Raw genomic sequence first — 221688 nt, 5'->3', positions numbered from 1 at the left:
AGGACCGTCTTCTCCTCGGCCGCCGGCACCAGGGCGTCGCGGCCCTCGGCGTATCGGTTGAGGCCGGCCATGATCTCGATCTGGGTCGGGCGGTTGCGGCGGTCCGGGGAAAGCGCGGCGGCGAGCAGCGGCTTCAGCCGCGGGTCGAGGCCCTCCAGGTCGGCCTGGCCGCTGTGGACGCGGCTCAGCACGACCTCGAACGGGCCCTTGCCGAACGGGCGCCGCCCGGTCGCGGCGTACGCCGCGGTGGCCGCCCAGCCCCACCAGTCGGCCGACTCGGACACCATCTCGCCCTCGATCAGCTCCGGCGCCAGGTAGCCCGGCGTACCGATGACGAGCCCGGTCTGGGTCAGCCGCAGGTCGTCGGCGGCCTGGGCGATCCCGAAGTCGATCATCACCGGCTTGCCGTTGAACATCATCACGTTGCCCGGCTTGAGATCCCGGTGGATCACCCCGGCCGCGTGGATCGCCTGCAACGACTCAGCCAGACAGCCGGCCAGCGGCAACCACCGCTGCGGCGTCAGCGGACCCCTGTCGTCCACCTGCTCGTCCAGCGGGCGCCCCGGGATGAAACGCGTCACCAGGTACGGCCGGTCGCCCTGCAGGTCGTAGTCGAGCACGCCGGCGACCCCCGGGTGGTCGATCCGCCGCAGCGTCGTCGCCTCCCGCTCCAGCCGCGCCCGCGCGGTCGGGTCGTGCGCCACGTGCGAGCGCAGCACCTTGAGCGCAACCTCACGCTTCTGCGGCCCCTCGGCCAGGTAGACCACACCCATGCCGCCCTGCCCGAGCCGGCGGATCAGCCGATACGGCCCGATCCGCTCCTCCACCTCCAGCGGCGCTGAAGGCTGTCCCCCTGTACCCGACATGCCATCTACCGTACGTCGCCAGAAGCGCAACCACCCCGGCCAGCCGGTAGCCAACCAGCAACCCCAGCCCCACGCAACCACCACAAGCAAGACGCGGCCGGTGCCTCGGGGCGGTGGGCGCCGGCCGCGTCCTGGATCAGGTGACGGGCAGCTTGAAGGCGAGCAAACCAGCGCCCGTCGCGTTGGTGATCCACGGGCCGGCGCCAAGATGACCCTGGTACGTGAGACCCGTGACACCGGTCGCCGGCCCCGAGAGCGTCAACACGAGCCTGCCGCCGGCCTGGTAGGCAACGGACGAGACGGTGACAGCTCCACCTTCCAGCACGAAGTCAGACGCAACTCCGGCCGCCACCGTGAGCGGGTCGGACGACCGAAGCTGTACAACGAGCTGCGAGCCGCTAGCAGTCACAGCTGACGGGTTCGGCGGCGCAACACCGGCCGACGGGCCGCCGTACAGGTCCCTGCCGAGTACCGCGAACGTGTGGTCGCCCATCTCCCGGTAGCCGCCCAGGTACGCGTAGTGGCAGCCGTCGTGGCCCGACAGCCCGTTGGTGGACAGCAGCGTCACTCCGGCGGTATCGCCGAGCTGTCGCTGGGCCTCGCGGACGTTCATGTTCGTCGTCGTGCCGCAGGGCGACGTCCGCACCTGGTACACGTAGTACTTCGCGGCACCGAAGTCGCTGCGCCAGTCCTGCAGCAGCGTGTTGAAGCCACCCACATGCACTGCGGCGTTGTCGTTGTCGGACTCGCCCTGGTACCAGAGCACGCCCTTGACGCTGCCCAGCACACCAGCGGCCTGCAGTCGTTGCCGCAGCCGCCCGTAGTTGGTGCCGAGGTCGCCCGGGTTGCTGTCGTTGCGCTGGAAGAAGCTGATCGGCTGGCCGCCGTGCGCTCCGTTGAACAGAGCCACCGGGACCTTGTAGGTGTCCACGATCTTCCGGCCCATCCGGATCGCCCACTGGCCGACCGAGCCGGACTGGTTGGTCACGTCACCGGTCGCGTAGTGCCAGACCCGGTCGGCGCCCGAGATGGTGCCGTCGGAGGTCGGCGTACCGAAGCTGCGCAGGTACGGCGACTCCTCCGCGTTGGCAGCACCGTTGTACTTGGCCGCCTCCGCGTTTGACTGCCCCTGCACCACCAGTACGTCGCCGGAGACCACGCCGTCGCGCCGGGCGACCACGCGGTCCAGCCCGGGACCAGTGGCCCGCAGCTCGAAGCTGTACTCGTGCAGCCCGGCTGTGATCCGCGGAGTGAAGCGGAACGACTTGGAAGACGAGGTGAAGGTCTCGGTCCGACCAGCGCCGGTCACGCGCAGCTGCACCCGCCGTACGCCGGGGTTGGTCACAGTGCCGGCCACAGGTACGACGGCGCCGTTGCGGGCGTCTCGCGGAACCAGCTGCCGGTCCTGCGGCGACTCCGTCACGCTCACCACCGAGCTGCGCACGTACGCCGTCAGCCGCCGCTGCGAGTACCGCGTGGCGTTGTTGGCGAACGTCCAGTCCGGCTGGCCGCTCAGGTTGGTGCCGATGCCCAGCGACAGCACGCCGTTGGCCGACTCGGTGAACGTGTTGATCGCGAACACCTGCTTGGCCGCGAAGCTCGACGGCCGGTCGGCGCCGATCTGTCCGACTTGGAAAGAGCCGTAGCCGAGCGGGGAGGTCGGGTTGTCGTCCACGTCGAAGGTGATCGGCGAGGCGTTGGCGACCTGCGTGCTGGCGCTCTCCTGGTACTGGTTCGGCCACATCTCCAGGTAGCCGGTCTGGCCGCTGCCGTTGGTCACGCCCGGCACGTTCGACCGGACCTCCAGGTCGCCGACCCGCTGCCGCACCAACTCACCAGGACGCGTCGGCAGGCCGATACGGGCAGCGGTTGAGCTGAACGGCTCCATGGCGGTCCACACCCACTGCGGCCCGTCCGGACCGTTCAGCTCGACGCAGTACCCGACGCGGTCGAAGTTGGAGCCGACCTCGCTGGTCCGGTCCAGGCTGTACGGCGGGGTCTGGTTCAGGTAGCTGCCGCGCTCGGGCAGGTCGAGCTGGAGCACCGGGGTGAAACCTGCTGCAGCGCTGTCGCAGGCGGTGGCGGCAGCCGACGTGTCAGGGACGGCTGAGGCCGGAGAGACCAGTGCGTTGAGCGAGACACCGCCGGCCAGCACAGTGGTGGCGACAGCGATGAGCGAACCGGCATGGGAGCGACGTACCAGGGCGCGGGCGGGCGCAGAACGAGGCATGGACGGACCTCCGGTGGCGGGATGTCTCCACCATGGGTAGCGGTCCGCTCACTGTTCGTGCGAGCACCTTGCGCCCAGCGGTCCGATCCCTGCGCCCAGCGGTCTGGCCAGATCTTCCCGAAGACCGGCCGCCGGACGGCTGGTCGCGGCCGGCCGCAGCCGGTGGGATGGAGGCATGCGGATCGAGATGGTGGTGTTCGACGGCGTGGACGAGATGGACGTGATGGGCCCGTTCGAGGTGTGGAGCCACGCAGCGGCGCGCACTGGTGAGCTGGAGCTCGCACTGGTCGGGTTGGACGGCCCGGTGGAGGTCACCGGCATGCACGGCCTGCAGTTCCGCGCACCGGAAGGTCTCGGTACTCCGGACGCGCTGTTCGTGCCCGGAGGCGGCTGGCTCAACCGGGCCGAGCGCGGCTCGTGGGCGGAAGCACAGCGCGGCGTACTACCCGCCCGCCTCGCCGACCTGGCGCCGCAGCTCGACTGGATCGCCTCGGTCTGCACCGGCTCGATGCTGCTCGCCGCCGCAGGCCTGGTGAAGGGCCGCCCGGCCACCACCAACCGAAACGCCTGGGAGGAGTTCACGGCGTACGGCCCGGTCCTGAAGAAGAACCGCGTCGTCGACGACGGCACCCTGATCACCGCCGGCGGCATCACCGCAGGCATCGACCTGGCCCTCCACATCGTCGAACGCGACCTGGCCCCCGACCTGGCCGACCGCATCGCCGCGTCGATGGAGTACACCCGCGACCGAGACCTCTACGTCAGCAACTGAGTCATCGCCGCCGCAGCAGTACGCCGCGGCTGCCGCGTTTGCGGAGGTAGGCGCGGCCGCCGACCACTGGCTCGAAGCGGGGTGCGACCAGCTCGACCTGTTGTTCGATGCTCCAACCAGTGGGCCAGGAGCGGGCTGCTAGCTCCATCGGCTCCATCGCCACGAACAGGTGGTCGGTGGGGAAGCGGTCCAACAGCGCGAGGTCCTGCTCGTAGTAGAGCATCTCGATCAGCAGGTACGCCGAGCCGGTGAGGCGCCGGGTCGTCGTCAGGTCCTCGTAGCTGTGCGGGTGGACCCGCACGTCGCCGCGCACCTCGCGGAGCCGCTCGTAGAAAGCCTGGTTGGGCTCGGTCGCGTCGACCGAGTAGCCCTCGGCGACTAGCCGGCTGGTGAGGGCACCTTCGCAGGCGCCGACCTCGATCACCCGGCCGGCCGCTGGGTCCAGCCGTGATCGCACCCAGGCCACCGTCGCGTCCAGCCGTTCCAGCTCGTACGGCGATGTCGCGAACTCCCACGGGTCGGTGACCAGCGCGGCGTTCTCGCCCATGCTCCCCATCAGCGCGAACAGCCGGGCGCGCTCGTCCGGTGTCGAGCCGAAGAACCGCTCGACCGAGTGCACCTTGCCGGTGAGCAGCGCGTTCTCGTCCTCCTCGTCCAGCCCGAGCAACTCCCCGCCGTGCGTGTTGACGAAGTCCAGCTTCGCGTCGATCAGCGCCGGGCTGAGCCGCTCGTCGGTGTCGGTCACCCACTGGAACCACTGCGCGTCGCCGACCGCGTGCAGCACCGGCGCCCGGCGTACGAGGTCTGCGAGCTCGAGGCCCCAGCGGCCGCGGCGCTCGCGGCTGTCGGCCGGGTTGTGGGTCCAGACGGTCGCCTCGACGTCACCGGTCTCCAGCGCGATCGCGTCGGCGGCGGCGCCGGGCGAGAACGGCTTGGCGCCGTCGGCGGAGGTGGCGAGCAGTTCGGCGAGCGGCGCCAGGCGGCCGGCCAGTGGGACCCCCACCGGCAGCTTCAGGTAGGTGCCGCGGTCGGCGACGAGCAGGTGGACCTCACGGCCGCGGGCGGGGTCGAGGACGGACAGGAAATCGACGACTACATCTTCCGGACGGAGCACAGCGACGACATCGATCACTCCCCGATTTTACGCAAGCTCCCTGCGAAATGCCGGTCGAAGCGTGTCGACTCAGTCCCGCAGCAGCGCGGCGACCGCCTCGGTGACGATCTTGCGCCGGTCCGCCGACGAGGTCTGCTCGACGAGCGCGGAGTACTCCGGGGTCATGTTCGCCCAGAGCGTGGCCTGGTGGATGACCAGGCTGAGCAGCACGATCGGGCTGTACCGCGTGGTCAGCAGGCCGTCGCGCTGGGCCTTCGCGATCGCCTCGGTCTTGTGCCGGTTGCTCTCGATGATCGCGTCCAGCGGGTCGTTCGTGCCGGCCCGCTCCAGCCGGTACCAGGTCGCCAGCCGCTGGATCTCCGGGTGCTGCTCGTAGCCGTCGAACAGGCGGCCGGCGTACTCCGCGAGGTCGGTCGGGTCGATCGGCGTCGCGCTGACGGTGTGCTCGACGATCTCGTTGAAGACCGCGTCGAACAGGCCGTCCTTGCTGCCGAAGTAGTGGTAGATCTGCGCCTTGTTCGAGCCGGACTCGGCGGCGATCCGGTCGACCCGCGCACCGGCGATGCCGTACGCGCCGAACTCCTTGCGGGCTGCCTGCAGCAGTCGCTTCCTGGTCGCCTCAGCGTCTCCGGCCATGCGCCCATGATACCTCACTAACTAGATAGTTGACTCGCGTCGACGCGCGTGCTTCACTTCAACTAACCAGTCAGTCAGGAGTCAAGGGAGCATCATGAAGGTCTTTCTCGTCACCGGCAGCTCACGCGGTCTCGGTCGCGCGATCGCCACGGCCGCGCTGGCCGCCGGGCACCAGGTGGTCGCCACCGCGCGCCGGCCAGAGCAGCTCGCCGACCTCGTCAGCCAGTACGGCGACCAGGTACGCGCCGTCGCGCTCGACGTCACCGACCTGGCCGCGGCGCAGGCGGCGGTCCAGGCCGCGGTCGACGCGTTCGGCCGGCTGGACGTGGTCGTGAACAACGCGGGCTACGCGAACTTCGTCGCCTTCGAGGACATCCCGATGGACGACTTCCGCGCGCAGGTCGAGACCAACCTGTTCGGCGTCGTCAACGTGACCCGGGCCGCGCTGCCGGTCTTCCGGGCGCAGGGCTCGGGGTACTTCGTCCAGGTGTCGTCGTCCGGCGGCCGGTCGATCGCGCCCGGGCTGTCGGCGTACCAGGCGTCGAAGTGGGCCGTCGGCGGGTTCTCCGGCGTGCTCGCGCGGGAGGTGAACCCGCTCGGGATCAAGGTCACCGTGCTGGAGCCGGGTGGCATGGCCACCGACTGGGCCGGGCCCTCGATGAAGGTCTACCCGGTGAGTGAGGCGTACGAGCCGTCCATCGGCCGGCTCCGCGACTACCTGTCGAGTGGGATGTCCGGGAGCGACCCGGCCAAGGTCGCGCAGGTCGTGCTGCAGCTGGTGGACAGCGACGAGGTGCCGGAGCGGCTGCTGCTCGGAAGCGACTCGCTGATGGCTGTCGCGGACTACGAGGACAAACGGGCGGCCGAGGCGGCGCAGTGGATCGAGACCAGCCGCTCGACGGACCCGGACGGTGCCACGCAGGAGAGCATGAACCCGGTGGCGCACCTGTAGGTCAGGGGCCGGTGGTGACCAGGTCACCACCGGCCGGGCTGGCTCAGCCGAGCAGCTGCGGGTACACGTCCTCGATCGCCGAGCCCGGAGCGCCCTTGGCCAAGCGCGCGGTGTCGTCGGCGAGCACCTCGTGAGCGCCGGCCTCCACGCCGTCCAGCGCGGCCCTGGCGATGTCGGCCGGGTCCTCCTTCGGGGCGGTGATCGTCGCGGCCATGTCGGTGTCCAGGTAGCCCATGTGCAGCGACGTCACGCCGATGCCGCGGCCGAGCAGCTCCACCCGCAGGCTGTTGGACTGCGCCCAGAACGCCGACTTGGTGGCGGCGTACACGCCGTGCCATGCGACCCAGGACAGCGCCGACTGCATGTTCAGGATCTGGCCGCCGCCGTTGCGCTCGATCACCGGCACGAAGGCGCGGGTGACGTTCAGCGGGCCGAAGAAGTTCACGTCCATCAGGTGCCGCAGGTCCTCGATCGGGGTGCCGAGGTAGGTGTTGCCCGGGTAGTCCATGCCGGCGTTGTTGACCAGCAGGGTGACGTCCGGGGCCGCCTCGGCGAGCGCGTCGATCGCGGCCTGGTCGGTGACCTCGAGCGGGAGCGTGACGACCCGCGGGTCGGTGCTCGGCTCGGGCTTGCGGGCGGTCGCGTAGACCTTGGCCGCGCCGCGGGCCAGCAGTTCGTCGACGACGGCCTTGCCGAGGCCGCGGTTGCCGCCGGTGACGAGGGCGACGACGCCGTGCAGTGAAGTCATGGTGAGCTCCGGGGTTCTGGGAGAAGAAACCGATCCGTTTCCACAGAACATACACCGATCGGTTTATTCGATCAAAACGGAGCGGTACGCTCGACGTATGAAGAGCCAGGCGACATCCCGCGAGCGGCTGCTGGAGGCCGCGAGCGAACTGTTCTACCGCGACGGCGTGAGCATCGGCGTGGACGCACTCTGCAAGGCCGCCGGGGTGTCGAAGAAGTCGATGTACCAGCTGTTCCGGTCCAAGGACGAGGTGATCGCGGAGAGCCTGGCCGCCCGTGGGCCGTTCTACAACGCGCTGCTGCTGCCGAGCCCGGACGACGAGCGCTCGCCGCGGGCCCGGATCCTGTCGGTCTTCGAGCGCGAGGACGAGCGCGCGGCCGACGACGACTTCTTCGGCTGCCCGTTCGTCTCGACCGCGACCGAGCTGAAGAACCCGGAGCACCCGGGCAGCGTCGTCGCGCGGCACTTCAAGCAGGCGCTGACCGACTTCTTCCGCGCCGAGCTCGTGCGTGCGGGTGCCGAGGACCCGGACACGCTGGCTGTTCAGCTGACGATGATCTTCGACGGCGCCTCGGCCCGCGCGGTCGTTCGCGCCCAGCCGCTGCGCGGCGTCGGCGTCCAGCTGGCCGCGACGGTGCTGGAAGCAGCCGGCGTACGCGACGAAGAGTTCGCCGCGCACGCCAACTGACAACTAGCTGGTCAGCGTCGCGAGTTCTGCACCGGCCAGCAGGAACGCACCGACCCCGAAGTCGGCGGTCGACTGGTAGTTGACCGGCTGGCTCGACTCCGGCCGGTCGCCGACCTTCTGGACGTAACCGAGGAAGCCGTCGGGGTGGACAGCGGTGGCGACCATCCCGTTCCACGCCTTCGCGGCCACCGGCCGGAAGGTTGCCGACGGCACCAATCCGGCCTTCACGGCGTACGCCGTCGCGTAGCAGAAGAACGCCGTCCCGCTCGTCTCCGGCCCCGGCAGGTGATCGGGATCGCCCAGGTTGACGTTCCAGAAGCCGTCGCCGCGCTGGATCGGCCGTAACGCACCGACCAGTTGGGTCAAGGTCGATCTGTACTCCGCGACGTTCGCCTGTCCAGCAGGCAACGCCTTCAGCGTCTTCACGTGTCCCGCCGCGACCCACCCGTTGCCGCGCGACCACAGCACCGGCTTGCCGTTCGGCGACACGATCTTGCCCGGCAGGAACCGGTCGTCGCGGTACCACAGCCCGCTCGACGGCACCCACAACCCGCGGCGCCGCTTGGTGTCGTTGTACAGCTGGTACAGCTTCGACCAGTACGCCGGATCGTTGCGCAGCCGCCCGATCCGGGCGAACGGCGGCATCGCCATGTGCAGCGCGTCGTCCCACCACCAGTCGTCGATCTTGCTGCCGGCAACCATCCGGCGCAGCGTCTCGGTCGCGGCGGTCAGCTTGTCGGGCGACGGCTCCACGTCGTACAGGTCGAGGTAGGCCTGGATCGCGTTGTGGTTGTCGGCGTGCCGGGTCTGGACGCCCTCGCGGATCCCGTACCGGTGCTTCTCGGCCCAGCTGCGGGTGTAGTCGAGGTAGCGCTTCTCGCCGGTCAGCCGGTACGCCGCCATCAGGCCGCTGAAGAAGGTCGTGCGGGCCCAGCCGTTGTCACCGGAGTCGGCGTGGGTGGCGATCCACTGGTCGGCGACGCGGCGGACCAGGGCGGTGATCTGGGCCCGCGACGGGACCACGTCGGAGGGCGGTGCGGCGTACGCGGTGGTGGTTACGGAGGGTAGTGCCGGGGCGGCCATGGCGACGGTTCCGAGGGTCAGGAACTGGCGTCTTTTCATGGGACAAGACCTCACTTCGTTCCAGAGGAGTGGGACAAATCAGCATTTTGTTCCACAGTGAAGTTTCTTCGTCTTTGGATATTGACGTGTTCACCCTGTGTCGTCAAACTTCCGAAAAGACCCTGCGGTAATGGGGGAATCGCAGTGTCCTCCCGCCCCCGGAGAACAGGACATCCGCCCATGCGAACCAAACCGATCCTGCTGGCCGCGGCCTGTGCCGCGCTCGTCGCCGGCACGCTCAGCAGCCCAGCCGTCGCGGCCACGAAGGCCGAACCGGTCGCCGCGAACCAGCCGTCCGCCGTCCTGGCGCCCGGCGCGTTCACCCACCCCGGTGTCGGGGTGAGCAGGCAACAACTCGACTTCGTTCGCGGCAAGGTGCAGGCCGGGGCGCAGCCCTGGACGAACGCCTACAACCAGGCGAAGAACAGCGCGTACGGCTCACTCAGCCGGACGCCGAAACCGCGCGCGGTGGTCGAGTGCGGCTCGTACTCGAACCCGAACTACGGCTGCACCGACGAGCGTGAGGACGCGATCGCGGCGTACACGACCGCGCTGGTCTGGTACATCACCCGCGACGACCGGTACGCGCAGAAGTCGATCCAGCTGATGGACGCGTGGTCCGCGACGATCCGCGACCACACCAACTCGAACGCGCCGCTGCAGACCGCGTGGTCGGCGTCGTCGTGGCCGAAGGCGGCCGAGATCATCAAGCACGTCTACGGCAACTGGCCGAACGCCGGGCGCTTCGGGACGATGCTGCGCAACGTGTACCTGCCCGAGATCATCAACGGCTCGAACTCCAACGGCAACTGGGAGTTGAGCATGACCGAGGCGATCCAGGGCATCGGGGTGTTCCTGGACGACAAGGCCGTGTACGACAAGGCGATCTCGCTGTTCCGGGTCCGGACGCCCGCGTTCGTGTACCTGGAGTCCGACGGGGCGCTGCCGAAGACGAAGCCGTCGCAGAACCTCAACACCCGCGACAAGATCGTCGCCTACTGGCAGGGCCAGGGCACCTTCGTCACCGGCCTCACCCAGGAGACCTGCCGCGACTTCGTCCACACCGGCTACGGCATCTCCGCGATCTCGCACGTGATGGAGACGTCGTACATCCAGGGCGAGAACCTGTACCCCGAGTTCGGTGAGCGGCTGCGCCAGGCGCTCGGCTTCCAGTCCAAGTGGGAGCGCAACCTCGAGCCGGTCCCGTCCTGGCTCTGCAAGGGCACCCTGAAGCGCGGCCTCGGCCCGGTCACCGAGGTCGGCTACAACGGCCTGCACACCCGCCTCGGCATCGCGATGGCCAACACCCAGGCCCTCACCGAGTCCCGCCGCCCGTCCGGCTCCAACAACCTCTTCGTCGCCTGGGAGACCCTCACCCACGCAGAGAACCCGAGCTGACCCAGCGGCAACACGACAGCGCCCCCGCGAGATCCGCGGGGGCGCTGTGCTGTTCAGATCTGGGCTTCGCCGCGTTTCCAGTAGCCCTGGAAGGAGATGCTCGCCTTCGGGAGGCCGACGGTGTTGACCAGGTGGCGGCGGACGGTCTTGATCATGCTGGACTCGCCGGCGACCCAGGCGAAGTCGACGTCCGGCGCGAGCGCGGCGGATTTGAGGGCTTCGGGCAACGAGTTGCCGGTGATCCAGGTGACGTCGGCGGTGCCGGGGGTCGGGAGCGGGCGGATGTCGCGGGTGTCGGGGACCTGGACGAAGACCGTGGCGTGGACGTCGGCCGGGAGTTGCTCGAGGATCGTGGCGACCGCGGGGAGGGCGGTCTCGTCGGCGACCAGGAGGCGGTGCCGGCTGGTTGCCGGGGGCACGTAGTCGACGCCGGACTGGAGCAGGCCGCGGGTACTGGTGGTGTCAACCGCGAAGGGGACGATCAGGCCGACCTCGTCGCCGACCGTCGCCGTACTGACCCAGGCCGAGGCCGGCCCGTTCACGCCGTGGAGGACGAACTCGATGTCGAGCTCGGCGACCGCGGGCCGCAGCGCGCGGATCGTGTACGTGCGCATCACGAACCGCTCGTCGGCCGGCATCGCGCACCACTGCGCGAACCACTCCGGTCCCACCGGCAGCCGCAGCTCGCCGCCGTTCGGCGGGGTCAGCAGCACCTTGATCCGCTGGTCCGGCCCGGCCGGTACGACGTCCGCGAGCCGCGGCGCGACGAACGTCACCCGGCGCAGGTGCGGGCTGAGGTCCTCGATCGCCGCCACGGTCACGAGAACGGAGTCGAACGTGATGGGACGCTCGAGCACTGTGGTCATCGCAGGGTCTCCACGCGAAAGTAGTGACAAAGCAGGGGGCCTCGGATGCGTCCCGGTGGCGAGCGGGCTATTCTGAGGCGTCTAGAGGTAAGCCTTACCTAAGAGGATCCCAAAAGTCCAATGACCTCGCCGCCTGCCGCCGCAACCAGGCCGGCCACCCCCAGCCAGGACGGCACGAACCGCCGTCCTCCCGTCCGCCGGACCACCCTGGTCGCCGGGCTGCTGGTGGCGGTCGCGCTGCTGCTCGTGGTCTGCCTGCTCAGCATCGCCGTCGGGTCCAAGCAGATCCCGTTCGGCACCGTGATGGACGCGCTGCGCCACTACGACGACACGAACACCGACCACGTGATCGTGCACTCGCTGCGGATCCCGCGGACACTGATCGGTCTCCTGGTCGGTGCCGCGCTCGGCCTGTCCGGCGCGCTCATGCAGGGCGTCACCCGCAACCCGCTCGCCGACCCCGGCATCCTCGGCGTGAACGGCGGTGCCGCCCTGTTCGTTGTCGGCGGCATCTACTGGTTCGGCCTGACCAGCCTGACGGCGTACGTCTGGCTGGCCTTCGCGGGCGCGGCGGCGGCATCGGTCGCGGTCTACGCGCTCGGCTCGCTCGGCCGTGAGGGCGCGACCCCGGTCAAGCTCGCGCTGGCCGGCGCGGCCCTGACCGCGATGCTCGGCTCGCTGACCACCGCGCTGCTGATCGGCGACGTGGACACCTTCGACCAGTTCCGGTTCTGGTCGGTCGGTTCGCTGGCCGGCCGCGACGCGAACATCGCGGCGCAGGTCGCGCCGTTCATCCTGGTCGGCATCGTGCTCGCGCTGGTCTCCGGCCGGCTGCTGAACGCGCTGTCCCTCGGCGACGACGTCGCCCGCTCGCTCGGCCAGCGCGTCGGCCTGGCCCGCGTGTTCACCGCGGTCACCGTCGTCCTGCTCTGCGGCGCGGCGACCGCAGCCGCGGGACCGATCGGTTTCATCGGCCTGACGATCCCGCACGTGGCCCGCCTGATCACCGGCCCGGACTACCGATGGATCCTGCCGTACTCGATGATCCTGGCCCCGATCCTGCTGCTCGGTTCCGACGTGCTCGGCCGGGTCGTCGCCCAGCCGGGCGAGCTCCAGGTCGGCATCGTCACCGCGGTGATCGGCGCGCCGTTCTTCATCGCGCTCGTCCGCCGCCGGAAGCTGGCCGACCTCTGATGACCCAACTCACCGAGACCCCGGCGCAGGTCATCACCCGCGCCCGCACCGTCCGCCAGGCCCGCACGCTGGTCGTCACGGTCGTCGTCGCCGTCCTGGTCTTCGCCGCGTTCTGCGTCTCGCTGTCGCTCGGCGACTTCAAGATCCCCGTGATCGACGTCGTGAAGACCCTGTTCGGCCAGGGCGACAAGGCGACCGAGTTCATCGTCAACCGGCTCCGGCTGCCGCGCGCGCTGACCGCGCTGCTGGTCGGTGCCGCGCTCGGCATGTCCGGCGCGATCTTCCAGAGCATCGCCCGCAACCCGCTGGCCAGCCCCGACATCATCGGCGTCACGTACGGCGCCAGCGCGTTCGCCGTGTTCGCGATCGTCACCCTGGGCCTGACCGGCCCGGCGGTGGCCGGGATGGCGATCCTCGGCGCGCTGCTGACCGCGTTCACGATGTACGTGCTGGCCTGGCGGCGCGGCGTGTCGAGCTACCGGCTGATCCTGGTCGGGATCGGCATCGGCGCGATCGCGACCAGCGTCACGTCGTACCTGCTGACCAAGGCCCGGGTCGAGATCGCGCAGCAGGCGCTGATCTGGCTGACCGGCAGCCTCAACGGGCGGGACTGGTCGCACGTCCGGACGATGGCGATCACGCTGGTGGTGCTGGCGCCGTTCGTGGTGGTGCTGGTGCACCGGCTGCGAATCCTGCAGCTCGGAGACGAAACGGCGTACGGGCTGGGGCTGCGGGTCGAGGGCTCCCGGCTCGGGCTGATCGTGATCGCGGTGCTGATGGCGGCGGTCGCGACGGCCGCGGCCGGGCCGATCGGGTTCGTCGCCTTCGTGGCGCCGCCGATCGCCCGCCGGCTGACCCGCTCGCCCGGCCCGGCGATGATCACCTCCGCGCTGATCGGCGCGCTGGTGGTCGCCCTGTCCGACCTGATCGCGCAGCACGCGTTCGGAGACACCCAGCTGCCCGTCGGTGTGGTCACCGGTGTGGTCGGCGCGCCGTACCTGATGTTCCTGCTGGCCCGGTCCAACCGGGTGGGGAGTGGTGGCTGAGAGATGGAGAACTCTGTGGAGCACTCGCTGTCCGCCGACGGCCTGGCCGTCGGGTACGACCAGCGCGAGATCATCCACGACCTGTCGGTGCGGATCCCGACCGGCAAGATCACGGTGATCGTCGGGGCGAACGCGTGCGGCAAGTCGACGCTGCTGAAGACGCTGGCCCGGCTGCTGAAGCCGTCCCGGGGCGCGGTGATGCTGGACGGCAAGAGCATCCAGCAGGTACCGACCCGCGAGGTCGCGACCAAGCTCGGGCTGCTGCCGCAGTCGCCGACCGCGCCGGAGGGGATCACGGTCGCCGACCTGGTCGGCCGCGGCCGGTACCCGCACCAGGGCTGGATCCGGCAGTGGACCAAGGCCGACGACGAGGCGGTCGCGGCCGCGATGGTGTCGACCGACGTACTGGAGATCGCCGACCGGCCGATCGACGAGCTGTCCGGCGGTCAGCGGCAGCGGGTCTGGATCGCGATGGCGCTGGCCCAGGAGACCGGCATCCTGCTGCTCGACGAGCCGACCACGTTCCTCGACCTGACCCACCAGTTCGAGGTGCTCGACCTGCTGGTCGACCTGAACAAGCGCGACGAGCGGACCATCGTGCTCGTGCTGCACGACCTGAACCAGGCCTGCCGTTTCGGCGACCACCTGATCGCGATGAAGGACGGCGCGATCGTCTGCGAGGGCGACCCGCGCGAGGTGATCACCGAGCAGACCGTCGAGGACGTGTTCGGGCTGGCGGTGAAGATCATCCCCGACCCGGTCGCCGGTACGCCGATGGTGGTGCCGGTCGGCCGGCACACCGCGCCGGCCGCCGTACAGGACACGAATCCGGCGGCCCGGGCGCTGGCCGCCAGCGCGCTGGCGAACGGAATCTGCCGGCCGACGGACAAGTAGTCAGCTCTTGCGGACCTGGAAAACGATCAGTCCGGCCAGCAGAGCGCCCAAAGTCCCGAGCGTCATGTCGCCGAGCGTGTCCGTGTACGCCGTCTGCAGCTCGGTCGAGTGCCGGATGAAGGCGTAGTACTCGCCGACCTCCCACACCACCGCGGCCGTCGCGCCGAAGCCGAGCGCGACGAACGCGGTCAGCCCGCGTGACAGCGGGCGCGGCGCGAACGCGAGCAGCACGCCGGCGGTGAGGAAACCCCAGAGCACGAAGTGCATCGCGTCGTCCCACCAGGTGATGGTGTCGAACAGGTTCAGCCGGTTGCCGATCAGGTCGATCAGCCAGGGCAGCGTCATCAGCAGGTCGGCGGTCCACGGGAAGCTCTTGTGCAGCTTCGACCGGGTCCGCCCGTACGCCCACCACCACAGCGGCAGCACCATCGCGCCGACCGGGTAGACGATCAGGCGGGCGGTCGACGCCTTGCCCTTGATCCCGCTCAGGTCCGGCCAGATCAGGGCCGTCAGCAACAGCAGGAACAGGACCGCCTTGGCGGCCAGGGCGGCGTACCGGACCCAGCCGGCGGTCCGCGCGGTGGCCTGGACTGCGGGAGCAACCATCGTCGTCATACCTCCCAGTCGAGCAGGTCCGGGCGGTACGGCGGATGAGTGGAACTACGCGAAAGCCCCCGGATGCGTCGATTGTGACGCACCCGGGGGCTGAACTGCGGTAGGTCAGCTGACGCTGATCAGGTCCACCACGAAGATCAGGGTCTCGCCGGGCTTGATCGCGTTGCCCGCGCCACGGTCGCCGTAGCCCAGGTGCGGCGGGATGACCAGTTTGCGGCGGCCGCCCACCTTCATCCCCTGGACGCCGGTGTCCCAGCCCTGGATGACCTGGCCGACGCCGAGCTGGAAGGCCAGCGGCGCGCCCCGGTTGTACGACGCGTCGAACTCCTCGCCGGTGGAGTGGGCCACGCCCACGTAGTGCACGTTGACGCGGGAACCGGCCTTGGCCTCGTCGCCGTCGCCCTCGGTGATGTCGGTGATCTCCAGATCCGCCGGCGGCGGGCCGTCCGGAAAGTCGATCTCAGGCTTGTCAGTCATGCCACCAGCTAAGCAGATCGGCGGACGTGCACCACTCACCAACCCCGGATCGGCCGCTTTCCGGAGCCGTCGCCACGCCTGGCCGGGCGTGGCGGCGGAGGGTTGGTGGGTGGTGGGCGTCCGCGTCAGGCGTCCAAGGTCTCGCGGAGCTTCGCGGCGAATGCCTCGGGCTGCCCGGCCATTCCGCCGCCGTACTCGTCGCCGAGGAACCCGCCGTGGTTGCTCGGGAACACCACCGGCGTCAGCCCGAGCCGCGCGGCGATCGCCTCGCCGCCGCGGCGGGCCAGCTGCGTGCCGGACTCCTCACCGACCGCGACAACCAACCGGTCGGTTGCTTGCGCCAGCGCGCCCTCGTCCGGCCGGTACGACGTACACCCGCGCAGGTTCTGCTGGAGCAGCGCGTCGTCGCGGTTGCCGTCGTCCTCGCTCGGCAGCCCGAACATCGCCGGGTCCGGCGCCGGCTGCTTGACGTACTCGGCGGTGAACTCGCCCTCGTGGCTGGTGATCGCGATGAACTTGGCCATCGCCTTGCCCATGCCGTCGCGGTGGTAGGTCTCGTAGATGTCCTCGGTCGCGGCCAGCGCGTACTCGGAGTCGGAGATCAGCCCGGCCAGCGGGGGCTCGTGCGCGACCAGGCGGTTGACCAGGTCGGGTCGGCGGGCAAGGAGCGCGAGCGCGTTGACCGCGCCGCCGCTGCTCGCGAACAGGTCGACCGGGCCCGCGTCGAGCTTCTCGATCACCGCGACGAGGTCGCCCGCGTGGTCCTCCGGCGACAGCTCCCCGCTCCCGTCGGTGCGCTGACTGCGCTCGACGCCGCGCGGGTCGTAGGTGACCACGGTCCGGTCCGCGAAGTGCGACGCCAGCGTCGGGAACCCGCTCGCGCCCATCGGCGACCCGATCAGCAGCAGCACCGGCCGCGCACGGTCGGCGAGGTCGCCGCGGACGTCGTACGTCAGGACGGCCCCGGGCACGTCGAGGGTGTGGCTGACAGCTTCCGGCATCTCAGCTCCTTGGGATCGGACTTTTCTGGACCCTAATCCCGGGCGGGGTTCGTGAACAGGATTACTGTCGGTGTCCATGCGGAAGATGCTCGCGGTGCTGCTCGTGCTCGTCCTCGCTGCCGGGGCTCAGCCCGCGCAGGCGGCCGCCGCCGAGAACTACGGTCAGTACTCACTCATGTTCGAACGCTCCGCGGGCCAGTACTGGGCCGGCGGTACGGCGGCCGGCCAGTGGGCGTGGACGCCGCTGTCGGCCAACGCCGCCGACATCTCCTGGGGCGACCCGAAGGCCTGGCCGCCGAAGTCCGCCGAGCACTTCGTCCGCGAGGGCGACTGGGTGCTGCTCGAGGGCTACAACGACGGCGCCGGGCGGCCGTTGACCCAGATCCAGCGGGTCACGTCCGAAACGCTCGGCGACGCCACCTGCTCGGCCATGAAGCCGCTGCCCTCGGCCGGCGGGCGCCAGCACTACGTGCGGTGGACGATCCCCGCGGTCGGCTACTGCCTCGACGCCAAGGGAACGATCAAGCCGCCGAACGGTTCGACCACCGTCAACTTCCGCCACCTGCAGAAGTGGCTGCCGCCGCACCCGTGCTCGAACCCGTCGTTCACCGGTCAGACCTGCATCACCCAGGTCGAGCAGTGGTGGGACGACAACAACCACCCGTACTCGCTGCAGCTGTCCCGAACGCTGGAGCTCGCCCGCGGCCTCGGCATGGCGTTCACCAACCGCACCACCGTCCCCGTCACCTGGAACGCCGACGCTCGGTACTACTGGCACTACTGAGTCAGACTGGGACCGTGAGCGAGCAGGGGGAGGCGCCCGACCTCGACCGGCTGCGGTCGATCGCGGGCAAGCCCGCGCGGCGGCTGATCCAGCGGCTCTCGGCGCTGCAGGCTGCGGCCGAGGAGCTGGTCGAGAGGCCTGCAGTACTGCGGGCGCAGGCGCGAGACCAGCTGCGGTCGCTGACCCGGCGGCAGGTGCAGAGCGAGCTGGACGGGCTCGCGGTGTCGTCGCTGCAGGAGGTGGTGGGGGCGCGGTTCGTCGGCGTACTGGAGGAGGCTCGGTACGCGACGGTCGGGCGGCTGGTCGGAGTTTCGGACGAGGAGCTCGTCGCGCTGCCGGGGATCGGGGCGAAGACCGCGTCGAAGATCAGCGACGCGGTGCGGACGGTTGTCGACGGTGTGGCGCGGTCCGCGCGGTTCCGTTTCGACCCGGACCGGCCGACCGAGCAGCAGCGGGAGCTGTTGGCGACGTTGGCCGCCGTACGGCGCGCTGATGCTGCCGCGGCGGAGCTGATCGGGCCGGCGCGGGAGATGGCCGACACGGCGCGGACGCTGCTGGAGGCCGCGGCGCCTGCGCGGGGGCGGGTGCGGTTGTGGTTCGCCGGGCGGGAGCGGCGGCGGGCTGCGCTGGTGGCGCTGGGGCAGCTGGAGGTGATCGACGGGCATCCGCGGACCGCTTGGCTGGAAGGGGAGTTGGCCCGGCACACGGATGTTGCTGAGGACAACGATCTGTGGGGCGAGTACGCCGCCGACGCGGCGTCGTACAACGCGATCCTGTCGACGGTCGGCGAGGTCGCGGTCGAGGGCGAGGCCGCGCAGGGCTTCATCCCGGAGGAGCTGCGGCAGCGGATCACCGCCGTACCGCTGGACACGTCGCTGGTGCGGTCGACGCTGCGCGGGTACCAGGTGTTTGGCGCGCAGTACCTGATCCACCAGGAGCGGTCGATCCTCGGCGACGAGATGGGGCTCGGGAAGACCATCCAGGCGCTCGCCGCGGCGGCGCACCTGGCGGCGCGGGGGCAGCAGCGGTTCCTGGTGGTGTGCCCGGCGAGCGTGCAGATCAACTGGCTGAACGAGATCGAGAAGCACACCCGCCTGCAGGCGCACAGCCTGCACGGAGCGCATCGCGACGGCGCCGCCCGGCGGTGGTTACGCGACGGCGGCGTCGCGGTGACGACGTTCGGGACGCTCGGCAGCCTGTCCCTGCTCGACGAGCACGAGACCGCGCTGCTGATCGTCGACGAGGCGCACTACGTGAAGAACCCGTCGACCGCCCGCTCCCGCGAGGTCGCCGAGGCTTCAGCGCTGGCCCAGCGCGTCGTCTTCCTGACCGGTACGCCGATGGAGAACCGCGTCGAGGAGTTCCGCACCCTGGTCGGCTACCTCCAGCCCGCCACGGCAAAGGGGCTCAAGGCAACGGATGCCGTCGCCGGCGCCCAACGCTTCCGCCGTGCCGTCGCACCGGTCTACCTGCGCCGCAACCAGGAAGACGTCCTCACCGAGCTGCCCGAGAAGATCGAGATCGACGACTGGGTCCTCCTCGAGGACCAGCGCCCGTACGTCGACGCCGTCCGCTCCGGCAACCTGATGAAGATGCGCCAGGCAACCTTCCCCGCCAAGACCGACCGCATCGCCGAAATCATCGAGGAAGCCCGCGAAGACGGCCACAAGGTCATCATCTTCTCCTTCTTCCTCAACGTTCTGGCCGACCTCGAACGATCCTGCTCTCCGGTGGGCATCATCCAGGGCTCCCTCCCACCCACCCAGCGCCAGCACCTCATCGACACCTTCACCGCCACCCTCGGCCACGCCGTCCTGCTCAGCCAGATCGACGCCGGCGGCGTCGGCCTCAACGTCCAAGCCGCCTCGGTCGTCGTCATCACCGAACCCCAGTGGAAACCCAGCACCGAGGACCAAGCCATCGCCCGAGCCCACCGCATGGGCCAGATCCGCACCGTCCAGGTCCACCGCCTGCTGGCCAAGGACACCGTCGACGAACGCATCCGCGACCTCCAAACCCACAAACGCGACCTCTTCGACGAGTACGCCCGCCAGTCCGAAGCCAAATCCCTCGACCCCCGAGCCACCGACACCACCCACCACAACGCCCTCCAGGACCAGATCGTCCAGGCCGAACAGGACCGCCTGGGGATCACCCCGGAGGTCGCCTCGCAGCAGCAGGTGGACACACCTCGCGTCACGCGCCCGCAAGACTGAGACCACGGAGGGTGGTCGCCTTCTGGGATACTGCGACGAGAGCCGGACGACCTGGGGGACTGCGATGGCCAACGAACGTCTCCGAGGCGCCCTTGCCGCGGCCGGTCTCGGACCCGATGACCTGGCACGGCAGATCGAGGTCGACCCGAAGACTGTCGAGCGCTGGATCACCAGCGGACGGGTACCGCACCGCCGCCACCGGTGGGCGACAGCTCAGCTGCTCGTCCGGGACGAGACCTACTTGTGGCCCTCGGCCGACACTTCGCGCCAGGAACGATCCGCGCCCGCCGTCGAGCTCGTCGACCTGTATCCGCACCGCGGCGCGGTCCCGCAGCAACTCTGGGCTTCGTTGACCGCCGGTGCTCAGGACCGGATCGACATCCTGGTCTTCGCGGGCCTGTTCCTCTTCGACTCCAACCCGGATTTCGTCAGTACGATGACCCGCAGCGCCGAGGGCGGTCTGCGCTGCCGATTGCTGTTCGGCGACCCGACCTCGGACGTGGTCCAAACCCGAGGAGACGAAGAAGGAATCGGCGACGGGCTCGCCGCGCGGGTCCGGACGAGTCTTCGCTACCTGGGCACCGCTTCGGGCACGGACGGGATCGACGTCCGACTGCACCGGACGATCCTGTACAACTCGCTGTACCGGTTCGACGACGACCTTCTGGTGAACATGCACGTCCACGGCGCGCCGGCGGGCCACAACCCGGTGCTGCACCTGCGCCGCGTGCCCGGAGGCCGGATGTTCGACCACTACCTCGCGAGTTTCGAGCGCATCTGGAACATCGCGGCGCCGCACGCCGGTCCGGCCGTGGGATCCTGATTCCATGGCGCGCATCGACTACCTGGACGACCCGGATGCTCCCGCACCCAACAGTCTGGTCCCGTCAGCGAACGTGGTGGTCGAGGACGGCGACGGACGGATCCTGCTCATTCGGCGGACCGACAACGGAAACTGGGCGCTTCCAGGTGGAGCGATGGATCTCGGCGAGACGATCGTCCAGGCCGGCGAGCGGGAGGTCGTGGAGGAGACCGGAATCCGCTGTCAGGTGACCGGCCTGGTCGGGATCTACACCAACCCGCACCACGTCCTGGAGTACACCAGCGACGGCGAGGTCCGGCAGGAGTTCTCGATCGTCTTCGTCGCTCGGCGGATCGACGGCGTCCCGACCCCGAGCTCGGAGTCCTCGCAGGTCGAGTGGGTCAGTCCGGACAAGCTCGACGACCATCCGATGCACCCCTCGATGAGGCAGCGCGTCGAGCACTTCCTGGCCCGAACCGATCAGCCGTTCCTCGGTTGAGCCACGGCAAGGAAGCGCTCGGCCCGAGTCGCGGCCGCGAGGAGTTCCGGCTCGGCCCGGGCAATCGACCGGGTGACCAGGTGTTCGGGACCGTATCGGGAGAAGATCTCTGCGATCCGCTCCGGGACGGTCAGGCGCTGGCCCGCGGGACCGGTCGTCAGGTCGCAGAGCCACAGGAGGTCGGCCGTCGGCGAGACCTCGCGCTCGAACTCCGCAGTCAGGACACCTGACAGGCCGCGCTCCTCGGCCTCCACGAGGGCGCAGGTGTGGTGGGCGACCAGGCAGGTCACGCGCTCGTCGACCCCGGTACGGCGCAGGAAGCGAGCACCGTCGAGAGGGTGGAACCCAGTGTCGACGAGGCTTGGCGCGTAGCCGATGTCGTGCAGCCAGGCGGCCGCTACGAGGACGCCTCCGCCCTCGCCCAGCGCGGCGCCGATCGCCTCGGCTCGGACACCGACTCCCTGGACGTGCTGCCAGCGGGTCGGCAGGTCAGCGGCGAGATGGGATTCCGCGAGCTGGGCGGCTGTCGTCTGCACGGACACCTGACCAGGCTACGAGCCCGAGAGCACGACCAGCCGGTACGACTGCAGGACGTCCGGACTCAGCCAGGACGTCCTGAAACGTCCTCGCAGGCGGTGACGCCGTCCGGACGGCTCGCGGTGGACTACCGCCATGTCGGACATCCAGCGGCTCAAAGAACAGCTCTACCAGCTCACGAACGAGGCTCAGCAGGCAGCGGGTGGCCTGGGCGGCTTCCAGCAGAAGTTCACTCAGCACGCGGCGCAGGTCCAGGCGCTGATCGCGGGGTCGGCGACGGGTACGGATCGGGACATCGCCCAGCTTCTCGATGCCGCTGGACGGTCCTTGGGGCAAGCGATCGAGTCGTTGCAGATCGCGGCGCACGGATGTCGCGCTTACAGCGACCAGATCTAGGTCCACCCCGTGCCGTCGGAGCTCGAACGGGTGGCTCGTGGCCTGGTCGAGTGCCTTGACCAGTTGCCTCAGGTCGCGGTGGCGCTTCGGCGCTACGCCCAGCAATGCCGTGCCAGTGCCGCGGTTGTCGGCCAGTCGTCGGCCAACCCCGCGGCCCGTCAAGCAGCGGTCCAGCTGGATGAGGCCGCCCGGCGCTGCGAGGAGGCCGCGCACCACGCCGAAGGTGCGGTGCTCAAGGCGCGTGCCTGGGCCGACCGCTTGGTCACGCGCGGCGTGCCGGGTTCTGGCGGATCCCGGACGCCTGGGGGCGGAGGTGTTCCTCGTGCGGACCCGGCGGCTCAGGAAGTCATCCGCAGCAAACTGCCGGCGCGAGACAATCCGTATGCCAAGACCCGAGGGATCTGGTTCGACGGCGACGGGGGTCGCAACGACCTGCTCAGCGGGCACGACGAGTATCGCGAAGCCGCCGAGGACCTCCGGGTCAGCCGGAAGTTCGCACCCACGACGGTCACCGCACATGTCGAGATCAAGTTCGCGATGATGATGCGGGAGCGTGGTCTGGCCGATGAGACGATCTACATCAACAACAAGCCCTGCGAAGGGCCGGAGAGTTGCCGGCGGTACCTGCCCGAGTTCTTGCCGCCCGGTGGGCGGCTGACCGTCCACTGGCCCGATGCGGCGCCGATCACCTTTGTAGGAAAGGCATGAGATGAGCTACACGGCGAAGGCCTACTTCAGGCACGGGCACGGCGACGAGCCGGCGCTGATCGAGGTGGCCGACGACCTGGAGGCCCTGATCGGGGCGCTGGCCGCCGACCCGTACAACTCGGTCGCCGTGGTCTACGTCGACCAGCGAACGCTGACTGCGCAGGGATTTCCCGACCACTCGCTGCGGATCGCGGTGTACGGCGAGGGAAAGGTCGGCGGACTGCGGTACTCCGACGTGTCGAGCTCCTGGTACGCGGTCGGCGACGAGAGCCGACGTGACGAAGGGCCGCTCTACAACCACATGGGGAACCTCGAAGGGTTCCCGACGGACTCCGAGCTCGAGCTGGATGTCCTGATCGCCGCAGCGAAGGACTTTCTGCTGAAGGGCGGCGAGCGGCCCGAAGGAGTCGAGTGGGTGGCGTGGCCGGCCGACCAGGTGTGAAAGGGCCCCGGAGACCCGAAGGTCTCCGGGGCCACTGTCACGCGATTACTTCTTGACCGTCTTGTTGTACTGGTCGATCTGGGGCTTGATGCTGTCGGCGGCGGCCTTCATCGCCTGGGTCGGGTCGGTGCCGAGGACTGCCTTCTCCAGGCCGTCCTCGGAGGCCTTGCGGGCCTGGGGCATGACGCCGAGGATGCAGCCCGACGACGGGTTGCTCGGCTTGGTGTTGTGGAGCTGGGTGATGGCGGTGGTGAACTGCGGGTACTGGGCGACCCACGCCTTGTCCTCGGGGAGGTCGAGGGCCTTGGAGTTGATCGGGAAGTAGCCGGTGCCGGTGTGCCAGGCGGCCTGCTGCTCGGGGGTGGAGGCGAACTTCACGAACTCCCAGGAGGCGCGCTTCTCGGCGTCGGAGTGGCCGGGGCCGTCGACCCACAGGGAGGCGCCGCCGATGATCGGGCCGCCGGTGCTGTCGGCGGACAGCTTCGGGAACGGTGCGGTCATCACGGTGAACTTGCCCTTGGCGGCGTCCAGGTAGCCGCGCAGCGAGCCGGTGGACTCCAGGTGCATCGCCGACGTGCCGGACTTGAAGACGGCCTGGGCGTCGTCGGTCTTCTTGCCGGTGTTCGGCATCAGGCCCTGCTTGACCATCTGCTGGTACCAGGTGGCGATCTTCACGCCCTCGGCGTCGGCGAAGTTGACCTGCGTCGCGAGGTCCTTGCGGCCGTTCTCGTTGTCGCAGTACGTCGTACCGGACTGTGCGATCAGCTGCTCCAGGAACCAGCCGTAGATCGCGGCGTTGAAGCCGTACTGGACCGTCTTGCCGCCCTGCTTGACGGTCAGCTTCTTCGCGGCCTCCATGATCTCGTCGAGGTTGGCCGGCGGCTTGGCCGGGTCCAGGCCGGCCTTCACGAAGGCTTCCTTGTTGATGTACAGCAGCGGCATCGACGTGTTGAACGGCATCGAGTTCAGCTTGCCGTCGATCGAGTAGTAGTTCGCGATGTTCGGCTCGATCGAGTCCAGCGTGTACCCGTCCTTGTCGGCGAACGACTGGATCGGCACGGTCTGCTTGGAGTCGATCATGAACCGCGAGCCGATGTCGTAGATCTGGACGACCGACGGCGTGTTGCCCTGCTGGACCGACGTCTTGTACTTCGTGATCGTCTCGTCGTAGTCGCCCTGGTAGACGGCCTGGACCTCGATCTTGCCGGTGTTCTCGGCGTTGAACGCCTTCACCAGCTTGTCGACGGCCTCACCGTTGGCGCCCTTCATGCCGTGCCAGAACGTCACCTTGGTGACGCCGCTCGCGTTCTCCAGCGCGCTCGCGTCGGGGGCGTCCTGCCCGCCGCTGGAGTCGCCGTCGCCGGAGTCGCTGCTCCCGCATCCGGCCGCCACCAGGGCGAGCACCGCCAGCAGCGACACCGCGGTCGCCGTACGCCGTGGAAGGACTGATCGCATGCTCGTACCTCTCTTCGTACTACCGGATGGCGCCCGCGGTCAGCCCGCGGACGATGAAGCGCTGGCCGAAGATCACGATGGCCAGGGTGGGCAGGATGGACAGGGTGACGCCGGCCAGGATCAGCCCGGGATCGGCGGCCTCGGCGTCGTTGAGCTGGCTGATGCCGATCTGCAGCGTGCGGCGGTCGGCCGAGTCGCCGATCAGCAGCGGCCAGAAGAACTGGTTCCACGCTGCCAGGAACACGTACAGCCCCACCGCCGTCAGCGCCGGCTTGTTCAGCGGCACCAGGATCCGGGTCAGGAAGCGCCAGTGCCCGGCGCCGTCGATGGTCGCCGCGTCCCGCAGCTCCAGCGGGAACTGCAGGAACGACTGCCGGAGCAGGAACACCCCGAACGCGTTGGCCAGGAACGGCAGCACCAGCGCCACCATCGTGCCGGCGTACGACGCGGTGAGGCGTTCGCCGCCGACCGACCAGCTGGTGATGGTCAGGTAGTTCGGCAGCACGATCGACTCCCACGGCACCATCAGCGTGGCCAGGAAGAGCCCGAACAGCACGGTCCGGCCCCACATCCTCATGAAGACGAACGCGTACGCCGCCAGCACGCTGGTGATCAGCTGGGACAGCGTGATGATCGAGGTCTGCAGGATCGAGTTCAGGTACTGCCGGCCGATCGGCGTCCCGGACGACGAGGCGCCCTCGTAGTTGCCGGTGAAGATCCCGTGCGGGAACAGGTCCGGCGGGTACGACGAGATCTGGCCCGGCGACATGATCGAGCCCGCGATCACGTAGTACACGGGGAAGATCACCGCCAGCGCGGCGAGAATCAGTACGGCGTACGTGACGAGCCGTCCAACGCTCGAACGAGTCACTTGTAGTGCACCCGCCTCTCCAGTACGCCGAACTGAATCGCCGTACACGCCAGCAGGATCACGAACAGCACGATCGCCTGCGCCGACGCGGCGCCGAAGTCGCTCGCGTTGTTCGCGAACGCGGTGTGGTAGATCGAGTACACGAGCGTCTTGGTCGACTGCTCGGGCCCGCCCTCGGGGGTGAGGATCTTGATCTGGCCGAAGCCCTGCAGCGACTGGATCGTCGAGATCACCACCAGGAAGAACAGCTGCGGGCCGAGCAGCGGCACGGTGATGAACCGCGACGCCCGCCAGCCGCCGGCGCCGTCGAGCGTGGCCGCCTCGTTGATCTCCTGCGGGATCGCGCCGATCCCGGCCGACAGCACCAGCACGTTGTAGCCGATGCTCATCCAGACCGTGGTGATCGCGACGCTGATCAGCGCCCAGGACGGGTCGGTCAGCCAGCCGATCCGGTCGACGCCGAACCGGCCGAGGACACCGTTGGCCAGGCCGATCGCCGGGTTGTAGATGGTGGCGAAGATGACCGACGCGCTGGCGACGGAGAACGCGAACGGCAGCGCGAAGGCGGTCCGGAAGATCCGGATCCCCTTGATGTGCTGCTCGAGCAGCAGCACGATCGCCAGGCCGCCGAGCACACCGGGGATCACGGTCAGCAGCACGAACGCGAAGGTCACCCAGAGGATGTGCCGGAACTCGGCCGAGCCGAGCATGTCGCGGTAGTGCTGCAGGCCGACGAAGGCGTCCGGGCGGCCGAACAGGTCGCTGCCGTGCAGCGACAGCGAGATCGACTTGCCGAGCGGCCAGACGATGAACAGCGCGAAGATCACGATGCAGGGGGCCAGCATCAGCCAGGACAGCAGGGACGCGGGGGTGGGCCGGCGACGCAGCGGCGCCGGCGCGGAGCTTGTAGTCAATCGAGTACCTCCAGTAACGCGCAGTCTTACACCGCCCAGGGGCGACCGTCCCGGTACCCGCACAAGTGCACTAGGCTCAGGGCCCGTGAAGGTATTGGTCATCGGCTCTGGCGGCCGTGAGCACGCACTGGTCTGGGCGCTGAGTCAGGATCCCGACGTCACCCAGGTGGTGGCGGCCCCGGGCAACCCTGGCATCGCCGTGTTGCAACCGGCGTACGAAGGGCAAACGATCGTTTGCCGCCCGGTGGACATCTCCGACCACGACGCGGTCGTCGCGCTGGCGCAGGAGTCCGGGACCGATCTGGCCGTGGTCGGGCCCGAGGCGCCGCTGGTGGCCGGCCTCGCCGACCCGCTGCGCGAGGCCGGGATCGCGGTCTTCGGGCCGTCGAAGGAGGCCGCGCAACTGGAGGGCTCGAAGGCGTTCGCCAAGGACGTGATGGCGGCGGCCAGCGTGCCGACCGGCCGGGCCTACGTCTGCCGTACGCCGGAGCAGGCCGCGGAGGCGATCGACGCGTTCGGTCCGCCGTACGTGGTGAAGGACGATGCGCTTGCCGCGGGCAAGGGTGTGGTGGTGACCTCGGACCGCGAGGCGGCGCTCGCGCACGCGGCCGAGTGCGGGCAGGTGCTGATCGAGGAGTACCTGGACGGCCCGGAGGTGTCGCTGTTCGCGATCACCGACGGGACGACGGTGCTGCCGATGCAGCCGGCCCAGGACTTCAAGCGGCTCGGCGACAACGACGAGGGCCCGAACACCGGCGGCATGGGCGCCTACACACCGTTGCCGTGGGCCCCTGAAAACCTGGTCGAGGAGATCACCGAGAAGGTGCTCCAGCCGACCGTCGACGAGATGCGCCGCCGCGGTACGCCGTTCAGCGGTCTCCTGTACGCCGGGCTGGCGCTGACCAGCCGCGGCGTCCGCGTGATCGAGTTCAACTGCCGCTTCGGTGACCCCGAGACGCAGGCGCTGCTGCCGCTGCTGAAGACGCCGCTCGGTGGGGTCCTGTCCGCCGCCGCGACCGGCAAGCTCGCCGACGCCGAGCCGCTGGCCTGGAAGAACGGCTCCGCGGTCGCGGTGGTCGTCGCGGCGAAGAAGTACCCGGAGAAGCCGCGCAGCGGCGACGCGATCGCCGGCATCGAGCAGGCCGAGGCCGGCAACGTCCGCGTCTTCCACGCCGGAACGAGCCAGGACGGCGAGGAGCTGGTCACCTCCGGCGGGCGTGTGCTCGCGGTCAGCGCGACCGGCAAGGACCTCGACGAGGCGCGGCAGCGCGCGTACGCCGGGGTCGGGCAGATCCGGATCAAGGGCTCGCAGCACCGCACCGACATCGCCCTGAAGGCGGCCCGGGGCGAGATCACCGTCTGACGATTGCGCAACATCGTCAATTGACCGTACGGGTGACGCGTGGGCTGCTCGACTGGGCCCATGCGTACTCCGACAACGTCCGCGGCCGTCGCCGCGCAGCTCGTCCGTGCCGACCGGCAGCGGTTGCTCGATCTCGTCGACGGGCTGCCCTCCGACAGGCTCACTGAACGATTTCGCGTGACCGACGGTCCGCTCGGGCACTTCTGCGACTCCCTGCACGACCTGGTCGCGCACGTACTGATGTGGGACGAGATCACCCTCGCGCTGCTGCGGGAGGCGGCGGTCGGGCGGTCGCACTGGAGCCTCGATCCGCGGTGGGAGACGGCGGAGATCGGGAGCGCGCTCAACGTCGGCGGGGTCGAGGCCGGGCGGCAGCTGCCGTCGGGGCTGCTGATCGAGCGGTTCGGGGGTGTTGTGGACGCGCTGGTCGCCGAGATCTTGTCGTACGACGAGGTCGCGTGGCGGGATCCGGCGACGGGCGGGCCGTTCGGTGGGAGCGTCGGCGCGCTGGCGGAGTACGCGGCGACGCCGCCGGACGGGACGCCGCCGTACGCGCATGTGGGCAAGCACCTGGGCTTTGCGGAGGCCGTCGCGTGAACGTCTCATGGGAACTCGCCGGCCTGAAGGTCGTGGAGGATGTGCGGTTCAGGTCGGAGACCGACCGGCTGCTGGCGCGCTTTGCTGCGGAGCCATCCGAGGAATCAGATCCGTACGAGGCGTTGCTACGGGATCGCATGGAGTTGCCCGACCCGGAGCTCGCGGACGTCGTCCATCCGGCGGCGCGGGTGAGCGATCTCGAACTGGAGCTGCCCGGGCGGACGCTGCAGGCTCGCCTCTACCGGCCGCCAACCGACGAGCCGAGGCCGGTGCTGCTGTGGTTGCACGGCGGAGGGTTCATCGGCGGCGACCTGCGGGACATCGAGTACGCCGCCTCCGGGATCGCGGTCCACGGCGACGTCGGGGTGGTGTCGCTCAACTACCGGCTGGCGCCGGAGGACCCTTATCCGGCGGCGCTGAACGATGTGGTCGACGCTCTCGAATGGCTGCGGGAGCACGGACACACCCGGATCCTCGTCGGCGGGCAGAGCGCGGGCGCCGCGCTGGCTGCCGGGGCCTGTCAGGTCGCGAAGGAACGTGGGCTGGCGCAGCCTGAGCGGCAGATCCTGTGCTACCCGAGTCTGGATTTCGACCAGCACACCGAGTCCGCGAAGTTGTTCGACGGAGTGTTCCTCACCACCAGACCGGGCTGGGCGGACGAGGTGTACTTCCCGGCCGGTGAGCTTCCGGCCACCGCCGTACCGATCCGCGCCGAGGACCTGAGCGGTCTCCCCCCGGCGCTGATCCTCGCCGCCGGGCGCGATCCACTCCGCGACGACGCCCGCGGCTACGCGGCCCGGCTCACCGCGGCCGGCGTACCGACCAGGCTCGTCGAGTACGCCGACACGATGCACGCGTTCCTCAACTTCCCCGGCGTACTGTCGGCCGGCCGGCACGCCGTCGAGCTGATCGGTGCCGAGCTGCGCTGAGACCCCGTACGGCGGACTTCGCCCGACCAGGGAGAATGGAGCCGTGCCGAACTCCAGCAAGCCCCGGATCCCGAACGTTCTCGCCGCGCGCTACGCCAGCCTGTCGATGGCCGAGCTGTGGTCGCCGGAGCACAAGATCGTGCTCGAGCGGCAGCTGTGGCTGGCGGTGCTGAGCGCGCAGAAGGAGTACGGCGTCGACGTGCCGGACGGGGTCCTGGAGGATTACCGCCGGGTGCTGGACCAGGTCGACCTGGAGTCGATCGCCGAGCGTGAGCGGGTCACCCGGCACGACGTGAAGGCCCGGATCGAGGAGTTCAACGCGCTCGCCGGCCACGAGCACATCCACAAGGGCATGACGTCGCGCGACCTGACCGAGAACGTCGAGCAGCTGCAGATCCGCGCCGGACTGGAGCTGGTCCGGGACCGCGCGGTCGCGACGGCGGTCCAGCTCGGGCAGAAGGCGGCCGAGCACGCGGCACTGGTGATGACCGGCCGGTCGCACAACGTGGCGGCCCAGGCGACGACGCTCGGGAAGCGGTTCGCCTCGGCGGCCGACGAGCTGCTGGTCGCGATCGCCCGGCTCGAGGAGCTGATCGACCGGTACCCGCTGCGCGGGATCAAGGGCCCGGTCGGGACGTCGCAGGACATGCTCGACCTGTTCAGCGGCCAGGACAAGCTGCTCGCCGGGCTGGAGTCGGAGGTCGCCCAGCACCTCGGCTTCCGCCGTACGCTGACCAGCGTCGGCCAGGTCTACCCGCGCTCGCTGGACTACGAGGTGGTCTCCGCGCTGGTCCAGCTGGCGGCCGGGCCGTCCAGCCTGGCGACGACGATCCGGCTGATGGCCGGGCACGAGCTGGTCACCGAGGGCTTCAAGGAGGGCCAGGTCGGCTCGTCGGCGATGCCGCACAAGATGAACACCCGGTCCTGCGAGCGGGTGAACGGCCTCGCGGTGATCCTGCGCGGCTACGCGTCGATGGCCGGCGAGCTGGCCGGCAACCAGTGGAACGAGGGGGACGTCTTCTGCTCCGTCGTACGCCGGGTGGCGCTGCCGGACGCGTTCTTCGCGCTCGACGGGCTGTTCGAGACGTTCCTGACCGTGCTCGCCGAGTTCGGCGTCTACCCGGCGGTCGTGGACCGGGAGCTGGAGCGGTACCTGCCGTTCCTGACCTCGACGAAGATCCTGATGGCCGCGGTGAAGAACGGCGTCGGCCGGGAGACCGCGCACGAGGTGATCAAGGAGCACGCCGTCGCCACCGCGCTCGACCTGCGCAAGGGCCTGGCCGCCAACGACCTGTTCCACCGCCTCGGCACCGACGGCCGGCTCGGCCTGACCGAGGAGCAGATCGTCGGCATCGTCGGCGAGCCGCTGACCTTCACCGGCGCGGCCGTCGCCCAGGTGGACGCGGTCGTCGCCAAGATCGACCAGCTCGCCAAGCGCTACCCCGAAGCGGCGTCGTACGCACCGGGTGACATCCTCTAGTCCGTGTACGAACCGCTCACCTGGGTCCTGGTCGGACTGTCCCTCGCCGCGATGGTCTACGCGATCGTGCTGGCCGCGCTCGATCGCCGGATCAACTGGACGCTGCTCGCGGTGCTCGGCGTGGTCGAGGTCGCGCTGGTCGCGCAGCTGGTGGTCGGGATCGTGCAGTTCGCCGGGACCGACCGGGACGTGTCCGGAGGGTTCTTCTTCGGGTACCTGGTCGGCTCGCTGATCATCCTGCCGATCGGCGCGCTGTGGGCGCTGGCGGAGAGCAGCCGCTGGGGAGCCGGCGCGCTGGCGGTCGCGTGCTTCGTGATCCCGGTGCTGGAGCTGCGCATGCACGAGATCTGGACGGCCTGAGATGGGCGACGCCGAGCAGGCCGCGGACCCGGCGGCAACCCGGCACGGCCCGGGCCGGATCCTCATCCTCGTGTACGGCGTGTTCGCGCTGTCCGCGACCGGCCGCGCGGTCTTCCAGATCATCAACCAGTTCGACCGCGCCCCGATCGCCTACGTGCTGTCGGCCGTTGCCGCGATCATCTACTGCCTGGCGACCTTCGCACTGGCCAAGGCAACGAACTTCTCCCGCCGGATCGCGACCATCGCGATCGTCATCGAGCTGATCGGCGTCGTCGGCATCGGCGCCTTCAGCTACGCCGTCCCCGACGACTTCCCCGACGCGACCGTCTGGTCCCACTTCGGCCAGGGGTACGGCTTCGTCCCGCTCGTCCTCCCGATCCTCGGCCTGCTCTGGCTCCGCCGTACGGCGTAGCAACTCCCAGGAAGTTCCCAGCCGCGGCCAGGGACCGGCACAGGTTGGCCGGACAGCCTGGGAGGCATGCAGAACCAAGGTCATCCGCGGGTCGAGATCGTCGTCCCCGTGCGCAACGAGGAGTACGACCTCGCCCCGAACGTCCGGCGGCTCCGGGACTTCCTGGACGCCGCCTTTCCGTTTCCGGCCGAGGTCTGCATCGCCGACAACGGCAGCACCGACGCCACCTTCGAGATCGGCACCCTGCTCGCCACCGAGCTGCCCGGGGTCCGGATCGTCCGGATCGAGCAGCCCGGTCGCGGCCGGGCGCTGAAGCAGGTCTGGTCCGGCAGCGACGCCGACGTCCTGGCGTACCTGGACGTCGATCTGTCCACCAACCTGAACGCCCTGCTCCCCTTGGTCGCACCGCTGCTGGCCGGCCACAGCGACGTGGCGATCGGGACCCGGCTGGCCCGCGGTTCCCGGGTGGTCCGGCGACCGAAGCGCGAGCTGATCTCGCGCGGCTACAACCTGTTGCTCAAGGCAACACTGGGGACGCGCTTCTCCGACGCGCAGTGCGGTTTCAAGGCGATCCGCCGCGACGTCGCCGAGGCGCTGCTGCCGATGGTCGAGGACACCGGCTGGTTCTTCGACACCGAGCTGCTGGTGCTGGCCGAGCGGGCCGGGCTGCGGATCCACGAGGTCCCGGTCGACTGGGTCGACGACCTCGACTCCCGGGTCGCGATCGCGCAGACGGTGGCGGACGATCTGCGGGGGATCGCCCGGCTGCACCGCACCGCCGATCGGCTCCCGCTGGAGCCCGTACGCCGTACGTACGGCCGCCCCGCGGTCGCTGACCCCCGGACGGCGCTCGCCGCCCGGGTCCTCCGGTTCGCGGCCGTCGGCGTCCTGAGCACGATCGCGTACGCCGTGCTCTACCTGCTGCTGCGGCACACGATGCCCGCCCAGGCCGCGAACCTGCTCGCGCTGCTGATCACCGCCGTCGGCAACACCGCGCTCAACCGCCGCGTCACCTTCGGCGTCCGCGGGCTCGATCGCCGCGGCCGGCACCAGTTGCGCGGCCTCGTCACCTTCTTCATCGGCTGGAGCCTGACCGCGTCGTCGCTGTGGCTGCTGCACACGGCGGTCGCCGTACCGGCGACAGCGATCGAGGTGACCGTGCTGACGATCGCCAACCTCGCGGCCACGATCGTCCGCTTCAGCCTCTTCCAGAACTGGGTCTTCGACGACGAGGCACCCGTTCTGCCCACCCTGGAAATCCTCGACAACGCCCGGAGCCACTGATGAGCACCCTGACCGAACCGAGACGGGTGACGCTGGCGGCGTCGTACCCGATCAGCCGTGAGAAGACCCTGTACGGCGGCCTGCTGGTCCTGACCGCGATCGCCTACCTGTGGGGCCTGTCGAAGAACGGCTACGCCAACGAGTACTACGCGGCCGCGGTGCAGGCCGGGTCGACGAGCTGGAAGGCCTGGTTCTTCGGGTCGTTCGACTCCGCGAGCTTCATCACCGTGGACAAGACGCCCGCGTCGCTGTGGGTGATGGGGCTGTCGGGCCGGATCTTCGGCTTCGGGGTCTGGAGCATGCTGATCCCACAGGCGCTGATGGGCGTCGCGAGCGTCGGGCTGGTCTACGCGGCGGTGCGCCGCTGGTTCTCGCCGTACGCCGCGCTGCTGGCGGGCGCGATCCTCGCGCTGACGCCGGTCGCGGTGCTGATGTTCCGGTTCAACAACCCGGATGCGTTGCTGGTGCTGTTGCTCGTCGCGGGGGCATGGGCGGTGACTCGGGCGATCGACTCCGTCCGGTACGCCGGGCGGTGGATGGCGCTGGCCGGATTGCTGGTCGGGTTCGGGTTCCTGACGAAGATGCTGCAGGCCTTTCTGGTGCTGCCCGCGTTCGGGCTGGCGTACCTGGTCGCCGGGCGGCCCGCGCTGGGGAAGCGGATCGCCCACAGCTTCGTTGCCCTCGGCACGATGATCGCCGGGGCCGGCTGGTGGATCGCGATCGTCGAGCTGCTGCCCGCATCCGCCCGCCCGTACGTCGGTGGGTCGCAGACGAACAGCATTCTCGAACTGACGCTGGGCTACAACGGGCTCGGCCGGCTGACCGGCGACGAGGCCGGATCGGTCGGCGGCGGGATCGGGAACCCCGGCTGGGGTGGGGCGACGGGCCTGCAGCGGTTGTTCGGTGGCGAGTTCGCCGGGCAGATCGCGTGGTTGTTGCCTGCGGCACTGATTGCGACGGTGGTGCTGGTGGTCGCGGCCGGGCGCTCGGCGCGGACCGACCGGACGCGGGCGTTCGCGATCCTGTGGGGCGGCTGGCTGGTGGTGACCGGGCTGGTGTTCAGCTACATGCAGGGGATCATCCACAGCTACTACATGGTCGCGCTCGCGCCGGCGATCGCGGCGCTGGTCGGGGCGGCGGCGATGGTGCTGTGGCGGCGACGGTCGGCGTGGCTGCCGCGGGCGGTGCTCGCTGGTGGGGTGTTGCTGACGGCGGGGTGGAGCTACTCGTTGCTGTCGGCGTCTTCGGACTACCTGCCGTGGTTGCGGTGGCTGGTGCTGCTTGGTGGGGTGGCGGCGGCGGGCGCCGTACTGGTGCTGCCGGAGCTGAGGGTGCAGCGGAGCGGGGCCGTCGCGGGGGTGTTGCTGGTTCTGACGGCGTTGGCCGGGCCGACGGCGTACTCGGTGACGACGATCAGTGAGGCGCACGCGGGGGCCCTGCCTTCGGCGGGGCCGGCTAGCACTGCAGGCTTCGGTGGCCGAATGGGAGGACCGCCTGGTGGAGGGATGGGCGGTCCGCGTGGCGGGGGAATGGGCGGGCAGCCCGGTGCAGCAACCGGCGGGCAGCCCGGAGCACCCTCCGCCGGGCAGCCTGGAGGAGCGACCGGCGGGCCGGGCGGTGGAACGGCCCGAGGCGGGGGCGGCGCGGGTGGCTTCCTCGGAGGCGGTGGCACCAGCGGAGTCTCCAGCGAGCTGATCACCTTCCTGCAGCAGGGCGCCGAGGGCTACACCTGGGCCGCGGCCGCTGTCACCGCGAACGGTGCCGCGCCGGTTCAGATCGCCGCGGAGGTCCCGGTGATGGCGATCGGCGGCTTCAACGGGACCGACCCGGCGCCGTCGCTCGCCGAGTTCCAGGAATTGGTTGCCCAGGGCAAGGTCCACTACTTCGTCGGAAGCGGTGGCGGAGGCTTCGGCGGCCGCGGTGGGACCTCCAGCGAGATCTCCACCTGGGTCGAGCAGAACTTCGAGGCCCAGACCATCGGCAGCACCACCGTGTACGACTTGACCAGCAACGGAGCCTGAATGCGAATCCCGACACGCCTGGTGTTCCGTACGGCGTCAGGTGGGGTAAGGATCGATTCGTGGAATGGTCGAACGTCACCTGGTTCCTGACCGGTCTGGGCGCTGTCGTCGTACTGCTGACGCGGATCCGGCTCGGTGGTGAGAGCGCGGGCGAGCAGAACCGCTCCAGCGGCGTCGCGGGCTACTCGGCGGCGCTGCTGCGGCTGCACACGGTCGTCGGCGTGCTCACCCTGATCGCCTGGGTCGTTGCCCTGGTCACCACGCGTCGCGTGATCGCCCTCGGCGCGCTGGCCGGCTGGTGGTTGCTGGCACTGATCGGGTTGTTGCTGCTGGCCCGCTGGCTGCCCAGCGGCGGACGACACTCCGAGGACAAGGCCGCCGACGCGTGGGGATCCGGCGCCGGCCTGTCCTTGCTCGGCCATCTCGGCGTGGTGATAGGCAGCGCCTATTTCACGTTCGTCGTCCTCACCGATCGGTTGTAGCCAGCGGCCGCGGGATCGCGCCGCGCCCGGACCAGCGTCTTCGGCTGACACCGGGACCCCCACAGGCGGAAAGTGGTGGTGACTCCCAGGTCAGAGACGAAGTGTTGGCTTCGCAGACCTGCGCATGTCGTCCGTCAGTCCGTGCTGAAGCCGGCGAGCAGGGCGGCGACCGCACGGCGTACAGAGAGCTCCCAGGCGTCGTCCGCGAGGGTCCGACCGGCGCCTGCGACGCGGTCCCAGAGCAGGCCGTCGAGCATCGCCGCGCACGGCCAGGCCGCCTGCTCGGGCTCGCGGATGCCGAGCCCGCCGAGGATGCCCGCGAGGTGCTCGCGCAGGACGCGGCCGCCCTGGGTGATCGCGTCGAGGAGCTCCGGCCGCCGGCTGGCTTCGAGGGAGAGCTCGTAGCGCGCGAGCTGGTCCTCGGAGCGATCTCGGACCAGGCCCAGCATCATCTGGGTCAGCAGCCCCGCGACCTGCTCGCCGGCCGGGCCGGCGGAGCTGGCCGGTGCCGCGCCCGCCTGGCCGGCCGGCGGTTGAGCGGCGAGGTCGCGTTCGAGCATCCGGCTCACGCATGCGGTGAGCAGCGCGTCCCGGGTGCGCAGGTAGTACGACGTCGACCCGGGTGGCAAGCCCGCCTCGGTGTCGACCGCCCGGTGGGTGAGTCCGCGCAGGCCTCGGGTGGCGACCAAGTGGATGGCGGCGTCGGCGATGGCGGCCCGGCGGTCGTCGCCGCGGGGTGGGGTGGAGGGCACGCGCACACTCTATCCAAACAAACTCTACAGATGTAGAGTCCGAAACATGAGGACAGCGATTGTGGTGGGGGCGGGGATCGGCGGGGTGGCGGCCGCGCTCGGGCTGGAGCGGGCGGGTCTGCGGGTGACGGTGCTGGAGCGGGCGGCGGAGCTGGGCGAGGTGGGAGCCGGGATCTCGGTGTGGCCGTCGGCGGTGAAGGCGCTGGAGGAGCTCGGGGTCGAGGGGGTCGAGAAGGCGGCGGTGGAGTCGGCGCCGGCGGGGATGCGGCGGCCGGACGGGCGGTGGGTGCTGCGGGCCGAGGCGCTCGGGGTGGAGGTGCCGGTGATGATCCACCGGGCGCGGCTGCACGAGTTGATCACCGGCAAGTTCGGCGACGGGGTGAGTGTGCGGACGGGCGTGACGGTCGATGGGGTCGTCGACGGGGCTGTGCGGGCGGGGGATGAGGAGTTCCGGGCCGATCTGATCGTGGCGGCCGATGGGCTGAGGAGCGTCGTGCGAAGTGCGCTGTATCCGTCGTACGGCGGTCCGCGGTACTCGGGCTACGCGGCGTACCGGGGGATCGCCGACGTCGAGGTCGACGACGGCGGTGGGGAGACCTGGGGGCGGGGCCGGCGGTTCGGGTTCGCGCGGCTGATCGACGGGCGGTACTACTGGTACGCGACGGAGAATCGTCCGGCAGGCGTGGTGGGGGCGGATGTCTGGGCGGGCTTCGGGAGTTGGCACGACCCGATTCCTAAGTTGCTAGAGGCAACAAATGAGGTGTTGCAGAACGACATCTACGACCTGCGGTTGCCGCTCGTTCCGTTCGTACGAGGCAATGTCGTGCTGCTCGGGGATGCCGCACATGCGATGACACCGAACCTCGGCCGAGGAGCCTGTACGGCGATCGAAGATGTCGCCGCTCTCCCCAAACACTTGAAGAATTTTGCGGCCTACGACGCCGAGCGGCGCCCCGCCGCGACCAAGCTCGTGCGCGTCTCCCGCGCGATCGGCCGGGTGGGCCAGCTCGACAGCGGCCTGCTCTGCGGGATCCGCGACGGCGCGATCACCCTGGGCGGCAAACTGGCCGGGGTGCGGGCCCGGAAGCGGGCAGTGGGAGAATCCTCGATGTGACCACACTTCCGCAGGCTGTTGAGATCCCCGGCGCCAAGCACCTGCACTCGGGCAAGGTGCGTGACCTGTACGAGCTCGAGTCCGGCCACCTGCTGATGGTCGCGAGCGACCGGATGAGCGCGTTCGACTGGATCCTGGAGACGCCGATCCCGGACAAGGGCAAGGTGCTCACCGCGATGAGCCTGTGGTGGTTCGAGCAGCTCGGGGTGCCGAATCACATCGTCTCGACCGACGTACCGGCCGAGGTCGCGGGGCGTGCGGTGGTCTGCGAGAAGCTCGACATGTTCCCGGTCGAGTGCGTCGCCCGCGGGTACCTGAGCGGCTCCGGGCTGCTCGACTACAACGCCACCGGCGAGGTCTGCGGCATCCCGCTGAGCGCGGGCCTGGTCGAGGGCTCCCGCCTGGAGGAGCCGATCTTCACCCCGGCCACCAAGGCCGAGCTCGGTGAGCACGACGAGAACGTCTCGTACGACGCGGTGGTGGCGACGGTCGGCGCCGACATCGCCGGCCGGCTGCGCGACCTGACGCTGGAGATCTACGGCCAGGCGCACGCGATGGCCGAGCGCCAGGGCATCATCCTGGCCGACACCAAGTTCGAGTTCGGTGCCCGCGCGGACGGCACGATCGTGCTCGCCGACGAGGTCCTGACGCCGGACTCGAGCCGGTTCTGGCCGGCCGACCAGTGGGCGCCGGGTCAGCAGCAGCCGTCGTACGACAAGCAGATCGTGCGGGACTGGCTGCAGTTCGAGTCCGGCTGGGACCGGCACTCGGGCGAGGCGCCGCCGCCGCTGTCGGACGAGGTCATCGAGCGCACGCGTTCGGCGTACGTCGACGCCTACGAGCGCCTGACCGGCCGCAAGTTCTAGATCAGTTCGTACCGCAGGACGGAGAGGAAGCGCAGCTTCTCCTCGCTCTCGCTGCCGGGCTCGGTGGTGTAGACGATCAGGTGCTGGGTGCGGTCCGGGCTGTGCAGCGTCTCGCGGTAGAGGTGGACGTCGCCCACCTCCGCGTGCCGGACCAGCAGCGGCTCCGGGTCGTTCTCGGTCACCGGGTGCTCGTGCCAGAGCTCGGTGAACTCGGCGCTGGTGTGCAGCAACGATCCGATCAGCGCGGCCAGGCGCGGCTCGGACCTGTTCTGCGTGTGCGCCAGCAGCAGGTGCGCCACGATCGTGCGCGAGTGCCGCGCGTGGTCCTCGGCCGGGAACGGTGCCCGCTCGGCACAAGGGTCGGTGAACCAGCGGTACGCCATCGCCCGCCGCAACCCGGCGTACCGGGTCTGGTCGCCGAACAGGATGCTCGACAGCCGGTTCTGCACGATCTTCTCGGTCAGGTGGTTGACCACCTCGGCCGGTGAGCTGTCGAGCTGCTCGAACACCCGCCGTACGCCGGGCGACAGTCGGCCGTGATCCGCGACCTCCAGCGGCGCCGCGTAGCCCGCGATCCGGTAGAGGTGGTCACGCTCGGGCTGGGTCAGTCGCAGCCCGGTCGCGATCGCCGCGAGCAGCTGCTCCGACGGGTGCGGCCCGCGCTGCTGCTCGATCCGGCTGTAGTAGTCGGTCGACATCCCGGCCAGCGCGGCGACCTCCTCGCGGCGCAGCCCGGTCGCGCGCCGCCGGCGGTGGGCCCGCGGCAGCCCGACGTCCTCCGGCTGCAGCGCCTCGCGACGGCTGCGCAGGAAGTCGGCGAGCACGGACCGGTCCACGAGGATCAGAGTAACCGGTTCAACAGGTGACGTCGAGTCGGTGGGTGTGGCCTGGATCACGGGACAACTCGTCCCTGTTTCCCCACCCGCGGCCTTGTTTCGATCGGGGCCATGAGACGACTAGTGATGATTCTGGCGGCGGGGGTGGTGCCGGTGTCGGTGCTGGTGCCGGCCAGTTCAGCGGCCCCGGCCGCACCCGCAGCAACCACCTGTACGCCGGTCGCGGTGCAGCCGCCGGCCGGCGCCCGGGTGGAGTCGGTGGTGGCCGTGGCCAAGCCCGGCGGCACGGTGACGTTCCCGTCGAACCCGCCGTTCCCGCCGACGCCGCCGGTGGACGGCGTACCGGCGTACTGCGAGGTCACGGTGACGCTGACGCACGGCAGCGACCACGTGAAGGTGACGACGCTGCTGCCCGAGCAGGGGTGGAATCAGCGCTTCCAGGCGCTCGGCGGCAGCGCGTACGCCGCCGGTGACGTGATCGGTGACGCCTCGGTGAAGGCGGTCAAGGCCGGGTACGCCGCCGCGACCACGGACGCCGGTGTCGGCCCGTCGCCGATCGACCCGGCCTGGGCGCTGACCGCGCAGGGCAAGGTCGACCAGACGCTGCTGAAGAACTTCGCGTACCGCTCGCCGCACGAGCTCGCCGTCGTCGGCAAGGCCGTCACCAAGGCGTACTACGGCCGCGCGGCCAACTATGCGTACTGGAACGGCTGCTCGACCGGCGGCCGCCAGGGCTACTCGGAGGCGCAGCGCTACCCCGGCGACTTCGACGGCATCCTCGCTGCCTCGGCCGCGATCAACTGGGGCCGCTGGGCGCCCTCGGCGGTCTGGCCTGCGGTTGTCGTCAACCAGGAGAAGCACGCGCCGACCAGCTGCGAGCTGGAGGCGTTCAACGCCGCCGCGATCAAGGCCTGCGACACCAAGGACGGCGTTCGTGACGGCGTCATCGCCGAGCCGTCCAAGTGCACGTGGGGGCCGGAAAGCCTGATCGGCCAGAAGGTGGAGTGCTACGGCGAGCAGGTGACGATCACCGCCGCCGACGCCCGGATCGTGCGCCGGATCTGGGAGGGCCCGAAGGGTCTCTGGTACGGCCTGACCCGCGGTACGACGTTCGCCGGGCTGCTGCCGACCCCGCCCGACCAGCCGGCCGCGCCGCTCGGTGCGCCGTTCGTCGTCGGCGACGCCTGGGTCAAGTACTTCCTGAAGCAGAACCCGGGCTTCGACACCAAGACCGTGCGGTACGCCGACTTCGTCAAGCTGTTCCTGCAGTCGGAGCTGCGCTACAACGCCGTGATCGGGACCGACGACCCGGATCTGTCGGCGTACAAGAAGTCGGGCGGCAAGCTGCTCGCCTGGCACGGGCTCGACGACCAGCTGATCACAGCGCAGGGCTCGGTCGACTACCGCAAGCGCGTCGAGCGGACGGTCGGCGGCAACGTCGACAGCTTCTACCGGCTCTTCCTCGCGCCGGGCGCCGTCCACTGCGGCCCGGGTGCCGGACCGGCGCCGACCGACCCGCTCGCCTCGCTGGTCCAGTGGGTCGAGCACGGCAAGGCCCCGACCACGTTGCCCGCGGCAACGGCTGACGGCAGCACCGGGCGCGACCTCTGCGCCTACCCGAAGCTGCCCCGGTACGCCGGGCACGGCGACCCGAAGGTTGCCGCGAGCTACCGCTGCGCCTGATCCACCGCCGGGCTCTCGGCGTCAGAACAAGCCGACGCCGAGAGCCAGCAGCACGAACCGCGCCGCCCGCCCGGTCAGGACCGACAGCGCGAACGTGACCACGCCCATCCGGCTCGCGCCCGCGATCAGCGCGACGCCGTACAGCGGAGGGACGCCGACCGATGCGCTGAGCAACGTCACCGGGACGCCCCACCTGCGGTCGCTCAGCGCGTCCAGCAGCCGCTTGCTGAGATCGCGGTTCCACTGCACGAACCGCCCCCAGCGGGTGTCCAGGTCGACGGCCTTGGGCTCCTTCGACTTCTTCCGCCCGGTGTAGCCCGGCCGGTGCCGGACGGCCAGGAACATCGCGACCTTGCCGATCGTCTGCCCGATCGAGACGCCGACCGCCGCGACGACAGGGTTCAGCGCGCCGGACACCCCGACGCCCAGCACGTACGCCTCGGCGTTCAGCACCGGGACGACGGCGGACCCGATCCCGAAGCCGATCGCCAGCACCAGTTGCCACACCCACATGACTCCGAGGCTATGCGCACTCAGCAGGGCCGTCACGGGACCCAGCTCCACACCGGGGACGAACCAGGGACCCACCCCACCGGGGTCCCAGGGTGCTTGACAGTGGTCATCGCACCGCCGGTACGGCGTCGCGCCGGCCGCGCAGGATCCCGACCAGCCGGGTGAGCGAGGCGATCTTGACCGCGGCGGCCGCGGCCGCGACGCAGTACGGCAGCCAGGGCACGTGCAGCAGGTGGTCGATCACCAGCGAGACCACGACCGCGCCGGTGTTCACCGCCTTGGCCGGTTTCGACCAGTTCCAGACGTAGATCGGCTGGTCGACCTTGTAGAAGTAGTTCGGGCTCAGCGTCTCCTTCCAGAGCAGGAAGGACAGCGACAGCATCGTGTCCAGCACACCGAACTGGACCAGGTAGATGGCCAGCGGCCCGACCGTGTCGGGGTAGGTCGTCATGAACGCCGCGGCCAGCAGGAACGAGCTGGCCCGGTCGCAGACGATGTCGAAGACCGCACCGACGACCGTCTCCTGCTTCAGGTACCGCGCGACACCGCCGTCGAGCGAGTCACCCAGCCAGTAGGTCAGGTAGCCGGCCACCAGCCAGCCGAAGTCGCCGGTGACGAAGGCGATCGTCGCCACCGTCATCGCGACCAGGGTGCGGACCAGCGTGATCTGGTTCGGCAGACCGAGCAGGAGCTCGACCGAGGCCGGCCGGGGGATCTGGGTGGTGCTCATCAAGCGGCCCTCAGATTCTCGGGATCGAGTGCGTCCCGTAGCTGGTTGCGCAGCAGGAAACCGGCGAGCGCGGCACCGGCCGTGGCGACTGCCCAGCCGGCGACGAGCAACGCCAGTACGACGAACAGTCTGGAGCTGACCGGACCGCTGTCGTCGTTCGGGTTACCGATCAGCTGGGCCAGGCCGATCAGGCCACCCGCAGCCAGCCCCGCGCACAGCGTCGGTCCGGCCGTCGTCACCAGCTCGCGGTGGATGACCCGGCGCAGCAGTCGGTTGTCGACACCGAGGGCGGTCAGCGAGGCGAGCTGGCGGCGCTGGCTGACCAGCTGGTCCGCCATCCCGACGGTGAAGGCCGCCAGGGCGATGACCGCGATCAGCAGCACGCCGAGCATGCTCAGGCCGAACCCGGTGATGTAGAACTGCTGGTCGTACCACTCCGGCCGGTCGTACATCACCGCGCGCAGCGAGTTCGCCAGCGCCCCGAGCAGAAAGCCGCAGCAGAACAGCAGCGTGGCCATCCGGGCAGCGGGCCGGGCGTCCGCGACCAGGCGAGCGCCGGTGAGCAGCCTGACCGGGTCGCCCGACCGCATCAGGCGGCGGCCGACGGCCCGGCTGACGGCGGCAGCGCCGGCCCACCAGAGGATTCCCAGCCCGACGATCGTGATCGCCGCGCCGAAGTAGCCGATCATCTCGCTGAGACCGCCTCCTGCGCCCAGGAGCGCCAGGCCGATCACCAGCCAGCCCCGTGCGGACCGCGGCGCTGCCGACGAGGGCCGGCTCCGGTGCAGGACGAAGCCGATCAGTACGCCGCCCAGCGTGAGCAGCCCGACGATGAAGAGCCAGGCCAGGAAGTCCCACGCGCCGACGCCCGGAAAGAGCCTGGCCATCCGGGGCAGCTGGCTGAAGACGCCGGTGAGCAGCACGTACAGCGGCCCGGCCAGCAGGCCGGCGGCCAGGCCGACCAGACCGGCGTCGGCCATCGACAGGCGGCGTACCTGGGACCTGGAGGCGCCGGCGAGCTGTAGCGCGCTCATCCGCTGCTCCCGCGCGGCGGTGCCGATCCGGAGCGCCTGGGTGGCCAGGCCGCCGGACAGGACGGCGAGCACGATCAGGATGGCGCCGAGCCCGGAGCGGAGGCCGACCTCGGCGATGTAGTTGCTGTAGACGCCGCTGTCGAGGTCGCCGGGGCCCATCCCCATCACGTGGATCGCGTTGAGGACCAGGGCGCCGCTGAACGCCAGGGCCACGGTGGCCAGCCGGACGCGGCTGCGGTCGGCCGGCGTACGGGTCCTGGCCAGGTGGAGGGTGGTGCTCAGCGGGAGGCTCATCGCAGGGTCACCTCGTGCTGGATCTTGCCGTCGCGGAGCCGGATCTCCCGGTCGGCGGAGGCGGCCAGCAGGTTGTCGTGGGTGACCATCACCAGCGCGGCGCCGCGATCCCGGGTGGACTGCAGCAGCACCTTGAGCAGGTCCTGACCGGCCTGGCTGTCCACACTGCCCGTCGGCTCGTCCGCCAGTACGACGGAGGGGTCGGTGATCAGCGCCCGGGCGATCGCTGCCCGCTGGGTCTGCCCGCCGGACAGCTGAGCCGGTACGGCGTCCGCCTCGTCGGCGATCCCCACCCGGCCGAGCCACTCGACCGCGGCGGCCCGGGCAGTCTCCCGCCGGGCTCCGCCGAGCAGCAGCGGCAGCGCCACGTTGTCGGCCAGCGACAGGTCAGGCACGAGCTGGCCGAACTGCAGCACGATGCCGATGCTCGTACGGCGCAGTGCGGACCGGTCCTGCTCGGCCAGCATGGACAGGTCCTGGCCGGCGACCTGGACGGACCCGGAGTCCGGCCGGAGGATGCCGGCCGCGCAGTGCAGCAGCGTGGACTTCCCGCAGCCGCTGGCGCCGGTCACGGCGACCACCTCGCCGGGGCCGACGGTGACACTCACTCCGCGCAGCGCCACGTTCCGGCGGTACGCGTACTCGAGGTCGGTGAGCTGAAGGGCCGGTGGGGGCGTCATCGGCTGGCCTCCTTGTCGTCGGTGAGTCGCTCCAGCGCCTGGTCGAGCCAGCGCAGGTCGGCGTCGAGATGTGTGACGAGGTAGGAACGCACCAGGTTGGTCGTCGGGTCGTCCTGGGCCGGTGTCAGTTCCTGCAACTCGCGGATCCGGCGCAGGTGACCGGCCCGCTGCCGGGCCAGGAACGTGGTCGCGTCGCCGCCGGTGCGCAGCGCGGTGACCAGCTTGCGGATCATCTCGTCGGCCGTGCCCCAGGCGGGCGGGACCGGGTCGGCGAGCCAGTCGTCGAGGTGCTTGCGGCCCTTCTCGGTGATCGCGTAGACGGTCCGGTCCGGGCCGCCGCCGGAGGTCTTCTCGACCATCTCGACCAGACCGTCGCGCTCCAGCCGGGCCAGCGTCGTGTAGACCTGCCCGAAGGCCAGCGGCCGGCCGTCGGGGAACCACGCGTCGTGGCCGCGCTTGACGTCGTACCCGTGCGCCGGGGCGTGGGACAGCAGTCCCAGAACCAGCTCCGCGGTCGCCATGCGCTCGACTATACACTCCGTGTATGTACTGAGTGAATAGTCCGCCGTACGCCTGCCGGATGCTGGGTTCTGGGCTCCGGTCGGTAGGATTCGGGCGTCACCCCGGATCGAAACCAGGAGTAGTCAGTGGCTCGCGTTGTCGTCGACGTCATGCTCAAGCCCGAGATCCTCGACCCGCAGGGCAAGGCGGTGCACGGCGCGTTCGGCCGGCTCGGCTTCGACGGCGTGGCCGACGTGCGTCAGGGCAAGCGCTTCGAGATCACCCTCGAGGGCGAGGCGACCGAGGAGCGGGTCGCGGAGATCCGGAAGGCCGCGGACACCCTGCTGGCCAACCCGGTGATCGAGGACTACACGCTGCACGTCGAGGGCGACCGATGAAGATCGGGGTCGTCACCTTCCCCGGCTCGCTGGACGACGTGGACGCGCGCCGCGCGGCCGCGGTCGCCGGGGCCGAGGCGGTCGCGCTGTGGCACGGCGACGCCGACCTGCACGGGGTCGACGCGGTGGTCCTGCCCGGCGGCTTCTCGTACGGCGACTACCTGCGCGCCGGTGCCATCTCCCGGTTCGCGCCGGTGATGGACACGATCATCGAGAAGGCCGGCCAGGGGATGCCGGTGCTCGGCATCTGCAACGGCTTCCAGGTGCTCTGCGAGTCGCACCTGCTGCCCGGCGCGCTGATCAAGAACCACCACCGCAAGTTCATCTGCAAGGACCAGGGCCTGCGGATCGAGAACAACCGGACCGCGTGGACCAGCGACTACGACGCGAACCACGAGATCACCATCGTGCTGAAGAACCAGGACGGCTCCTTCGTCGCCGACGAGGCCACCCTGGACCGGCTCGAGGGCGAGGGCCGGGTGGTCGCCCGCTACCTGGGCAACCCGAACGGCTCGTACCGCGACATCGCCGGCATCACCAACGAGCGCGGCAACGTGGTCGGCCTGATGCCGCACCCCGAGCACTGCGTCGAGACCCTGACCGGCCCGAGCACCGACGGCCTCGGCTTCTTCACCTCGGTCCTGAAAGCCGTCGTCGCCTCCTGATGAAGCTCTCCCGGGTGCGGCGCACTTCTGCCCGCACCCTGTTCCTGGCCGCGGCGGTCGCAACCCTCGCCACCGTCCCGGCAGCGGCGCAGCCGCTTGCCGTCGGGGCGACCGGGCCCTCCCTTCCCTCCACTCTTCCCGCGCCGCAGGCGCGGGAAGAGTTGGCCGCGAAGGTGGTGGTCATCGGCGTACCGGGTCTGACCTGGAACGACGTGAAAGCCTCGCCCGAGCTGACCGCGCTGGTGAACCAGTCGAACGTCGGGTCGATCTCGGTGAAGACCGCCGGCCCGCACACCTGCCCGGTGGACGGCTGGCTGACGCTGAGCGCCGGGAGCCGCGCCTGGGGGAGCGTCCCCGACGCGTCCTGCGGTGACCTCCCGGAGGTCGCCGGCGGCAGGGTGCAGGGCTGGCAGACGTACGTCGACCGCCAGGCCGAGCACCACACCGGCGCACCGCTGGGCCGCCTCGGCGAGAGCCGGGCGAACGTCTGCGGCTTCGGCCAGGGCGCCGCGCTCGCCGTCGCGCGCACCGACGGCACGGTCGGCAACTGGCAGCCCACCTTCGACGCGACCAAGCTGGCGAGCAGCGCCTGCGGTGACGCGGTCGTCGACGCCGGCGCGATGCCGATCCGCGAGGGCCGCGCGGAGGCCCGCAAGAAGGTCGCCGACCTGGTCGCCCAGGCCCGCGCGGCCGACGGCTGGGTGGTCCTGGCCGGCATCAGCCAGGAGATCGAGTGGGCGCACCAGGAGACCCTCCCGGTGCTGCAGCTGCCACCGGACGACGGCACCCGCTGGCTGACCAGTGACTCGACCCGCCGCCCCGGCCTGATCCAGCTGACCGACCTGACCGCGACGATCCTGCGCGGCGAGGCCAAGTCGATCGACCCGGCAGGCGAGGAGAAGGCCGGCCCGCTCGACGGCAACGAGATCCGCGCCTCCGGCGACGTACACACCGATGCGGCCGCGGTGATCGACGAGCGGATGGACACCAACGAGCGCTTCGACCAGCCGCGGCCGATCCTGGTCGCCGTCGCGATGACGATCCTCGCGGCCGAGCTGATCGCGCTGGCCTGGTTCTGGTTCACCCGCAGCAAGCGTTCGCGCAGCGCGTTCTCGTTCGCGCTGCTCACCCAGGGCGGCTTCTTCATCGCGGTCTTCCTGTCCACGGTCACGCTCTGGTGGCGCTGGCCGTCGCCCGGCCTGTCCCTGTACGCCGTGGTGATCGCGATCAGCGCGGGCTTCGCGGCCGCCGCCAAGCTGCTGCTCGGCCGCAACGCGTACGTCGGGATCGCGCTGGCGGCGTACCTGATCCTCCTGGTCGACGGTGTCCTCGGGACGCCGCTGCAGTTCGGCAGCATGTTCGCCGACGGTCCGGTGATCGGCGGCCGGTTCTACGGTTTCGGCAACTCGACGTTCGCGACGCTGGCGGTCGCCGCGCTCGTGGTCGCCGGGGTGGCCGCGCAGAAGCTGATCGACCGCAGCCGCGTCCAGGCCGCGCTGGCCGTGCTCGCGATCGGCGGCGCCGCGATCGTCGTCGACGGCAAACCCGGCTGGGGGACGGACTTCGGCGGCATCATCGCGCTGACGCCGGCCGTCCTGCTGATGGCATGGCTGACCTGGCGTGGCGGAATCACGCTGCGCGCTCTGATCGGCATCGGCGTGGCCGGCGTACTGGCGGTGTCGGCGGTGGCGTTCCTGGACTACCTGCGGCCCGAGGACCAGCGCAGCCACTTCGGGGCGTTCGTGGCCCGGCTGCTCGACGGTGACGTCGCCGACGTGCTGATCCGCAAGCTGGAGATGGCGGTCGCGTTCTTCTCCGGCCCGGCCGGCTGGGCGATGCTGGTCGCGGTGATCCTCGCGATGCTGGCCACCGTGCTGCCCGACCGGGTGCCGTCGGCGTCGTACCGGGAGTTCTACCCCAGCCGGGCGATGATCCGGCCCACCCTGCTCGCGCTGTCGACCTGTGGTCTGGTCGGCATGCTGCTGAACGACGCGGGCGTCGCCCTGCCCGCGATCATGACCGGCTTCGCCGTCCCGCTGCTGGTGGCCCACCTGGTCGCCGCGCCGAAGCCAGCTACCGTTTCTCCCGAGTCCCACCTAGTTCAGGAGCATTGAAGAATCGTGTCCACCGACACCGTGAGCAACGCGACCAGTACGCCGGACGTCGAGCAGCCGTGGGCGGAGCTCGGCCTCAAGCCGGACGAGTACCAGCGGATCCGGGACATCCTCGGCCGGCGCCCGACCAGCTGCGAGCTGGCGATGTACTCGGTGATGTGGAGCGAGCACTGCTCGTACAAGTCGTCGAAGGTGCACCTGAAGAAGTTCGGCGATATCCCGCAGGAGACCCCGGCGGGCAAGATGCTCGCGGGCATCGGCGAGAACGCCGGCGTGATCGACATCGGTGAGGGCTACGCGGTCACCTTCAAGGTCGAGTCGCACAACCACCCGTCGTACGTCGAGCCGTACCAGGGCGCCGCGACCGGTGTCGGCGGCATCGTCCGCGACATCCTGGCGATGGGCGCCCGCCCGGTCGCGGTGATGGACCCGCTGCGCTTCGGCCCGCTGGACGCGCCGGACACCAAGCGCGTGCTGCCCGGCATCGTCTCCGGCGTCGGCGGCTACGGCAACAGCCTCGGCCTGCCGAACATCGGCGGCGAGGTCGTCTTCGACTCGACGTACCTGGGCAACCCGCTGGTCAACGCGCTCTGCGTCGGCGTGATGAAGCACGAGGACCTGCACCTCGCCAACGCGACCGGGATCGGCAACCAGATCATCCTGTACGGCGCGAAGACCGGCGGCGACGGCATCGGCGGCGTCTCGGTGCTCGCGTCGGAGACCTTCGCCGACGGCGGCCCGACCAAGCGCCCCGCGGTGCAGGTCGGCGACCCGTTCATGGAGAAGCTGCTGATCGAGTGCACGCTGGAGCTGTTCGCGGCCCGGATCGTCGAGGGCATCCAGGACCTCGGCGGCGCCGGACTGTCCTGCGCGACCTCGGAGCTGGCCAGCGCGGGCGACGGCGGCATGCACGTCTCGCTGGACAAGGTGCCGCTGCGCGACGCGTCGCTGGCGCCCGAAGAGATCCTGATGAGCGAGTCGCAGGAGCGGATGATGGCGGTCGTCACGCCCGCCAACGTCGAGCGCTTCCTGGAGATCTGCGCCAAGTGGGACGTTCAGGCCGACGTGATCGGTGAGGTCACCGACACCGGGCTGCTGCAGATCGACTGGCACGGCGAGCGCGTCGTCGACGTCCCGCCGCGGACCGTCGCCCACGACGGCCCGGTCTACGAGCGCCCGTACGAGCGCCCGTCCTGGCAGGACGAGCTGCAGGCCGACGGCGCCGAGAAGTTGCCGCGGGCAATCACCGGCGAGGAGCTGCGGGACACCCTGCTCAAGCTGATCGCCTCGCCGAACCTGTGCGACAAGTCCTGGGTGACCGACCAGTACGACCGCTACGTGCTCGGCAACTCGGTGCTCGCGCAGCCCGAGGACAGCGGCATGATCCGGGTCGACGAGACCAGCGGCCTGGGCGTCGCGGTCTCCACCGACTGCAACGGCCGCTTCGCCAAGCTCGACCCGTACACCGGCGCCAAGCTGGCGCTGGCCGAGTCGTACCGCAACGTCGCCACCACCGGCGCCCGCCCGGCCGCGGTCACCGACTGCCTGAACTTCGGCTCGCCCGAGGACCCGGCCGTGATGTGGCAGTTCTCCGAGGCGATCCGCGGGCTGGTCGACGGCTGCGTCGAGCTCGGCATCCCGGTCACCGGCGGCAACGTGTCGTTCTACAACCAGACCGGTGAGACCCCGATCCTGCCGACGCCGGTGGTCGGCGTCCTGGGGGTCATCGACGACGTCACCCGCCGTACGCCGATCGGCTTCACCGCCGAGATGGAGGGCCACCAGCTCTACCTGCTCGGCGAGACCGAGGAGGAGCTGTCCGGCTCCGAGTGGGCGCACGTCGTGCACGGTCACCTCGGTGGCCGCCCGCCGGCCGTCGACCTGGCCGCCGAGCAGCAGCTCGCCGACATCCTGATCAACGCGTCCCGCGACGGGCTGATCGACGCGGCGCACGACGTCAGCGACGGCGGTGTCGCGCAGACGCTGGTCGAGTCCGCCATCCGTGGCGGCGTCGGCGCGCGGGTCTGGGCGCCGGACGGGCTGGACCCGTTCCTGTTCCTGTTCGCCGAGTCGGCCGGGCGTGCGGTGGTCGCCGTACCGCGGACCGAGGAGGTGCGGTTCACCGACATGTGCACCGCGCGGCGTTTCCCGCACGCGAAGATCGGCGTCATCACCGGCGACACCCTGGACGTCCAGGACCAGTTCGAGATCGCGCTGACCGACCTGCACGCCGCGTGGACCGCGACGCTGCCGGCCGCGCTGGGCTGATCCTCTTGCCGGAACCGGAGTGGGGCGGCGCCGGGCGCGAGCTCGCGGGGGAGGGCGGCGCCGCCGAGCTCGCGTGGGACGGTGCCTCCAACGCCGAGCGTGAACTGGTCTGGGACGGCGCCGTCAACGCCCGTGACCTCGGTGGCCTGCCGGCCACCGGGGGCCCGATCCAGTACGGGCGGGTGTTCCGCTCCGCGCACCCCGACGCGCTGACCGAGGCCGGCCGCGACGCGCTGCTCGCGGCCGGGGTCCGCACGATCGTCGACCTCCGCAACGCCGACGAGCGGCTCGCCGTACGGGACATCCCCGGCGTCGAGGTCCACCACCACCCGGTCGAGGACCAGTCCGACGCCGCCTTCATGGCCGAGTGGGGCGAGCGGCTGAACACCCCGGCGTACTACAACGCCGTCCTGCACCGCTGGCCCGGCCTGGTCACCGCGGTCTTCGCCCGCCTCGCCGACGCCGCACCCGGCGGCATCGTCATCCACTGCCGAGCCGGCTGCGACCGCACCGGAATGATCACGGCCATGCTCCTCAGCTTGGCCGGTACGCCGGTCGCTGACATCCTCGACGACTACGAACTGGCCCTCCGCAGCTATGCAGCGAGCGCCGACGACCGCCCGCTCCCCGACCAGACCCTCGACCAGCACTGCGCCCAGGCCTGCGCCGACCTGGTCGGCTTCCTCGGCTCGATCGACGTCCCCGGCTTCCTCACCTCCGCCGGCCTGACCTTCGAACAGCTCGACCGGGTCCGCGAGCGGCTGGTCGCAGCAGACTTCGCGTAACCACCCGTCTGGCACACTCTTGAAGACGCGAGTGGGGAGTGTGAAATGGCTGACAAGCAGTGGGAACGGCGGCCGGATCTGCCCTGGGAGCGGGGGCAGCAGCAGTTGGGGAATCTGGCCGGGATGGCGGCTGCGGCCGGGCAGGAAGCTCGGGTGGTGGCGGCTCGGCGGCGGCTGGCTTCGGTGCGGTTGACCGACGAAGAGCGCCGGGTCTGTTTCGACGAGTTGGCTGAGCAGTTCGCGATCGGGAGGCTGGACGAGGACGAGCTGCATCGGCGGGTCGATCTGGTGCAGGAGGCCGTGACGCACGGGGACCTGCTGGTCGCGTTCGGCGGGCTGCCGGCGCCGTCGTTCTACTCGCCGCCCGCGAAGAAGCCGGGGCGCTGGCGGTGGGCCGCGTTCGTGGGTGCGGTGTGGCTGGCGCTGCCGTTCTTCCTGACCGGGCTGGTGTTCCTGGTGTTCGGCAAGGAGGTCGCGGCGGCGATCTTCGCGCTGCCGGCGGTCGCGTGGGTGCTGGTCAGCTGGCGCTGGGCGTCGGCGCCGAAGCGACAAGCCCGCCGGTCCGGGTAGGACCGACGGGCCGCGGGGTTACTTGGTCTCGGCGACGTCCAGCTGGACCTCGCCGGCGACGTACGACGTGGCGTCGTGCACGAACCAGCTGTCTGGCGGGGTGTCGATCGGGCCGGTCTCCGGGCGGGTCCCGGCGGCGTGGTAGCTCTCGATCGTCAAGCCGTGCGCGGCCAGGACCGGCCTGACCTGCGCGATCGTCAGGCCGCGGAACTTCACCCCGGCCAGCACCTCGCCCGGGTCGTCGATGTTGCTGCTGAAGTGGTGGTACAGCTCGCCCTTCTTCGCGGCCCGGCCGAACTCGATCTCCGCCCAGCCGTCCAGGTTCTTCGGTACCTCGACGCCGTCCTGGCAGCCGGGGTCGGCGGCGTTCAGGGTGCCGCTGCACTTCTCGCCCGGATCGAGCAGCCGCAAGCCCTCGCCGCCACCGACCGGGACCGCGTAGGTGATGAACTTGCCGACGCCCGGCGGGCTGACCGGCACGGTCTTCACCTTGACCTTCAGACCCATCGCCTTGAACTCGGCGTTGTAGCGCTTCGGGTCGGCGTTCGGGTCGACCACGCGGACGATCACGGTGTTGCCGCTGTCGGTGAACGACAGAGCCTGCGGCTGATCCTGCCCGGGTGTCCGTACGACGGTGGCCGCGACGACGCCGACGATCAGCAGGCTGAACGCGCCGGCCAGCGCGAGCCGGGGACGGGCGGGGCGGGTGATCCGCCTCCAGTTCGTGGCGGCGACCGAACCACCGTCCTGGGCCAGCGGGTGCACATCCGTTGCAGAGATCGCGTCCGCGAGGTGGTCCCAGGTCTCGGCGCCCACCTGCGGCGTCGTACCGGGCTTGAGCGCGCGGACCGCCGCGTCGGTGTCAGATGTCTTCATGGGATACCTCTCCTCGCACCGTCACCGGTGGGCGGGTTGTGAGCAGCTTGGTGAAGCGCTTGCGCGCCCGGTGCAGCCTGATCCGTACGGCGTTGCGCGAGCAGCCGAGCACGGTCGCGATCTGCGCGGTGTCCAGGTCCTCCCACGCGACCAGCCTGAGCAGCTCCCGGTCCGGCTCGGGCAGCGCCCGGAACGCCTGCGCGGTCGCCGAGTCGCCGTCGAGCGGCTCCGGGCCCGGTGTCGCGGTGTCGACCAGCTCGTCGCGCAGCCGGTCGGCGAGCGCGTTGCGCCGGCCTTCACCGCGCCGGTGGTTGGCGAGCACCCGCCGCGCGACGCCGTACAGCCAGGGCTTGGTCTGCTCCCCGCCGGGCACCTCGTCGAGGCGGCGCCAGACCACCACGAAGGTGTCCGCGAGCAGGTCGGCGGCGTCGTGGCTGGAGCCGGTCCGCCGCAGCAGGTAGCCGAGGACCGCCTCCCGATGGGCGGCGAAGACCTGCTCGAACCGGTCCCGGCGGCTGCTGTCCCCCGGCGGGTCGTGCACAGCTGCCTCGCTCACTGGCCCGGGGCGGGGCCTGATCGGTGTCTGCGTCATGCCCCGTACATGTCCAGCACCTTTCGACCCATTTCAGCGCACGGAAGTGTCAGCGGGTGAGCACCTGGGGTAGGACTGGGGTGTCTCACGTTGTCATCCGGCGAAAGGCGAGCCCGTGCCCGACCTTCCCCCGGCCACCCGCGGTGGCCACTACGTCCCGAACCGAGAGCCGCTGCGGCCGGTCCCGTTCCAGAAGCTGCCGCCGGGCGCGATCGTGCCGCGCGGCTGGCTGGCGCAGCAGCTCGACCTGCAGGTCAAGGGGCTCTGCGGCCGGTACGACGAGATCTCGGACTTCCTGGTGTACGAGACCAACGGCTGGGTCGACCCGGCGCTGGACGCCTGGGAGGAGCTGCCGTACTGGCTGCGCGGCTTCGGCGACCTCGGCTACGTCACCGGCGACCCCGGCGTACTGAGGAGGACCGAGCGGTGGATCAACGGGATCCTCGCGACCCAGGCAGCCGATGGCTGGTTCGGCCCGGAGCGGCTCCGGACGTCGCTCGAGGGCGGCCCGGACTTCTGGCCGGGGATGCCGCTGCTCGGGGCGCTGCGCTCGTGGTTCGAGTACACCGGCGACGAGCGGGTGATCCCGTTCATGGCCCGGTACCTGGCGTTCCAGAACACGCAGCCGCCGGAGGTGTTCAACCGGTCGTGGGGTGCGTTCCGCTGGGGCGACAACATCGACAGCGCGTACTGGCTCTACAACCGGACCGGCGACGCGTGGCTGCTCGACCTGGTGCACAAGATGCACGCGGGCTCGGCCGACTACGTCTCCGGTATCCCGAACTGGCACAACGTGAACCTGGCCCAGGGGTTCCGGGAGCCGTTGCAGTACGGGCTGTTGGCCACCGACCGCGACTACGCCGCGGCGACGTACCGGAACTATGCGACGGTGATGGCGGAGTACGGGCAGTTCCCCGGCGGTGGTTTCGCCGGGGACGAGAACCCGCGGCCGGGCTTCGTCGACCCGCGGCAGGGTTTCGAGGTGTGCGGGATCGCCGAGTTCATGCACAGCTTCGAGATGCTCACCCGGTTCACCGGCGACACGGTCTGGGCCGATCGCTGCGAGGAGCTCGCGTTCAACGCGCTGCCGGCGTCCTACGACCCGTTGCAGCAGGTGCTGCACTACATGACGTGCGCGAACAGCGTGCAGCTCGACGACCGGATGAAGCACGGGCAGTTCGAGAATCCCTTTCCGATGCAGGCCTTCAAGTACGGCGTCCGCCAGTACCGCTGCTGCCCGCACAACTACGGGATGGCCTGGCCGTACTACGCGCAGGAGCTCTGGCTGGCCACCACCGACGGTGGGCTGGCCGCATCGCTGTACGCCGCGAGCACAGTGACCGCGACGGTCGGGGACGGTCGCGCGGTGACTGTTGCCCAGGACACCGAGTATCCCTTCGACGACACGATCACGTTCACCGTCGGGACTGCCGATCCGGTCGAGTTTCCGTTGTACCTGAGGATTCCCGGCTGGGCGGAAGGGGCCGAGGTCAACGGTGAACGGGCCGAGGGCAACTGGGTGAAGCTCGACCGCACCTGGTCCGACGGTGACCAGGTGACGCTGAAGCTCCCGATGCGGATCACCACCCGGACCTGGTCGGCCAACCAGAACTCGATCTCGGTCGACCGCGGCCCGCTCACCTACTCGCTCGCGATCGCCGAACGCTACGAGCGGATCGGTGGCACCGACGAGTGGCCCGAGCTCGCCGTCCACCCGGAGTCGCCGTGGAACTACGGGCTCCCGACCGGCGCCACCTTCGAGCTCGTCCGCCGCGAAGCCGGCCAGGACCCGTTCACGCAGGACGGCGTACCGCTCGCGATCACGACGACCGGGCAGCGCATCCCGCAGTGGGAGACCGACACCGAGGATGTCGTCGGGCTGCTCCAGCCGAGCCCCGCGCGGAGTACGGAGCCGGTCGAGCAGATCGCGCTGATCCCGATGGGCGCCGCGCGGCTGCGGGTCACGGCGTTCCCGCAGGTCGATGCCGAGGGCATCGATTGGGTCCACCGCACCCGGATCACCGCGTCGCACGTGCACAAGGCCGACTCGCTGGAGGCGGTGAACGACGACCGGGTCCCGGCGTCGTCGGCCGACGCCACGATCCCGCGCTTCACCTGGCGTGAGCAGCGCGGGACGACCGAGTGGATCCAGTACGACCTGCGGACGCCGCGGGAGCTGTCGACGGTGTCGGTCTACTGGGTGGACGACGCGGGGGACTGCCGGTTGCCGCAGTCGTGGCGGGTGCTCTGGCTGGACAGGGAGATTTGGCGGCCGATCGAGGCGACGTACCCGGTGGCTCCGGACTGTCTCAGCACCGCGAGCTTCGCGCCGGTCCGGGCGCAGGTCGTCCGGGTCGAGGCGACGCTTCAACCGACCGCGTCGGCGGGAATTCTGCGGTTGGTGGCCGGCTGAGTTCTGCAGCTTGCTGCAACTGAGGGTTGGTGACCGGTGGTGGGTGGGAGACTACTGCCGGTCGGCGGGCTGGGGAGGCCGGGGTGGAGCAGGACGACGGTGCGATCGAGCTCGCGCTGCTGAGCGCGCTCGAGGGTGGGCCGCGGACCGAGAACGAGCTGGCCCGGGCGGTCGGCACGAACCCGTGGCACCTGGCCGAACTGCTCGATCGGATGATCGAGGACGAGTACGTCGCCGTCGTTCCGCTGGGCGGCGATGCCGGTACGGTCGCCGTCGGCCGGGAAGCCTCCGGCGAGGCGCGGTTCGAGCTGGCGCCGGGTGGGGTCGGGCGGCTGAGCTTACGGCGGGCGCTGGCGAAGCCTGGTGCGAGGTTCATCGACGCTGCGCTGGCGGCGCGGGTGGAGAAGAAGCGCGCGATGCGCCGGCGGGCAGCTGGCCGGCGGGCGAAGGTTGGGGCACCGGAGGACGTACTGCGGACGCAAGTTCTGCGGATGCTGGCCGCGGGGCCGCGGACTCGTGAGGATCTCACGCGGCGTACGGGGGTTGCCGAGGACCAGCTCGGTGTGGTGCTCGAGGAGCTGGTCGAGCGGGGTTTGGTCGAAGGAGCGTATGAGCTGACCGAAGCCGGTCGGATGCAGGCTCGGTGGAGTACACAGCTTCTGCACGGAGGTGCGGTCGAGGGCGTCGCGCACTTTCACGGTGCCGAGTGGAAGCGCCGGCAGAAGAAGGAGCAGGCCGAGGCGCAGCGGCAAGACGAGGAGCAGGCCGAGGCCGAGCGGGAGGAGCGTGCGCAGGCTGAAGCGCGGCGTCGGGCAGCGGCTCCGCCGCCGGCGCCCCGGAGGAGCCGCTGGGCGGCGATGCGTGAGCAGCAGCGCGAGCAGGCGCTGATGCGGCTGCCCGACCCGGCCCATCCGCCCGGGCGCGCGCCGGTCCTCGCCGGGACCTTCCGCTGGTGGATCGAAGTCGCGCTCCAGGGCCTGCTCGGCGGCGCGGCGCTCGTGGTGACCGTCCTGATGCTGATCCTCGAGGACCACCCCGACAAGGTCCTGCACGCGGCGACAGTGATGCTCGTCGGCGGCACGCTGCTGTTCCGAGCGACCAGGGCCCACCACGGCGCGCCCTGACCGCCTGAAATAGCCTGACCGGTGTGACCCCTGTACTGCGGCCCGCCGTGGCCGCCGACGCCGCCGCGATCGCGGAGCTGATGCGGGCGTCGGTGGCCGAGCTGTTCCCGGCGTACTACGACGAGCGGCAGACGGCCAGTGCCGCGGTGCACATCGCCGCGCTGGACCTGGCGCTGATCGACGACGGCACGTACTACGTGCACGAGGCCGCCGGGGAGATCGTCGCCTGCGGCGGCTGGAGCCGGCGCAACAAGCTCTACAACGGGACCGGCGCCGGCGCGGACGCGCGGCTGCTCGACCCGGCGACCGAGCCGGCCCGGATCCGGGCGATGTTCGTCCGCGCGGACTGGACCCGGCGCGGGCTCGGCCGGGCGATCCTCACCGCCTGCGTGGACGCCGCCCGGGCCGAGGGGTTCACGCGGCTCGCGCTGATGGCGACGCTGCCCGGCGTACCGCTGTACAAGTCGTTCGGCTTCACCGAGCTCGCCGCGGAGGAGCTGACCATGCCCGACGGCGTCGTCCTGGGCGGCGTCGCGATGGAACGGTCCGTCGACTGAATCGGAGAGATCCACGATGACTGCAGGAACCACCGCGCTCGCCCCCGACGGCACCGAGGTCGTGCTCGGCGAGATCGGCACCCGGGTGCTGCTGGAGAACCCCCGCGTCCGGGTCTGGGAGGTCGCGCTCGACCCGGGTGAGGCGCAGGGCTGGCACCTGCACCACAACCCGTACGTCGTGCTGTGCCTGTCCACGTCGCCCTGCCACATGGACTGGCTCGACGGCAGCCCGGCCCGCCAGCTCAGCGAGACCGTCGGCGGCTCGGTCTACCGCCCGGTGTCGCCGGTGCACATGCTCACCAACCACGGCGACGCGGCGTACCGGAACCGGCTGATCGAGGTGCTGGACCTCGGCGAGGAGGCGTCCGGGGCGGCGAACGACGTACCGGAGGGTGTCGCGGCGGAGAGCGCGTTCGCGGAGGTCGGTGAGATCCCGGCGAAGACCGTGGTCGACGAGGACGACGTCCGCGTCCAGCACGTGACGCCGGACGCGGGGGAGTCGTACACCTGGCGCACTGGCGCCTACCCGGCGCTGGTGGTCGACCTGGATCTGGAGACGGCGCCGCAGGACGGGCTGGTGTACCTGGAGCCCGGGGAGTCGTACACGCTCCCCGCCAAGTCGGTGAAGACCTCCGGCTACAACCTGGTTGAGCTGCGCTACTTCAGCCGCTGACGGACCGCCGCTGCGCTGTCCAGGGTCAGTGCGGTCGCTGCAGCCATCGCTGCGTCGACCGCGCTGATCTGACGCAGCTTGGCCTTCACCAGGGGGACCTGCGGGCCTACTGCACTCAGCTCCTGTACGCCGAGACCCACCAGCAGCACTGCCGCCAGCGGGTCGCTGGCCAGGTCGCCACAGACTGCCACGTGCACGCCCAACGGGACCTGCCTGACCACGCGATCGATCAGCCGCAGTACGGCGGGGTCGAGTCCGTCGGCAAGACCGGCCACAGCTGTGTTGGTCCGGTCGGCTGCTGTCGTGTACTGCGTGAGGTCGTTGGTCCCGATGCTCACGAAGTCGAGGTCCTTCGCGAGCGTCTCGATCCGCAGCGCCGCGGCCGGGACCTCGACCATGATCCCGACCTTCAGCCCCGCCGGCCGCGGCCCGAGCTGCTGGAGGGCCCAGGTGACCTCCTCGGCGGTGGTGATCATCGGGAACATCACCTGTACGGGAGTCTCGGCGGCCACCAAGCGGATGGCTTCGAGCTGAGTCGCGAGCAGGTCGGACTTCGCACGAAAGGTGCGAATCCCTCTCTCTCCCAAGAACGGATTCGGTTCTGTTGCCTGCGGGAGGAACCGCAGCGGCTTGTCGCCACCCACGTCCCAGGTCCTGATCGTGATCGGCTTCCCACCCAGCGCCGCCGCGATCTCCCGGTACGCCGCCGCCTGCTCGGCCGCCGTCGGCGCCGTCCCGCGATCCCCGAACAGCACCTCCGTCCGGACCAGCCCCGACCCGTCGGCCCCGCGCGCGTCCCGCGCGTCCTGCACCGACCCGACGTTCACCAGCACGGGAATCGTCCGCCCGTCGGTCGTCGTCGCGGGTTCGTCCACCGCCGTCAACGCGGCCTCACGCTCGTCCTGGCGTTCGCGGATCGTGCTCTCGAACGCCTGCCGATCGGGCTCCACCACGAAGCTCCCGTCGCGCGCGTCGAACCCGACCAGCACCCCGTCGGCCACGGCGACGTCGCCGATCCCGGTGATCAAAGGGATTCCGCGCGACCGCGCCACGATCACCCCGTGCCCCGTCGTCCCAGCAGCCCGTACGGCGATCCCGGCGACCCCCGCGTCGATCACCGCAGCCGTCGCCGCATCCAGCTCGGGTACCACCAGCACGGTCCCCGCCGCCGGAGCGGCAGGCTCCGGTGCGCCGGTCAGTGCGCGCAGGACCCGATCCCGCACGCTTCGGACATCCTGCGCGCGTTCCCGCTGGTAGGCGTCGTCCAGCCCGTCGAACTCGTCGGCCAGCCGATCAAGCGAGTCCCTCCAGGCAACGGCCGCATCGGTGCCTTGGGCAACCAATCGGAACACCCCGTCAAGCACCACGCTGTCCGCGAGCAAACCCGCCTGAGCGTCGAAGATGCCCGCCTCGCCGCCACCGAGCCGCTCCGCCGCCGCGTCCCGCAACCGCTGCAACTGATCCTCGGCGGCGCTTCGCGCCTGCTTCGCCCGATCCCGCTCGGTGTCGACGTCACCGGCCGCGTAGCCGCCCAGCTCAACCTCAGCAGCAACCACCACAGCAGGTCCGACAGCAACATCCAGCCCAGAACCACTCCCACCCTCGGCCCTACCCACCGCGACCTCTGGCTGGTCATCGAAGTCCCGATCGGCCAGCGCCTTGATCGCCGCCAGCACCTCCGCCGCCTGCGGACCGGACGCCGCGAACTCCACCCGATGGTGCTGCTGCGCATTCAGCGTCGCCACCCGACTGAGGCTCCCCGCGTCAACCGGCCCCTTCCCGGTGTCCAGGTTGTACGCCGTCACCGCAGCATCGAACTGCCGCACCAGCGCAGTCAGCCGAGCCGCCGGCCGAGCGTGCAACCCATGCTCGATGCGCAGAGCAACTTCCAGCGTCTGTCCACCAGCAACAACCTGGGCAGGCTCTTCAACCAAAGCCTCACCCAGGTGATCCTGCTTCCCGGCCAACCCCCGCGCGGCCTCCGTGGCCACCTCGTCCAATGAAGCCCCGGTCGACGCCGTCACCACGGCAGCGACCAGCCCCTCGACCAGCGGCGCGCTCGACAGCTTCACCCGCTCGACGATCTCCGGGTCCACGAACTCCAGCGCCATCTCAGCGCTCAGCACCGCGCTCCCGAGATCGAGAAGGACCAGCACACCATCGGCCGAGTCCGCCGTCCCGATCGCCTCCGCGACAGCCGCCGCATCGGTCCCGAACGTCGTCTCGTCCAGCCCGGCGGCCACCGCGATCACCGGACGATTGCCCTCAGCAACCATTTCCGAGGCCAGCCCGACCGCGGCATCGGCCAGGGCGCGGCTGTGCGAAACCACCACGATCCCGATCACGCGTCAGCCCAGAGTTCGCGCGGCCGACTCCAGCAACAGCGTCGTACTCGTCGCTCCAGGATCCTGATGCCCCGCGCTCCGCTCGCCGAGATAGCTCGCCCGCCCCTTCCGCGCGACCAGCGGCACCGTCTCGTCCCGCCCCTTCGCCGCCGCCTCGGCCGCCGCTACCAGCGCCCCGCGCAGGTCCGACCCGCCGGCAACAGCCTCGTCGTACGCCGAAAGCGCGGGCGCCCACGCGTCGTACATCGTCTTGTCCCCGACCTCGGCCTTGCCCCGGGCAAGGATCCCGCCGACCCCGGCCTTCAGCGCCTCGCCGACAGTTGCCGCCGACACCTCGACCCCGGCCAGCGCCGTCCCGAAGCGCAGGAAGAACGTCCCGTACAGCGGTCCGCTCGCCCCGCCGACCTTGCTGACCAGGGTCATCCCGGCCTTCTTCAGCAGCTCGTCGACCGACGTGAACGACGTCTCGTCGAGTACCGCGACGACGGCCTGGAAGCCACGGTCCATGTTGCTGCCGTGGTCGGCGTCGCCGATCGCCGAGTCGAGCTCGGTCAGGTACGCCGCGTTCTCGTGCAGGTTCGCGGCCAGGTCGCGCAGCCAGTTGGCGAAGTCGTCGACGCCCATGCTCACGCGCCCCAGCGCAGGCCGGGGGTGTTCACGGGGGCGTCCCAGAGCCGGACCAGCTCGTCGTCCACCTTCAGCAGCGTGACCGAGCAGCCGGCCATCTCCAGCGAGGTGATGTAGTTGCCGACCAGCGAGCGGGCGACCGTGATCCCGGCCGCGTCGAGCAGCTGGCGGACCTCGTTGTACATCACGTACAGCTCGATCAGCGGCGTACCGCCCATGCCGTTGACGAAGGCGATCACCGAGTCGCCCTGCTGGTACGGGAGGTCCTGCAGCACCGGGTCGACGAGCAGCGCGGCGACGTCCTTGGCCGGTGCCAGCGGCAACCGTTGCCTGCCTGGCTCGCCGTGGATGCCGATACCGACCTCCATCTCGTTCTCGGCCAGCTCGAACGTCGGCTTCCCGGCAGCCGGGACGGTGCACGAGGTGAGCGCCATGCCCATGCTGCGGCCCTGGTCGTTGACCTTCTTGGCCAGGTCGGCGACCTCCTGCAGCGGGCGCCCTTCCTCGGCGGCCGCGCCGACGATCTTCTCCAGCAGCACGGTCACGCCGACACCGCGGCGACCGGCCGTGTAGAGGCTGTCCTGGACGGCGACGTCGTCGTCGGTGACGACGGACAGCACCTCGGTCCCGGCCTCGGCGGCGGCCAGCTCGGCGGCCATCTCGAAGTTCATCACGTCGCCGGTGTAGTTCTTCACGATGTGCAGGACGCCGGCGCCGCCGTCGACCTCCTTGGTCGCGGCCATCATCTGGTCGGGCACGGGAGAGGTGAAGACTTCACCCGCGCACGCGGCGTCGAGCATGCCGAGCCCGACGAACCCGCCGTGCATGGGCTCGTGGCCGGAACCGCCGCCGGAGATCAGTCCGACCTTCCCGGAGCGGGGTGCGTCCTTGCGGTAGACGATCCGGTTCTCGTGGTCGACCCGGACGTGGCCGGGGTGCGCGAGTGCGATCCCGCGCAGCGCTTCACTCACAACATCGGCAGGGTCGTTGATGAGCTTCTTCATGCACTTATCTGAGCACACGGTCGGCCGCGGCGGGAGTCCCCGGCAGTACCTCAGCTATTGAACGTTCAAAGTCACTCACACCACCCTTTCGGGCAGTGATCGAGTCGGTTCGTCCTAGTCCTTGGGACGCAGGAGCGGCCGGACGACCTCGCGCGCGTCGTGGATCCGCGACTTGACGGTCCCCAGCGGCGCTCCGACCTCCGCGGCGATCTCCTCGTACGAGAGGCCGTAGACGTCGCGCAGGACCAGCGGGGTGACCATCTGGGGACGCGACTTCTCCAGCGTCTCCAGGGCCTCCAGCAGGTCCAGGCGCGTGCCGGCGATCACGCTGGTGGTGCGCGGGTCCGGCTTGTCCATCGTGTCCGGGTTGTGCGCGGCCTGCGCGGTGCGCTTCAGCTTGCGGTACGTCGAGCGCGCGGAGTTCGCGGCGACCGAGTGCACCCAGGTGGAGAAGCTGCTGCGGCCCGAGTAGGTGTTGATCTTGGTGGCGACGTTCAGCAGCGCCTCCTGCGCGGCGTCCTCGGCGTCCGCGGAGTACGGCAGCACGCTGCGGCAGATCCGCAGCACCCGCGGGTAGACCAGCCGGAGCAGGTCGTCCAGGGCGTTCTTGTCACCGGCCTGGGCCCGTTCGGCCAGGACTCCGAGATCGTCGGTCGGTCCGCTGGTGTCGCTCATCAGCACCTTGTCTGTTCGATTCCGCCACGGTGGTTCCCGGGGTTGTCAACAGGGTTGTCAACACGGCCGGGACCAGGGAACTCCCAGTGATCCATAATGCCTTGTATGGGGGTCCCATCCAGACTAGGCCGGTACGTCGTGCGCCGACGCCTGGGCTCAGGCGGTTTCGCGACGGTGTGGCTGGCTCACGACGAGCAGCTGGACGCCGAGGTCGCGGTCAAGGTGCTGGCCGAGAACTGGGCCCACGACGACGCGGTCCGGAAACGTTTTCTCGAGGAAGGCCGCTTCCTGCGCCGGGTCGAGTCCGAGAACGTCGTCCAGGTGCACGACGTCGGCGAGCTGGAGGACGGCCGCCCCTTCCTGGTCCTCACCTACGCCGACCGCGGCACGCTCGCGGACCGGCTGAAGAAGGAGCCGCTGGCGCCCGCGGAGGCCGTCGGTGTCGTCGTCCAGGTCGGCCGCGGTCTGCAGGCGCTGCACCGGCGCGGTCTGCTGCACCGGGACGTGAAGCCCGCGAACGTGCTCTTCCGCAGCACCGACGAGGGCGAGCGCGCGGTGCTGTCCGACCTCGGGCTGGGCAAGTCGCTGGACGAGGTGTCCCGGATCACGATGCCGGGCGGTACGCCGTCGTACGTCGCCCCCGAGCAGGCGATGGGCGAGCGGCTCGACGAGCGGGCCGATCAGTACTCGCTGGGCGCGGTGGCGTACGCCGCGCTGACCGGGCGGTCGCCGCACCAGGTCGACGGGCTGGGCGCGGCCGGTCGCGTGAACGCGCCGGCGCCGCCGAGCAGCCTCGGGTTCGACGTACCGGACAAGATCGACGAGGCGATCGTGCGCGCGCTCGACCCGGACCGGGCGAACCGCTGGCCTGACGTGGCGAGCTTCACGCGCGAGCTGGTCGGGGCGCTGGACGAGACGACGCACGGGTACCTGCCGCAGCCGGTCATCAGCGAGCCGACAGAGGTCGTGGCGACCGCGGAGACTGTCGCGACCGATGACCCCGAGCTGACGGCCTTGAGCGACGAGAACGCGCCGACGGTGATGAAGGCCGAGGCCCCCGCGGAGGCCGCGCTCCCTGGGCCTCAGCGCGCGCCGGTACTTGATGGGGTGGCGCCTGCGGAGGTTTCGCCGGTGGCTGCCGTGGCGCCTGTGGAGAGCTCGGCTGCGGGTGCTGCCGCGCCTGCGGCGGAGGCGGCGGGTGCTGTGGCGCCTGCGGAGGGCTCGGGTGCCGCACCTGTTCGGAGCGGGCGGCGGAAGGGGAGATGGGTGGCGGCGGCGGTGATCGCGCTGCTCGTCGGAGGGGCCGCCGGGTTCAGCTACCAGCGGTACGTCGAACCGCGGACGATGGGCGAGCTGCCGGCGTACGGGACCGTCCTGCGCAATTGATTCGTAAACTTTGGTGTCAGGGGGATTTCACTGTGTGCGCCCGGACGCCTACTCTGCTGCGGCCCCCAACTAGTTCCACGCCGCTGAGGAGTCCCCGTGCGGGATGTGATCGACCGGCTGACGCCGTCGCCAGCCCTGGTCCAGTCGAGCCGCCGCCGGTTCTACCGGTTCCGCTCGATCGTCTTCCGGATGATGTGGCCGCGCGACGCGTCATAACGAGGAGTCGGACCGGGTGACGGTCTCGGTTGCCCGGTCGAGCACGGCGAGGAGCGCATCGGCGTCCTTGTCCAGCCCACTCGAAGCGATCTCGACCGCACAGTTGCCGGAGTCGAGCGCGACCCAGCGCACCATGACGCGCCGCAGTGTCCGGGCCTCGTCCGTCACCAAGGTGTAGACCAGCGTCGCCGACCGCTTGTCCTTGGCAACATCGTGGCTGAGGATCTTCAGGTTCTGCCGGTGCGGCGTTCCGGTGAGCTGGTCGAGCCGTATGTCCATCGACGCCGCCGGCGGCCGCTCGATGGTGAACCCAGCTTGGATCCGGACGAACCGCCGTCCGGTCGGATCGGTGAACTTGGCCTCCTCCGGTGGGTCGGCGAAGGTCATCTTCCAGTTCCTCGGCACCTCGGCCGTCACCCGCGAGCGCACCGTCTTCTCGGTGACGAACTCGCGTTCCTTGTACACCAGCGCGCTGCGCTTCAGCGTGGGTGTCCGATCCGGTACTGCGACATTGAGCGGCTCAGTCGGCGTCGGCGTCGGCGTACCAGCACCGGGACCGAGCGGGCTCGCCGTCCCCGACGGCCGGTCCTCCGGCTGCGTCAGGTGCCCGAGACCGTACCCACCAGCCCCGCCGGCCAGCGTGACCAGCACCAGTCCAGCGCTCAGCAGCACGCGTCCTGCTCGCCCGGCCACGGGCATCCCTCCTCCCCGGCTCGCCCCCGATGGCATTGGGACACCGTAAACCGGGAAAAGGTTCGCTCCGGTGACTCAGTAGCCCCGAACCGTGACCGACTCGGTGGCCTTGGCCAGGACGTCCTTCAGGCCGGCGGCGTCCTGGGGCAGGCCGGTGACGCTCATCTCGACGGTGGCGTCGCCGTCGTCGGTGGCGATCCAGCGGACGATCACGTAGCGCAGGGTCTCGATCGGGATGTAGGTGTAGATCAGCGTCGACACCTCGTGCGGGTCGCCGTCGGCGCCGGTCTCGGTGGAGTCGTAGTTCTCGAGGATCTTCAGGTCGTTCTCCGGCGCCTGGCTGCTGGCCAGGTTGGCGATCAGCTTCTCCCGCAGGGCGCTGGGGAGCAGCGTCTCGGGCAGCGAGGACTCGACCCGGACGCCACGTTCCTTCTCCGGGTCGAGGAACTTCACCTCGCCCGGGGCCTTCGTCGCGCGGGTCAGCTGCCAGCCGCGCGGCATGTCGATCGACACCGTCACCCGGGGCCGGTCCTGCTGCTGCACGCTGAAGGTCTGCTTGCGGTACCTCAGCCCGGCCGACTTGAACGGCGGCAGGTGGTTCGGCACCGGCGTCTTCACGATGTACTCGACCGGCGGCGAGTCGCCGCTGCCGGGGTTGCCGTTGGCGCTGGCGGTCGTCGGCTGGGTCAGGTCGCCGACCAGGTAGCCGCCGGTGGCGCCGAGCAGGCCGAGGATGACGACGCCGCTCGCGAGGACCGCGGTCTTCACCCGTGCACCAGGTCCCAGAACGCGATCTCGAAGCGGGCGACGCGGTCGAAGCCGAGCTCCATCGCCGGGGTCAGCGGCTCGCGGTCGACGAGGGCGGCCAGTTGTTCGACGTACGCCGCGAACTCCGGCGAGGACCAGTTCGCGATGAAACCGGCGTACGGCGTGTCCGGGCCGGTGGTGTCGCGGACCGAGGCCCAGGCGTCGAAGTAGGCCTTCTCCACGGCGTACAGGACGGCGATCGCGGCCGGCCAGCCCTCACGCACGGTGCTCAGCAGGTACGCCGAGTAGCCGACGTTCAGCAGCGAGGGCTCGACGCCGAGGTCGAGGCCGCGCTCGGCGGCGGCCTTCTCGAACAGCGCCAGCTCCGGGACGAGCGCGGCGATGCCCCCGGCGAGGACCTCGCGGGCCTTGTCGTCGGGGGCGATCGCGCTCAGCTCGGCCAGGTAGACCTGGAACGAGCGGACGAAGAAGTAGTCCTCGGTCAGCCAGCGGTCGAACGTCTCCCGCGGCAGCGTGCCGTCCGACGTACGCCCCACGAAGGGGTGCGTGACGATCCGCTGCCACGCGGAGCTCTGACCGTTGACCAGGTTCTGTGCCGTCTCACCCACCCAGCCATTCTGTCATCTAGGACACCTCGATCCGGTCGACGCTGACCTGGGTGCTGGTCGAGGCCGGGTTCTTCTCGCCGGTGACGCGGATCTTCAGGGTGTGCGGGCCGGGGGCGAGCGTCGGGCTGACGTAGGTGAGCTGCTCGCCGACGCGGATCGAGCTGTAGTAGTCGACGCGCTGCTCCGGGCCGCCGTCGATGGAGATCGCGGCGATGCCGTTGCCGACGTCGACGACGCTGAGCAGCGCGACCTTCGTGCCGGTGAAGCGGATGGTGGCGGAGGCGTTCGCGATGCCGGTCCAGTGGTCGTTGCCCCAGAAGCACTGGTTGCCGCAGCCGGAGCCGGAGTTCCACGTTCCGGCGTACTCGACCTGGTTCTGGCCGGTGCCGATGTCGGTGTCGTTGATCACCGAGGTGGTCGCGCCGGGATCGCCGGACGGCAGATGCTGGGTCGCGCCGGCGGCGAGCGGGCTGCCGAGGTTGGGGGAGCCGTCGGCGTTCCAGGTGATCTTCTGCACCCGTGCGGTGCGGAACGCGTACGTGTAGGTGCTGGTGTTCTTGCCGTGGTAGGCGATCCAGTCCTCGGTGCCGTCCGGCGACGTGAAGAACGAGTGGTGGCCGGGACCCCAGACGCCGTTCGCGTCGTTGCGGGAGAAGATCGGGCCCGGGTGCTGGACCCAGTTCGCCGCGACCATCGGGTCGGCGCCGTTGGCGATGCTCTTCATCCACAGCTGGTAGTCGGGTTTGCCGGTGTCGCAGGAGGAGTAGGTGAGCCAGGTCCGGCCGTTGCGGTACAGCGGTGTCGGGCCCTCGCGGACCTCGCTGCAGCCGCCGTCCGCGGGGATCGCGACCCGGTTGCCGGTCGCCGTCCAGGGGTTGCTCATCCGGACGATGTAGAGCTGCGCGGGTCCGCCCTGGCCGCGGCCGGGGCCGGTCCAGACGAAGTACTGCTGCCCGTTGTGCGTGATCGGTTCGCCGTCGATCGCGTACTCGCCGAAGTCGGCGATCCTGCCCTTGAAGGTGTACGGGCCGAGCGGGTCGTCACCGGCCGACTCGAGCACGTACATCCTGTGGTTCGCGTCGACGCCGTCGGAGGCGGTGTAGTAGACGTACCAGCGGTTCCCGACGTGCCGGAAGGCCGGCGCCCACATCTGCTGGTTCCGGCTCGGGTCGCTGTCGCGGTAGACGACCTTCTCCGGAGCGGTCAGCAGCGTGGCCAGGCTGGGCGACGACCAGATGCCGATGTGGTCACCGGTGGTGGTCGCGACGTGGTACTTACCGTTGGCGTAGATGAGGGACGGGTCCGCTCCGGTGTTGACCGGGTTGCGGAAGGTCGAGGCCATCGCTTTCTCCGTACGGGCAGGGGTTTCGGGCGGTTCGGCAGCGGCGGCGGGGACGGCGGCGGTGGTCAGCAGCAGGGCGGTGAGAACAAGGTGGGCGATTCTCATGGACCATTGTTACAACGTTGGAACGACGAGTGGAAGGGCTCACGCCCGGATCACTGACGGTCACCCGCCGTAGGCGGCGGAGGGTTCCGGTGCGACGTGCCCGTTGGCCGACCAGAAACGGTTGCGCAGGGCAATCATTGTCTGGGTGAGCAGCTCGGCCCGTGGGCCGACGAGCTCGTCGTCGAGCAGGCGGGTGCCGCCGGAGGTCTCGAACTCGCGGGCGCTGGTGGCGACCAGGTTGAGCAGTTCGGTGTTGCTGCGCAGCGTGAGCCGCTGCAGCGCGATCCGGTGTGCGGCGCCGCCGCGCAGGCCGAGCAGGAGGCGTTCGGCGAGCAGGATCTCGGCCCAGGCGTCGGCGAGCTGCTGCGACAGTCCGCCGTCGCCGAGCCAGGGCCGGACCGCGGGGTCGAGTCGTTGCCGGTAGCCCGCAAGCCAGGGCGAGCAGTCGGCCTCGATCGCCGCCGTCGTGAAGTACGCCGGGGTGGAGCCGTCGCCGACCATCGCGCGGAGCATCGCGACCTTGTCCCGGACGCCGGCGAAGCGCGGCGTACCGGTGAACAGGTCGAGGTCGTACTCGACCAGGATCCCGAGACTGCGCAGCACCTGGACGGCGAGTACGAGCTCGCGGACGCGGGTGGCGTCGCCCGCGACACCGCTCAGGTCGACGCGGGCCAGGAAGAGGCCGCTGTCGCGGAGCTGCTGGAAGTTCGCCGGCGTGACGTCGTACGCCGTACAGGTCGTGCTCCAGAGCACCTGGCCGAGCAGGCCGTCGGCGGTTAGCTTGGCGACGGCGTCGGCGCCGAACGGGCGGCCGGGGCGTGCGCGGGCGCACTGCATCGTCAGCAGCGTGGAGCCGCCGAACCTGTGCGGCAGCGCGACGCTCTGATCAGAATCCATGGTCCCCCCACGACGCCGATCGACTGCGACCAAGGTCCGTCGGTCCGCCGGCGATGTCAACCCTCGGTGAGCTTCGCCGCGCTGCGTCACGAGATCGTGGCTGATGGCAACGGCACGCAGAGTGGCGAATCGTCACTACCTGTTGGGGTGTCAGAACGGGGCTCTGGGCCATAAACTTTACGAAGATTTAGGCGTGACGTTCGGACAACGAAGTCGTTGAGGAGTCAGACACTTCTCGCCGACGAGTCTCCTGGGGAATCCGGAAGGGCCGCCCGTGCATCGATTCAACTCACCACCCGACTGGCCTGAGCCACCGAGTGACACCTGGCGACCACCGGTCGGCTGGGAGCCTGACCCGGAGTGGCCGGACGCACCGGCCGGCTGGGGTTTCTGGACCAACCGGCACGGCCGGCCTGTGAGCGGCCCGATCGGCGCCTTCGGTGCGGTCGACGCCGGTCGCCTCGAAGTGGCGACCGCGCATCCGTCGCTGCTGCTGATGCACAGCTGAGGACTGCTCTCTTACCGCTTCCTGATGTTATGTTACCAACGTAGCTAACATCCGGGAGGCGGAACTGTGGCGTGGATCGGCGTCGACCTCGGCACGCAGAGCGTGCGCGCCGTACTCGTCGACAGCTCCGGCGATGTCCTCGCCCGGGCGTCGCGCCCGCTGACCAGCCGGCGCGGTGAGGTCTGGCACGAGCAGGACCCGCGGGAGTGGATCAGCACGGTCGAGCAGGTGCTCGCCGAGGTCACGCCGTACGGCGAGGTCGAGGGGCTGGCGATCTGCTCCACGTCGGGGACCGTCGTGCTGACCGATCGCGAGGGGCGGCCGGTGTCGCCGGCGCTGATGTACGACGACGCCCGCGCGGCGAACTTCGTGCCGCGGATCGTCGCTGCGGATCCCGAGCGGTGGGGTTCGTCGATGCAGCCGACGTGGGCGCTGCCGAAGGTGCTGTGGCTGGCGGCCGAGGCTGATCAGCTGGTGGCGCACAGCGCGGATGTGGTGGCGGCGCATCTGGCCGGGCATCCGGTTGCGACGGATACGAGCCATGCATTGAAGACCGGGTATGACTTTGGCTGGCCTACGGAGTCGTTCGAACGACTTGGACTGTCGGCTGAGGTTCTGCCTGAGGTCGTGCTGCCCGGAACGGTGATCGGCACGGTGAAAGCACAGGTCGGCGGGGTCCCCGCCGGTACTCCGATCGTCGCCGGGATGACCGACGGGTGCGCCGCGCAGATTGCCGCGGGGGCGCTGACGCCGGGCGCTTGGAACTCGGTGCTCGGAACCACGCTGGTGCTGAAGGGCGTGACGAAAGAGCTGATCCACGATCCGACGGGTGCGGTGTACAGCCACCGGCACCCGGACGGCGACGGGTGGCTTCCGGGAGGTGCGTCGAACACCGGCGCGGGGGCGTTCAGCGTGATGCTGCCCGGCGCCGATCTCGACGGGCTCGATCGCGCGGCGTGGGATCGGCAGGTCGAGGCCGCGATCTACCCGTTGACCAAGCCCGGCGAGCGGTTCCCGTTCGTTGCGCCGCACGCCGAGGGCTTCGTGCTCGGCGAGGTCGCCGACGATCTCGCGCGGTACATCGCCGTGCAGCAAGGCGTCGCGTTCATCGAGCGGCTCGCGTTCGAGCACCTCGCCGGGCTCGGCGCGGAGCCGCCGCGATCGGTCGCACTCACCGGCGGGGCGGTCCGCAGCGAGCACTGGAATCAGCTCCGGGCCGACGTGCTCGGGGTGCCCGTCGAGCTGCCGGAGGCTGCCGACCCGGCGTACGGGATGGCGGTGCTCGCGGCATCTGGTGGTACGTCGGTGGCGGAGACCGCGCGGCGGATGGTTCGGGTCAGCCGGGCGCTCGAGCCGCGGAAGAGCGAACGGCTGGAGCAGCTGTACGGCGAGTTCGTGGCCGAGCTCGACCGACGGGGCTACTTCGCGCGGAGCGGCGTCGAGCGAGGTGTGCGCCGATGAGGACCATCGTCGTGCTCGCGCGCCACGGCCGCACCGAGTGGCACCACGGGAACCGCTACACCGGCTCGACCGATCTCCCGATCGACTCCGTCGGGCTCCAGCAGGCCGAGCTGCTCCGCGCCTGGGCCGAGGACTTCCGCCCCGACGCGCTCTGGTCGTCGCCGATGCTCCGCGCCCGGCAGACCATCGCGCCGACCGCCGCGGCGCTCGGCCTCGAACCGTCCACCGACGCGCGGCTGCGGGAGGTCGACTTCGGATCGGCGGAGGGCAAGATGCTCAGCGAACTGCCGCCCGCGGTCGCCGGTGCGTTCACGCTCGACCCGGTCGCGAATCCCTTCCCCGGTGGGGAGAACGTCCGCGACGCGGCCGAACGCGTGCAGCAGGCCTTCACCGAGATCGTCGAGCGGCACGAAGGCGGCAAGGTGCTCGTCGTCGCGCACAACACGCTGATCCGGCTGCTGGTCTGCCGGCTCCTCGGCCTGCCCGTCCGCGACTACCGCAGACTGCTCCCGGCGCTCGGTCCCGCGGCGCTCGTGCGCTTGCGCGCCGAGTTCGGCACAGTGGGGCTCGAAGCCTTCAACGTCCCCGCCGTACGAACGGAGATCCCCGAATGACCGATGTCGACGACAGCTCCGAGCTGAGCCGGCCCGCACGGCGGCAGGCCGAGATCGCGGCGTACGTCGTCCAGCACGGCTCGGTGTCAGCGAACGACCTGGTCGAGGCGTTCGGGGTCAGCGTGATGACCGTGCACCGCGACCTCGACGAGCTGGAGCGGCAGGGCGTCGTGCGGAAGTACCGCGGTGGGGTGAGCGCGCAGCCGACCAGCGTGTTCGAGAGCAACGTCGCGTACCGGCTGACCACCGCGTCGGCGGAGAAGGCCGCGATCGCCCGGCACGCGCGGACGATGATCGAGCCCGGCATGTCGGTGATGCTCGACGACTCGACCAGCGCGCTGGCGCTGGTCGAGCTGCTGGAGGACATCACTCCGTTGACCGTGGCAACGAACTTCCTGCCGGCGATCACGCGGCTGACCCAGCTGCGCGACGTCACGCTGCTCGCACTCGGTGGGATCTACTCGGCGACGCACGACTCGTTCGGCGGGCTGCCTTGTGCCGAGGCAGTCGGGGCGTTGCACACGGATCTGTTGTTCTGCAGCGTTTCAGCGGTGTCGCCGACGCACGCTTTCCACCAGGAGCAGGAGATCGTGCTGGTCAAGCAGGCGATGCTGCGGTCGGCGCGGACGAAGGTCCTGCTCGTCGATCACGGCAAGCTGCAGCGTACGGCGTTGCACCGCCTTGCGCCGCTGACCGACTTCGACGTCGTCGTGGTCGACGAGAAGACGCCGGACGATCTCGTCCGGACCCTGCGCGACCAGGGCGCCCAGGTCGACGTCGCACCGCTCTAGGAGGCCGCTGTGGACATCGGTGTCGACGTCGGAACCACGGTCACCAAGGCCGTGGCCTTCGACGAGCAGGGCCGGCAGGTCGCCGAGGCGTCACGCCCGACGCGGCTGACCCGCCCCGGGCCTGGCCGCTTCGAGCACGACACCGACGAGATCGTTGCTTCAGTCAACGAGGTGGTCCGGGAGCTCGGTGGTGACGTCGGGCTGATCGCCATCACAGGACAGGGCGATGGGTTGTGGTTGGTCGACGAGGTCGGTCGACCGGTGCGGCCCGCGATCTCCTGGCTGGATGCTCGGAGCAGCTCGATCCTCGGCGAGTGGACTGCGAGCGGCGTCGCCGAGCAGGTCTTCCGCCGGTCGGGCAACCGGATGTTCCCCGGCGCTTCGGGGCCGCTGCTGGCCGCCGTACTGGCGGAGGAGCCTGGGACACTCGCGAAAGCGGCGACGGCGGCGTACTGCAAGGACGTCGTCATGCAGCGGCTCACCGGCGTACGGGCTACTGATGTGTCGGATGCCTCGGCGCCGTTCCTCGATCCGAGGACGGGTGAGTACGACGAGGAGGCGCTGGCGGCCTGTGGGTTGAGCGACTGGCGGCATCTGCTGGCGCCGGTCAGTACGCCGACTGGTGAGCTGACGGATGCCAGCCTCGGACTGCCGCTCGGCACGCTCGTGTCGGCCGGTCCGTACGACTTGCCTGCGGCGGCGATCGGCGCGGGGGTGACCGAGCCCGGCGACGCGCTCCTGACCGTCGGGACGACGCTCGCTTGTCAGGTCGTGACGCGGGAGCTTCCGGTCGACGGCGAACCGGCCGGGCTGTTCCTGGGGACGTGGACGCCCGGTGTCTGGCTGCGCGCGATGCCCGCGATGGTCGGGACCGCGGCACTCGACCAGGTGCTGAAGCTCGTCGGCGCGACGACCGATCAGCTGCACGGGCTGCTCACCACCAGTCGGCCCGGCGCGAACGGCGTGACCGTGCTGCCCTATCTCTCCGAGGCCGGTGAGCGAGCGCCGTTCGTCGACACCAACGCGCGCGGCACGTTCGACGGGATCTCGCTGTCCACCACCCCGGCCGATCTGCTGCGCGCGACCTGCGAGGGGATCGCGTACGCCGCTCGCCACTGCCTCGAAGCCGCCGGGTGGACCGGCAAGGTCACAGTCTGCGGCGGAGGTGCCCGCAGTACCGAGTGGACGCAGATCCTCGCCGACGTACTGAACACGCCGCTGCACACCACCGAGGCTTCGCAAGTAGCAGCCCGCGGCGCGGTGCTGGCGGCCAAAGCTGTTCAGGCTCCCGAGTGGATCGCCCGGACCAAACAGATCGACCCCGACGCAACCCGCGCGGCCTTCTACGACGACGGCTACGCGCACTACCTCCGCCGCATCGAGTCGGCCCGCCCGCGCTGGGCCGACCCGTCCCCGACGTACTCAGGAGCTTGATGAGAACCCTGCTGGCCGGCGACCACTTCGTCCGCAACGAGCTGCTCGCCGAGAAGCTTTCCGCCTTACCGGGCGTCAGCTTCGAGTTCAGCGAGCTGACGCTGCCGTGGCCGCTGACGCCGTACGGGCGGGTGGCCGAGGTCGACGAGGCGAGTGACGCCGAGGACGAGCTGATCGCGGCGCTGCCCGGGATCGAGCTGGTGGTCACCCAGATGGGCCCGTTCACCGAGCGGGTCCTCGACGCGGCGCCGGACCTCCGCTACCTGGTCTGCTGCCGCGGCGGCCCGGTCAACGTGAACGTGCCCGCGGCAACGAAGCGCGGCGTCCAGGTCGCCTCGACGCCGGGCCGCAACGCCGGCGCCGCCGCCGAGCACGCGATCGCGCTGATGATGGGGGCCCTGCGCAAGCTTCCGCAGCTCCAGCGCACCCTCGAGCGCGGCGAGTGGCGCAGCGACCTCTACGCGTACGACGAGTGCGGCGGCGAGCTCGACGGCGCGACCGTCGGCCTGGTCGGGTACGGCGCGATCGGCAGCCGGGTCGCGCGGGTGATGCTCGCCTTCGGCGCGCACGTCCTGGTCGCCGACCCGATCCTCGACCCGGCGTCCCCGCCGGACGGCATCGAGGTCGTCGAGCTCGACGAGCTGCTCACCCGCTCGGACGTGGTCAGCCTGCACGCGCGGCTCACCGACACCACCCGCGGCATGATCGGTGCCGCCGAGCTGGCCCGGATGCCGCGCGGCGGCGTACTGGTCAACTCTGCTCGTGGCGGTCTCCTGGACTACGAGGCGACGGTCGATGCCCTCGAGTCCGGTCAGCTCGGCGCGGCGGCGTTCGACGTCTTCCCGGCCGAGCCTGTCCCCAAGGACTCCCGTCTCCTGACCGCGCCGAACGTCGTGATGACCCCGCACCTGGCCGGTGCCACCCGGCAGACCGCCCACCGCGCGGCGACCCTCGCGGCCAAGGCTGTTGCAGACTTCTTGACATGACGTGGTTCTCGGAGAGCACCGGTACGGAGCTGCTCCTGCTGTCGATCGCGTTCGGTCTGTCGATGGTGATCGGGCTGGAACGCCAGCTGCAGCAGAAGAGCGCCGGGATGCGGACGCACGCGCTGGTCGGGACCGGCGCGGCCTTGTTCACGCTGGTCTCGGGCTTCGGCTTCTCGACGGTGCTCGGGACGGACGTGAACCTGGACCCGTCCCGGATCGCCGCCCAGGTCGTCTCCGGTGTCGGTTTCCTCGGGGCCGGCGTGATCTTCATGCGCCGCGACGTGGTCCGCGGGCTGACCACCGCGGCGACGATCTGGATGACCGCGGCGATCGGGATGGCGTGTGGGGCCGGGATGCCGGTGCTCGCCGGGGCCGCGACCGTGCTGCACCTGATCGCGGTCGGTGCCTTCGGCCACCTTTCCCGGATCCTTCCGTCGCCGGACCGCAACCGCGTGGTGACCGTGCGGTACCTGGACGGATCCGGGGTGCTGCGGGCGATCCTGTCTACCGCGACGTCGATGGGCTTCGAGGCGTCGGTGCTCTCGACCGACGTACGGCGTGAGGACGGGCGCCAGCAGGTCCGGGCGTCGATGCGGTTCCGCGGTCGGCCGCCGCTGCAGCACCTGGTGGTGGCGCTCGGGGAGTTGGAGGGTGTGACCGCGGTCAGGCTGCGCCTCGACGAGGACTGATGTGAATTCAGTGAGAAAATCACACTCCAGGACTGTTTGAAACCATCATTCGGTGATAATTTCACCGGCATGTCCACTCCCGATCCGCGCGACCTGCTCGGTGTGGCGACGCGTCTGGCCCATGCGGCCGGTGCCGAACTGCTCACCCGGCAGGACGACGTTTCGCTGGAGAGCGCGCAGACCAAGAGCTCGGGCACGGACCCGGTCAGCGCCGCCGACCGGGCGTCGGAGCAGCTGATCGTCGACGGCGTGCTGAGTGCTCGTCCCGGGGACGGGTTGCTCGGCGAGGAAGGCGCGCGGGAGAAGTCGACGACCGGGCTGACCTGGGTGATCGACCCGCTCGACGGGACGGTCAACTACCTGTACGGGCGGCCGGACTGGTGCGTCAGCATCGCGGTCCAGGACGCGCGCGGCGCGCTCGTCGGTGTGGTCCACCAGCCGACGACCGGGATCACCTGGTCCGCCGTCCGTGGCGCGGGAGCCTCGCGGGACGGGAGGTTCCTGAAGCTCCGCGAAGGCCGCAAGCTCGCCGACGCGCTGGTCGCGACCGGTTTCTCGTACCTGGCCGAGCGCCGCGCGGAGCAGGCGGAGTACCTGCGGCAACTGCTGCCCGTCGTACGGGATCTGCGGCGGGGTGGATCGGCCGCACTCGACCTGTGCTCGGTCGCGGACCGTACGGCGGACGCGTACTACGAGCACGTGATCCAGCCGTGGGACGTGGCAGCCGGTGGCTTGATCGCCCGGGAGGCCGGCGCCCGCACGATCGGCGGCCCCGGAACAGCTTTACCGGGCGGGCTGCTCGCGGCCGCGCCCGACCTGGCCGAGGACTTGGTCAGGGTGTTGAGCAGGGTGAGGAGACGAGTGGCATGACAGTGGTCGACCTGCCGGCCCGGGCGCACCCGGACGAGGTGGCAGCGCCCGCCGGGACCGGCGAACGACGGCGGCGAAGGCGTCGTGAGTACGGATTGTTCGCGTTGCTGGTGGCACCGAACCTGCTGGTGATCGCGGTCTTCGCGTACTGGCCGATCCTCTACAACGCGTTCCTCAGCCTGACCGACTGGAACATGATCGCGGCCCGGCCGACGTTCGTCGGGCTCGACAACTACGTGAACACGCTGACCGACCCCGCGTTCCACAAGACGCTCGGCGTCACAGTCGCGTTCACCGGGCTGATCGTGGCCGGCAGCCTGGTGATCGGCCTAGCCCTCGCGGTGCTGTTCAACCAGCCGCTGAAGGGCCGCGGTCTGGTCCGGACGATCTCGTTCGCACCGCACATCCTGTCCGGCGCCGCGGTCGCGACGATCTGGTTGTTCGTCTTCGACCCGGGGTACGGGCTGATGCGCGCGCTGATCGAGCCGTTCGGCGCCGAGCCGCCGGACTGGATGAACAACTCCGACTGGGCGCTGCCCGGCCTCGTCATCGTCTACCTGTGGAAGAACGTCGGGTTCACCGCGCTGATCTACCTGGCCGGCCTGCAGGGACTGCCCAAGGAGCTCGACGAGGCTGCCGCGATCGACGGCGCCGGCACCTGGACGCGGTTCCGCGCGATCAAGCTGCCGCTGCTGGCGCCGATCTCGTTCTTCCTGCTGATCACCACCGTGATCGGCACCTTCCAGGCCTTCGACGTGATCGCCGTGATGACCGGCGGCGGTCCGGGCGATGCCACCACGACCCTGAGCTGGTCGATCTACAACGAGGGCTTCCAGGCGTTCAACGCCGGCCGGGCCGCGACGCTGTCGATCATCATGTTCGTGATCCTGCTGGTGGTCACCACGATCCAGGCCCGCGTGATGGAGAGGCGGGTGCACTACCGATGAAGGTGCGTGCGGTCCAGTACGTCGTCCTGCTCGGCGTCGCGGCGATCTTCCTGGGACCCCTGTACTGGTTGATCTCCGCGGCCGTGAAGCAGCCGGCCGAGATCTACCAGTGGCCCCCGGTCTGGTGGCCCGACGACTTCACCTGGGACAACTTCAAGCTCGCCTGGGAGGCGGCGCCGTTCGACCGGTTCTTCCTGAACTCGACGCTGATCACGGTCGTCGGCACGCTGCTCAAGGTCGCGAACGCGGTGCTGACGGCGTACGCGTTCGCGTACCTGCGGTTCCCGTTCAAGAAGGTGCTGTTCCTGCTGATCCTCGGCGCGATGATGGTGCCCGGCCACGTGACGCTGCTGCCGAACTACCTGACGGTGGCGTCGCTCGGCTGGATCAACACGTACGCCGGACTGATCATCCCCGGCATCGGCTCGGCGTTCGCGACCTTCCTGATGCGCCAGCACTTCCTGACCCTGCCCGGCGAGGTCACCGACGCGGCCGCGGTCGACGGCGCCGGCCACCTGCGCACGCTGTGGCGCGTCGTGCTGCCGATGTCGCGGCCGATGCTGGTCACCGTCGTGGTGATCACCGCGGTCGAGGAGTGGAACAACTTCGTCTGGCCGCTGATCGTCACCAACACCGCCGAGATGCGCACCCTCCCGGTCGGCCTGCTGATCCTCAAGGACGAGGAGGGCCTGGCGAACTGGGGCACGATCATGGCCGGCACCTTGCTGGTGCTCGCGCCGATGCTGCTGATCTTCCTGTTCGCCCAGCGCTACATCGTCGGCGGCATCACCCAAGGAGCGTTGAAGGGATGACCATTCGTCGCAGGGCGTTCCTCGGCCTGGCCGCCGGGGCCTCGCTGGCCGGGTGTGGCTACCGGTCACCGGACGCCGAGTACAAGCAGCCGGCCGGCGCCGTACCGAAGCAGTACGCCGGGCGGACGCGGGTCGTGTTCTGGTCGTCGTACGGCGGGGCGAACGGCAAGGCGGTCGACACACTCGTTGCCAAGTTCAACGAGTCGCAGAGCGACGTGTACGTCGAGGCGCAGTTCCAGGGCAGCTACGACGACGTCGCGCAGAAGGTCGCGGCCGGGCTGATCGCGCGGCAGACGCCGGACCTCGCCGTACTGTCCGACGTGACCTGGGAGCGGTTCTTCCTCAACGACGCACTGGAGCCGTTGAACGGCTACTTCACCGACGGTTTCGGGCCGGCGGTGTTCCACCAGAAGCTGTTCAACGAGTACGTCGTGAAGGGGCAGAGCTGGTGCGTCCCGTTCGCGCGCAGTACGCCGATCCTCTACTTCAACCGGGACGTGTTCGCCAAGGCCGGGCTGCCGGACCGGGCGCCGCGGACCTGGAGCGAGCTGCGCTCGTGGGGTGATCAGCTCGCCAAGGTCGACGCCAAGGGACGGCCGATGCGCACGCTGGCGCTGGCGAAGGTCGACGGCGACTGGCAGTTCCAGGGCAACGTGTGGCAGTTCGGTGGCGCGTACTCGAACGGGCTCGACGTCGCGATCGACCAGGACGGCGCGGTCGCGGCGGGGGAGTTCCAGCGGCGGCTGATCCACGAGGACGGGCACGGGTACATGGCGAGCAGTCCGATGACGGACTTCGCGGGCGGGCTGGTCGCGATGTGCCAGGACTCGACCGGTGGGCTCAAATCCGCGATGAGCAAGGCGAAGTTCAAGGTGGGCGCGGGGTTCATCCCTTCTGAAGTCGCCGCTGGGCTGGCTACCGGCGGTGGCGGGATCGGGATGTTCCGGAACGCCTCGGCCGAGCGGAAGCAGGCTGCGGCGGCGTTCCTGCAGTTCCTCGCGACGCCGGAGAACTCGGCCTGGTGGACGACGCAGAGCGGGTATCTGCCGGTGGTCGACAAGGCGCGTGAGGATCCTGCGCTGAAGAAGCTGGTCGCGGACGAGCCCAACTACGGCGTGGCGATCGCGCAGCTGGTGAACGCTCGTCCGCAGGACGCGATCCGGCTGTACGGGCGGAACGCGAACGTGGCGATCTACACCGGACTGCAGCAGATCTATGCCGACAACGCGTCGCCACGGAAGGTCTTCGCGTCGGTCGCTCGGCGACTCGAGGCGATCGGTGAGGAAGTGTCCCGGCTCTACGAGGAGAAGGTGCTGTGATCATCACTGGGCATCGCGGGGTGATGGGCTCCGAGCCTGAGAACACCCTGCGCTCGTTCGCGAAAGCGGTCGAGTACGGGTGCGACGAGATCGAGCTCGACCTGCGGGTGACGGCGGACGACCAGCTGATCGTGTTGCACGATGCAACGGTCGACCGGACCACCAACGGCAGCGGCCCGGTCGAGGAGCTGACCTTCGACGAGCTGCGCAAGTTCGACGCCGGGCGGGGTGAGCAGGTGCCGACCTGGGCCGAGACGGTCGCTGCTGTCGGTGTCCGGATCCAGGCCGAGGTGAAGGCGGCGCGGGCCGTACCGCTGCTGGTCGCTTCGCTGCAGGCTGATCCGGCGTTGGCTGCCCGGACGATGGTGACGTCGTCGAGTGCGGAGATCCTGCTCGCCGTCCGGCGATCGATGCCGTCGGCAACGACTGGGTTGATCTTCGGGCGGACGCCGGACGTCGCCGACGTGCTCGCGCTGACCCGGGCCGCGGAGGCCGGGTGGGCGTTGTGCGGGATCGCCGGGCTGACTGCTGCGGCCGTTGCTGAGCTGCACGGCGCGGGTCTGCAGGTGACGGCCTGGCCGGTGCCGGATACCGCGACGCTGGCCCGGGCCGAGGCGCTCGGCGTCGACGGGATCACCACCGACCACCCGGACCGGTTGGCCGCCGTACGGGGGTGAGAGTGGCCTGGATCACACATTTCAACGTGCGGATTTGTTCTTTCGTGGAACAAAAATGTGTGATTGCCTTGACGCATGAGCATCAGCATCGGTGTGGTCGGAGCCGGCCAGTTCGCCCCCTCGTTCCTGCGGTTGTGGACCGCGCACCCCGACGTCACGCAGGTCGCGCTGACCGACGTGCTGCCCGAGCGGACGGCCGCGATGGCCGAGAAGCAGGGCGTGGAGGTCACTTACGCGTCGTTCGAGGAGATGCTCGCCTCGGACCTGGACGCGGTGGCGATCTTCACCCAGCGCTGGCTGCACGGAGAGATGGCGATCAAGGCGCTGGAGGCCGGCAAGCACGTCTACTCGACGGTCCCGATGGCGATCGAGGCCGGCCAGATCGCCCGCATCATCGAGCTGGTCAAGGAGACCGGCCTGACCTACATGATGGGCGAGACCAGCTACTACTACCCGTCGTCGGTCTACTGCCGCGAGCGGCTGGCCAAGGGCGACTTCGGCCGGGTCTTCTACAGCGAGGGCGACTACGTCCACGACATGGATCTGGGCTTCTACGCGGCGTACCAGTACTCCGGCGGCGAGAACTGGAAGCAGACCGCGTCGTTCCCGCCCATGCTCTACCCGACGCATGCCGTCGGCAACGTGCTCTCGGTGACCGGGCAGCACGCGACGCACGTGTCCTGCGTCGGCGTGACGGACGACCGCGGGGACGGGGTCTTCGACAAGGAGATCAGCCAGTTCGACAACGACTTCTCGAACGCGACCGCGCTGTTCACGCTGGCCGACGGCGGCGTGATGCGCACCAACGAGATGCGCCGGGTCGGCTACCCGTCGCACATCCGCGAGTCCCGGCTGCGCGTCTTCGGCACCGAGGGCAGCTTCGAGCAGCTCGCCACCACCACGGTCTGGCAGACCAAGGAGGGCGTCGAGGACATCAGCCGGCTGATGGAGACCAAGCCGAGCGGCAACGCCGAGGACCTCGACAACGTCGACCCGGCGCTGCGCGACGCTTTCCTGTCGGGTCTGTCGCCGGTGCATGACCGGTCGCGCCTGCCCAAGGAGTTCGCCGGGCTGCACAACGGGCACGAGGGTTCGCACCACTTCCTCGCCGACGACTTCGTCCGCGCGGTCGTCGACAAGACGATCCCGCCGGTGAACGCGTGGGTCGCCGCTCGGTTCACGCTGCCGGGCATCTACGCGCACCAGTCCGCGCTGCAGGGCGGCGTACAGCTGGAGATCCCGGACCACGGGGACGCTCCCGCCTGAGTTCTCTGAACAAGCAGAAGCCCCGACCTGGAGTAGCAGGTCGGGGCTTCTGGTGTTGTCAGGCAGCTACCGAGTGTGTGGCCTGCTGCTGGAGGCGCCTGATGCGCTCCTCCATCGGCGGGTGCGTGGCGAACAGCGTCGCGACCCCCCGGCTGTTGAGCGGGTTGGCGATCATCAGGTGGCTCTGCGTGGCGACGCCGGACTCCGCGGGCAGCGGCAGGGCCGCCGTACCGCGGCTGATCTTCGCGAGCGCACTGGCCAGCGCCAGCGGGTCACCCGACAGCTCGGCGCCGTCGTGGTCGGCCTGGTACTCGCGGCTGCGGCTGATCGCCAGCTGAATGAGACCAGCGGCGACCGGTGCGAGCAGCACGGTCAGCAGGACGGCGAACGGGCTGGGCCGGTCGTCGTCGTCCGAGCCTCCGAAGGGCAGGAAGATCGCGAGGTTCGCCAGCATCGTGACGATCCCGGCCAGGCCGGCGGCGATGCTGGAGGTCAGGATGTCGCGGTTGTAGACGTGGGCCAGCTCATGACCCAGTACGGCGCGCAGCTCGCGCCGGTTGAGGACCTGCAGGATGCCGTCCGTCACCGCGACCGCCGCGTGCTCCGGGCTGCGCCCGGTGGCGAACGCGTTCGGCTGGGCGACCGGGCTCACGTAGATCCGCGGCATCGGCTGCCCGGCGCGCTGCGCCAGCTCCGCGACGACGGCGTACAGCTCGGGGGCCTGCTGCGGGCTCACCTGGCGGGCGGCCATCGAGCGCAGGGCGAGCTTGTCGGAGTTGAAGAAGAGGTAGGCGTTCAGTCCGAGCGACAGCACGGCCGCGATCACCAGGCCGGTGGTGCCGGCGACCAGGCCACCGACCGCGACGATCAGACCGGTCAGAACCGCCAGCAGGACGGTGGTTTTGACGGTGTTGCTGAGAGTTCGTGTCACGTTGATGAGAACGCCGGCGGCCGGGTGGACATTCCGGACGACTCCTTGCGGACCGGGGTTGATCAAACGTAGGAACTAGGTATGACCCTTCGCCGTACCGCCCTGTCCGGCTCCGCTCTGCTGGTGATGTCCCTGGCCGTCGGTGGTCTCGCCGCGGCCGCACCGCCACCCTCCTCCGCAGGCGGCTCCTCGGCCGCCCGGCTGCCGTTGGGACCGGCCGACCTCCCCGAGTCCCGCGTGACCAGCGCCCTCCTCCCCGGCGTCACCCTGACCAAGATCACCCGCGGCCAAGCCGGCCCGGGCTCGACCTGGACCGTCGAGGTCGCGATCCCCTCCAGCTCACCCGACCCCGACGCCCCCGCGGCCGCCCTGTCCGACAAGCCCGGCGCCGAGGCGGCCGCCGCGAAGCTCACCGCGGCCGGGCTCGAGGCGCGCGTCGAGAATGTCCCGACGCCGCGTCTGGCCGACGACGGCGGCGGCAGTCTCGGTTGGCGCGTCCGCCTCGGCTCCTTCGCGACCAAGGCCGAGGCCGACGCTCTGCGGACGAAGGTGATCGCCGCCGGACTGAGCGGTTCCAGCATCTACACCGGCTGGGACGGCGAGCCCGACGACGTCAGCGGCTCGACCGGGCCGTGGCAGGTCCAGGTGCTGACCATCGACCCGAAGAAGTTCCGCGGCAGCCTCGACGCGACGTACGGGCTCGATTTGGAAGCCCGCGAGACGACCAGCACGCTCGCGACCCTCACCGGCGCGACCGCGGCGATCAACGCCGGCTTCTTCGTGCTCGACCCGAAGGCCGGTGCGCCGGGCGATCCCGCCGGAGTTGCCGTGTACGACGGCCGCCTGGTCAGCGAACCGACCGCCGGCCGGCCCGCGCTGGTGCTCGGCGCGCGCGGCACGTCGGTGGAGCGCTTCCGCTGGCACGGCGAAGTCCGCGGCCTCGGTCGCCCGCTCCCGCTCGACGGGCTCAACCGCGTCCCCGGCCTGATCCGCAACTGCGGCGGCACCGCCGACGACCTCCCGACCGCCAAGCCGCTGCACGACGTGACCTGCACGGACGCCGACGAGCTGATCGCGTACGACGCGTCGTACGGCGTGGCCACGCCGAGCGGACCGGGCGCCGAGGTGATCGTCGACCGCCGCGGCGTCGTCACCGCGATCCGTCCGACGACCCGCGGCGGCGGGATCCCCGAAGGCGGCCGCACCGTCCAGGCCACCGGCCAGCAGGTCGCCGGGCTGCTCGCAGCGGCGAAGGTCGGCAAACACCTGCAGATCAAGGCTGCGCTGACCGACGCCCGAGGTCACGACGTCCGCCTGGACCGGCGTACGACGATCGTCAACGGCGGCCCCGAGCTCGTCCGCGACGGCCGCATCACCGGCACCGCGAAGGCGGACGGCATGGCCGACAACGCAAACTTCTACTACGGCTGGGTCCACAAGCGAAACCCGCGCACGATCGCCGGCGTCGACGCCCAGGGCCGTACCGTCCTCATCACCGCCGACGGCCGCGGCGTCAACAGCCTCGGCCTCGGCATCGGCGAGGCGGCGGCGGTCGCCAAGTCGTTCGGCCTGCGAGAAGCGATCAACCTGGACGGCGGAGGCTCGACCACGATGGTCGCCAACGGCCAGGTCCTCAACACCCCGTCGGACGCGACCGGCGAACGCCCGGTCGGCGACGCGTTGGTGATCACTCGGTAGCACAAGAACGGCCGGGGCGGAGAACGGTCCGCCCCGGCCCTTCAGCAGTGGATCAGCTGTCGAGGTGCTTCAGGTCGGTCAGCTCCGCCACGTCGACGGTGCGCTCGAAGTCACCCTGGAAACCGTCGAACACGTACGCCGGCTGAACGCGCTCGGCCTGCTCGTCGGACTCGGTGCGGGTGGTGGTGCCGTGGTGGTCGGCGACCTCTTCGGTCACCGTCTTCGCGGTCGCCTGGCCGAAGTCACCGGCCAGCGCGAAGCCCTCGGAGGAGTACGGGAAGGCCGAGTGCACGACCGACTTGCGGTCCGACGCCACCACGGTGTCGTCACCGTCGGCCGCGAAGACGTCGTTGCGACGGTCCAGGAAGGCCAGCGACGGCTTGCCGCTGATCGCCCCGGACTTGCCCGCGATCGCCTGGTGCGACGCCGACTCCTTCGTCACCGTCTTGCTGACGCTGCCGTGCTCGTTCTCGAAGCTCTTGCTGTCCGAGGTCTTCGAGGCCTGCGCCTGCGCGACGAACCCGCTCACCCCGTCGAAGCGGAACGGCGCCGCGAGCTTGCCGGCGGTGTCGCTGGAGTTCAGGCCGACGACCGAGTCCTCGCCGTCGGTGGCGAAGATCGAGCGGCGCCGGTCGATCACGATCGCCTTCGGGTCGGCGACGAACCGGCCGACGTTCAGCCCGGCTTCGGTACCGGAGATCTGCTCGTCCGAGTGCTCCTCGGTCCAGGTCCCGCGCCGCGTGGTGACGGTCTGCTTGCGGTGGCCGGTGGCGGCCTGCTGCTGCGAGGTGTGCGCGGTCAGCCCGCCGAACGAGAGCGGCGACGAACCTTCGGTCACGGTCTTGGAGTCCGAGCCCACCAGCCCCGCACCGTCCTCGTCGAACCAGCCGGTGACCGACTTGTGGCTGTCGAACGAACCCCGCGGGTCGACCTTCAGCTCACCGACGCCGACCGAGGTGCTGGTCTTCGACGCCTGCTCCTTGGACTCCTCGGAGGTGACCGAGCCCTTCTTGCCGCTGATCGTGGTCTTCTTCGAGGTCGCCGACCAGTTCTCGTGCTCGGTGCTGAGCTCGGTGCCGCCGATCGAGATCGGCGACTGCACCGATCCGCTGCTGTGCTGCTCGACCGAGCCCTTGGCACCGTGCTCCGACTTCTGACCGACCGCCTTGGTCACGCTCTTCAGGGTCGCGCTCGGGTTCACCGAGACCTTGCCGGTCTTCAGCCCGACGGTGTCCTTACGGCCGGACTCCGAGGTCTTGGTCGTCGTCGCCGTGCCACGACGGTCGGTGTGGGTCACGGTCGAGCTGTGCTTGGACGAAGACTCGCTGCTCAGGCCGAGCCCGACCGAGCCGATCTCGAGCGGGCTGGACAGGCTCGCGGAGTCGTTCGCCTCGGCCGCACCGGTCTCGGTGGAGGCCTGCGCGGCCAGCGAGCCCGCGAAGAACAAGCCACCGGCGACGGCGGCGGTGCTGAGGGAACGCTTGACCCAGATGTTCATGCTCATGGAGGAAGTGCCTTCCGTGATTCGTTCGAGGTACGACGGGCGGAAACGCGCCCCGTCGGAGGGAGGTCGTACTGACCGGCGGAGGGTGCCGGTCGGGACGGGTTCGAACGGGAAGGTCAGTCGGGAGTGGTCCCGGGGCGGGTGCCCGGAGCGGGACCGATCAGGTCGTCGTCGGCCGCCACCGGCCCGGTGACGGCGAAGCGCTGGGCGGCGGTGCCGCCGAGTACTGCGAACTTCTTGGCGATCGTCGAGCCCGACGCCGAGGACAGCACCTGAGTCGGCGACGGCGGGGCCGACGGAGCAGCCGGACCCGGGAGGGTGGGCGCCGGGACCGGTCCGGCCGGAGCCGACGTGGCGAAGGCAGCGTCTCGTGTCTCACCGGCGGCAAGCTTCTGCGCAGTGCCGGAAGAAAAGTGATGGGCCGGGGCGGCAGCCTGCGCCGGAACGCTGTGCCGGGTGCCGACCTGCGTCGTCGTCGCCCCGGTTCTCGGAGACGCCGGGATCGGAGCGGTGACGGCAGGCGAAGCGACGTGATCCGCAAGGCGCGGACGGGACGGCGAGGTCACCGGGGCTTCGGCCACGGGAGCTTTCCGCCCCAGGACACCGGTCACCACCGGCTTGGCCACCTGGTCGGTGGCCGGCCTCAGGATCTTGTCGGTCACCGGCTTCAGGACTTTGCCGACCACGGGACGGGTGACCTCGTCGACCACTGGCCGCGCCACCTTGTCCACGGTGGGACGAACGACGCGGTCGGCCACCGGACGAACGACCTCGTCGATCGCCGGGCGGGCGACGCGGTCACGCAGCGGGTCGAGGGCATCGGACGTGGCCCGGAGCTTCGCCGACAGGCGATCAGCGGTCTGCCGTACGTCGAGGCCGGTCGACCGAGCATCGACTGTCCGGTGATGCGCTGCCGGACGATGGTCGTCGGCCTGGTCCGCGGGACCGGTTGCCGCCGACGCCGAGCTGGTGGACAGAGCGGCAGCTGCCGCCGTACCGGCCAGAACACCGAGCATCCACAGCGCAGGCCGCACGATGCGGTGGCTTCGGAGCACGGTCATGGCGGTCAAGGTCCCCACTGCGTCAGGAAGTATGCGTTGACGGTGAGGGCTTCGGGACTGATCGCTGACCGGATAGGTGAGTTGCGAACTTTTCTTGCTACTGGTCGTAGATCCCGCGCAGCCGGATCGACATCGAGTTGGTCAGGTGCTGGGTCATCGAGGCTTCGGCGGCGGCCGGGTCGCCGGAGCTGATGGCTTCGACCAGGTGGCGGTGCTCGACCAGGACCTCGGGACCGGTGTCGCGGTCGTAGTGGAGGCGGAAGATGTGCAGGTGGCAGTGGGTCCGCTCGAAGGCGAGGCGGACCTGCTCGCTGCCGGAGAGCTCGGCGATCAGTGTGTGGAAGCGGTTGTCGTGCGCGGTGAGCGACTTGTACCCCGCGTAGTCCACCGACGTCGGTTCGACCGCCGTCGACAGCTCGGCGGCGAGACGCTCGCGGCCGATGTCGTCGATCAGCTCGGCAGCGCGCCGCGCGGCCCACGGCTCCAGCAGCCGCCGGAACGAGTACAGGTCCTCGAACTCCTTCAGCGTCAGCAGCGGCGTCGCCCGATACCCCTTGAGCGGCTCCTTGTCGGCGAGCCCCTCCGACTCCAGCCGCGCCAGCGCCTCGCGGACCGGTGTCGACGACACCTGGAACTCGCGCGCCAGCCCGTCGATGGAGATCCGCCCGCCGGGCCGGATCGCGTGGTCCATCAGCATCGTCTTGATCGCCTCGTAGACGTCGTCCGCCAGCATCTGCCGGCGCAGCAGCCGCCGGTCGTGCGGCTCCAGGATGTCCGTCATCGGCCTCTCCACAGGCTGGTCCAGCTCTTGACCCAGCATCATCGATTAGGCAGGGTTACGGTCGTAATCATGCATCATGCACGATTTCACGTACGCCGACCAGCGCTGTGGGAGACGCGATGCTGAGGTTCGACGAGATCGGGGTCCTGCCGGAGCCCGCCGACAACGCGGCGATCTGCTCCCGCCGGCTCGAGGCCGGGACGGTGATCGACTTCGACGGGACGCCGGTGACGCTGCCGCACACCGTCCTCGAAGGGCACCGGATCATCGTCAAACCGGTCCGGGCCGGTGAAGCGATCACGTCCTGGCAGACTCCGTTCGCGCGCGCCCTGCGCGACCTCCAGGTCGGCGACTACGTCTGTACGCCGCCCAGCCTGGCCGCCGTCAGCGCCCGCGGCGTCGACGGCCTGCCGGCCGAGCCGTCGGCGAGCAACGAGCCGCTCGACCCGTACGCCCTCGACGAGAACGCGCTCAACTTCGGCCGCCAGATCACCTCGGTCGAGCAGCCGGGCACGTTCCTCGGCTTCCCGCGCGAGCAGGGCCCGGCCGGCACCCGCAACCACGTCGTCCTGCTCGCCACCAGCTCGCGGTCGAGCGGGTTCGTCACCGAGCTGGCCCGGCGCTTCGACGGCGCGGCGGCCGGCGACGGCGTCGTACCGGTCGCGCACACCGAGGGCGGCGAGGAGGGCACGCCGAACAACCTGCACTTCCTGCTCGCGACGCTGGCCGGGTTCGCGCTGAACCCGAACGTCGGGGCGGTGCTGATCGTCGACACCGAGGAGGACCTGGTCTCGGGTACGGCGATCCGGGAGTTCGCGGCCGCGCAGGGGTATCCGTCGCTGGTGGTGCCGCACGCCTACTTCACCCGCTCGGGCGGGTTCGAGGCCGACCTGACCACGGCCGGGCAGCTGATCGAGCCGTGGCTGCCGGTCGTCGACGCGCAGCAGCGGGTCGAGGTGCCGCTGGCCGACCTGCTGATCGCGCTGCAGTGCGGCGGGTCGGACGCGTTCTCCGGGATCTCGGCCAACCCGCTGGCCGGCAACGTCGGCGCCGAGGTGATCCGGCACGGCGGCGCCGCCGTACTCGCGGAGACCGACGAGCTGATCGGCGCCGAGGGGTACGTACTGAAGAACGTCCGCGACCTGGGCACCGCGCGGCGCTTCCTGAAGCTCGTCCAGGAGTTCAAGGACCGGGTCGGCTGGCACGGCCACACCGCGGAGGGCAACCCGTCCGGCGGCAACATGTACCGCGGGCTCTACAACATCGTGCTCAAGTCGATCGGCGCCGCCCGGAAACTGCCGCGCGAGGTCCGCCTCGACCACGTCATCGAGTACGCCGAACCGCTGCCCGGCACCGGCTACGTTTTCATGGACAGCCCCGGCAACGACCTGGAGTCGGTCGCCGGCCAGATCGCCAGCGGCTGCAACCTGATCTTCTTCACCACCGGCAACGGGTCGATCACCAACTTCCCGTTCGTCCCGACCCTCAAGTTCGTCACCACGAGCGCGCGCTACGAGCACCTGCAGGCCGAGATGGACGTCGACGCGGGCCGCTACCTCACCGGTACGCCGATGGAGACGCTCACCGCCGAGACCTTCGACCTCACCGTCCGCGTCGCCTCCGGCGAGCGGTCGGCCGGTGAACGCGCCGGCCACAGCCAGGTCTCCATCTGGCGCAACTGGCGCCAGAGCGGCCCTCGCGAAGGCATCAGCATCACCACCGACGGCCGCATGAGCCGCCGCCTGGAAGACCTCCCCGCAGAAGACCGAGACGCACTCCTCCCCGGCGAACCTCTCTCGGGCGTAGGCCCTCAAGTAGTTGCCACCGACCGCCCAGCAACTCCCGTCAGTCTCTTGTCTGTGGACGGTCGCCAACTCCCCGAAGCAGTCGGCCTCATCCTTCCCACCAGCCTGTGCTCCGGCATGATCGCCCTCCGCCTCTCCGCGCAGGCCGAAGTGGAGAGATGGGCCGGCGACGCCGTCACCCGCATGGTCGCCCTCCCGCACACCGAAGGCTGCGGCAGCTCCGGCGGCGCCTCCGAAGAGACCTTCGCCCGCACCATGCTCGGTTACCTCCTCCACCCGAACACCCGGATGGCGCTCCTGCTCGAGCACGGCTGCGAGAAGACGCACAACGACTACTTCCGCTCGAAGCTCGTCGAGGCCGGCGCGGATCCGTCCCGCTTCGGCTGGGCGAGCATTCAGGCCGACGGCGGGCTGGACGCGGTCGGCGGCCGGGTGCGGGAGTGGTTCGGGAGCTTCGACCTGCCGGCGCCGGTAGAGGTCGATGGGGACGTCGGCGCGCTGACGGTTGGGCTGGAGGCGCGCGGACCGTTGGGTGACGAGACGGCTGAGGCGCTGGCGTTGATCGGTTCGGAGATCGTCAGGGCCGGTGGGTCGATTGTGTTGTCGTCGCGGGGCGGACTACTTGAGAGCAGCGTGTTCCGGCAGACGGCGTTCGGGTCGGCTGATGCCGTCGGGCCGACGGTTGCCCACGGGCAGCGGTTCGCCGTACCGGGCTGGCACGTGATGCGGATGCCCGGCACCGACTGGATGGAGACCGCGACCGGCTTCGGCGCGGGCGGGGTCCAGCAGATCCTCGCGCACGTTGCCGGCGGCACCTTGTCCGCGCAGCGTTTCGTCCCGGTGGTCGAGTTCAGCAGCGACCCGGAGACGGTCGCGAAGTACGGCGACGACCTCGACGCCGTCGCCGCCGGTGCCGCCGCCGACCAGGCCCGGACCGGACTGGACGCGATCGCGGCCGTCGCGAGCCGGCAGCAGATCCCCAAGGCAGTTGCTTCAGGCAACGTTGGTTTCCAGATCACCCGTGGTCTGCTCGGGACGTCGATGTGAAAGGTGAATCCATGCACGTGGTCCGATTCCAGTCTCCCGGCGGCCGTCCGCAGGCCGGCGTCCGAACCGGTGACACGGTGGCACCGGTTCTCGGCGTCACCGACCTGGCCGAGCTGCTCCGGCTGACCGCCGGGGAGTTCCAGGCGGCGGTCGCCAAGACCGGCGACCCGGTCGACGTCGGCAGCGTCAAGCTGCTGCCGCCGCTGGACGGCCGCGGGGAGGTCTGGTGCGCGGGCGTCACGTACGAGCGTTCGCGCGGCGCCCGGATGGAGGAGAGCGGCGACGAGGACATCTACGACCGGGTCTACTCGGCCGAGCGTCCCGAGCTGTTCCTCAAGTCGCCGGCCTGGCGGCTCGTCACCGACGGCGAGCAGATCGGTATCCGCGTCGACTCCGGGCACGACGTCCCGGAGCCGGAGCTGGCGATCGTCGCGAACGCGCACGGCGAGATCGTCGGGTTCACGGTCTGCAACGACATGAGCTCGCGCTCGATCGAGGGCGAGAACCCGCTCTACATCCCGCAGGCGAAGGTGTTCGCCGGCGGCTGCGCGCTGGCCACCGGGATCCGCCCGGTCTGGGAGGTCGCGGACCCGAAGGACCTGACCATCGACCTGGTGATCCGCCGCGGCGGCGCCGAGGTCTTCACCGGTACGACGTCGACCGCGCAGCTGATCCGCGGCCTGCAGGACCTGATCGACGTTCTGTTCGTCCCGAACGACTTCCCGGACGGCGTGATCCTCGCCACCGGGACCGGCATCGTGCCCGAGCTCGACTTCGCGCTCGCCGCCGGCGACGAGGTCGCGATCTCGATCAGCGAGGTCGGGACGCTGACGAATACGGTGGTCGTCGGACGTGAACCGTTCGCATACCTGGCCGCTGAATCCCTGGAGGAGAACCGATGAGCACCGACACCACCCCCGCCGAGCTCGAGCAGGCGCTGGCCGACGCGGCGGCGGCCGCGGCGCCGCTGGCGGCGTCGGCGCCCGCCGTACGGGCCGGGTGGATCCGTGCGGTCGCCGACGCGCTGGACGCGGCGAGCGGCGAGCTGGTGCCGATCGCGCAGCGGGAGACCGCGCTGCCGGAGGCCCGGCTGAAGGGTGAGGTCGGGCGGAGCAGCGGGCAGCTGCGGATGTTCGCCGACGCGCTCGAGGAGGGATCGCTGCTCGAGGTGATCATCGACACCGCCGACGCTGACGCGAAGCCCGTTCCGCGGCCCGACCTGCGGCGGGTACTGGTGCCGCTCGGCCCGGTGCTGGTGTTCGCGGCGAGCAACTTCCCGTTCGCGTTCAGCGTCTGCGGCGGTGACACGGCGTCGGCGCTGGCCGCGGGCTGCCCGGTGATCGTGAAGGCGCACCCGGGGCACCCGGAGCTCTCCGTACGGACTGCCGAGGTGATGATCGAGGCCCTGACCGCCGCCGGCGCCCCGGCTGGGACGCTCGGCCTGATCCAGGGGTACGACGTCGGCGTGACCGCGCTGAAGGACCCGCGGATCACCGCGGCCGGGTTCACCGGCTCGGTCCCGGCGGGCAAGGCGCTGCACGAGATCGCGGTCACCCGGCCGGAGCCGATCCCGTTCTACGGCGAGCTCGGCAGCCTGAACCCGGTCTTCGTCACCCAGGCCGCGATCGATGCCCGTGGCAACGACATCGCGACCGGGTACGTCGGCTCGTACACGCTCGGCGTCGGCCAGTTCTGCACCAAGCCGGGGCTGCTGTTCCTCCCGGCCGGGCACGGCCTGCAGGAGCAGCTGGTCGAGGCGACCGGTGGGGTCGCGCCGGCCACGATGCTGAACGACCGGATCGCCGACGGCTTCTCGTCCGGGCTGGACCGGCTGCGCAAGGTCGACGGGCTGCGGGTGTGGAGCGAGGGCGGCGGCGCGACGCTGCTGCAGACCACCGTCGCCGAGCTGCTCGCGCGCTCGGACGAGATCCTCGAGGAGTGCTTCGGGCCGGTCTCGATCGTCGTCGAGTACGCGTCGGTCGACGAGCTCGTCGCCGGGGTGGAGTCCTTCGGCGGCAACCTGACCGCGACGCTGCACGCCGAAGAGTCGGACGCCTCGTTGGCCGCTCGACTTCTCCCGTTGCTGACCGCCCGCGCCGGCCGCGTGCTCTGGAACGGCTGGCCCACCGGCGTCGCCGTCTCCTGGGCCCAGCACCACGGCGGCCCGTTCCCGTCGACGGTCGGCTCGATCCACACCAGCGTCGGCGTCACCGCCGCCCGCCGCTTCCAGCGCCCGGTCGCGTACCAGGACACCCCGGACGCGATCCTCCCCGCCGTACTGCAGGACCAGAACCCAGCCGGTATCACCCGCCGAGTCAACGGAACCATCACCACCGCGGAGGTTTCTCGATGACGGACCTACCCCCGACGAACGACCCGAACGACGTTGGATCTCCCGCCGCCGAAGGCGAGGCGGGGGCGGCAGGCCTCACTCCCTCTCTCCAGCGCGATGCCGAAGGCGAGCCGACTCCGGAGAAGACGGGCCGGCCGGCCGGCGAGCCGCCGAGTGCGGCCAGCGGCCACACCGGTCGCCGCAGTTTCGACCACTGGTTCGGCGAGAAGGACCGCAACGGCTTCATCCACCGCTCCTGGATGCGGGCCCAGGGGTTCTCCGACGAGGTCTTCGACGGTCGCCCGGTGATCGGCATCTGCAACACCTGGTCCGAGCTGACCCCCTGCAACGCGCACCTGCGCCGCCTCGCCGAGTCCGTCAAGCGCGGCGTCTGGCAGGCCGGCGGGTTCCCGCTCGAGTTCCCGGTGATGTCGCTCGGCGAGACCATGCTCCGCCCGACCGCCATGCTGTTCCGCAACCTGCTCAGCATGGACGTCGAGGAGTCCCTGCGCGGCAACCCGATCGACGGCGCCATCCTGCTCACCGGCTGCGACAAGACCACCCCGGGCTCGATCATGGGCGCGGCGTCCGTCGACCTCCCGACCCTCGTCGTGACCGGCGGCCCGATGCTGAACGGCAAGTTCCGTGGCTGCGACATCGGCTCCGGTACGGCGGTCTGGCGCTTCACCCAGGACCGCAACGCCGGCCGGATGTCCGAGGAGGACTACGCCGCCGCCGAGTCGGGCATGTCCCGCAGCAACGGCCACTGCATGACGATGGGCACCGCCTCCACGATGGCCTGCATGGCCGAGGCGCTCGGCCTGCAGCTCACCGGCTCCGCGGCGATCCCCGCCGTCGACTCGAGAAGGTACTCGATCGCCCAGCAGGCCGGTCAGCGGATCGTCCAGATGGTCCACGAGGACCTGAAGCCGAGCGACATCCTCACCCGCGACGCCTTCGCGAACGCCGTACGGGCGAACGCGGCGATCGGCGGCTCGACCAACGCGGTGATCCACCTGCTGGCGATCGCCGGCCGGGTCGGCGTCGACCTGACGCTGGACGACATGGACGAGTGGGCGCGCGGCGTCCCGTGGCTGGTCGACCTGCAGCCGTCGGGCAAGTACCTGATGGAGGACTTCTACTACGCCGGCGGCCTGCCCGCGGTGATGCGCGAGATCCTGCCGCTGCTCAAGGCGGACGCGATCACCGTGACCGGCAAGACGATCGGTGAGAACGTGGCCCGCGCCGAGCGAACCGACTGGAGCGGCCAGGAGGGCGAGCCCGCGCACCCAGTGATCCGCCCGGTCGGAGACCCGCTCGGCAGCGGTGCCGGTACGGCGGTGCTGAAGGGGAACCTCGCGCCGGACGGTGCCGTGGTGAAGCAGTCGGCGGCGTCGGAGCGGCTGCTGCAGCACCGGGGGAAGGCGCTGGTCTTCAGCAGCATCGAGGAGTACGACAAGGCGGTCGACGATCCGGATCTGGATGTCGACGAGGACACCGTGCTGGTGCTGCAGAACTCGGGACCGCGGGGTTACCCGGGGATGCCGGAGGTCGGCAACATGACCATCCCGCGCAAGCTCGCCGAGATCGGCGTCGACGACATGGTCCGGATCTCCGACGCGCGGATGAGCGGTACGGCGTACGGCACGGTGGTCCTGCACGTCGCGCCGGAGGCCGCCGTCGGCGGTCCGCTCGCGCTGGTCCGCACCGGCGACTGGATCGAGCTCGACGTCCCGAACCGCCGCCTCCACCTGGATGTCTCGGACGAGGAGCTCGCCAAGCGCCGTGCCGACTGGCAGCCGTCCACAGCACCCACCGACCGCGGCTGGGCCCGCCTGTACGTCGAACACGTCACTCAGGCCAACCAGGGCTGTGACCTCGACTTCCTGATCGGCCGCACCGGCTCCGACGTCGCCCGCCAGAGCCACTGATGTCCGGCCTTGGACCGTTCGAGGCGATCCGAGGGCTGCGGCCTGAGGGAACCCTCCCTCAGGTCACTCCCATCAGGCGGTTGATGCCTGATCTGCCGTTGGAGACCGACCCGTACGGCGCCGCGCGGGCCGCGCTCGAGAACCTTCCCCGGGAGATCCGCCCGGGGGAGCGGATCGCCGTCACCGCGGGCAGCCGCGGGATCCGCGATCTCGTGCCGGTGGTGAAGGCTGCCGTCGACTGGCTCCGGGCCGCGGGCGCCGAGCCGTTCGTCGTACCGGCGATGGGGTCGCACGGTGGCGCGACGGCCGACGGGCAGCGCGAGATGCTGGCTGGGCTCGGCGTCACCCCGGAGTCGGTCGGGTGCCCGGTCGAGGCGACCATGGAGACCGTTGTCATCGGCAAGCTCGACGACGGCACCCCCGTCCACCACGACGCGATCGCCGCCGCGGCGGACGGCGTACTGCTGGTCAACCGCGTCAAACCACACACCGACTTCCACGGCCCGGTCGAGAGCGGCCTCGCCAAGATCCTCGCGATCGGCCTCGGCAACCACCGCGGCGCCGCCTCGCTGCACGCCGGCGGGATCCCGTCCCTCGGCGCGGCGATCGAGGCCGCCGCCCGCACTGTGGTTGCCGAAGGCAAGATCATCGGCGGCCTGGCGATCCTCGAGAACGCCGTCGACAGGACCGCCGCGGTCGAGTTCGTCCCCGCCGACGGCATCGGCGCGGCCGCCGAGAACGCGCTGCTGCAGCGCGCCGGGAGCCTGATGGGCCGGCTCCCGTTCGACGAGCTCGATGTGCTGATCGTCGACGAGATGGGCAAGGACAAGTCCGGTACCGGCATGGACACCAACGTGATCGGCCGCTGCTGGGTGCACGGGATCCCGGAGTTCGACCTGCCGGAGATCGCCGCGATCACCGTGCACAGCCTGTCCGAAGCGTCGCACGGCAACGCCTCCGGGCTCGGTCTCGCGGACGTGATCCCGGCCCGGATGCTGGAGCAGATCGACCTGCACGCGAGCTACGTCAACGCCCTCACCTCCGGCGCGGGCGGAGCGCGTAGATCGCGGCTCCCGATGGTGCTGGAGGACGACGCGGCCGCTGTACTAGCTGCCGCGACGATGAGCGGCCGGCGCGACTGGTCCGAGCTGCGGCTGGCGCGGATCCGGGACACGTTGTCGCCGCACGAACTGCTGGTGTCGCCCGCGCTGCTGGTCGAGGCGGGCGACAGGTTCGACCTGGAGATCACCGGAACAGCGCGGGACCTGACCGACGCGTCGGGCTCGCTCGGGAGCTGGGGAGAGGTATGAGGCTGCAGGAAGCACGCGCGTTGCTGGCCGAGCGGGGGTTCGGCGCGGCCGGCGACTCGGACAAGCGGTTCGGCGACGGTACGCCGTACAAGATCGAGATCCCGAGCTGCGAGGGACCGGCGGTGATGCGCGCGGTACTCGACGAGGCGGCGGCCCGGAACGTGAAGGTCGACCGGATCTCGCAGGGCAGCGGTGTGATGATGCTGACCGACGACGAGATCTCCGAGATGGTCAAGCTCGGCGCCGCCGAGGACGTCGAGGTGTGCCTGTTCCTCGGGCCGCGCGGCGCCTGGGACATCGGCGGGCAGGCGAAGGTCTCGGCCGCCGTCGGTGGTGTTGCCCGAGGCAACGAGATGGTTGCCGCGTCGCTGTGTGACGCTTACCGGGCGGTCGATCTCGGGGTCCGCAGCCTGCTGGTCGGCGACGTCGGCGTACTGGAGCTGATCGGTGCGCTGAAGCAGGAGGGGTCGTTGCCCTCCGACCTGGTGCTGAAGACCTCGGTGCTGATGCCGTTGCCGAACGCACCGACCGCCGCCTTGTACGAGCGGCTCGGGGCGACGAGTCTGAACGTCTCGACCGACCTCCCGGTGCCGGTGCTCGCCGAGATCCGGTCGGTGACGTCGGTCCCGATCGACATGTACATCGAGGTCCCGGACGACCAGGGCGGCCATGTACGGTTCTACGACGTACCGGACGTGGTCCGGGTCGCGGCGCCGGTCTACCTGAAGATGGGGCTGCGGAACGCGCCGAACATCTACCCGGTCGGCGCGCACCTGGCCGCGACCGCGGAGGCGCTCGGCCGGGAACGGGTCCGCCGGGCACAACTGATCTTGCGGCTGCTGGAGGAGCAGGGTTGATGGACAAGCTGGTCGAGCGGCTCACGTCGGTGCTGGGTGCGGGAGCGGTGGTCACCGATCCCGACCTCCTGGAGACGCACCGGCAGGACACTGCCACGTTCTGTACGGCGGGCGTGCCGCTGGTGCTGGTCCGGCCCTCGTCGACGGCCGAGGTGCAGGAGGTTGTGCGCGCGGCCGGCGAGTACGGCGTACCGATCGTGACGCAGGGCGCGCGGACCGGGCTGTCCGGCGCCGCGAACGCCATCGACGGCTGCATCCTGCTGTCGACCGCGCGGATGAACAAGGTGCTCGAGGTGTCCGCCGAGGACCAGGTCGCCGTCGTCCAGCCGGGCGTGGTGAACGCTGAGCTGTCCCGCGCGGTGCTGGAGAAGGGGCTGTTCTACCCGCCGGACCCGTCGTCGTGGGAGATGTCGACGGTCGGCGGCAACATCGCGACCAACGCGGGCGGGCTGTGCTGCGTGAAGTACGGCGTGACCGGCGATTTCGTCCGCGGGCTGGAGGTCGTGCTCGCGTCCGGTGAGGTGATCCGGACGGGTCGGCGTACGGTCAAGGGCGTCGCGGGCTACGACCTGACGCACGTGATCGTCGGCTCCGAGGGCACGCTCGGGATCGTCACCGAGGCGACGCTCGCGCTGCGGCCCGCGCCCGAGGCGGCGCTGACGGCGGCCGCGACATTCCTGTCGATCGAGGAGGGCGTCGCCGCGGCGGCCGCGGTGATGGCGTCGGGGTTGCGGCCCTCGCTGCTGGAGTTCATCGACGGGATCACCGCGCGGGCGATCCAGGACTACCGCGACATGGGACTCCCGGCGAACGTCGGGGCGTTGCTGCTGGCGCAGTCCGACCGGGGACCGCGCGCGGCCGAGGACGTCGCCGCGATCGCGGAGATCTGCACCGCGCACGGCGCGGTCGAGGTCGCGGTCGCCTCGGACGCCGAGGAGTCCGAGATGCTGCTCGAGGCCCGCCGGCTGGTGCACTTCGCGAACGAGAAGCTCGGCACGACGCTGATCGACGACGTCGCCGTCCCGCGCTCGCGGCTGGTCGAGCTGCTGCACGGGATCGATGCCATCAGCAAGCAGTACGACGTACTGATCGCTTGTCCCGGTCACATCGGCGACGGGAACATGCACCCGACCGTCGTCTTCGACCGGACCGACTCCGCTCAGATGGACCGCGCCCTGCAGGCTTTCGGCGCCGTGATGGAGCTCGGCCTCTCGCTGGGCGGCACGATCACCGGCGAGCACGGCGTCGGCAAGCTGAAGCGCGAGTGGCTCGCCCAGGAGCTCGGCCCGGTCGGCCTCCAGCTCCAGCGCGACGTGAAGGCCGCGTTCGACCCGCGGGGGTTGCTGAACCCGGACAAGCTGTTCCTCTGAGTCTGTTCTTCTGACGGCGAACGGCGCCCCGGGAGAGTTTCGGGGCGCCGGTCCGTTGAGTGAGCATGACGACTTCCGCGCGGTACGACGAGGTAGCCGACTACTACGCCGCCGGCTGGAGCGACGACCTCAGCGACCCCACCACCGCGGCACTGCTCGACCTGCTCGGGCCGGTAGCAGGCCGCGAGGTCCTCGAGCTCGCCTGCGGGCACGGCCGGGTGTCCCGCGGGCTCGCTCGGCTGGGGGCGTCTGTCACCGGCGTCGACCTGTCGTCGGCGATGCTCGCCAAGGCAGCCGAGGCCGAGGCCCGGGAACCGTTGGGGATCACCTACCTGCAGGCCGACGCGGCCTCGCCCGACCTGCTGGCCGGCAGGACCTTCGACTCCGCGGTGTGCAGCTTCGGCCTGTCGGACATCGACAACCTCGACGGCACCCTCACGACGGTCCACCGCCTGCTCCGCCCCGGCGGCGTCTTCGCCTTCAGCATCCTGCACCCGTGCTTCCCCGGCATCGAAGGCGTCTCGGGCGCTTGGCAGGGCTCGTACTACGACGAGCGCTGGTGGCAAGCCGACGGCTCCCTCTCAACGCTCCGCCAACAGGTCGGCGCCAACCACCGCACGCTCTCGACGTACTTCAACGCCCTCCGCAGGCACGGTTTCCTCGTCGACTCGTTGGAAGAGCCGCAGCCGGAGATCCCCGCCGACTCCCCGCGCGCCGCGATGACGTCGTACCCGGTCTTCCTCGTCGCCCGCTGCCTGCGGGCCTGAGTCTCCCTGCCCGGAGTCGAACCGGGGACCCGGCCTTCGGAGGGCCAGGCGTGCATCCGTCACCAGAGAGTCGACACCCACCACTGATCAACCTCCCCCTGTGCTGTCGCCGCACGCTCGGCGGGCGTGCGGCGACGGAGGTTGATCAGTGGTGGATGTCGGTTTTACTCGTGCACTGCGATCACGCGCACCCAGTCCGCGCAACCGGTCTCGCACCACACGTGATCACCCGCGTGCGCGATCCGATCCCGCTGCGTGTGTCCGCAGCCAAGATCCACCCGCCGCAACGCGTGCCCCTGCTGCACCGGAGCACCGGTCCTGCCGCCGGGAATCCTGCGTCGCTTGTTCCTGAGGTCGGCCATGGCCGGTCCTCCTCTCCTCTGGTTGATTGCTGAAGTGCAGGAGGCAGGATTCGAACCTGCTCAGCCCGAACGGGCGACGGGGTTACAGCCCGCCCCACCTCTCCCACGGTGGCGCTCCTGCTCCGGTGTGTTGACGCGGTGAGAGCGAGATTCGAACTCGCGGACCAGCCGAAACCAGCCGACGGTTTAGCAAACCGCTGCCCCTGCCCACAGGCGGACCTCACCCCGACAGGCTGTCGCGCCCCCTGAGCGCGACAGCCCGCCGTACCAGCCCTTCACGCAGACGACGTGCGTCAAGCAACTGCCCTACTGACCTCCAGCGCCTGTGGACAACCATCGCCGTCCACAGCACATCCCTTGTACGCTTAGTGAAAAGGAAGAGGACGCACGGCAGGCAGCACCCGCAACCGCCCCACCTCCAGCGCCGCTGCCGCTGCCGCTGCCGCTGCCGCTGCCGCCGCTGCTGCCGCTGCTGCCGCTGCCGCCGCTGCCGCCGCTGCCGCCGCTGCCGCCGCTGCCGCCGCTGCCGCCGCTGCCGCTGCCGCTGCCGCTGCCGCTGCCGCTGCCGCTGCCGCTGCCGCTGCCGCTGCCGCCGCCGCCTGGCCGGTCCCCGTTCGTCCCCTCAGCCCTTGACGCAGACGACCTGCTTCAGATGCGCAACGACCTCGACCAGGTCCGACTGCGCCGCGATCACCGACTCGATGTCCTTGTACGCCGCCGGCAGCTCGTCGAGCACCCCCGCGTCCTTGCGGGACTCGACCCCGGCCGTCTGCACGATCAGGTCGTCGACCGTGTAGCGCCGCTTCGCCTCGTTGCGGCTCATCCGCCGGCCTGCCCCGTGCGAGGCCGAGTAGAACGAACGCTCCGAACCCAGCCCGCGGACGACGTACGAGCCCGTCCCCATCGACCCCGGGATCAGCCCGAGGTCGCCGAGCCCCGCGCGGATCGCGCCCTTGCGGGTGACCAGCAGCTCGACGTCGTCGATGGTCTCCTCGGCCACGTAGTTGTGGTGGCACGAGATCGGCTTCTCGAACGTGATCTCGTGCGGGAACGAGCCCCGGACGGCCTGCATGACCAGGGCGAGCATCACCGCGCGGTTGCGCGACGCGTACTCCTGCGCCCAGGTCAGGTCGCGCCGGTAGGCGTCCATCTGCGGCGTACCGGACAGGAACACAGCCAGGTCGCGGTCCGGCAGATCGGCGTTGTGCGGCAGCTCGCGCGCTATCCGCATGTGCCGCTCGGCGAGCTCCTTGCCGATGTTGCGCGACCCCGAGTGCAGCATCAGCCAGACCCGGTCCTCGTCGTCGAGGCACACCTCGATGAAGTGGTTGCCGCCACCAAGCGACCCCATCTGCTGCTGCGCCTTCTTCTCCCGGTCCTGCACCCCGTCGTGCAGGCTCGAGAACGCGCCCCAGAAGGTGTTCCAGCCCCGGTCGAGCCCGAGCTTGCGCACACTCACCGGGTACTCGTGCGCCCGGAAACCGACCGGTACGGCGGCCTCGATCCGGCTGCGGATCCGGCTCAGGTCGTCCGGCAGGTCGGCAGCGGTGAGCGACGTCAGCACGCCCTCCATGCCGCACCCGATGTCGACCCCGACCGCGGCCGGCGAAACCGCCTGCTTCATCGCGATCACCGACCCCACCGTGGCCCCCTTGCCGAGGTGCACGTCCGGCATCACCCGCACGCCGTGCACCCACGGCAGCGCGGCGATGTTCCGCAGCTGCTGCAGCGCCTGCGCCCCGACCTCGTGCTCCTGGGCCCACATCAGGGTGGAGCTCTTCGCCCCACTCAGCGGGACCGGGTACTGAACGTTCATCTCCCCACTCCTTGTCTTGTTGGCGGCGGAAGCAGGTCTCGAACCTGCACGCCCTCGAAGGGCCGACCGTTTTCGAAACGGCTGCCGTTAGGCCGAAACTCGGCTTATTCCGCCACGGCGGTGGATCCGCTGAAACTGTCGGTTGCTGTCTGTATCCATGACGCATGAGCGCTCGTCTGCCTGCTCCGGAGACTCGGACCTGTCGCCTCTGTGGCGACGACTTCGTCACTCACTGGTCGCGCCGGATGTGCCTGTCGTGCCGTGCTGACTCCCTCGGCTACGCCAGGTGCTCCGACTGTGGAGTTCGCATCTGGCGGACCTCGGTGCGGTGTCCGACCTGCGCGAACGGCGGTCCGCAGCCGTCCCTGCGCGAGATGTCCGCCTCAGCGTTGGCCTGGACCGCCGGACTCGTCGAAGGTGAAGGCACTTTCACGAACACGAAGTCCTCGTCCGTACTGCGGGTTGTGATGACTGATCTCGATGTCCTGCAGAGACTCGAACGGGTGACGGGTGTCGGTCGCATCTGCTCGATCGCCAGCCGACAGCCTCACCACAAGCAGGCGTACTCGTGGACGGTCAAGCGCCGGCAGCACCTCGAACCGTTGGCGATGCAGCTGTGGCCCTTGATGGGTGAGCGACGTCGGCGCCAGATGGCGTCCCGCAAGACGCTTGACCAGCTTGTCTGGCCTGAAATCTCGGTCCCTCCTGTCGAGTTGGTCGGCCCGGCAGCGGCCTGGGTGGCCGGCGTGCTCGAGGGCGAAGGATGCTTCAGGCTCACCCGGCGTTACGGCGGCCGGATCAACCTCGAGTCGACGGACGCGGACGTCGTCGAGCGAGTTCGCTCCCTGACCGGAGGCGACCTCTACCACCAGCCCGCGCGCAGGGAGAGCTGGAAGCCGACCACGGTCCTGGCGATCCGGGGCCGCCAGAATCTTCGTCGGGTGCTGCGACCGGTGCTGCCCTGGCTGATGCATCGTCGAGCCGCGGCAGCGTGGGCGATCTACGAGTGGGCCAACTGCTCCGGGTGGCCTGGTGACCGTGGAGATCCCGGAAGTCGAACCCGGTGAAGCAACCATGTGAGGAGCCGCCTCTGGCCGACGCGATCCCCTGGACGGCACCCGGCCGAGCGGCCGTACGCCGTACAGCTGCCAGGGCAGGGCTCGAACCTGCGGGGCCCCGGGTCAGAACCGGGGGTGGGACGCCGTCGCCCACCTGGCACCGCTCCGACCGGGCGCCAGGCTGCTGGGCTCAGATCAGAGGGCTATCTCCGCACGGGAGGGGATCCAGGGCTGCCACAGCAGCGGCATCCCGGCCTCCTCGGGGGTACGGCACCCCTTCTTCTCGTTGCACGCCGCGTGCGCGGCGACGGCGTTCAGCCACTCGCCGCGGCCGCCGCGCGACCGGGGAACCACGTGGTCCATGGTGGTCGCGCCGGTCTTGCCGCAGTACGCGCAGGTGTACTTGTCGCGCTTCAGCACGCCGGCCCGGGTGTACTGCAAACGGCCGGTCGCGTAGCGCCACTTGGTCACGACGTACCGGACCAGCCGGAGCACGCGGGGCCTGGGGAACGGACCGATACCGGCGCCGTCGTGCGCTTCCTCGACGACCGCGACCTCCCGGACGAGCATCCGGATGGCGTGCTGGATCGACACGACGTGGAGCTGCTCGTACGAAGCGTTGAGCACGATGACACCGCTCATGGTGGTTCCTCCTTCCTCCAGTGTGCCCGAACGGTGGTTGCCGGGTCGGGTGAATCGGTGCGGCTCCAGGGACTCGAACCCCGAACCTTCTGGTCCTAAGCCAGACGCCTCTACCAATTGGGCCAGAGCCGCGCGTCGGTGGTGCTTGCCGTGCTGGGGTGTCCGGCGGGGCTCGAACCCGCTTTCTCCGGGGTCACGTCCCGGTGCATCGCCCGCTTCTGCTTCGGACACAGCACGCCCGGCAGGATTCGAACCTGCAACCTCCTGCTTCGTAGGCAGGTGCTCTCTCCGGTTGAGCCACGGGCGTCCGGGGCGCCCGCTCGGCCGGTAGCAGAGCTTCCCGCGGGCGCCTGGTCGAGCTGGAGAGATTCGAACTCCCGATTCCCTCATCCCAAATGAGGTGGCCTGGCCGCTGGCCCACAGCTCGTATTGTTTTTTACATATGAAATTGTCAAGAATGCATGCTTCCGCCCGTGGGAGGAATGTGGGGGCAAAGAAAAAGCCGCCCTGACCGGGAGGTTCCCGGTGGGCGGCTGCCGACGATCCGTCGTGGATCAGTCAGGCGGGCCGCCGTACGCCGGGTGCGAGTACGCGCTCAGGAGTCGCAGGCATGCCAACGGGGTCTCCACCCGCCGCATGTCTTGCTTGGTCCCGAACATCTTCGTACTCCCTGGCTGTTGTCGTCGTGTTTGTCCGTGCGGGCACAATCTTGGCCCACTCCGGCGTTGTCCGTCAATTGTATTAGCTGTATTTCTTTTCGAACTGTCGGAGCCGTCTGCTTGAGTGGACCGATGACTGTTCTCGTTCTCGGATCCACCGGCTCGACCGGCCGCCGCGTCACCGACCAGCTCCGCGCCCGCGACGTCTCCGTCCGCGCGGTCTCCCGCTCCGGCCCCGACGTCTTCGACTGGGAGCGCCCCGACACCTGGGGACCCGCCCTCGACGGCGTCCGCGCCGTCTACGTGATGGCCCCGGACGGCGTACCGGTCGACCCGGCCTTCCTCGCCCGGGCCGCGGAGGCCGGCGTACAGCGCCTCGTCCTCCTCTCCACCATGCACCCCGAGGAGATCGGCGACACCCGCCTCCTCGCCGCCGAAGCCGCCGTCCGGGCCTCCGGCATCAACTGGACCGTCGTCCGAGCCCACTGGTTCAACCAGAACTTCGACGAGGGCTTCTTCCTCCCCGCCATCCAGGCCGGCCACCTGACCCTCCCGCTCGCCGACCAGCGCCAGGCCTTCGTGGACGCCACCGACATCGCCGCGGTCGCCGTGGAGGCCCTCCTCAACGACCACCACGCCCAGACGTACGAAGTCACCGGCCCCGAAGCCCTCACCTTCGCCGAAGCCTGCGAAATCATCTCCTCGGTCACCCATCGTGACATCACCTTCGACGGCACCCCCGAGGCCTACCTCGCCACCCCAGGCGCCACCGAGGACACCCTCAACTTCTTCCTCAACCAGCTCCAGCTCGGCGACTCCGTCCCCACCACCACCGTCGAACACCTCACCGGCCGCCCCGCCACCCCCTTCCGCAACCTACGCCGAACAAGCCTCCCCCGCCTGGACCTGACCCTCCCCGGAACCGATTCGGCTTCCCCCCACCCTTCCCGCTACACTCTTCCCTGGCCCCATGGGGCCACGCCGCCTTAGCTCAGTCGGCAGAGCGTCTCACTCGTAATGAGAAGGTCGTCGGTTCGATTCCGACAGGCGGCTCCACACAAACCCCCAGGTCAGAGGCCACTCTCCGACCGAGGGGGTTTTGTATTTTCGGCCCCAGTCGGGTTCGAGGCCCCCGAGAGGCCCCCGGTGTGCTCGGTCACCCTCTTGGCCGCGTCCCAGAGGTTCTGGTCGTTCAGGTGACCGTAGAGGTCCATCGTCATTGATGCGGTGGCGTGCCCGAGGACGCGCTGAACGACCTTCGGGTCAGCCCCGGCCCCGATCCAGACGGATGCAGCGGTGTGCCGCAGGTCATGGACCCGGAATCCAGGAAGCCCCAGAGCCCTGGTGGCGGCCGACCATCGGACTGACCGCTTCCAGTTCGACTCGCTCAGGGGGCCGCCACGAGGAGCACTGAACAGCCAGTCACCGGAAGCCTTGCCGCCTACCCAGCGGTCGATGATCGGCACCACGTCCTCGACCAGGGGGACGGTCCTAGCCCGCTTGTTCTTGAGCGTGTCCACGAACAGCCCGCCGCCTGCGCCACTCGACAGGACAGCCCGCTGGAGTCGCAGCGCACGGCCCGGCACGTGCACGAGGTCACCGACCTGCAGGCCAGCCAGCTCTCCCCACCGCAGACCGCCCATGCCGAGCACCAACACCAGCTCCGCATATGGCCCGTGGCAAGCAGCGGCCAGGTCTTCAAGTTGCCGAACGGTGAGGAACTGACCTTCGCGCCGAGCTTGGCCGCCGCTCGGAGCTTCGACCCCAGCAGCAACGTTCACCGACACCCGACCGTCAGCCACGGCGTATTTCAGGATCGAACGGAGAGTGTTGAGGTAGCGAGTCGCGCTGGATGCCGAGCTGCCCTTCGCGACGATGCTGCCGATCCAGTTCGACACCTCAGCGGTGGTGATAGAGGCGACCGGCATGTTGGCGAATCGCGGCCCCACATGCAGTCGCCAATCAGCCGCCTCGGCTTCGTAGGTCCCACGCTTCTTCGACTGCCGCGATTCCAGCCACTCAGCCGCAACTGCCGAAAGAGGCCTCACGAGTCCGGGATGACGGGTCGATTCGGCCGGCATAGGTCGGAGGTTGCGGGGTGCGTCTTCCCGCCTGCCGCTCAGCCCAGTCAGGACCTATCAGGACCCGCCAGAGGGGACAAGGTCGGTCGTCCAGCGGGGCGCTCCACCTTGTCCCCTCTGGCGTCTCCTGATCGCGCTACGCGTGGGCTGAACGGCAGACGGGAAGACGCTAGGAACCTGCGGACGGAGTGTTGATGCGGAATCGCAAAGCGATCTGGCAACCTGGGGTGCGTGCGACACACTTCACACCCGGGGTGTTGCGTCAGGCGCATGCAGTAGCTACCTTGTACGCATACCCCCAGTTGCCTCGGTGGCTGGGTGCGAGGCCCCACTTCGGTGGGGCTTCTGCTTTTTACCAGTCGCTCGGCTTGGTGATGGTGGCACCTACGGCATCGGTGAGGGTGTCCGGGAACTGGCTCGCCCCCAAGACGCCCGCTCGAATCTGCTTCGAGAAATTTGGTTTGCATCGCATCAGCATCTGACTCGCGGTCGGCTGGGGGTTCAAGATGCCCACAACCTTCTTCAGCTCATGACGAACGATCCGGATCGGTTCAGCGAGGTCAGAATCATTGCTGACGATTGCGAAAGCATCGGCGTCGCCTCGGAACGCATCGACTAGAAGGTATGTAGCCAAATTAACGTCTGAGCCCTTTTCCTCAGTCTTGATGACTTCGACTGTCTGCGGGCCAAACTGCGGCGGCGAAGCGAGCGGCATCCGCGTCGGCTTCGTGAGAAAGCTACCGAAGTGAACCTCGACCTTCGGCTGCGTGTACAGCGCGCGTAGGTAGGCATGCTGCCGCACCGGTGCCTGGGGATCGCCGACCCTCTCCTTGACTCGTGCAGTGAAGTAGCGGATTCGCTTCACATCGAAGTTGGGGAGCAAAAGGTCGCACATCTTCTCAAGATCCAACCACTTGTGGGGCCGCCCTTTGAGGCTGCCGTAGTAGAGGTTGAAGCCATCGATATAGACGTTGATCTGCACAGAGTCGAGGGTACCGATTAATCACCGAAGCGCTAGCCCAGAGTGTCAACCTGTTGGCATGCAAGTCTTCTGTGCAATCGAGCTTGCTGGGTCGTGTGTGATGAAGAGTGGCGCGGCCGTTGCTAGCAGGTAGCAACTTCGATTGGCGAGGCCCCTGTGAGGCCCCCGAACTGTCCTGAACAGTCGTCAACGACCCTCGACCACTGGGCACGACTAGCGCTCAGGATCGGGGGTCGTCTGCGTGCGGACGCTCATGGAAGCGGACTCGTAATGAGAAGGTCGTCGGTTCGATTCCGACAGGCGGCTCCACCCAGAAGTACGCGCTGACCTGCGCAAACACTGTTCGACGTGAACCGGGCGCCCCGCCCGGTTGCAGTTCGAGTTGTAGTTCGGCGATTTTCACGGCGTAGCGCCGCCAGAGAGCGCGGCCCCATCTGCTGGGCAGCGTGGGCTGCCATCGGTGACGCGACGTGTGTGTATCGCTGCGTGAGTCGGATGTCGGAGTGACCGAGAATCTCCTGCACGATCCGAACATGGACGCCGAGCTCGATCAGCACCGTGGCGGCTGTGTGCCTTCCGTCGTGCACGCGCGCATCTCTCGGACGCCGGCCACTGCGAGAACTCTTTCCAGTCGTCCAGTCCTTGCGTGGGTCGATCGGTCGTCCATCCGGCCGACAGAACACGGGGTCACGATCCTCCCACTCGGATCCGGCCGCGAGCCGCTCAACGTTCTGGGCAACTCGGTGCGACCGGAGCAGAGCACTAGCTCGGGAGGCAGCGGAACTGTTCGCTTGCTCTTGCCCTTCGGTGGCCGGAACACCAGACCACCAACGCGCCGCTGCGGGCACGGGAAGTCGGACGCCTTGCGGCCTCCGGGGCCAACGCTGTTGTCGAGGACATGCACCTCCTAGCCGAGGCTGTTGCCGAGTGCCATAGCCCCACAGTGCTGGGCGGGCTTTCTGGTCGTCTGCTGGCCTGTGCTACCCCAACAGCGAGTCCGCTGGCGTGAGAACGCTGGCCGCTGCTACACCTATGGGCTACGAACAGCGGACTGCGCGAGGGGGAGCAGGCGATGGCGCTTGTGAAGTCGGTGGCTGACTGGGTACAGGTTGTCCTGAACGCCGGTGCGTTGGTCACTGGCGGGGTCGTCTGGAAGATGTACTTCGAGAACCTCAAGGCGACGGTCTCCACCAAGGATGCTCAGATCGCTCTGGCGAACCAGCAGAGGGACTATTGGCGCGAGAAAGCCCAGGAGCAGGAAAAGCGCAGCCCGGAGGTAGTCGAACGTGTCCTGAACGACCGGATCTCCATCCGGGAGAAAGAGATCGAGCGGTTGTCAAGCGATCGGGAGCACAGTACCCAGGAGCTGGGGCGCGTTGAGGAGGAAGTACGCGTCCTGAACCAGACTCTGGAACAGACCAAAGGTTTTCTTGCGGTCCTGAAGATGGAAGTGCCTGACGTCAACGACCCCGACTACGATGACTACCTGGAGTACCTCAAGAACCGGTCGGACCGGGTCCCGGACATCGAGGTGGAGTACCTAGGTGTGGCCTGCGTCGACAGCGGCCAGCTGATGATCACGGACCCCTGCTACATCGACGGACATTGGCAAGATGAGCCGTACGACAACCTGCGCAAGTACCGTGATAACCAAACCGGGGCCACCGTCGCGTGGAACCCGCTCAAGGTCAAGTACAACGAGCCGCTGGAACCCTACGGCGAAACCCTCGAGGCGCTTGTCGAGGCCGGACGCCTCGTTGAACTGGTACAACCACCGCCGGAAGAGCTCCACTACTCATACAACGGTGCTTGCGAGGCGACCCTCTCTGAGGACGGCTTCGGGGAATTGGTCTTCGAGGACGGGGGCCCCGGTGCCGGCGTCGTCTTCCAGAGCGGTTGGGGCGACGGGTACTACCAGGTCTACGGGGAGAAGCACGACGGCCGCATCATGCGCGTCTACATCAACTGTGGGGCTGAGCCGATCCCGCTCTCGCAAGTTCCGCCTCACACGAGCAAGCCGTAGGACTAAGCGCCGTTGTACTGCTCACCGCGTGGGTGCTAACCAGGTCGCACTTCGGGCTGTAGGTCGTCGTCTGCCAAGTTTCTCTACGTCTTCAAGACGGGCCCATTCAGGGCCAGAGAGCGCGCCGCCACCGCAGGGCGGGACGCCTGCCTCCTGCTCCGCTTCGCTGTGCTCCCGGCGCGTCCCTTGGCTTGGAGTGCACGTACCAACAGGGTGGCGAGTCGAAGACAGCAGAACTCGCCATCAACCGCCTGGCACCCTGAGTGCACATGACTCACCGGAATGGTCGGCTGCCGCCTCGTGTCGACTGCCCCCGACCGCCCGCCTGCCTGTGGGCTCCCGCATCGCCCCGATAGCAATCATGGAAGGGAGGGCGCGGCACGGCACGCGTCAAGGGCGCCTACGGGAGCCCCGCCCTTTGACCCGCACTCGCACCGAACCTAAGGTCGGCAGCTTTCGGGGCGATGCGGGAGGTCTGCCCGCGCCCTGTTGACACGTAAGCGTCAAACCTTAACCAGGGCTCCGGCTCGCGCCCATTGCGCGACAGTGATCGCGGCATGAAGAACTGCCTGGGCTTCCGCGAGGTCTGTAGTGTGCCCCGAACCGCCTCCGTGACGATCAGCATTCGGCCAGATCAATCTGAGAACGTGCACCAACGGCTCGACGCTATAAGTCTTATCGGCACCCGGAATGGCGAATCTCCACAAAGCGCCTTGAGTTGCCAAGTGACTTACTACGTGGCCAAGAGTTGCCGCAGTTTGCTTGGGTGTAACGATAGGAATTAGCAACTCTTCGAGAGCCTTGATTGCATGATCCCAGACATCTGAGGGATTTGGTGCTAAGCCGTAAGTAGCAGTCCACGCTTCGCGGAGTTCCGTGGAAGCCTTGTCAGCAGGTGCCATCGCCTGGCGTGCTGCTTCTTTGGCCACAGGGTCGATAGTGCGCTCCAAGGCAACACCAGTATCGGAAACAGTCCAAGCCAAGCCGCCTTCGGCGAGCATCCTCCGGACCGTCGCTCGCCAAGAATCTGATGCATCAACCAGGCTTGCATCCAGGACATTTAGGTATGTCCTTCTATCTTCGTAACAAGCCTTCCGCAACTCACTAAAAGTATTCGACCCATGACTTGCGTCGTTGATCGTGATTCGGCATTTCACAGCGATTCGAGCGATGCTGCTAGCGCGAAGACTGGAACCGCGCGTGCTCGTCTTGAATGTAAATCGCTCCTTTAAAAGTTCCATGAGTGGCGCGGCGAGGTGGTTGGGGATCAACTCAAACGGAACGTCCGGTTCCTGATCGCCACTCCTGACAGATAGCCTCTCCCATGGCACAGCACCAACCCCCACATCTTCAGAGACGACTCAGAGCCAGCATGCCCCGGCCCCAGAGAGTATGCCGCCTGGCATGTGCCGCCGCGCAGCAAAGCACCACCCGAGTCGTACAAGAGCGCCGGGAAACTCGCGGCCCCCCGTTGCAGTCCGCGGTCGTCCGTCCTCATCCGTCCACGGCCAACGCCGTGCGGGTAAGGGATCCCGAACCTCGGCGAACCCGGGCGGACGATGGTTATGAGCACTCGTAATGAGAAGGTCGTCGGTTCGATTCCGACAGGCGGCTCCACCCAGAACCCCCAGGTCATCGACCTCGGGGGTTCCGTCGTTCCGGGGGGTGGTGGTATGACGGCGGGATGGAACCGGCGCCCTTTCCTTCTGCTGCCGCTGAGCCGTTGTATCGGGCGGCGGTGGCGGGTGGGCGGGTGAGTGTGGGGCGGTTGGCTGAGCGGGTCGGGATGGATGAGGCCGTGGTCGCTCGGGAAGTGGAGGTGCTGGTCGGGATCGGGCTGCTCGAGGTTCGGGATGGGATGGTTGAAGCGGCTGCGCCGCGGATTCCGTTGGAGCAGGTGGCGGCTGAGCATGCGCGGGCTGCTGATGCCACGCGGCAGATTGCGGGGGTGTTCGCTGACATCTGGAACGAGGCTGGGGACCGGCTGAACTTCGTTGAGGTGATCACCGACGAGGCGCGGTGCCGGACCGTCGAGCTGAAGTTGATGGACGACGCGACGTCGACCGTCGACGGGTTGTGTGTCGGGCCGGTGTCGCCGCGGAAGGCTCAGACGGGGATGGAGATCCCGCGGCCTACGACGGCGCCGGGGTTTCTCGCGGCGATGGATCGTGGGGTGCGGGCTCGCGGGCTGTACGGCGTGTCGATTCTCGAGGATGTCGAGGGGCTTGCGGCTGTTCACCAGTGCATCGCGGCTGGGGAGCAGGCGCGGGTGTTCGCTCAGGTGCCGCTCAATCTGATGCTGTTCGACGGCCGGCGGGGGCTGTTCTCCGTACCGGGTCAGCGCGGGGCGCGGCGGGCGCTCATCATCGTTCACGAGTCCGGGCTGCTCGACCGCTTGATCGGGCTGTTCGACGTGTTCTGGCAGATGGGTGTGCCGTTGTCGGTGGAGTCGCAGGTTGTCGACACGCTCCACGGTGGGCCGGGTGCGGAGGAGCAGCAGTTGCTGTCCTATCTCGCGGCCGGGCTCACCGACGAGGCGATCGCGCGGGATCTGGGCGTGAGCGCTCGTACGGTCGGACGGCGGATCGCCCGGCTCGAAGAGGTGCTCGGCGCGCACAGCAGGTTCCAGTTGGCGGTGCAGGCGAGCCGGCGGAACTGGATCTGAGCCGACAGCACCCCCCGAGTGCGAAGGCGCTCGAAGGGTGCCGCAGGCAACTCAGGCGGATCGTTGTACGGTCACTCCGCCACGGACGCCTTGAACGCTCCGGAGCCCGAGTCGGCCTTCACCACCAGGCGGTAGGTGCCCGCCTGGTTGTTGTAGGTGAACGACTCGTCCGGGTTCGGGCTGGTGCCCTGGGCAACATTCGCCCAGTAGAAGCCGTACAGCTGCTGCTGCAGGTAGACGTCGAAGTCGGCGCCGTTCGGTCCGTCGAGGCAGACTTTGAGCTGGCCCGCGTCGCTGTCGCTGAACGCGGGGAACGTCTTGCTGCCGCCCGCGGTCAGCGTGCCGTTGTAGCTCAGCGCACCGGTGCAGGTTCCGCCACCGCCGCCGGTGGAGACGACCCACGAGAACGTCACGCTCGCGGTCTTGCCTGCGGCATCGGTGACCTTCGCCGTCACCGACGACGTCGCCGCGGCGGTCGGCGTACCGGAGATCAGGCCCGTCGAACCGTTGACCGACAACCCGGCCGGAAGCCCCGTCACCGTCCACGAGTACGGCGTACTGCCGCCGGTCGCCGCGAGCTGCAGCGTGTCAGCGGTCCCGACCGTGCTCGTCTGCGCGCCCGGGTTGGTGACCGCCGGGGCGCCCGGCTCCGGGTTGCCGGTGCCGCAGGTCTCGGTCGTCGCCGCGACCGCGATGGCCGTGAACGCCTTCTCGACCGCCTGGCACTCCGCCGATCCCTGGCCGTACAGGTCCTTGGCGGACTTGATCGCGCCGGTGCGCGCGTTCGAGTACTTGCTCGACGACGTCAGGTACGTCGCCAGCGTGCGGTACCAGATCTTCTCGGCCTTCGCGTGGCTGATCCCGGTCACCGCCGCGGCGCCCGAGCAGGTCGGGGAGTTGTAGCTCTTCCCGTTGATCGTCTTGGCGCCGGAACCCTCCGACAGCATGTAGTACCAGTGGTTCAGCGGACCCGACGAGTAGTGCGGGTCCAGGTTGCCCAGCGTCGACGACCAGCAGTCCTTCGACACCCCGTCCTTGCTCGGCTTGTCCATGTAGCGCAGCGGCGTGCCGTTGCCGTTGATGTCGATCTCTTCGCCGATGAGGTAGTCCGGTACGTCGTTGGCGTTGTTCACGTGGAACTCGACCGCGGTCCCGAAGATGTCGGAGGTCGCCTCGTTGAGCCCGCCGGCCTCACCCGAGTAGACGAGACTCGCGGTGTTCTCGGTGACCCCGTGGCTCATCTCGTGCGCGGCGACGTCCAGCTCGGTCAGCGGGGCGGCGTTGCCCGCGCCGTCGCCGTACGACATCTGGGTGCCGTCCCAGAACGCGTTCACCATCGCGTTGGCGAAGTGGACCCGCGACCGGGCCCCGCGGCCGTCGTTCCAGATGCCGTTCCGGCCGAGCTGGGTCTTGTAGTAGTCGAACGTCTTCTGCGCGCCGTACAGGGCGTCGACCGCGGCCGACGCACGGTCGGAGTTCGTCCCGGTGCCCCACTTGTCGTCGGCGTCGGTGAAGATGTCGCCGTCCGGGCCCTCGCCGGTGTTCGGGTTGCCCTGGTTGTGTACGTCGGTGGCCGTGTTGCCGGTCGCGTCCCGCATCTCGAAACCGCCGCCGGACCTGGCGGTCGTCTCGATGCTGACGTTGCCGGAGAAGAGACCGTTGCCGGTCCCGGTCTTGATCTCGTCGTCGGTCATCAGGACCGCACCGGTGCCGGCGTCGACGTACGTGTGCAGCCGGGTCGGGACCTGGTTGGCGCGGGTGCCGGTCGTCAGTACGTCGTACGCCAGCTTCGGGCCCTGATCGGTGACCAGGACAACCAGTTCGTTGCCTGCGGCCCGCTCGTCCTTGGTCGCCTGCGCGGTGGCGAGACCCTTGGCCCGTGCCGACTCCTTGGAGACCTTCGGAGTCAGCGACGCGGGGGCGATGCTCTTGCGGCCACGGTTGTAGGTGACCTGCTCGACCGTGCCCTTCGCGTCCTTGTGGGTGACCAGGTCCCCGCCGATCACGCGCAGGCCGTCGAGCGTCCGCTCGTAGCGCACGTGCGTGCCGCCGTCGGCGTCCTCGATCACCGACTTGACGATCAGCTTCTCGCCCGCCGTCAGGCCGAGCGCCGAGGCGCTCGCCCGGGCGTGCGCCTGCTCGCCGGCGGCGGCCGACGACGACTCGTGGGCGACGGCGCCGGAGGGTCCCTGCTGGGTCTCGCCGGCGAAGGCGGGCGACACCACCAGCCCGGCGGCGAGAAGACCGCCGGTGGCGGTCAGCCTGATGACTCGATTCACAACTGCTCCTTCGGGCGGGGCCGGCGACCGACAGACCTGATGGGTGGGGTCGGTGATCGCTGACCTGATCTGCGCCGGGCCGCGAGCCAGGATCTTCGGCAGCGGGGGCGCTTGGGTGGTACGAGTTTGAGCACGCCGATGACCGCCGGAAAGCGTTCGGCGTGACCGAGATCGGCAGCGCCGATTTACGACATCACCCCGGGCCGCGGATCTCGTTCGCGGAAGTCCGTCAGGGTTTGAGGACGTACGGCGTCAGCGCCGCGGTGAACTGGTCGTCGGCGGCCGGGATCAGTTCGGCGTCGGGTGACGACGACGCGGAGTGGTAGACGCTGGCCGGGCACATCTTCTCGTCGAACGGCGCGCTGGCCAACTCGAAGGAGCCGAGGACCTTCGCCGTACGGGCTTCGCGGACCTCGTACCGGAAGCGGGCCGGCTGGACCGTGAGGGTGACCGCGGAACCGTCGCCGGTGTAGTAGCCGCAGGGGGTGCTGGTCGGGCCGCGCGAGAGCTCGTACTCGCAGACGTACAGCTGGGGCTGAGTCAGCGACCTACCGTCCGGCCCGTCACCCCGCGGGTCGACCTCCCAGCCTTCGGGGAGCTTGTAGTCGGTCAATCTGTTGCCCGGGCCAGGAACGTAGACCGGGTGCGGCGCAGGTCCGGCGTACTCGGGGGCCTTCTCGTTGAACGGGCGGACCCTGTCCGAGCCGTCGAACGGGAGCGGGGAGTCGTTCAGCTTCTTGGCGCAGTGGTCGGCCAGTTGGCCGTTCTCGTAGCGCATCACCAGGATCGCGATCCCCAGGCCGGCGACGGTGAGGAGCGTCAGGAGTACGACCGTCGTGACGACTCGCAGCTTCACGTCGGCCTCCCCAGTTGGATCGGGGTCGAGAGTACGGCGTACGAGGACCGGCCGCGCTCTGGTGGCACGTTGCTGCCAGTGGCTAGCTGGCCTGGGTGAGGTTGTTCTGGTGGATGCCGGCCTGCCAGTCGTGGGCGAGGAGGCGGGGATCGTCGGCCGGGCCCTCGGTGAGGGTGTGGAGGTAGGTGCGGTCGGCGGCCAGGCGGGTGGGGATCTCGTCGGCGCGGGCGATGTTGCCGTGGCCGGGGATGAGGACGGTGGCCTGGTCGGCGGCCTTGGTGAGGGCGTCGAGGGCTGCGTGGTACGCCGGGAGCTGGTTCGGGCTTCGCGGGTCCAGCATCGGGACGAGGATGTCGGAGAGCATGTCGCCGACGATCAGGACGCCCTGGGTGGGGAGAAGGAGCGCGGCGTGGCCGGGGGCGTGGGCTTGGTGCTCGATCAACTCGCCGGGGACGGGGTGGTCGGCGGGGAGCGGGGTGACGAGGGCGACCAGGTCGACGGGGATGTCGGGGGCGGTTTCGACGGCGGCGGCTTGGTTCTCGGCTCGGGTTTCGGCGGCTGCGGTGGCGCAGGTCACGGTCGCGTAGCGCGGGGCGTCGCCGAGGCGGGGGTGCCAGAGCATGTGGTCGAAGTGGGGGTGGGTGGAGAACCCGGCGACGACGGGGAGGCCGAGGGCTTCGAGCTCGTCGGCGAGGGTGTCGAGCTCCGCGCCGGTGATGCCGGGGTCGACGAGGACGAGGCCGTCGTCGGTGCGGATCACCGTGGTGTTGCTCCAGACCCACTCGCTCTGGCGGACCCAGACTCCGTCGGCTACTTCGGTCAACATGATGGCTCCTTCAGCCGAGGGCTACGAGGACTACGGCGGCACCGCAGGTGGCGAGGCCGATGCGTTGGGTGGGGTGGATGCGTTCCTTCAGAACCAGTACGGCGAGCAGCACCGTGAACGCGGGGTAGAGCGAGGTCAGTACGGCGGTGACGCCGAGGTCGGCGAGCTGCGCGGCGGTCAGGTACGAACAGGTGCCGATGGCACCGATCGCTCCGGCGCCGATGCCCCAGCTCGTTCGGCGGATGCTTGCGCGCCAAGGCTGTTTGAGGGCGATCGCCATCGCGACGATGACGACCGCGCCGAGCAGCTGGCTGGCGACGAGCGGGAGGACGCCGGCGGAGGACGGGATCTGGGCGAGGCCGACGAAGAGGATTCCGAAGCCGAGGCCGGCGATACCGCCGTCGATGATCGCGGACCGGCGGTTGCTCACGCGCCCGCGGGCGCCGGGCGCGGTCTGGCGGTCGACGACCGTGGTGGGCAGGCGCTGCCCGGCGGAAGGCGCGGGTGGTTGGCCGGCGTACGGCGTGGGCTTGTCGCTGGCCTCGCGGGAGACCAGCCAGATGCCCGGGAGGGCGACCAGTACGCCGAGCCAGACGATCGAGGTCGGGCGTTCGCCGAGAGTGACGCCGACGAGGACCGGGAGAATCGCCGCGCCGACCGCGGAGATCGGGGCGGCGGTGCCCATGTTCCCGGAGGCCAGGCCGCGGTAGAGGAACGCCGTACCGAACGCGCCGCCGAGCCCGGCGAGGGCTGCCCACAGGAAGTCGCGTGCTGACGGAGACCCCGAGAGCACGAGGCTGAAGACGAGAATGGTCGCCGCGCCGGCAAGCTGCCCGGCGAACGCGATCGCCCAGGCCGACACCCGCTTGGCGCCGAACCCGCCGACGAAGTCGGAGGCGCCGTACCCGACGGCGGCGACGAGCGCGAGCACGATACCGATGGTCATCGGGGCCTCCTGAGGTCGTTGGCTGGTGTCTTCATCCTCGGGGAGAACCGGCCGGGGTTGAAGGACCGATTGGACATCCAGGGAGTGGACCAGTTGAAGTAGGCAGATGAAGGTGCCGGTGGTGACCGAGGTCAGCGAGTACGCCGGGCAGGCGGTGCTGAAGGTGTCGTGCACACAGCTCGGTACGGCGTACTCGGCGGCCCAGGCCCGGCGGGTGGTCGCGGAGTGGGTCGAGTTCTTCCAGGTCGGCCCGAGCGAGATCCGGGAGCTCGAATTCGTCTCGCGGACGCCGAAGCGGCTCTTCGCGGCGCTGGCGGGGCAGACGCAACTGCGGCGGCTGGTGGTCAAGTGGGGCGACTACGAGGACCTGTCGGTGCTCGGCGGACTCGCGGAGCTGCGGGAGTTGGAGCTGCGCGGCGCTAGCGCCGTCACGAGCGTCGAGGGGCTGGGCGCACTGGTCGGGCTGGAAAGGCTGGCGCTCGAAGGGTTCCGGCGGGTCGGCGACATCGAGGTCCTGGGGCAGCTGGAACGGCTGACCGACCTCGAGCTCGGTGGGGACTGGAAGGCGCCGCGGACAGCGCACGTGGGGTCGATCGGGTTTCTGCGAGGGCTCGGTCTGCTTGAGGAGGTGCTGTTGCACACGATCGCCGTGGACGACCTCGACTACACGCCGCTGACGGAGCTGCCGAGGCTGAGATCCGTACGGGTGATGAAGGTTCGCGGGATGAATCCGCCGTACGAGGCGCTGAAGCGAGCGCTTCCCTGGTCGGGATGACCGGATGAGTTTCAGAGTGCGATGTGCAGGTGTGCCGTGACCGTCGTGCCTTCTTCGAGCGACTCGGCCTTGCGGATCGCGTCCTTCACCGGGAGGAGGTATTTGCCGTCCTTGGGGAACAGGGCGGTGGTCCATTCGGTGTCGCCGATGCGGGCGGTGACGGGCATCATGCCCCAGCCGTAGCTGACGGTCGTGGACGTGGCCTCGATGTCGGTGGACTCGTCTTCGGGGACGGCGACGAAGTGGAAGGGGGACGGGCCGCGCCAGTAGAAGATCTCGCCGGTGAAGGTGACGTCCATGGCGGCAGGATACGGAATCAGCCGGGGTCGAGCTCGGCGGCGAGCGTCGTGGTGAGGGTGCGGAAGAGCTGGGCCAGTGGGGAGAGGGTCTTGTGGGCGGGCCAGGCGAGCCAGATCTCTCGTGGGGACAGGGGGACGGGGTGGGTGGTGAGGTCCGGGTCGTCGGCGGCGAGGTCCAGGGAGAGCTGAGGCATCACGGCGATGCCCAGGCCGGCGCGGACCATCGCGGTGACGCCCTGGTTGTCGGCGGTGCGGAAGACGATCAGGGGAGCGACACCGGCCTCGGCGTAGATGCGTTCGACGCGGGCCTGGTCGCAGATCGGTGGCTGGGCGACCATCGGTACGCCGTCGAGAGCAGCCAGCGGCAACGGGCCGGCGGGGAACGTGTTGCGGCGGGCGACCACGACGTACGGGTCGGACAGGAGCAGGGCCTGCTCGACGTCGTCGGGGATCGGGCCGTCGAAGAAGAGCAGGTCGAGGTCGCCGATCCGGGGGCGGTCGGTCTCGTCCTCGGACAGGCGGATGTCGGCGGCCGGGTGGGTCTCGCGCAGGCGGCTGATCACCGTCGGGAGCAGGCGGTTGGTGACGCTCTGGAAGGTTCCGACGTCGACCCGCCCGTCGCCGGCCTTGAAGCGTTCGACCGCGTCGACGGTCGCGGCAGCTCGGCTGATCAGGTCGCGAGCATGCGCCAGTACGACGTCGCCGAGCGGCGTCAGCCGGACCGGCTTCGGCCCGCCGGGCCGGTCGAACAGCGCGCCCCCGACCGCCTTCTCCAGCGCCGCGATCTGCTGGCTGACCGCCGACTGGGTGTAGCCGAGGCGGGTCGCGGCGCGGCCGAAAGTGCCCTCGAGCGCGACGGCGTCGAGGGTCCGCAGATGGCGCAGGTCCAGCACATGACCAAACTATCAGCAGAACTGATCAGCATGATCGGAATTCATCGCTTTTCGTACTGCTATGACCGCCCTTAGCGTCGGAGCCATGAAGAAAGCACTGTGGTTCCCGTTGTTCGACGAGTTGGCCGACCCCCTGGTGGTCGCGCGGATCGCGGCCGAGGCCGAGGAGGCCGGCTGGGACGGCCTGTACGTGTGGGACCACCTGCGCTGGCGTGAGCCGGTCCGGGCGGTCGCGGATCCGTGGATCACGATGGCGGCGATCGCCACCGCGACAGAGCGGCTCCGGTTCGGGCCGATGGTCAGCGCGATCACCCGGCGCCGGCCGGTCAAGCTGGCACGGGAGACCGCGACGCTCGACCAACTGAGCGGCGGCCGGTTCACGCTCGGCGTCGGGCTCGGTAGCGACCGGTTCGCGGGTGAGTTCTCGCGGACCGGTGAGGAGTGCGACGACAAGATCCGCGGGCAGATGCTCGACGAGTCGCTCGCGATCCTCGACGCCGCCTGGTCGGGCGAGGTCGTCGAGCATCACGGCGAGCACTACACGGTCGACGCGATCCAGTTCCTGCCGACACCGGTACGCCGGATCCCGGTCTGGGCCGCGGGTTTCCCGGGTAGCAAGCGTCCGCTCCGCCGGGCCGCGCGGCTCGACGGGTTCTTCCCGGTCAACCTGACCTCGCCCGACGAGTTCGCCGAGGCGGTCGCGCAGGTCGATGCCCTGCGCAACCAGGAGAAGCCGTACGACTACGCGGCCGAGCTCGAACCGGGCCAGGACGGTACGCCGTACGAGCGCGCGGGAGCGACCTGGCTGCTCCGCTCGTTCGACCCGGCCTCGGTCACGGTCGACCAAGTGCGCGGGGTGCTGCGGGAAGGGCCGAACTGATGTTTGTCCAGAGCAACGGGGTGAATCTCTGCGTCGAGACCTTCGGGGCGGCGACGGATCCGGCGCTGCTGCTCGTGCACGGCGCGTGCGCGTCGATGCTCGGGTGGGAGCGTGAGCTGTGCGAGCTGCTCGCCGCGGAGGGCCGGTTCGTGATCCGGTACGACCAACGCGACACCGGGCTGTCGACGTACTACCCGCCGGGCGAGCCGGTGTACAAGCTGTCGGATCTCGCGGATGACGCGGTCGTGATTCTCGATGCCCTGGGCATCGATCGGGCGCATGTCGTCGGCCGGTCGATGAGCGGCGCGATCGCGCTGATCCTGGCCGTGGACCACCCGGATCGAGTCACGGGGTTGACGTTCGTGGCAACGACGACGGGTGACGACGAGCTGCCGCCGATGGAGCCCGCGTTCACCGACAGGGCGTCGTACGACGACCCGGTGGACGAGGTGGTCGCCGTGCTGCGCGCGTACGCCGGTGGGCGGCTCGAGGACGAGGCGGAGACCCGCGCGCTGATCGCGGAGGACTTCGCGCGGGCCCTGAGCCCGGCGTCGGCGGCGAACCACTTCCTGATCGAGTTCGACGGGCCGCGGAACGGCGGGTTCGGCGACATCGTGGCGCCGACCGTGGTGGTGCACGGGGATCGCGATCCGGTGTTCCCGCTCGCGCACGGCGAGGCGCTGCGCGACGCCGTACCGGGGGCTCGGCTGGTGGTGCTGCCCGACACCGGGCACGAGGTGCCGCGGCGGGTGTGGCCGGAGTTCGTTGCTGCGGTTACCGGCTGAAGAAGTCGCTGACGGCCGCGCGGAAGGCGACGGCGTCGTCGAGCCAGGGGAAGTGGCCCGAGGCGGGCTGGACGGTGAGCGTCGCGTGCGGGAAGAGCTCGGCGTACGCCGAGGCGACGGCCGGCGGAGTGCCCACGTCGGTCTGGCCGGAGAGGATGAGGACCGGTTCGGCGAACGCCGCGAGGGCCAGGCGGGTCTTGTCGGGAGTCAGCGCCGAGGCGTAGATCGCGGCGGCTTCCGCGTTCTGCTGGGCGGGGGTCGCGGCGTCGAGAGCCTGCGCGGCGGCGTCCCAGCGGCCGTGCGAGAACGGGCGGATCCGCTGCCAGAGCTCGTCGGTGAAGGTCCCGCCGGTGATCTGCTCGAGCGCGGCGTAGGCCTCGGCGAACCACGGTTCATCAGCGCGCCGGTGAGCGGTTGCGAGGCGCTGCTCGGCGGTGATCGTCAGGCCGACGGCGAACGCGCTCGGCGAGATCGCGGCGTACCGGCGGACGCGGTCGGGGTGCTCGGTGAGGTAGAGCGCGGCGAGGTTGGTGCCGGCGGAGTGCGCGAGCAGGTCGAGCTGGTCGAGGCCGAGGTGCTCGCGGAGAGCTTCGACGTCGGCGACCTGCCGCTGACACTCGTACGACGTGGCGTCGGCGGGGATCGCGGAGTCGCCGGTGCCGCGCAGGTCGAGCATGATCAGCTGCCGCGGGAGCCCGCCGAGATCGCCGAGGTAGACCGACGCCTGCATCGGCCCGCCGGGGAGGCAGACGACGGGGTCGCCGTCGCCGATCAGGTGGTAGGCGAGCTCGGTTCCGTCGTACGACGTGAAGGTGGGCATGCGGGTGACCTTGGCAGAGGGAGGCCGGTGCGGCAACTGGGCATTAGGTTGGCGGGATGGACGCTGAGGGATTGCGGGAGATCGAGCGGACGCGGTTGCGGGCGTTGGTGGCGGGCGATCGGGTGGTCGCCGATCCCTTGCACGCTGAGGATTTCCGGATCGTCACGCCGAGTGGGTTGGGGTGGTCGAAGGAGGAGTACCTCGGGGGGATCGCCAGCGGGTTCATCGACTACCGGCGGTTCGAGGCGGTGTCGGAGATCGAGGTGATGCTGGACGGCGGGCTCGGGGTGGTGAAGTACCGGTCGGCGATCGAGATCTCCGTCGACGCCAATCCGGTGGCGCAGTTGTCGGCTTGGCACCTGGATGTCTACCGGGTCGATGTGAACGGTCAGTGGCAAGTGAGGTGGTCCCAGGCGACGGGAGTGGAGTGAGGTCTGTGAGACTTCAGCCGTGACGGTTGCGGAGATGTTGCGGGGGAGCCGGGTGGTGCTGCTCGACTTCGACGGGCCGGTGGCGGATCTGTTCCCGCGTGGGAGTGCGAGCGGGATCGGGGATGCGGCGCGGGAGCCGCTGGTGCGGGCTGGGGTGGAGCTGCCGGACGACGTACGGCGTACTGCCGAGCATCTGGTGGTGCTGGAGTTCGCGGCGGCCTACGCGCCGGGCGTGGTCGAGGATGTCGAGCGGGCGTCCGTCGCGGGGGAGATCGAGGCCGCTGGTACGGCGCCGGTGACGGCTGGGGTGGTGGAGTTTCTCGAGGCCTGCGCGGAGACCGGGCGGCCGGTGGTTGTGGTGAGCAACAATTGCGAGCCGTCGATCGTGCAGTGGCTGGAGCGGGCCGGGTTGCAGGATCGGGTCGCGGGGGTCGTCGGGCGGCCGTTCGGGCAGCCCGGGTTGATGAAGCCGAATCCGGCGTTGCTCGACGGGGTGCTGAGCGAGCTGAACGTGCCGGCGGAGAGCTGCTTGATGGTGGGGGACTCGGTGAGTGACATCGAGTTCGGGCGCCGGGTCGGGGCGCGGTCGGTGGGGTACGCGAGGTCGGCCGAGCGGGGTGCTCAGCTGGCTGAGGCGGGGGCTGATGCGATCACCGATGACATGGGACGGCTGGCGGCGGCGCTGCGGGCGGTCGGCTAGCCGACCGCTTGGTCAGCCGGAGCGCCTGGCTAGCTCGAGCACTGGGTCAGCTGGAGCGGCGGATCAGCTGGAGCGCTCGGCCTCGCTGCGTTCGACGCAGAACTCGTTGCCCTCCGGGTCGAGCATCGTCACCCAGCCCGGACCCTCGGGCGTCCGGTGGTCCTCGAAGATGCTCGCGCCGAGCTTCAGGAGCCGCTCGACCTCTTCGTCCCGAGTCCGCTCGGAAGGCACCCAGTCGAGGTGTACCCGGTTCTTCACCGACTTTCCCTCCGGTACGGTGATGAACAGCAGCCCGGGGATCGGCGCCGGCGCCTCGATCAGCACCTCGTCGTCACCGGGCTGATCGATCGCCGACACCGGCCAACCGGTCGCCGTACTCCAGAAAACCGCCAGCTGGTAGGGATCGGCGGCGTCGATGGTGAGGTGACGAGGAATCATCGCCTCACCCTAGTCCGCGCTTCCGCAGCCCGCTGAGAATTAAGTCGGCGACCTCGGCGACCGGCCCGGACGCGTCCACCAGCAGCGCGCCGTACCGGCTGTTGTCCTCGTCGATGGTCGCGGCCCAGCCGAGGATCCGGCGGACGTCGTCCGGCGTCGAGCCGAACGACCCGGGCGCCCGCGTCGCGAGCCGCGCGCGGATCGTCGACTCGTCCAGACTCAGGCTGACGACCGCGGCGAACAGCTCCCAGATCTCACCCTCGTTGCCGACCGTCCCGCAGACGAAACCGAGCCCGGTCGTCGTGGAAGCAAGCCGCCGTACGGTCTCGGGCGGCAACCGGAGCACGTGCTCGAGTGTTGTACGACGGATACATCGGTGAACTGGTTGTCCAAGGCAATCACTACGGAGGGGGCTGGGACGGTTACGTGACGAGGTTGTCGGTGAACTGTGGGGCTGAGGCATCGCGGTCGGGGTGCGGGCGGGTCTAGGGTGCCAGGCATCTGGCGTCGGTCTAGGGGAGTGTGTGATGGCGTCCAAGCTCAATCCTTACATCGCGTTCGACGGGCAGGCCCGGGCGGCGATGGAGTTCTACCAGCAGGTCTTCGGGGGCGACCTGACGATCAGCACGTTCGGGGAGTTCGGTGCGACCGACTCGCCCGACGCGGACAAGATCATGCACAGCCAGCTGGAGACGCCGAGCGGCTACACGGTGATGGGTTCCGACACCCCGCAGGGCATGGAGTACACGCCGGGCACCAACGTGTCGGTGAGCCTGAGCGGTGACGACAGCGAGGAGCTGCACGGTTTCTGGGACAAGCTCGCCGACGGCGGCACGGTCTCGGTCCCGCTGGAGAAGCAGATGTGGGGCGACGAGTTCGGCATGTGCGTCGACAAGTTCCGGATCGCCTGGATGGTCAACATCGGCGCTCCGCAGGGCTGATTGAGCACCCTACGGCTGCCGGACGGCCGGCAGATCCAGTACTGGGACACGGGCACCGGGCGGGCGGTCGTGTTCTTCTTCCACGGCTGCCCGGACACCCGGCACGCGGCGTTCCCGGGTGCCGCGACCGCGCGCGCGTACGGCGTACGGCTGGTCGCGGTGAACCGTCCCGGGTACGGCGAGTCGGACGCGACCGCGTCGGATCACCTGTCGGTCGCTGACGACGTGGCCGCGGTCGCGGACCAGCTCGGGATCGCGCAGTACGCCGTACTGGGGATGTCGGTCGGCGGCCCGTACGCCCTGGCCTGTGCCGCCCGGCATCCCGACCGGGTGACGCGGGCGGCTGTCGTCGCGAGTCCGGCGCTCGTGCCCGCGCTCGATCCGCCGTACCACCGCGACGACCTGGAGCCTGAGCAGCAGGAGTTCTTCACGGGCCTCGCACAGGCGGAGGTCGACGAGTCGGTCGAGCGGATCCGGCCCGACTTCACGGCGTACGTCGAACAGCTCGACCCGGCCGACCCCGACGACGACGCCCTCGCGGCGCGCTGGACGACCGGGCACCCGCCGCTCGACGCCGAATGGTTCGCCGGGCAGTCGCCGGCCGATCTCGCCGCCGCGGCCCGCGAGGCGCTCGCGAACCCGGCCGGCTACCTCCGCGACGCCGCGATCTCCTTCCGGGACTGGGGTTTCCGGCCCGAGGACGTCACCTGCCCGACCACGGTCTGGCACGGCGTCGCGGATCCGCAGGTCTCGATCCGGAACGCGCGCTGGCTCGCCGAGCACCTGCCCGACGCGCAGCTGGAGCTGCGCTCGACGGCGCACCTGAGCACGCTGCACAACCACTGGGCGGAGCTGCTGACGGCGCTGCGGTAAATCGGTTCACGGGTCGTCGCGCGACGGGTTAGCGTCGAAGGTGACGATCGGAGACTGGGCATGCACGACGTGTTGCTGGACGCCGTACGGCACAACAACTGGGCGACGAAGCGGCTGATCGAGTTCTGCCGGGAGCAGGGCTTCACCGCCGAGCAGCTGGAGGTGACCGGCGTCGGCACGTACGGCGGCATCCTGGCGACGCTCGACCACATCGTGCGCTGCGACGGCAGTTACGTACGCCGCCTAGCGCAGCAGGAGCTCGACTTCGTGGACAGCGACGTGGTCGCCGATCTCGACCAGCTCGAGGCGTGGAACGAGGAGTGCCGCGTCGTCTGGGAGGACGTGCTGGCCAAACCGATCGAGGTCGAGCGGGTGGTCATCGTCGACAACGGAACCCGCGGGACGCGGGCCGGGATCTTCATCGCCCAGGCGCTGAACCACGCCAACCACCACCGCGAGCAGGTGAACGCGATCCTGACCGGCTTCGGCATCGAGCCGCCGGACACCCAGGCGTGGGAGTACGCCTGGGAGACCGGGCGGATCTGGGACCTCTAAAGCAACTTGCCCGACTCCTGCACCGGAGTCACCGGTACGCCGTTCGCGAACCAGCTCACGAGGTTCTCGACGACGAGCCGGCCCATCGCATCCCGGGTCGGGATCGTGCCGGAGCCGACGTGCGGCAGCAGTACGGCGTTGTCGAGCTCCAGCAGGCCGGGGTGTACCTCGGGCTCGTGCTCGAAGACGTCCAGGCCGGCGCTCAGGATCGTCCGGGCCTTCAGCGCGTCGACCAGCGCGGCCTCGTCGACGACCGTGCCGCGCGCGACGTTGACCAGGATGCCATCCGGGCCGAGCGCCTCCAGCACCTCGGCGTTCACCAGATGCTTGGTCTCGGCGCCGCCCGGGATCACGACCATCAGGATGTCGCTCGCGGCGGCCAGCTCGACCAACGTCGGGTAGTAGTCGTAGGCAACGTCCTTGCGGTTCCGGTTGTGGTAGGCGACCGAGATGTTGAAGGCGGCGGCCCGGTGCGCGATCGCCTCACCGATCCGGCCGAGGCCGAGGATGCCCATCTTGCGGCCGCTCAACGTCGCCGGGGTCAACGGGTACGCGCGCTCGGTCCAGTGCCCGTCGCGCAGGTACCGCTCGGCGCGGGACAGCTCGCGGGCCGTCATCAGCAGCAGGCCCATCGCGGTGTCGGCGACCTCGTCGTCCAGGACGCCCGGCGTGTTGGTGACCACGACGCCGCGCTCGGCCGCGGCTGTCGCGTCGATCTTGTCGTAGCCGACGCCGAAACTGGCCACGATCTGCACGTTCGGCAGTTGGTCCAGGTACGCGCCGTCGATCGCCGTACCGCCGTTGGCGACAGCGACGACGTCCTTGCCGCGCTCCGCGAGCACGGCGTCGGGGTCGTCGGCCTCCCAGAGCCGGATCACCTCGAACCCGTCGGCCAGTCCGTCCGGCACCGAGCGGTTCATCGGTCCGGGCATCAGTACCAGCGGGCGGGTCATCGGATCTCCCTGATGTTCACGGCGACTTTGTCAGGGCAAGCCTATTCCGCGGCGGCGAGCGGGGTCAGGATCGGTCCGAGGACCGGCCCGCGAGGCCGGCGGGCCCGGCGTACGGGGCCGGAGAGGAGCCGTTCCATGATCGTCGACTGCGCCCACTACCAGGACGGCCGCCGCCAGCACGTCGGCGCGATGTCCGTCGAGGAGGCGGCCGCGTGCTGCCGGCAGGGCGGGTTCGTCTGGCTCGGCCTGTACGAGCCGACGCCGGAGGAGCTGTCGGAGGCGAGCGAGAGCTTCGGGCTGCACGAGCTGGCCGTCGAGGACGCCCAGACCTTCCACCTGCGCCCGAAGGTCGAGCCGTACGAGGGCGACATCCGGCTGGTCATCCTGCGCACCGCCCGGTACGACGACGCCCGCGAGGAGGTCGACTTCGGCGAGGTGAGCGTGTTCGTCGGGCCGGCGTTCGTGATCACCGTCCGGCAGGGCGCGGCCAGCGAGCTGCACGGCGCCCGGTCGCGGCTCGAGCAGCGGCCCGAGCTGCTGGAGAACGGGACGAACGGGGTGCTGTGGGCGATCCTCGACCAGGTCGTGGACAGCTACGGGCCGGTCGTCGCCGAGCTGGAGCGCGACATCGAGCAGGTCGAGCGGACCGTTTTCGCCGGCGCTGTTGCGCCGACCGAGCGGATCTACTTCCTGCGCCGCGAGGTGACCGACTTCTACCGCGCGGTGCACCCGCTGCTCGCCGTACTGGCGACGATCGAGCGTGGTGCCCGGAACACCGACCTGCTGCCCTACTTCCGCGATGTCCACGACCACCTGGTGCTGGTCAACGAGGAGGTCGCGGCGCAACGCGATCTGCTCGCGACCGTGCTGGAGGCGAACATGGCGGTGATCTCGGTCGAGCAGACCAAGGTCAGCGTGCGGCAGAACGCGACGATCGAGCAGCTGACCATCCTGTCGACGGTGTTCCTGCCGCTGACCTTCGTGACCGGGTTCTTCGGGCAGAACTTCGGATGGCTGGTCGACCATGTCGGCGGGCGCGGGGCGTTCTTCGGGCTCGGGCTCGGTGGGTTGGCGATTCCGTGCGTGGCGTTGCTGATCTGGTTCAGGCGGCGTCGAACTGGCTGACGCGGTGGGTTCATGTGCGGGTGGTTGGCTGTTCGGCAGGGCGGCGCAGGCTGCCGGAGGCGTTTCCGTTCCCCTCCGGAGGTCCTGATGAAGAAGCTCCTCGTCCTGGCGGTCGTGGCCGTCGCGGCTGTCCCTTCCCTGGCAGCCGCGGCGCCGGCGGCCGTCGTACCGGCTGTTGCTCCGGCGGTCGCTGCCGCTGACCCGCCGTCGTTCGCGGCGACGCCGCTGAAGTCGTTCCCGGCGTTCGACGCCAACCAGGCCGTCGCCGTCGACGCGAAGTACTTCTACGCGGTCAACAACCGGACGATCACCAAGCACGACCGGCGGACCGGTGAGCCGTTGCTGCAGTTCGCCGGCGACACCGACGGCCCGTTCGTGCACCTGGACAGCGGCGCCGTCGTCGGCAGCAAGCTGTACGCCGTGCACTCGAACTACTCCGACTACCCGATGGAGTCGTCGATCGAGATCTTCGACACCCGCACGATGAAGCACGTCGGCACCCACAGCTTCGGCATCGAGCGCGGCTCGCTGACCTGGCTCGACCGGCACGACGGCGCCTGGTGGGCCGGCTTCGCGAACTACGACAACCCGCGCGGCGACGGCTCCGGCGAGCTGTACGGCGAGACCTACAACACCCAGGTCGTGAAGCTGAACGACAACTTCGAGGTGGTCGCCGGGTGGACGATCCCGAAGACGATCCTCGACCGCTTCAAGCCGATGAGCAACTCCGGCGGCTCCTGGGGCCCGGACGGCCGCCTGTGGCTGACCGGCCACGACCTCGGCGAGGCGTACGTGATGACGCTCCCGTTCGCCGGCTCGGAGCTGCGCTGGGTCGCCACCGTCGACCTCCCGGACGTCCAGGGCCAGGGCATCGCGTGGGACCGGTCGACGACGAAGAACCCGACCTTCTGGGCGATCAGCCGGTCCGCGAAGCAGGTCCGCAGCTTCACGATGCCGGTGAAGTCGATCGTCGACGCGGGTGCGAAGGGCTGGCAGGTCAACGGCCCGGGTTCGTTCCGGCGGTGACATCTCGTGGAGTAGCGGCCGGGAGGTGGCCGCTACTCCCGGGATCGTTGAGTTCATGACCAACACGACCAGCTTCCACGCCGTCCTCTCCTACCGCGACGCCCCCGCCGCCCTGCGCTGGCTGGAGAAAGCCTTCGGCTTCGAGACCACGATGGAGTACCCCGACGAACGCGGCGGGATCATGCACGCCGAGGTCCGCTACGGCTCGGGCGTTGCCTTCACCGTCTTCACCGACGAGGCCGGCTACGACCGGCCGGCGCGCAAGGGGGAGACGACAGGCTCGGGCCTGTACGTCGCCGTCGCTTCGTCGGAGGCGGTCGATGCTGTTCACGACCTGGCCGCCGCGGTGGGAGCTGAGGTGATCTGGGCGCCTGGGGCGACGGAGTGGGGGAACTACCGCACGCGGATCGTGGACCCTGAGGGGTACGAGTGGACCTTCGGGACGCATGTGCCGGGGCAACCGCAGGCTTGGTGAGTTTGCCGGACCCGCCCGCAACCGGGTCCGGCTAGCCGCCGGATCGTCTTCCAGGAGACCACCGAACCCGACCCGCTCAACGCCCGGGCGATCGAGCAGGTCGCGACCCTCGCGCTCGCCCACGGCCGCCACGCGATCGTCGAGGGCATCATGCCCGTCGTACGGTACGGCGAGATGCTGCGCCGCTTGATCGCCGCGCATCCTGGGCGGGCGTACTGCTACTACCTCGACATCCCCTTCGCGGAAACCACCCGGCGGCACGCGACCCGCGCCAAGTCCACGGCGTTCACCGCGGAGGCGATGCGGGAGTGGCACCTCGACGGGGATCTGCTCGGCGATCCTCGCGAGTCGATCATCGGTGAGTCCAGCACCCTCGACGAGACCGTCGCGCGGATTCTCGCGGACACCGGTCTCAGACCAGCTGTTTGACGAATTGCCGGCAGACATGGACGCGCTGAAACTGCTTGCGGAGGGCGGTTTCGTGCTCGATCCAGGCGTGGAAGAAGCCGGCGCGGGGTGTCAGGTGCGGGTGGTTCGCGGCGGCGTTCGGCGTACAGGCGGCGGCCTCGTCGGGGGTTGACGCGTAGACGTGCAGGTAGCGCATCTGCTCCGTGAAGCCGTGGGCGGCGTACCAGGCGAGGGTGCCCGCGTCGTCGCGGGTCCAGGCGTCGAGCTGACGGGCTCCGCGGGCGACGAGGCGGCCCGATGCCTCGGTGAGCAGGGCCTGGGCGATGCCGCGCCGGCGGTGGTCGGGGTGGACGACGAGGGTCTCGATGGTGGCGTCGGGGCCGTCGAGGCTCGCGTCGAGGAGGCCGATCACCTCGCGTCCTGTGGTGGCGACGAGGGAGAGATCGCGCGGCGGTTTGCTGGTGGCGACGTCGTCGAAGTACGCGGTGTCGAGAAAGCCGAGGACCCGGCAGCGGAGCCAGCTCTGTTCGTCGGCCTCGTCGTAGTCGCGGAGCTGCGTCACTGGAGGGCTTCGATCAAGGGGATGGTTCGGGTGACGTCCGGGAGATCGGCCAGCTCGGCTTGCAGCCGTTGGGCCGCTGCCCGGTAGTTGCCGTTAGCAAGCACGTCGGTGGTGGCCCGGGTGATGTCAGCAGGGGTCAGGGTGACCGGATCGAGGACCTCGCCCAGGCCGAGCGTCAGGATCCGTTCCGCGTTGTGGGGCTGGTCGGCGCCCAGCGGGAGCAGCAGCGATGGGAGCCCGTGGGTGAGGGCTCCGAGGATGCTGCCGGAGCCGCCGTGGGAGATGACGAGGTCGCAGCGGGGGAGGAGGTCGTCCTGGGGGATGAAGCGTTCGACGCGGACGTGCTTCGGCTGCGGGCCGAGGGCGGCGGGGTCGTTGCGTTCGCCAACGGTGACGATCACCTCGGCGGCGACGTCGTACAGGCCGGTGAGGACGCGGCCGAAGAGGTCGTCGGTGTCGGGCTGGAAGACGGTGCCGAGGGTGAAGTAGACCGTCGGATCGTGGGGCTCGGCGGCCGGGATGCCGGTGGCGCGGTAGGAGAACGTGTCCGGCGGGAGCGGGTACGACGGGTGCCGGAAGCTCGGGGGGAACGGGGAGAGGGTGAGGCCGCGGTCGAGGAAGGTGAGGTCGGGGTCGGGTGGGAGGCCGTGCTCGGCGCGGACTTCGGCCAGCGGGGCGGCTAGGAGGTCCTTGCGGAGGAGAGCTCCTGAGGCGAGCACCAGGATCGTCGTACAGGGGATGCCCAGCTTCTCGGCGGCGACCGCGGCGCCGAAGTCGGCTTCGTCGCGGACGATGACGTCGGGCTTCCAGCTGGTTGCGATCTCGGTGAGGGCGTTCGCGTGCCGGCGGGCGCCGGGGCCGCCGAAGGCGGAGGCGAAGTGCTGCTCCTCGGCTCTTGGGTCGGCAGGTTGCAGCGGTTCGGGCTCAGGCGCAGGAGCGTCGGCAGCGCGAGGCGCACTGGTCGCGAACGTGGTGAACCCGGCCGCCTCGACGGCAGGCGTCACCTTGCCGGAGCCCGCGACACGAACCTCGTGCCCGGCCGCCTCCGCTGCTCGCGCGACCGGTACGAGCGGCCGGAAGTGCCCGATCCCGCCGATGAAGCTGAACAAGATCCGCATCCGCCGCACAGTACCGGCGAACCGGCTGACGGAGCGGCGCCTGCGCCGACCGCGCTTTGCGCCGCCCGCCTCCGTCGGCGTCTGCGCCCGACCGCGCTCTGCGCCCCCGCCTCCGTCGGCCTCCGCGCCGAGCGCCCGGCGTACGGGCTCTCCACCCGGTAGGTTCTGTGGATGGCCCTCAACGACGTGCTGTACGGGATCTACAAGTGGCGACTCCGGCGGCAGCTCGTCGGGAAGCCTCGGCCGCAGCACGTCGGCCTCGTGATGGACGGCAACCGCCGCTGGGCGCGCGGCCAGGGTCACGCGAACCCGAGCGTCGGACACCGCTACGGCGCGATGCACGTCGAGAACGCGCTCGGCTGGTGCGAGACCGCCGGCGTCCAGCACGTCACCGTCTTCGTCTGCTCGACCGAGAACCTGGTCAAGCGCGGCAACGAAGAAGTCATGTACCTGATGAAGCTCATCGAAGAGGTCGTCACCACCCGCCTCATGGAGCCGGGCGGCCGCTGGCAGGTGCACGTCGCGGGTCTGATCGACCTGCTTCCCGACACCACAGCCCACTCCCTGAAGCAGGCCGTCGAGGCGACCAAGGACATCAGCACCGGCAACCACGTCACCCTCGCCATCGGGTACGGCGGCCGCCAGGAGCTCGTCGAGGCCGTCCGCTCGCTCCTGGAGTCCGAGGCCCGCGCCGGCAACGACCTCGACTCGCTCGCCGACACCCTCGAGGCCGACGACATCACCAAGCACCTCTACACCGCCGGCCAGCCCGACCCGGACCTGATCATCCGCACCAGCGGCGAGCAGCGGATGTCGAACTTCCTGCTCTGGCAGTCGGCGTACTCCGAGCTCTACTTCTGCGACCCGTACTGGCCGGCCTTCCGCGAGATCGACTTCCTCCGCGCCCTGCGCTCGTACGCCGCCCGCCAACGTCGCCGCGGCGCCTAGGGCATGTCTCGTAATTCCGTGCCTACTGCGCGGCACTCGGCACGGCGGGAATTACGAGACACGCCCTAGAGCGTCCCGAGGTCCTCGAAGATCAGCGCGGTCCGCGTCCCGAGCACCTCGGGGATCGCCTGCAGCTTCTCCAGCACGACGCGCCGCAGGCCCTCGTTGTCGGCGGCGCGGACGAGCAGGATCGCGTCGAAGTCACCGCCGACCAGCGCCATGTGCTTGATCTCCGGGATCGTCTGGAGCTGCTCGCGCAGCGCCCGCCAGGACGACTGGCGGAGACTGAGGGTGACGTACGCCGAGGTCGCGAGCCCGAGCTTGAGCGGGTCGACGGTGGTGGTGAAACCGGTGATCACGCCGGTCGTGGTGAGGCGTTCGACGCGCGCGTAGGCGTTGGCGCGGGAGATGTGCACCTGGTCGGCCAGGGCCCGGATCGAGAGCCGTCCGTCGCGGGTCAGGGCCTCGACGATCTGCCGGTCGAGCTCGTCCAGGGCGGGAGCGACGACCATCTGTCCAGGGCGGCTGGGCTCGACCGCGACTTCCTCGGACATTCTGCTCCCTCGCTGGACTCCGTCGTACGCCGTTCGTCTCGCAATTCTGCAGGGTCTGGATCCGTTTGGCCAGAAGTATGACGATGAGGCATCAGTCCGTCTCCCTGCAGGAGGGCTCCTATGCCTACCGTCGAGGAGCGTCTGCTCCCGTCCGCCGAGCCCGTCCGGCTGATCGACGAGCGCGGCGCCGCGCACCCGCACGCGTCGTACCAGTTGCCGGCCGCGGAGACGCTGACCGACGGTTACGCACAGTTGGTCAAGGGTCGCCGGCTGAACGACCAGGCCAGCGCGCTGGTCCGCCAGGGCCGGCTCGCGGTCTACCCGTCGTCGCACGGCCAGGAGGCCTGCCAGGTCGCGGCGACGATGGTGCTCGAGGAGCGCGACTGGCTGTTCCCGACGTACCGCGACACGGTCTCGATCGTGAGCCGCGGCGTCGACCCGATCGAGACGCTGACGCTGCTGCGCGGCGACTGGCACTCCGGGTACGACCCGTACGAGCACAACGTCGCGCCGCAGTCGACGCCGCTGGCGACCCAGCTGCTGCACGCGGTCGGCGTCGCCCACGCCGCGCGGCTGAAGGGCGAGGACACCGTCGTGATGGCGCTGGTCGGCGACGGCGGCACCAGCGAGGGCGACTTCCACGAGGCGCTGAACTTCGCCGCGGTCTGGCACGCGCCGGTGGTCTTCTTCATCCAGAACAACGAGTACGCGATCTCGGTCCCGCTCGCCAAGCAGACCGCCGCGCCGTCGCTGGCGCACAAGGGCATCGGGTACGGCGTACCGGGGGAACGGGCCGATGGCAACGATCTCGCCGGGCTGCTCGCCGTACTGGGGTCGGCGGTCGCGAAGGCGCGGGCCGGTGAGGGACCGCAGCTGGTCGAGGCGCACACGTACCGGGTGCAGGCGCACACCAACGCCGACGACGCGTCGCGCTACCGCGAGGACGCGGAGGTCACGCCGTGGCTCGAGCGCGATCCGATCAAGCGGCTCGACGCCTACCTGAGCGAGGCCGGGCTGCTCGACGACGCTCGCCGCGAGGCCGCTGCGACGGCTGCGGCCGAGGCGGCGGAGTACATGCGGGTCGGGCTGATGGAGGACGTGTCGCCGGATCCGGCGGAGCTGTTCCAGCACCTGTACACGGTTCAGACGCCGCAGCTGCGCGAGCAGGCCGCGTTCCTGGCCGACGAACTGGCACGTGAGGAGGCCTGAGATGACGCACGTGAAGCTGTCGATGGCGCAGGCCCTGAACCAGGCGCTGCGCGACGCGATGCGGGCCGACGACACCGTGCTGATGTTCGGCGAGGACGTCGGCGCGCTCGGCGGTGTCTTCCGGGTGACCGACGGGCTGACCGCCGAGTTCGGCGAGAGCCGCTGCTTCGACACCCCGCTGGCCGAGTCCGGGATCGTCGGGACCGCGATCGGGATGGCGATGAACGGAATGCGCCCGGTCGTCGAGATGCAGTTCGACGCGTTCGGCTACCCGGCGTTCGAGCAGGTCGTCAGCCACGTCGCGAAGATGCGAAACCGGACCCGCGGTCGCGTCACGCTGCCCATGGTGATCCGGATGCCGTACGCCGGTGGCATCGGCGGCGTCGAGCACCACTGCGACTCGTCCGAGTCGTACTACGTGCACACGCCCGGGCTGACGGTCGTCGCGCCGTCGACGGTCTCGGATGCGTACTGGTTGCTGCGAAAGGCGATCGAGTTCCCCGACCCGGTGATCTTCATGGAGCCCAAGAAGCTGTACTGGGCCAAGGAGGAGATCGACCTCGGCGTCGCCGAGCCCGGCATCGGGCAGGCCGTCGTACGCCGGGAGGGCACGGACGCGACGCTGATCGCGTACGGGCCTTCGGTGCCGATCGCGCTCGAGGCCGCTGAGGCCGCGGCTGCGGAGGGGCGGTCGCTGGAGGTCGTGGATCTGCGCTCGCTGGTGCCCTTCGACGACGAGACCGTTTGCGCTGCGGTACGGCGTACCGGTCGGGCGGTTGTCGTCGCCGAAGCGTCCGGTTTCGCCTCGGTGTCGTCGGAGATCGTCGCCCGCGTCACCGAACGCTGCTTCCACTCGCTCGCGGCCCCGATCCGCCGGGTGAACGGCTTCGACATCCCCTTCCCGCCGCCCCACCTGGAGCGCCACCAGCTCCCGTCCGTCGACCGCATCCTCGACGCTGTCGACGACCTCCAGTGGGAGGACTCGTGAACACCTTCCTGCTGCCCGACCTCGGCGAGGGCCTGACCGAGGCGGAGATCGTGCGCTGGCTGGTCGCGGTCGGCGATGTGATCGCGGTCGACTCGCCGATCGCCGAGGTCGAAACGGCGAAGTCGCTGGTCGAGGTGCCGTCGCCGTACGCCGGGGTCGTGACCGAACTACACGGCGCCGAGGGGACGACTGTTCCGGTCGGCAAGCCGCTGATCACCATCGGTTCGACTGATGGCGAGGCCTACCGCGAGGAGGAGAAGGCCGGGTCAGGCAATGTGCTGATCGGCTACGGCACACCGGAGAGCGCAGGCACCGGCCGCCGCCGCAAGCCGCGGGTGAACGGTCGGGTCGCTGTCGCTGAACGAGTCGCCGCGGCGCCTGCTACCCCCGCCCCTCAGCCTGCTGCGGTCCCCGCCGCGCCTGCTGCCGCGCCCGCTCCTGCAGTTGCCCGAACGGTCCCGCTGGTGATCTCACCTCTCGTCCGCCGAATCGCGAACGACGCCGGCCTCGACCTCCGCACCATCGAGGGCTCCGGCGCAGGCGGCCTCATCGTCCGCCGCGACGTGGAGTCGGCAATCGCCACCCGCTCGCCTGCTGCCGGTTCGACCGCGACTCACTCGACCTCCATCCAGCCAATCCCCTCTTCTCTTTACACCGGCGCACCGGCCTCAGCCACAAGCGACGTACCCGCCGGCCTCTCGTCCTCCTCAGCCACGGACTCGCGAACAGGCCTCCCCGAGCTCCGCCGCACGACGATGAACGCCTTCCGCAAAACCGTCGCCGCCACACTCAGCCGAAGCCGCGCCGAGATCCCCGAAGCAACCACCTGGGTAGACGTCGACGCCACCGCCTTGATCGACCTCCGCGCCTCCCTCCGCACAGCAACCGACCAAGGCCCGGGCCTCCTCGCCCTGATGGCCCGCTTCGTCATCGCCGGCCTCAAGAAACACCCCGAGCTGAACGGCTACGTCGACGGCGACGACCTGATCCAGTACGACGGCGTCAACCTCGGCCTGGCCGCGCAGACCGACCGCGGCCTGCTGGTCCCCGCCGTACCGAACGCCCACGCCCTCACTACCCGCGAGCTCGACACCGAGATCCGCCGCCTCACCACCGCAGCCCGCGAAGGCAAGCTCACCAACCACGAGCTCACCTCAGGAAGCTTCACCCTCAACAACTACGGCAGCTTCGGCGTCGACGGCAGCGCCGCGATCATCAACCACCCCCAGGTGGCGATCCTCGGCGTCGGCCGCATCATCGACCGCCCGTGGGTCGTCGACGGTGAGCTGGCGGTCCGCAAACTCACCCAGCTGTCTCTCGTCTTCGACCACCGAGTCTGCGACGGCGGCACAGCGGCCGCCTTCCTTCGCTTCGTCGCCGACGCCTTCGAAAACCCGGCATCAGCCTTCGCCGACCTCTAGCCAGGCGCGGGCTGACCTCTCGAGGTCGGCCCGCGCTCTAGGAAAGCCGCCGTGGCCGCAGCCCGACCAGAATCACCCGAAGCCCGGTACTGAACCGCGTGGTCGGCCCCGTCGGCGCGTCCGCAGACAGGTACGCGCTGAGCGTCGCCGGCGCGATCCCCAAGTGATCCCCGGCCGCCTCAGCCCATTGCTGATCAGCAAGCCCACTCCGCTGAATCGTCGTATGCCAAGCCGCATCAGTAACTGCGGCCCCGATCACGTAATGGAAAACAGCCGACACCGCCGCATCAAGATGCACCCCCTTGAATCCGGCCCCAGCCAGAATCTCCACCAGTTGCTCGGTGAACGACTGATAATTCGGCCCAAGGCCGGCATGCGACGCCAGCAGCTGAGTAGCCCAGGGATGCCGAGCGAACACCTCGTACGCCGCCAGCCCAAGCACCCCGAGTTGATCCCGCCAGTCCCCGGCGTCGTCGGTCGGGACGAGCGCCTCGGTGAGGATCTCGTCGACGGCCAGCTCGAGCAGGTCGTTCTTGTTCGCGACGCGCCAGTAGAGGGCGGAGGTCGCGGCGTTGCCGAGCTCGACGGCGACGCGACGCATCGAGAGCCCGTCCAGGCCCTCCTTGTCGAGGATCCGGATCGCCGCGCCGACGATGTCCTGCCTGGTCAGCGGGGCCTTGGTGCTCTCCGGTTCGGCGCGGAGCCAGACCGAGCCCAGGACTGTCTTCGCATCAGCTTCACGTGCCACCGGCGACACACTAATACGCCGTGCCAGATTCTGGTACGACGTATCAGTAGCGTGTCGGCCGGCCGTCGAATCGAGCTGTCGAGTCGGCGTGCCGGTTGAGTTGGGCTAGTTGTTGATCTGCGTCGTCAGGGCCGACGCGTACGTCGCGACCTCGGCGTACACGCCCGGGTTGCCGGCGTCGGCGCAGCCGATGCCCCAGGAGACGACGCCGAAGAGGCGGCCGTTCAGGACCAGCGGGCCGCCGGAGTCGCCCTGGCAGGAGTCCTTGCCGCCGGCCTTGTAGCCGGCGCAGATCTCGCCGTTGGCCACGTAGCCTTCGCTGGCGTAGACCTGACGGCAGTACGAGTCGCCGAGCACCGGGACGGTCACCTTCTGGAAGGTGTCGGCGGGGCCGGTGCCTTCGGTGTCGCCGTAGCCGTAGACGACGGACCGCGCACCGACGGCGTCAGCGGCGCGGCTGGTCTCCAGCGGCAGGGTGGCGACACCGGTGAACGGCGTGGCCAGCGTCAGTACGGCGACGTCGTGACCGGGCTGGCGCCCGTACTGCGGGTCCTTCCAGATCTTGGAGATCTTCGAGGTCTTGCCGGCCGTGGTGCTCAGCCGGTCGCGGCCCTGGATCGCGGTGTAGGTGCTGATCGGGTTGCCGACGCAGTGCGCGGCGGTGACGATCTTGTTCGCCTTCACCAGGGTGGCGCCGCAGTACTGGCCGCTGGGGACGGGGGAGCGGCTGTTGTTCAGCGCGATCGCCCAGGGGGCCTGGGCGGTGCTCGCGATGGTGCCACCGACGATGTTGGTACCGGGCGCGACACGAGCCTCGGCCACACTGGCCGCACCGGCCGACGCGGCGGCGACCATGACCGCGACCATCACCGCACGGGTGAACTTGAGCTTTCCTGACATGCTCACACTCCAGATGTCATCGGCCGCTCGGGCGGAGGCGGCCTCTGACCGAGAAGAGTCGTCCCACCACGGTGCGTGAGGCAAGCGATGGCCCCGGCACATCCGTGACGGGTCAGTCCTGTGCCGCGAATCGCCATGCCCGCAAGGGAAAACCTCTGCCCAGCAGTCGAAAACCACGATCGAACGGTACGCCGTACGGCGGCAAACCTGCATCGTCCGGCCCGGCTCCCCGAACCGCGTCGCCGCCGGCCGCGGGCCTCGGTGAAGCTGCGGCTGAGCCGACCGCCCCGCCTCCACGGCGTGCGAGGGCTGGCGTCAGCCGACTCCGGGCCCCTCGCCCAGTTCACAGGGCGTCAGCCGACTCCGGCCCCCTCGCCCGGCTACACGGCGTCAGCCGCCTCGCCCAACTCACACGGCGTTGAACTCGTCCGGGTGCGGCCCTGTGCGCTCGTCGCGCTCCAGCTTGTTCAGCTCGGCGATGTCCGCGTCGGTCAGCTCGAAGCCGAAGACATCCAGGTTCTCCGCGATCCGCGACGGGGTCACCGACTTCGGGATCACCACGTTCCCCAGCTGCAGGTGCCACCGCAGCACGACCTGCGCCGCGCTCCGCCCGAGCCGCTCGGCGATCGCCTGAACGCTCGGCTCCGCGAGCAGCGAACCGCCCTTGGCCAGCGGGCTCCACGCCTCGGTGACGATGCCGTGCGCCTCGTCGTACTCGCGCACCGCTGTCTGCTGCAGGTACGGATGCAGCTCGACCTGGTTCACCGCCGGCACGATCGACGCCGACTCGGCGAGCTTCTCGAGGTGCGCAGGCTGGAAGTTCGAAACCCCGATCGCCCGCACGACCCCGTCGGCGGTCAGCTTCTCCAGCGCCCGCCAGCTCTCGACGTACTTGCCTAGCGCCGGGGCCGGCCAGTGGATCAGGTAGAGGTCGACGTACTCGAGCCCGAGCAGCTTCCGGCTCCGCTCGAACGCCGCGAGGGTCTCCTCGTACCCCTGGTCGGCGTTCCACAGCTTGGTGGTGACGAACAGCTCGGAGCGCTCGATGCCGGAGGCCGCCAGGGCCTTCGCCACGCCCGGCTCGTTCTGGTACGCCGTGGCGGTGTCGATGCTGCGGTACCCGGCGTCGAGGGCGGCACTGACCGCGGCCGTGGTCTCGGCGTCCGGCACCTGGAAGACGCCGAAGCCGAGCTGTGGCATCTCGACGCCGTTGTTCAAGGTGACCGTGGGGATCTCGGCTGGCATGGCTTTTCTGCTCCCTGTCGGTAGTCTGTTGGTTAATACCCGCGTCCGCGATAGTTGCACACGCGGGCTATTGCTTCATGAAACCATCTGTCGCCGACGGAATCAAATGCCGGGCGCGTGAGGAGGAGCTGTGGGACTACCGGACGACGCCGCCGAGGCTCGTGCGCAAGGCTGGCGTACGCTCGCGGCCCTGCACGCGCGGATCGAGGACGAGCTGGAGCGGGTGCTGAACAAGCAGCACGGGCTCTCGGTGAGTGAGTACAGCGTGCTCGACGTTCTCGCCCGGCAGGACGACTACCACCTGCGGATGAATCAGCTGTCCAGCGCCGTGGTGCTCAGCCAGTCCGCGACGACGCGTCTGGTGAACCGCCTGGAGGACCGGCAGCTGCTCTCGCGGTACCTGTGCCCAACGGATCGGCGCGGGATCTACACGGAGGTCACGCAGGCGGGCCGCGATCTGCTCGCCCAGGCTCAGCCGACGCACGACGCTGTCCTGTTCGCCGCGCTGCGGAAGGCGGCGGAGCTGCCCGAGCAGGCGCCGCTGGTGAAGGCACTGGCGGAGGTCGTCACCCCGGTCTGACCGCCGACCTGTGGGTTAGCTGAAGAAGCCTTTGTTTTCCTGGGGTTCCCGAAGCCGGGCGGCCAGGATCGGGGCATGGGCGAAATCAGCGAACGCGCCGCGGTCCGGCGGCTGAACGACCGGCTCGGGTTCGGGCCGGCGAGTGGTACGCCGACGACCGGATTCGACGCGACGGTCGCGCGGCTGCTCGGGCCACCGGTGGTGGCCGTGGTGCCGCCGCCCGGGCTGACGCCACCGACCGCGGAGAAGGACCCGGACAAGGAGAAGGACAAGGCCGCGAAGAAGGCGGCGAACAAGCTGCGCGCCGCGCAGGAGTTGCGGCTGACCAGCTGGTGGCTCGACCGGATGGTGAGCGAGCCGACCGCGACCGAGCGGCTGACCTGGTTCTGGCACGGGCACTTCGCGACCAGCAACCAGAAGGTCCGCAACGCCCAGCTGATGCTCACCCAGAACCAGGCGTTCCGGACGCACGCGCTCGGGCGGTTCGGCGACCTGGCCCGCGCGATGGTGGCCGACCCCGCGATGATCCGCTGGCTCGACGGCAACGCCAACCGCAAGGGCTCCCCGAACGAGAACCTCGGCCGCGAGTTCCTCGAGCTGTTCACGCTCGGCATCGGGCACTACAGCGAGGTCGACGTCTTCGAGGGCGCCCGCTGCCTGACCGGCTGGGCGATCAAGCGCGGGGCGACCCAGGCGCGGTTCGTGGCGGCCCGGCACGACGGAGACGCCAAGACGCTGTTCGGCAAGACCGGCGCGTACGACGCGCGCGGCTTTGCCGACCTGGCCGTCGCGCAGCCGGCGTCGGCGCCGTTCGTGATCGGTCGGCTGTGGTTCCGGCTGGTCTCGGCGACGCCGCCGTCCGCGGACGTCGTACGGCGGTTGACGGCGGCGTACGGGAGTGAACGCGACGTTCGGGCGCTGCTGCGCGCGATGACGGCCGAGGCCGCGTTTGTGGACAGCGCTTCGGCGTTGGTGAAACAGCCGGTGGAGTGGGTTGTCGGGCTGCTGCGGGCGTTGCGGTTGCAGCCGGCGCGGCTGGACGAGAAGACGCGGATGAAGCTGATCGCCGGGTTGCGCGGGATGGGGCAGGTGCCGTTCCGGCCGCCGAGCGTGGGCGGGTGGCCGTCCGGCGGGAGCTGGCTGACGACCTCCGCGGGCGTGACACGGCTGCAGGTGGCGCAGCTGCTGACTCACGCGGCCGACCTGGATGCTGTCGCATCGGCGCGAGACAAGCCGGCCGCCGTACAGGCTCTGCTAGGGGTGGACGGGTGGTCCGCCCGGACGAAGGCGGCGCTGGCTGCCGTGAAGGATCCCGCGCAGCTGACGGCGGTCGCCGCCTGCGCTCCCGAGTACGTCGTGAGCGGCTGAGGAGAAGATTGTGGACAACCTGACTCGACGCCGGTTCCTGACCATGAGTGGTGTGACGGCCGCGGGTGCGCTCGCCGTCGGAGCGACCCAGGTCGACTGGTCCGACCTGATGACCGCCGCGGTCAACGATCCCTTGCCCAGCGGCGATTCCGTGCTCGTCGTCGTCACCCTGTACGGCGGGAACGACGGGCTGAACACCGTCGTCCCGGCATCGGACCCGGCGTACCAGGACGCGCGGCCGGAGCTCGCGTACAAGCCTGAGGAGGTGCTCGATCTCGGCGAGGGTCTCGGGCTGAACCCGGGGCTGAAAGGGCTGAAGGGGCTGTGGGACGAGGACCGGCTCGCGGTGATCCGCGGGGTCGGGTATCCGGAACCGGATCGGAGCCACTTCCGGTCGATGGCGATCTGGCAGACGGCTTCGCCGGAGACGTCGGTGCCGACCGGGTGGCTGGGGCGGTGGCTGGATGCGACTGGCGCTGATCCGCTGCGAGCGGTGTCGGTTGAGCCGACCCTGCCGCCGCTGCTGGCGGGTGCTACGACGGCTGCTGCTTCGCTGCCTGTTCGAGGGCTGAAGCTTCCGAAGGGGGCGTTGGGCGAAGCCTTTGCTGCGTTGGGGAAACCGAGCGCGGGCGAGGAGCGCTGGCATGCGCTGGCGGCGAAGTCGCTGGGAGATCTGCAGAATGCCGTACGGGTGCTGGGTGGAGCCGTCCACGATGCCGGCGAGCGGGAGGACGACGAGGACGAGGAGCGGACGAAGGGGGCTTCGGCTGGTGGTGCGTCGCAGCTGGGCGCGCAGCTGGATCTGGTGGCTGGGCTGATCGAGGCGGGGGTGCCCACGCGGGCGTACTCGGTGTCCCTCGGCGGCTTCGACACCCACGCGGACGAACGGGGCACTCAGCAACGACTGCTGACCGAGCTCGACACTTCGCTGACCCCGTTCGTGCAGCGGCTGCGCAAGACCGACCGCGGGAAGAACGTGGTCGTCCTCGTGTACTCCGAGTTCGGCCGGCGGGTCCACGCGAACGGCAGCGACGGCACTGACCACGGGACGGCCGGGCCGCTGTTCGTCCTCGGCGAGAAGGTCAACGGCGGCTTCCACGGCGAACAGCCGAGCCTGACCGATCTGAACAACGGCGACCTGAAGTCGACGACCGACTTCCGCGACGTCTACGCCTCGGTGCTGTCCGGCGTACTGGCGACCGAGCCCGGCAAGGTGCTACCCGGCCACACGGGCACGCTCGACGGGCTGCTCCGGGTGTGAGTCCGGACAACCCGGTGATGGCAGGATGACGTGATGGCTCGGGTGCTGCTGGTCGAGGACGCGGACGTGCTCCGTACGGCGGTCGGCATCGCGTTGGAGGAGGCCGGGTTCACGGTCGAGACGCGCGCCGACGGTGCGACGTTCGAGCGCGACCTCGCGGAGTACCAGCCGGACCTGGTGCTGCTGGACGTGATGCTGCCCGGGCGAGACGGCTTCGAGCTGCTGACGGTCGCGCGGGAAGCCTCGAACGCCGGCATCGTCCTGCTGACCGCCCGCGACGGCGTACCGGATCGCCTGCACGGTCTGCGCGCCGGCGCCGACGACTACGTGACCAAGCCGTTCGTCCTGGCCGAGCTGATCGCCCGGGTCGAAGCGGTCCTGCGCCGGATGGGCAGGCTGCGGGCCGTCATCGAGGTCGGCGATCTCGCCGTCGACATGGACGCAGGCACCGCCACGCGTGCCGGGCACCCGCTGGTGCTCACCGCGACCGAGCTGAAGCTGCTCACCTTCCTGGCCGGGCGGCACCATCGCGTCGTCGGCAAGACCCAGCTCCTGACCGCGGTCTGGGGGTACGGCGACTATGCCGCCAACCTGGTCGAGGTCCACATCAGCGCGCTCCGGCGCAAGCTGGAGGCGCACGGACCACGGCTCCTCCACACCGTCCGGGGCACCGGGTACATCCTCCGGTCGGACCAGCCGTGAGCGGTCTGCGGACGGCGTCCCTGCGCCGGCGGGTCACGTGGCTGGCACTGCTGGTGCTGGTCGTGGTGCTGCCGGTCACCGGGCTGGTGGTGAACAGAGTCTTCGACGCGCAGGCCGAGCGAAACCTGGACGCGTTGCTGAGCGGGCGGACCCAGCTGGCGCAGCAGCTGGCCCGGCAGAACGTGGCTCCTGCGGCGTTGGTCCGGCGAATCGATGCGGACGGCGTACGGGTGACGCTGGTGCTGCGGTCGGGGCAGGTGCTGGGGGCTCCGCCGGTGGACGCTTCGGAGGAGGTCCGCGAGGTGCGGGCCACGCTGCAGGCGGGGCAGCGGACCAGGGGCGCGGAGCTGACGTTGTCGGCCGACACCTCGCTGCTGGCGGAGGCGAGCGGGACGCTGCGGCGTACGTTGCTGATCTCGGGGGCCGCGGCACTGGCGATCACCGCGCTGGCGCTAGTGGTCGGGATGCGGTTTGCGTTGGCGCCCCTGGACACGATGACCGGGCTGGCCAGGTCGATCGCGGCCGGTCGGCGCGGTGGGCGGCTGCAGCCGACGCGGGACGACACCGAGCTGGGGCGGACGGCGGCTGCGTTCGACGAGATGCTGGATGCGTTGGAGGGGGCGCTGACGCAGGCGTGGTCGTCGGAGGCGCGGATGCGGGAATTCGTGGCCGATGCCGCGCACGAGTTGCGGACGCCGGTGGCTGGGTTGAGTACGGCGGCGGAGACGCTGATGCAGCTCGGGCCGGACGCGTCGCCGCAGCGCCGGGACGAGCTGCAACTGCTGCTGGTCCGGGAATCGCAGCGGGCCGGCGCCTTGGTGGACGACCTGCTCGATCTGGCGCGGATCGACGCGGGGCTCGAGCTACGGCTGCAGCCGGTGCGGTTGAAGCAGCTCGCGCTTCGCCAGGTCGAACGGCTGCGCGTCTCCGCTCCCGGGTTCACAGTCGAGGTGCACGGACAGGACCTCGAGGTCGAGGCCGATCCGGAGCGGGTCACGCAGATCCTCACCAACCTGACCAACAACGCCCGCACCGCGGCCGGGGACACCGGGACCGTCCAGATCCTCGTCGGCGCGATCCCGGAGTTCGCCGAGATCGTTGTCCAGGACAACGGCCCCGGAGTCCGCCCGGACGACCGCGAGCGAATCTTCCGGCGCCTCGTCCACACCCACGAAAGCCGCGGATCAGGCCTGGGTCTCCCGATCGCCCGCGGATTCGCCCGAGCCCACGGCGGAGACCTGACCTGCCTCCCACGCCCAGACGGCCACCCCGGCGCAGCGTTCCGGCTCCTGCTCCCGCTCGGCGGGGCGGATCGGTCCCGTCTGGATGCACCTGCCGCTCGGGAAGTCTGACCTGGGTCCCACGTGCTGACGGGCAGCGCGGTGCGGCGTTTCGGCACCTGCTGTCGCTCGGCGGAGCGGATCAGTCTCGCGTGGGTGCGCCTGCCGGTTGGGGAGTCTGAGCTGTCTCCCGCGTGCTGATGGGCGGCGTGGTGCGGTGTTTCGGCTCGTGCTCCCATTCGGTGGAGCGGATCAGTTCCGCCAGGATCCACCCGTCGGTCGGAAGTCTGACCTGCGTCCTGCGTCCTTCGTGCTGACGGGAGCCTGGCGTGGCGTTCCGGGCCTACTTCCGCTCGGCTGAGCGGTTGAGTCGTGTGCGGTTTGCCTGGGCACACGGGGTTACCGACTCGATCGGCACGTACAAGTGCATGCCCCTGACCTGTGTCCCACGTGCTAAAGGGCGGCCCGGTACGGCGGCGTTGTGGTTCGTGCTGACGGGCAGCGCGGTGCGGCGTTTCGGCTTCGGCTGTTGCTCGGCGGGGCCGATCGGTCTCGTCTGGATGCTCCTGCCGGTCGGGGAGTCTGAGCTGTGTCCCGTGTGCTGATGGGCGGCGGGGTGCGGTGTTTCGGCTCCTGCTTTCGCTCGGCGAATCGGATCAGTTGTGCGCGACCAGCGCGGCCTTGGACAGCGGTGGTCTTTGGCGGTGCGATCGTGCTGATCGGCGCGGAGGCCGAGCTGGTTTGCTCAGGCGCACAGGCGTTACCGGCACTCTCGGCACGTATGCCCCTGAGGTGCGTCCGGTGCGGTGATGGGCGGTCCGCTCGTGCTTCCGCTTGGTTGAGCGGATCGGTCGTGCGTGGAGTCACCCGGGGGTACGGGGGTGACCTGAGCTGCGTCCCGCGTGCTGACGGGAGCGTGGCGTGGCGTTCCGGACCTGCTTCCGATCGGCTGAGCGGATGAGTCGTGCGCGGTTTGCCTGGGTGTACGGGGTTACTGACTCGATCGGCACGTACATGTGAATGCCCCTGACCTGTGGTCCACGTGCTGAAAGGGCGGCGCGGTACGGCGTTGTGGTTCGTGCTGCCGGTCGGCGGATTGGTTGTGCGTCGGTTCGCCTGAGAGTTCGGGGGCGACTTGACCTGCCTCCCACGAGCTGACGGGCAGTGCGGTGCGGCGTTCCGGGACCTGCTGTCGCTCGGCGAATCGGATCAGTCGGGCGCGACCAGCACGTCCTTGCCTCGTGTTGGAGGTGGTCGCTGCGAGACGTTGCCGTCGAGGTCGAGCACGGACTTGCCGGCGGTGATGATGTTGCGCTCGGAGATCAGTCCTGGCGGTTGTTGGCGACGATCGCGGCGATCGGTGGGAGGACTGCGGCGACGGCGCTCATGGCGATCGCGGCGGGGACCGAGACGAGGCGGACGACGAACCAGGCCAGGATGATCAGGGTGGCGCAGGTGCCCATGATCAGGATGTAGGCGCGTTGGTTGCCGGGGCGGCCGGTGAGTTTCGGCACGGGCTCAGCGTACGCCGGGATCGCGCGTGGGGGCGGGGTCCGGGGTGGGGGCGGGGCGAGGATCTGCGGGCTCGGGCTCGGGCTGGGGGTGGGGCTGAGGTTGGGGCTGGTTGGTGGGAGTGGGGTCTGGGGTGGGGACAGGGTGAGCGCCTGTGGGCTGCGGCTGGGCGGTGGGGGTGGCGGCTGGGGTGGGGTCGAGGAACAGGTGGCGGACCGTGGGGTGGGCGGTGCGGACTTCGCGGTCCACGCGTTCGGCGAGTTGCTCGACTGCGGCGCCGGTGGTTTCTGAGTCGTCCAGGTCGACCCGGACCACCACCAAGACCTCATTGGCGGCCAGGCGGAGGGTGAGGAGTTCTACCACCGCGTCGATGCCAGGGATGGCGTCGATCGTCGTACGGATTTCCTGCTGGACGTCGGTGGGGAGGGACTGGCCGATCAGCATGGCCTTGTTGTCGCGGCCGAGGGTGAAGGCTACGGCGATCAGGAGGAGGCCGATGGCGATCGAGGCGGCGCCGTCCCAGAAGTGGTGGCCGGTGAGGACGCTGAGGGTGACGCCGGCTGCGGCCAGGAGGAGGCCGATGAGAGCTGCGGAGTCTTCGAAGGCGACGGTTTTGACGGCGGGTTCGGCGTCTTTGAGGTGTTCGAGGGTGGGGACGCCTTGGGCTTTCGCCTCGCGGCGGACCTGGCGGACGGCGCGGAGCCAGGAGGCGCCTTCGAAGACGAACGAGATCGCCAGGACTACGTAGACGATGGTCAGGGAGGCGACGGGGTCGGGGTGGATGACGGCTTGGATGCCTTCGACGATGGAGAAGCCTGCGCCGAGGACGAAGATGCCGACCGCTGCCAGGAGGGCCCAGAAGTAGCGCTCCAGGCCGTAGCCGAAGGGGTGGTTGGCGTCGGCTGGTTTCTGGCTGCGTTTGAGGGCGGTCAGGAGGAACACCTGGTTGAGGGTGTCCGCGACGGAGTGGGCCGCTTCCGCCATGAGTGCGGTCGAGCCGGAGAGGAGACCGGCGACGCACTTGGCGACGGCGATGGAGAGGTTGGCTGCTCCGGCGAGCAGCACTGTTCCTGTGGATTCGTCAGCCATCAAACGCCGGGTGCCCGGGGGGAGGGTCGGGCAAACGGCGGGCGGGTGGGGGCGGGGATCGGGCGGCCTGTGTGCCCGGGGGATCTCCGCGGGGGATCGGGCGGGGTTGGTGCCGGGGGTGCGGAGCCGCGGGGACCGGGCGGGGCCCGTGCGCGGGGTGGGTGGCTGTGGGAGATCGGGTGGTTTGTGGGGAGGGCGTGCGTCGGCGGGGATCAGGCGGGTTTGGTGCCGGGGATGTGGGGCCAGGTGGTGGTGAGGACTTCTAGGAAGGCGGTGGTCAGGGGGTCGGGGGTGCCTCGGGTGTACGCCGTGAGGGTCCGGCAGATGGGTGGGGTTGGGCGGAGGACGTGGCCGTCGTAGCTGGTCGGGAGGATGTTGGCGGGGACCAGGGCTGGGCCTAGGCCGGCGGCGGCCAGGGCGGGGGCTGCTGCGGTTTGTTCGGTGCGGACTGCGATGTGGGGGTGGAAGCCGGCTTCGGCGCAGGCCTGGTCGAGGAGGTCGGCTAAGCCGTGGTGGGGGGCGTAGTGGACCCAGGCTCGGTCTGACAGGGCGGAGAGGTTTATGTCGGTTGCTCGGGTCAGGGGGTGGTCGAGATGCCGGGCGTGGGCCGTGGGGAAGGGAGGGACAGCGTCGGGGTGATCGGGAGTGAGGGGCGGAGCGGTGCCGGGGTGGTTGGTGTCTAGGGGCGGGACAGCATCGGGGTTGGGGCGCGGGGCGGCGCTGAGGCGGCCGGGGTTGGGGTGCGGGGCGGTATTGGGACTGCCGGGGTTGGGGTGCTGGGCAGGGGCCAGGGGGTCGTCGGCGGGGACGACTACGACTAGTTCTTCGATGCCCAGGACCTGCGGGGCCGTGGGCCAGTTGGGGGGTGCTGGGCCGATGGCTATGTCTGCCTGACCGGTGGTCATCGCGTGGGTGAGGGACGTGGTGTGGGGGTGTTCGTGGAGGCGGATGCCGACCGCCGGGTGGAGGCGGCGCCAGGTTTTCAGGGCCATCGGGAGGATGCCGAGGGTGATCGAGTGCAGGGTGGCGATCTGGAGCTCGCCTGCCTGGAGGCCGGCGGCTTGGCGGGCGGCCTGACGGGCTCGGTCGGCGTCGGCCAGGGCGGCTCGGGCGTGGGGGAGCATCGCTCGGCCTGCGGGGGTGAGGCGGAGGTTCTTGGGGAGGCGCTCGAGGAGCGGGCCGCCGGCGGAGCGTTCGAGGGCTCGGATCTGGTGGGAGAGGGCGGGCTGCGTGACGTGCAGGCGCTCGGCGGCTCGGGTGAAGGAGCCCTCGTCGACGACTGTCACGAGGTACTCCAGCTGTCGAAGCGTCGCCATGCACAGAGTTTATGCACATCCTGAACAACATGCGTTGGACTTATCCACAGGGTCACCCACAAGCTGGGGATATGACGACGAAGGTGGCGCTCGTGGTGGGCGCGCGTGGGGTGATCGGCAGCAATCTGGTGGAGCACCTGCGGGGGCTTCCTGACTGGGAAGTGATCGGGGTGTCGCGCCGGGGTGGGGAAAACGTGAGCGGCAAGAACGCGGGCGGGGAGAACGCCGGCGGGGCGAACGGCTCCGGTGGCCCGGGCGGCGTACGGCACCTCGCCGTGGATCTGCTGGATGCCGAGGACAGCCGGGTGAAGTTGAAGGGCCTCACCGACGTGACGCACGTCTTCTACGCGGCGTACCAGGAGCGTCCGACCTGGGCCGAGTTGGTTGCGCCGAATCTGGCGATGCTCACCAACGTCGTGGACGCGATCGAGCCGGTCGCGGCGGGCTTGGAGCACGTGAGTCTGATGCAGGGGTACAAGGTGTACGGCGCGCACCTCGGGCCGTTCAAGACGCCGGCGCGGGAGGACGATCCGCCGCATCTGCCGCCGGAGTTCAACGTGGACCAGCAGGAGTTCCTCGTCGAGCGGCAGCGGGGTAAGGCGTGGACGTGGTCGGCGTTGCGGCCCTCGGTCGTCGGCGGGACGGCGCTCGGCAATCCGATGAACCTGGCGGTCGCGATCGCTGTGTACGCGTCGATCTCGAAGCAGCTCGGTGTGCCGCTGCGGTTCCCCGGCAAGCCGGGTGCGTACGACGCGCTGCTGGAGCTGACCGACGCCGGGTTGTTGGCCAAGGCAACGGTGTGGGCGGCGACCGAGCCGGCCGCGGCGAACCAGGCGTTCAACATCACGAACGGCGACCTGTTCCGCTGGAGTGAGCTGTGGCCGAAGCTCGCGGCCTGGTTCGAGATGCCGGTGGCGCCGCCGTTGCCGATGCCGTTGCAGGACGCGATGGCCGACAAGGAGGCGCTCTGGGACCGGATGCAGAGCGAGCACGGGCTCGCCGGTACGCCGTACGCGGAGGTCTCGTCGTGGGGGTTCGCGGACTTCGTGTTCGGGTGGGACTACGACTTCTTCGCCGACGGGTCGAAGGCCCGGCGGGCCGGGTTCCACGAGTACGTCGAGACCGAGCAGATGTTCTACGCGCTCTTCAGTGAGCTGCGGCGCCGCCGGATCATCCCCTAGGCTCCGAGCTGTGGCTGGTCAGGGAGCGGGGCGGGTGCTCGGGGTGAATCTGCGCGTCCGGCGGGACGAGCAGGGGATCTCGCTGTCGGAGCTGGCCCGGCGGTCGGGGATCGCGAAGGGGACGCTGTCGCAGCTGGAGTCGGGGGCGGGGAATCCGACGATCGAGACGGTGTTCAGTCTGTCGAACGCTCTGGGGGTGCCGGTGTCGGCGCTGCTGAGTGAGCCGCCGACGTCGGACCTGGTGCTGGTGCGGTCGGCGGACGTCGAGGCGCTGAGCGGGGCCGCGGTGGATCTGCGGATGCTGCGGCGGCTGGAGAGTCCGGGCAGCTTGTTCGAGGTGTACGACCAGCGGATCCGGCCCGGTGAGGTGCAGCACTCGAGCGGGCACCCGGGGACCGAGCATCACGTGATTCTGACCGGGCGGGTGCGGATCACCGCGCGGGATCGCAGTCAAGAGCTCGGGGCCGGCGACTACCTGGCCTTCCGGGCGAACGGGCCGCACGAGTACGAGGCGCTGGACGGCGAGGTGCGGTCGGTGCTGCTGCTGGAGTACCCGCCGGACACGATGCCGGGGACGTTGGAGACGCTGCACACGGAGTAGGGCCGCGGCACGGTCCGGCGTTGACCTGGGGCAGAGGGCGTCGTACGCTCGAAGCGTTCATTAAAGTGAACGACGAGGCGATGGGGTCGACGAGATGCCGGACGTGGTGGTGGTCGGGGCAGGGGTGATCGGTGCCGCCTGCGCCGAGGCGCTGTCCGCTGCCGGGGTCGCCGTGACCGTGATCGACCGCGGTACGCCGGCCGGCGGGACGACCTCCTCCGGTGAGGGGAACGTGCTGGTCTCCGACAAGGAGCCGGGGCCGGAGCTCACGCTGGCGGTTGCGTCGCGGCGGGAGTTCGAGACGCTCATCGCGCGGTTGCCGGAGCAGGTCGCCGACATCGAGTGGGAAGCCAAGGGCGGTCTGGTCGTGGCGACCGGTGAGCCTGGGCCGTTGGAGAAGTTCGCGGCGACGCAGCGGGATGCGGGTGTCGACGCGCGGGTGATCGGTGCGGCGGAGGCGTTCGAGCTGGAGCCGCTGCTGACCCGTGCGGTGACGACGGCGGTGTTCTACCCGGACGACGCGCAGGTGCAGCCGGTGCTGCTGGCGACGGCTCTGCTGGCCGCCGTACGGGCTCGGGGTGGTGAGGTGCGCAGCGGTGTGAGTGCGCGCGGCGTACGGCAGAAGGCCGGCCGTGTGGTCGGTGTCGAGACCGACCAAGGTCTGATCGAGTGCGATGCCGTCGTGAACGCGTGCGGGCCGTGGTCCGGGGCGTTCGGTACGGCGGCCGGTGCGCCGATCGAGATTCTGCCGCGGCGCGGGATGATCCTCGTCACCGCGCCGCTACCGGAGAGCGTGCGGCACAAGGTGTACGACGCGGACTACGTCGGCGCGGTCGGCAGCGGGGATGCTGAGCTGCAGACCTCGACGGTCGTCGAGTCGACGCGGGCCGGGACCGTACTGATCGGGTCGAGCCGGGAGCGGATCGGGTTCGACGACGCGCTGAAGGTGCACGTGCTGCGGGAGTTGGCGCGCAAGGCGGTGGGGATCTTCCCGTTTCTGGCCGACGTACCGGTGATGCGGACGTACGGCGGGTTTCGGCCGTACGCGCCGGATCATCTGCCGGTGATCGGGGCCGATCCGCGGGTGCCGGGGCTGTGGCACGCGACCGGGCACGAGGGCGCCGGGATCGGGCTGGCGCCGGCGACCGGGCGGTTGCTGACGGAGCTGTTCATCGGGGTGCCGCCGCACCTGGATCCGGAGCCGTTCCGGGTGGACCGGCCGGCTGTCGTGGGGGTGCTGTGAGTCCGTACCTGCGTTCTGTGGAAGGGGATCCGGCGGAGCCGCGCTTCGGGGCGGCTGTGGGGATCACTGTCGACGGTGAGGCGGTTGAGGCGCTGCCGGGGCAGACGGTGGCTGCTGCGTTGATGGCGACCGGGCGGGAGTCCTGGCGGACGACGCGAGGGGCCGGGAGTCCGCGGGGGGTGTTCTGTGGGATCGGTGCGTGCTTCGACTGCCTGGTGGTGGTGAACGGGACGCCGGATGTGCGGGCTTGTCAGCGGACGGTGTCGGCGGGGGACGAGATCAGTACGCAGGTCGGCGCGGTGCTGCCGGGGGTGGGTGCGGCCGAGGAAAGAGTCACCAGACAGAGTGCTCGGTCGGTTTGGGATGGTGCTCGGTCGACGAGTGCCGCCAGTACGGCGTACGACGTGGTGGTGGTCGGAGCTGGTCCTGCCGGACTGAACGCGGCGCTGGCGGCGGCCGAGGCGGGGGTCAGCGTCGGGCTGATCGATGCCGGGCGGACTGTCGGTGGGCAGTTCCATCGGCAGCTGCCGGAGGAGTTCTCGGCGGCCAAGCCGGGGAGGTTGCAGCACGGGTGGGGGAAGTTCGTGCAGCTGCGCGATCGCGTCGCGCGGCATCATCGGGTGACGCACCTCGCGGAGACCTCGGTCTTCGCGATCGAGGGGCAGCGCGTCTGGGTCCAGCGCGGGGACGCTGACGCGGTCGGGCGGCGGGTGGAAGCCGTTGAGGCGCAGGCGATCGTGCTCGCGCCGGGGGCGTACGACCGGGTGTTGCCGTTCAGCGGGTGGGATCTGCCGGGGGTGTACAGCGCGGGAGCCGCGCAGGCGCTCGCGAAGGGGCAGCGGATTGCTGTCGGGCAGCGGGTGGTGCTGGCGGGGACCGGGCCGTTCTTGCTGCCGGTGGCTGAGGCGTTGCTGGGCGTCGGGGCCGAGGTCGTCGGGGTGTACGAGGCGAACGCGTTGCGGACGGTCGCTCGCGGGTGGATGACCGATCCGTTGGTTGCTCGGGGCAAGGTTCGCGAGGCGGTCGGGTACGCCGGGGTGCTGGCGCGGCGGGGGATCCAGCTGCGGCACGGGCGGGCTGTCGTTGCGGCGCACGGGAATCGCCGGGTTGAGGCGGTGACGGTCGCGAGGTTGGATGCGGACTGGCGGCCGGTGCGCGGGAGCGAGGAGCGGGTCGAGGTCGATGCGGTGTGTGTGGGGTACGGGTTTACGGCGCAACTGGAGTTGGCGGTTGCTGCCGGGTGTGAGCTGACTGCTGATGGGGCGGCGGTGGTGATCGATGAGTGGCAGGGGACCAGCACGTCGGGAGTGTTCGCGGCTGGGGAGATCACCGGGATCGGTGGCGCGGACTTGGCAGCCGCGGAAGGGCGCGTGGCGGGGGCGGCGGCCGCACGGCGGGTCGTAGGGCGGAGTGCGGCGGCTGCGCCTGGTGGGGCGGAGACGCGGGGCGCGGGGCTCGATGAAGTTGCTAAGGGCAAGCGATTTGCGAACGCGCTGGCGGCGGCGTACCCGGTCCGGGACGGCTGGCGCGAGTGGAGCGATCCCGCGACGCTGATCTGCCGGTGCGAAGAGGTCTCACGGGGGGATCTCGAACGCACCGCGACCGACCGCGGGCTGGAGACCGGCAGGAGCTTGAAGCTGGCCGGGCGGGTCGGGCTCGGGCTGTGCCAGGGGCGTGTGTGCGCCCGGAACGCGGCCTGTCTGACCGGTGCGGAGCCGGCTGACCACAAACGACCGATCGCGGTGCCGGTACGGCTCGGCGACCTGGCCAACGAGGAGGAACTGTGAGCGAGAAGCTTGATGGCGTGATCGTGGCGACCGCGCTGCCGTACGCCGAGGACGCGAGCGCGCCGGCGGGGCTGCGGCCCGACCTGGACAAGTACGCCGAGCACTGCCGCTGGGTGATCGAGAACGGCTGCCGCGGCGTCGGCCCGAACGGGTCGCTCGGGGAGTACTCGTCGCTGACCGACGACGAGCGGCGCGCGGTCGCGCGGACCGCGATCGAGGCCGTCGGCGACGACGGGATCGTGGTGGTCGGCGTGCACGGCGTCGGCGCGCACCAGGCCCGGAGCTGGGCCGAGAAGGCCGCCGAGGACGGGGCGCACGGCGTACTGTGCCTGCCGCCGACCATGTACCGGGCCAACCGCGGCGAGGTGCTGCACCACTTCAGCGAGGTCGCCAAGGCCGGACTGCCGGTGATGGTCTACAACAACCCGCTCGACACCAAGGTCGACCTGACCCCGGACCTGCTCGGCGAGATCGCGCAGATCGAGAACATCGTCGCGGTCAAGGAGTTCTCCGGCGACGTCCGGCGGATCCTGGAGATCCGCGAGCAGGCTCCGGACCTGACCGTGGTCGCGGGCGCCGACGACCTGACGCTGGAGGCGCTGCTGATGGGCGCGACCGGCTGGTTCGCCGGGTTCCCGAACGTCTTCCCGGCCGAGTCGGTGCGGCTGTTCAACCTGGCGCTGGAGGGCAAGGTCGAGGAGGCCCGCGCGCTGTACGAGCCGCTCGTCGCGTCGTTCCGCTGGGACTCGCGGGTCGAGTTCGTGCAGGCGATCAAGTGGGCGATGGACTACGTCGGCCGGTACGGCGGCCCCTGCCGCCCGCCGCGCGGACCGCTGGTTCCCGAGCACGTCGCGCAGCTCGAGCAGGACATGAAGCGCGCGGTCGAGTCGCTGGCGTGAGCCGGCGAGGGACGCTGGAAGTCCCGCGCGGCCGGGCGCCGAGCTCGCGAGGGATGCTGGAAGCGCACGCATCGTCCACCGGAAGGTCGCTGGTATGAGGTCTGTTCGTACGCTGAGCGCGATCGACTCGCACACCGAAGGCATGCCGACCCGGGTGATCACCGGCGGTGTCGGGGTCATCCCGGGCGCGACGATGGAGGAGCGCCGCCAGTACTTCATGGCGCACGACGACGACCTGCGGCTGTTCCTGATGAACGAGCCGCGCGGGCACGCCGCGATGAGCGGCGCGATCCTGCAGCCGCCGACCCGGCCGGACGCCGACTGGGGGGTGCTCTACATCGAGGTGTCCGGCTGCCTGCCGATGTGCGGGCACGGGACGATCGGTGTCGCGACCGTGCTGGTCGAGTCCGGGATGGTGCCGGTCAGCGAGCCGCTGACGCAGGTCCGGCTGGACACACCGGCCGGGCTGGTCGTGGTCGACGTCGCGGTCAAGGACGGGCGCGCCGAGCACGTCACGCTGCGGAACGTCCCGGCGTACTCGCACGCGCTGGACGCGTCGGTCGACGTGAAGGGGCTCGGGACCGTCACCTACGACCTGGCGTACGGCGGGAACTTCTACGCGATCCTGCCGCTGGAGCAGCTCGGGATCCCGTTCGACCGGTCGGAGAAGGACCGGATCCTGCAGGCCGGGCTGGACATCATGGCGGCGATCAACGAGACCGACCGGCCGGTGCACCCGGAGGACCCGGGGATCCACAGCTGCAAGCACGTGCAGTTCACGGCGCCGGGGCGGGACGGGAGCGACTCGCGGAACGCGATGGCGATCCATCCGGGGTGGTTCGACCGGTCGCCATGCGGGACGGGGACGTGTGCGCGGATGGCGCAGCTGCATGCGCGTGGTGAGCTGGAGCTGGGTCAGGAGTTCGTGAACGAGTCGTTCATCGGGACGAGCTTCACCGGGAAGTTGCTGGAGACGACGACGGTCGGTGGGCTGCCGGGAGTGATTCCGACCGTACGAGGCAGGGCTTGGATCACGGGGATGGGGAACTACTTGCTGGACCCGTCGGATCCGTTCCCTACCGGGTTCGTGCTCTGAAACGGAGCGACTGACCAGGGCGTAGCTGCGCGCAGGCGTCGAGGTCGGCGCCTGCGACGTAGCCGATCACCGGGTAGCCGCCGGTCACCGGGTGGTCGGCGAGGAACAGGACCGGGAGGCCGGACGGCGGGATCTGCAGGGCGCCGAGGTTCATGCCCTCGCTGGTCAGCTCGCCGTCGCGGGCCCGTTCCAGCGGCTCGCCTTCCAGCCGTACGCCGATCCGGTTGCTGTTGCTGCTGACCGTGTACGACTGGCCGGTCAGCGATCGCCAGCCGTTGTCGGTGAACCAGTCGCGGCGCGGGCCGGGCAGCACGTCGACGGTCAGCAGATCGCCGGCCGGATCCGCGACCGGAGCGAGGTCGACGCCGGGCATCGGGCCATGGTCCTTGCCTAGGGCAATCACATCGCCGGTGGCTACCGGGGCCGGGCCGAGGCCGGAGAGCAGGTCGGTGGAGCGGGAGCCCAGGACCGGGTCGACGTCGAGGCCGCCGCGGAAGGCGACGTACGTGCGCAGGCCGGTGCGCGGGGTGCCGAGCTGCAACACTTCGCCCGCGCGGAGGACAGCGGGGGCGTTGAGGGGGACACCGGTGCAGGGGGCGCCGGTGACCGCGTAGACGAGGTCGGACGCGGCGATGAGTTGCAGGCCACCGAAGGTGACCTCCAGAGCCGCCGCGTCCGGGTGGTTGCCGACCAGGCGGTTGGCCAACTGGTACGACGTACGGTCGCACGCCCCGGAGCGGCCGATGCCGAGGGCTGCTTGGCCGGGGCGGCCGGAGTCCTGGACGGTGGTGAGTGGTCCGGTCGCCAGGACCTCGAAGCGCGCGGTCACGCGGAACCTCGCCCGGAGCCGGAGCCGGAGCCGGACACGGAGCCGGAGGTGGCGTCGACGAAGCGGATGCGGCGGCCGGGGCTGAGCAGCGCGGCCGGGTCGCGGTCGAGGTCGAAGACCGCGACATCCGTGTGGCCGAGGAGCTGCCAGCCGCCGGGGGACTCGCGGGGGTAGACGCCGCTGAACTCGCCGGCCAGCGCGACGGCGCCGGCGGGGACCTTGGTGCGGGGGGACTTGCGGCGGGGGATGTCCCAGGAGGACTCGCCGGTGAGGTAGCCGAAGCCGGGGGCGAAGCCGCAGAAGGCGACGGTCCACTCCTCGGAGGTGTGGCGCTGGATGACGTCGTCGATCGAGCAGGAGAGCAGTGCGGCGACGTCGGCGAGGTCTTCGCCGTCGTAGGTGACGGGAAGCTCGATCAGGTCGCCCTCGGTGCGGTGGTCGCCGGCCGGAGTGGTCGCGCGAAGCGCGCGTTCGAGGGCGGTGAGAGTGGTGCTCGGGGAGATGGTGACCATCACCGTCCGCCCCGCCGGGACGATGTCGACGACACCGGCCGGCGGGTCCGCGCGGAGCGCGGCGTAGTACCCCAGAACCTGGTCGAGATCGTCGAGCTCGACCAGCAGTGCCGAACTACCGCAGGGCAGAATCCGCATCAGGCCGCAAAAGGAGTCAGTTCGACCCCGGCCTTCGTGAGGCTTTCGCGGACCTGCTGAGCGATCTGTACGGCGCCAGGCGTGTCCCCGTGCAGGCAGATCGACCCCGGCTTCAGCCGCAGCTCCCCGCCCTTCACGTCCTTGATCGGCTCGCCGGTCGCCATCGCCACGCAGCGGCGGGCGATCTCGCGCCCGTCGTGCAGCACCGAGCCGGGCTCGCGCCGCGAGACCAGCGTCCCGTCCGGCGAGTACGCGCGGTCCGCGAACGCCTCGTGGACGACGGTCAGCCCGGCCTCGGCGGCGAGCTTGAGCCAGACCGCGCCGGGCAGCCCGAGCACCGGCAGCGCGCGGTCGTAGTCCGCGACCGCCGCGACGACGGCCGCGGCCTGGTCCTCGTGGTGCCCGATCGTGTTGTAGAGCGCGCCGTGCGGCTTCACGTACGCGACCTCCGAGCCGGCGACGCGGGCGAACGCGTCCAGCGCGGCGATCTGGTAGAGCACCTCGTCGCGCAGCGCGGCCGGTTCGATGTCGATGAAGCGGCGGCCGAAACCGGGCTTGTCGGCGTACCCGACGTGGGCGCCGATCGCGACGTCGCGGTCGGCGGCCCGGCGGCAGACCGCGCGCATGATGGACGGGTCGCCGGCGTGGAAACCGCAGGCGACGTTGGCGCTGGTGACGACGTCGAGCAGGGCGTTGTCGTCACCCATCGCCCAGCTCCCGTAGCCCTCGCCGAGGTCGGCGTTCAGGTCGACGGACATCTCAGCCTCCTAGGTGAACAGCAGGGTCTTGCCGACGGCCTCGATCAGGGCGACGGTCTGGTCCACGACAGCTTTGCGGTCAGCCTCGAACTCGGGGCTGGTCAGTGAGCTCGGATCGGCGGGGTACTCCAGCGCGGAGATGTGCAGGTGCCCGCCCGGCATTGTCGCGTGACCGGTGCCCAGCCGCAGCCGGTTGGTCCGGTACATCGACTCGTTCGACAGGTAGTTGCTGCCCGGGGCGCTGGCCGCGTGCGAGCCCGGCGACGGGTCGGGTGCGGTGCGCAGCGCGTCGGGGTCGGGGAAGGTCCCGGCGGGCCACTCGGTGATGCCGGGGTTCAGCGTGACCGGCCAGGGGCCGGTGCCGGCGGCGATCATCTCGGCGTACGGGAGGGTGGTGCCGATGAACTGCGGCGACGGCTGCGGCTGCGGCCAGAGCGCGGCGGCCGAGATCGGGCCCCAGTTCAGAGCGCGGTTGTTGTCCGGCGCGCCGCCGCGGAACCCGCCGGCCCACTTCTCGATGTGCATGTGGCCGCGACGGGTCTGGCTGATCGTGGTGAACGCGTCGATCGCGCCGCGGTGCCGCGGGTCCTCGGGACCGACCAGCCACGGGCCGAACGCGTCCTCGACGACGCCCTGGTCGAAGTCGGTCCAGTTCACCGGGAAGATCACCGCCTGGATGGTGACGTCGCCGACCTTCCGGCCGTGCAGCTGCAGCGCGGCGGCGCCGGACGGGTTCGAGTGCCGCAGGCTGTCGTCGAGGCTGTAGGTGTCGAAGCCGCTGACCAGCAGCTTCGGGCCGTCGGCCGGGAACGCGACTCCGTCGATGCCGCGGGAGGCGTAGTCGAACTGGCGCAGGATCGCGCGGCGCTGCAGATCGGTCAACGGGTACGACGGCTGCCACTCGCGGACCGCGCGGCTCATTGTCGTCCGGGCCCAGTAGAGCGGGCGGTCGTCGTACGGGTCGATGGTGCCGGAGCTGAGCCGGCCCTGGGCGCGGTCGACGGCGGTCCGCCAGAGCGAGGCGCCGGCGGTGGTGATCGCGGCGGCGGCTTCGCCGACGCCGTCGTACGCCGTGAGCTCGGTGGTGAAGTCGTCGACCAGGCCCTCGAACCCGGCGGCCTCGATCAGCTCGCGGGCCAGCGGCGCGGTCCGGCCGGGCAGAGCGAGCGTGGTCCGCTGCTCCTCGACGGTCAGCATGATGGCGACTCCCCGGGTCGACGGTGAGTCTCAACCGTAGAGATTGTTCAACAATCCTGCAAGACTCTCGTTGAACGCCGATCCGTATGATGACGAGGTGGCGAGCGAAATCGGGCCTCCGGCCGACCAGTCGTGGCTGCGCGCCGTCGCCGACGATGCCGCGCACTTCGACCGGAGCAGCTCCGCCGAGCGGGTCGCCGACGTGCTGCGCCGGCGGATCACCGACGGCGTGCTCCGGCCCGGCACCCAGCTGTCCGAGGAGTCGCTCAAGGACGCCCTCCAGGTCAGCCGGAACACGCTCCGCGAGGCCTTCCGCCTGCTCACCCACGAGGGGCTGCTGGTGCACCGGATGCACCGCGGCGTCTTCGTCCCTGACCTCACCGAGGACGACCTGCTCGACCTGTACCGGCTCCGCCGCGTGCTCGAGTGCGATGTCGTCCGGGCGCTCTCCGATCTGGACCCCGCGCAGCTCGAGCCGCTCCGGGCAGACGTCGAGGCCGCCGAGTCCGCCGCTGTCGAGGAGGACTGGATCTCCGTCGGTACGGCGAACATGCGCTTCCACCGGCACCTCGTCGGCCTGGCCGGCAGCACCCGGATCAACGAGATCACCGGCCGGCTGCTCGCCGAGCTGCGGCTGCTCTTCCACGTGATCGCGACCCCGCGGGCGCTGCATGAGCCCTACATCGCCCGCAATCGCTCGCTGCTGGAGCTGCTCGAAACCGGCGAGTACGCGCGGGCCGCCGACGACCTCAACGCCTACCTGCTCGACTCCCAGGCGGCGCTGCTCGAAGCCTTCCGCGCCCGGGCCTGAATTCGGGCTTGCGGAGTAAGGCTCATAACTGAGTTGATGGCTGGTAGGGCCAATCGACAGGGGAGAGCACGAATGACCGAGGACCGCACCGAAGAACAGCGCAAGTCGTACCGGCCGATCGACGCGAAGGGGTTCCGGGACGCGATTCCGCGGGGCTGGGGAGCAGTGGATCGGGCGGTGGTGCTGCCTTCGGGGTTGGCGGAAGCGGCCGCGGAGCATCGGCGGAAGCTGGTCAACGCGCTGCCGGGACGGCGGATCGCGCTCGGGGCCGGGCAGGCGCCGGTCCGGTCCAACGACACCGACTACCGGTTCCGCGCCGACAGCGACTTCGTCTGGCTGACCGGCTGCCAGGCCGAGGGTGCCGTGCTGGTGATCTCGGCGGACGGCGACTCGACGCTCTACCTGCGCGAGGCCGCCGGGCCGGACGAGCCCGACTACTTCGCGAACGCGCGCGACGGGGAGCTGTGGATCGGGCCGGTGCCGGGGCTGAAGGACTGGTCGGAGGCATTGCAGATCGCGTGCCGGCCGATCGAGGAGCTGCCGTCCGCCGTACGGGGTGCGGTGCCGTTCATGCTGTCGGTGCCGGGAGTCGAGCCGATGCTGGACGCGCTGGTGCGGACCTCGCGGACCGACGGCGACATCCTGCGGCAGTCGATCTCGGAGCTGCGCCGGATCAAGGACGACTGGGAGCTCGACCAGCTGCGCGAGGCCGTCGAGGCGAGCGTGCAGGGGTTCGCGGACGTCGCGCGGGAGCTGCCGGAGGCCATCCGTGGCGGCGGCGAGCGGTGGCTGGAGGGGACCTTCGACCGGCGGGCCCGGACCGCGGGCAACGGGGTCGGCTACGCGTCGATCGTTGCCGCCGGCAATCACGCGCCGGTGCTGCACTGGGTGCGCAACGACGGCGCCGTACGCGAGGGCGACGTGATCCTGCTGGACGCGGGGGTCGAGACGCGGACGCTGTACACCGCCGACGTGACCCGGACGTTCCCGGCGACCGGTGAGTTCACGGCGGCGCAGCGGCAGGTGTACGACCTGGTGCACCAGGCGCAGCTGGCCGCGCTCGCGGCGGTCACGCCGGGGGCGCCGTACCGGGCCTTCCAGTACGAGGCGATGCGGGTGCTCGTCGAGGGCCTGCGGGACTGGGGCATCGTCGACGTGTCGACCGACGAGGCGCTCGGCCCGGACGGCCAGCAGCACCGCCGGTACGTCGTCTGCGGCCTCGGCCACTTCATCGGCCTCGACGTCCACGACTGCGACGCCGCCCGCCCGGAGACCTACTTCGCCGCGGACCTCGAGGTCGGAATGGCGCTGGCCGTCGAGCCCGGCCTGTACTTCCACCCGCACGACGAAACCGTCCCGCCGGAGCTCCGCGGTATCGGCATCCGGATCGAGGACAACGTCGTGGTGCACGCCGACCGCCTGGAGATCCTCACCGAACCACTCCCGATCACCGCCGACGGGCTCGAGCAGTGGGTCAAGGCGCAGCGACAGTGAGTCGTGAATCAATCACTTAAAAAAATCTGGTCACAGGTAGTAACGCGGGGCCGGTCGGCTCCGATGTAGTCAGCGGGGGAGGGTCGCTTTCGGCTCGGTGCGTGGTGGTGGGGGGCCGCGGCCACGCACCGGCCGGACGGCCCCGAACTTGGGACCCGGGGGGGACCCAGGGGTGGTGAGGCACGGGGGGTACGACGATGAATCTACGGGTGCGCGTTGTGCACTGCGGATGTGCGGGCGACCGGCACTGGTACGCCGACATCGACGACGCGGAGGACCCGCAGCCCGACGACCCGTTCTGGTACGTCGACGGGTGCGCGAGTCAGGCGCAGGCGCTGGAGACGGCCTGCGAGCAGCTGCAGGCCTTGTCCGGCCGGGTGTTCCGGGGGGATCACCTGCTGCGGGTGCTGGACTGAGAACGGACCGAAGCCCCCACCTGATCAGGGTGGGGGCTTCGGCCTGTCAGGTGCTCAGCCGCGGGTCAGCGTGACCCCGTAGTAGTTCGCGGCGTCCACGACCGGCTGGTAGAACGAGTACGAGCCGGTGGCGTTGCCGCCCTGGTTGAAGCCGCAGTCGTGACCGTCGGACGGGCCGCCCGACGTCATGCCCTGCGCGACGGTGCCGGAGATGTACGCACCGCCGGAGTCGCCGCCCTCGGTGCAGACCGTCGACCGGGCCAGACCGCTGGTGCGGGTGACGCTGCCGCCCGCGCCGCCGTAGTTGACGGTCAGGTTGTACTGCTGGATCGTGCCGCAGGTCCAGCCGGTGGTGTTGCCGGCCTTGCAGATGGTCGAGCCGACCGGGGCCTTCGACGAGCCGGTGACCCGGGTGGTCTGACCGTTGCGGTTGTCGATGTAGCCGCGGCCGACGTTGTTGCTGTCGATGTCCATCAGGCCCATGTCGACACTCGGCGAGCCGGTCCGGAAGCGGCTGGCGACGCCGACCCCGAGCCGGACACCGGACCGGTTCTGCACCATCGGGTTGCCCTCGACGCAGTGGCCGGCGCTGAGCATCACGTTGTCGCTGCCGTTGCGGGTGCCGGAGAACCCGAGCGAGCAGTTGGTGCCCGGGACCAGGTCCATGATCTGGCCGCCGATCACGTCCGCGGTCATCGACAGGGTGGTCGTGTTGGTGCTCACGGCAACACCCGGGAGCGCCTTCAACTGCTTGACCAGGGCAACGGTCTTGGCCGACTGCTCACCGGGCTGCAGGATGATCCGCAGCTGGTCGCTCGGTAGGTCGGTGCCGACCTGCTGCACCTGCGTCGAGCCGGACCGGTCGATGATCGCCTGGGCCTTGGTCTGCAGGGCGGTCAGGGCCTTCTCGCCCCGGGCCACGGTCCGCGGGGACAGACCGTTGGTGCGGGCGGTGTCGGCCGCCTGGGTGGTGTGCACGTTGACGACCAGCCGGCGGGCCGAGTCGAAGAACGCGCCGTCCAGGCCGGCACCGGCGCTCTTGGACGCCTTGGTCAGCTGGGCCTGCACGGACTCCAGGGCCGCGGTCTTGGCGTGCTCCGCGTCGAGCCGGGACTTGGCCTCGGTCGCGGAGACTCCCCAGCTCTGGCCGAGGACGGTGTACACGCCGTCGACGGCCTCGGGGAGCGGAGCGCTGCTCGCGGACTGGATCGGCGCCAGGGCGGCGGCGCCGAGTCCGAGCGTCAGAGCGGCGCCGGTGACGGTCTTGCGGAAGTGCCGGGGACGGCGTAGTTCGGGGCGGGGCGGGGAAACAAAGGACATGGTCACATCCGGTTCCTCTGGGTGGCCTTGCCTCACAGGGCCACGGTGAGGGAATCGTGGTGGCTACGGACGATGACCACAAGGGCACCCAGCGTCAGCAAGGGAAAGCCCGCGCCGGTGGGCGCCCGCCCTTCTCACTGGCGACAACTCGTCAGGGGTACCCGCTGGTATCCGGTACGGCGATACCGTATTCACATGCTGACTTCCGTTGTGGGCCCGGTCCTGGTCCCCGGTGACGCCGGGTACGCCGACGAGCTCTCGTTCTTCAACCTGTCCGTCGGGCACCAGCCGCAGGTCGTCGTCGGCGCGACCAGCGCCGCCGACGTCCAGGCCGCGATCCGGCACTCGCACGAGGTGCGTCTGCCGGTCGCCGTCCTCAACACCGGCCACGGCCCGTCGGTGCCCACCCCGGCCGACGCGGTCGCGATCACCACCCGCCGGATGACCGGCCTGACCGTCGACGCCGAGCGCCGCACCGCCCGCGCCGAGGCCGGTGTCCGCTGGGGGCAGGTCGTCGAGGAGGCCGCCGAGGCCGGCCTCGCACCGCTGGCCGGCTCGTCGCCGACCGTCGGCGTCGTCGGCTACACGCTCGGCGGCGGTGTGAGCATCGCGATGGCCCGGATGCTCGGCTACGCCGCCGACCACGTCCGTCGGATCGAGCTGGTCACCGCCGACGCCGAGCTGCGCACGGTCGACGCGACCAGCGAGCCGGACCTGTTCTTCGCCCTGTGCGGCGGCAAGGGCAATTTCGGCGTCGTCACCGCGATCGAGTTCGACCTGTTCCCGATCACCGACCTGTACGCCGGCGCCCTCCTGTACGCCGGGGCCGACGCGCGCGACGTGCTGACGGCGTACCGGCGGTTCACCGCGACCGCGCCGGACGAGGTCACCTCGTCGGTGCTGCTGCTGCGCGCCCCGGACCTGCCGTTCGTCCCCGAGATGATGCGCGGCAAGCTCACCGTCTCGGTCCGGCTCGCGTACGTCGGTACGCCGGACGCCGGCGCCGCCCTGGTCGCCCCGCTGCGCGCCGCGGCGCCAGTGCTGATGGACACCGTCGCGCCGATGCCCGCCGCCGAGATCGCCGGGATCACCAACGACCCGACCGAACCGGGCGCCGCGGTCGAGCACTTCGCGGTCCTGGACGAGCTGAGCGCGGACACCGTCGACGCGGTCCTCGACGTCGTCGGGCCGGACGCCGAGACCGCGATCACGATGGTCAACCTGAGCCACCTCGGCGGTGCGCTCGGTCGGGCGCCGCGGGTGCCGAACGCGGTCCGCCGGGACATCGGGTTCGCGGTCTTCGCGCTGACCGCGGTCGCACCCGACCAGGTCGAGGCGCAGCGCGACGCCGGGCGCGAGCTGATCGACCGGCTGGCGACCGGCCGGCGGCACCCGGGGTACCTGTCCCCGGCCGACGCGTCGGTGGACGCCGTGCGCACGGCGTACGACGAAGCGACGTACCGGCGGCTGCAAGAGGTCAAGACGAAGTACGACCCGGCCAACGTGTTCCGCTTCAACCACAACATCCCGCCCCTCGGCTAGCGGCGGGCCCGCGGCGGCCTGGCCATAAGGTGTCGCCATGCCAGAGCCGCAGCGCAGACGTCGAGCAGGTGGTGCGAAACGGACGGCCGTCCTGGAGGCGGTCGCGACCGTGCTCGCCGACCGTGGGTACGAAGGCACGCGGTTCGCCGACGTGTCCGCGGTCAGCGGAGTCGCGATCAGCACGCTGCAGAACTACTTCGGCTCCCGCGAGGACATGGTCGTCGAGGCGCTCGGCCTGGCCACCGACCGGGAGGTCGAGGCGCTGGAGGCGGTCGCCTCGGCCGAGCCTGACCCGTGGCGGCGGCTGGTCGCGATGACGGACCGCAGTCTGGAGAACCCGACCAGTACGCAGCAGCTGCTGGTCGAGTTCTGGCGGGCGGCGATGCGTGACGACGAGCTGCGCGCGCACAGCCACGAGGTGCTCGCCCGCTACCGGACGCCGTTCCTGGCAGCGGTCACCGAGGGCGTGGTCGAGGGCTCGTTCAGCGACACCTACCGCCCGGCCGACGTGACCGACTTCCTGCTGACCGCGCTGACCGGTGCGATCGTCAGCCGGGCCCTGCGCCAGCCGGCGCCGGACCCGGCCACGTTCCGCGAGGTGCTGCTCGGTCAGCTCGGCGGGATGCTCGGACACGCGGAGCCGCGCGCCGGCAAGGCCAGCGTCACCAGGTAGCGGTCGACCGCCCGCTCGACACAGGGGCTGGTGGTGTAGCTGCCGTGGCCCCAGCCGCGGTAGGTCAGCAGTACGCCGTCCCGCCCGAACTGGCGGGCCACGCTCTTCGCACCGTTGTAGCCGGTCGCCGGATCGTGCAGGCTGTTGACCAGAAGCGCCGGTGTCCGCAGGTCCTGCCGCTGCGGAGTGCGCTGCGGATTGGTTGCCTTCGGCAAACCCAGGCAGGTCGCCACGGCCAGCAGCTGTCCGGGGTAGCGCAGGTCCTCGTTGTCCCGCGCGAGTCGCCGCAGGTGGCCGGCGTACTCGCGGTAGTCGCGGACCGGCAGGTCGAAGTCGTGGCAGAACGTCACGAACGCGAAGCTGGTCAGTCCGGTCGGGACCGGCGGTACGGCGGTCGGCGGCGGGCTCTGGTCCAGCTTGTCGAGCAGGTCGGCCAGTCGGGCCCAGTCGGGTCCGTAGAACGTCCGGAACGTCACGAAGCTCAGCTGGAACGCGTTGATCGGGTACGCCGGGCGCTGTGGGTCCGGCAGGTCACCACGATCGGCTCTGGCGATCAGTCGATCCCACAGGACGTGGATGTCCTGGCCGTGCAGGGAGCAGGTCGTCGCCGTCGTACACCACTTCACGAACTCGTCGAACGAGTCCTGCCCGGCCCATGCCTGCTCGTCGAGGAACTCGCCGGTGGACGCGGGCCCGTGGTCGAACACGCTCTCCAGCACGAGCGCGCGGACCCGCCGCGGGTAGCGCTCGGCGTACTGCTGGCCGAGCAGCGTCCCGTACGAGCTGCCGTGGAAGGAGATCCGGGACTCGCCCAGTGCGGCCCGGATCGCGTCGACGTCGCGGACGGTCTGCAGCATGTCGAGGTGGTCGTAGACCGGGCCGGTGTTCTTCCGGCAGTCTGCTGCGAGCTCGCGGTTGTAGGTGATGGTGTCGTCGAAGTCCTGCTGGCTCTGGAGGATCGGCGACGGCTGGCGGGCGACCAGCGCGGCCGAGCACTTCACGGCGTTGCTCCGGGCGACACCGCGCGGGTCGAAGCTGACGATGTCGAAGCGGTCCTCGAGCTGCCGGCTGAAGCGGCTCATCCCGGTCCGGATCCGGTCGACGCCGGAGTCGCCGGGTCCGCCCGGTCCGAACACCAGTACGCCGACTCGCTGCTGCTGGGCCTTCCGGCGGGCGACCGCGAGCTCGAAGGTGCCTGCGGACGGATGGTTCCAGTCGATCGGGACGGTGAGCGTCGCGCACTCGGAGCCGGGGAGCAGGGCGATCTCCTCCGGTGTGTCGCCCGGCTCGGGCGCGCAGGCCGACCAGCTCAACGGACGCGAGGCGGCTAGCTGGACGGGCGGCTCCGCGGCCGGCTCGGCGGCCGGGGCAGCGGCAGTGGCGGGGACGGTCAGCGTGGCCAGAACGACGGCCAGGGCGGCACACCAAACACTTTGTCTCTTCACGCTTCGATCCTTGGCCGCCCGGACCCTGACCGGCATCCGGCAGCGCCCCCGAGCCGACCCCGGGGTTGGAGCTGCTTGTTAGGGTCACTGGTCTGATGACCGAGACTGTTGCAGCCGTGGACGCGCCGGCTGGTTCCAAGCATGCGACCTGGTTCCGGGTGGTGGCGATCGCCGAGGCGATCTCGTGGACCGGGCTGCTGATCGGGATGCTGTTCAAGTACGTGCTGTCCGACAACGAGATCGGCGTCCAGGTCTTCGGGCCGATCCACGGCGGCATCTTCGTCGCCTACGTGCTGACCGTCGCGGTCGTCCGCAAGCCGCTGCGCTGGAGCTGGCCGACCACGCTGCTGGCGCTGGCGGCAAGCGTTCCCCCGCTGTTCACCTGGTTCTTCGAGCTGTGGGCGGCCCGGACCGACCGCCTGGGCTGACCGCGCCCGGCCGGATTGACGAGTACGGCCGGGCCGCCGTACCGTCGCGATCGTCAGCAGCACCCGCCGTATGAACCCGTGCGGGAGAGACCCAGGCCCGACCTGGGCGCCGTAGGAGCAACTCTCCCCAAGAATCTCTCAGGCACCCTCACCGCACGGGCGAGGCACCTCTGGAAGGCAGCACGCCCAACAGAGCGGGGAGGCACACCGATCGGTCAACGAAGACCGGAAGGAACCTCCAGATGGCGATCAGCGTTTTCGACCTGTTCAGTATCGGGATCGGCCCGTCGAGCTCCCACACCGTGGGACCGATGCGCGCCGCCCGCACCTTCGCCCTCGGCCTCGAGGCCGACGGGCTGCTCGACCGGACCACGGCCGTCGAGTCGCAGCTGTTCGGCTCGCTCGGCGCGACCGGGCACGGGCACGGCAGCAACAAGGCGGTCCTGCTCGGTCTCGAGGGCGAGGACCCCGAGACCGTCGACACCGGCTCGGTCGAGGACCGGGTCGCGGGGATCCGCGCGGCCGGGCGGATCCGGCTGGCCGGCCGGCAGGAGATCGCGTTCGACGAGAACACCCAGCTGGTGATGCACCGCCGCAAGGCGCTGCCCTACCACCCGAACGGGATGACCTTCGTCGCGCGCTCGGCCGACGGCGCCGTACTGCGGGAACGCACCTACTACTCGGTCGGCGGCGGGTTCGTCGTCGACGAGGACGCGGCCGCCGGCGACCGGATCGTGCCGGACCGGACGCCGCTGAAGTACCCGTTCCTGACCGGCGCCGAGCTGCTCGACCGGTGCCGCGAGTCCGGTCTCGCGATCAGCGAGGTGATGCTGCACAACGAGCTGGCCTGGCGCACCGAGCCGGAGATCCGATCCGGCCTGCTGCACATCTGGCAGGTGATGCAGGACTGCGTCGACGAGGGCTGCGAGACCGAGGGCGTGCTGCCCGGCGGCCTCAAGGTCCCGCGCCGCGCGCACGCGCTGCACCAGAAGCTGAGCAGCGACAAGTGGTCGGTCGACCCGCTCAAGGTGATGGACTGGGTGAACCTGTTCGCGCTCGCGGTGAACGAGCAGAACGCCTCCGGCGGCCGGATCGTCACCGCGCCGACGAACGGTGCCGCGGGCATCATTCCCGCTGTCCTGCACTACTACCGGCGGTTCGTCCCGGGCTCGTCCGACGACGGCGCCGTCCGGTTCCTGCTCGCCGCCGGCGCGATCGGCGTGCTCTACAAGGAGAACGCGTCGATCTCCGGCGCCGAGGTCGGCTGCCAGGGCGAGGTCGGGTCGGCCTGCTCGATGGCCGCCGCCGGGTTGTGCGAGGTGCTCGGCGGTACGCCGGAGCAGGTCGAGAACGCGGCCGAGATCGCGATGGAGCACAACCTCGGCCTGACCTGCGACCCGGTCGGCGGGCTGGTCCAGATCCCGTGCATCGAGCGGAACGCGATGGCCTCGGTGAAGGCGATCAACGCGGCCCGGATGGCGATGCACGGGGACGGGGTGCACGTGGTCACGCTGGACAAGGTGATCAAGACGATGCGCGAGACCGGCGCCGACATGAAGATCAAGTACAAGGAGACGTCACGAGGCGGCCTGGCCGTCAACGTGATCGAGTGCTGACGGGTTCCCCACGTGGGCGTTGTGACCGGCGCTGGGCAGCGTGACGACCTGGTCGTGCAGCGCTGACAGCTCGGCGTCGGTGTTCATCGGGTCCAGCTCACCCCGAGCCAGTACGACGTCCGCCTGCGCGTCGCGGAGCAGGCGGGCCATGTTCGGGGCGCCGACGCCGAACGCGCGGGGATCGAGCGCGAGCCGCCAGCGGCCGTCCTGCTCGCGCAGCCCGTGGTCGACGGCGTCGCTCGCGGGGTCGACCAGGCCCTGGAGACCGGAGATCTTCAGGTAGCGCTCGGCGGCGGCGTCGCGGGTGTCGAACCAGGTGACCGGCTTGGCGGCGAGTGCCGCGGTCCGGGCCAGGTCCTCGTCCGACCAGGTGACCTTGACGCCGAGGGCGATCACGCGGTCCACGCGGACGCCGTACCGGCCGCTGGCCAGCTCGAGGGCGATCACACCGCCCAGCGAGTGGCCGATCACGGTGCTGAGGTCGGGCAGGTTCTGGGCGACGGCGGCGGTGATCGACTCGAAGCTGTAGCTGTCGAGCGGGCCGGCGGTGCCGTGGCCGGGGAGGTCGGGGGAGTGGGCGGAAGTGGTCGGCCAGCCGTCCCAGACCCGGCGGGTCGCGCCGAGGCCGTGCAGCAGCAGGATTGTCATGCCGGGCAGTCTTCCCTGCCGGACAGATGACAAAAAGGGTGAAGATCGTTCCAAGACCTGTTTGAAACGTGTGAACACCCGCTACTGTGCCGGAACTGTGAGTCTGTTCTCCGAGGAAGAACAGGCAGCACCGCGCCGGACCCCGCTGAGGAGCAAGAGGGCCCGCCGTACCGCCGCCTGCATCGCCCTGCCCATCGGCCTGTACGCCGCCCTGGCCGTCGCCGGCCTGCTACCGCTGCCCGGTGGCGGGGACCCCGACGCGGTCAACCCGGTCGCAGGCCTCCCGGCCGTGGACCCGGCCGACCAGCGCTACCCGTACGTCGACGGCGACCCGCGCAGCCCGGTCGTCACGCCTACGCTCGCGCCCTCCACCGAGCCGTGGGGCGTCGGCCGCGGCGACGTCCAGCGCGAGGACCCGAGCGGCACCCACGCCGGCCGCCCGACCCCGGGCGCGCCGACGACGGTCCCGGCCGAGGACCCGAATCGGCGGCCGCTGCCGACGATCACCGCGCGGCCACCGGTCGTACCGACCCCGACGCCGACGGTCGAGCCGACCTCCGGTACGCCGTCGGACACGCCGTCGCCGTCGCCGACGCCGACCGAGACGCCGTCCGACCCGCCGGACGGAGATCCCGAGCCGGACCCGAACCTCGCCGACCGGCTGTTCGGCTGGCTGGACGAACTGGTCCCGTAGCTCGCCGCTCGCCGCCCCCAGACCGGCGCTCGGCTACCAGGCGACCGGGCCCTGTGCGCTCAGGTACTTGCCGGTCGGCCCGTCCTTCCCGACCGTCGCCGCCCGGACGATGATCGCCGCGCCCTCCTCGACGGTCTGCGTCCCGCGGTGCCCGTTGAAGTCGGTCGCGGTGTAGCCGGGGTCGACCGTGTTGATCCGCAGCTCCGGCAGCAGGTAGGCGAACTGCGCGGTCAGCATGTTCAGCGCCGCCTTCGACGCCGCGTAGCCCGGTGCCGGGATCCACGACTCGACCGGCGACTCGCCCTCGAACGGGACTCCGGTGATCGACCCGAGCCCGCTGCTCACGTTCACGACCACCGGGTTATCGCTCGCACCGAGCAGCGGCAGGAACTCGTGCAGCACCTGCGCGGCGCCGAACACGTTCGTCTCGAAGACCGTCCGGAGCGTCTCCGCCGTCACCTCCCGGGCGGTCGACGGATGCCCCGGGATCCCGGCGCTGTTCAGGTGCCCGGGGATGCCCGCGTTGTTCACCAGGACGTCGAGCCGCCCCTCCTCGGCCTCGATCTGCCCGGCCGCGGCGCGGATCGACGCCGGGTCGGTCACGTCGAGCTGGACGGTCCGCGCGCCCAGCTCCTCAGCAGCCCGGCGCCCCTTCCCGGGGTCGCGCGCCCCGACGTACACGAGGTGGCCGAGGGCAACGAGTTCGCGGGCGGCCTGGTAGCCGAGGCTCTTGTTCGCCCCGGTGATCAGTGTGATGGTCATGTCTCGACCCTGGCCGGGACCGCGCCGGACAGGCAGTACCCGCGACAGCCTGGGGAACGGCAGTACCAGGCTGTACTCCGGCGACAGCGCGATACTGGACAGGTGTCCGAGTTCGGCAAGACCCTGCACGCGTGGCGCGACCGGGTCAGCCCGGCCGAGGCCGGCCTGCCCGCGAACGGCGTACGGCGGGCGCCCGGGCTGCGGCGCGAGGAGCTCGCGATGCTCGCCGGGCTGTCGGTCGACTACGTCGTACGGCTGGAGCAGGGCCGGTCGTCGGCGCCGTCGCCGCAGGTCCTGACCGCGCTGGCCCGCGCACTGCGGCTCGGTGACGCCGAGCGCGACCACCTGTTCGTCCTGGCCGGTCAGGCGCCGCCCGCGCCCGGGCGGATCTCGGCGTACATCCCGCCCGGTGTGCAGCGGCTGGTCGACCAGCTCGAGGGTGCGCCGCTGAGTGTGTCCGACGCGTCCTGGACGATCATCAGCTGGAACTCGCTGTGGGCCGCGATGCTCGGCGACCCGTCCGCGCTGCGCGGCCGGCAGCGCAACCTGATCTGGCGGCGCTTCGCCGGCGACCCCGACTCCTTGGCGGGGTACGGCCGGGTTCGCCAGACCCCCGAGCAGGCCGAGCGGTTCAAGATCGCGCTGGTCACCGATCTGCGCGCGGCCGTCACCCGCTACCCCAAGGACACCGAGCTGCACGCCATGGTCGCCGACCTGCGCGCGCTCAGCGCCGAGTTCGCGACCGCGTGGGACGACCACCAGATCGGTTTCCACGGCACCGACCACAAGACGGTCGAGCATCCTGAGCTCGGCCCGATCCTGCTCGACTGCGACGTCCTCACGGTCCCGGGCAGCGACCTGCGGATCGTCGTCTACACGGCTCCGCCGAACTCGGAGGCCGCGGAGAAACTCAGGCTCCTGTCGGTCCTGGGGCTGCAGTCGCTCTAGCGCTGCCCTGCAGCAAGATGTGCGCGACCAGGCCCGGGGCGTCGTTCATCGGGACGTGGCCGCAGCCGGCCAGCGAGACGATCCGGGCCTGCGGGATCTGGTGGTGGGCGCGGATCACCTGGCTGCGCGGGAGGATCCGGTCGTGGGTTCCCCACGCGATCGTGACCGGTACGCCGGGGACGTCGCCCTCGAACACCGTGCCGCGGCGCGCGTAGGCGGCGACCCGGTCGAACGCCGGGCCGTCGCGGAGCGCCAGGCTCTCGGCGTACACGGCCTCGGGGGTGCGTTGCGCGGGGTGGTGGTAGATCATCCCGGTCATCACGCGGCGGCCGGCCGGCGTACGGGCCATCCGGCGGAGGGTCGGCTCGGGGGTGCGCTGGGTGACCCGGCGCATGCCGGTCAGCACGTTGAGAGCCCAGGTCCGCTGCCGCGGCGTCCAGAACCCCGCGGGCGAGAGGGCGGTCACCGACCGCACGAGCCCGAGCTGCCCGAGCCGCAGCGCGACCATCCCGCCCATCGAGTTCCCCGCGACGTGCGGCCGCTCGATCCCCAGCTCCCGGCAGAACGCTTCCAGCACCGCCGCGAACGTGTCCAGCTCGTCCGGCAGCCCCGCCGGCACATCAGGCGACTCCCCGAACCCCGGAAAGTCGATCGCCACCACGTCCCGCTTCCCCGCCAGCCGCTCCACGACCGGCGCCCAGGCCTGCCGATGGTGCCCGATCCCGTGCAGCAACAGAAGCGGCGGCCCCGACCCCTGCCGGTCGTACGCGACCTGCACACCCTCGAACCCGTCCACCGTGAGGCTCGCCGTTGCGTTCATACCTCCATCGTGACACGACCGATGTCACATAGCTGGCCAAGCCTGTACGTGTGTTAGCGTTGGTACATGTCGATGAAGCGGACCAACGTGTACGCGGACCCCGAAGATCTCGCCCTGATCAAGCAGGCCGCTGAGCGTCGTGGCGTGCCCGAGGCCGAGATCATCCGGGAAGGGATCCACCTGGCCGCGATGGCGAACCGGGTCTGGGACGAGCCGCTCGACTGGCCGACCTTCGACGGGCCCGGCTGGGCGGCCGACAAGGACGAGGTCCGCTCCGCGGTCGTACGGCGTACCGACGACCGGTGATCGTTGTCGCCGACACCTCCGGCATCATCGCGGCGTTCGACCGCAACGCTCCCGAGAGCAGCGACTGTCGCAAGGTCCTGCAGGAGGCGGGGACGGTGATCCTGTCGCCGCTCGTGCTCGCCGAAGTGGACCACCTGGCGCGAGCCCGGCTCGGCCCGGCAGCCCGGACCACGATCCTCGGGCTGCTGATGGACCAGGTGCGCAGGATGCGCTTCCAGGTCCCCGAGATCGGCACGGAGGTGCTGGACGTCGCGACGTCGATCATGCGCCGGTACGAAGCTCTCGATCTGGACCTGGCGGACGCGGTGGCGGTCGCGCTCACGGCGGAGTACCGGACCGACTGTCTGCTGACGCTGGACCGGCGCGACTTCCGCGCCATCCGTCCGCTCACTCCGCACGCCGCCTTCCGCCTGCTGCCTGACGACCTGTAGGGCGTGTCTCCCAATTCCCGCCTACTGCGCGGCACTCGGCACGGCACCTCGGAGCACTGGAGCAAAGGCCACGATGGAAAAACATCGAGGCCTTCACTCCAGCACTCCGAGCTACCGCACCGAGCACCTGCTCGCTACGGCGGGAATCGGGAGACACGCCCTCAGAACGCGTCCACGTCGCTGGTCGAGGCGTTGCCGAGGGCGGTGGGCTGGAGGTCGATCTTCCAGCCCTCGTTGCGGCCGAAGCCGTCGTCGAACTTGGAGAACGAGCAGCCGGCGCTGAACTGGCGGCGCTGTGGGTTCCAGTCGGTGCCGCTCTTGAAGTAGACGTGGTACTTGCCGCCGATCCGGTTGATGGTGGCGGTCTTGCGGGCCTGGACGTAGACCATCAGGTGCGGCGCGGTCGGCGGTTTGCCGTCGGTGACGATCGAGACCGCGACGTCCTCGGCGGTGCCGTTGGTGACCTGGAGACGGCCGGAGCCGCGGGCGCCGGAGCGGACCAGGACGTCGCCGTTCGACGGGCGCTGACCGGTCGGCGCCGGGCCGACGTCGGGCAGCGTGGTGCCGAACTTCAGGCCGAAGCGGCCGAGCGGTGCGATCGCGCCGGTCAGGTCGGCGGTCAGTTTCCGTTGCACGGTCTGCGAGGTGTAGACGACGCCGCCGCACTTGGCGTTCGTGTCGACGTCGTCGGACTGCGGCCCGGTCAGCGACGCGGCGGCGGCGCGGAGCCGGGTCTGCAGCGTCTTGTGCGCGGCCGCGATGTTCGGCTGGACCTTGAGCAGCGCCAGCTCGGCGGCGGTCGCGTTCAGCGACTCGGCGAGCGTGTCCATCGCGTCGGCAAGATTGTCAGCGCTCTTCGCACCGGTCAGCCCGCGGACGTCGGTGGCGAGCTGCTGGTCGAGCTTGGTGAGCTGAGCCTGGTACTGCGCGCCCGTCAGCGGCCCGGCCGGTTTCGGCGGCGGAGCAGGCGCAGCCGTCGTCGTACTGCTCGTCGCCACCGGCGACGGCTCGGCGTCGGGCGCCGCGGTGTCACCGCAGGCTGCCGCCGTACCGATCAGTGCCACCCCGAGCACCACAGAGACCAGCTTGTTCATCTGTCCCGCCCCCAGGCCCCTAGAACCCCTCGAGACTCAAGCGTAGGGGGCGCACGGGTCGTCGTGCATCAGCTCCGCGGCGCGGGACGCACGAACGGGAAGGCCAGCGTGGCCCGGATGTTCTGCCCGGTCAGCATCATCACGATCCGGTCGACGCCCAGCCCGAGCCCGCCGGTCGGCGGCAGCGCGTACTCCAGCGCGGCCAGGAAGTCCTCGTCGAGCGACATCGCCTCGGGGTCGCCCGCGGCGGCCTTCAGCGACTGCTCGGTCAGCCGGCGGCGCTGCTCGACCGGGTCCACCAGTTCCGAGTACGCCGTACCGATCTCGGCGCCGAACGCCACCAGGTCCCAGCGCTCGGCCAGCCGCGGGTCGGTGCGGTGCACGCGGGTCAGCGGCGAGGTCTCGAGCGGGAAGTCGGTGTAGAAGGTCGGCAGCATCGTGCGCGGCTCGACCAACTCGTCGTACAGCTCGAGGATCAGCTCGCCCGCCGACAGCTCGAAGCCCGCCTTGACGCCGTGCTTCGCGCAGATCGCGCGCAGGTGCGTGACCGGTGTCGAGGAGTCGAGCTCGACGCCCGTCGCCCGGCTGACGGCGTCGTGCACGGTGACGACCGGCCAGTCGCCCGAGATGTCGAGCTCCTCACCGTCGCGCTGCACGACCGGCTTGCCGAACACCGCGGTCGCCGCCTCCAGCACCAACTCGCGGGTCAGCTCGCGCATCACGTGGTAGTCGGCGTACGGCTGGTAGGCCTCGACCGACGTGAACTCCGGGTTGTGCGTCGCGTCCGCGCCCTCGTTGCGGAAGTTGCGGTTCAGCTCGAAGATCTTGCCGAGGCCGCCGACGCCGAGCCGCTTCAGGAACAGTTCGGGCGCGATCCGCAGGAACAGCTCGGTGTCGTAGGCGTTGATGTGGGTGACGAACGGCCGCGCGTTCGCGCCGCCGTGCACGGCTTGCAGCATCGGCGTCTCGACCTCGGTGAAGCCGCGCGCCTCGAACCCCTGCCGCAACGCCCGTACGGCGGTACTCCGGTACTGCAGCATCCGCAGCGACTCCGGATTCATCACCAGGTCGAGGTGCCGCTGCCGGACCCGCGCCTCCGGATCGGTGAACCCCTTGCGCTTGTCCGGCAACGGGTGCAGGCACTTGGCCGCCATCGTCCACTCGGTCGCCGCGACCGACAGCTCGCCGCGGCGACTCGTCACGACCTCGCCGGTGACGCTGACGTGGTCGCCGATGTCGACCCAGCGGTTCCAGTTCTTCGGGCTGCCGGTGAGCATCACCTGCAGCTGGGTCAGCCCGTCCTGCAGTTCGGCGAAGGCCAGGCCGCCGTGATTGCGCAGCCGGACGACGCGGCCGGTGACCGAGACGTGGTGACCGGTGCGGTGGTCGGGCGGCAGGTTCTGGTGCAGCGCGCGGATGCGTTCCAGGGTTTCGGTCCGGGGGACCGTGACCGGGTACGGGTCGATGCCTGCGGCAACCATCTCGGCGAGTTTGTTGCGTCGTACGCGTTCCTGCTCGGTGAGCTTACGGTCCGGCAGCGCGGGCCGGAGCAGTTCGTTCTCCAGGTCCCTGACGGTGTCGGCGAACTCGCCGCTGTCACCGACCGCGATCGCGTGCCGGTCCGTGCTGGTGCTGGCGTCGACCCGGGTCCACGGCCGCGGCGCGGGCAGGAAGCCCTCGGCGGTCCCGGCCGCGAGCAGGACCGAGGCGAGCGAGGCGCCGCGCGAGTAGCAGATCAAGCGCGGCGACCAGCGCGGCAGGTACTTCTCGTTGGACTGGTAGAGACTCTCCAGCTGCCAGAAGCGCGACGCCGCGGTCAGCAGCGCGTTGGTCAGCCGCAGTACCGGGCCCGCGCCGACCCGCTCGGCGTCGCTGAAGATCTCCCGGAACATCGCGAAGTTCAGCGAGATCCGGTGTACGCCGAGGTCGCCGCAGGCGTCGACCAGCGAGGCGACCATGAACTCCATCAGCCCGTTGACCGACTCCGGATCGCGCCGCATCAGGTCGAGCGACACCCCCCGCACACCCCACGGCGCGAACGACAGCAACCCCCGTACGACGCCCTCGGCGTCCCGCGCGACCACCATCACGCAGCGCGCGTCGGCGGTGTCGCCGAGCCGGCCGAGCGCCATCGAGAAGCCGCGCTCGGTCCTGGCCCCGCGCCACTTCTCCGCCAGTTCGACGTACTGGGCGAGGTCGGCGTCGGGCAGGTCGCCGTGCCGCACGACCTGCGCGTGGTACCCGGCGCGCTGCGCGCGGGTGACGGCCTGCCGGACCGGTCGCATCGTCCGGCCCTCGAGAGTGAAGTCGGCGACGTCGATGATCGCCTCGTCGCCCATCGCCAGCGCGCGCAGCCCGGCGTCGACGTACGCGTGCGCCGCCTCCTCGCTCGCCGACAGGACGGCCGGCGACCAGCCGTACGTGCGGGTCTCGGTCAGCCAGGTCCGGATCGCGGCCGGCCAGGCCGCCGGGTCGCCGAGCGGGTCGCCGCTGGCCAGGCTGACGCCGTTCACCACCCGGTACGCGATCGCGGCGTCGCGGTCGGGGGAGAAGACGACGGCCTTGTCGCGCCGGGTCGCGAAGTAGCCGAGGCTGTCGCGTTCGCCGTACTGGAGCAGGAGGCGGCGGACCTCGAGCTCCTCGGGCTGGCTCAGGTAGCGGACCCGGCGAACCGAGCGGAGGAAGATCCAGAACGCGATCACCAGCGTCGCGGCGGACAGGAAGCCGACGGTCAGCGCGACCCAGGCGTGGCCCTCGTGCCCGGAGCCCATCCGCGCGCGGCTCTGCCCGAACGCGGAGAACACCGCCCAGCCGATCTTCTCCCGCTGCCCCTGCAGAGTGCGCGGGAAGACCTGGGTGAGCGTGACGCTGACCGCGATCGAGATCAGCAGCCCCGACACCATCACGCCGATCGCGAGCCGCCGGCTACCGGGCGCGAGCCGGGCCGGGAAGCTGTCCCGGATCTTCCACAGCAGCACGATCATCAGGATCGGGACCACCACCCGGGCGATCCCGAGCTCCAGGTCCTCGTACGACGCCCGCCCGAACTCGGCGATCAGGTCCGGGTCGTTCGGGTTCGCGATCTGCACGCTGATGAAGCCGAGCGCGGCGATCGAGGTGAGCAGCGTCAGGCCCTCGAAGACCCACAGCACCCAGAGCAGCGCGGCCCGCTTGCCGCGCAGCAGCGCACTGCCGACGACCGCCAGGTAGACCGCGGACAGGAACGTGTGCCCGGCCGGGATCCCGGCGAAGTCGATGACACCCTCGACGTGCCTGACCACCTCGGGGGCGATCAGGTGCAGCGGCACCGCGACGAACGACCAGACGGCCGCCGTGACGACGACCCGGCCGACCCATACCGCCGCCCGTTGCTGCCACTTCGGTACGGCCTGCTGCCCTGACACGCAGTGATCATCCCACTGCGAGCTCCCCGATCAGCGGTTGAGCCACCAGATCGACGCGTTGAGCGCGGCGGCGAACGTCGTCCAGGCCCAGTAAGGGAGAAGCATCAGGGTGGCGGGCCGGCTGACCTTGCGGAAGGTGATCACGGTCCAGGCGATCGCCGCCCAGAGCAGCACGATCTCGATCAGCGCGAGGCCGGCGGCGTTCGCGCCGAAGAAGAGTGGGGTCCAGATCGCGTTGAGGACCAGCTGTACGGCGTACGGGATGAGCTCTCGGGACCAGCCGGTCTTGCGCCAGACCAGCCAGCCGCTGACGGCGATCGTCAGGTAGAGCACGGTCCAGACCGGTCCGAACAGCCAGCTCGGCGGGGCCCAGGCGGGTTGCTGCAGCTCGGCGTACTGCTCGGTGGTGCCCTGGACGCCCAGGGCGCCGATCAGCGCAGCGGCGGCTACTGCTGCGATGTTGATGGCCAGTGCGGCCGCGCTGCGGACTGGGCGGTGCTCGGTCCAGGTGCTCATACCTGGACCAGTGCCCGTGGCTATGCGGTGGTGGTCAGCGCCGGTGTCGGGAGCTTGCGCTGCCACACCTCGTCCAGCGCCATCCGCATGGCACCAGTGACCACCGCGTCCTCAGCCAGCGCGGACAGCTCCAGCTTCGGGTGGTTGAGCGTCAGCAGCCGCAGCTGGTCGGAGATCGCGTCCAGCAGGACCGCACCGGCCCGGGCGACACCTCCGCCGATGACCACGGCAGTGGGGTCCAGCACCAGTACGGCGGGCGCCAGCGCCCGAGCGAAGTCGCGGGCGACCTGCTGCACGACGGCCTGCGCCACCGGGTCGCGCTCAGCGGCCGCGGCGAACACGTCAGCCGTGTCGAGCTGGTCGCGGCCGAGCTCGGCCAGCCGGGACTCCGGGTTGTCGAGCACGGCCTGCCGGCCCAGCGCGGCGATCGCCTCGGAGCCCACAGCCCGCTCCAGCGGTCCGCGGCTGTCCTCCGGGTTGATCACGTCGTCGGGAGCGGTGGCGATGAACCCGATCTCACCGGCCGCACCCGTACCCCGGTGCAGCCGCCCGTCGATCACGATGCCGGCACCGAGCCGCTCACCCCACTGCACGGCCAGCAGCGTGCCGGTACCGCCCCGGGCCGCGGCGATCGCCAGAGCTGCCAGGTTCGCGTCGTTGTCGAGCATGACCGGGCAGTCGAGCAGGGAGCGCACGTGCTTGACCAGGTCGATCGAGGACCAGCCCGGCACCGACGGGACCAGCTGGACCCGCCCGGTGTGCTCGTCCACGATGCCCGGGCTCGCCGCGACCGCCGCCGCGACGTCCTCGGCGGGCACCTCCGCCTCGGCCAGCGCCTCGGTGATCACCTCGCTGATGACCCCGAGCAGCTCCTGAGCCGTCCAGCCCGGGCCGGACCGGCGTACGAGGGAGAGCTTGCGGCCGGCCAGGTCGGAGACGCCCACGGTGACCCGGTGCGGCCCGACGTCGAGCCCGAGCACCGGCGCCGCCCGCCCACGCAACGACACCCGGATCGCCGGCCGCCCCAGCGACCGGTCCGCCGAGTCCGGCCCGTGCTGCTGCAGCCAGCCCGCGTCGAGCAGTTCGTCCACGGCCTGCGCGACCGTGGGCCTGGCCAGCCCGGTCCGCTCGACCAGCTCTGCCACCCGCAGCGGTGCGGGCGCCGAGCGCCGGACAGCGTCCAGCACCGCAGCGACGTTGATCCGCCGCAGCATCGTCGTACCGCCGCCGCCGACCGTTCCCTTGCTCATGTCCGACCCCTTGCCTGCCACTCGCCCATCCTATATAGAAAGCGAGCGTTCATAAATTATCCAGCGGAATGCCGCGCGCCGCTCGTCCCCGGCGTGGGCGGTTCACCCGGGTCCGTGCCTCGACAACTATCACTGTCCGGCGCCAACACGCCCGAGCACACGCGCACCACCCGGGATCAGTCCTGCAACACCGTCCGCGCAAAACTACTCAGCGCCTCCCGATCCGGCTGCCGGGTCTTCGTCATCAAACTCGCCACGTGCTTCTCCACGGTACGGGGAGAGATGTGCAGACGCGACGCGATCGACTTGTTCCCGATGCGGTCGACGAGGAGCAGACAGACCTCGTACTCGCGGGTGGTGATGCCCAGCTGGCGGAGGTGCGCGGGGACTTGATCGGAGCCGGTGCGGCGCTGGGAGACGGTCGCGCCCATCTGGCGGAGCAGGCTCCGGCACGCACTGGCCACCGGCTGGACGTCGGCTGTGTGGAAGTAGTCCTCAGCCTGCCGAAGCCAGGCCACTGGATCTCCCCAGCCGTCGGCGGAGGCGGGTTCAGCGGTCAGCCGGAGCCCGAGGTGTTGTGCCATCGGGTAGATGGACGACGTCTCCAGCGCCGCGGCGGCAGTGGCGTTAGCTTCGGCGACCCGGCCGTCCCGGCCGAACAGGATCGCTTGGGACCACTGCACGAACTGCTTGTTCCACCGCATCCCACTGGCCGCGGTCGCCGTCACCGCGTCGTAGTGCGCCCACCCGTTCCGCCCCACCAGGACGCCGAGCAGGAGGCCGAGCCCGTGCTTGCCGGACATGTGGAACGTGGTCGGGTTCTGGGCGTCGTACGCGAGCGCCTGCGCCATCTCCGAGTCGGCGAGCACCCGGTTCTCCTCCAGCAGCGCGCAGAAGGTGCGAGCCAGGCCGTAGGACAGCGGCAGTTCGTGCGACGCGCGTTCCCCGTACGCCGCCAGCTCCGCGAGCGTTTCCTCCATCTCGGCCCGCCGTCCCTGATGCCCGGCCAGCACGGCCTTGGTGACCAGCACGTACGGCGCTCCGCGGCTCAGCTTGAGTCGCCGGGTGACCTCCAGGCACTCCTCGATCATCGTCGCGGCCTTCGCGTACTCGGACCGGAAGATCGCCTGCTGGCCGAGCACGCCGTCGACCTCGTACGCGCTGGGGATGGCGCCGATCCGCAAGGCCTGCTGACGGGCTCGTTCCAGCTCGGCCACGTCGCCGTCGCGCAAGCACATCGATCCGGCCTGGAAGATGTGCGAAGTGACCCGCTGGACCCCCATGTTGTTCTCGGCGGCGACCTGCCGGGCCCGGCGGAAGTACTCGATCGACTGCTCGAGGTCGTGCTCCCGGGCGAGGATGCCGAGCAACTGCCAGGCGTCGACGGCGACCGCGGGCAGGTTCGCGCGCTCGGCTGCCTCGGCTGCGCGGGTGGCCAGCTCGGCCGCCGACTTCAGTCGGCCCGGACTGGTCCTGGCCAGCTCCAGCGCCGCCGCCATCGCGTCGAGCGGCGCCAGGTCGGCGTCGTCCGCGTCCGCGCCGAGCAACGAGCGCGCAGTCGCAACGTGCGTGGACGCCGACGTCCAGCGGCCGGCCATGTGCTCGACGCCCGCGAGCTGGACGTGCAGCGCGGCGACCTTGCGGTGGTCGAGGTTCTGGTTGGCCAGCTCGTCGATCACCTCGGGCCGGGCCGCCGGATGATCGAACTGGCCGGTTTCACCGAGGGCCAGCAGCAGTGCGCCGAGCACCTCGGCGCGGTACTGGATGTCGGCGTCGCCGGCGAGCAGCTTGATGGCCCGGTCGAGCAGATTCACCGCGGTGCCCATCGACCCCTCGTCGAAGGACCGGCGGCCGGTCTCGGCGAACAGGCGCCCGGCCCGGCCCTTGTCGCCACCGACCTCGGCCAGCTCGGCGACCATCGGAGACCACTCGCCGGGAAGTCCTGGGTGCAGTGACTCGATCGCGACGACCAGCCGGCGAGCCAGCGACGCACGCTCGGTCGGGTTGAGGCCCGCCAGCAGCGCCTCTGCGGTGAGCGGGTGCCGGAACGCGTACCAGTCGGGCACCGGTTCGTCCGGACCGACCAGCTGGGCGGCCAGACCTGCCCGCAAAGTGGCGAGCAGTTGCCGCTCGTCGATACCGCTGGCTTGCCGGACGACGCTGAGCGGAAAGCGGTGGCCGATGACCGCCGCCAGGACGAGCAGCTCACGGGACTGGGGACCCAGCTTGTCGGTTCGGCTGCTGATGCTGCGGACGACCGCGGCCGGAACGGTCATCCTCAGGTCGTCGACGACCTGAACGCTGCCGTCGTTGCCCGAGAGGAGCTGACCGGAGCGGCTGGCTTCCTGGAGCAGTTCCTCGACGATGAACGGAATGCCGGCGCTGTCCGACCACAGTCGGTCGGCCAACTGATCGGGCACAGCGTCCGGTGCGACACCCAGTCGTGTTGCAGCCAGCTGCTGTACTTCGGAGCGGTTGAGCGGGCCCAGTTCCAGGACGTCCGCCGTGCCGCGCTGATCGGCCAGTCGAGCCAGCTCGACCGCCGGGCATCGCTCGGAACGGACAGTGGCGATCAACGCGATCGGCTGGTCCTCGAGGTTGTCGAGCAGGTACTCGATCACGGCGAGCGTCTCGGGATCCGCGCCGTGCAGGTCCTCCAGCACCAGCAGACAGCCCCGCTCGCGGCCGACCAGTCCGAGCAGCCGCAGCACCGCCTCGCCCAGCACGATCGCGGACGTGGCGGTCTCCTGCGCGTCGCCGTCGTCCCACTCCGGGATCAGCCGGCCGAGAACCCGGCGGTAGTGACCGAGGCTCTCCGGTGTGGGCATCTCGCCCCGCCGGATCAGCGACAGCAGCGCCTCCGCGAACGGGCGAAAGGCGACCGTCGTACCGATCGCCCCGACCCGTCCGCGCAACGTGACCATGCCGTGGTCGAGGCCCGCTGTGGTGCCCACCGCCGCCAGCCGGCTCTTGCCGATCCCCGGCTCACCGACCAGGAAAACGGCAGCCCCGCGCCCGTTGCGTGCGTCGGACAGCAGACGGTCGAGATGACTGATCTCCCCGTCTCTGCCGACCACTCCAGGCGCATGGGTCCGCATGCCAGCAAACTCTAAACGCCGAGTGGTCTCATCGCAGCGGGATCGGCCGGTCGAACTGCTCGACCGATCCCGCTGCGTCAAACGCTTGCTGGAACAGTCACTGAGTGACGTCACCGAGGGTGGTGTTGGTTGTGCAGTGGTCCAGGACGGCGTGCACGGCGACCGCGGCGACGCTGGCGGTGCCGACGAGTGCGAGTGCCCGGGACCCGATCCGGCTGCGCTTCGGCAACGTGATCGGGCCGAGCGGATCGGTGCTGTCGGGCGAAAGGGCAGGTCGGGGTTCGTCGTTGTTGTGCTGAGCGGTCATCGCTTCTCCTCGGGTGGTGGGCCGGTCGCGGTCGCGGCGGGCCCGGTCAGGTTCTGCCCGGTGAGGCAGGCCTGTGGTGGCTCGGATCAGTGGGGATCCTGGATCGAAGTGTGGGTGGTGCATTCGGTCAGGGCGTGGACCGCCATCGCGGCCACGCTGGCGGCGCCGACCAGTGCGAGTGCTCGCGCACCGGCCCGGCTGCGCCCGGGCATCGTGATCGGACCGATCGGGTCTGGATCGACGAGTCCGGACTCGGCCGGGACGGGGTCGTCGATCGGGTGCTGGGCGGTCATCTGGTTCCCCTGTCGGACGTGCCGGCGCGGTGCTGTGATGGATATCGTCGGCCGGCGGTTGGTTCTGGCAGCAGTACGGAGGGGACTCGGTCGTGGAAGCCGAGCCGGACCAGGCTGTAGCCGATTCCCGCCAGTCCGGTCAGGAGACCGGAGGAGGCGACTGCTCGTGGCGTACCGCAGCGCGGCCCGTACTGCTCTACTACTGCGAGCACCAGCCCAGCCCGGCGGCGCCGGGCTGCCTCTGCGGCAGGGTGATCGCGTTCGGCGAGCCACACCAGTGGCTCGACCGCGCCGAGCTCGCCGTGGCACAAACTCAAGTCGGCGAGGATCGGACGTTCGGTGGCGGTGCGCAGGTACTGGTCGATCGAGGTCGCTGCTCCGGCGCTGAGTCGAGCCAGAGCGGTACCTGCATCTCCTGAGCACCAGCCGGGGTGGCTTGTTCCCGACGTGTCCAGGTCGAGGGCCGCAAGCGCTGCGGCGTGGTAGCGATCGCCTGGTACGCCGTACTGCCCGAGGGCCCAGGCGACCCCCGCATAGCCGCGGCTGAAGCCGGCCGCGGTTGCGGGACCGCCTGCCTGCACCGCGGTCGCCAGCTCGTCGGCGTACCTGGTGGCCAGTCGTTCGGCGGCGGCGACGCCGGGCATGGACAGCACCGCTGCCAGACCACCTGCGGCCCCTTCGCCGAACGAGGGGAACTCGTCGGCTGCGGGCTGAACGCTCTCCATCAGATCCAGGCACTGGTTGCGCCACTTGGCGAGGTCGGAATCGTCCAGCAGTTCGCTCAGCCGGTTCAAGCCGTGGCTGATCCCGCCGAGTCCGTGATAGCCGGGACCGACGATCCGCGCGGTCTCGGGGTCGGCCGCGAGCACTTCCAGGACCTGCGGGATCGGGCGGATCGCGTCCCGCGCCAGTTCGCAGTACTTGTCGGCGCCGGTGAGCGCTCCGATCTGGGCCAGGAACAAGGCCGTTCCGGTGTACCCGTTGGACAAGCCGGCGCCCATCGGGAGCACGGCCCAGTGGTGGTCGTCGAGGAGTTCGAGGCCGAGCCAGTTGGCCGGACCGCCGCTGTCGCCGTGGACGTGGGCCATGATCTCGTCGGCGATGTCGGTCGCTGCCGCCAGCAACCGCTTCGGGTCGGGCTCCGCCACCCCCAGGCCGGGGCGAGTCGTCGTACCGGCGTGCACGACCGGTTCCGGACGAGTCGCCAGGCACGCCGAGATCAGCCACTTCTGCCGGTGCTGGTCGAGTTCGCTCATCGCCGCGATCTTGGCCTCCACCGCGGCCAGCCCCTGGCAAGCCAGGAAGTCAGGGACGCGGGTGCCGTCCGCGGTCCAGACGTCGCGGCTGCCCGGCCGGGTGCTGAACAGCGGGATGTCGCCGTCCCACAACTCACGCAGTTCGTGGGGGACCAGCGCCTGCTGGCTGTCGTCGGTGACCCAGAGCAGGTCCAGCAGCTGACCGCGACCGTCCGCGTTCCGCAGTGCGTCCGGGTGGGTGGCTTCGTCGAGCAGCGTCGCGTAGGTGTTGGTCGGCCGGGACAGATAGCGGATCTCGTCCTGGGCACATCGGGACAACAGTCCTTCGGGGCCGAGCAGTTCGTCGCGGTGCCAGGCAATCGCTTCGTACGCGGTCCGGAACCCGGTGAGTACGGCGACCTCGTGGTCGCGGGGCTCGGCCGCCACGCCGTTGAGCTCGGGGCGGTTCTGGCCGACCCTCGCGAGACCGGGACGTCGTACCAGGTGCATGGAGTCGAGGCCGGGATCGGCCCAGTCGACCCGGCTGTTCGGTGTGGTGGTGCCTTCGTCGCCGCCGAAGCCCGACATGTCCGCCACTCCGTGCTCGCCACTGATCAGCAAGGGCAGAAGGGCCGTTCTGAAGACCGAGCTCAGCAGCGCCGCGTGCGCTGGGTCCTCGGCGAGTGCTCCGCTGGGAACGATGCTCGGATGGAACAACGTCTCGATGTCGACCAGGACCGGCTGGTCGGCGCAGGCGATCACGTTCTCGTAGTGCATGTCCGTGCCGTCGAGCACGTAGAGCAGGGCGAGCAGGGCGCCCTGCCGCTGGTAGAAACGGTGCACTCCGGTGAGATCGGCGCACTCGGTGTGCGGGATGTGCTCGAGCCATCCGTAGCCGGTGCGCGGGAGGACTTCGGCTGTCCGCAGGCCCAGGTCGGTCTTGCTGTTGAGCCAGGCGACGATCTCGTTGAAGTGCTGGTGAAGCTCCAGGGGCCGGGGCTTGTAGATCACCTGGCGACCGTCGGCGAAGGTGAGGGTTGCCGTACATCGTCCGCCTCGATGGGGATCACCGCCGGGGGAGACGCCGACGAGGGCTCCGGGGGCCTCACCACCGAGCAGCCCAGTGATCAGCTCGCGGTCCTCGGCGAGGCGGGCCAGTAGTTCGAGGTGGCCCTCGACGGACTGTCGGCACGCCTCGCCCAGGACCCGGGCCAGTACCGGGTACTCGGCCAGGAGGTCCGCCAGCTCGCTCCCTCCAACGAGCCGGTGGGTGAAGTCGGTGAAACGTTCGGCTGAGGTGGCGCCGGTCAGGTCGCCGCGTTTGCGGGCCCGGGAGAGTTCCAGGACCAGGGTGCGGGCGGCCAGTTTGACCAGGCGCAGTCCCAGCCGGTGCAGGAACTGCTCGGTGACGTCGCCGGGGTGACCGGCGGTGGTCAGGTCGGTGCGGGCGGTGACCAGTAGGGGGTGAAGGCAACGGATCAGGGCTTGTTGCCAGTCGCCCTCGGCCGGTGGCGGTACAGACCGAAACTCCAGGCTGCGTTCCACGTACGCCGCCCACGCGGGCTTCGCCGCGCCTTGCTCGTGCGGACCGAGCCCCGCTGACCACCAGGCTTTCGGCTGGTCGGTCGGAGGCGCTCCGGTGGTCGCTGAGTCGAGCACGCCGACAGCGTGGCAGCAGGCAGGCGGGAAGACATGGGTATGCGTCCCCCATATTTCCGCAAGCGTTCGCTTCGGCCTACGTGTCCCGCAAACGCTTGTTTTGCAGCTGTCCGCGGGACGGTGACTGGGGGACGACCGCCCCGCGGCAGCAGCGCCTGTACCGGTGGGCCTCTGGTGGAAGGCTTTCCCGGTTCAGGAATTCATGGGTGGCGGGCGGCCGTCAGCGGCCCCCGCTGCTCGGTGTGGTCGTGGCGGGCCTCCCGGTGTCGATCTGCTGGAACGCCGAGAACGATGCCTGAGCGGTCAGGGGACGGACAAGTGCCGTGGGCCCCCATCTTTGGCCGGGGGCGGGGGCAAGGAACATGGGGGCGAATCCCCCATGTGGGTACGGCGTCCGGCTGGCACGGTGGACGGGTGTACAGCCCAGCTCCCGGTCTTCCGGTCTCAGCCCACTCGGTGCTCGACGTCGTGCCGCAGCCGGCTGGGCAGTCCGCCGCCGCCGCGGTGCGGGAGACCGTGGAGGTCGCGCAGACCGCCGACGATCTCGGCTACCGGCGCTTCTGGGTCGCTGAGCACCACGGGGTGCGTGGGGTGGGTAGTGCGGCGCCGGCGGTGCTGGCCGCCGTACTGGCTGCTCGGACGGACCGGATCCGGCTGGGCTCCGGGGGAGTGCTGCTGGGCAACCACAGGCCGCTGCTGATCGCCGAGCAGTTCGCTGCGCTGGCCGCGGCGTACCCGAGCCGGATCGACCTCGGGGTCAGCGAAGGCAGCGTGTCTGCTCCTTGTACCGCGGCTGCGCTCGGCTGGTCCGGTGACGCGCGGGAGACGTTCCCGCAGCGCCTGGACGAGCTGTGCCGGTTCCTGCGTGACGGACTGCCCGGACGGACCCCGGTAGGGGACGTCCGCCTCACGCTGGCCGGGCTGCCGCCGCCGGTGTTCGTGCTGGCGAACCGGCCGGCCACGGCGCAGCTGGCCGCGGTACGAGGGCTGCCGATCTTCCTGACCGCGTCGGAGACGACCGTCGCGGCTGCGGCGGCGTACCGGGACACGTTCGAGCCGACCGGTCCCACTGGCAAGCCCTACCTGGGGGTGTCGGTTGGAGTCGTTGCCGCCGACACCGACGAGGAGGCGCTGAACAGGCTGGCCGAGTACGTCCGGGTGAAGCACCGGCTGGCCGCTGCGTCGCCGCGGGCCACTCCGGCCGAGCTGCTCGAGTTGCTGGAGCCCCCGATCACCGGACGGGAGAGGGGCCGGGCCGAACGGCTCCTGGACGACCCCGGTCACATCGTCGGCTCCCGCTCGACCGTCGCGGCCGGACTGGCCAAGCTGGCCGCCGGGACCGGTGCGGCCGAGATCATGCTCGCCCCCCTCGCGTACGACGGCCTGGTGCGCTCCTCCATCCTCCGTACGGTCGCGGCGGCCCTGACCCGGGCGATCCGGACCGTTCCCCGCTCTGCCCCGCACTTCGTAGCAACTGCCTAAAGTGGGTACTGCCCCACCCATGGAAAGGCAGAGCATGTCGCGCGAGCAGGATGTCGTCCAGCAGTGTCCGGCCGAGCTGTTCATCGGCGGCAAGTGGCGAGCGGCCGAGGGCGGCAGAACGCTCGCCGTCGAAGACCCCTCCACCGGTACGACGCTCGTCCAGGTCGCCGACGCCTCCCCGGCCGACGGCCGCACAGCGCTCGACGCCGCCGTCGCCGCGCAGGCCGACTGGGCCGCGACCGCTCCGCGGGAGCGCGGCGAGATCCTCAGAAGAACGTACGAGCTGATGACCGAGCGCGCCGACGAGCTGGCGCTGCTGATGACGCTGGAGATGGGCAAGCCGGTCGCCGAGTCCAAGGGCGAGATCGCGTACGCCGCCGAGTTCTTCCGCTGGTTCGCCGAGGAGGCGGTCCGGATCGACGGCGGCTACCAGGTCGCGCCGAACGGGCAGGGCCGGTTCCTGGTGATGCGGCAGCCGGTCGGGCCGTGCCTGCTGATCACGCCGTGGAACTTCCCGGCCGCGATGGGCGCCCGCAAGATCGGCCCGGCGGTCGCGGCCGGCTGCACGATGGTGATCAAGCCCGCCGCGCAGACGCCGCTGTCGATGCTGAAGCTGGCCGAGCTGATGACCGAGGCCGGGCTGCCGGCCGGCGTACTGAACGTGATCACGACCAGCGACTCCGGCGGCGTGATGGAGCCGCTGATCCGCGACCCGCGGGCCCGGAAGCTGTCGTTCACCGGCTCGACGCCGGTCGGGCAGAAGCTGCTGGAGCAGGCGTCGGAGCAGGTCCTCAGGACGAGCATGGAGCTCGGCGGCAACGCACCGTTCCTGGTCTTCGCCGACGCCGATCTGGACCAGGCCGTCGAGGGCGCGATGCTGGCCAAGATGCGCAACGGCGGCGAGGCCTGTACGGCGGCCAACCGGATCTACGTGCAATCGTCCGTGCTGGAGGCGTTCGCGACCAAGCTGACCGAGAAGATGGCCGCGCTGACGGTCGGCCGCGGCACCGAGGACGGTGTCGACGTCGGCCCGCTGATCGACGCCAAGCAGCGCGCCAAGGTCAAGGAGCTGGTCGACGACGCCGTCGAGCAGGGCGCCCGCGTCCTCACCGGCGCGGAAGTTGCCGAGGGCAAGGGATACTTCTACCCGCCGACCGTGCTCACCGACGTACCGAAGTCGGCGCGCCTGCAGAAGGAGGAGATCTTCGGCCCGGTCGCGCCGCTGACCGCGTTCGAGACCGAGGACGAGGCGGTCGCGATGGCCAACGACACCGAGTTCGGCCTGGTCTCGTACCTGTTCACCAACGACCTCGGTCGCGCGCTGCGGGTCTCGGAGAAGCTGGAGACCGGCATGATCGGCCTCAACCAGGGCATCGTCTCCAACCCGGCCGCGCCCTTCGGCGGCGTCAAGCAGTCCGGCCTCGGCCGCGAGGGCGGCAGCGTCGGCATCGACGAGTACCTCGAGGTCAAGTACGTCGCGGTCAACCTCGGCTGATCACTCCGTCAGCCACTGCTGGATCGTCTCCTGGTCGGGCCGCGGTGACGTGCCGATCGCGTGCGGGACGAAACGGGCGTAGTAGTCGGTGATCGGTCCGTCGGACTCGCGGACCATCATCCCGGCCGCGGCGCCGTCGACGATCCAGCTGCCGATCACCGCCCGGTTCCCCTCGTACGACGGCAGCGGGCTCCACTCCTGGTACACCATCGTCTCGGTGTCGTACGGCCCGTCGTGCACGTGGTCGTCACCGCCGATGGTGTGGATCCGGATGTTGCTGCCCTCGCGCCCGTGCAGCGGTTTGGCGACCCATTCGAGCAGGTCACCGGGGTTGTCGAAGTACGCCGGGAGCAGGTTCGGGTGGTCGGGGTACAGCTCCCACAGCACCGGCAGGATCGCCTTGGTGGACAGCATCGTCTTCCAGATCGGCTCGATCCACTGCACCGGCTCGCGCTCGGTCCCGGCCAGCAGGTACCGCCCGAACTCGTCGTCGAGCATGTCCTCCCACGGGTACAGCTTGAACGCGGTCCGGATCTTCCGCCCGCCCCAGTCGACGAACGCGCGCTGGTTCGACTCCCAGCCGAGGTCCTCGATCTCGTGCCCGTACGTCGCCAGGCCGGCCATCGCCGCCGTGTCGCGCAGGTAGGCGACGGTCATCGCCTCCTCGCCGCTGGTCTCGGCGCCGGAGTTGAAGAAGTGCGCCTCGTTGCCGGGGAACCGCCCGGCGGCGCGCTGGTCGCTCCACCACTTCACCAGCCGGTCGTGCACCGAGTTCCACTGGTCGGCGTCGGGGAACACGTCCTCCAGCCAGTTCCACTGGATCACCGCCGACTCCAGCAGGCCGGTCGGGGTGTCGCCGTTGATCTCCAGCATCTTCGGCTCGACACCGTTCCAGACCAGGTCGAAGCGCGCGTACACGGACAGGTCGTCACGCTTCAGCGACTCCTGGACCAGCGGCAGCGTGCCCGGCTGCAGCCCGAGCTGGGCGTCACTGAAGCGATCGCCGGCGGCCATCACGGCCGCGGCGTGCTTGCACATCCCGTACAGCTCCTCGGTGACCTCCTCGAGGTGCAGCACCTCGTCCATGGTCACCTCGTACCAGGCGCTCTCGTTCCAGTACGGGCGCTCGGAGCCGTCGGGCATGTCGGTCATCGGGAAGACCAGCCCCTGCTCGACGACGGTGTCGCGCCAGTCCTTGCGGGGCTTGATCGAGTGCCGCCACATCAGCCGCCAGAGCTCCCCTTGCCCGATTTACCGAACCCGCCGCGCGAGATCGTCCCGATGTCGCCGCCCTTGGTGTCCAGGCCGCCGCGCTTGATCGTCGGGCTGCCGCTGCCGCCCTGGCTGGTGCGCGGGATCGTGTACGTCCCCTGGCCGGCGTTGTAGCGGCCGCCGATCGGCGGCACCAGCCCGCCGCCGCGGGTGGCCATGTAGAACCAGAAGAAGCCCGCGCCGGAGCCGTGGTACTCGCGCTCGTCCTTGCAGTTGCTGTCGTCGGTGCGCTGCTCGGTCTGCGGGTCGACGCAGATCGCGGCGTACTCCGGCTGGTCGTCGTCGCTGGAGCAGCCGGTCAGCGAGGCCGCGACCAGCGCGGTCAGGCCGAGCGTGATCCCGACACTGCGCATCCGGCGGTCGCTCATCGTCGTCCCTCCCCCTCGGCCGGCGGTTTCATCGAGAACATCACCGCGGCACCCACCACCATCGTCACACCCACCACAACCAGCGGCCCGGTACCCACGTCGGCCACCGCCAGCACGAGCACCGTCACGAACGACACCGTCGCCAGCGCCGGTACGACGAGCCGCTGCACGACGCGGCCACGGATCTGGCCGTTGAAGTACACCGGTACGGCGACGGCCGTCGCCAGGTAGTACAGCGAGACCAGGATGGACACCGCCGCGACGGAGTCGGCCAGGACGGCGTCCGAGGTGAGCACCAGGGTCACGTAGATCAGCACGCTGGCGGCCGCGAACACCCAGGTCGAGACGCTCGGCGTGTGGTACCGCTTCGAGATCCGGGCGAACCGGCCGGGGAACGCGTCGCGGCGGGCCATCGACAGCATCGTCCGGGCGGTCGGCAGGATCGTGGTCTGGGTGGAGGCGAGCGCCGAGACCAGTACCGCGGCGATCAGGAGCTTGCCGCCCGCCGTACCGAGCAGGTCCTGGCCGAGGACGGCGAAGAAGTCGTCGTCGGCGATGCCGGCCAGCTGCTCGGTTCCGGCGTACGCGACGGCGGCCCAGGCGACCACGACGTACAGGACGACCAGGATGGCGTTGGAGACGAGTGCTGCGATCGCTGGTGTGCTGCGCGGGTTGCGGGACTCCTCGTTGACGCTGAACGACGAGTCCCAGCCCCAGTAGAGGAACACCGCGACCAGTACGCCGGCGGCCCAGGCGCCCTGACCTGTGTCGGAGAAGGCCGGGATGCTGAGCGTGCCGGCCTCGCTGAACGCTCCGACGACGAACCAGAGCAGTGCGATCAGTTCAACCGACAGGAGCAGCAGCTGTGTGCCCGCTGCGACCCGCACGCCGCGGTAGGCGAGCAGAGCCATCACCAGGATGAAGACCGTGCCCAGTGCGGCCTGGGCGAGCCGGGACTCCTCTGCACCGTCCAGACCGAGCAGTGCGTAGGTGTAGACCGAGGCGACCTGCGCCAGGTTGCTCATCACCAGTACGCAGGCCATGACCGTGGTCCAGCCGACCATGCGGCCCACACCGAGCCCGAAGGCCTTCTCGGTCCACGGGAACGTCGTACCGCAGTCCGGCTCGGCCTGGTTGAGCTCACGGAAGCAGAGCGCGACCAGCACGACCGGTACGGCGCTGAGCGCCAGCACCAGCGGCGCAGCGGCCCCGGTGTACGCAGCGAGCAGCCCTACCGACACAGCCAGTGAGTACGCCGGTGCGGTGGACGAGACGCCGATCGCCGTCCCTGCTCCGACGCCCAGGGCGTCACGGCGCAGGTTGCGGCCGCGTGACCGCGACTCCGTCGTCGTCACAGTGCCCCACCCTCTGGTTGCCGGACCATCTCGATCAGCCCCCAGAGTGCCATCCCACCCGGGTCTGCGCTCAGCTGACTGCACGTACTGACGTGCTCAGCGCTTCATCAGTTCCGTCACGGTGACGAGTTCGAAGCCCTTCGCGCGGAGCGCGGTGACGATCGGGACGATGGCTTCGTCGGTGTACGGCGCGTTGTCGCCGCCGTGCATGTGCAGGACGACGATCGAGCCGTTCTGCGCGTGGCTGAGAACCTGCTTGACGATCGGCTTCGGGGACTTGGCGAAGCCGTCCGCGCCCGGGACGTCGAGGCCGACCGCGGTGACGCCGGCCGGGGCCAGCTCGTGCAGCGCCGTACCGTCGTAGCAGCCGCCGGGGAACCGGAACCAGCGGGTGGCGTGCGGGTCGAGCCGGTCGAGGATCGTGACCGCCCGGCGTACGTCGGTGAGCATCGCCGGCTTCGGGACGGTGCCGAGGGTGTAGCAGTGCTTGGTGAACGCGCGGTGGTCGTAGGTGTGAGTGCCGAGCTCGAACAGCGGGTCGGCGGCGAGCTCGCGGGTGCGGTCGGGGTACTGCTCCATCCACAGGCCGGTGAGGAAGAGCGTCGCCGGGACCTTCAGCTCGCGCAGGTGCTGGAAGAGGGCGTCGTTGTAGTACGACTTCACCTTGCCGCTGGTGAGCCGGCGCTGCATCGCGGTGGTGAGGTCGGCGTCGAAGGTGAGCGCGATCCGCGGCCTGTCCCGCGGACCGTGCTGCACGATCGGCATCAGGTTCTGCTCGTGCGACTCACCGGGCCTGGTGCTGGGCTTCGGGGTCGGCGTCATCGTTGGCGTCGCCGCCTGTGTTGTCGCAGTCGGCGGTGGAGCAGTCGTCGTCGGTTGGACATCTCCACACCCGACGAGCAGCACCGCGCACAACGCCACCAACACCCATCCCCGTGCCCCAGTCACAGGACACGAGTATGCGTCACTCCACGGTCAACGTGAGCCTCCAGGTACCACCGCAGCGTCGCCGCGGTGTCGTCCGGAGCCGCCCAGCCGTTCACCACGGCGAGCAGTTCGAAGTACGTCTCCCGCCGTAACCACCTCGTCCGGCCGAAGCGACGCGCCCGTGTAGCCGTCGACCAGCTCCCGCATCAGTTCCCGGAAGTCCGCGTCCTGCGCCAGTTCGGCCAGCCGGACCCAGGCCTCGATCTGCTCCACCGACGCGTCGTCCGGCAACTCCGGCATCATCGACCGCCGGGCCGCCGCCAGCGCCGGCTCAGGTGCCGTGAAGACGCTCGCCAGGAAGTCGTCCACCACAGCAGCGCGCCCAGCCGACGACAATGCTCCCAACCGCTGAAGCGATCCCAGCCGCCCGGCCCCCAGCCCTTCTTCCCCGCCGCCCCTCGCCGTGGGGGAGGGGCGGCGGGCTGCTCGCAGGACGGCCTGTCGCAAGCGGAGCGTCTGCTGCTGGGCCTCCAGCGCTTCCTCCTCCAGCCTGATCAGCTGTTCGAGAGCAACGGCGCCGGCGAGCAACTGCTCGATCCGCGCCAGCGGAAACCCGAGATCCCGCAGTGCCCGGATCAGCTCCAGCCGCGACAGTTCGCCGATCGAGTAGGTCATGCCCTCAACTCTGCGGTCTCCACCCAGGGGAGACTCAAGCCACCAGGTCGTTCGCCGACCGCAGCACCGGTACGCCGACCTCGGCCGGCGCCGTGGCGCCGGTGACGTGGAAGGTGTGCGACTCGCCCGCGGACAGGGTGATCAGGCAGCTGTCGACCTTCGCCGCGGCGTCGAGGCGGTCCGGGAACAGCGCCAGGTCCTTCGCGAGCGCGGTCGCCGTCACGGTCACGTCGTAGCCGCCCTCAACAGCCGTAACCGAAGCCGTGTAGGCGTCGCCCGCGAGCCGCAGCGACGTGTCCTCGACGAAGTACCAATACGCCGAGCTGCCGTCCGCGCCCCGGACCTCGAGGTACTCCGTGGTCGGGTCGCCCGCCTTCGTCAGCGACTCCGGCAGCGTGTTCAGCACCGCCGACCGGGCCCCGGCCTCCAGCGCGAACGTCTCCTGCGCGAGTACCGCGCCACCGGCCGTCGTGCTCCGCCGGGCGACAGTGATCGAGGTCGACCAGGTCGAGTCGGTGTCGTTGTGCCCGGCAACCACCAGCTCGTGGTCGCGCGGCTGCACGGTGAGCAGACGGTCGGCGTACGCGTGCTTGAGCGCGTGCCAGAGCGGCTTGCGGTGCCCATGCCCGTCGACCGCCGCCCACGAGATCACCGGCCAGTTGTCGTTCAGCTGCCAAACGATCGTGCCGGTGTTCAGCGGGAACAGGCTGCGCCAGTGCTCGATGCCGTAGGCAACGGCCCGGGCCTGGTTCAGCTGCGTCGTCCAGTGCCAGTCGTCGATGTTCTTCCACACCGGCAGGTGCTCACCGAGGCCGCGCTCCAGCTTGAGGTTGCCCTCGAACGCCTTTTGGTGCACGAGCATCTGCTCGCCGTACGGGTCCAGCGGCTGGTCGTGCACGACCGAGGTCAGCGTCGACCAGGCCGGCGGGCCCTGGAAGCCGAACTCCGAGACGAACCGCGGCTGGTACTTGCGGTACGTCGAGTAGTCGACCTGGTTCCAGACGTCCCAGACGTGCATGGTGCCGTTGCGCTCGTCGTTGGGGTGGATGAAGTGGTCGTAGGAGTACGGGCTGCCCGGCGAGTACGGCGTCCGCGGGTCGAGCTCGGCGACGATCTTCGGCAGCAGGTCGAAGTAGTAGCCCTCGCCCCAGGTCCGCCCGGCGAGCGGCTGCCGCCAGCCCCACTCGACGTAGCCCCAGATGTTCTCGTTGTTGCCGTTCCAGACCGCGAGGCTGGCGTGCTTGCTCAGGCGCGCGACGGCCTCGCGAGCCTCCGCCTCGACCTCGCTGCGCAGCGGCTCGTCCTCCGAGTACGCCGCGCAGGCGAACAGGAAGTCCTGCCAGACCAGCACGCCGAGCTCGTCGCAGACGTCGTAGAAGTCGTCGGTCTCGTAGATGCCGCCGCCCCAGACCCGGAGCAGGTTCATGTCGGCGTCGATCGCGTCGGTGATGCTGCGCTCGTACGTCGACCGGTCGAGCCGGGTGACGAACGCGTCGTCCGGGATCCAGTTCGCGCCGCGGACGAAGACCGGTTTGCCGTTCACGGACAGGACGAACGGGCCGCCGTGCTCGTCGGGGGCGACGTCGATCGTGATCGTCCGGAAGCCGACCCGGCCGGTCCAGCCGCCGGTCTGCTCGCCGGCGCTCAAGGACACTGCGACGTCGTACAGAGGCTGCTCGCCGTGCCCGCGCGGCCACCACTTGTTGACGTCAGCAACTGTTGCCTGCACCGAAGCTTCCGTGGTGCCCGCGGCAACGGTCACCTCGTTGCTCGTGCCACCGACCTCGACGCGGATCGTTGCCTCGGCGCTGAATCCCTCGGCCCAGGCGAGCGCGACCTTCGCGTCCAGCGTGCCGTTCGACCCGTCGAGACCCGCCAGCGGGCGGACGGAGTCGATCCGGACGCCGGTCCAGGAATCGATCCGGATCGGCTTCCAGATCCCGGCCGTCGCGACGTCCGGTCCCCAGTCCCAGCCGAAGTTGCTGGCCATCTTGCGGATCGCGTTGTACGGGTGCAGGTTCGTGTGCGGCCAGCGCCCGCGCTGCTCGGCGATCTCGTTCGCGGTGGCCACCGGGCCGGCGAACTCGATCACCAGCTCGTTGCTCCCAGCAACGAGCAGCGCGGTGACGTCGAACCGGTACGAGCGGTGCTGGTTCCAGGTCTTCGCGATCTCGGTGCCGTTCAGCGTGACGGTCGCGACAGTGTCGAGGCCCTCGGCCACCAGCTCCTGGACCGCGTGCCCGTCGGGCGCCCAGTCGAAGGTCGTCCGGTAGCTCCAGCTGGTCCGGCCGATCCAGTGCAGCGCGCCTTCGTTGGCGCCGGCGAACGGGTCCGGGATGACGCCGGCCGCGAGCAGGTCGGTGTGCACCTCGCCGGGCACGGTCGCGGCGATCGGCGCGGTGAGCAGGGCCTGATGCGCGTCCGGCACCTGACCGGCCACGGCGCGCACGGTCCAGCTGATGCCGTTGTCAGAGGTGAGATTCAAAGAAGTACTTTCTATGAATTGGTGAGGGCTCCGAGCCACAGATCGGCCAGCAGGCGGTGGCCCGCGGCCGTCGGGTGCACGCCGTCGTCGGCGAGCGTCTCCGGGCCGACCTCGGCCGCCCGGGCGGTAAACTCGACGTCCGCGGGGACCAGCAGCGCGCCGTACTCGGTCGCGAGCCGGCGGACCACCTCGAGCTTCGGGTCCAGGTCCTCGCGCCAGCCGCGTTGCTCGTCGTCCACCGGGACGAGGAACGGCTCGACCAGCACCAGCCGGACGCCACTCAGCGGGTCGAGCAACTTGCGGTACGACGCCTCGAACTGCTCCGCCGACGTCGGGTCGTCCTCGTCGTAGCGCCGCCAGGTGTCGTTGATCCCGATCAGGATCGAGACCAGGTCGGGCTGGTGCGCGAGGACGTCGGTCTCCCAGCGGGCGACCAGGTCGACCGCGCGGTTGCCGCTGATGCCCGCGTTGACGATCGTCGGGCCCGGCAGGGCGTCGTACAGGTTCTTCACGTAGCCGTCGCCGAGGCCGGCCGGGTCGGTGCGCCGGCCGCAGTCGGTGACGGAGTCCCCGGCGAACACGATGGTCCGCCAGGGGTCCAGGAGGTTGTCCGTCACAGGGTGGCCGCGTTCACGTCCCAGTCGTCCGGCAGGACCGGTGCGACCTCGACCGTGCTCGTCACGTCCACGAACGCGCCGGTGTCGATGGACTCGGTGATCGAGGCCATCACGTCGACGATGTGGAACGCCAGCGCGCCGCTGGCCCGGTGCGGCCGGTCGGCCCGGATCGCCCGCGCCATCTCCAGTACGCCGGTGCCGCGCTCGGCCGTCGCCTCGGTGGTGGCGACGGTCTCCCAGTCGTCACCGCCCCGGCGGCGGATCTTGATCTCGCCGTCGAACCGGTTCGGGTCCGGGACGGCGAGGGTCGCCTCGGAGCCGGTGATCTCGACGAACCCGGCCCGCGGCAGCGGCGAGTCGAAGCTGAAGATGCTCTGCGACGACTGCCCCGACTCGAACCGCGCGATCGCGCTGACGTGGGTCGGAACCGTCACGTCGAAGTCGGTCCCGGCGAGCGGGCCCGATCCGATCGTGCGCTTCTCACGCGACTTCGACCCCAGACCCGCGACCGCGGCGACCGGGCCGAACAGCTGCACCAGCGTGGTCAGGTAGTACGGGCCGATGTCCCAGAGCGGACCGGCGCCTTCCTGGAACAGGAACGCCGGGTTCGGGTGCCAGGACTCCGGGCCGGGGGACTGCATCAGGGTGAGCGCCGTCAGCGGCGTACCGATGTCACCGTTGGCGATCATCCGGCGCGACGTCTGCAGGCCCGGGCCGAGGATCGTGTCCGGCGCGCAGCCGAGCCGCAGCCCGGCGTCGTTGGCGGTGGCGAGCAGCTTGAGGCCGCTCTCCTGGTCGAGCGAGAACGGCTTCTCGCTCCACACGTGCTTGCCGGCCGCGATCGCGGCCAGCGCGACCTCGACGTGCGCGACCGGGATCGTCAGGTTGACGACGATCTCGACGTCGGCGTTGTTGAGCACCGCCTCGGGGCCGCCGTGCGCCGCGATGCCGTACTCCTCGGCCTTCGCCTTGGCCGCCTCCGGGCGCAGGTCGCCGATCGCGACGACCTTCAGGTCCGGGAAGCTCTGCATGCTCTTGATGTAGGCGTCGGAGATGACTCCGGCGCCTATGACCCCTACGCCGACCTGGGTCATGCCTGGTCCTGCCCGGTGAGGTAGCGGAAGCTGCCCTCCACCGCGTCGAAGATCTCGCCGGTGAAGTCGTCGAGCTCGACCACGCGCAGCGCCGTCGGGGCGGCGGCCAGGATGTCGTTGACGGCGATGGTGCCGTCGCCGACCGCGACCTGCGCCTTGTTGTCCAGGGTGCCGTCGCCGTCCTTGACGTGCAGCGCCTTCACCCGGTCACCGAGCCGCCCGAGCAGAGCCGGTACGTCGGCACCGCCGACGGCGGCCCAGTAGGTGTCGACCTCGAGGATGACCTCGTCGGACAGGTGGTCGGCCAGGATCTCCAGGGCGTGCACCCCGTCGATCACCGACTCCAGCTCGAAGTGGTGGTTGTGGTAACCGACGGTGATGCCGTGCTCGGCGCCGACCTTGGCGGCGGCGTTCAGCCCTTCGGCGATCACCTTGATCTCGTCCGCCGACTGCCAGCGCGCCGGGTCGGTGTGCGGGTCGATGACCGTCCCGATCCCGAGCTGCTGGGCAGCCTCGAAGATCGGCCCGTTGTCGTCCCGGAGCAGCCCCGCGTGCGTGCTCGGCGCCGACAGTCCGTACTTGGGCAGCGCGTCGGCCAGCTGGGCGGCGAGATTCACCAGCCCGAACGGCTCCACCTTGGTGTACCCGATCTCGGCGATCCGAGCCAGGGTGGCGTCGAAGTCCTCCTCCAGCTTGTACCGCACGGTGTAGAGCTGAAGGGACAGGTTGTCCACTGCGACCATGCTTCTCTCCTCGTTCGCCATGGCTCCTCCGCTGCCCAGAGTCCCCACGACATCCTTGACCGAACCGGTTAAGTAACGCCCCGCAGACTATCCCAGGATGCCCCGGCAGGACCAGAGTCCAACCAGGGTCCGGGCAATCTGAGCAAGCGCTTACCGCCGATCAGGAGCACGACCGGCACCGCAGCACCGTCACCGGCTCAGGAGTTCGCGGTCCAGTAGTTCAGGTTGAGATTGCCGGTCGGCAGTTCGACCCGGACGGTGTGGTGAGAGCCGGCCGGCAACGAGAAACCGCCCGCCTCGACGGTCCGGTAGTTCTGCCAACCACCGGTCACCGGAATCGTGACCGTCGGTCCTGGCTTTCCGTCGACCACGACGCGCAGCGTCGCGCCGGGGTTGGGAGTGGCCACCCTGACGGTCATCCGGACGTCACCCTGGAGCGGCAGCTCCTTCCACTCCAGCCATTCTCCGGCCGCGGTGGCACCGACGTTCCACCCTCCACCGGCGTCCGGCGTTCGTTCGACGTCGAGGCTGCCGTCGCGGTAGGTGCCCAGAGTGTTGGCCGCGGTCGTGTCGAAGACGCTGTCGGCGGACTCGGCCTCGACCCGCAGGGTCGACGGGAACGGGGTCCGGGAGTAGCGACGGGTGATGTTGATCATCTGGTTGGGGTAGTCGGTCAGCCGCTGGTCGTAGCTTCCCTCGGCAGTACGCAGGACGGCTGCGTTCTCCTGCCAGTCGGTGAACCCCTCGATCAGGGTGATCTTGGCGCCGGACCCGGCGGTGGCGGCGAGGTTCGCGGCATAGGCCTGGCCGTGGCGAGGTTCGATGACCATGTTCGTGCTTCCGGACACGAAGCGGAATCCCGGCACGGCCACCCCGAACGTGTTGTTCTTGAAGGTGGTCAGGCTGGAGCCCGGGCCGGGCACGGTGAACCAGCTGTCGACGCCGTCGACGACCTCGGAGACCGCCGGATCCTCCTGGAGCCAGTTCTGGTCGACCACGAGGTAGGGGGTGATCCCGAACTCGGCCTGGGCCCGGGACCGCAGGTACCGCAGGAGCTCGGCGGCGTTGCCGTTGCCCTGGTTGGTGAACGCGAAGTCACCGATCGACCACGACAGCACCAGCGGCCGGCCGTCGACCTTGAAGCGCAGGGTGTCGGGAACCTGCCGGTAGAACTCGCGCAGGTTGTTCTCCCACAGGTACTGGTACCCGCCTTCGCCGGATCCGTCGGGATCGGCGAGGTCGAACTTCGGCTCGTAGCCGCCGGTGCGATGCTTGACCTGGTTCTTCTTGTCGGTCAGTGACGCCGGTGTGTCGTCGAACGCGGCGATCTTCAGCCGATCGGCGACCCCGCGGCGATCGATCGCGGCGACCAGCGCGCCGAGACCGCGCGGGTCTCCGCTCCCGGAGGGCACCGCACTGCCCGGCACGAAGCCCCGGGTGTTGACCGCGACGTAGTCCACTCCGGCGCTGACCAGCTGCTCGACGTAGTTGTCCCAGAAGACGGCCAGGTCTCCGGTCGGCCTGAACATCGGGATGTTGTGGATCCGGCTGCCCTGGTTGTTGTACGGCGCCCCGCGGAGGGTGTCGCTGTCGAACCCGAAGGTCACCCCCACGAAGCCGCTGGTCGCGGCCGGCGCCGGCCGGACGTCGGCGTCCGCAGGTGCCACCGCCGTCAGAACGCCCAGTACCGCCAGTCCGGCGGCGGTGGTTCCCCATCGCCGGCAGATTCTGTTCATGGACAACTTCAAGCCTCCGAGATCGATCGGGCGGTCGTGACAACCACGCTGAAGGTCAGGCGGTGATTCTGAACGCGTCGATCATCCCGACCGACGTACTGCGGTTGACCACGCGGATGGTGTGCCGACCGGAGGACAGCCCGCTGCGCTGCCAGACCACCTGTTGCACCTGCCGGGTGCTGCTGCGCAGATCGACGGTCGCCTGGAACACGTTGTCCAGATAGACATCCACCGTTCCCATGTCACCGTTGCGCTCGGAGATGTACTGGATCCCGGTGCCGGTGAAGGTGTACGACGCGGCCGCGTCGACCGTCGTGGAGTAGTGCACGTCGTCGTTGTAGTCGCCGTAGCCCCGGCCGGTCGACTGGAACCAGTTGTTGTCGTAGGTGCCTTCGGTGTTGTTGACCAGGCCGCCGCCACTCGCGTTCAGGCCGAGCGACGAAGCGGTACCGCTCAGGGTCTTGGCGCCGTTGTTGCGGGCGCCGGTCAGCCTGGTCGTGGTGTAGGAGCTCAGCGGTTTGGCGGTGCGCTCGACCACGTACGTCCCGTTCGTGGCCGTGGTGAAGTCGAACTGCGCGGCGCTCGTGGTCAGCAGCACGGCGTTGTCCGAGGTCCGCCGGACACGGATCTCCTGGGTGCCCCACGGGTTCGCCACCCGTGCGGTCGCACCCCACTGGCTCCGGATGCCCACGTACTTCGTTTCGCCGGCCTCGCGTTCGGAGCTCACGACCAAGCCGTTCTTCGCCAGCAGGGTGAACTTCCCGACGAACGACGAGTTGGCCGGCACCGCCGGGAAGACCCGGACGGTGTCGTTGTACGACTGCAGGAGCGACTCGTTGAGTGCCGACAGGTGGACACCGAGGTACTCGAACACACCGTTGGTGTTGCTCGTGAGCCCGTTGGGGTAGTTCTGGTACTGCTGGAGCATTCGCTTCATGCCGGCGAAAGCTTGGTCGCCGAGGCCCAGGCGGGCGGCCTGGACCGCGTCGTTGGCCCACACGTTGCCGTACGGGAACGGCCTGCTGTTCCACGTGGTCAGGGCGGTCTGGTAGTCCGGCGCGCCGATCCCCGTCACGTTGTACGGCCAGATCAGCTCGCTGGCGACGTTCTCCCCGTTGCGGATCTGCGACGCCGGTGGCTGGTGCGGCAGGTAGGCGCCGTTGGCCTGCGGGTACGGCACCAGGTTGTCGACGATCCGCTGCCACTCCGGTCGCAGCCCGGAGTCCACACCCAGCTGCGTCGACACCTGGACGGCGATCGGGAACAGGCTTCGGACGGCCGCGAGATCGGTGATCGCGTTGCGGACGTTCCAGTACGTTTCGTGTGCGTTGGAGTTCGCCATGTAGTACTTGCCCGCGCTGTCCACCGACAGCATCCGCGAGTAGAACTTCGTGACCTCGCGGACGTACGGGTACGCGACGTCCCGCAGGTATCCGGCATCGTTGGTGTACCGGTACCGCAGGTACATGTTGTACGCCGCCTGGTAGCCCGTCGTGTAGATGTTCTTGGTGAAGTCGCTGTTCACCGTTCCGCGAGCGTTGCCGTCCCAGCCCATCGTTTCCGGCACCCACAGGCCGTCGATCCCGAACCGGGACTGCGTCAGGGACTTCAGGGCACCGTAGTTCCGGCTGTACAGCCGGTTGAAGGTGTCGAGCAGGTCGACGTGGTTGGACGCGAGGAACGAGTTGTAGACGTCCCGCTGGTTCCAGTACCAGTAGCCGTTGCTCCACTTCGCCTGGTCCGCGGTGGACCGGAAGACGCCGTTGATGAAGTGGAACGGGTAGTTGCCTCGTCCCCCGGCGGCGATCATGTAGGTCGACAGGTAGTACACGTTCTCGAGGTAGTCGGCGTCACCACCGAGGCCGCCGTACTGCACGAACGAACGGCCCCAGAAGGAGTGCCACCAGTTGCGGTAGTCGGTCAGGGACTTGCTGTACCCGTCGGTCTTGGCCGCTGCCAAGGCGCTCCGGGCGGCGTTCACCGAGTCGTGGCCGGAAGCGTTGAGGCGCGTGCTCGCGGTGAACCAGACGGTGTAGCTCGACGACGGCTGGATCGTGAGCCGTACCTTGCTGTTGTTCACCACCGAGGCCGTGTAACCCGTCCCCTCGACAGTCGCGGCGAGGGTGTAGCCGAAGTTCTGTGGGTCGGCCTGCCCGCGGCTGATACCAGCTCCGGTCGAGTCGGCGTAGCTGCTGACCTGGCGCCAGGTGTCGAGGTTGGGGACGTCGCCGCTGTTGCCGAGGTTCGCGACGTCCCACAGGGACAACTCGAGCGTCACGCCGGAGACGCCGCCGCGGGTGTCCTCGACGTGGATGCCCATGACCTCCGATCCGGGCCGGCCCATGACGGTCACCGTCCGGTTGGAGTCGTACCGGGTGGTGAGTGTTCCGTCGTACAGCGAGAGTCGCTGTTCGTAGCTGCTGTAGCCGGACTCCATCGCCGGAGTGGTCGAGAGGTTCACGAGCCCGGCGCCGAACGCCGTCTGCTGCGAGGCGTCCACGTTGGACACCTGCATGGTCAGGCCGGCCGCCTGCCACGCCATCGCTCCCGTCCGCCCGTTCCCGACGGTCAGGGCGTGCGCGGGGTTGGTGTTCGGCCGGTTGTAGACGATGTCGTGCTTGGCGAGGTAGCCGGCGTGGTCGACGTCGAGCCGGCCCGAGGACGCCGAGAACGCGACATCGCCCGGCGCGGCGGCGGCTGAGGTCGCCGGCGCCGGCGGCACGAGGAGAAGGACCGGGAGCACAGGCAGCAGGAGCCGGGTCAACTTCATGGAGCACCTTCCGGGGCGGGGAGGATGAAGGTGTATACAGGTTGCTCTCGGGCAGTGAACATCCGATGTCTCACCGTCGTCAAGCGGTCATCTTCCGCTGAACTTCACTCTTCACCAACTATTGATCGGACTTCTGACCGTGATCGACAGGTGAAAAGAGATCTCCGTGCGCCTGAGGTTTGATCAAATGGTCGCTGTGCGTGATGGAATGCGGTGACCTGCAGACAGACAGTGGCCGGCGGCGCAGAATGTGGGTCTGCCGAGCCGCCCGTCACGGTTCGGACCGCCCGTTCGAAGGAGGCTCGTCGTGGGCCGTGTGACCATCAAGGAGATCGCTCGACGGGCCGGGGTCTCCAAGGGTGCGGTTTCGTACGCGTTGAACAACCAGCCGGGGGTTTCGGAGGCTACTCGGGCTCGGGTGCTGAAGGTGGCCGAGGAGTTGGAGTGGGTGCCCAATCGGGCTGCTCGGCAATTGTCGGCGGCTCGGAGTGAGACGTTCGGGTTGGTGCTGGCTCGGACTGCCAAGACGTTGAGTGAAGAGCCGTTCTACATGGGGTTTGTGGGTGGGGTTGAGTCGGTGCTGGGGGAGAAGTCCTATGCGCTGGCGTTGCAGGTGGTGCCGGATTTGGCTGAGGAGATGGCCACCTATCGGAAGTGGGCTGCTGAGCGGCGCGTGGATGGGGTCATCGTTGTCGACTTGAGGGTTGATGATCCTCGGATTCCGTTGTTGCGGAAGCTTGAGTTGCCGGCGGTGATCGTGGGGGATCCGGTGCTTGCTAATGGGCTGACGTCGGTGTGGACCGATGGGCGGTCGGCGATGAACGCCGCCGTTGAGCACGTCGCATCGCTGGGGCACAAGGTGATCGCTCGGGTCGCGGGGCCGCCGGAGCACGGGCATGTATGGATTCGGGATCAGGCGTACGCCGCTGTCGGGCGGCGGCTCGGTGTGCAGTTGCGGATTCGGCACACGGACTTCTCCGGTGAGGAAGGCGCTGCGGCGACGCGGGAGCTGATGACGGCCGAGAAGCCGCCGACGGCGATCATCTACGACAACGATCTGATGGCCGTTGCGGGGTTGTCGGTGGTCAACGGGCTCGGGCTGCGGTCGCCGGATGATGTGACGCTGGTGGCCTGGGACGACTCGGCGTTGTGCCGGATCACGCATCCGACGCTCACCGCGATGAGCCACAACATCGTCGCGTACGGCGCGGAGGTGGCGACGCGGCTGTTCGGGCTGCTCGACGGGGCCGCGCCCGAAGCGCACTTGTACTCGACGCCGGTACTGGTGATCCGCGACAGCTCAGGCCCGCCGCGGGTCTGACAAGGTGCCGTCAGGTCCGCCGCGCGCCTGAGACCTTCACCGGTACGCCGTTCAGCGTCGCCGTACCGGCGAGGGCGTCGGTGACGGCGTCGTCGGTGAGGTCGTTCACCGAGGCGCCGGGGACCTGGCTGGCGACGGTCAGGCGGACCCCGGGCAGGTCGTGGCCGAAGCCGTGCGGGAGGCTGACCACGCCGGGCATCATGTCGTTGCTTGCGGCAACCTCCACGGCGATGGAGCCGGCGGCGGAGGTGACCTCGACCAGCTCGCCGTCGGTCAGGGAGCGGTGCTCGAGGTCGGCCGGGTTCATCAGCAGCTGGTGGCGCGGTTTGCCCTTCACCAGGCGGGCGGAGTTGTGCATCCAGGAGTTGTTGCTGCGCAGGTGGCGGCGACCGATCAAAACCAGGTCGTCAGTGTTGCTGGTGGCAACCAAGTGCGCGGCGAGGCGGGGGAGTTCGTCGAGGACGGCTGGTTGGGCGAGGTCGATGCGTTTGTCGCGGGTGTGGAGAGCGCCGGGGAGAGCCGGTTGCAGGGGGCCGAGGTCGATGCCGCCGGGCGACTTGCGGAGTTTGCGCAGTGACAGGCGATACGGGCCGATCCGGAGTCCGAGGTCGACCACGCGCGCGGGCGACAGCCGCAGGCGCGCGGACGCGAGCAGCTTCTGCCGCGACCGGGGGCGACGGTCGAGCAGCTCCAGCCCGAGGTCCCGGAAGATCTCCCAGTCGTGGCGAGCTGTCGCGGCCCGCGGCAGCACGGCGGAGTTCCACCGCGCAGTGTTCCGTACGGCGAGCTGGTGGAACGCCAGGTCGTAGTGGTCGCGCTCCAGCGGCGGCGTCGGCGGCAGGATCACGTCCGCGTGCCGGGTGGTCTCGTTGATGTACGGATCGATCGCGACCATGAACTCCAGGCCGTCGAGGGCTTCGTCGAGCTTCCGGCCGTTGGGCGTCGACAGCACCGGGTTCCCCGCGACGGTCACCATCGCGCGGATCTGGCCGTCACCGGGAGTCAGGATCTCCTCGGCCAGCACCGAGACCGGCAGCTCGCCGCCGAACTCCGGCAGGCCGCGCACGCGGCTCGACCACGCGCCGGTGTGGCCGCGCCCGATCCCGCGCAGGGTGTCGACGGCCGGCCGCGGGATCATCGTCCCGCCGGGCCGGTCGAGGTTGCCGGTGATGATGTTGAGCACCTGCACGGCCCACTGGCAGACCGCGCCGAACTGCTGCGTCGACACCCCGACCCGCCCGTAACAAGCCGCGCGATCAGCCGACGCGAACTCGTGAGCGATCCGCCGGATCACGTCGGCCGGAATCCCGGTAGCCTCAGCGACCCGCTCGGGCGTCCACTCGGCAACCGCCGCCTCCACCGCGTCGAGCCCGTCCACGTAGGGCGCGACGCTGAGGCCGCCGCCCTCCGCAGCGCCTTCCTTCGCGGGCCCGTCTGCGATCACCTGATGGATCAACGCCAGCAGGAACGCCGCATCCGTCCCCGGCCGAACGAAGTGATGCTCGTCCGCGACCGCCGCCGTTTCCGTCCGCCGCGGATCGATCACCACCACCCGTCCACCGCGCCGCCGCAGCTCCTTCAACCGCCGCCCGAACCCCGGCGCCGTCATCATGCTCCCGTTCGACGCCAACGGGTTCGCCCCGAGCATCAGCAGGTACGACGTCCGGTCGATGTCCGCGACCGGCACCATCAGCTGATGCCCGTACAGCAGGTACGACGCGAGCATGTGCGGCAGCTGATCCACCGACGTCGCGCTGAAACGGTTCCGCGTCCGCAGCAGCCGCAAGGCAGTCGGCATGTGCGTCATCGCGCCGAGGCTGTGCACGTTCGGGTTTCCCAGGTACACGCCGACAGCATTGCGGCCAGAAGCCTTCTGGATCGCCAGCAATCGATCGGCCACCAACGCATAAGCCTCCGACCATCCGAGCGGCTCCCACCCGGAAGCAGTACGCCGTACCGGTGTCGTCAGCCGATCAGGATCCTCCTGCAGATCCTTCAGCGCGACGGCCTTCGGGCAGATGTGCCCGCGCGACAGCGGGTCGGACTCGTCGCCGCGGATGTCGGTGACGCGGCCGTCGTCGATCGTGACGAGCACGCCGCAGATGGCTTCACACAAGTTGCACGAGGTCCTGCGCACGGTGGCTGCCATCCAGCCAAACTACGCCCCGGTAACCGCGCCGACCAGTCGAGACCGGCTAGTCGAACTTGGCCTCGTCCAGCCGCCCGAGGATCGCGTCGACGGTCTCGTTCGGCGAGAGGTCGGAGTTGTCCAGCCACAACCCGCGCCGTGGGCTGAACGCGTGCAGCTCGTAGTCGAGCTCGTCGACCGACAACCCACCCAGCCGGTCCGAGATCACATCAGGCCGAGGCGTCAGTACGACGAGGTAGCGCGGCCGGCTCTGGATGTTCTCCAGGAACTCGCGCAGCAGTTCACCGACCACGACGTCCTGCAGTACGACGGTGAAGCCGGCCTGCGCGTACCCGTCGGCGGCCTGGCAGGCCAGCCGGTAACGCAGCTTCAGCTGTTTCTGCGCTTCTTCGCCGTGCTCGGCGTCGGCCGGCGCCTGGCCGCTGACGATCATCCGGCGGAACACCTCGCCGCGCAGGTGCACGCCGTACTGGAACCGTTCGGCGAGCAGTTGCGAGACCGTCGACTTGCCCGCCGCCGTGATTCCGCTGACGACGATCACCCCCTCGGTCTGCATACCGTGGATGGTGCCACGCAGAGCAAGGTTTTGGTCAGGGTCTGACCATCGGTTGTCCGGCATCAGCCAGCAGGTGAGACGGCCCTCACGGATGCAGCGACCGCAGGTGCGCCGCCAGTACTTCGCGGACGCGCGTCGCGGTGGTCACCTCGGGCTGAAGTGTCACGTGCAAAGAGATCCCGTCGATCAGCGCGTGCAGCCGTTCGGTCTCGAGCTCGAGGTCGAGACCCGGCCGTAGCGCGTCGCCCCGAGCCAGTGCTTCGAGCAGCTGCCGGCACAGGCTGCGCAGCCCGTCGTTGACCGGGCCGAGGTGCTGCCGCAGACCGCCGGCGCCGCTCTCGGCCTGGGCCTGCGCGGTGAACGACAGCCAGATGTCGAACTCGGCCAGCCGTTCGGGGTCGAGCGGGATCACTTCCTCCAGGTAGCGCAGGACGATCTCGGTCGGCGTACCGGTCGGGTCGAGGGCGGACACCCGGGCGTGCACGCGCTGGGAGACCAGGTCCATCGCGAAGTTGAGCAGGCCGTCCTGGTCGGGGAAGTAGTAGCGGACGGCGCCGGCCGACCAGCCGGCCTCGGCGGCGACGGTGCGGACCGAGGCGGCGCGGACGCCGTCGCGGCGGACCACGCGCCACAGCGCCTGGGCGATCTCCTCGCGGCGGGCGTCGTGGTCGACGATTTTCGGCATACCCCTTTTTAGCACAGCTGTGTTATGGTCGAAACACGTACAAACACAGTCGTGTCAAAACAAGGAGGGCAAGATCGTGCTGCTCGCAGTGATCGCCGCGTGCGAGATCGGCTTCTGGGTGCTGCTCGCCGCCGGGCTCGGCACCCGCTACCTGCTGCGGCTGCCGAAGCTGGGGATGGCGTTCCTGGTCGCGGTGCCGCTGGTCGACGTCGTGATGCTGGTCGCCAGCGTGATCGACATCCGCGGTGGTGGGGAGCCGTCGTTCAAGCACTCGCTGGCCGCGATCTTCATCGGCGTCAGCGTCGGCTTCGGGCATCGCACGCTGCAGTGGGCCGACGGCTGGGCGGCGTACAAGCTGGCCGGTGGACCGCGGCCGTACAAGCCGCGGAAGGGCACCCGCGAGAGGGCCCGCTTCGAGCGCCAGGGCTGGTACCGCCACCTGCTCGCGTACGCCGTGGGCTGCGGCGTGATGATCGGCCTCGGCCTGCTGTCCGGCCAGGGGTACGACGCGCTGCTCGGCCCGGCCTGGTCCTGGACGATCGTGCTGGTGATCGACGCGATCGTGTCGTTCAGCTACACCGGCGACGTCGAAGAGACCGAACCGCAGCAGAAGCTCAACGCCTGAGATCCCGCACCGGCCCGCCCGCGCGCCGTAGATTTCGGTCATGACGAAGTCCGGTGCGGGGCGGGCCACGATCGCAAAGATCGGTCACGCGGTGACGGCGGCGGCGGTGATCGCCGGGATCATCGTCCAGCTGGTCGTCACGGCGACCTCGACCGGTGGCTTCTTCCCGGACAACCCGGACCGGGTCTTCAACGTGTTCGCCTACTTCACGATCCTGTCGAACCTGCTGCTCGGCGGCACGACGCTGCTGCTCGCCGCCGGCACCGACCGCGACTCGACCCTGTTCCGGACGCTGCGGCTGAACGGCGTCCTCTGCATCGCCGTCACCGGCATCGTCTACTGGGTGGCGCTGAACGCACTGGCCGACTTCACCGGCGGCGCCGCGGTCGCCAACTTCCTGCTGCACACCGCGACACCGCTGCTCGGTGTCCTCGGCTGGCTGCTGTTCGGCCCGCGCGGCCGGACCGGTCCCGCGATCGTCGGCTGGTCGATCGCGTTCCCGCTGCTCTGGCTGGTCTTCACGCTGATCCGCGGTGCCGCGATCGGTTTCTGGCCGTACCCGTTCGTCGACGCCGACGATCTCGGCTACGGAAAGGTCTTGCTGAACTGTCTGTTCGTCGCGCTACTCTTCCTGGCTCTGGCGTTCGGGGCGATGCTGCTCGACCGCCGGCTGAACAGGACCGCCGTCGAGAGGTAGACCCGTGCTGGTGACATCACGCTCGTACGCCGAGTACGAGGCGATGTTCGATCTGACCGAACTCCCCGAGTCCGTGCTCGACTGCTGCGCGGGAGGGGCCGGCTTCACCGCCGAGGCCGCGGCCCGGGGCGTCGACGCGGTCGCGGTCGACCCGGCCTACGAGCTGCCGGCCGCGGAGCTGGTCGACACCGTACGGCGCAGCCTGCCGGCCGGGTCGGGGATCGTGGACCACCACGCGGCGAGCTTCGTCTGGCACTGGTACGGATCGCCCGAGCGGCGCGACGAGCTGCGGATCGACGCTGCGGACCGGTTCCTCACCCACGTCTCCGAGGCGCCGGACTGCTACGTGCCCGGGAGCCTGCCCGAGCTGCCGTTCCCGGACCGGCGCTTCGACCTGGTGCTGAGCTCGCACCTGCTGTTCACGTGGGCGGAGAAGTACGACCGCGACTGGCACCTGGTGGCGCTGCGGGAGCTGATCCGGGTGTCGCGCTCGGAGGTGCGGATCTTCCCGCTGGTGAAGATGGGCGCGGGCGAGCCGGTGGAGTACCTGCCGGAGCTGCTCGAGGAGCTCGGCGAGGTGCGGTCGGAGATCCGCAAGGTGCCGTACGAGTTCCAGGTCGGCGCCGACGAGATGCTCGTCCTCAGCCGCTGACGACGGACGAACGCTCTGCTGCTGACAAACGAAGGGTGGTGCCGATCCGCGATCGGCACCACCGTTCGCCGTACCAGCTTCTGGTGCGACAGGGTCAGCGCAGGAAGCGGCCGCAGACCGGCCACGGCGAGGCGCCGCGCTGGGCGTACAGCTTCTTGGCCCGCATCAGCTGCTCGCCGGCCGAGGCCTGCGAGGCGACGCCGGAACCACCGACGCTGCGCCAGGTGGCCCGGTCGAACTGGAACAGACCGTGGTACTTGCCCGACGGGTTCACCGCCCGCGGGTTACCGCCCGACTCGCACTGGGCGACCTTGCGCCACGCGGCGCTCATCGACACGCTCGTCGCGCCACCGCCGGACTTCGAGCGGGTGGTGCGCGGCTTGCGCTCGGTGCGCTCCTGCGTCTTGCGCGGCGAGCGGTCGGCCTTCGGCTTGGCCTTGGGCGAACGGCGCTCGGTCACGGTCGCCTTGGGCGCGCCGTCGAGCTCGAGCGTCTGGCCGATCAGGATCAGGTCGGGGTTGTCGAGATTGTTCAGCCGGGCCAGCTGGTGCCAGTCGGCACCGTTGGCCTGCGCGATCTCGGAGAGGGTGTCCCCAGGCTTCACCGTGTAGTCGGCCGCGAACGCGGCACCGGCGCCGGCCGCGGTGATTCCGGCGCCGAGACCGGCGACGGACAGGGTCCGGACGATCCGGCGGGTACTTCGCCGGGGTCGGGCGTGTCGAGCTTTGGACATCAGAATCTGCTCCTCATGAGCTGGGCATGGTGAACTACTCCAGCCCGGCCGACTCAGCCGCGTGCGCACTTCCCCGAGAGTCCCGCGGCCGCAAGTGCGTGAACGACGGCGGAACGAAGGTGGTCGTCACCTGTGCGTGAGGCTCGGGCCATGGCTTCCGGTCAGTGCCGGCGCCGTACCGGGCTCCACAGTCTGGTGAGGTACCACTCCCTTCCGGGGGTGCAGGGGACAACACCCGGCCGGTCCCGTTCGGTCACGGGACAGCGTCCGAATGGTCACGTCGAGATAACGAAGCGACCGAGCCATCGTGCGTGACCGGGGCGCGATCCGCAAGGGCAGATCGGAATCTGCCCCGGATTTTTTCTGTCTCTGAGGTAGCGAAAGGCCAACAACAGAACGGTTTCCGGGGTCCTTTCGAGGCGCTCCGGAGCGTGATTTCGGCGCCGTCGCGGAAGTGAAAGTGAAAATCTGTCCGTCACATCGCCGCGTCTCGATCGTTGGACAGAAGCGGGCCGGGAGGGCCCGCAGCTGAGGCAAACGATTGATGGGGGCATGCGGTGATCCGAGTCGTACTCGGCCATCGCGGCACGTTGGTGCGTGGAGCACTGGCCGCGGTGCTGTCCAAGGAGTCCGACCTCGACGTGATGGCCGAGCTGGACCGGTCCGACGAGGTCCTGGCCTCGGTCCGGCTGCGTCCACAGGTGGTGGTGCTCGACGCACAACTGCCCGGCAAGGTCGGGATCGAGGAGCTGTGCCGCAAGCTGACCGGGCGCGGTGTGCTGGTGCTGGTCGACCACGAGGCGATCGCCGCGACCAGCATGGCGCTGGTCAAGCAGGCGCCGCGGATCGGGTTGCTGGCGACCGACGCGACCACCGAGCAGCTGGTCGAGGCGGTGCGTGACGTCGCCAAGGGCTTGCCGGTGGTCGACGTACGGCTGGCTGTCGCCGCGCTGCGGGCCGGGGACAACCCGCTCACCGACCGCGAGTGCGAGGTACTGCGGCAGGTGACCACCGGCGCGACCGCGCAGGAGGTCGCCCGGACGCTGAGCCTGAGCGCGGGCACGGTCCGCAACTACCTGTCCCGGATCCTCGCGAAGACCGGTGCGCGGAGCCGGATCGAGGCGATCCGGAAGGCTCAGGACGCGGGCTGGATCTGAAGCCCCGCTTCCGTCGGGTTCCAGTGCCCCTGCAGCTCCTGGTAGAGCGGTGAGGTGCTGAGCAGGCTGCTGTGCGTGCCGAGCGTGGCGCGGTTGCCGTCCATCACGAGGATCTGCCGGGCCCGCAGCGCCGAGCTGATCCGGTGCGCGATCACGATCAGCGTGCCGCCGCGGGTCGCGAACGCCTCCTCGGCCCGGCGCTCGGCCTCGGGGTCGAGGTAGCAGGTCGCCTCGTCCAGTACGACGAGCGGCGCGGGCGACAGGTACGCGCGGGTGAGCGCGATCAGCTGGCGTTCCCCGGCGGACAACTCGTTCGGCCTGACCTGGGCGTCGAGCCCGCCGATCCGGTCGACGAGCGCGCCGGAGCCGACGGCGTCGATCGCCTGCTGGACCTCCGACCGGGTCGCGTCGGGCAGCAGGTAATCGAGGTTGTCCATGACGGTGGCGCTGAAGACGTACGCCTCCTGCGGGATCAGGACGCGGGTGTCGGGGGCGACGGCTTCCGCCGGTACGCCGCCCAGCTGCACGACACCGCCGGTCGGTTGGAGCATGCCGCAGATCAGACCGGCCAGCGTGGACTTGCCGATACCGCTCGGGCCGACGACGGCGAGGTGCTCGCCCTCGGGGATGGTCAGGTGCAGGTCCTCGATGACGGGTTCGGCGGCGGGGCCGTACGCGAAAGTCAGTCCGCTGGTGTGGACGGCGAAGGTCGAGGGGGGTTCCGTGCGCGGAGCCGGCGGGGTGGACTGCACCGCGAGGATGCGGCCGAGCGTCACGACGTACCGGAGACCGCTGTCGCCGAGCGCGCCCATCACCGTGTTGAGCGCGGGCTGCAGGCCGACCAGGACATACGTGAGGCCGCCGAGCAGCGTTCCGGTCGAGACTCCGCGGCCGACCAGCCACGGGCCGGCGGCGAGCAGGATCAGGAGCGGCGCCCAGCCGCCGATGGCGAAGCAGAGCGTGCGGAGGGCGGCGACGCGGGCGAGGGCGCGTTCGGCGTTGGCCTGGGCCTCGATCGGCCGGCCGGTCAGGAACTCGGCGAACTCCTCCGAGCCGGTCGCCGTGAGGTCGCGGACGCCGCTGAAGGTCATCCCGGCGCTGGTGGCGAGATCCTCGTCCGCCTGCAGCGAGGCACGGACGCGGTCGGCAGCGAGGCCGAGCACCGCGAGCGACGCCAGAAAGCCCAGCAGGAAAGGCGGTACGACGAACCCCGCGATCGCGGGTGCGAGCGAGAGCAGCCCGGCCAGGACGCCGACGAGCGTGACGGCGAAGCTGCGGATCACGAGCACGAGCCCGGCGAAGGTGTCGCGGACGATCTCGACCTGCCGGTTCAGGCGCGCGACGGCGGCCGGGTCGCCGGTGTGCAGCGCGCTGCCGACGACTCGGCGGACGAGGTCGTCGCGGAGGGGCTCGACGAGCTCACCGAGGCGGCCGTAGACCTGGTGGGCGCCGGCCGCGCCGAAGCAGGCGGTGAGGACGAGCCCGGCCAGCCAGGCGATGCCCTGCCAGGCGTGCCCGGCGAGGAAGCTGTCTGTGGCCTGCGCGACCGCGACGCCGTAGATCGCGGTGGGGAGGATCTCCGGGATCGACCAGAGGGCGAGTTTCAGGGTCGAACGATTCCTGAGCGCCTGCAGGCCGTACGCGAGTTGCGGCCTCATCCGAAGACCTCGCGGTACTCCGAGAGGTGCCACAGGTCGCGGTGCCGGGCGGTGGCGCGGACGGTGCCGTGGTCGAGCCAGACGACCAGGTCGGCGCGAGCCGCGGTCGCCGGGCGGTGGGTGACGATCAGACGGGTCCGGTGGTGCTTGTCCTCGGTGAGCGTGCGGCTGATCTGCATCTCGGTCGCGGTGTCGAGGCTCGACGTCGCGTCGTCGAGGACCAGCAGGCGGTGCGCGGACCAGGCCCGGGCCAGGCCGAGCCGCTGCCGTTCGCCACCCGACATAGGTGCCTCGGGCAATGGAGTGCGGTAGCCGCGGGGAAGCCGGCTGACGAAGTCGTGGGCGTGCGTCGCGCGCGCCGCGGCCAGGGTGCGGACGGTGCTCAGCGGGTTCGGCGAGATCGCGTCGCCGATCGTCGTCCCGACCAGCGTCGGGCGCTCGAACGCGCAGCCGACCGCGTTGCGCAGCGAGCGCCGGTGCACGGCCTGCAGCGGTACGCCGTCCAGCAGCACCTGCCCGTACGACGGGTCGCGCAGCCGCGCGGCGATCGCGGCGAGCACGGACTTGCCCGCGCCGCTCGGGCCGACCACGGCGACCGTCGCGCCGCCGGGGATCTCGAGGTTCACGTCGTACAGCAGGGTGGTGTCGCCCGCGACGACGGTGACGGCCTCGAAGCGCAGCTGGCCCGGCCCGGGCGGCAGCGGGAGGGTGCCGTGCGGAACGGACTCGATCGCGAAGATCTCGCCCGCGCGGCGGATCCCGGCCTTCGCTCGGGCGATCTCACCGATGACACCGGTCAGACTGCCGAGACCGGCCCCCAGTACGGCGTACTGGCCGGCGGCGAACAGCTCTCCGGCGGTGATCCGGCCCGCGACCAACTGCAGGCCGCCGACGGCGAGCACGGCGACCAGGACCAGCGGGCCGACGATCGCGGCCTGCGCGCCCGAGCGGGCGAGGACCTTCCAGGTGAGCAGGCCGTGCTTGTGCAGCTCGGGGAGCAGGGTGAGGACGCGCTGCTCCTCGCGGGCGGTGGTGCCGGCGGCGAGGATCGTGCGGATGCCGGTGAGGGCCTCGGTGAGGCGGCCGGCGAGCTGGCCCTGGGTCTCCTGGTAGGCAAGGCTGATCTGCGCCGTACGGCGGGCGAAGACGAACAGGACGCCGATGACCAGCAGGACGCCGCCGAAGAAGGCCGCGGCGAGCCAGGGATCGATCAGCGCGAGCAGGACGAGACTGCCTGCTGGTGGGAGGATCGCGGCGAACGCGCTGACCAGCGCGGGGCCGGCTTGGGCGGCGTCGACCGCGTTGCCGGAGACGCGGCTGACCAGGTCGCCGGTCTCGAAGTCGCGGGTGCCTTCGGGGCCGCCGCGGACGACGTGGCGGACCAGGCCGTGGCGCAGCCAAGCCGTCGTACCGGCGACCGCGGCGGTGCCCGCGAAGACGTCGACCAGCGAGCAGATGATGCCCAGAGCAACCAATCCGGCGGCGACGCTCAGCCACTGGTCGTAGCCGTGGCCGGCGACGATGGCGTCGACCGAGCGGCCGAGCACCGACGGGAGAGCGAGGGCGACGCAGCTGCCCCCGAGGGATGCCAGCGCGATCACCGGGAGCCACTTGCCGCTGTGCCGGACGACGTCGCCGACGTTCACCGCAACTGCCGATCGAGGAAGGCGAGTAGGTCGGCGGCGAGCGCGATGCCCTTGCTCGCGCTGCCGGTGGCGTGGCCGGAGTCCGCCTCGGTCCGCAGCAGGACAGGGTTGGGGGAGACGTGCTGGAGGGCGGCGCACATCTTCCTTGCGTGCAAGGGATCCACGCGGGTGTCGTTGGCGAAGGTGGTGAACAGGATCGCGGGGTAGGGCCGGTCGCTGACGTGGTGGTAGGGCGAGTAGCCCAGCAAGGTCTTCAGCTGCTGGGGGTCCGAAGCCGAGCCGAACTCGGGGACCCAGCGTTCGCCGAGGCCGGTGAGTTCGTAGCGGACCATGTCGAGCAGCGGCGCCGAGCAGACGGCGGCGCCGAAGAGATCGGGGCGCTGGGTGACGGCGGCGCCGACCAGCAGGCCACCGTTGGATTCTCCGCACGCGCCCAGCTGAGCTGTGGTCGTCCAGCCCTCGGCGATCAGGTGCCCGGCGGCGGCCAGGAAGTCGTCGATGACGTTCTGCTTCTGGTCGAGAATGCCGGCCCGGTGCCAGTCGGCGCCGCGCTCGCCGCCGCCGCGCAGGGTGGCGGTGACGAAGACGCCGCCCGCTTCCACCCAGGCGAGGGCGAAGGCGGAGTACGTCGGGGTGAGGGACTGACCGAAACCGCCGTAGCCGTAGAGGATCGTGGGGCGCGGGGTGCCGTCGCCGGGGGTGGCGATGACGAGCATCTCCAGGTCGGTGCCATCGGCCGAGCGGAACGGAACGACGGTTGTGGTGGCCTCGACCGTGGGTGCGGTGGTCGAGGACCACAGCGACGTCTCGGCCGTCAGGGCGTCGTACGAGTAGATCGCCGCGGGCGTGACGCTGTCGGTGTAGGAGAACCAGGCTTCGTGGCCGCCTTCGCGTCGGGCGGTCAGTGAGCCGATCGAGCCGTGGCCCGGCAGTGGGACCTCGCCGAGGTGCCGCCCGGTGACCAGGTCGTGGATCGCGATCTCGCCGATCGTGCCGCGGGTGCGGCCGACCAGGACGACCTTGTCGAGCACGGCCAGGCTGCTCAGCGGCGCCTCGGGGTCGGCGGGCACGTAGTCGTGCCAGACCAGCGGGTTCTCCGGGTCGCCGACGCAGATCCGGCCGGTCGGTGCGCCGTCGGTCGTGACGACGTACAGGCGGCCGTCGTGGCCGACCGACATCAGCGTGATCGCGTCGCCGGGGAGCTGCAGCGGCTGAGGTGCGTCGCCGGCGCGCAGGTCGGCGAGCCAGAGATCGTTGCTGGTCCCGCGGGACGCCGAGATCGTCAGCCAGCGCCCGTCGGCGCTCAGATCCAGCCCGTACGACGCCTCGCCGGTGAGCACCGGCTCGTCCGTTCCGCCGACGGCGTGCAGCAGGAACTGCCGGAATCGCACATAGTAGAAGGACTTCCCGTCCGGCAGCCACGCGATCGGCGAGTACCGGCAGCCGTCGATCGGCTCCTCGACCAGTACGCCGGTCGCGACGTCGAGCACGTGCAGCACGGATTCCTCGGAGCCGCCGCGCGAGACCTGGAACGCCACGAGCGACCCGTCGGGCGACGGCTGCCAGGAGTCGAGCGTGGTCAGTCCGCTCGGGTCGAGTTTCGCGGGATCGAGCAGCTCGACGCCGTCGACGGTGAGGACCGGGTGGTCCTGACCGGGCTCACGGCGGAGCAGGAAGCAGCGGTCGCCGCGCCAGACCGGTGCGGAGACGGAACCGACCGCGGACAAGGATTTCACGCGGCTGCGGAAGGTGAAACGGGTCGGCAGCGAAGCGGCGTACGAGAGCCAGAGCTCGTCCTGCGCGGCCTGCCACTGCCGGGTCTGCGGCGAGGAGGAGTCCTCGAGCCAGCGGTAGGGATCGGCGACGGATTGCCCGTGCAGCTGCTCGACCAGCGGCAGCCGTTCGGCGTACGGGTAGTCCATCAGTACCTCCCAGAACGAAGGTCGGCCCGGGGGCGGGAGTTGCCGCCCGCCCCCGGGCCTTCGGAAACCTCGAGAAAACTCGGGTCCGATCAGTGGCAGAGCACGAGGCTCAGGTTGCTCGGACGCTGGGAACCGCAGCCCAGCACGGTCAGCGTGGAGCCGCCGTGGTGGTGGCCGCCGTGACCGTAACCCGGGGTCTCCAGACCCTGAAGGTCGAGAAGTGCCATTTGTCTACACCTCCTTCGGTGTGAGTAGGGATGATGACTCGGACCACTGGGGAGGTCCGAGGAACGGGAGGGAGACCGGCCGCTCGTGCAGCGCGGTTCCCAGTGCCAGCAGGACGCCGGCCGATCCGGTGGCCAGGTCCGTCGAGAGACGGAGCAACTGGTTGCCGGGGAAGATCAGTCCGCCCTCGTACGGCAGCGCGTGCCAGCCGAGTCCGCGAACCAGGTCGTCGGTGCTGTCGCCCAGCTGGGCGGCAGCGAGCAGCAGTCCGGCGCGACCCATCAGGAGGCCGGGCTGCACGTAGTAGGAGCAGCGGGTGACCAGGCGGAGCGCAGCCAGGTCGGCAGCGAGCTCCTCGTCCGGCCGGTGCTGCAGGTAGCGGCTGAGGACCAGCGCGATGCCGGCCGAGCCCTCCTCCAGGTACGGCAGCGTGCGCCAGCCCTGGTTGACCTGGAGCATGCCCTCCGGCGTACGGACGCAGCGACGCAGGTCCTGCCGGATGGCGGTCTCCGCGAAGTCCAGCAGCCCGGTGTCACCGGTCCGCTCGTACGCCGCCAGGAAGAACAGCGCCGGTCCGGACGAGCCGTACATCAGCCCGGCCCGCGGCTTCCCCTCGCCACTCAGCTCCGGTACGTCGGTGACGTCGCCGAGCCGGTCCGCGACCAGGTCGAGCACGCGGGTCGCGGTGGTCTGCAGCCCGGGCTCGTCGAAGTGCAGCAGGTTGAGCCCGATGCCGGCCAGGCCCGAGTGCAGGCCCAGCTCGCGGCTGCCGAAGTCGTCGGCCAGGGTCAGCTCGATCGCGTCCAGCGCGTCCTGGCGGTACCCGAGCTCGTCGAGGACGTGCGCGACACCGTGCAGCCCGTCGTACAGGCCGGGGCCGATCTCGGTGGTCTTCGCGTGCTCGCGCAGCCAGTCGTCGTACGCCGGGAAGCGGCCCGCGCCGGTCGTCGCCAGCGCGTAGAGCACGCCGGCCGCGCCGGTCGCGAGGTTGATCCCGCCGCCGGGCCGGAACTGGGCGATGTCGCCGGGGAACAGCCGGTCGTCGCGCTCGGGTGTGGCGCTGGCGACGATCGCCTCGGTCAGAGAGTCGCGGACGTCGGTCCAGGGCGCGCGGCCGGGCAGCGGCAGCGCCGCCATCGCCGGGTCCTCGGTGACGTCCGGGCCGACGATCGTCCGGACGGCGGTGTCGAGCGTCGCCCGCGGGACTCCGAAGGTCTCGGCGATCATGTCGGCCAGCTGGAACGCCTTGCCGGGGTGCAGGTGCAGCAGCATCGTCGCCTGCGGCGCGAACAGGCCGAGCGCGATGCAGGCCAGCGCGTACAGGTCGACGTCCGGGCCCTGCCGGTCGCCGGGAGCGGCGTAACCGGGGTGGGCGAGCGCGGAGCGGGCCTGGTCCTCGGCGAGCGTCGCGACCTCGAAGTCGATCAGCACGAGCCGGTCGCCGGTGCTCAGCAGCACGTTGTCGGGGTGCAGGTCGCAGAAGACCACACCGCGGCCGTGCAGCTCGCTCACCGCGTGCTGGACGTCGTCGACCATCTTGGTCGCCCACTCGGCGTACTGGGCCAGCTCGGCCTGCGAAGCGTCGGGGCGGGTCAGCGGGTAGCGCCGGACCAGCTCACGCTGCAGCGGGTTCGCGTCGACGAACTCCTGGACCAGGAAGTGGTGGTCGCCGAGCGTGAAGTGGTCGTGCACCCGCGGGACGACGTCGAGGCCGTCGAGGCGCTGCAGGATGTCGCGCTCGTGGGCGATCCGGGCCACCGCGTCGCGGCCGGACATGTCCAGCCCGGCGTACGGCCGGCCCTCCTTGAGCACCACCTTGGCCTGGGTCTCGTTGTGGTGGCCGAGGTAGACGCCGCCGCCGTTGGAGAACTGGATGACGCCCTCGATCGTGTACGCGAGGTCGTTGGTGGTGACCGCGTTGCGGGCGTCGAGGTGGGTCTGCAGGAAGCTCGGCAGCTCGATCCACGGCGGCGTGCTGAACGTCGGGCCGCGGTGGTCCGGGACCAGCTGACCGAGGTCGTTCTCGAGGGCCAGGACGCGCTCACCGGCCGGGTCGAGGGTGTAGCGGCTGACGAAGGCGCCGTACCGGACGAACAGCGGGCCCTCGGCGTACCGGAGGTCGCTCAGGATGTACGGGCCCTGGACGCCGGCCAGCAGGTCGTCGAGCTCCTTGAGGACCAGCTCGAGCTGCACCTCGTCGGTCGGGTAGATCGTCACCAGCTTGCCGCTCGAACCGCGCGGGGCGGACTTCGAGTTGACCATCACCAGGACCGGCTCGTTGCGCAGGAACTTGAACGCGATGCCGCGGGGGACGCAGTAGTCCCAGACGATCTCCAGGGCCCGCTCGGCGTCGGCGAGGCCGGCCGAGACGTGGATCTTCCAGCCCTGGGCCGGCAGCTTCAGGCCGCTCGGCGCGTAGTGCATCCACATCTCGCCGGGGACGTGGTCCCAGCCCGGGGGCACCGGCCGCGAGGCCAGCGCGAAGTCCGGCTGCTCGGCGGCGCTGGAGGGAGTGTCGTAGAAACGCCGGTCGGCCAGGCAGTACAGCTCGTAACTTTCCATGGCGGTTCGTCCCCCCTCTCTCGTGGTTGCCCCGGAGAATCTTGGGCAACGGCGAGGGGGTCGGCGTAGTGCATGACGTCATCAGTCGACTGTGAAGAACTCATGTGCTACGAGTGAGTAAATAAACACTCTTCGTTACGCCGACGTCATTCTGAGCGGGGAAAGCGCTGTTACATCATGTCGGTGCGTGGCATCCAGGTAACAGGCCGTAACTTTGCGTGGATTTGATCGTGTCGTACGCGACCGGGTCGCTCGACCAAATAAAACAGCTCTCATGTCGCGTTCCGCTGTCGCTGGCTGGCGAAGTAGGCGACCTTGCGGGCCCGCATCACCTCGCCCAGCGGGCGGTGCTCGGCCTTCGCGTTCCACGGGTCGAAGACGGCCGCGTCGACCTCCTCGGCGAACGCCTCGTCGGGCTTCTGCCGCCCGACCGTCAGCCGGGCGACGGTCTCGTACGGCGCGTCCCAGGTCACCGAGGCGTCCTCGATCGGGGTCCGCTGCTCGTCGGCGAAGAACTGCACCTGGACGTCGTAGTCCAGCGGGTCGGTGGCCAGCCGGTCGTAGACGTCCGCGGCCCAGTCCACGGCTCCGGGGTTCGGGTAGCCGGCCAGCGCCCGCAGGCGCACGCGGACGGCGTACGGGCCGTAGGAGATCGGCGCCGCGCTGAAGAAGTCCTGCGTCGCGAAGCCGGAGAACGGCTCCTTGAGCGCGGTCGCGACGGCCTTCAGCCGCGGGATCAGGCTCGGCTCCTTCGCGACGCTGAGCAGCAGCCGGCCGGGGGTCTGCCCGGCGGTGGTGACGACCTTGCTGAACTCCTCGCTGGTCGGCGAACTGAACTTCTCGTGGTTGATCAGCGCGAAGTCCTGACTGACCGCCTCACCACCGAGCGCGCTCGGGCCGCTGACACCGAGGACCTTGAGCGAGAACCCACGAATGTCCGGTACGGCGTCGGCCGCGCGGTTGAAGCCGCCGTTCGAGAGCCGCACCCAGACGTCGTACTTGTCCGGCACACGGAACAGACCTTGGCGTGCGTACTCCGGAAGGTCGCCGGGGACGGTGAGCGTCGCCCGGAGCGCCGCGACCTGCTTACGGTGCAACGCGCGGCCGTTGCCGAACTTCTCCGACTTGCGAGCCTGCATCGCCACGAACCCCTCGGCCTGCCGGCGGTGCCGTTCCTCCTCGTCCGCACCCACGACTTCCCGCCACCCGACACTCGGCACGCTCACGACGCTCCCCATCCGACGACGACCCGTTGGACCCAGTATCCGTCGTCCACGCTGTTGCGTCAGGCAACAAAATGCTGGTTGGGACGCTCAGCTCGGGTAGGTCTGGGTTTCGGTGGCCTTCAGGGTCGCCCAGAGCGGGCGGCCGGGGGTGAGGGAGAGCTCGGCGACTGCGGCCGGGGTGACGTCGGTCAGCAGGTTGGTGGGGGCCGACGAGCCTTCGGCGGGAGTCAGGCGGACGCGGACGGTGTGGGCGTGCTGTTCTACCGAGGTGACTACGACCGGCCAGGTGTTGCGGGGGCTGCCGGTCGGGTGGTCAGGGTAGAGGCTGATCGCGGACGGGGGGAACGCGACGTGGACCTTGCCGGTGGCCGGGGTGGCGATGGTGACCGTGCCGCCGTCGGTGAGCGTGACGGTGGTGCCCTCGGCGGTGCCTCGGTACAGGTTGAGGCCGACGAGTTGGGCGACGTAGTCGGTCCGCGGGCGGTGGGCGACCTCGCTGGGGGAGCCCTCCTGCACGACCTCGCCGTTCTCGACGATGACCAGGCGGTCGGCGAGGACCATCGCGTCGAGCGGGTCGTGGGTGACCAGCAGGGTGCGGCCCTCGTACCGGTCGAGGTGCTGGCCGAGCTCGGCGCGGATGTGGAGCGTGGTGCCGGCGTCCAGGGCGGACAGCGGCTCGTCCAGCAGCAGGAGGTCGGGCTGGGTGGCCAGGGCCCGGGCGAGGGCGACCCGCTGGGCCTGGCCGCCGGAGAGGGAGCGCGGGCGCGACTTGGAGTGCTCGGTGAGGCCGACGGTCTCCAGCCACCCGGCGGCCTCGGCGCGGGCCGTGCGCTTGTCGACGCCGCGGGCGCGGAGGCCGAACGCGACGTTCTCGAGCGCGCTCAGGTGGTTGAAGAGCAGGTAGTCCTGGAAGACGACGCCGATCGGGCGCTGGTCGGCGGACAGGAAAGTGCGCGGCGGCTCGTCCCAGACCTTGCCGTCGAGGGAGATCCGGCCGGCGTCGACGGGCAGCAGTCCGGCGATCGCGCGCAGGGCGGTGGTCTTGCCGGCGCCGTTCGGACCGAGGACGGCAACTACTTCACCGGGTTCGATGCGAAGGTCGAGAGTCAGCTCGAAGCCTGTACGACGTACTCGGAGGTCTGCGTGCAGTGTCATCGCAGACCACTGATCCAGCGCTCGCGCAGGCTGGCGAGGACGACGACCGAGACGATCAGCAGCACGATGCTCAGCACCACGGCGACATCCGGATCGGTCTCCAGCGCCAGGTACACAGCCAGCGGCATCGTCGTCGTCTTCCCCGGAAAGTTCCCCGCGAACGTGATCGTGGCGCCGAACTCGCCGAGCGCCCGCGCCCAGCACAGGACCGCGCCCGCGACGATGCCCGGCGCGATCGACGGCAGCGTGACGCGGCGGAAAGTGAGCCAGCGCCCGGCCCCGAGCGTCGCGGCCGCTTCCTCGTACCGCGGGTCGGCGGCGCGCAGCGCGCCCTCGACGGAGATCACCAGGAACGGCATCGCGACGAAGGCCTCCGCGACGATCACGCCCGCGGTGGTGAAGGGAAGGCTGAAGCCGAACCAGAGATCCAGGCGTTCGCCGACCAGCCCGCGCCGGCCGAGGACGAGCAGGAGCGCGACACCGCCGACGACCGGCGGGAGAACCAGCGGGACCGTCACCAGAGCGCGGAGCAGACCCCGCCCGGGGAGATCGGACCGAGCGAGCAGCCAGGCGAGCGGGATGCCGAGGAACAGGCAGATCACCGTCGCGACACTCGCGCACAGAAGAGACAGGCGAAGCGCCTGGCCGACTTCCTCGCTGAAGAGACGAGAAGGGAGCGTCGACCAGGGAGCTTCGGCGAGGAGGCCGATCAGCGGGACCAGGAGGAACGCCATGCCGAGGAGCGCCGGCAGGAGCAGGACCAGCGGCAGCCGGCCGCTGGTCCGTCGCCTGCGGCGGATGCTCATGGAGCGATCCTGCCGCAGGCCGTCCTGCGGGCGCGTTCTCACGGGGCGTCGAAGCCCGCTGCGCTGAGCACCTTCTTGCCGTCGGCCGAGAGCACGAAGTCGACGAACGCCTTCGCGCCGTCGGCGTTCGGCGCCTTGGTCAGGGTCGCGATCGGGTACTCGTTGACCGCCTGCGCGGACTCCGGGAACGCGATCCCCTCGACCTTGTCCTTGGCGGCCAGTACGTCGGTCTTGTAGACCAGCGCGGCGTCGACCTCACCGAGGCTGACCTTGGTCAGCGCGGCCTTCACGTCCTGCTCGAGGCTGTCCGGCTGCGGCGTCAGCTTGGCCGCCGCGAACACCTTCTCGGCCGCGGCACCGCACGGCACCTGCGCGGCGCAGAGCGCGATCTTCCGGTTCTTGTCGGTGAAGTCCTTCAGGCCGGTGATCTTACCCGGGTTGCCCTTCGGTACGGCGATCTCGAGCACGTTCTTCACGAACGTGGTCGGTGTCGTCTTGTCGGTCACCTGGTCCATGTTCTTCGGCGCCGCCGAGGCGAACACGTCGGCCGGCGCGCCGGAGTTGATCTGGGTGGCCAGCGCCGAGCTGCCGGCGAAGTTGAAGACCACCTTGACGCCCGGGTGCGCGGCCTCGAAGTCCTTGCCGAGCTGGGTGAAGGTGCCGGTCAGCGACGCGGCGGCGAAGACGTTCACCGTGCCCGAGACGGCGGCGGTGCTGCTGGTGCCGGCCGACGGGGACGTCGCCGACGGCGACGAGTCCGCCGGGGTGTCGTCGCCGCAGGCGGCCAGGCCGAGCGCGACGACCGCGGTCAGCGTCGCGGCGACGGCGGGCCGGGTGTGGATGGTACGGCGGAACATCTAGACCTCCGGGATCTCGACGACTACATGGGTGGACTTGATCGAGGCCACGGCGAGCACGCCGGGCTCCAGACCGAGCTCGTCGGCCGCCTCGCGGCTCATCAGCGAGACCACCCGGAACGGGCCGGCCTGCAGCTCGACCTGCGCCATCACGCCGTCCTTGACGACCCGGGTGACGATGCCGCACATCCGGTTGCGGGCCGAGGCCGCGGTCGTCGTCCCGGGCTCCGGGGACTCGGCGAGCTCCTGGGCGAACGCGGCCAGCGCGCGCCCGTCGACGGCCTTCCGGCCGCCCTCGTCGGTGACCGGCAACCGCTTCTGGTCGATCCAGCGCCGGACGGTGTCATCGCTGACTCCGAGTAGCGCGGCCGCCTCACTGATCCGCAAATTCGGCATGAAGGACACTCTAGAGCCGCACATGCGGCATCCCACTCCTGTTTTCCGTTCGTTTTTGTAGTCCCCGGCATAGGTTGGGCCTATGAACGGGCTGCGCGACTACCTGGACGGGCCGCACAAGGCCGCACGTGACGTCGTACGGGACGGGCTGGCCAGCCACGCGTCCCTGCTGGA

Annotated in this window: 212 protein-coding genes, 8 tRNA genes, 1 pseudogene and 1 riboswitch (2 of these 222 cut by a window edge); of the genes and pseudogenes, 110 read left to right on the top strand and 111 right to left on the bottom strand. The window is 70.0% G+C overall.

Annotated features, from left to right (window positions below; translation table 11 throughout):
* Both ACZ6Z4_RS19465 and ACZ6Z4_RS19460 read right to left on the bottom strand, forming a co-directional pair.
* Positions 1 to 866, bottom strand: partial view of a protein kinase domain-containing protein gene (locus ACZ6Z4_RS19465; RefSeq protein ID WP_465565856.1) — the beginning only. Its footprint begins 1216 nt before the window's first position; only the first 866 of its 2082 coding nucleotides appear in the window; the start codon lies at positions 864 to 866; its stop codon lies off the left edge, out of view.
* Between the two features lie 136 nt (positions 867 to 1002).
* The gene (locus ACZ6Z4_RS19460) at positions 1003 to 3096 is read right to left on the bottom strand and encodes a sialate O-acetylesterase (RefSeq protein ID WP_465565852.1); all 2094 of its coding nucleotides are present in this window, start codon (positions 3094 to 3096) and stop codon (positions 1003 to 1005) included.
* Positions 3097 to 3271: 175 nt separating this feature from the next.
* Between ACZ6Z4_RS19460 and ACZ6Z4_RS19455 the strand changes: the two genes are divergently transcribed.
* Positions 3272 to 3868 (top strand): DJ-1/PfpI family protein, encoded by a 597-nt coding sequence (locus ACZ6Z4_RS19455; RefSeq protein WP_465565849.1) that lies wholly within the window; start codon positions 3272 to 3274, stop codon positions 3866 to 3868.
* 1 nt (position 3869) lies between these two features.
* On the opposite strand, the gene ACZ6Z4_RS19450 is transcribed toward ACZ6Z4_RS19455, so the two are convergent.
* Positions 3870 to 5000, bottom strand: a complete 1131-nt coding sequence (locus tag ACZ6Z4_RS19450) for an SAM-dependent methyltransferase (RefSeq protein ID WP_465565847.1) — start codon at positions 4998 to 5000, stop codon at positions 3870 to 3872.
* 51 nt (positions 5001 to 5051) lie between these two features.
* The gene (locus ACZ6Z4_RS19445; protein WP_465565844.1) at positions 5052 to 5618 is read right to left on the bottom strand and encodes a TetR/AcrR family transcriptional regulator; all 567 of its coding nucleotides are present in this window, start codon (positions 5616 to 5618) and stop codon (positions 5052 to 5054) included.
* 94 nt (positions 5619 to 5712) lie between these two features.
* On the opposite strand from ACZ6Z4_RS19445, the gene ACZ6Z4_RS19440 reads away from it, so the two are divergent.
* Entirely contained in the window at positions 5713 to 6570 is an 858-nt protein-coding gene (locus ACZ6Z4_RS19440; RefSeq protein WP_465565841.1) for an SDR family NAD(P)-dependent oxidoreductase, read from the top strand.
* Between the two features lie 43 nt (positions 6571 to 6613).
* Here ACZ6Z4_RS19440 and ACZ6Z4_RS19435 read toward each other — a convergent pair whose 3' ends face one another.
* Positions 6614 to 7318 carry an SDR family oxidoreductase gene (locus ACZ6Z4_RS19435; RefSeq protein ID WP_465565838.1) on the bottom strand — a complete coding sequence of 235 codons (705 nt, stop codon included), beginning with the start codon at positions 7316 to 7318 and terminating at the stop codon, positions 6614 to 6616.
* Between the two features lie 97 nt (positions 7319 to 7415).
* Between ACZ6Z4_RS19435 and ACZ6Z4_RS19430 the strand changes: the two genes are divergently transcribed.
* The gene (locus ACZ6Z4_RS19430) at positions 7416 to 8006 is read left to right on the top strand and encodes a TetR/AcrR family transcriptional regulator (RefSeq protein WP_465565835.1); all 591 of its coding nucleotides are present in this window, start codon (positions 7416 to 7418) and stop codon (positions 8004 to 8006) included.
* A gap of 3 nt (positions 8007 to 8009) precedes the next feature.
* Here the strand turns inward: ACZ6Z4_RS19430 and ACZ6Z4_RS19425 are convergent, their stop codons facing one another.
* Positions 8010 to 9128, bottom strand: a complete 1119-nt coding sequence (locus ACZ6Z4_RS19425; RefSeq protein ID WP_465565832.1) for a glycoside hydrolase family 88 protein — start codon at positions 9126 to 9128, stop codon at positions 8010 to 8012.
* Positions 9129 to 9308: 180 nt separating this feature from the next.
* Between ACZ6Z4_RS19425 and ACZ6Z4_RS19420 the strand changes: the two genes are divergently transcribed.
* A complete protein-coding gene (locus ACZ6Z4_RS19420; RefSeq protein ID WP_465565829.1) occupies positions 9309 to 10526 on the top strand; it encodes an alginate lyase family protein in 1218 nt (405 codons plus the stop codon).
* A gap of 53 nt (positions 10527 to 10579) precedes the next feature.
* Here the strand turns inward: ACZ6Z4_RS19420 and ACZ6Z4_RS19415 are convergent, their stop codons facing one another.
* On the bottom strand, positions 10580 to 11392 hold the full coding sequence (locus ACZ6Z4_RS19415) for a siderophore-interacting protein (RefSeq protein ID WP_465565826.1): 813 nt from the start codon (positions 11390 to 11392) through the stop codon (positions 10580 to 10582).
* 120 nt (positions 11393 to 11512) lie between these two features.
* On the opposite strand from ACZ6Z4_RS19415, the gene ACZ6Z4_RS19410 reads away from it, so the two are divergent.
* The 3 genes from ACZ6Z4_RS19410 to ACZ6Z4_RS19400 are packed head-to-tail and all read left to right on the top strand — an operon-like array spanning position 11513 to position 14526.
* Positions 11513 to 12586, top strand: coding sequence for a FecCD family ABC transporter permease (locus ACZ6Z4_RS19410; RefSeq protein WP_465565823.1), 1074 nt, complete (start codon positions 11513 to 11515; stop codon positions 12584 to 12586).
* Complete coding sequence (locus tag ACZ6Z4_RS19405) at positions 12586 to 13632, top strand: FecCD family ABC transporter permease (RefSeq protein ID WP_465565820.1); 1047 nt, start codon at positions 12586 to 12588, stop codon at positions 13630 to 13632. The genes ACZ6Z4_RS19410 and ACZ6Z4_RS19405 overlap by 1 nt, the downstream gene beginning before the upstream one ends.
* Before the next feature lie 3 nt (positions 13633 to 13635).
* Positions 13636 to 14526, top strand: a complete 891-nt coding sequence (locus ACZ6Z4_RS19400) for an ABC transporter ATP-binding protein (protein WP_465565817.1) — start codon at positions 13636 to 13638, stop codon at positions 14524 to 14526.
* On the opposite strand, the gene ACZ6Z4_RS19395 is transcribed toward ACZ6Z4_RS19400, so the two are convergent.
* The 3 genes from ACZ6Z4_RS19395 to ACZ6Z4_RS19385 all read right to left on the bottom strand — a co-directional run bounded on the left by ACZ6Z4_RS19395 (position 14527) and on the right by ACZ6Z4_RS19385 (position 16619).
* Positions 14527 to 15141, bottom strand: coding sequence for a DUF2238 domain-containing protein (locus ACZ6Z4_RS19395; RefSeq protein ID WP_465565813.1), 615 nt, complete (start codon positions 15139 to 15141; stop codon positions 14527 to 14529).
* A 105-nt stretch (positions 15142 to 15246) separates the two neighbouring features.
* Positions 15247 to 15618 carry an FKBP-type peptidyl-prolyl cis-trans isomerase gene (locus tag ACZ6Z4_RS19390; RefSeq protein WP_344182671.1) on the bottom strand — a complete coding sequence of 124 codons (372 nt, stop codon included), beginning with the start codon at positions 15616 to 15618 and terminating at the stop codon, positions 15247 to 15249.
* A 125-nt stretch (positions 15619 to 15743) separates the two neighbouring features.
* Entirely contained in the window at positions 15744 to 16619 is an 876-nt protein-coding gene (locus tag ACZ6Z4_RS19385; RefSeq protein WP_465565810.1) for an alpha/beta fold hydrolase, read from the bottom strand.
* 76 nt (positions 16620 to 16695) lie between these two features.
* Here ACZ6Z4_RS19385 and ACZ6Z4_RS19380 point away from each other — a divergent pair, with 76 nt between their 5' ends.
* From ACZ6Z4_RS19380 to ACZ6Z4_RS19365, 4 genes are all read left to right on the top strand, one after another.
* Complete coding sequence (locus ACZ6Z4_RS19380) at positions 16696 to 17403, top strand: hypothetical protein (protein ID WP_465565807.1); 708 nt, start codon at positions 16696 to 16698, stop codon at positions 17401 to 17403.
* A gap of 14 nt (positions 17404 to 17417) precedes the next feature.
* Complete coding sequence (locus tag ACZ6Z4_RS19375) at positions 17418 to 19619, top strand: DEAD/DEAH box helicase (RefSeq protein WP_465565804.1); 2202 nt, start codon at positions 17418 to 17420, stop codon at positions 19617 to 19619.
* Positions 19620 to 19683: 64 nt separating this feature from the next.
* Entirely contained in the window at positions 19684 to 20442 is a 759-nt protein-coding gene (locus ACZ6Z4_RS19370; protein ID WP_465565801.1) for an XRE family transcriptional regulator, read from the top strand.
* A gap of 4 nt (positions 20443 to 20446) precedes the next feature.
* Entirely contained in the window at positions 20447 to 20920 is a 474-nt protein-coding gene (locus ACZ6Z4_RS19365; RefSeq protein WP_465565798.1) for an NUDIX hydrolase, read from the top strand.
* Here the strand turns inward: ACZ6Z4_RS19365 and ACZ6Z4_RS19360 are convergent.
* Complete coding sequence (locus ACZ6Z4_RS19360) at positions 20902 to 21462, bottom strand: HD domain-containing protein (RefSeq protein ID WP_465565795.1); 561 nt, start codon at positions 21460 to 21462, stop codon at positions 20902 to 20904. The genes ACZ6Z4_RS19365 and ACZ6Z4_RS19360 overlap by 19 nt on opposite strands.
* A 130-nt stretch (positions 21463 to 21592) precedes the next feature.
* Here ACZ6Z4_RS19360 and ACZ6Z4_RS19355 point away from each other — a divergent pair, with 130 nt between their 5' ends.
* From ACZ6Z4_RS19355 to ACZ6Z4_RS19345, 3 genes are read left to right on the top strand one after another with little or no spacing between them, the layout of a single operon-like run.
* Positions 21593 to 21853: a hypothetical protein gene (locus ACZ6Z4_RS19355; RefSeq protein WP_465565792.1), complete on the top strand. Its 261-nt coding sequence runs from the start codon at positions 21593 to 21595 to the stop codon at positions 21851 to 21853.
* A 9-nt stretch (positions 21854 to 21862) separates the two neighbouring features.
* Positions 21863 to 22561 carry a DddA-like double-stranded DNA deaminase toxin gene (locus ACZ6Z4_RS19350; RefSeq protein WP_465565789.1) on the top strand — a complete coding sequence of 233 codons (699 nt, stop codon included), beginning with the start codon at positions 21863 to 21865 and terminating at the stop codon, positions 22559 to 22561.
* A gap of 1 nt (position 22562) precedes the next feature.
* Entirely contained in the window at positions 22563 to 23003 is a 441-nt protein-coding gene (locus ACZ6Z4_RS19345; protein WP_465565787.1) for an Imm1 family immunity protein, read from the top strand.
* A gap of 45 nt (positions 23004 to 23048) precedes the next feature.
* Here the strand turns inward: ACZ6Z4_RS19345 and ACZ6Z4_RS19340 are convergent, their stop codons facing one another.
* The 3 genes from ACZ6Z4_RS19340 to ACZ6Z4_RS19330 are packed head-to-tail and all read right to left on the bottom strand — an operon-like array spanning position 23049 to position 26243.
* Entirely contained in the window at positions 23049 to 24458 is a 1410-nt protein-coding gene (locus ACZ6Z4_RS19340; RefSeq protein ID WP_465565784.1) for an ABC transporter substrate-binding protein, read from the bottom strand.
* A 19-nt stretch (positions 24459 to 24477) separates the two neighbouring features.
* On the bottom strand, positions 24478 to 25329 hold the full coding sequence (locus ACZ6Z4_RS19335; RefSeq protein ID WP_465565780.1) for a carbohydrate ABC transporter permease: 852 nt from the start codon (positions 25327 to 25329) through the stop codon (positions 24478 to 24480).
* Positions 25326 to 26243, bottom strand: a complete 918-nt coding sequence (locus tag ACZ6Z4_RS19330) for a carbohydrate ABC transporter permease (protein WP_363669675.1) — start codon at positions 26241 to 26243, stop codon at positions 25326 to 25328. The genes ACZ6Z4_RS19335 and ACZ6Z4_RS19330 overlap by 4 nt, the downstream gene beginning before the upstream one ends.
* An 85-nt stretch (positions 26244 to 26328) precedes the next feature.
* Between ACZ6Z4_RS19330 and purD the strand changes: the two genes are divergently transcribed.
* The 9 genes from purD to ACZ6Z4_RS19285 all read left to right on the top strand — a co-directional run bounded on the left by purD (position 26329) and on the right by ACZ6Z4_RS19285 (position 35171).
* Positions 26329 to 27606, top strand: a complete 1278-nt coding sequence (purD, locus tag ACZ6Z4_RS19325; protein WP_465565775.1) for a phosphoribosylamine--glycine ligase — start codon at positions 26329 to 26331, stop codon at positions 27604 to 27606.
* Between the two features lie 60 nt (positions 27607 to 27666).
* The gene (locus tag ACZ6Z4_RS19320) at positions 27667 to 28203 is read left to right on the top strand and encodes a hypothetical protein (protein WP_465565772.1); all 537 of its coding nucleotides are present in this window, start codon (positions 27667 to 27669) and stop codon (positions 28201 to 28203) included.
* A complete protein-coding gene (locus ACZ6Z4_RS19315) occupies positions 28200 to 29132 on the top strand; it encodes an alpha/beta hydrolase (protein WP_465565769.1) in 933 nt (310 codons plus the stop codon). Before ACZ6Z4_RS19320 ends, ACZ6Z4_RS19315 begins: the two co-directional genes overlap by 4 nt.
* A gap of 43 nt (positions 29133 to 29175) precedes the next feature.
* Positions 29176 to 30612, top strand: coding sequence for an adenylosuccinate lyase (gene purB, locus ACZ6Z4_RS19310; RefSeq protein WP_465565766.1), 1437 nt, complete (start codon positions 29176 to 29178; stop codon positions 30610 to 30612).
* Between the two features lie 3 nt (positions 30613 to 30615).
* Positions 30616 to 30972 carry a hypothetical protein gene (locus tag ACZ6Z4_RS19305; protein WP_465565763.1) on the top strand — a complete coding sequence of 119 codons (357 nt, stop codon included), beginning with the start codon at positions 30616 to 30618 and terminating at the stop codon, positions 30970 to 30972.
* A 1-nt stretch (position 30973) separates the two neighbouring features.
* Positions 30974 to 31384 carry a hypothetical protein gene (locus tag ACZ6Z4_RS19300; protein ID WP_465565760.1) on the top strand — a complete coding sequence of 137 codons (411 nt, stop codon included), beginning with the start codon at positions 30974 to 30976 and terminating at the stop codon, positions 31382 to 31384.
* A gap of 66 nt (positions 31385 to 31450) precedes the next feature.
* The gene (locus ACZ6Z4_RS19295; protein ID WP_465565758.1) at positions 31451 to 32668 is read left to right on the top strand and encodes a bifunctional glycosyltransferase family 2/GtrA family protein; all 1218 of its coding nucleotides are present in this window, start codon (positions 31451 to 31453) and stop codon (positions 32666 to 32668) included.
* Positions 32668 to 34689 (top strand): ArnT family glycosyltransferase, encoded by a 2022-nt coding sequence (locus ACZ6Z4_RS19290; protein WP_465565755.1) that lies wholly within the window; start codon positions 32668 to 32670, stop codon positions 34687 to 34689. Before ACZ6Z4_RS19295 ends, ACZ6Z4_RS19290 begins: the two co-directional genes overlap by 1 nt.
* A 59-nt stretch (positions 34690 to 34748) precedes the next feature.
* On the top strand, positions 34749 to 35171 hold the full coding sequence (locus ACZ6Z4_RS19285; protein ID WP_465565751.1) for a hypothetical protein: 423 nt from the start codon (positions 34749 to 34751) through the stop codon (positions 35169 to 35171).
* A 134-nt stretch (positions 35172 to 35305) separates the two neighbouring features.
* Here the strand turns inward: ACZ6Z4_RS19285 and ACZ6Z4_RS19280 are convergent, their stop codons facing one another.
* Positions 35306 to 35923, bottom strand: coding sequence for a TetR/AcrR family transcriptional regulator (locus tag ACZ6Z4_RS19280; protein WP_465565748.1), 618 nt, complete (start codon positions 35921 to 35923; stop codon positions 35306 to 35308).
* Positions 35924 to 35969: 46 nt separating this feature from the next.
* On the opposite strand from ACZ6Z4_RS19280, the gene ACZ6Z4_RS19275 reads away from it, so the two are divergent.
* Positions 35970 to 37037: an FAD-dependent monooxygenase gene (locus ACZ6Z4_RS19275; RefSeq protein ID WP_465565744.1), complete on the top strand. Its 1068-nt coding sequence runs from the start codon at positions 35970 to 35972 to the stop codon at positions 37035 to 37037.
* Entirely contained in the window at positions 37034 to 37903 is an 870-nt protein-coding gene (locus ACZ6Z4_RS19270) for a phosphoribosylaminoimidazolesuccinocarboxamide synthase (protein ID WP_465565741.1), read from the top strand. The genes ACZ6Z4_RS19275 and ACZ6Z4_RS19270 overlap by 4 nt, the downstream gene beginning before the upstream one ends.
* On the opposite strand, the gene ACZ6Z4_RS19265 is transcribed toward ACZ6Z4_RS19270, so the two are convergent.
* Positions 37900 to 38739, bottom strand: a complete 840-nt coding sequence (locus ACZ6Z4_RS19265; protein WP_465565737.1) for a helix-turn-helix transcriptional regulator — start codon at positions 38737 to 38739, stop codon at positions 37900 to 37902. The two genes, ACZ6Z4_RS19270 and ACZ6Z4_RS19265, sit on opposite strands and share 4 nt — an antisense overlap.
* Positions 38740 to 38850: 111 nt before the next feature.
* Here ACZ6Z4_RS19265 and ACZ6Z4_RS19260 point away from each other — a divergent pair, with 111 nt between their 5' ends.
* A complete protein-coding gene (locus tag ACZ6Z4_RS19260; protein ID WP_465565734.1) occupies positions 38851 to 40422 on the top strand; it encodes a tannase/feruloyl esterase family alpha/beta hydrolase in 1572 nt (523 codons plus the stop codon).
* 21 nt (positions 40423 to 40443) lie between these two features.
* Here the strand turns inward: ACZ6Z4_RS19260 and ACZ6Z4_RS19255 are convergent, their stop codons facing one another.
* From ACZ6Z4_RS19255 to ACZ6Z4_RS19235, 5 genes are all read right to left on the bottom strand, one after another.
* Positions 40444 to 40935 (bottom strand): hypothetical protein, encoded by a 492-nt coding sequence (locus tag ACZ6Z4_RS19255; protein WP_363669643.1) that lies wholly within the window; start codon positions 40933 to 40935, stop codon positions 40444 to 40446.
* Between the two features lie 106 nt (positions 40936 to 41041).
* Positions 41042 to 41665 (bottom strand): CDP-alcohol phosphatidyltransferase family protein, encoded by a 624-nt coding sequence (locus ACZ6Z4_RS19250; protein WP_465565729.1) that lies wholly within the window; start codon positions 41663 to 41665, stop codon positions 41042 to 41044.
* Positions 41665 to 42993 carry an FtsX-like permease family protein gene (locus tag ACZ6Z4_RS19245; protein WP_465565726.1) on the bottom strand — a complete coding sequence of 443 codons (1329 nt, stop codon included), beginning with the start codon at positions 42991 to 42993 and terminating at the stop codon, positions 41665 to 41667. Before ACZ6Z4_RS19245 ends, ACZ6Z4_RS19250 begins: the two co-directional genes overlap by 1 nt.
* Complete coding sequence (locus ACZ6Z4_RS19240; protein ID WP_465565723.1) at positions 42990 to 43673, bottom strand: ABC transporter ATP-binding protein; 684 nt, start codon at positions 43671 to 43673, stop codon at positions 42990 to 42992. Before ACZ6Z4_RS19240 ends, ACZ6Z4_RS19245 begins: the two co-directional genes overlap by 4 nt.
* Positions 43670 to 44194: a PadR family transcriptional regulator gene (locus tag ACZ6Z4_RS19235; protein WP_465565720.1), complete on the bottom strand. Its 525-nt coding sequence runs from the start codon at positions 44192 to 44194 to the stop codon at positions 43670 to 43672. Before ACZ6Z4_RS19235 ends, ACZ6Z4_RS19240 begins: the two co-directional genes overlap by 4 nt.
* 126 nt (positions 44195 to 44320) lie before the next feature.
* Between ACZ6Z4_RS19235 and purS the strand changes: the two genes are divergently transcribed.
* From purS to ACZ6Z4_RS19205, 6 genes are read left to right on the top strand one after another with little or no spacing between them, the layout of a single operon-like run.
* Positions 44321 to 44572, top strand: coding sequence for a phosphoribosylformylglycinamidine synthase subunit PurS (gene purS / locus ACZ6Z4_RS19230; protein ID WP_344182620.1), 252 nt, complete (start codon positions 44321 to 44323; stop codon positions 44570 to 44572).
* Positions 44569 to 45237 carry a phosphoribosylformylglycinamidine synthase subunit PurQ gene (gene purQ / locus ACZ6Z4_RS19225; RefSeq protein ID WP_465565717.1) on the top strand — a complete coding sequence of 223 codons (669 nt, stop codon included), beginning with the start codon at positions 44569 to 44571 and terminating at the stop codon, positions 45235 to 45237. Before purS ends, purQ begins: the two co-directional genes overlap by 4 nt.
* A 14-nt stretch (positions 45238 to 45251) precedes the next feature.
* A complete protein-coding gene (locus tag ACZ6Z4_RS19220) occupies positions 45252 to 47351 on the top strand; it encodes a hypothetical protein (RefSeq protein WP_465565714.1) in 2100 nt (699 codons plus the stop codon).
* Positions 47352 to 47357: 6 nt separating this feature from the next.
* Positions 47358 to 49619: a phosphoribosylformylglycinamidine synthase subunit PurL gene (gene purL / locus ACZ6Z4_RS19215; RefSeq protein WP_465565711.1), complete on the top strand. Its 2262-nt coding sequence runs from the start codon at positions 47358 to 47360 to the stop codon at positions 49617 to 49619.
* Complete coding sequence (locus tag ACZ6Z4_RS19210) at positions 49586 to 50404, top strand: tyrosine-protein phosphatase (RefSeq protein WP_465565708.1); 819 nt, start codon at positions 49586 to 49588, stop codon at positions 50402 to 50404. The genes purL and ACZ6Z4_RS19210 overlap by 34 nt, the downstream gene beginning before the upstream one ends.
* 45 nt (positions 50405 to 50449) lie before the next feature.
* Entirely contained in the window at positions 50450 to 50974 is a 525-nt protein-coding gene (locus ACZ6Z4_RS19205; protein WP_465565705.1) for a DUF1707 SHOCT-like domain-containing protein, read from the top strand.
* 18 nt (positions 50975 to 50992) lie between these two features.
* Here ACZ6Z4_RS19205 and ACZ6Z4_RS19200 read toward each other — a convergent pair whose 3' ends face one another.
* Positions 50993 to 51850: a hypothetical protein gene (locus tag ACZ6Z4_RS19200; protein WP_465565702.1), complete on the bottom strand. Its 858-nt coding sequence runs from the start codon at positions 51848 to 51850 to the stop codon at positions 50993 to 50995.
* Entirely contained in the window at positions 51837 to 52442 is a 606-nt protein-coding gene (locus tag ACZ6Z4_RS19195; RefSeq protein WP_465565699.1) for an RNA polymerase sigma factor, read from the bottom strand. Before ACZ6Z4_RS19195 ends, ACZ6Z4_RS19200 begins: the two co-directional genes overlap by 14 nt.
* A 115-nt stretch (positions 52443 to 52557) precedes the next feature.
* On the opposite strand from ACZ6Z4_RS19195, the gene ACZ6Z4_RS19190 reads away from it, so the two are divergent.
* From ACZ6Z4_RS19190 to ACZ6Z4_RS19175, 4 genes are all read left to right on the top strand, one after another.
* Positions 52558 to 54855 carry a beta-L-arabinofuranosidase domain-containing protein gene (locus tag ACZ6Z4_RS19190; protein WP_465565696.1) on the top strand — a complete coding sequence of 766 codons (2298 nt, stop codon included), beginning with the start codon at positions 52558 to 52560 and terminating at the stop codon, positions 54853 to 54855.
* Positions 54856 to 54938: 83 nt separating this feature from the next.
* Positions 54939 to 55979 (top strand): hypothetical protein, encoded by a 1041-nt coding sequence (locus ACZ6Z4_RS19185; protein ID WP_465565693.1) that lies wholly within the window; start codon positions 54939 to 54941, stop codon positions 55977 to 55979.
* Between the two features lie 23 nt (positions 55980 to 56002).
* Positions 56003 to 56536 (top strand): GNAT family N-acetyltransferase, encoded by a 534-nt coding sequence (locus ACZ6Z4_RS19180; RefSeq protein WP_363669614.1) that lies wholly within the window; start codon positions 56003 to 56005, stop codon positions 56534 to 56536.
* A gap of 16 nt (positions 56537 to 56552) precedes the next feature.
* Entirely contained in the window at positions 56553 to 57209 is a 657-nt protein-coding gene (locus ACZ6Z4_RS19175) for a cupin domain-containing protein (protein WP_465565690.1), read from the top strand.
* Here the strand turns inward: ACZ6Z4_RS19175 and ptsP are convergent.
* The 5 genes and pseudogenes from ptsP to ACZ6Z4_RS19150 all read right to left on the bottom strand — a co-directional run bounded on the left by ptsP (position 57194) and on the right by ACZ6Z4_RS19150 (position 61860).
* Positions 57194 to 59143: a phosphoenolpyruvate--protein phosphotransferase gene (ptsP, locus tag ACZ6Z4_RS19170; protein ID WP_465566785.1), complete on the bottom strand. Its 1950-nt coding sequence runs from the start codon at positions 59141 to 59143 to the stop codon at positions 57194 to 57196. The genes ACZ6Z4_RS19175 and ptsP overlap by 16 nt on opposite strands.
* A pseudogene (gene dhaM / locus ACZ6Z4_RS19165) lies at positions 59144 to 59554 on the bottom strand (dihydroxyacetone kinase phosphoryl donor subunit DhaM); the annotation flags it as partial.
* Positions 59555 to 59557: 3 nt separating this feature from the next.
* A complete protein-coding gene (gene dhaL, locus ACZ6Z4_RS19160) occupies positions 59558 to 60178 on the bottom strand; it encodes a dihydroxyacetone kinase subunit DhaL (RefSeq protein WP_465566782.1) in 621 nt (206 codons plus the stop codon).
* Positions 60179 to 60180: 2 nt separating this feature from the next.
* Positions 60181 to 61185, bottom strand: a complete 1005-nt coding sequence (dhaK, locus tag ACZ6Z4_RS19155) for a dihydroxyacetone kinase subunit DhaK (RefSeq protein WP_465565687.1) — start codon at positions 61183 to 61185, stop codon at positions 60181 to 60183.
* 114 nt (positions 61186 to 61299) lie between these two features.
* Positions 61300 to 61860, bottom strand: a complete 561-nt coding sequence (locus ACZ6Z4_RS19150; RefSeq protein ID WP_363669610.1) for an RNA polymerase sigma factor — start codon at positions 61858 to 61860, stop codon at positions 61300 to 61302.
* A gap of 138 nt (positions 61861 to 61998) precedes the next feature.
* On the opposite strand from ACZ6Z4_RS19150, the gene ACZ6Z4_RS19145 reads away from it, so the two are divergent.
* Positions 61999 to 63246, top strand: coding sequence for a serine/threonine-protein kinase (locus tag ACZ6Z4_RS19145; protein ID WP_465565683.1), 1248 nt, complete (start codon positions 61999 to 62001; stop codon positions 63244 to 63246).
* A 210-nt stretch (positions 63247 to 63456) separates the two neighbouring features.
* Here the strand turns inward: ACZ6Z4_RS19145 and ACZ6Z4_RS19140 are convergent, their stop codons facing one another.
* The 5 genes from ACZ6Z4_RS19140 to ACZ6Z4_RS19120 form a co-directional block, all read right to left on the bottom strand.
* A complete protein-coding gene (locus tag ACZ6Z4_RS19140) occupies positions 63457 to 64161 on the bottom strand; it encodes a hypothetical protein (RefSeq protein ID WP_465565680.1) in 705 nt (234 codons plus the stop codon).
* Between the two features lie 69 nt (positions 64162 to 64230).
* Positions 64231 to 64923 (bottom strand): hypothetical protein, encoded by a 693-nt coding sequence (locus tag ACZ6Z4_RS19135; RefSeq protein WP_465565677.1) that lies wholly within the window; start codon positions 64921 to 64923, stop codon positions 64231 to 64233.
* Positions 64920 to 65531, bottom strand: a complete 612-nt coding sequence (locus ACZ6Z4_RS19130) for a thiaminase II/PqqC family protein (RefSeq protein WP_465565674.1) — start codon at positions 65529 to 65531, stop codon at positions 64920 to 64922. Before ACZ6Z4_RS19130 ends, ACZ6Z4_RS19135 begins: the two co-directional genes overlap by 4 nt.
* A gap of 16 nt (positions 65532 to 65547) precedes the next feature.
* Positions 65548 to 66978: a family 43 glycosylhydrolase gene (locus tag ACZ6Z4_RS19125; protein ID WP_465565671.1), complete on the bottom strand. Its 1431-nt coding sequence runs from the start codon at positions 66976 to 66978 to the stop codon at positions 65548 to 65550.
* Positions 66979 to 67038: 60 nt separating this feature from the next.
* Positions 67039 to 67875 carry a hypothetical protein gene (locus ACZ6Z4_RS19120; protein ID WP_465565668.1) on the bottom strand — a complete coding sequence of 279 codons (837 nt, stop codon included), beginning with the start codon at positions 67873 to 67875 and terminating at the stop codon, positions 67039 to 67041.
* Between the two features lie 274 nt (positions 67876 to 68149).
* On the opposite strand from ACZ6Z4_RS19120, the gene ACZ6Z4_RS19115 reads away from it, so the two are divergent.
* The 13 genes from ACZ6Z4_RS19115 (at position 68150) to ACZ6Z4_RS19055 (ending at position 80249) form a co-directional block, all read left to right on the top strand.
* Positions 68150 to 68383, top strand: a complete 234-nt coding sequence (locus ACZ6Z4_RS19115) for a hypothetical protein (protein WP_363669596.1) — start codon at positions 68150 to 68152, stop codon at positions 68381 to 68383.
* Between the two features lie 66 nt (positions 68384 to 68449).
* Positions 68450 to 69844 (top strand): FGGY-family carbohydrate kinase, encoded by a 1395-nt coding sequence (locus ACZ6Z4_RS19110; RefSeq protein WP_465565662.1) that lies wholly within the window; start codon positions 68450 to 68452, stop codon positions 69842 to 69844.
* Positions 69841 to 70458, top strand: a complete 618-nt coding sequence (locus ACZ6Z4_RS19105; RefSeq protein ID WP_465565658.1) for a histidine phosphatase family protein — start codon at positions 69841 to 69843, stop codon at positions 70456 to 70458. The genes ACZ6Z4_RS19110 and ACZ6Z4_RS19105 overlap by 4 nt, the downstream gene beginning before the upstream one ends.
* Positions 70455 to 71249, top strand: a complete 795-nt coding sequence (locus tag ACZ6Z4_RS19100) for a DeoR/GlpR family DNA-binding transcription regulator (RefSeq protein ID WP_465565655.1) — start codon at positions 70455 to 70457, stop codon at positions 71247 to 71249. Before ACZ6Z4_RS19105 ends, ACZ6Z4_RS19100 begins: the two co-directional genes overlap by 4 nt.
* 9 nt (positions 71250 to 71258) lie before the next feature.
* Positions 71259 to 72683, top strand: a complete 1425-nt coding sequence (locus ACZ6Z4_RS19095; protein ID WP_465565652.1) for an FGGY family carbohydrate kinase — start codon at positions 71259 to 71261, stop codon at positions 72681 to 72683.
* Positions 72683 to 73669 (top strand): 2-hydroxyacid dehydrogenase, encoded by a 987-nt coding sequence (locus tag ACZ6Z4_RS19090; RefSeq protein WP_465565649.1) that lies wholly within the window; start codon positions 72683 to 72685, stop codon positions 73667 to 73669. The genes ACZ6Z4_RS19095 and ACZ6Z4_RS19090 overlap by 1 nt, the downstream gene beginning before the upstream one ends.
* Positions 73666 to 74358, top strand: coding sequence for an MgtC/SapB family protein (locus ACZ6Z4_RS19085; protein WP_465565646.1), 693 nt, complete (start codon positions 73666 to 73668; stop codon positions 74356 to 74358). The genes ACZ6Z4_RS19090 and ACZ6Z4_RS19085 overlap by 4 nt, the downstream gene beginning before the upstream one ends.
* A 69-nt stretch (positions 74359 to 74427) precedes the next feature.
* Positions 74428 to 75228: an inositol monophosphatase family protein gene (locus ACZ6Z4_RS19080; protein WP_465565643.1), complete on the top strand. Its 801-nt coding sequence runs from the start codon at positions 74428 to 74430 to the stop codon at positions 75226 to 75228.
* Positions 75225 to 76175 carry a carbohydrate ABC transporter permease gene (locus tag ACZ6Z4_RS19075; protein WP_465565640.1) on the top strand — a complete coding sequence of 317 codons (951 nt, stop codon included), beginning with the start codon at positions 75225 to 75227 and terminating at the stop codon, positions 76173 to 76175. Before ACZ6Z4_RS19080 ends, ACZ6Z4_RS19075 begins: the two co-directional genes overlap by 4 nt.
* Complete coding sequence (locus ACZ6Z4_RS19070) at positions 76172 to 76987, top strand: carbohydrate ABC transporter permease (protein ID WP_465565637.1); 816 nt, start codon at positions 76172 to 76174, stop codon at positions 76985 to 76987. The genes ACZ6Z4_RS19075 and ACZ6Z4_RS19070 overlap by 4 nt, the downstream gene beginning before the upstream one ends.
* The gene (locus ACZ6Z4_RS19065) at positions 76984 to 78306 is read left to right on the top strand and encodes an ABC transporter substrate-binding protein (RefSeq protein WP_465565634.1); all 1323 of its coding nucleotides are present in this window, start codon (positions 76984 to 76986) and stop codon (positions 78304 to 78306) included. Before ACZ6Z4_RS19070 ends, ACZ6Z4_RS19065 begins: the two co-directional genes overlap by 4 nt.
* On the top strand, positions 78303 to 78983 hold the full coding sequence (locus tag ACZ6Z4_RS19060; protein ID WP_465565630.1) for a glycerophosphodiester phosphodiesterase: 681 nt from the start codon (positions 78303 to 78305) through the stop codon (positions 78981 to 78983). The genes ACZ6Z4_RS19065 and ACZ6Z4_RS19060 overlap by 4 nt, the downstream gene beginning before the upstream one ends.
* 75 nt (positions 78984 to 79058) lie before the next feature.
* Complete coding sequence (locus ACZ6Z4_RS19055; protein ID WP_465565626.1) at positions 79059 to 80249, top strand: Gfo/Idh/MocA family protein; 1191 nt, start codon at positions 79059 to 79061, stop codon at positions 80247 to 80249.
* 58 nt (positions 80250 to 80307) lie between these two features.
* On the opposite strand, the gene htpX is transcribed toward ACZ6Z4_RS19055, so the two are convergent.
* On the bottom strand, positions 80308 to 81180 hold the full coding sequence (gene htpX, locus ACZ6Z4_RS19050) for a zinc metalloprotease HtpX (protein WP_465565623.1): 873 nt from the start codon (positions 81178 to 81180) through the stop codon (positions 80308 to 80310).
* An 81-nt stretch (positions 81181 to 81261) separates the two neighbouring features.
* Between htpX and ACZ6Z4_RS19045 the strand changes: the two genes are divergently transcribed.
* Complete coding sequence (locus ACZ6Z4_RS19045) at positions 81262 to 82878, top strand: phosphodiester glycosidase family protein (RefSeq protein ID WP_465565620.1); 1617 nt, start codon at positions 81262 to 81264, stop codon at positions 82876 to 82878.
* Between the two features lie 52 nt (positions 82879 to 82930).
* Here ACZ6Z4_RS19045 and ACZ6Z4_RS19040 read toward each other — a convergent pair whose 3' ends face one another.
* From ACZ6Z4_RS19040 to ACZ6Z4_RS19030, 3 genes are all read right to left on the bottom strand, one after another.
* Entirely contained in the window at positions 82931 to 84382 is a 1452-nt protein-coding gene (locus tag ACZ6Z4_RS19040; RefSeq protein WP_465565617.1) for a hypothetical protein, read from the bottom strand.
* A 116-nt stretch (positions 84383 to 84498) separates the two neighbouring features.
* Entirely contained in the window at positions 84499 to 85443 is a 945-nt protein-coding gene (locus ACZ6Z4_RS19035) for a hypothetical protein (protein ID WP_465565614.1), read from the bottom strand.
* Between the two features lie 97 nt (positions 85444 to 85540).
* Positions 85541 to 86224, bottom strand: coding sequence for a GntR family transcriptional regulator (locus ACZ6Z4_RS19030; RefSeq protein ID WP_465565611.1), 684 nt, complete (start codon positions 86222 to 86224; stop codon positions 85541 to 85543).
* Positions 86225 to 86343: 119 nt separating this feature from the next.
* Here ACZ6Z4_RS19030 and ACZ6Z4_RS19025 point away from each other — a divergent pair, with 119 nt between their 5' ends.
* The 8 genes from ACZ6Z4_RS19025 (at position 86344) to ACZ6Z4_RS18990 (ending at position 97643) form a co-directional block, all read left to right on the top strand.
* Complete coding sequence (locus tag ACZ6Z4_RS19025) at positions 86344 to 89076, top strand: UxaA family hydrolase (protein WP_465565607.1); 2733 nt, start codon at positions 86344 to 86346, stop codon at positions 89074 to 89076.
* 11 nt (positions 89077 to 89087) lie between these two features.
* Complete coding sequence (locus ACZ6Z4_RS19020; RefSeq protein WP_465565604.1) at positions 89088 to 89978, top strand: fumarylacetoacetate hydrolase family protein; 891 nt, start codon at positions 89088 to 89090, stop codon at positions 89976 to 89978.
* Positions 89975 to 91429, top strand: coding sequence for an aldehyde dehydrogenase (NADP(+)) (locus tag ACZ6Z4_RS19015; protein WP_465565601.1), 1455 nt, complete (start codon positions 89975 to 89977; stop codon positions 91427 to 91429). Before ACZ6Z4_RS19020 ends, ACZ6Z4_RS19015 begins: the two co-directional genes overlap by 4 nt.
* Complete coding sequence (locus ACZ6Z4_RS19010) at positions 91426 to 93339, top strand: IlvD/Edd family dehydratase (protein WP_465565598.1); 1914 nt, start codon at positions 91426 to 91428, stop codon at positions 93337 to 93339. Before ACZ6Z4_RS19015 ends, ACZ6Z4_RS19010 begins: the two co-directional genes overlap by 4 nt.
* Positions 93339 to 94649, top strand: a complete 1311-nt coding sequence (locus tag ACZ6Z4_RS19005; protein ID WP_465565595.1) for a nickel pincer cofactor-dependent isomerase, group 22 — start codon at positions 93339 to 93341, stop codon at positions 94647 to 94649. Before ACZ6Z4_RS19010 ends, ACZ6Z4_RS19005 begins: the two co-directional genes overlap by 1 nt.
* Positions 94646 to 95506 carry a hypothetical protein gene (locus ACZ6Z4_RS19000; RefSeq protein ID WP_465565593.1) on the top strand — a complete coding sequence of 287 codons (861 nt, stop codon included), beginning with the start codon at positions 94646 to 94648 and terminating at the stop codon, positions 95504 to 95506. The genes ACZ6Z4_RS19005 and ACZ6Z4_RS19000 overlap by 4 nt, the downstream gene beginning before the upstream one ends.
* Positions 95506 to 96876: an FAD-binding oxidoreductase gene (locus tag ACZ6Z4_RS18995; RefSeq protein WP_465565591.1), complete on the top strand. Its 1371-nt coding sequence runs from the start codon at positions 95506 to 95508 to the stop codon at positions 96874 to 96876. The genes ACZ6Z4_RS19000 and ACZ6Z4_RS18995 overlap by 1 nt, the downstream gene beginning before the upstream one ends.
* Before the next feature lie 65 nt (positions 96877 to 96941).
* Positions 96942 to 97643, top strand: a complete 702-nt coding sequence (locus tag ACZ6Z4_RS18990) for a class I SAM-dependent methyltransferase (RefSeq protein ID WP_465565589.1) — start codon at positions 96942 to 96944, stop codon at positions 97641 to 97643.
* 397 nt (positions 97644 to 98040) lie between these two features.
* On the opposite strand, the gene ACZ6Z4_RS18985 is transcribed toward ACZ6Z4_RS18990, so the two are convergent.
* From ACZ6Z4_RS18985 to ACZ6Z4_RS18970, 4 genes are all read right to left on the bottom strand, one after another.
* A tRNA-Tyr gene (locus ACZ6Z4_RS18985) sits at positions 98041 to 98126 on the bottom strand.
* A gap of 15 nt (positions 98127 to 98141) precedes the next feature.
* Positions 98142 to 98230, bottom strand: a tRNA-Ser gene (locus ACZ6Z4_RS18980).
* Between the two features lie 397 nt (positions 98231 to 98627).
* Positions 98628 to 99821: an RtcB family protein gene (locus ACZ6Z4_RS18975; RefSeq protein WP_465565586.1), complete on the bottom strand. Its 1194-nt coding sequence runs from the start codon at positions 99819 to 99821 to the stop codon at positions 98628 to 98630.
* 20 nt (positions 99822 to 99841) lie between these two features.
* A tRNA-Ser gene (locus ACZ6Z4_RS18970) sits at positions 99842 to 99935 on the bottom strand.
* A gap of 260 nt (positions 99936 to 100195) precedes the next feature.
* Here ACZ6Z4_RS18970 and ACZ6Z4_RS18965 point away from each other — a divergent pair.
* The gene (locus ACZ6Z4_RS18965) at positions 100196 to 100888 is read left to right on the top strand and encodes an LAGLIDADG family homing endonuclease (protein ID WP_465565584.1); all 693 of its coding nucleotides are present in this window, start codon (positions 100196 to 100198) and stop codon (positions 100886 to 100888) included.
* A gap of 186 nt (positions 100889 to 101074) precedes the next feature.
* On the opposite strand, the gene ACZ6Z4_RS18960 is transcribed toward ACZ6Z4_RS18965, so the two are convergent.
* The 5 genes from ACZ6Z4_RS18960 to ACZ6Z4_RS18940 form a co-directional block, all read right to left on the bottom strand.
* On the bottom strand, positions 101075 to 101521 hold the full coding sequence (locus ACZ6Z4_RS18960; protein ID WP_363671624.1) for an HNH endonuclease: 447 nt from the start codon (positions 101519 to 101521) through the stop codon (positions 101075 to 101077).
* A 58-nt stretch (positions 101522 to 101579) separates the two neighbouring features.
* Positions 101580 to 101653, bottom strand: a tRNA-Leu gene (locus tag ACZ6Z4_RS18955).
* A 22-nt stretch (positions 101654 to 101675) separates the two neighbouring features.
* Positions 101676 to 101752 (bottom strand) — tRNA-His (locus ACZ6Z4_RS18950).
* Between the two features lie 2 nt (positions 101753 to 101754).
* Positions 101755 to 101828 (bottom strand) — tRNA-Arg (locus ACZ6Z4_RS18945).
* 44 nt (positions 101829 to 101872) lie between these two features.
* Positions 101873 to 101948, bottom strand: a tRNA-Pro gene (locus ACZ6Z4_RS18940).
* Positions 101949 to 102312: 364 nt separating this feature from the next.
* On the opposite strand from ACZ6Z4_RS18940, the gene ACZ6Z4_RS18935 reads away from it, so the two are divergent.
* Complete coding sequence (locus ACZ6Z4_RS18935; protein ID WP_465565580.1) at positions 102313 to 103170, top strand: SDR family oxidoreductase; 858 nt, start codon at positions 102313 to 102315, stop codon at positions 103168 to 103170.
* Positions 103161 to 103236, top strand: a tRNA-Thr gene (locus ACZ6Z4_RS18930). The genes ACZ6Z4_RS18935 and ACZ6Z4_RS18930 overlap by 10 nt, the downstream gene beginning before the upstream one ends.
* 14 nt (positions 103237 to 103250) lie before the next feature.
* On the opposite strand, the gene ACZ6Z4_RS18925 is transcribed toward ACZ6Z4_RS18930, so the two are convergent.
* The 3 genes from ACZ6Z4_RS18925 to ACZ6Z4_RS18915 all read right to left on the bottom strand — a co-directional run bounded on the left by ACZ6Z4_RS18925 (position 103251) and on the right by ACZ6Z4_RS18915 (position 106091).
* Entirely contained in the window at positions 103251 to 104261 is a 1011-nt protein-coding gene (locus ACZ6Z4_RS18925; RefSeq protein ID WP_465565577.1) for a tyrosine-type recombinase/integrase, read from the bottom strand.
* Positions 104262 to 104613: 352 nt separating this feature from the next.
* Positions 104614 to 105243 carry an NYN domain-containing protein gene (locus ACZ6Z4_RS18920; RefSeq protein WP_465565574.1) on the bottom strand — a complete coding sequence of 210 codons (630 nt, stop codon included), beginning with the start codon at positions 105241 to 105243 and terminating at the stop codon, positions 104614 to 104616.
* Between the two features lie 251 nt (positions 105244 to 105494).
* On the bottom strand, positions 105495 to 106091 hold the full coding sequence (locus ACZ6Z4_RS18915; protein WP_465565571.1) for a tyrosine-type recombinase/integrase: 597 nt from the start codon (positions 106089 to 106091) through the stop codon (positions 105495 to 105497).
* 224 nt (positions 106092 to 106315) lie between these two features.
* Between ACZ6Z4_RS18915 and ACZ6Z4_RS18910 the strand changes: the two genes are divergently transcribed.
* Positions 106316 to 107266, top strand: a complete 951-nt coding sequence (locus ACZ6Z4_RS18910) for a hypothetical protein (RefSeq protein ID WP_465565568.1) — start codon at positions 106316 to 106318, stop codon at positions 107264 to 107266.
* 503 nt (positions 107267 to 107769) lie between these two features.
* Here the strand turns inward: ACZ6Z4_RS18910 and ACZ6Z4_RS18905 are convergent.
* Positions 107770 to 108267: a hypothetical protein gene (locus ACZ6Z4_RS18905; protein ID WP_465565565.1), complete on the bottom strand. Its 498-nt coding sequence runs from the start codon at positions 108265 to 108267 to the stop codon at positions 107770 to 107772.
* Between the two features lie 683 nt (positions 108268 to 108950).
* Between ACZ6Z4_RS18905 and ACZ6Z4_RS18900 the strand changes: the two genes are divergently transcribed.
* Positions 108951 to 109931 carry a helix-turn-helix transcriptional regulator gene (locus tag ACZ6Z4_RS18900; protein ID WP_465565562.1) on the top strand — a complete coding sequence of 327 codons (981 nt, stop codon included), beginning with the start codon at positions 108951 to 108953 and terminating at the stop codon, positions 109929 to 109931.
* A 71-nt stretch (positions 109932 to 110002) separates the two neighbouring features.
* Here ACZ6Z4_RS18900 and ACZ6Z4_RS18895 read toward each other — a convergent pair whose 3' ends face one another.
* The 4 genes from ACZ6Z4_RS18895 to ACZ6Z4_RS18880 form a co-directional block, all read right to left on the bottom strand.
* The gene (locus ACZ6Z4_RS18895) at positions 110003 to 112210 is read right to left on the bottom strand and encodes a M4 family metallopeptidase (protein WP_465565559.1); all 2208 of its coding nucleotides are present in this window, start codon (positions 112208 to 112210) and stop codon (positions 110003 to 110005) included.
* A 229-nt stretch (positions 112211 to 112439) separates the two neighbouring features.
* On the bottom strand, positions 112440 to 113066 hold the full coding sequence (locus tag ACZ6Z4_RS18890; RefSeq protein ID WP_465565556.1) for a hypothetical protein: 627 nt from the start codon (positions 113064 to 113066) through the stop codon (positions 112440 to 112442).
* A gap of 82 nt (positions 113067 to 113148) precedes the next feature.
* Positions 113149 to 113892: an MBL fold metallo-hydrolase gene (locus tag ACZ6Z4_RS18885; protein ID WP_465565553.1), complete on the bottom strand. Its 744-nt coding sequence runs from the start codon at positions 113890 to 113892 to the stop codon at positions 113149 to 113151.
* A gap of 10 nt (positions 113893 to 113902) precedes the next feature.
* Positions 113903 to 114838: a DMT family transporter gene (locus ACZ6Z4_RS18880; RefSeq protein ID WP_465565550.1), complete on the bottom strand. Its 936-nt coding sequence runs from the start codon at positions 114836 to 114838 to the stop codon at positions 113903 to 113905.
* 106 nt (positions 114839 to 114944) lie between these two features.
* Between ACZ6Z4_RS18880 and ACZ6Z4_RS18875 the strand changes: the two genes are divergently transcribed.
* On the top strand, positions 114945 to 115613 hold the full coding sequence (locus ACZ6Z4_RS18875) for a hypothetical protein (protein ID WP_465565547.1): 669 nt from the start codon (positions 114945 to 114947) through the stop codon (positions 115611 to 115613).
* A gap of 11 nt (positions 115614 to 115624) precedes the next feature.
* Here ACZ6Z4_RS18875 and ACZ6Z4_RS18870 read toward each other — a convergent pair whose 3' ends face one another.
* Both ACZ6Z4_RS18870 and ACZ6Z4_RS18865 read right to left on the bottom strand, forming a co-directional pair.
* The gene (locus ACZ6Z4_RS18870) at positions 115625 to 115912 is read right to left on the bottom strand and encodes a DUF1905 domain-containing protein (RefSeq protein WP_465565544.1); all 288 of its coding nucleotides are present in this window, start codon (positions 115910 to 115912) and stop codon (positions 115625 to 115627) included.
* A gap of 17 nt (positions 115913 to 115929) precedes the next feature.
* On the bottom strand, positions 115930 to 116805 hold the full coding sequence (locus ACZ6Z4_RS18865; protein ID WP_465565541.1) for a LysR family transcriptional regulator: 876 nt from the start codon (positions 116803 to 116805) through the stop codon (positions 115930 to 115932).
* 85 nt (positions 116806 to 116890) lie between these two features.
* On the opposite strand from ACZ6Z4_RS18865, the gene ACZ6Z4_RS18860 reads away from it, so the two are divergent.
* Both ACZ6Z4_RS18860 and ACZ6Z4_RS18855 read left to right on the top strand, forming a co-directional pair.
* The gene (locus ACZ6Z4_RS18860; RefSeq protein WP_465565539.1) at positions 116891 to 117685 is read left to right on the top strand and encodes an LLM class flavin-dependent oxidoreductase; all 795 of its coding nucleotides are present in this window, start codon (positions 116891 to 116893) and stop codon (positions 117683 to 117685) included.
* Positions 117685 to 118470, top strand: coding sequence for an alpha/beta fold hydrolase (locus ACZ6Z4_RS18855; RefSeq protein ID WP_465565535.1), 786 nt, complete (start codon positions 117685 to 117687; stop codon positions 118468 to 118470). Before ACZ6Z4_RS18860 ends, ACZ6Z4_RS18855 begins: the two co-directional genes overlap by 1 nt.
* On the opposite strand, the gene ACZ6Z4_RS18850 is transcribed toward ACZ6Z4_RS18855, so the two are convergent.
* Entirely contained in the window at positions 118460 to 119290 is an 831-nt protein-coding gene (locus tag ACZ6Z4_RS18850; RefSeq protein WP_465565532.1) for an alpha/beta fold hydrolase, read from the bottom strand. The genes ACZ6Z4_RS18855 and ACZ6Z4_RS18850 overlap by 11 nt on opposite strands.
* 56 nt (positions 119291 to 119346) lie before the next feature.
* Between ACZ6Z4_RS18850 and ACZ6Z4_RS18845 the strand changes: the two genes are divergently transcribed.
* The gene (locus tag ACZ6Z4_RS18845; protein WP_465565529.1) at positions 119347 to 119721 is read left to right on the top strand and encodes a nuclear transport factor 2 family protein; all 375 of its coding nucleotides are present in this window, start codon (positions 119347 to 119349) and stop codon (positions 119719 to 119721) included.
* 19 nt (positions 119722 to 119740) lie between these two features.
* Positions 119741 to 120421 carry an HAD family hydrolase gene (locus ACZ6Z4_RS18840; RefSeq protein ID WP_465565526.1) on the top strand — a complete coding sequence of 227 codons (681 nt, stop codon included), beginning with the start codon at positions 119741 to 119743 and terminating at the stop codon, positions 120419 to 120421.
* 63 nt (positions 120422 to 120484) lie between these two features.
* Here ACZ6Z4_RS18840 and ACZ6Z4_RS18835 read toward each other — a convergent pair whose 3' ends face one another.
* Together ACZ6Z4_RS18835 and ACZ6Z4_RS18830 are read right to left on the bottom strand one after the other, a co-directional pair.
* The gene (locus ACZ6Z4_RS18835; protein ID WP_465565523.1) at positions 120485 to 120859 is read right to left on the bottom strand and encodes a VOC family protein; all 375 of its coding nucleotides are present in this window, start codon (positions 120857 to 120859) and stop codon (positions 120485 to 120487) included.
* A 4-nt stretch (positions 120860 to 120863) separates the two neighbouring features.
* Complete coding sequence (locus ACZ6Z4_RS18830; protein WP_465565520.1) at positions 120864 to 121205, bottom strand: hypothetical protein; 342 nt, start codon at positions 121203 to 121205, stop codon at positions 120864 to 120866.
* Between the two features lie 181 nt (positions 121206 to 121386).
* Here ACZ6Z4_RS18830 and ACZ6Z4_RS18825 point away from each other — a divergent pair, with 181 nt between their 5' ends.
* The 3 genes from ACZ6Z4_RS18825 to ACZ6Z4_RS18815 are packed head-to-tail and all read left to right on the top strand — an operon-like array spanning position 121387 to position 123228.
* Positions 121387 to 121800: a VOC family protein gene (locus ACZ6Z4_RS18825; RefSeq protein ID WP_465565517.1), complete on the top strand. Its 414-nt coding sequence runs from the start codon at positions 121387 to 121389 to the stop codon at positions 121798 to 121800.
* On the top strand, positions 121801 to 122673 hold the full coding sequence (locus tag ACZ6Z4_RS18820; RefSeq protein WP_465565514.1) for an alpha/beta fold hydrolase: 873 nt from the start codon (positions 121801 to 121803) through the stop codon (positions 122671 to 122673).
* A gap of 60 nt (positions 122674 to 122733) precedes the next feature.
* Positions 122734 to 123228, top strand: a complete 495-nt coding sequence (locus ACZ6Z4_RS18815) for a DinB family protein (protein WP_465565511.1) — start codon at positions 122734 to 122736, stop codon at positions 123226 to 123228.
* On the opposite strand, the gene ACZ6Z4_RS18810 is transcribed toward ACZ6Z4_RS18815, so the two are convergent.
* Entirely contained in the window at positions 123225 to 124181 is a 957-nt protein-coding gene (locus tag ACZ6Z4_RS18810; RefSeq protein ID WP_465565508.1) for a 2-hydroxyacid dehydrogenase, read from the bottom strand. The two genes, ACZ6Z4_RS18815 and ACZ6Z4_RS18810, sit on opposite strands and share 4 nt — an antisense overlap.
* A 135-nt stretch (positions 124182 to 124316) precedes the next feature.
* On the opposite strand from ACZ6Z4_RS18810, the gene ACZ6Z4_RS18805 reads away from it, so the two are divergent.
* The 4 genes from ACZ6Z4_RS18805 to ACZ6Z4_RS18790 all read left to right on the top strand — a co-directional run bounded on the left by ACZ6Z4_RS18805 (position 124317) and on the right by ACZ6Z4_RS18790 (position 127236).
* Positions 124317 to 125306, top strand: coding sequence for a magnesium and cobalt transport protein CorA (locus ACZ6Z4_RS18805; RefSeq protein ID WP_465565506.1), 990 nt, complete (start codon positions 124317 to 124319; stop codon positions 125304 to 125306).
* Positions 125307 to 125393: 87 nt separating this feature from the next.
* Positions 125394 to 126332 carry a hypothetical protein gene (locus ACZ6Z4_RS18800; protein WP_465565500.1) on the top strand — a complete coding sequence of 313 codons (939 nt, stop codon included), beginning with the start codon at positions 125394 to 125396 and terminating at the stop codon, positions 126330 to 126332.
* A gap of 55 nt (positions 126333 to 126387) precedes the next feature.
* A complete protein-coding gene (locus ACZ6Z4_RS18795) occupies positions 126388 to 126807 on the top strand; it encodes a VOC family protein (RefSeq protein WP_465565497.1) in 420 nt (139 codons plus the stop codon).
* 150 nt (positions 126808 to 126957) lie between these two features.
* Positions 126958 to 127236, top strand: coding sequence for a P-loop NTPase family protein (locus ACZ6Z4_RS18790; protein ID WP_465565494.1), 279 nt, complete (start codon positions 126958 to 126960; stop codon positions 127234 to 127236).
* Here ACZ6Z4_RS18790 and ACZ6Z4_RS18785 read toward each other — a convergent pair.
* The gene (locus ACZ6Z4_RS18785; RefSeq protein ID WP_465565491.1) at positions 127220 to 127777 is read right to left on the bottom strand and encodes a GNAT family N-acetyltransferase; all 558 of its coding nucleotides are present in this window, start codon (positions 127775 to 127777) and stop codon (positions 127220 to 127222) included. The two genes, ACZ6Z4_RS18790 and ACZ6Z4_RS18785, sit on opposite strands and share 17 nt — an antisense overlap.
* Positions 127774 to 128895 (bottom strand): glycosyltransferase, encoded by a 1122-nt coding sequence (locus ACZ6Z4_RS18780; RefSeq protein ID WP_465565488.1) that lies wholly within the window; start codon positions 128893 to 128895, stop codon positions 127774 to 127776. The genes ACZ6Z4_RS18785 and ACZ6Z4_RS18780 overlap by 4 nt, the downstream gene beginning before the upstream one ends.
* Before the next feature lie 171 nt (positions 128896 to 129066).
* Here ACZ6Z4_RS18780 and uppS point away from each other — a divergent pair, with 171 nt between their 5' ends.
* Positions 129067 to 129843, top strand: coding sequence for a polyprenyl diphosphate synthase (uppS, locus tag ACZ6Z4_RS18775; RefSeq protein ID WP_465565485.1), 777 nt, complete (start codon positions 129067 to 129069; stop codon positions 129841 to 129843).
* 65 nt (positions 129844 to 129908) lie between these two features.
* Here uppS and ACZ6Z4_RS18770 read toward each other — a convergent pair whose 3' ends face one another.
* A complete protein-coding gene (locus ACZ6Z4_RS18770; RefSeq protein ID WP_363671677.1) occupies positions 129909 to 130397 on the bottom strand; it encodes an Lrp/AsnC family transcriptional regulator in 489 nt (162 codons plus the stop codon).
* A 120-nt stretch (positions 130398 to 130517) separates the two neighbouring features.
* On the opposite strand from ACZ6Z4_RS18770, the gene ACZ6Z4_RS18765 reads away from it, so the two are divergent.
* Genes ACZ6Z4_RS18765 through ACZ6Z4_RS18755 form a run of 3 tightly spaced genes read left to right on the top strand, consistent with a single transcriptional unit; the run spans position 130518 to position 134015 of the window.
* Complete coding sequence (locus tag ACZ6Z4_RS18765) at positions 130518 to 131606, top strand: thiamine pyrophosphate-dependent enzyme (RefSeq protein WP_465565480.1); 1089 nt, start codon at positions 130518 to 130520, stop codon at positions 131604 to 131606.
* Position 131607: 1 nt separating this feature from the next.
* Positions 131608 to 132594, top strand: a complete 987-nt coding sequence (locus tag ACZ6Z4_RS18760; protein ID WP_465565476.1) for an alpha-ketoacid dehydrogenase subunit beta — start codon at positions 131608 to 131610, stop codon at positions 132592 to 132594.
* Positions 132591 to 134015: a dihydrolipoamide acetyltransferase family protein gene (locus ACZ6Z4_RS18755; RefSeq protein WP_465565473.1), complete on the top strand. Its 1425-nt coding sequence runs from the start codon at positions 132591 to 132593 to the stop codon at positions 134013 to 134015. Before ACZ6Z4_RS18760 ends, ACZ6Z4_RS18755 begins: the two co-directional genes overlap by 4 nt.
* A gap of 37 nt (positions 134016 to 134052) precedes the next feature.
* Here the strand turns inward: ACZ6Z4_RS18755 and ACZ6Z4_RS18750 are convergent, their stop codons facing one another.
* The 3 genes from ACZ6Z4_RS18750 to ACZ6Z4_RS18740 form a co-directional block, all read right to left on the bottom strand.
* The gene (locus tag ACZ6Z4_RS18750) at positions 134053 to 134763 is read right to left on the bottom strand and encodes a TetR/AcrR family transcriptional regulator (RefSeq protein ID WP_465565470.1); all 711 of its coding nucleotides are present in this window, start codon (positions 134761 to 134763) and stop codon (positions 134053 to 134055) included.
* 105 nt (positions 134764 to 134868) lie between these two features.
* A complete protein-coding gene (locus ACZ6Z4_RS18745; protein ID WP_465565467.1) occupies positions 134869 to 135663 on the bottom strand; it encodes a S1 family peptidase in 795 nt (264 codons plus the stop codon).
* Positions 135664 to 136071: 408 nt separating this feature from the next.
* Positions 136072 to 136908, bottom strand: a complete 837-nt coding sequence (locus ACZ6Z4_RS18740) for an aldo/keto reductase (RefSeq protein ID WP_465565464.1) — start codon at positions 136906 to 136908, stop codon at positions 136072 to 136074.
* A 130-nt stretch (positions 136909 to 137038) separates the two neighbouring features.
* Between ACZ6Z4_RS18740 and ACZ6Z4_RS18735 the strand changes: the two genes are divergently transcribed.
* From ACZ6Z4_RS18735 to ACZ6Z4_RS18715, 5 genes are all read left to right on the top strand, one after another.
* Positions 137039 to 137488 (top strand): MarR family winged helix-turn-helix transcriptional regulator, encoded by a 450-nt coding sequence (locus ACZ6Z4_RS18735; RefSeq protein ID WP_363671691.1) that lies wholly within the window; start codon positions 137039 to 137041, stop codon positions 137486 to 137488.
* Positions 137489 to 137563: 75 nt separating this feature from the next.
* The gene (locus tag ACZ6Z4_RS18730) at positions 137564 to 138856 is read left to right on the top strand and encodes a DUF1800 domain-containing protein (protein ID WP_465565461.1); all 1293 of its coding nucleotides are present in this window, start codon (positions 137564 to 137566) and stop codon (positions 138854 to 138856) included.
* A gap of 10 nt (positions 138857 to 138866) precedes the next feature.
* Positions 138867 to 140117 carry a DUF1501 domain-containing protein gene (locus ACZ6Z4_RS18725; RefSeq protein ID WP_465565458.1) on the top strand — a complete coding sequence of 417 codons (1251 nt, stop codon included), beginning with the start codon at positions 138867 to 138869 and terminating at the stop codon, positions 140115 to 140117.
* Positions 140118 to 140150: 33 nt separating this feature from the next.
* Positions 140151 to 140819 carry a response regulator transcription factor gene (locus ACZ6Z4_RS18720; protein ID WP_465565455.1) on the top strand — a complete coding sequence of 223 codons (669 nt, stop codon included), beginning with the start codon at positions 140151 to 140153 and terminating at the stop codon, positions 140817 to 140819.
* A complete protein-coding gene (locus ACZ6Z4_RS18715; protein ID WP_465565450.1) occupies positions 140816 to 142171 on the top strand; it encodes a HAMP domain-containing sensor histidine kinase in 1356 nt (451 codons plus the stop codon). The genes ACZ6Z4_RS18720 and ACZ6Z4_RS18715 overlap by 4 nt, the downstream gene beginning before the upstream one ends.
* A 1250-nt stretch (positions 142172 to 143421) precedes the next feature.
* Here the strand turns inward: ACZ6Z4_RS18715 and ACZ6Z4_RS18710 are convergent.
* The 3 genes from ACZ6Z4_RS18710 to ACZ6Z4_RS18700 all read right to left on the bottom strand — a co-directional run bounded on the left by ACZ6Z4_RS18710 (position 143422) and on the right by ACZ6Z4_RS18700 (position 146016).
* Positions 143422 to 143613: a DUF3099 domain-containing protein gene (locus ACZ6Z4_RS18710; RefSeq protein ID WP_465565446.1), complete on the bottom strand. Its 192-nt coding sequence runs from the start codon at positions 143611 to 143613 to the stop codon at positions 143422 to 143424.
* 4 nt (positions 143614 to 143617) lie between these two features.
* Complete coding sequence (locus tag ACZ6Z4_RS18705) at positions 143618 to 144700, bottom strand: cation diffusion facilitator family transporter (protein ID WP_465565443.1); 1083 nt, start codon at positions 144698 to 144700, stop codon at positions 143618 to 143620.
* Positions 144701 to 144912: 212 nt separating this feature from the next.
* Entirely contained in the window at positions 144913 to 146016 is a 1104-nt protein-coding gene (locus tag ACZ6Z4_RS18700; RefSeq protein WP_465565440.1) for a LysR family transcriptional regulator, read from the bottom strand.
* A 71-nt stretch (positions 146017 to 146087) separates the two neighbouring features.
* Between ACZ6Z4_RS18700 and ACZ6Z4_RS18695 the strand changes: the two genes are divergently transcribed.
* The 6 genes from ACZ6Z4_RS18695 to ACZ6Z4_RS18670 all read left to right on the top strand — a co-directional run bounded on the left by ACZ6Z4_RS18695 (position 146088) and on the right by ACZ6Z4_RS18670 (position 152823).
* The gene (locus ACZ6Z4_RS18695) at positions 146088 to 147197 is read left to right on the top strand and encodes an SDR family oxidoreductase (protein WP_465565435.1); all 1110 of its coding nucleotides are present in this window, start codon (positions 146088 to 146090) and stop codon (positions 147195 to 147197) included.
* A 10-nt stretch (positions 147198 to 147207) separates the two neighbouring features.
* Positions 147208 to 147798 carry a helix-turn-helix domain-containing protein gene (locus tag ACZ6Z4_RS18690; RefSeq protein ID WP_465565430.1) on the top strand — a complete coding sequence of 197 codons (591 nt, stop codon included), beginning with the start codon at positions 147208 to 147210 and terminating at the stop codon, positions 147796 to 147798.
* A 94-nt stretch (positions 147799 to 147892) separates the two neighbouring features.
* On the top strand, positions 147893 to 149041 hold the full coding sequence (locus ACZ6Z4_RS18685) for an NAD(P)/FAD-dependent oxidoreductase (RefSeq protein WP_465565425.1): 1149 nt from the start codon (positions 147893 to 147895) through the stop codon (positions 149039 to 149041).
* On the top strand, positions 149038 to 150828 hold the full coding sequence (locus tag ACZ6Z4_RS18680) for an FAD-dependent oxidoreductase (RefSeq protein ID WP_465565422.1): 1791 nt from the start codon (positions 149038 to 149040) through the stop codon (positions 150826 to 150828). Before ACZ6Z4_RS18685 ends, ACZ6Z4_RS18680 begins: the two co-directional genes overlap by 4 nt.
* Positions 150825 to 151727, top strand: a complete 903-nt coding sequence (locus ACZ6Z4_RS18675; protein WP_465565419.1) for a dihydrodipicolinate synthase family protein — start codon at positions 150825 to 150827, stop codon at positions 151725 to 151727. Before ACZ6Z4_RS18680 ends, ACZ6Z4_RS18675 begins: the two co-directional genes overlap by 4 nt.
* A gap of 94 nt (positions 151728 to 151821) precedes the next feature.
* Entirely contained in the window at positions 151822 to 152823 is a 1002-nt protein-coding gene (locus tag ACZ6Z4_RS18670) for a proline racemase family protein (protein WP_465565416.1), read from the top strand.
* Here the strand turns inward: ACZ6Z4_RS18670 and ACZ6Z4_RS18665 are convergent.
* From ACZ6Z4_RS18665 to ACZ6Z4_RS18650, 4 genes are read right to left on the bottom strand one after another with little or no spacing between them, the layout of a single operon-like run.
* The gene (locus ACZ6Z4_RS18665; RefSeq protein WP_465565413.1) at positions 152804 to 153652 is read right to left on the bottom strand and encodes a 5-oxoprolinase subunit C family protein; all 849 of its coding nucleotides are present in this window, start codon (positions 153650 to 153652) and stop codon (positions 152804 to 152806) included. The two genes, ACZ6Z4_RS18670 and ACZ6Z4_RS18665, sit on opposite strands and share 20 nt — an antisense overlap.
* The gene (locus ACZ6Z4_RS18660; protein ID WP_465565410.1) at positions 153649 to 154302 is read right to left on the bottom strand and encodes a 5-oxoprolinase subunit B family protein; all 654 of its coding nucleotides are present in this window, start codon (positions 154300 to 154302) and stop codon (positions 153649 to 153651) included. Before ACZ6Z4_RS18660 ends, ACZ6Z4_RS18665 begins: the two co-directional genes overlap by 4 nt.
* Positions 154302 to 155060, bottom strand: coding sequence for a LamB/YcsF family protein (locus tag ACZ6Z4_RS18655; RefSeq protein WP_465565407.1), 759 nt, complete (start codon positions 155058 to 155060; stop codon positions 154302 to 154304). The genes ACZ6Z4_RS18660 and ACZ6Z4_RS18655 overlap by 1 nt, the downstream gene beginning before the upstream one ends.
* A 9-nt stretch (positions 155061 to 155069) precedes the next feature.
* The gene (locus tag ACZ6Z4_RS18650; RefSeq protein ID WP_465565403.1) at positions 155070 to 156257 is read right to left on the bottom strand and encodes a hypothetical protein; all 1188 of its coding nucleotides are present in this window, start codon (positions 156255 to 156257) and stop codon (positions 155070 to 155072) included.
* 97 nt (positions 156258 to 156354) lie between these two features.
* On the opposite strand from ACZ6Z4_RS18650, the gene ACZ6Z4_RS18645 reads away from it, so the two are divergent.
* The 3 genes from ACZ6Z4_RS18645 (at position 156355) to ACZ6Z4_RS18635 (ending at position 158978) form a co-directional block, all read left to right on the top strand.
* Positions 156355 to 157068, top strand: a complete 714-nt coding sequence (locus ACZ6Z4_RS18645; protein WP_465565400.1) for a GntR family transcriptional regulator — start codon at positions 156355 to 156357, stop codon at positions 157066 to 157068.
* 72 nt (positions 157069 to 157140) lie between these two features.
* Positions 157141 to 158562 (top strand): aminopeptidase P family protein, encoded by a 1422-nt coding sequence (locus ACZ6Z4_RS18640; RefSeq protein ID WP_465565397.1) that lies wholly within the window; start codon positions 157141 to 157143, stop codon positions 158560 to 158562.
* 197 nt (positions 158563 to 158759) lie between these two features.
* A complete protein-coding gene (locus ACZ6Z4_RS18635; RefSeq protein WP_465565394.1) occupies positions 158760 to 158978 on the top strand; it encodes a hypothetical protein in 219 nt (72 codons plus the stop codon).
* Positions 158979 to 159032: 54 nt separating this feature from the next.
* Here the strand turns inward: ACZ6Z4_RS18635 and ACZ6Z4_RS18630 are convergent, their stop codons facing one another.
* Complete coding sequence (locus tag ACZ6Z4_RS18630; RefSeq protein WP_465565391.1) at positions 159033 to 160298, bottom strand: S1 family peptidase; 1266 nt, start codon at positions 160296 to 160298, stop codon at positions 159033 to 159035.
* A gap of 195 nt (positions 160299 to 160493) precedes the next feature.
* Here ACZ6Z4_RS18630 and ACZ6Z4_RS18625 point away from each other — a divergent pair, with 195 nt between their 5' ends.
* The gene (locus ACZ6Z4_RS18625) at positions 160494 to 161840 is read left to right on the top strand and encodes an FAD-binding protein (RefSeq protein WP_465565387.1); all 1347 of its coding nucleotides are present in this window, start codon (positions 160494 to 160496) and stop codon (positions 161838 to 161840) included.
* A 37-nt stretch (positions 161841 to 161877) separates the two neighbouring features.
* On the top strand, positions 161878 to 162513 hold the full coding sequence (locus tag ACZ6Z4_RS18620) for a TetR/AcrR family transcriptional regulator (RefSeq protein ID WP_465565383.1): 636 nt from the start codon (positions 161878 to 161880) through the stop codon (positions 162511 to 162513).
* On the opposite strand, the gene ACZ6Z4_RS18615 is transcribed toward ACZ6Z4_RS18620, so the two are convergent.
* Positions 162450 to 163958, bottom strand: a complete 1509-nt coding sequence (locus ACZ6Z4_RS18615) for an alpha/beta hydrolase (RefSeq protein ID WP_465565380.1) — start codon at positions 163956 to 163958, stop codon at positions 162450 to 162452. The genes ACZ6Z4_RS18620 and ACZ6Z4_RS18615 overlap by 64 nt on opposite strands.
* A 95-nt stretch (positions 163959 to 164053) precedes the next feature.
* Between ACZ6Z4_RS18615 and ACZ6Z4_RS18610 the strand changes: the two genes are divergently transcribed.
* Both ACZ6Z4_RS18610 and ACZ6Z4_RS18605 read left to right on the top strand, forming a co-directional pair.
* Positions 164054 to 164386: a DUF3817 domain-containing protein gene (locus ACZ6Z4_RS18610; protein ID WP_465565377.1), complete on the top strand. Its 333-nt coding sequence runs from the start codon at positions 164054 to 164056 to the stop codon at positions 164384 to 164386.
* A gap of 71 nt (positions 164387 to 164457) precedes the next feature.
* Positions 164458 to 164550: riboswitch (glycine riboswitch) on the top strand.
* A gap of 78 nt (positions 164551 to 164628) precedes the next feature.
* Positions 164629 to 166002, top strand: a complete 1374-nt coding sequence (locus ACZ6Z4_RS18605) for an L-serine ammonia-lyase (RefSeq protein ID WP_465565373.1) — start codon at positions 164629 to 164631, stop codon at positions 166000 to 166002.
* Here the strand turns inward: ACZ6Z4_RS18605 and ACZ6Z4_RS18600 are convergent.
* Entirely contained in the window at positions 165964 to 166650 is a 687-nt protein-coding gene (locus ACZ6Z4_RS18600; RefSeq protein ID WP_465565370.1) for an alpha/beta fold hydrolase, read from the bottom strand. The two genes, ACZ6Z4_RS18605 and ACZ6Z4_RS18600, sit on opposite strands and share 39 nt — an antisense overlap.
* A 97-nt stretch (positions 166651 to 166747) precedes the next feature.
* Between ACZ6Z4_RS18600 and ACZ6Z4_RS18595 the strand changes: the two genes are divergently transcribed.
* The gene (locus tag ACZ6Z4_RS18595) at positions 166748 to 167344 is read left to right on the top strand and encodes a hypothetical protein (protein ID WP_465565367.1); all 597 of its coding nucleotides are present in this window, start codon (positions 166748 to 166750) and stop codon (positions 167342 to 167344) included.
* 33 nt (positions 167345 to 167377) lie between these two features.
* Here the strand turns inward: ACZ6Z4_RS18595 and ACZ6Z4_RS18590 are convergent, their stop codons facing one another.
* Positions 167378 to 168106, bottom strand: a complete 729-nt coding sequence (locus ACZ6Z4_RS18590) for an SDR family NAD(P)-dependent oxidoreductase (protein WP_465565364.1) — start codon at positions 168104 to 168106, stop codon at positions 167378 to 167380.
* 102 nt (positions 168107 to 168208) lie between these two features.
* Here ACZ6Z4_RS18590 and ACZ6Z4_RS18585 point away from each other — a divergent pair, with 102 nt between their 5' ends.
* Positions 168209 to 169054, top strand: coding sequence for a helix-turn-helix transcriptional regulator (locus ACZ6Z4_RS18585; RefSeq protein WP_465565361.1), 846 nt, complete (start codon positions 168209 to 168211; stop codon positions 169052 to 169054).
* Here the strand turns inward: ACZ6Z4_RS18585 and ACZ6Z4_RS18580 are convergent.
* Complete coding sequence (locus tag ACZ6Z4_RS18580) at positions 169017 to 169874, bottom strand: alpha/beta fold hydrolase (protein ID WP_465565358.1); 858 nt, start codon at positions 169872 to 169874, stop codon at positions 169017 to 169019. The genes ACZ6Z4_RS18585 and ACZ6Z4_RS18580 overlap by 38 nt on opposite strands.
* Before the next feature lie 66 nt (positions 169875 to 169940).
* Here ACZ6Z4_RS18580 and ACZ6Z4_RS18575 point away from each other — a divergent pair, with 66 nt between their 5' ends.
* Both ACZ6Z4_RS18575 and ACZ6Z4_RS18570 read left to right on the top strand, forming a co-directional pair.
* Positions 169941 to 170180 carry a ribbon-helix-helix domain-containing protein gene (locus ACZ6Z4_RS18575; protein WP_460649072.1) on the top strand — a complete coding sequence of 80 codons (240 nt, stop codon included), beginning with the start codon at positions 169941 to 169943 and terminating at the stop codon, positions 170178 to 170180.
* A complete protein-coding gene (locus ACZ6Z4_RS18570; protein ID WP_465565353.1) occupies positions 170177 to 170611 on the top strand; it encodes a type II toxin-antitoxin system VapC family toxin in 435 nt (144 codons plus the stop codon). Before ACZ6Z4_RS18575 ends, ACZ6Z4_RS18570 begins: the two co-directional genes overlap by 4 nt.
* Positions 170612 to 170772: 161 nt before the next feature.
* On the opposite strand, the gene ACZ6Z4_RS18565 is transcribed toward ACZ6Z4_RS18570, so the two are convergent.
* The 8 genes from ACZ6Z4_RS18565 to ACZ6Z4_RS18530 all read right to left on the bottom strand — a co-directional run bounded on the left by ACZ6Z4_RS18565 (position 170773) and on the right by ACZ6Z4_RS18530 (position 183467).
* Positions 170773 to 171705: a hypothetical protein gene (locus ACZ6Z4_RS18565; RefSeq protein WP_465565350.1), complete on the bottom strand. Its 933-nt coding sequence runs from the start codon at positions 171703 to 171705 to the stop codon at positions 170773 to 170775.
* 68 nt (positions 171706 to 171773) lie between these two features.
* Positions 171774 to 175109: a bifunctional lysylphosphatidylglycerol synthetase/lysine--tRNA ligase LysX gene (gene lysX, locus ACZ6Z4_RS18560; protein ID WP_465565347.1), complete on the bottom strand. Its 3336-nt coding sequence runs from the start codon at positions 175107 to 175109 to the stop codon at positions 171774 to 171776.
* A gap of 30 nt (positions 175110 to 175139) precedes the next feature.
* Positions 175140 to 175625, bottom strand: a complete 486-nt coding sequence (locus ACZ6Z4_RS18555; RefSeq protein ID WP_465565342.1) for a TspO/MBR family protein — start codon at positions 175623 to 175625, stop codon at positions 175140 to 175142.
* A 20-nt stretch (positions 175626 to 175645) separates the two neighbouring features.
* Positions 175646 to 176875, bottom strand: coding sequence for an ROK family transcriptional regulator (locus ACZ6Z4_RS18550; protein ID WP_363671764.1), 1230 nt, complete (start codon positions 176873 to 176875; stop codon positions 175646 to 175648).
* A 176-nt stretch (positions 176876 to 177051) separates the two neighbouring features.
* On the bottom strand, positions 177052 to 179973 hold the full coding sequence (locus ACZ6Z4_RS18545) for a helix-turn-helix transcriptional regulator (RefSeq protein ID WP_465565338.1): 2922 nt from the start codon (positions 179971 to 179973) through the stop codon (positions 177052 to 177054).
* A 97-nt stretch (positions 179974 to 180070) separates the two neighbouring features.
* The gene (locus ACZ6Z4_RS18540) at positions 180071 to 180280 is read right to left on the bottom strand and encodes a hypothetical protein (RefSeq protein ID WP_465565335.1); all 210 of its coding nucleotides are present in this window, start codon (positions 180278 to 180280) and stop codon (positions 180071 to 180073) included.
* A gap of 86 nt (positions 180281 to 180366) precedes the next feature.
* A complete protein-coding gene (locus ACZ6Z4_RS18535) occupies positions 180367 to 180573 on the bottom strand; it encodes a hypothetical protein (protein ID WP_465565332.1) in 207 nt (68 codons plus the stop codon).
* Positions 180570 to 183467 (bottom strand): type 2 lanthipeptide synthetase LanM family protein, encoded by a 2898-nt coding sequence (locus tag ACZ6Z4_RS18530; RefSeq protein ID WP_465565328.1) that lies wholly within the window; start codon positions 183465 to 183467, stop codon positions 180570 to 180572. The genes ACZ6Z4_RS18535 and ACZ6Z4_RS18530 overlap by 4 nt, the downstream gene beginning before the upstream one ends.
* A gap of 414 nt (positions 183468 to 183881) precedes the next feature.
* Between ACZ6Z4_RS18530 and ACZ6Z4_RS18525 the strand changes: the two genes are divergently transcribed.
* A complete protein-coding gene (locus ACZ6Z4_RS18525; RefSeq protein WP_363671770.1) occupies positions 183882 to 184949 on the top strand; it encodes an MsnO8 family LLM class oxidoreductase in 1068 nt (355 codons plus the stop codon).
* A 19-nt stretch (positions 184950 to 184968) separates the two neighbouring features.
* Complete coding sequence (locus tag ACZ6Z4_RS18520; protein WP_465565324.1) at positions 184969 to 186444, top strand: NAD-dependent succinate-semialdehyde dehydrogenase; 1476 nt, start codon at positions 184969 to 184971, stop codon at positions 186442 to 186444.
* On the opposite strand, the gene ACZ6Z4_RS18515 is transcribed toward ACZ6Z4_RS18520, so the two are convergent.
* From ACZ6Z4_RS18515 to ACZ6Z4_RS18465, 11 genes are all read right to left on the bottom strand, one after another.
* A complete protein-coding gene (locus ACZ6Z4_RS18515) occupies positions 186445 to 187668 on the bottom strand; it encodes a glutathionylspermidine synthase family protein (protein WP_465565321.1) in 1224 nt (407 codons plus the stop codon).
* Positions 187668 to 188084 carry a hypothetical protein gene (locus ACZ6Z4_RS18510; RefSeq protein WP_465565318.1) on the bottom strand — a complete coding sequence of 139 codons (417 nt, stop codon included), beginning with the start codon at positions 188082 to 188084 and terminating at the stop codon, positions 187668 to 187670. Before ACZ6Z4_RS18510 ends, ACZ6Z4_RS18515 begins: the two co-directional genes overlap by 1 nt.
* On the bottom strand, positions 188081 to 189439 hold the full coding sequence (locus ACZ6Z4_RS18505; protein WP_465565315.1) for an APC family permease: 1359 nt from the start codon (positions 189437 to 189439) through the stop codon (positions 188081 to 188083). The genes ACZ6Z4_RS18510 and ACZ6Z4_RS18505 overlap by 4 nt, the downstream gene beginning before the upstream one ends.
* A 96-nt stretch (positions 189440 to 189535) precedes the next feature.
* A complete protein-coding gene (locus ACZ6Z4_RS18500; protein ID WP_465565312.1) occupies positions 189536 to 190261 on the bottom strand; it encodes a polysaccharide deacetylase family protein in 726 nt (241 codons plus the stop codon).
* A 153-nt stretch (positions 190262 to 190414) separates the two neighbouring features.
* A complete protein-coding gene (locus ACZ6Z4_RS18495; protein ID WP_465565307.1) occupies positions 190415 to 191041 on the bottom strand; it encodes a MerR family transcriptional regulator in 627 nt (208 codons plus the stop codon).
* Positions 191042 to 191075: 34 nt separating this feature from the next.
* Positions 191076 to 193526 (bottom strand): glycoside hydrolase family 2 protein, encoded by a 2451-nt coding sequence (locus ACZ6Z4_RS18490; protein WP_465565304.1) that lies wholly within the window; start codon positions 193524 to 193526, stop codon positions 191076 to 191078.
* Positions 193527 to 193537: 11 nt separating this feature from the next.
* Positions 193538 to 194143: an SGNH/GDSL hydrolase family protein gene (locus ACZ6Z4_RS18485; RefSeq protein ID WP_465565300.1), complete on the bottom strand. Its 606-nt coding sequence runs from the start codon at positions 194141 to 194143 to the stop codon at positions 193538 to 193540.
* Complete coding sequence (locus tag ACZ6Z4_RS18480) at positions 194140 to 195237, bottom strand: Gfo/Idh/MocA family protein (protein ID WP_465565297.1); 1098 nt, start codon at positions 195235 to 195237, stop codon at positions 194140 to 194142. The genes ACZ6Z4_RS18485 and ACZ6Z4_RS18480 overlap by 4 nt, the downstream gene beginning before the upstream one ends.
* Entirely contained in the window at positions 195234 to 195980 is a 747-nt protein-coding gene (locus tag ACZ6Z4_RS18475; protein ID WP_465565294.1) for a sugar phosphate isomerase/epimerase family protein, read from the bottom strand. Before ACZ6Z4_RS18475 ends, ACZ6Z4_RS18480 begins: the two co-directional genes overlap by 4 nt.
* A 197-nt stretch (positions 195981 to 196177) precedes the next feature.
* Complete coding sequence (locus ACZ6Z4_RS18470) at positions 196178 to 197716, bottom strand: DUF5010 domain-containing protein (protein WP_465565291.1); 1539 nt, start codon at positions 197714 to 197716, stop codon at positions 196178 to 196180.
* A 55-nt stretch (positions 197717 to 197771) separates the two neighbouring features.
* Positions 197772 to 200486 (bottom strand): glycosyl hydrolase family 95 catalytic domain-containing protein, encoded by a 2715-nt coding sequence (locus ACZ6Z4_RS18465; RefSeq protein WP_465565288.1) that lies wholly within the window; start codon positions 200484 to 200486, stop codon positions 197772 to 197774.
* 307 nt (positions 200487 to 200793) lie between these two features.
* On the opposite strand from ACZ6Z4_RS18465, the gene ACZ6Z4_RS18460 reads away from it, so the two are divergent.
* Positions 200794 to 201807, top strand: a complete 1014-nt coding sequence (locus ACZ6Z4_RS18460) for a LacI family DNA-binding transcriptional regulator (protein WP_465565285.1) — start codon at positions 200794 to 200796, stop codon at positions 201805 to 201807.
* A 10-nt stretch (positions 201808 to 201817) separates the two neighbouring features.
* Here ACZ6Z4_RS18460 and ACZ6Z4_RS18455 read toward each other — a convergent pair whose 3' ends face one another.
* The 3 genes from ACZ6Z4_RS18455 to ACZ6Z4_RS18445 all read right to left on the bottom strand — a co-directional run bounded on the left by ACZ6Z4_RS18455 (position 201818) and on the right by ACZ6Z4_RS18445 (position 205197).
* The gene (locus tag ACZ6Z4_RS18455; RefSeq protein WP_465565282.1) at positions 201818 to 203956 is read right to left on the bottom strand and encodes a molybdopterin-dependent oxidoreductase; all 2139 of its coding nucleotides are present in this window, start codon (positions 203954 to 203956) and stop codon (positions 201818 to 201820) included.
* 46 nt (positions 203957 to 204002) lie between these two features.
* Complete coding sequence (locus ACZ6Z4_RS18450; protein ID WP_363671800.1) at positions 204003 to 204512, bottom strand: AAA family ATPase; 510 nt, start codon at positions 204510 to 204512, stop codon at positions 204003 to 204005.
* Positions 204513 to 204597: 85 nt separating this feature from the next.
* The gene (locus ACZ6Z4_RS18445) at positions 204598 to 205197 is read right to left on the bottom strand and encodes a TetR/AcrR family transcriptional regulator (protein WP_363671802.1); all 600 of its coding nucleotides are present in this window, start codon (positions 205195 to 205197) and stop codon (positions 204598 to 204600) included.
* Positions 205198 to 205273: 76 nt separating this feature from the next.
* Between ACZ6Z4_RS18445 and ACZ6Z4_RS18440 the strand changes: the two genes are divergently transcribed.
* Genes ACZ6Z4_RS18440 through ACZ6Z4_RS18430 form a run of 3 tightly spaced genes read left to right on the top strand, consistent with a single transcriptional unit; the run spans position 205274 to position 207171 of the window.
* Positions 205274 to 205822: a 2TM domain-containing protein gene (locus ACZ6Z4_RS18440; protein ID WP_465565276.1), complete on the top strand. Its 549-nt coding sequence runs from the start codon at positions 205274 to 205276 to the stop codon at positions 205820 to 205822.
* Positions 205823 to 205862: 40 nt separating this feature from the next.
* Complete coding sequence (locus ACZ6Z4_RS18435; protein WP_465565273.1) at positions 205863 to 206519, top strand: Pr6Pr family membrane protein; 657 nt, start codon at positions 205863 to 205865, stop codon at positions 206517 to 206519.
* 10 nt (positions 206520 to 206529) lie between these two features.
* Complete coding sequence (locus tag ACZ6Z4_RS18430) at positions 206530 to 207171, top strand: class I SAM-dependent methyltransferase (RefSeq protein ID WP_465565270.1); 642 nt, start codon at positions 206530 to 206532, stop codon at positions 207169 to 207171.
* A 94-nt stretch (positions 207172 to 207265) separates the two neighbouring features.
* Here the strand turns inward: ACZ6Z4_RS18430 and ACZ6Z4_RS18425 are convergent, their stop codons facing one another.
* Positions 207266 to 207904 carry a transglycosylase family protein gene (locus ACZ6Z4_RS18425; RefSeq protein ID WP_465565267.1) on the bottom strand — a complete coding sequence of 213 codons (639 nt, stop codon included), beginning with the start codon at positions 207902 to 207904 and terminating at the stop codon, positions 207266 to 207268.
* Positions 207905 to 208461: 557 nt separating this feature from the next.
* Here ACZ6Z4_RS18425 and ACZ6Z4_RS18420 point away from each other — a divergent pair.
* Positions 208462 to 209061, top strand: a complete 600-nt coding sequence (locus tag ACZ6Z4_RS18420) for a response regulator transcription factor (RefSeq protein WP_465565264.1) — start codon at positions 208462 to 208464, stop codon at positions 209059 to 209061.
* Here ACZ6Z4_RS18420 and ACZ6Z4_RS18415 read toward each other — a convergent pair.
* The 10 genes from ACZ6Z4_RS18415 to ACZ6Z4_RS18370 all read right to left on the bottom strand — a co-directional run bounded on the left by ACZ6Z4_RS18415 (position 209040) and on the right by ACZ6Z4_RS18370 (position 221514).
* Positions 209040 to 210719, bottom strand: coding sequence for an ABC transporter ATP-binding protein (locus ACZ6Z4_RS18415; RefSeq protein WP_465565260.1), 1680 nt, complete (start codon positions 210717 to 210719; stop codon positions 209040 to 209042). The two genes, ACZ6Z4_RS18420 and ACZ6Z4_RS18415, sit on opposite strands and share 22 nt — an antisense overlap.
* Entirely contained in the window at positions 210716 to 212365 is a 1650-nt protein-coding gene (locus ACZ6Z4_RS18410; RefSeq protein WP_465565257.1) for an ABC transporter ATP-binding protein, read from the bottom strand. The genes ACZ6Z4_RS18415 and ACZ6Z4_RS18410 overlap by 4 nt, the downstream gene beginning before the upstream one ends.
* Entirely contained in the window at positions 212362 to 214287 is a 1926-nt protein-coding gene (locus ACZ6Z4_RS18405) for a prolyl oligopeptidase family serine peptidase (RefSeq protein ID WP_465565254.1), read from the bottom strand. The genes ACZ6Z4_RS18410 and ACZ6Z4_RS18405 overlap by 4 nt, the downstream gene beginning before the upstream one ends.
* Before the next feature lie 89 nt (positions 214288 to 214376).
* Positions 214377 to 214514, bottom strand: a complete 138-nt coding sequence (locus ACZ6Z4_RS18400; RefSeq protein WP_143466108.1) for a SapB/AmfS family lanthipeptide — start codon at positions 214512 to 214514, stop codon at positions 214377 to 214379.
* Between the two features lie 4 nt (positions 214515 to 214518).
* Positions 214519 to 217074, bottom strand: coding sequence for a class III lanthionine synthetase LanKC (lanKC, locus tag ACZ6Z4_RS18395; protein ID WP_465565249.1), 2556 nt, complete (start codon positions 217072 to 217074; stop codon positions 214519 to 214521).
* A 272-nt stretch (positions 217075 to 217346) separates the two neighbouring features.
* Positions 217347 to 218300, bottom strand: coding sequence for a catalase family protein (locus ACZ6Z4_RS18390; RefSeq protein WP_465565245.1), 954 nt, complete (start codon positions 218298 to 218300; stop codon positions 217347 to 217349).
* Between the two features lie 87 nt (positions 218301 to 218387).
* On the bottom strand, positions 218388 to 219455 hold the full coding sequence (locus ACZ6Z4_RS18385) for an ABC transporter ATP-binding protein (protein ID WP_465565243.1): 1068 nt from the start codon (positions 219453 to 219455) through the stop codon (positions 218388 to 218390).
* Entirely contained in the window at positions 219452 to 220261 is an 810-nt protein-coding gene (gene modB / locus ACZ6Z4_RS18380) for a molybdate ABC transporter permease subunit (protein WP_465565240.1), read from the bottom strand. Before modB ends, ACZ6Z4_RS18385 begins: the two co-directional genes overlap by 4 nt.
* Positions 220262 to 220299: 38 nt before the next feature.
* Entirely contained in the window at positions 220300 to 221118 is an 819-nt protein-coding gene (gene modA, locus ACZ6Z4_RS18375; protein WP_465565236.1) for a molybdate ABC transporter substrate-binding protein, read from the bottom strand.
* Positions 221119 to 221514 (bottom strand): TOBE domain-containing protein, encoded by a 396-nt coding sequence (locus ACZ6Z4_RS18370; RefSeq protein ID WP_465565234.1) that lies wholly within the window; start codon positions 221512 to 221514, stop codon positions 221119 to 221121.
* An 82-nt stretch (positions 221515 to 221596) separates the two neighbouring features.
* Between ACZ6Z4_RS18370 and ACZ6Z4_RS18365 the strand changes: the two genes are divergently transcribed.
* Positions 221597 to 221688: the start of an acyl-CoA dehydrogenase family protein gene (locus tag ACZ6Z4_RS18365; RefSeq protein WP_465565230.1), read on the top strand. Its footprint extends 1876 nt past the window's final position; 92 of the gene's 1968 nt are visible here — the first part of the coding sequence; its start codon is at positions 221597 to 221599; the stop codon falls past the right edge of the window.

The sequence above is a fragment of the Kribbella sp. NPDC104740 genome (assembly GCF_055583505.1).
This window is presented reverse-complemented; position numbering and strand designations above follow the sequence as displayed.

Coding starts and splice junctions, on each gene's coding strand:
- ACZ6Z4_RS18695 (WP_465565435.1), top strand. CDS start 146,088: ATGACGACGAAGGTGGCGCTCGTGGTGGGCGCGCGTGGGGTGATCGGC.
- ACZ6Z4_RS19390 (WP_344182671.1), bottom strand. CDS start 15,618: ATGACTGACAAGCCTGAGATCGACTTTCCGGACGGCCCGCCGCCGGCG.
- ACZ6Z4_RS18960 (WP_363671624.1), bottom strand. CDS start 101,521: ATGAGCGGTGTCATCGTGCTCAACGCTTCGTACGAGCAGCTCCACGTC.
- lanKC (WP_465565249.1), bottom strand. CDS start 217,074: ATGGAAAGTTACGAGCTGTACTGCCTGGCCGACCGGCGTTTCTACGAC.
- ACZ6Z4_RS19365 (WP_465565798.1), top strand. CDS start 20,447: ATGGCGCGCATCGACTACCTGGACGACCCGGATGCTCCCGCACCCAAC.
- ACZ6Z4_RS18700 (WP_465565440.1), bottom strand. CDS start 146,016: ATGGCGACGCTTCGACAGCTGGAGTACCTCGTGACAGTCGTCGACGAG.
- uppS (WP_465565485.1), top strand. CDS start 129,067: ATGGCCCTCAACGACGTGCTGTACGGGATCTACAAGTGGCGACTCCGG.
- ACZ6Z4_RS18815 (WP_465565511.1), top strand. CDS start 122,734: ATGCACGACGTGTTGCTGGACGCCGTACGGCACAACAACTGGGCGACG.
- ACZ6Z4_RS18545 (WP_465565338.1), bottom strand. CDS start 179,973: ATGCGGACCCATGCGCCTGGAGTGGTCGGCAGAGACGGGGAGATCAGT.
- ACZ6Z4_RS19420 (WP_465565829.1), top strand. CDS start 9,309: ATGCGAACCAAACCGATCCTGCTGGCCGCGGCCTGTGCCGCGCTCGTC.
- ACZ6Z4_RS19415 (WP_465565826.1), bottom strand. CDS start 11,392: ATGACCACAGTGCTCGAGCGTCCCATCACGTTCGACTCCGTTCTCGTG.
- ACZ6Z4_RS19430 (WP_465565835.1), top strand. CDS start 7,416: ATGAAGAGCCAGGCGACATCCCGCGAGCGGCTGCTGGAGGCCGCGAGC.
- ACZ6Z4_RS19205 (WP_465565705.1), top strand. CDS start 50,450: ATGGCTGACAAGCAGTGGGAACGGCGGCCGGATCTGCCCTGGGAGCGG.
- ACZ6Z4_RS19255 (WP_363669643.1), bottom strand. CDS start 40,935: ATGTGGGTGTGGCAACTGGTGCTGGCGATCGGCTTCGGGATCGGGTCC.
- ACZ6Z4_RS18855 (WP_465565535.1), top strand. CDS start 117,685: ATGTTTGTCCAGAGCAACGGGGTGAATCTCTGCGTCGAGACCTTCGGG.
- ACZ6Z4_RS18965 (WP_465565584.1), top strand. CDS start 100,196: ATGTCCGCCTCAGCGTTGGCCTGGACCGCCGGACTCGTCGAAGGTGAA.
- ACZ6Z4_RS18475 (WP_465565294.1), bottom strand. CDS start 195,980: ATGGTCGCAGTGGACAACCTGTCCCTTCAGCTCTACACCGTGCGGTAC.
- ACZ6Z4_RS19380 (WP_465565807.1), top strand. CDS start 16,696: ATGCGGAAGATGCTCGCGGTGCTGCTCGTGCTCGTCCTCGCTGCCGGG.
- ACZ6Z4_RS18515 (WP_465565321.1), bottom strand. CDS start 187,668: ATGTGGCGGCACTCGATCAAGCCCCGCAAGGACTGGCGCGACACCGTC.
- ACZ6Z4_RS19320 (WP_465565772.1), top strand. CDS start 27,667: ATGCGTACTCCGACAACGTCCGCGGCCGTCGCCGCGCAGCTCGTCCGT.
- ACZ6Z4_RS18790 (WP_465565494.1), top strand. CDS start 126,958: ATGCCCGTCGTACGGTACGGCGAGATGCTGCGCCGCTTGATCGCCGCG.
- ACZ6Z4_RS18625 (WP_465565387.1), top strand. CDS start 160,494: ATGCTGACTTCCGTTGTGGGCCCGGTCCTGGTCCCCGGTGACGCCGGG.
- ACZ6Z4_RS19250 (WP_465565729.1), bottom strand. CDS start 41,665: ATGAGCACCACCCAGATCCCCCGGCCGGCCTCGGTCGAGCTCCTGCTC.
- ACZ6Z4_RS19085 (WP_465565646.1), top strand. CDS start 73,666: ATGACGTGGTTCTCGGAGAGCACCGGTACGGAGCTGCTCCTGCTGTCG.
- ACZ6Z4_RS19290 (WP_465565755.1), top strand. CDS start 32,668: ATGAGCACCCTGACCGAACCGAGACGGGTGACGCTGGCGGCGTCGTAC.
- ACZ6Z4_RS18480 (WP_465565297.1), bottom strand. CDS start 195,237: ATGACCCAGGTCGGCGTAGGGGTCATAGGCGCCGGAGTCATCTCCGAC.
- ACZ6Z4_RS19345 (WP_465565787.1), top strand. CDS start 22,563: ATGAGCTACACGGCGAAGGCCTACTTCAGGCACGGGCACGGCGACGAG.
- ACZ6Z4_RS19385 (WP_465565810.1), bottom strand. CDS start 16,619: ATGCCGGAAGCTGTCAGCCACACCCTCGACGTGCCCGGGGCCGTCCTG.
- ACZ6Z4_RS18565 (WP_465565350.1), bottom strand. CDS start 171,705: ATGAACAAGCTGGTCTCTGTGGTGCTCGGGGTGGCACTGATCGGTACG.
- ACZ6Z4_RS18630 (WP_465565391.1), bottom strand. CDS start 160,298: ATGTCCTTTGTTTCCCCGCCCCGCCCCGAACTACGCCGTCCCCGGCAC.
- ACZ6Z4_RS19140 (WP_465565680.1), bottom strand. CDS start 64,161: ATGCCCGTGGCCGGGCGAGCAGGACGCGTGCTGCTGAGCGCTGGACTG.
- ACZ6Z4_RS18730 (WP_465565461.1), top strand. CDS start 137,564: ATGGGCGAAATCAGCGAACGCGCCGCGGTCCGGCGGCTGAACGACCGG.
- ACZ6Z4_RS19355 (WP_465565792.1), top strand. CDS start 21,593: ATGTCGGACATCCAGCGGCTCAAAGAACAGCTCTACCAGCTCACGAAC.
- ACZ6Z4_RS18465 (WP_465565288.1), bottom strand. CDS start 200,486: ATGAAGTTGACCCGGCTCCTGCTGCCTGTGCTCCCGGTCCTTCTCCTC.
- ACZ6Z4_RS18800 (WP_465565500.1), top strand. CDS start 125,394: ATGAAGAAGCTCCTCGTCCTGGCGGTCGTGGCCGTCGCGGCTGTCCCT.
- ACZ6Z4_RS18540 (WP_465565335.1), bottom strand. CDS start 180,280: ATGACCGCTCAGCACAACAACGACGAACCCCGACCTGCCCTTTCGCCC.
- ACZ6Z4_RS18635 (WP_465565394.1), top strand. CDS start 158,760: ATGAATCTACGGGTGCGCGTTGTGCACTGCGGATGTGCGGGCGACCGG.
- ACZ6Z4_RS19010 (WP_465565598.1), top strand. CDS start 91,426: ATGACGGACCTACCCCCGACGAACGACCCGAACGACGTTGGATCTCCC.
- ACZ6Z4_RS19340 (WP_465565784.1), bottom strand. CDS start 24,458: ATGCGATCAGTCCTTCCACGGCGTACGGCGACCGCGGTGTCGCTGCTG.
- ACZ6Z4_RS18555 (WP_465565342.1), bottom strand. CDS start 175,625: ATGAGCACCTGGACCGAGCACCGCCCAGTCCGCAGCGCGGCCGCACTG.
- ACZ6Z4_RS19120 (WP_465565668.1), bottom strand. CDS start 67,875: ATGGATTCTGATCAGAGCGTCGCGCTGCCGCACAGGTTCGGCGGCTCC.
- ACZ6Z4_RS18745 (WP_465565467.1), bottom strand. CDS start 135,663: ATGTCAGGAAAGCTCAAGTTCACCCGTGCGGTGATGGTCGCGGTCATG.
- ACZ6Z4_RS19460 (WP_465565852.1), bottom strand. CDS start 3,096: ATGCCTCGTTCTGCGCCCGCCCGCGCCCTGGTACGTCGCTCCCATGCC.
- ACZ6Z4_RS18385 (WP_465565243.1), bottom strand. CDS start 219,455: ATGACACTGCACGCAGACCTCCGAGTACGTCGTACAGGCTTCGAGCTG.
- ACZ6Z4_RS18610 (WP_465565377.1), top strand. CDS start 164,054: ATGACCGAGACTGTTGCAGCCGTGGACGCGCCGGCTGGTTCCAAGCAT.
- ACZ6Z4_RS18445 (WP_363671802.1), bottom strand. CDS start 205,197: ATGCCGAAAATCGTCGACCACGACGCCCGCCGCGAGGAGATCGCCCAG.
- ACZ6Z4_RS19400 (WP_465565817.1), top strand. CDS start 13,636: ATGGAGAACTCTGTGGAGCACTCGCTGTCCGCCGACGGCCTGGCCGTC.
- ACZ6Z4_RS18620 (WP_465565383.1), top strand. CDS start 161,878: ATGCCAGAGCCGCAGCGCAGACGTCGAGCAGGTGGTGCGAAACGGACG.
- ACZ6Z4_RS19435 (WP_465565838.1), bottom strand. CDS start 7,318: ATGACTTCACTGCACGGCGTCGTCGCCCTCGTCACCGGCGGCAACCGC.
- ACZ6Z4_RS18370 (WP_465565234.1), bottom strand. CDS start 221,514: ATGCCGAATTTGCGGATCAGTGAGGCGGCCGCGCTACTCGGAGTCAGC.
- ACZ6Z4_RS19200 (WP_465565702.1), bottom strand. CDS start 51,850: ATGAAGACATCTGACACCGACGCGGCGGTCCGCGCGCTCAAGCCCGGT.
- ACZ6Z4_RS19080 (WP_465565643.1), top strand. CDS start 74,428: ATGTCCACTCCCGATCCGCGCGACCTGCTCGGTGTGGCGACGCGTCTG.
- ACZ6Z4_RS19195 (WP_465565699.1), bottom strand. CDS start 52,442: ATGACGCAGACACCGATCAGGCCCCGCCCCGGGCCAGTGAGCGAGGCA.
- ACZ6Z4_RS19070 (WP_465565637.1), top strand. CDS start 76,172: ATGAAGGTGCGTGCGGTCCAGTACGTCGTCCTGCTCGGCGTCGCGGCG.
- modB (WP_465565240.1), bottom strand. CDS start 220,261: ATGAGCATCCGCCGCAGGCGACGGACCAGCGGCCGGCTGCCGCTGGTC.
- ACZ6Z4_RS18520 (WP_465565324.1), top strand. CDS start 184,969: ATGGAAAGGCAGAGCATGTCGCGCGAGCAGGATGTCGTCCAGCAGTGT.
- ACZ6Z4_RS18400 (WP_143466108.1), bottom strand. CDS start 214,514: ATGGCACTTCTCGACCTTCAGGGTCTGGAGACCCCGGGTTACGGTCAC.
- dhaK (WP_465565687.1), bottom strand. CDS start 61,185: ATGAAGAAGCTCATCAACGACCCTGCCGATGTTGTGAGTGAAGCGCTG.
- ACZ6Z4_RS19055 (WP_465565626.1), top strand. CDS start 79,059: ATGAGCATCAGCATCGGTGTGGTCGGAGCCGGCCAGTTCGCCCCCTCG.
- ACZ6Z4_RS19370 (WP_465565801.1), top strand. CDS start 19,684: ATGGCCAACGAACGTCTCCGAGGCGCCCTTGCCGCGGCCGGTCTCGGA.
- ACZ6Z4_RS18875 (WP_465565547.1), top strand. CDS start 114,945: ATGAAGGTGCCGGTGGTGACCGAGGTCAGCGAGTACGCCGGGCAGGCG.
- ACZ6Z4_RS19425 (WP_465565832.1), bottom strand. CDS start 9,128: ATGAAAAGACGCCAGTTCCTGACCCTCGGAACCGTCGCCATGGCCGCC.
- ACZ6Z4_RS18845 (WP_465565529.1), top strand. CDS start 119,347: ATGGACGCTGAGGGATTGCGGGAGATCGAGCGGACGCGGTTGCGGGCG.
- ACZ6Z4_RS18765 (WP_465565480.1), top strand. CDS start 130,518: ATGCCTACCGTCGAGGAGCGTCTGCTCCCGTCCGCCGAGCCCGTCCGG.
- ACZ6Z4_RS18910 (WP_465565568.1), top strand. CDS start 106,316: ATGGCGCTTGTGAAGTCGGTGGCTGACTGGGTACAGGTTGTCCTGAAC.
- ACZ6Z4_RS18925 (WP_465565577.1), bottom strand. CDS start 104,261: ATGCCGGCCGAATCGACCCGTCATCCCGGACTCGTGAGGCCTCTTTCG.
- ACZ6Z4_RS18450 (WP_363671800.1), bottom strand. CDS start 204,512: ATGCAGACCGAGGGGGTGATCGTCGTCAGCGGAATCACGGCGGCGGGC.
- ACZ6Z4_RS18835 (WP_465565523.1), bottom strand. CDS start 120,859: ATGATTCCTCGTCACCTCACCATCGACGCCGCCGATCCCTACCAGCTG.
- ACZ6Z4_RS18575 (WP_460649072.1), top strand. CDS start 169,941: ATGTCGATGAAGCGGACCAACGTGTACGCGGACCCCGAAGATCTCGCC.
- ACZ6Z4_RS18655 (WP_465565407.1), bottom strand. CDS start 155,060: ATGTCCGTCGACCTGAACGCCGACCTCGGCGAGGGCTACGGGAGCTGG.
- ACZ6Z4_RS19150 (WP_363669610.1), bottom strand. CDS start 61,860: ATGAGCGACACCAGCGGACCGACCGACGATCTCGGAGTCCTGGCCGAA.
- ACZ6Z4_RS19075 (WP_465565640.1), top strand. CDS start 75,225: ATGACAGTGGTCGACCTGCCGGCCCGGGCGCACCCGGACGAGGTGGCA.
- ACZ6Z4_RS18425 (WP_465565267.1), bottom strand. CDS start 207,904: ATGTCCAAAGCTCGACACGCCCGACCCCGGCGAAGTACCCGCCGGATC.
- ACZ6Z4_RS19260 (WP_465565734.1), top strand. CDS start 38,851: ATGAGACGACTAGTGATGATTCTGGCGGCGGGGGTGGTGCCGGTGTCG.
- ACZ6Z4_RS18500 (WP_465565312.1), bottom strand. CDS start 190,261: ATGACGCCGACCCCGAAGCCCAGCACCAGGCCCGGTGAGTCGCACGAG.
- ACZ6Z4_RS18885 (WP_465565553.1), bottom strand. CDS start 113,892: ATGTTGACCGAAGTAGCCGACGGAGTCTGGGTCCGCCAGAGCGAGTGG.
- ACZ6Z4_RS18470 (WP_465565291.1), bottom strand. CDS start 197,716: ATGAACAGAATCTGCCGGCGATGGGGAACCACCGCCGCCGGACTGGCG.
- ACZ6Z4_RS19090 (WP_465565649.1), top strand. CDS start 72,683: ATGAGAACCCTGCTGGCCGGCGACCACTTCGTCCGCAACGAGCTGCTC.
- ACZ6Z4_RS18880 (WP_465565550.1), bottom strand. CDS start 114,838: ATGACCATCGGTATCGTGCTCGCGCTCGTCGCCGCCGTCGGGTACGGC.
- ACZ6Z4_RS19015 (WP_465565601.1), top strand. CDS start 89,975: ATGAGCACCGACACCACCCCCGCCGAGCTCGAGCAGGCGCTGGCCGAC.
- ACZ6Z4_RS19245 (WP_465565726.1), bottom strand. CDS start 42,993: ATGAGCCTCCCGCTGAGCACCACCCTCCACCTGGCCAGGACCCGTACG.
- ACZ6Z4_RS18495 (WP_465565307.1), bottom strand. CDS start 191,041: ATGACCTACTCGATCGGCGAACTGTCGCGGCTGGAGCTGATCCGGGCA.
- ACZ6Z4_RS18455 (WP_465565282.1), bottom strand. CDS start 203,956: ATGGCAGCCACCGTGCGCAGGACCTCGTGCAACTTGTGTGAAGCCATC.
- ACZ6Z4_RS19065 (WP_465565634.1), top strand. CDS start 76,984: ATGACCATTCGTCGCAGGGCGTTCCTCGGCCTGGCCGCCGGGGCCTCG.
- modA (WP_465565236.1), bottom strand. CDS start 221,118: ATGTTCCGCCGTACCATCCACACCCGGCCCGCCGTCGCCGCGACGCTG.
- ACZ6Z4_RS19035 (WP_465565614.1), bottom strand. CDS start 85,443: ATGACCGTGCTCCGAAGCCACCGCATCGTGCGGCCTGCGCTGTGGATG.
- ACZ6Z4_RS19020 (WP_465565604.1), top strand. CDS start 89,088: ATGCACGTGGTCCGATTCCAGTCTCCCGGCGGCCGTCCGCAGGCCGGC.
- ACZ6Z4_RS19030 (WP_465565611.1), bottom strand. CDS start 86,224: ATGACGGACATCCTGGAGCCGCACGACCGGCGGCTGCTGCGCCGGCAG.
- ACZ6Z4_RS18860 (WP_465565539.1), top strand. CDS start 116,891: ATGAAGAAAGCACTGTGGTTCCCGTTGTTCGACGAGTTGGCCGACCCC.
- ACZ6Z4_RS19395 (WP_465565813.1), bottom strand. CDS start 15,141: ATGACGACGATGGTTGCTCCCGCAGTCCAGGCCACCGCGCGGACCGCC.
- ACZ6Z4_RS19240 (WP_465565723.1), bottom strand. CDS start 43,673: ATGACGCCCCCACCGGCCCTTCAGCTCACCGACCTCGAGTACGCGTAC.
- ACZ6Z4_RS18810 (WP_465565508.1), bottom strand. CDS start 124,181: ATGACCCGCCCGCTGGTACTGATGCCCGGACCGATGAACCGCTCGGTG.
- ACZ6Z4_RS18770 (WP_363671677.1), bottom strand. CDS start 130,397: ATGTCCGAGGAAGTCGCGGTCGAGCCCAGCCGCCCTGGACAGATGGTC.
- ACZ6Z4_RS19175 (WP_465565690.1), top strand. CDS start 56,553: ATGACTGCAGGAACCACCGCGCTCGCCCCCGACGGCACCGAGGTCGTG.
- ACZ6Z4_RS18535 (WP_465565332.1), bottom strand. CDS start 180,573: ATGACCGCCCAGCACCCGATCGACGACCCCGTCCCGGCCGAGTCCGGA.
- ACZ6Z4_RS18670 (WP_465565416.1), top strand. CDS start 151,822: ATGAGGTCTGTTCGTACGCTGAGCGCGATCGACTCGCACACCGAAGGC.
- ACZ6Z4_RS18805 (WP_465565506.1), top strand. CDS start 124,317: ATGATCGTCGACTGCGCCCACTACCAGGACGGCCGCCGCCAGCACGTC.
- ACZ6Z4_RS19445 (WP_465565844.1), bottom strand. CDS start 5,618: ATGGCCGGAGACGCTGAGGCGACCAGGAAGCGACTGCTGCAGGCAGCC.
- ACZ6Z4_RS18795 (WP_465565497.1), top strand. CDS start 126,388: ATGACCAACACGACCAGCTTCCACGCCGTCCTCTCCTACCGCGACGCC.
- ACZ6Z4_RS18640 (WP_465565397.1), top strand. CDS start 157,141: ATGACCGAGGACCGCACCGAAGAACAGCGCAAGTCGTACCGGCCGATC.
- ACZ6Z4_RS19295 (WP_465565758.1), top strand. CDS start 31,451: ATGCAGAACCAAGGTCATCCGCGGGTCGAGATCGTCGTCCCCGTGCGC.
- ACZ6Z4_RS19005 (WP_465565595.1), top strand. CDS start 93,339: ATGTCCGGCCTTGGACCGTTCGAGGCGATCCGAGGGCTGCGGCCTGAG.
- ACZ6Z4_RS18720 (WP_465565455.1), top strand. CDS start 140,151: ATGGCTCGGGTGCTGCTGGTCGAGGACGCGGACGTGCTCCGTACGGCG.
- ACZ6Z4_RS18900 (WP_465565562.1), top strand. CDS start 108,951: ATGGAACCGGCGCCCTTTCCTTCTGCTGCCGCTGAGCCGTTGTATCGG.
- dhaL (WP_465566782.1), bottom strand. CDS start 60,178: ATGGGCGTCGACGACTTCGCCAACTGGCTGCGCGACCTGGCCGCGAAC.
- ACZ6Z4_RS18825 (WP_465565517.1), top strand. CDS start 121,387: ATGGCGTCCAAGCTCAATCCTTACATCGCGTTCGACGGGCAGGCCCGG.
- ACZ6Z4_RS18740 (WP_465565464.1), bottom strand. CDS start 136,908: ATGCCAGCCGAGATCCCCACGGTCACCTTGAACAACGGCGTCGAGATG.
- ACZ6Z4_RS18590 (WP_465565364.1), bottom strand. CDS start 168,106: ATGACCATCACACTGATCACCGGGGCGAACAAGAGCCTCGGCTACCAG.
- ACZ6Z4_RS18760 (WP_465565476.1), top strand. CDS start 131,608: ATGACGCACGTGAAGCTGTCGATGGCGCAGGCCCTGAACCAGGCGCTG.
- ACZ6Z4_RS19000 (WP_465565593.1), top strand. CDS start 94,646: ATGAGGCTGCAGGAAGCACGCGCGTTGCTGGCCGAGCGGGGGTTCGGC.
- ACZ6Z4_RS19040 (WP_465565617.1), bottom strand. CDS start 84,382: ATGAGCATGAACATCTGGGTCAAGCGTTCCCTCAGCACCGCCGCCGTC.
- ACZ6Z4_RS18685 (WP_465565425.1), top strand. CDS start 147,893: ATGCCGGACGTGGTGGTGGTCGGGGCAGGGGTGATCGGTGCCGCCTGC.
- ACZ6Z4_RS18995 (WP_465565591.1), top strand. CDS start 95,506: ATGGACAAGCTGGTCGAGCGGCTCACGTCGGTGCTGGGTGCGGGAGCG.
- ACZ6Z4_RS19235 (WP_465565720.1), bottom strand. CDS start 44,194: ATGGCGACCGCGGAGCTGGTTCTGGGACTGCTGTCCCACGCCCCGGCG.
- ACZ6Z4_RS18870 (WP_465565544.1), bottom strand. CDS start 115,912: ATGGACGTCACCTTCACCGGCGAGATCTTCTACTGGCGCGGCCCGTCC.
- ACZ6Z4_RS19410 (WP_465565823.1), top strand. CDS start 11,513: ATGACCTCGCCGCCTGCCGCCGCAACCAGGCCGGCCACCCCCAGCCAG.
- purQ (WP_465565717.1), top strand. CDS start 44,569: ATGAAGATCGGGGTCGTCACCTTCCCCGGCTCGCTGGACGACGTGGAC.
- ACZ6Z4_RS19045 (WP_465565620.1), top strand. CDS start 81,262: ATGACCCTTCGCCGTACCGCCCTGTCCGGCTCCGCTCTGCTGGTGATG.
- ACZ6Z4_RS18660 (WP_465565410.1), bottom strand. CDS start 154,302: ATGCGGATTCTGCCCTGCGGTAGTTCGGCACTGCTGGTCGAGCTCGAC.
- ACZ6Z4_RS18975 (WP_465565586.1), bottom strand. CDS start 99,821: ATGAACGTTCAGTACCCGGTCCCGCTGAGTGGGGCGAAGAGCTCCACC.
- ACZ6Z4_RS18550 (WP_363671764.1), bottom strand. CDS start 176,875: ATGAGCAAGGGAACGGTCGGCGGCGGCGGTACGACGATGCTGCGGCGG.
- ACZ6Z4_RS19025 (WP_465565607.1), top strand. CDS start 86,344: ATGCTGAGGTTCGACGAGATCGGGGTCCTGCCGGAGCCCGCCGACAAC.
- ACZ6Z4_RS19275 (WP_465565744.1), top strand. CDS start 35,970: ATGAGGACAGCGATTGTGGTGGGGGCGGGGATCGGCGGGGTGGCGGCC.
- ACZ6Z4_RS18605 (WP_465565373.1), top strand. CDS start 164,629: ATGGCGATCAGCGTTTTCGACCTGTTCAGTATCGGGATCGGCCCGTCG.
- ACZ6Z4_RS19100 (WP_465565655.1), top strand. CDS start 70,455: ATGACCGATGTCGACGACAGCTCCGAGCTGAGCCGGCCCGCACGGCGG.
- ACZ6Z4_RS18780 (WP_465565488.1), bottom strand. CDS start 128,895: ATGCGGATCTTGTTCAGCTTCATCGGCGGGATCGGGCACTTCCGGCCG.
- ACZ6Z4_RS18415 (WP_465565260.1), bottom strand. CDS start 210,719: ATGAGGCCGCAACTCGCGTACGGCCTGCAGGCGCTCAGGAATCGTTCG.
- ACZ6Z4_RS19125 (WP_465565671.1), bottom strand. CDS start 66,978: ATGAGAATCGCCCACCTTGTTCTCACCGCCCTGCTGCTGACCACCGCC.
- ACZ6Z4_RS18580 (WP_465565358.1), bottom strand. CDS start 169,874: ATGAACGCAACGGCGAGCCTCACGGTGGACGGGTTCGAGGGTGTGCAG.
- ACZ6Z4_RS19405 (WP_465565820.1), top strand. CDS start 12,586: ATGACCCAACTCACCGAGACCCCGGCGCAGGTCATCACCCGCGCCCGC.
- ACZ6Z4_RS19105 (WP_465565658.1), top strand. CDS start 69,841: ATGAGGACCATCGTCGTGCTCGCGCGCCACGGCCGCACCGAGTGGCAC.
- ACZ6Z4_RS18405 (WP_465565254.1), bottom strand. CDS start 214,287: ATGGACTACCCGTACGCCGAACGGCTGCCGCTGGTCGAGCAGCTGCAC.
- ACZ6Z4_RS18905 (WP_465565565.1), bottom strand. CDS start 108,267: ATGCTCGCCGAAGGCGGCTTGGCTTGGACTGTTTCCGATACTGGTGTT.
- ACZ6Z4_RS19440 (WP_465565841.1), top strand. CDS start 5,713: ATGAAGGTCTTTCTCGTCACCGGCAGCTCACGCGGTCTCGGTCGCGCG.
- ACZ6Z4_RS18990 (WP_465565589.1), top strand. CDS start 96,942: ATGACGACTTCCGCGCGGTACGACGAGGTAGCCGACTACTACGCCGCC.
- ACZ6Z4_RS18650 (WP_465565403.1), bottom strand. CDS start 156,257: ATGCTGACCGTCGAGGAGCAGCGGACCACGCTCGCTCTGCCCGGCCGG.
- ACZ6Z4_RS18600 (WP_465565370.1), bottom strand. CDS start 166,650: ATGACAATCCTGCTGCTGCACGGCCTCGGCGCGACCCGCCGGGTCTGG.
- ACZ6Z4_RS19300 (WP_465565760.1), top strand. CDS start 30,974: ATGGGCGACGCCGAGCAGGCCGCGGACCCGGCGGCAACCCGGCACGGC.
- ACZ6Z4_RS18510 (WP_465565318.1), bottom strand. CDS start 188,084: ATGAGCGACCGCCGGATGCGCAGTGTCGGGATCACGCTCGGCCTGACC.
- ACZ6Z4_RS18935 (WP_465565580.1), top strand. CDS start 102,313: ATGACTGTTCTCGTTCTCGGATCCACCGGCTCGACCGGCCGCCGCGTC.
- ACZ6Z4_RS18705 (WP_465565443.1), bottom strand. CDS start 144,700: ATGGCTGACGAATCCACAGGAACAGTGCTGCTCGCCGGAGCAGCCAAC.
- ACZ6Z4_RS19455 (WP_465565849.1), top strand. CDS start 3,272: ATGCGGATCGAGATGGTGGTGTTCGACGGCGTGGACGAGATGGACGTG.
- ACZ6Z4_RS18435 (WP_465565273.1), top strand. CDS start 205,863: ATGACGAAGTCCGGTGCGGGGCGGGCCACGATCGCAAAGATCGGTCAC.
- ACZ6Z4_RS18850 (WP_465565532.1), bottom strand. CDS start 119,290: ATGCCCACCTTCACGTCGTACGACGGAACCGAGCTCGCCTACCACCTG.